Raw genomic sequence first — 224923 nt, 5'->3', positions numbered from 1 at the left:
CCGTCCCCGCCTCCTTCGGCCCCGCGCTGCCCCCCGGCCCGGCCGGCGAGGGCGTGCGGGACGGCGGCCCGCTGCTGCGCCCGTCCGCGATCGCCGGAGTGGTAGCGGCCCGCACGGCGGCGGCCCTGCACCTGCTCGGCCACGGCGAGGACGGCATCCTGGCCGGCCTCGACGCCGAGCACGGGCACGGCTACGCCCACAGCCACGGACCGGGCGAGGCGCACCACAGCCACAGCCACCGGCACGAGCAACCCCACGCACCAACTCCCCATGCGCACACCCCCCATGCGCGCACCCCCCACGCACACACCCCCCACTGAACCGGCAGAGAGGAAGGCCCGCCATGTCCGGCAGCGCCGCATACCTGTACGGCGACGACCCGGTGGAGATCAACGCCGGCCGAGCCAAGGCCACCGTCACGGTCAGCAATACGGGCGACCGCGCGATCCAGGTCGGTTCCCACTACCACTTCTTCGAGGCCAACCGCGCCCTCGACTTCGACCGCAACGCGGCCTTCGGCAAGCACCTCGACATCCCGGCCGGCACCGCCGTCCGCTTCGAGCCCGGCGACACCAAGGACGTCACGCTCACCGAGTTCGGCGGGCACCGCCGCCTGGTCGGCTTCAGCAACCTCGTGGACGGCGGCACCACCGCCCGCGACACCCGTGCCCGCGCCATCGACCGTGCCATCGCCCTCGGCTTCAAGGGCACCAACCTCGACCACAAGGACGACCTGTACGGCGGGGACTCCCACACGCACACCCACGAGGAGGGCGACCACTGATGGCCATCCTGTCCCGCAAGCAGTACACCGACCTGTTCGGCCCGACCGTCGGCGACCGGTTCCACCTCGCCGACACCAACCTCGTGGTCGAGGTCGAGCAGGACTTCAACCAAGGCCACTACGGCGACGAGGCCGTCTACGGCGGCGGCAAGGGCATCCGCGACGGCATGGCCCAGGACCCGGCCGCCACCTCCGCGCAGGGCGCGCTCGACCTGGTCATCACCAACGTCGTCGTCATGGACGCGGTGCTCGGCGTGGTCAAGGGCGACATCGGCGTCAAGGACGGATTCATCACCGCCGTCGGCAAGGCCGGAAACCCGCACACCCAGAGCGGGGTGCACCCCAAGCTGGTGATCGGCCCCGGCACCGAGGTGATCTCCGGCGAGCACCTGATCGCCACCGCCGGCGGCATCGACACCCACATCCACTTCATCGCCCCGCAGCAGGCCCAGGAGGCGCTGAGCAACGGCATCACCACCCTGATCGGCGGCGGCACCGGCCCGTCCGACGGCACCAACGGCACCACCTGCACGCCCGGCCCGTGGAACATCGGCCGGATGTACCAGGCGGTGGAGGACCTCCCGGTCAACGTCGGCCTGCTCGGCAAGGGCAACGGCTCGCTGCCGGGCGCGCTGCGCGAGCAGGTCGAGGCCGGGGTGTGCGGGCTCAAGGTGCACGAGGACTGGGGCAGCACCCCGGCGGCGATCGACAGCGCGCTGCGCGTCGCCGACGAGTACGACGTGCAGGTGGCCATCCACACCGACACCCTCAACGAGGGCGGCTTCTTCGAGGACACCCTGTCCGCGATCGACGGCCGCACCATCCACACCTTCCACACCGAGGGCGCGGGCGGCGGCCACGCCCCCGACATCATGCGGATCGCCGGCGAGCCCAACGTGCTGCCGTCCTCCACCAATCCGACCCTGCCCTACACCGTCAACTCGGTGGACGAGCTGCTGGACATGGTGATGGTCTGCCACCACCTCAGTCACGACATCCCCGAGGACGTGTCCTTCGCCGACTCCCGGGTGCGTGCCGAGACCATCGCCGCCGAGACCGTGCTGCACGACGAGGGCGTCATCTCGATCTTCTCCTCCGACTCGCAGGCCATGGGCCGGATCGGGGAGTCCTTCACCCGGGCCTTCCAGACCGCCCACCACTGCAAGGCCCAGCGCGGCAAGCTGGCCGGAGACAGCGGGCGCAACGACAACCACCGGGTGCTGCGCTACCTCGCCAAGCTCACCATCAACCCGGCGATCGCCTCCGGCACCGCCGAGCACATCGGCTCGCTGGAGCCCGGCAAGCTGGCCGACATCGTGCTGTGGCCGATCAACTCCTTCGGCGCCAAGCCCAAGTTGGTCATCAAGGGCGGCGTCATCAACTGGGCGCTGATGGGCGACCCCAACGCCTCGCTGCCCACCCCGCAGCCGGTCTACTACCGGCCGATGTACGGCGCGTTCGGACGGGCCAAGCAGGCCACCCGGATCACCTTCATGTCCCAGGCCGCCGTCGACCTCGGGGTGCCTGCCCGACTGGGCCTGGACAGCCGGGTGTTGCCGGTCCGGCACTGCCGCTCGGTCGGCAAGCAGCACATGGTGCGCAACGACGCCCTGCCGAAGATCGCGGTCGACCCGGAGACGTACAAGGTCACCCTGGACGGCGAGCCCGCCACCATCGAGCCGGCCCGCGAACTGCCGCTCAACCACCTGTTCTACCTCGCGTGAACACCGTGACCGCCCGAGACACCGTGAGCAGCCCGGGCACCGCGGACCCGGGGTTGGACGCCCTGCTGGTCAGCCTCCAGCTGACCGACTCCGCCTTCCCCAGCGGCTTCTACACCCTCTCGCACGGCCTGGAGGGCTACGCCCAGGCGAAGGCCGTCACCGCCGACACCATGCCCGCGCTGCTCGCCGACCTGCTGCGGCACAGCGTCGGGCCGGCCGACGCCACCGCCCTGGCGCTGGCCCACCGGGCCGCCTCGGCCGGGGACTGGGAGCTGCTGGCCGAGACCGACCAGCGACTGCACGCCACCAAGCTCAACCGCGAAATGCGGCTCGCCGCCACCCGCACCGGGCGCCAACTCCTGGACATCGCCCGGGAGTCGGTGGGTGGCGAGCCGCTGGAGCGGTACGCGGCCCTGGTGGCCGGCAAGCGGGCCCCCGGCTGCCAGGCGGTGGCCGCCGGGGTCGCCTACGCCTCGGCCGCCGTACCGGTCGAACAGGCCGTCGCCAGTGACCTGTTCGCCTTCTGCACCAGCTTCGTCGGCGCCGCCCTGCGGCTGCGGCTGACCGACCACCGCAAGGCGCAGGTGGTGCTGCGGGCCACCGCCCCGGTCATCCGGGAGGTGGTGGCGGCCGCGCTGGTAAGGGAGTTGGCGGACCTCGGCGGCTGCGTACCGGTCGCGGACGCGATGTCCGGACGGCACGAACGGGCCGAAGCCCGGCTGTTCGCGAGCTGAACTCACTCATTCTGCAAGGAGATCGCATGACCGAGAACGTGCTCCGGGTGGGCATCGGCGGCCCGGTCGGTTCCGGCAAGACGGCGCTGATCGAGGCGCTCGTGCCGGTGCTGATCGCGCGCGGCCACCGCCCGGCGGTCATCACCAACGACATCTACACCCAGGAGGACGCCCAGCACGTCCGCCGCACCCTGGCCGGGGTGTTGGACCCGGAGCGGGTGGTCGGCGTCGAGACCGGCGCCTGCCCGCACACCGCCGTCCGGGACGACCCGACCATGAACCTCGCCGCCGGGGCCGAGATGCTGGAGCGCTTCCCCGACGTCGACACCCTGCTGTACGAGTCCGGGGGTGACAACCTGACCCTGACCTTCAGTCCGGTGCTGGTCGACCTCTTCCTCTTCGTGCTGGACACCGCCGAGGGCGAGAAGATGCCCCGCAAGCGCGGCCCGGGCATCACGGAGTCGGAACTGCTGGTCATCAACAAGATCGACATCGCCCAGTACGTCCGCGCCGACCTCGGCATCATGGAGTCCGATGCCCGGCGGGTGCGTGAGGGCGGGCCGGTGGTGCTCACCAACTGCCTGACGGGGGAAGGCCTGGAAGAGATCGCGACCTTCCTGGAAACGTTCCGGAAGGTCCCGGCGTGACGGTGGCCGCGCAGGCCGTCGGGGCGGGGCGGCCGGTGCCCCGCCTCGACCCCCGGCACTACGAGCCCGCCCGCGTCCCGTACGAGGTCCGCCGGCACGCCGGGACGCCCGACACCCTCGCGGTCGGGCGCCCCGGCAAGGTCGGACTGCTGGAACTGGCCTTCGAGCGGATCGGCGGACGCACCGAACTCACCGGCCACTACCAGAAGTCGCCGCTGCAGATCATGCGCCCGCTGTACTTCGACCCGGCCCGCCCCGACCTCGCCGTCACCCTCCTGATGTCCACCGGCGGCGGCATCCTCCAGGCCGACCGGCTGCGCACCGACATCCGCTGCGGCGCCGACACGGCCGTCCACCTGACCACCCAGGCGGCCACCAAGGTCTACCGAATGGAGTACGACTACGCGACGCAGCTGGTCAACCTGGAGGCCGGGCCGGGCGCGTACGTGGAGTACCTGCCCGAGCCGGTGATCCCCTTCGTCGACTCGCGGCTCTACCAGCGCACGGTACTGACCGTCGACGCCGGGGCGACGGTGCTGGCCGGTGAGACCGTGCTGGCCGGCCGCCTCGCCCGGGGTGAGCGCAACGCCTACCAGGTGTTCGCCTCCGACCTCGAAGTGCGGCGCCCCGGAGGAGAGTTGGTGGCCCTGGACACCGTGCGGCTGGAGCCCGCCGGTGGCGGGGTGGCCGGCCCGGCGGTGCTCGGCGGACACGACGTCATGTCCAGCCTGTACGTGCTCAGCCCGCTCGCCCCGGCGGCGCGGATCGCCGACGTGCTGCACGAGGCGCTGGCGGAGCGGGGGCTGCTGTACGGGGTCAGCGTGCTGCCGCAGGACAGCGGCGCCTGGCTGCGGCTGCTGGACTCCGACACCCGGGCCTGCGCGGCGGCGCTGCGGGCGGCCTGGGACGCGGTGCGGCGGCTGCTGATCGGGGCGCCGGCGCCGGAGCTGCGGAAGACCTAGCGGTTCCCCGCGGTGGGAGGCCTCCCGGCCTCGGAGGCGGAAGGGCCAGTGGTCCTGGGGGCGGAAGGGCTAGTGGTCCTTCGCGCTGAGGCGGGCGATCTGCCGATGGCTGAGCTCGACGGTGCGGTCCATGTGCCGGAGCAGGAAGGTGAGTTCGGCCTCGCTGTCCTCGGCGAAGATCGCCGCCCAGTCGCCGCCGAGGTCGCGCCACACCTCCCCGAAGCGCTCCAGCGCGTCGGGGAGGACGGCGACCAGCACCCGGCGACGGTCCGCCTCGTCCCGCTGCCGGGCGACCAGGCCCGCCTTCTCCAGCCGGTCGACCAGCCGGGTGGCCGAGCCGCTGGTGAGCCCGGTCAGCTCGGCGATCCGGCCGGTGGTGACCGGGCCGTCCTCGAGGGTGAGCAGGTTGAGGCACTGGACGTCGGTCGGGTGCATGCCGAGGTGGTCGGCGACGGCCTGGTTGAACAGCACGTAGGAGGCCAGGTAGCGGCGTGAGACCGGCCAGAGCCGGGCCATCAGTTCGTCGCGGGAGGGCGTCATGGGGTCAGGGTAACCGGCGGGCCGATTAAAGATTGCGCCACGCAGAGATCTGTCCGTATGTTGTCTGCATGACGCAGATGAATGCCCTGCTTCCCGTCGCCGTCGCCGGTGCCACCGGCGCCCAGGGCGGCGCCACCGCCCGCGCCCTGCTCCGGGCCGGCCGCCCGGTCCGCGCCCTCGCCCGTGACGTCACCTCCTCGTGTGCCGTCGAACTCGCTCACCTCGGAGCCGAGCTGACCCGAGCCGACTTCGACGACCCGGCCTCGCTCGGCGCCGCCCTCGACGGCACCGGCGCCCTGTTCGCGATGTCCACCCCGTTCGGGACGGACCCCGACACCGAAGTCCGTCAGGGAACCGCCCTGCTCGACGCCGCCCGGGCCGTCGGCACCGTCCGGCACATCGTCTTCACCTCCGCCACCAATGCCGACCGGTCCACCGGCATCCCGCACTTCGACTCCAAGCAGCGCATCGAACGGCACCTCGCCGGCCTCGGCCTGCCCTGGACCGTCCTCGGCCCGGCCGCCTTCCTGGACAACTACGCCAACGGCTGGAGCCTCGAATCCCTGCGCCAGGGCGTCTTCCACCTTCCGATGCCCGCCGACCTCCCGCTCCCGGTGATCGCCGCCGAGACCATCGGCGCCTTCGCCGCCCACGTCCTCGCCCGCCCGGACGACTTCACCGGCCGGCGCATCGACATCGCCTCGCAGTGGTGCACCGGCGAGCAGATCGCCGCCGCCATCAGCGCGGCCAGTGGGCGCCCGGTCCGCTGCGAGGAGGTGCCGCTGTCCGTCGTCGAGACCTACTCCACGGACCTCGCCGCGATGTTCCGCTACTTCCAGCGGGTCGGCCTGGACATCGACGCCGAGGCCCTGTGCGCCGCCCATCCCTCCGTCGACTGGCTCACCCTGGACGACTGGGCGGCCCGGCAGGCCTGGAGCCTGTAGCGTCCACCGGGTGGCATCGAGAACCCCGCGCAGGATCCACGTCGACGGCCGCGACTACCGCTGGACGGTCCGCCCCCGCGACGGCGCCCACGTGGACGTACGCGTCTGGCTCGACTGTCCGGGCGGCCCCTACCGCCCCCTCTTCGCGAGGCGCCGGTTCGACGACCCGTGGCTGCACTACGGTGTGTTGCTGACCGCCCCGCCCGAACGGGTCGCCGAGATCTTCCGGCTGGAGCCCGTCAAGCCCGCCCTGGTCGCCGGGTTGATCCGGGCCGGCCACGCGGCCGGGTGGCGGCCGGAGCAGAAGGGCGCGGCGCTGGTCCTCCCGGAGGGGTGAGCGGAGGGGGAGCGGCGAGGGGGCGAGGGGGTTCGTGGCGAGGAGAGCGGGGGAGTGCGCGGAGCTCGGGCGCCGGAAAGTGCGCCGAGTGAGCCGGAGGTGTTCGCGCCAACCTGCCGGAAGCGCCAACAGCGCAGCTCAGGAGCACTGTTGGCACGGCCCCGGGTGGTTCGGAGCCGGGGTGCGGATGTCCGGTTCCCGGTGGACCGGTCCTCCGTGCGCCGAGGATCGGCCCACCGATGTCCGTCCCCGCTGCTACACCCGTGGGACGGGCCACGGCGCACCGGGCGCCCGGGCCCGACTCGGGAGGCACAGTGGGGAACCGGAGCGGAGACGACCGGATCTGGGTGCGCGGGCACTTCCGCCGCAGGCCGGCTCCCGGCGGTGGCGCCGTCAAGGGCGGTGGTTGGCTGATCGCCGGCGCGCTGGCCGCCTTCTGGCTCTGGGGTCACTTCGTCGGCTTCGCCGACACCCCGCCGCAACCCGCGCCGCCGCCCGCCCCGTTGAAGACCTCGGCCCCGGCGCCGACCTCGATCGGCGCCCCCTGATGGCCCGGCCGAGCTCCCGGCCGACCAGCCGGCTGATCCGGCGACCGCGCGGGGCGCGGGAGCAACTCGCGGCGAGCGTGGTGGCGTTGGCCGTCGCCGTGCTGGTCATCGGGGTGGTCCAGGCCCTGCTGCGCTCCTGGGTGTTCCTCACGGTGGTCGCGGTGCTCGCCCTGGCCTCGGCCGCCCGCGCGCCCGTCCTGGGCCGCGCCCGCACCCGGCGCCTCGCCGCCCTGCGGATACCGCTCGCCGTCGTGGACGCCATGGACGACCGGAACTTCGAGTACGCCCTGCGGGACCTGCTGGTCCGCGACGGCTGGACCGCCGAACGGGTCGGCGGCCAGGGCGACCAGGCGGCCGACGTGATCGGCCACCACCCCGACCTCGGCCGCATCGTCGTCCAGGCGAAGCACACCAGGGTCGCGGCGAAGGTCGGCGTGAAGGTGATGTACGAGGTGAAGGGCACCGCAGGCCCCGCCCACGGCGCGGACGTGGCGGTGGTGGTGACCAACGGCGGGCTCACCCGGGGCGCCATGGCCTGGGGCGACCGGCACGCCGTCCACTGGCTGGACCGGGCGCGGCTGGAGGTGTGGGCGGCGGCCGGGGTGCCGCTGGAGGAGGTGCTCGGACTCAGGAGGAGGCGGACCGGCAAGGCGGCCTGACGGCAGGTCAGGCCTGTCGGGCCCGGCCCCAGCGCTCCACGAACTTCCGCTGCCAGGGCGTCTCCACCGCGTGCCGGCTGTAGTGCTCCCGCACGTATCCGACCGCCTCCTCGGCCGGGACGCCGTCCAGCACCGCGATGCAGGCGAGCGCCGTGCCGGTGCGTCCCCGGCCGCCCGCGCAGGCGAGTTCCACCCGCTCGCCCGCGCAGCGCTCCCAGGCCTCGCGGAAGGCGTCGGCCGCGTCCGTGCGGTCCGCGGGCAGCCGGAAGTCGGGCCAGCGCACCCAGCGGCTCTGCCAGGGCAGCGGTTTCGGTTCGCGGCCCAGCAGGTAGATGCCGAAGTCGGGTCCGGGTCCGGGCGGCAGCGGGTTGCGGACGCCCCGGCCGCGCAGCAGCCGCCCGGAGGGCAGGCGCAGCACGCCGGGGGCGGCCGGATCCCAAGCGGTCGGCCGGGTGGGGTCGGTCATGTCGCCTCCGGGGCTCAGACGCCGGCGTGGCCGACGAGCTTCAGACTGTGCTCCCACAACTGCGCGCGGGCCCGCAGGTCGTAGGCCTGGCGGTTGGCGCGGGCCTCGCGCAGCCGGTCGTAGTAGCGGCCGGTGCTGCCGGCGAGGCCGGGGTCGGTGACCAGCCGGTGGGTGGCGGTGACGCCGTCCTCCAGGCTGTCGATGCTGTGGCCGATCTCCCGCAGGACCATCTTGGTGGGCATGTACGTCGACGGATGGAGGCTGTTGACGGTCACCTCGGTGGCGGGCACCCGGGCGGCGAGTTCGAAGCCGCAGGCGATCTGGGCGAGCTTGCTGCGGCAGTACGCGCTCACCCCGGTGTAGCCGTGTTCCAGCATCAGGTCGTCGAAGTCGACCTCTTCCTGCCCGGCGGAGGCGACGTTGACGATCCGGGCGGGGGCGCAGGCGCGGAGCAGCGGCAGCAGTTCGAGGCTGAGCAGGAAGCCGGCCAAGTGGTTGACGGCGAAGCGCAGTTCATGGCCGTCGGCGCTGGTGCGGCGGGTGCGGCCGTCGGGTTCGCCGGAGCCGACGCCCGCGTTGTTGACCAGGACGTCGAGCCTGTCGGTGGTGGCGCGGACCTCGGCGGCCAGGGCGCGGACCTGCGCCAGTTCGGCGAGGTCGGCGAGCAGGGTGGCGGGCCGGTCGACGCCGTTCGCCACGGCGATCTCCTCGGCGGTGCGGTCGAGCCGGCCCCGGTCGCGGCCGTGCAGCAGTACGGTGTCGCCCTCGGCGGCGAGGCGGTGGGCGAGGGCGCGGCCGAGGCCGTCGGTGGAGCCGGTGATGAGGACGGTCCGCGGCGGGGTGGGCGGGGTCATCGGGACTCCTGTCATCGGACGGGGCGGCGGAGCCGGATCAGGATGCCACGTGCAGCCGGGCCGCGCCGGGCATTCCGGCCCGGTGGGCCAGGGCGGCCGCCTCACCGCGCGAGCTGACGCCCAACTTGGCCAGGATGTTGGCGACATGGAACTTCACCGTGGACTCGCTGATGTGCAGCGCCTCGGCGATGTCCCGGTTTCGCCGGCCCTGGGCCAGCTGGTCGAGCACCTCCAGTTCGCGGGGCTGGAGCCCGTCCAACGGATCGGTGGCGGCGGCCGGCGAGGGCAGGCCGAGCGGCAGCTCGACCGTCACGGTGGTGCCCCAGTTGGGGACGGACTCGACCTCGTAGCGGCCACCGAGGGCGGCGATCCGATCGGCGGTGCGGTGGACGGCGAGGGCGTCGGCGGCGAGCAGCCCGAGGCCGTCGTCGCGCACCACGGTGCGCAGTGCGCCGTCCGCCGTGAACTGCCAACTCAGGTGCAGCCGGCCGGGCTTCTCCTGTTCCATCATCAGCATGACGGCGCACTGCACGGCGGCCCGGGCGGTGTGCGCGGTGTCCGCGGGGATGGACCGGGTGGCGTCGGACGGCGGCGCCAGGTCGAGCCGGACCCCGGTGTGCCGCAGCAGCGGGCGCAGTTCGCGGGCGAGTCGGGCGAAGGCGGCGTCGGCGGGCTCCTCGCTGAGCGCGCGGTCCAGGTCGGCGGTCCGGCGCAGGTCGAGCAGGGCGGTGACGGCCAGGTCGGTGGCGGCCCGGCGGGCGGCGGCATCGTCCAGGTCGGCCGAGCGCAGCGGGGCCAGGACGGCGGTCAGGGCGGCGCTGTGGGTGCCGGTGAACTCGGCGATGGTCCGGGCGCGGGTGATCGCGGCGGTGCGGGAGATCGCCGCCTGGCTGGGCGCGGCGTCGGTGGCGCGGTGCTCGGAGTGGGCGATGACTAGCTCGCACAGCTGCTGGAGGACGGCGAGCGCCCCGGCGGGCACCGGCGCGGCGTCGCTCAGGACCAGGACCAGCTGGACCGCCTTGTCGTCGGCCGGTGCGGCGATCACCACCACCGGCCGGGTACGGCCCGCCAGTTCGGCCTCGCCCTGCCAGGGCCGACCGGCCGAGGTGGTCCCGGCGGCCCGCTCGGCGAGCCGGGACAGCTCCAGCCCGGTGAGGCCGGCGACCAGCTCGTGCGGGCCGTGGGCATTGGCGGGGGAGTGGGCGCAGACGCCGCTGAGGTGGGCGATCGCGGTGTGCGGGACGAGCGTCCGGATCACCTCCGACAGCCGCGGCACCACCTCGGGCCGGGGTGCGCGCAGCACCTCGACGGCCCGGGCCAGCGCGGTTTCGGGGCGGCCCCAGTGCTGCTGCCAGCTCTCGTCCACGTCGACGTCCACGCTGCCGTCCACGTCCACGCTATCGTCCACGCTCACGTCCACGTCCGTGCCTCCCACCCTGTCCATGCCTCCCACCCTAGTTCCGGGCCCGCCACCACCCGCCCCTCCCTTCGGCCAGGTCGAACTGTCCGAACGGCCGGCCGGAGAGCCGGTGCGGGCGCCGCAGGATGGATCCCGTCGGAACGAACAACTCCCGGACGAACCGAGGAACTTCCATGACCAAGGCGATCGCCTTCCCCCAGTACGGCGGCGCGGACGTGCTGCGCCCGATCGACATCGAGCTGCCCGCCCCCGGCCCCGGCCAGGTGCGGGTCGCGGTCCGCGCGGTGGGCGTCAACCCGCTGGACCACAAGCTGCGCGGCGGCGAGCTGGACGGGTTCTTCCCGATCACCTTCCCCGCCGTGCCCGGCTACGAGCTCTCCGGAGTGGTGGAGGCGGTCGGCGCGGAGGTGACCGGCTTCGCGCCCGGCGACGAGGTGTTCGGCGCCCTGATGGGCGGCGGCTACGCCGAGCACGCGCTGCTGGCCGCGGCCGAGCTGGTGCACAAGCCGGCCACGCTGAGCTGGGAGGAGGCCGCGGCGATCCCGATCGCCGCCGAGACCTCCGAGCGGGTCCTCACCCTCCTCGGCGTGCGCCCCGGCGAGACGCTGCTGGTGCACGGCGCGGCCGGCGGGGTCGGCACCCTGCTGCTGCAGTTCGCCCGGGCGCGCGGCATCACCGTCGTCGGCACCGCGAGCGAGGCCAACCACGACTACCTGCGCGAACTCGGCGCGATCCCGGTGACGTACGGCGAGGGCCTGGCCGAGCGGGTCCGGGCCGTCGCACCGGACGGGGTGGACCGGGTGCTGGACGCCGCCGGCAAGGGCGGGGTGCTGCCGCTGTCCATCGAGCTGGCGGGCGGCGCGGACCGGGTGGTGACCATCGCCGACATCCCGGGCGCGCAGCAGCACGGCGTCCGCTTCTCCGGCGGCGCCGAGGACGGCGAGTACTACCACCAGCGCGCCTTCGCCGCCGCCCTCGCCCTGCACGAGGCGGGCACCCTGCGGCTGCCGGTGCACCGGGTGTTCCCGCTCGCGGAGGCGGCGCAGGCGCAGCGGGTCAGCGAGGAGGGCCATGCGCGGGGGAAGATCGTTCTCACGGTCTGAGCGGTGCCCCCGTCGGGTCCGGGCCTGTCGGGCCCCGTCCGGGCCCGTCACGTGGAAGCCCGGCCCCGCGCCGCCGCGCTCGGTGGAGTCCCGCCATGGTGACTCCGAGCGTGACTTCGAACGCGGCGGGGCGGTCGGCCGGCCGTTCCTGCGTGCTGACCGGCGCGGCCGGCGGCATCGACCGGCCCGGCGGCTCGATCCTCTGCCTGTCCTCCGTCTCCGTCTCCGCCGGAGCCGGTTGAGCGGGGCGCCGGGGGGTGAAAACCGGTGGCGCAGCGGCCGCGGGGCGTGTTGGAGTGAGCGGATGGATCATGATCACGTACTTGCCCTGTTCGACCAGCGGATCCGGCGCGACGCGCGGTCGGACGGTCCCGGCGTCCGCGTGGAGCTCGACGGCGCCGTGGTGCGCCAGGTCGGCGGGGAGCACGCCTGGAACGGCGTCGTCTGGTCCGGACTGGACGAGGCCGGGGCGGACGACGCGATCGCCGCACAGGTGGCCCACTTCACCGGGCTGGGCCTGGAGTTCGAGTGGAAGAGCTACGCCCACGACCGCCCCGCCGACCTCGGCCGGCGGCTGCTCGCGGCCGGGTTCACCGCCGAGCCGGACGAGGCGCTGATGATCGCCCGGATCGCCGACCTGCCCACCGAAGTGGCACTGCCCGAGGGCGTCCGGCTGGAGCCGGTGACCGACGAGGCCGGGGTGGACCTCATGGTCGCCGCCCACGAGCTGGCCTTCGGCGCCGAGATGCCCTCCTTGCGCGGGCGGATCCTCGACCACCTGCGGCACGACTCGGAGACGTTGCTCATGGTCGTCGCGATGGCCGGCGACCAGCCGGTCAGCGCCGCCCGGATGGAACTCACCCCGGGCACCGGGTTCGCGGGCCTGTGGGGCGGCGGCACCGTCCCGGGCTGGCGCGGCCGGGGCATCTACCGCGCCCTGGTCGCCCACCGGGCCCGCCAGGCCGCCGAACTGGGCTACGAGTACCTCCAGGTGGACGCGAGCGACCAGAGCCGCCCGATCCTGGAGCGGCTCGGCTTCGCCCAGCTGAGCACCACCACACCGTACGTGTACCGGCCGTAGGGCAGCTGGCAGCTGACGGCTGGCAACGAGCGCCGTCATCTGTCAACGGAGCCGCTCCACCATCACCATCGCCGCGTCGTCGTCCAGCCGGCGGCCGACATGGGCGAGCAGGTCGCGGCGCAGGTGGTTCAGCAGGACGCCGGGGCGCTCGGCCTGCCAGGCGGTGACCCGTTCGGTGAGCGGGTAGAAGCGGCACTGGGCGTCCCGGGCCTCGATCACTCCGTCGGTGTAGATCAGCAGCCGGTCGCCGGGGCGGAACGGGAAGGTCTGCACCTCGTAGGAGACCGGGGCGAGCTCGCCCAGGCCGAGCGGCGGCGCGGGGTGCTCGGTGGTGAGCGTGGTGAGGCCCTCGGGGCGCAGCAGTAGCGGGGGCGGGTGGCCGCAGTCGATCAGGTGGACGAGCGAGCCGTCGTCCGGGATGTCGAGCAGGACGGCGGTGATGAAGGACTCGGCGTCCTCGTCCGGGACGTCCTCGGTCGGGTGCTGGTGCCGGGACCGTTCGGCCCGACGGGCCTCGGCCAGCTGGGCGAGGCCCCAGCAGACGCTGCCGTCCAGGTACTCGGCCAGGCCGGGCAGGTCCGCGTGCAGGTGGGCGGCGGCCCGGAAGGCGCCGAGCAGCAGCGCCGCGTCGCCGAGCGAGGCCAGTCCCTTGCCGCGGACGTCGCCGACCAGCAGCCGGGTGCCGTCGGTGGTCCGGGCGGCCGCGTACAGGTCGCCGCCGACCTGTGCCTCGGCCTCGGCGGCCAGGTAGAAGGAGGCGAGGTGCAGTGGTCCGATCCGTTCCGGCAGCGGACGCAGCAGCACCCGCTGGGCGGCCTCGGAGACCGAGCGCACCCGTGCCAGTTCGCGCTCGTGCCGGTCGCGCAGTACCCGCAGGGCGACGATCAGCACCGAGACGACCACCTGGGCACTGAGCTGGGTCTCGATGTTGGCGCTGGTCAGGCCGTCCCGGAGGGCGCCGATGGTGGTGAGCGCGCCGATGGCGAGCAGGGCGACCCCGGCGGTGGCCCGGGGGCCCGCGACGGAGGCGGTGAGGGCGGGGGCGACGATCAGCAGCGGGCCGAGGTGGATCTCCGGCGGTGCGAGGATGTCGACGACGGTGATCACGGCGATCAGTGCGAGCGGCAGCGCCGTCATCATGCGGCGGTCGGGCCGCCAGGAGCGGCGGCGGGCGCGTGGACGGGGTTGGTCGGGGCGCTGCCGGAGGGGCACCTTTCCTCTGTACACCGTGGGGGCGGTGGGGCGCACCCCGGGGCGGCGACGCCCGGGGCGGCGGGCCCGGTCGCGGGCCCCGCACTTCCCGGTCGGCCCTCGCGGCCGGAGGTCAGCCTTCCTCGCCGTACCGGGCCAGGTAGTCGGCGAAGCGGGCGACGTCGGCGTCGGACCAGTCGGTGAAGCGGGCGGTGAAGGCGGTCCGGCGCTGCTCGTTGGCGTCCCGCAGCAGGGTGAGCCCGGCCTCGGTGGCGCGCAGGATCTGGCCGCGCTGGTCGTCCGGGTCGGCCTCGCGGCGCAGCAGGCCGAGCTTCTCCAGGGCGGTGACCTGGCGGCTGACGGTGGACTTGTCGAGCATGAAGTACGCGGCCACGTCGGCGGCTCGGCAGCCGCCGCGCTCGGTGATCAGGTCGAGGATGCTGTAGGTGACCAGGGAGAGGTCGGGGTGCAGCTGGGAGGCCTTGTGCCGGGCACGGCGGGCGAAGGCGGTCAGCTCGCGCTGGATGGTGTCGATGGACGACTCGCGGCCGGGCACGGCGTTCCTACCTCCTCGGGATTTGTTGCACTATACAACGGATTCGCCCGGGGTCGTGCGCGGCTTCGTCGCCGGTCCGTCGGCTGCTCCCTCCGGTCCGCCGGCTGGTCCGTCGGTCGGAACGGTCGGCGGAGCGCCCGCCGGCCGTCCCCGCGCGGCCTGCCAGGCACGGGCGGCCGTGATCCGGCGGGTCGCACTCGGGTGAGTGGCGAACAGTAGCTCAAGCACCCGCGGCGGGTCGACATCCGAGACGTTCACCACTGCCAGTCTGCGCTGCATCGCCACGAACTGCTCGACGTCCCCGGTCAGTTCGAGTGCGTGCCGATCCGCCCTGGCCTCGATCCGGCGGCTCACCGCGCACTGGACCGGCCCCGACAGGGCGCCGATCAGCGCCGCGAGCGCGGCCAGCAGCGGCAGCGCCCGAGGGTCGGCCGCGTCGACCGCCCCGGCGGCCGTCAACAGCGGGTGCCAGTCGGCCAGCAGGCCCAGTGCGGCGACCGCCACGGCCGCGCCCACCGCCCCGAGCGCCGTGCCGACCGGCACGTCCCGGTGCTTGACGTGCCCCAGCTCGTGCGCCACCACCAGCTCCACCTCGCGCGGCTGCGCAGCCGACAGCAGGGTGTCGTAGGCGACGATCCGGCGGGTCGCGCCGAAGCCGGACACGTACGCGTTCAGCGCGGTGGTGCGGCGGGAGGCGTCCGCCACCAGGACGTCCCGCACCCGCACCCCGTCCCGCTCGGCCAGCGCCAGCAGGGCGGTGCGCAGTTCGCCCGGCGGCATCGGGCCGAAGCGGTTGAACACCGGCTCGATCAGCAGCGGGTGGAGGAAGGACAGCGCGACCGTCAGCAGGGCTGCCCCGCCCGCCGCGGCCGGCCACCAGTACCGCGGTGACCAGGCCGTCAGCGCGAACAGCCCGAGCACCAGCGGCAGGACCAGCAGCAGGGTGAGCGCGAACGAGCGCACGGCGTCCACCGCCCAGCCCGCCCAGCCCTGGGTCACCAGCCCGTACCGGGCCCGGACGGTGCGCACCCCGGCGCCGAAGGGCAGTTGCAGCACCTGGCCCAGCACCACCAGCGCCGTCGCGCCGGCCAGCACCTCGGCCGTCCGGGAACCGCCGAACCAGCGGCCGGTGGCGGTCACCAGCGCGGCACCGGCCGGGGTCAGGCCGAGTACCAGGGTCAGCGCCAGTCCCGCCACCCGGCCGCCGAGCGCCCACGGCAGCTGGGTGCGGCGCAGCGCGCGGCCGCGGGCGCGCTCGGCGGGGGTGAAGTCGGGAGCGGCAGCGCCGACGGCGGCGGGGTCGGGTGTGTTCATCGCTGGGGACGGCTCCGGCGGGGGTGAGGGGGTCGGGTCCAGCATGTCCTACCGCACGCGGCGGGCGCCCACTCGTGGTGTCCGTTCGTGGTGTCCGTTCGTGGTGCTCGCCCGCGGTGCCGTCCGGCCCGTCCGGCCCATCGGGAGGGTTCCGGAGGGTTCCGGAGGTTTCGGAGGGCTCACCCCTCCGCCGGGCCGGTGGCCCCGTGGACCCCGGCGCGCAGCAGCTGGTGGCCGAGGTCCACCAGGGCGCGGCCGACCGCGAACTCGTCGCCGACGGCCGGGGCCGGGGGGTCGCGGGGGTTGCGGCGGGCCAGGGCGTCGCTGTGCAGCACGGTGCCGTCGGCGTCCAGCACGGCGTGCACCCGGGTGGTGTCCCGGTCCTCGACCACGTGCAGGCTGAGCTGCCAGTCCTTGGTGCGGGCGGTCGCCGGGGGCCACTCCTCCGCCGTGGCGTCCTCGGTCGGCGGCGGGGGCGAGGCCGTACCGTCCGCCCGGACGATCACCACCGGACAGACCCCGTGCGCCGCGCAGCGGGTGGACACCGAGCCGAGCAGCGTCCGGGTGAAGGTGCCCCGGCCGCGGCTGCCGAGCACGAGCAGGTCCGCGCCCTCGGCCGCCTCCAACAGCACCTCGGCGGCGTGTCCGGGCAGCAGGCTCTTGCGGACCTCCGCCGGACACTCGGGCCCGACGATCTCGTTGACCTCGGCGGTCAGCGTGCGGTGGGCGGCCCGTTCGAAGCCCTCGTCCACCATCGGCGCGAACCAGCCGTACAGGGACGGGTACTCCCAGGCGGCCACCGCGTGCACCGCGGCCTCGGTGAGGACCGCCTGCCCGACCGCCCAGCGCAGCGCCGCCTTCGACGGCTCCGATCCGTCGATGCCGACCACGATCCGGCGCTCCCGGCCGGGGGCCGGTCGGCTGTCGGCCATCACGCACCTCCTCCGGCGTCCAGGCCCAAGGCGTGCCACCCGCTCGCCCGGCCTGCGCCCTCACCTCCACGCTGCGCGCCGCCCGGCCGGGGCGCCAGGGACACGGTGGCCGGGTGGGGCCGGGGATTGGGACGGGCGGGCCCGGTGGGTCGGCGGGAGCGTTCTCCGGGGTGCCGCGCCTCCTGCGCCCTCCCGTGTCCTGCCTCGCGGGCGCTGTCTCCCTTGCGCCGTCTCCCGTGCCCTGTTGTGTCCGGAATGTTGTGGGTGCGGGCTCAAGCGGTGGCGATTCGGTGGCGTAGGCTGACCGTTCTTGTATCGACCTCGGGGGGAACCACTCATGCGCCGTGCCGCGGCCGCCGTCGCCGTGTTCGTCGGGCTGACCGCCGTCGCCGCCTGCGGGCCGGACGACCCGGCGCCCGCCAAGGCGTCGAGTGCCCCGCCGGCCGCGGCGCCCGCGCCCGCCGCCGGTGCGGCCTCCGGAACGGCCCCCGCCGCCGCCCCCACCAAGGGCGGCCCGCCCCGCCCGGACGGCAGCATCACCGTCGCCTTCGCCGGGGACGTCCACTTCGAGGGGCGCACCGAGCCCCGGCTGACCGTCCAGCCGCCCGAGCAGGCCCTCGGCCCGATCTCCCGCACCCTCGCCGACGCCGACCTCTCCGTGCTCAACCTGGAGACCGCGATCACCGGGCGCGGCGCACCGGAGCCGAAGACGTACACCTTCCGCACCACCCCCAAGGCGCTGTCCGTCCTCAAGGACTCCGGCGTCGACGTCGTCTCGATGGCCAACAACCACGCCGTCGACTTCGGCGCCGACGGCCTCGCCGACACCCTGGCCGCCAAGGACTCCTCGCCCCTCCCGGTGATCGGCGTCGGGCACAACGCCAAGGAGGCGTACGCCCCGTACCTGACCACCGTGCGCGGGGTGAAGGTCGCGGTGGTCGCCGCCAGCCAGGTCGAGGACATCACCAACCAGAAGTGGCGGGCCGGGGCCAACAAGCCCGGCATCGCCTCGGCCCTGGACGTCCCCGCGCTGGTCTCGGCCGTGCAGGCGGCAAAGCAGCAGGCCCCCGTGGTGCTCGTCTACCTGCACTGGGGCGAGGAGGGCAAGGCCTGCCCGACCGCCGCGCAGACCGCCGTCGCCAAGAAGCTCGCCGCCGTCGGCGCCTCCGCCGTGGTCGGCACCCACGCCCACACCATGGTCGGCTCGGGCATGCTCGGCAACACCTACGTGGGGTACGGCTTCGGCAACTTCCTCTGGTACGGCACCTCCAACTACGCCTTCTCCAACGAGACCGGCGTCACCACCCTCACCCTCGCCGCCGACGGCAAGGTCACCGGCGAGGCCTTCGCCCCGGCCACCATCGACGACAAGGGCATCCCCCAGCCGGTCACCGGCGCCGCCGCCGAGGCGGCCCTCAAGCGTCGCGACGGCCTGCGCGGCTGCGCCGGGCTCACCCCGCCCCCGGCGGCCCACTGACACCCTCGGGCGGCACCGCCGTCCGCATCATCAACGAATGGGCGGGCGCGAAGAGTTGACCACTCGTTGACTCCTCCTGCGCCGCCCCGCCGCAGCCGATGGGGTTTCTGCGGCGTCACGCCGGTGGAGCCGGCCGGCCGACCGGTCCTCAACCTCTTCCACCGCTTCGCCCCGCCGCCCGGGACCACGGCTGCGCCGCCGAAGCCGCCGCCACCGTCGTCGGCCGGGCCGCCGCCCGTGCCCCCGGGCTGCCCCTGATCGCCCGCATCCGCCCGGCGGCCCCCCGCCCGGCGAACCCCCCCGCCCGGCGAACCCCCCGCCCGGCGGGCCCCCCTTCCGGCGCGTCGCTCTCCGGGCCGGCCTCCAGTGCGCCGAACACCTCGACGGGCCCGGGTTCGACGGCTTCGACCGGATCCACACCGCCGGCCGGTAGGGGTCCGAGGCCGCCAGCTTCGTGTGTTCGGGCGGATTGACGGGGGCCCAGGTGTCGTGACGGGTCGAACGGACCAGCGACGCAGACGAACCATTATGTTAGGTTAGGCTTACCTAATAATGCTGGTCGGAGGGGAAGTCCCGTGGAACGGTCCGAATTCGCCGGTGTCGTCGCGATGGTCACCGGGGCCGGGCAGGGCATCGGCGCGGCCGTGGTCCGGGCACTGGCCGCGGAGGGGGCCGTCGTCGCGGCGGTGGACCGGAGCGCCGGCCCGCTCGCCGATGTCGCGGCCGAGTCCGCTGCGGTCCATCCCTATGTGGTGGATGTCGCTGACTCTCAAGAGGTGAACGGCGCAGTCGATTTGATCGAACATCAACTCGGTTCAGTGGCAGTGCTGGTGAACGTCGCGGGAATCATGCGGGCTGCGCCGGTCGTCGAACTGGCCGACGCCGAATGGGCGGAGACCTTCGCGGTCAACGCCACCGGAGTGTTCCACACCGGTCGGGCGGTCGGCCGCCGAATGGCCGAGCGTGGGCGGGGCGCCATCGTCACCGTCGGGTCCAACGCCGCCGGGGTGCCGCGGGCCGGGATGGCCGCCTACGCGGCGTCCAAGGCCGCGGCCACCATGTTCACCCGCTGCCTCGGGCTGGAGCTGGCCCGTTCCGGGGTGCGCTGCAACATCGTCTCGCCCGGGTCGACCGACACCGCGATGCAGCGCGCGCTCTGGGGCGAGGACGCCGAGGCGTCCGAACGGCGGCTGATCGAGGGGGACCTGGGGGCCTGGCGGGTGGGCATCCCGCTCGGCCGGATCGCCGCGCCCGCCGATGTCGCGGAGGCGGTGCTCTTCCTGGCCTCCGACCGGGCCCGTCACATCACCATGCACGACCTGTACGTCGACGGCGGCGCGACCCTGCGCGCCTGAGGTGCCTCCCGCAGACCGGTGGACCCCGAGAACCGGCAGACCGCACGCCGCAGACCGCAGACCGCACACCGCAGACCGTAGACCCGCCCCAGACTGGAGAGACCACCGTGACCACGGTGCACCACGCCCCGCCGGCCCCCACCGACGGCGGCTCCGACCAGGCCGCCATCGGCGCGGCCAGCGGCCTGCTCGGCCAGTACCGGGCCGCCGCCGACGAGGCGTTCTTCGCCTCGCCGACCCGTACCCTGCTCGCCGCCGGCCTGCACGCCCGGGTGCCGCAGGACGCCCGCCCGCTGCCCGTCCGGGTCGCCGAGACGCTGGCCGAGGCGCGTCGGGCCGGGGTCGAACGACCGCTGGTGGTCGGGGCGGTGGCCTTCGACCACGACGGCCGGGCCGAACTGGCCGTCCCCGCCCTGGTCCGGGCCGCCGGGGCGCTGCGCGACGACCCGCTGATCGCGCTGCCCGCCCCGCAGGCCGCGGACACCGGCTGGCGGATCCGCCCGGTGCCGGCGCCCGAGGCGTACGGCGCGGGCGTCGCCACGGCCGTGGAGCGGCTGCGCGGTGGGGAGTTGAGCAAGGTGGTGCTGGCCCGGACACTGGAGCTGAGCAGCGACCGGCCGCTCGACCTGCCGGCCGTCCTGCAGCGACTGGCCCGCCGCGACCCCGGCGGCTACACCTTCGCCGTACCGGCCGGCGGCGGCCGCACCCTGATCGGCGCCAGCCCCGAACTCCTGCTCTCCCGGCGGGGAACGGCCGTGCTGGCCAACCCGCTGGCCGGGTCGGTACCGCGCAGCGAGGACCTCGGCGAGGACGTGCGCCGGGCCGCCGCGCTGCTGGAGTCGCCCAAGGACCTGCACGAGCACGCCGTCGTGGTGGACGCCGTCCGCGCGGCGCTGGAGCCGTACTGCCGCGACCTGGAGGTGCCGGAGCGACCCACCCTGGTGCGGACCGCCGCGATGTGGCACCTGGCCACCACGATCAGCGGCGAGCTGGCCGATCCGGCCTGCTCCGCCCTGGAGTTGGCCTGCGCACTGCACCCGACCCCGGCCGTCTGCGGGACGCCGACGGATCTCGCGCGCCGGGTGATCGGCGAGGTCGAGCCCTTCGACCGGGGCCTCTACGCAGGCATGGTCGGCTGGGGCGACGAGACCGGCGACGGCGAGTGGGTGGTGACCATCCGCTGCGCGGAGGCGGACGGACGGACGCTGCGGGTGTACGCCGGCGCCGGGGTGGTCGAGCAGTCCCGGCCGGAGGCCGAACTCGCCGAGACCAGTGCCAAGTTCCGCACCTTCCTGGACGCCGCGGGGGTGGCCCGGTGACCGCCCTGGACGACGTGCTGGACGGATTCACCCCGTACCCGGCCGAGTTCGCCGAACGCTACCGGGCCGCCGGACACTGGCGCGGCGAGACCTTCGGGCGGATGCTGCGCGAGCGCGCCGCCGCGCACGGCGAGCGGACCGCCGTCGTCGACCCGGGCGGACACTCGGTCGCGGCGGGGGAACGGCGCTGGACGTACGCCGAACTCGACCGCCGGGCCGACCGGATGGCCGCCGGGCTGCTCGCCCGGGGCGTCCGGACCGGGGACCGGGTGGTGGTCCAACTGCCCAATACCGCCGAGTTCTTCGAGGTGGTCTTCGCCCTGTTCCGGATCGGCGCGCTGCCCGTCTTCGCGCTGCCCGCGCACCGGTACGCGGAGGTCTCGCACTTCTGCTCGTTCACGGGCGCTGTGGCGTACGTCGTCCCGGGCGTCGAGGGCGGCTTCGACCACCGCGAACTCGCCGGCCGCGTCCAGGCGGAGAATCCGGCGCTGCGACTGGTGCTGGTGGCCGGCGAGGACCCGGGTGAGCACGTCCGGCTGGCCGATGTGCCCTGCGACGGGCCCGGGCCGCAGCGCGAACCCGAGCCCGGGGACGTCGCCTTCCTGCAACTCTCCGGCGGCAGCACGGGCGTGCCCAAGCTGATCCCGCGCACCCACGACGACTACATCTACTCGCTGCGCGGCTCGGTCGAGCTGTGCGCGCTGGACGGTCGCAGCGTCTACCTGTGCGTGCTGCCCGCCGCGCACAACTTCCCGCTCAGCTCGCCCGGTTCGCTCGGCACCCTGTACGCGGGCGGCCGGGTGGTGCTCTGCCCGCAGCCGAACCCGGAGACGGCCTTCCCGCTGATCGAGCGCGAGGGCGTGACCGTCACCGGTCTGGTGCCGCCGCTCGCGCTGCTGTGGCTGGACGCCGCCGAGAGTGGCGCCCGCGGCCACGAGAGCCTGGAAGTCCTGCTCGTCGGTGGCGCCAAGTTCAGCACGGAGGCGGCCCGGCGGGTGCGGCCGGTGCTGGGCTGCACGCTCCAGCAGGTGTTCGGGATGGCCGAGGGCCTGGTCAACTACACCCGGCTGGACGACCCGGAGGAGCTGATCACCACCACCCAGGGCCGCCCGATCTCGCCCGACGACGAGGTCCGGGTCGTCGACGACCAGGACCGCGACCTGCCCGACGGCACCACCGGACACCTGCTCACCCGCGGCCCGTACACCATCCGCGGCTACTGGAACGCGCCCGGGCACAACGCCGACTCCTTCACCCCGGACGGCTTCTACCGCACCGGCGACCTGGTCCGCCGGCTGCCCAGCGGCCACCTGGTGGTCGAGGGCCGGGCCAAGGACCAGATCAACCGGGGCGGCGAGAAGGTCGCCGCCGAGGAGATCGAGAACCACCTGCTCGCCCACCCGGCCGTGCACGACGCGGCGGTGGTGTCGATGCCCGACCCGTACCTGGGCGAGCGGACCTGCGCGTACGTGGTGATCCGCGCCGAGCACCGTGCGCAGCCGCCGAAGGGCGTCGAGTTGAAGCGCTTCGTGCGCCAGCGCGGCCTGGCCGACTACAAGGTGCCGGACCGGGTGGAGTTCGTCGACGCCTTTCCCGCCACCGGGATCGGCAAGGTCAGCAAGAAGGACCTGCGGGCCGCCATCGCGGCCTCCCTCACCCGTTCCGCCTCCGGCTCCCGTTCCTGAAGCCCGCCAACCCACTTGAGGAGTTCGACCATCGTGGGCCTGCCCCGCATTCCCTCCTATCCGCTGCCGGCCGTCGAGGACCTGCCCGCCAACCGGGTCTCCTGGACGGTGGACCCGGCCCGCGCCGTCCTGCTGGTGCACGACCTGCAGAACCACTTCCTGGACGCGTTCCCCGGCGACGCCGCTCCGGCGCCCGAACTCCTCGACAACGTAGCCGCGTTGACCAAGGCGGCGGGTGCGAACGGGGTGCCGGTCGTCTACTCGGCCCAGCGCGGCGGGCAGAGCCCGGCCGAACGCGGGCTGCAGCAGGACTTCTGGGGGCCGGGGATCCCCGACGACCCGCGCGCCACGGCGATCGCCCCGGCCGTCGCCCCCGCGCCGGGGGACACCGTGCTCACCAAGTGGAAGTACAGCGCCTTCGTGCGCACCGAGTTGGAGCGGCTGCTGTGCGACCACGGCCGGGACCAGCTGGTGATCACCGGGGTGTACGCCCACATCGGCGTCCAGGCCACCGCCTGCGACGCCTGGATGCGGGACGTCCGCGCCTTCGTGGTGGCCGACGCGGTGGCCGACTTCGGACCGGAGGAGCACCGGGCGGCACTGGAGTGGATCGCCGGGCGGTGCGGGGTGGTCACCACCACCGGGGCCGTGCTGGGGGCGCTGGACGGGACGGTGGGGGAGTGAGAGCAGTGAGTGGAGCGAAGGGAATGAGTGGAGTGACGGGTGTGGGCTTCAGTGTGGAGCGGATCCGGGCCGAGGTCGCCGACCTGCTCGGCGGGGACCCGGCGGACATCCCGCTGGAGGAGGACCTGGCGGACTGGGGGCTGGACTCGATCCGACTGATGACCCTCGCCGAGCGCTGGCGCGCCGAGGGCGCCGAGGTGGCGTTCGTCCGGCTGGCGGAGCGGCCGTCCGTCGCGGCCTGGGCCGAACTGCTGGGTGCGGTCTGATGGCGGCGGTCGTACGGGACGCGGGCGCGGGGCGGTCGGGCGCCGCGTCGTCGCAGCTGCCGGGGGCGGTCCCGGTGCCGGTCTCGGCGGAGGGACTGGTCCTGCCGGGCCGGCTGGGGTCCGGACCGGCGGTCGAGCACCCGGCCACCACCGTGGTCGGCCCGGTCGAGGCGCAGGCGGCCCGGACTCCGGACGCCCCGGCGTTGGTGCTGGCGGACGGCGGGACGGTGACGTACCGGGAGCTGAACGCCTCGGCCAACCGGCTGGCGCGGGTACTGCTCCGGCGCGGCGCCCGGCCGGGGGCGACGGTCGGGCTGGCACCGGCCCGCCGCCCGGAGGAATCGCTGACGGCGCTGCTTGCGGTGGTCAAGTCGGGGGCGGCGTACCTGTCGCTGGACCCGGCGGACCCGCCCGGGCGGCGGGAGTGGCTGCTCGCCCAGAACGAGTTGGTGTGCGTGCTGGGGGAGGCCGTGCCGGGGGCGGTGGCCGGGCTGGACGCCTCGGGTGAGCTGGACACCGATCCGCCGCGGGCGCTCACCCCGCAGCACCTGCTCTGCGTCGGGTACGGCCCGGGCGGGCGCCCGGTCGCCGTCCGACTGACCCATGGTGAGGCGGACCGGCGGGTGCGGGAACTACAGGGCGCCCATCCGCTCGGGCCGGGGGACCGGGTGCTGCAACTGCGGCTGCCGCACTGGGGGTTCCTCTGGCCGCTGCGGACGGGGGCGGCCGTGGTGCTGACGGACGGGTGACGGTGGACGACGAACAGCGAACGGTGAACAACTTTCAGTGTGCCCGAGGCCGGGCGGGACGTCGTACTCGCAGACCGGCGCGACGGTGACCGGCCCGCCGCCGAGGCTCGCCGTGAAGGCGGTGGCCAGGCCGTGGGCCGGCGCGGTGACGGAGTAGCCGTGGGTGTGCAGCAGTTCGGCGCGCCAGGCCGCCGCCCGGTGTTCCTCGAAGGCGGCCTCGGGGTGGGCGTGGCCGCAACGGGCCGTTGATCAGGTCACATGAACTTAGGTTAGGCTAACCTAAGTAAGGCGTTCCGGATCCCCGAGGAGCTCTCCGCACCATGCCTGCCGTCGAAACGCACCCCGCCGATCACCAGCCCACCGGGGCGCGGCCCGCCGACGTCCCGCTGCTCGCTGCCCAGGCCGCCGTCTGGTACGGCCAGTCGCTCGACCCGGCCAGCCCGGTCTACAACACCGGCGACGCCGTCGAGATCACCGGACGGCTCGACGAGGACGCGTTCGAGGCGGCCCTGCGGCAGACGGTGGACGAGGCCGAGGTGCTCGGCGTGGTCGTGGTCGCCGGCCCGGACGGCACCCCGCACCAGCGGCCGAACCCCGACGCCCCCCACTGGCCGCTGCACCGCCTCGACCTGCGCGCCGCCCACGACCCGGACGCCGAGGCCGAGGCCTGGATGCGCGCCGACCTCGCCCGCCCGGCCGACCTCGCCACCGGCCCGCTGTTCACCCAGGCCCTCATCCGGCTCTCCGACGACCGCCGGCTCTGGTACCGCCGGATCCACCATCTCGCGGTCGACGCCTACGCGTTGACACTCCTCGGCGAGCGCGTCGCCGCCCACTACACCGCGCACACCAGCGGCACCGGACCCGGCCCCAGCCCCTTCGTGGGCCTCGCCGAAGCCGCCGCCGAGGAAGCCGCCTACCGCGCGGGCGGCGACTACACGGCCGACCGCGCCCACTGGACCGCCCACCTCGCCGGCGCCGAGGCCCCTGTCACCGTGCTCAGCGCGCGCGCCGCCCTGCCGGGCACGCCCGCCGCCCTGACCGGTACCGGTACTCCGGCCGACGGCCCGGGCGGCGCGTCGGCCCCGCTGCGCGTCACCGCCACCCTGCCCGCCGGCGCTCGGGAGCGCCTGGAGCGCGCGGCCACCGCCGTCCGAGCCACCTGGGCCGAACTCCTGCTTGCCGCCACCGCCGGCTACCTGCACCGCCTGACCGGCGCCGAGGACGTCGTGCTCGGCCTGCCGCTGGCCAACCGCCGCGGCCCGGCCGCCCTGCGCACGCCCGTCGCCACCGCCAACGTCCTCCCGCTGCGCCTCGCCGTCCGCCCCGCCGACTCCGCCGAGGAGCTGCTGCACCGGGTGGTCCGTGCCCTGCGCACCGCCCGCCGCCACCAGCGCTACCCCCTGGAGGACCTGCGCCGCGACCTAGGCCTGACCGGTGGGCGCCGCGCCCTGTTCGGACCGATGGTCAACATCAAGGCCTTCGAGGCCGACCTCGACCTGGCCGGCCTGCCCGGCGTGGTTCGCAACCTCGCCGCCGGACCCGTGGACGACCTCGCCGTCAACGTCTCACCCGGCCCCGACGGCGCCCTGAGGCTGGCGTTCGACGCCGACCCGGCCCGTCATGGCGCCGGCTCGCTCGCCACCCACCGGGACGGCTTGCTGCGCTACCTCGACGCCCTCGCCGAGCAGTTGCTCACCGACCCGCGGACGCCGATCGGCCGGATCGACCTGCTGGACGCCGACGCCCTTCGCCGGGCCACCGAGGGCCGCGCCGAGCCGCCGGTCGAGCGGACCGTGCCCGAGCTGTTCTCCGCCCAGGCCGCCCGCACCCCGGACGCCGTCGCGGTCCGTTGCGGTCCGGCCGCCCTCACCTTCGCCGAGCTGGAGCGCCGGTCCAACCGTCTCGCCCACCGTCTGACCGCCCTCGGCGTCCGGGCCGGCGCACCCGTCGCACTCGCCCTGCCGCGCAGCGCCGACACCTTGGTCGCGATGCTCGCCGTGCTCAAGGCCGGCGGCGCCTGCGTCAGCCTCGACCTGACCCACCCCCGGCAGCGGCTCGCCGCCGTGCTGGCCGACGCCCGCCCGGTCTGCGCTCTCGGCACCCCCGACGCGCTCACCGCCCTCGACCTGCCGCCCGGCCTGCCCACCGTCCGGCCGTCGGCGGACGCCGACGGCACGCCGGACGCCGGGCGCGAGCCGGACGCCGACGGCGCGCCGGACACCGCCCCGCCGCCGCCCCGACTCCACGACGCCGCCTACGTGTTGCACACCTCGGGCTCCACCGGTCGCCCCAAGGGCGTGATCGTCACCCACGCCGCGCTCGCCAACCTGCACGCCGGCCACGGCGAGGACCACATCGCCCCCGCCCTCCGCCGCACCGGCCGCGACCGGCTGCGCATCGCCCACAGCGCGTCCTTCGCCTTCGACGCCTCCTGGGACCCGGTGCTGTGGATGGTCCACGGCCACGAACTCCACCTGCTGGACGACGCCACCTACCGCGACCCGGCCGCGCTCGCCGCCCACCTCCACCGGGAGCGCATCGACTACCTCGACCTCACCCCCTCCTACCTCGAAGTCCTGATCACCGAAGGCGCGTTGGACGAGGACCGGCACCGCCCTTCGGTCCTCGCGGTCGGCGGCGAAGCCACCCCGCCCGCCCTCTGGCAGCGGCTGGCCGCCGTCCCCGGCCTGCACCCGATCGACCTCTACGGCCCCACCGAGACCACCGTCGACGCCTACGCCTGGACCCCGGGCCCGGACGGCGCCCCGGCCGGCCGGGTGGTGCGCGGCTCCCGCGCCTACGTCCTGGACGGCTCGCTGCGCCCCGCCCCCGACGGTGTCACCGGCGAACTGTACGTGGCCGGCGCCTGCCTGGCCCGCGGCTACCTCGGCCGTCCCGACCTCACCGCCGAACGCTTCCTCGCCGACCCCTTCGGCCCGTCCGGTGAGCGGATGTACCGCACCGGCGACCTCGCCCGCCGCCGCCCCGACGGCACCCTGGAGTTCCTCGGTCGGGCCGACGGCCAGGTGAAGATCCGCGGCTTCCGGATCGAGCCCGGCGAGATCGCCGCCGCGCTCACCCAGCTCCCGGGTGTGGCCCGGGCGGTGGTGATCGCCCGGCCCGGACCGCAGGGCAAGCGACTGCTCGGCTACGTCGTCCCCGCCACCGGTGACGCGCCCGACCCGGAGGAGCTGCGCGCCGCGCTCGCCGTCCGGCTGCCCGCCCACCTGGTCCCGGCGGCCGTCCTGCTGCTGGACGAACTGCCGCGCACCGCCCACGACAAGCTCGACCACCGCGCCCTCCCGGAGCCCGCCGCCCCAACCCCCGGCGCGGCCGCCGCCACCCCGCGGGAGGAACTGGTCTGCGGGCTGTTCGCCGACGTCCTCGGCCTGCCCGCCGCCCCCGGGCGGGAGGACTCCTTCTTCGACCTCGGCGGGCACTCCCTGCTGGCCGGCCGACTGGCCGCCCGGCTGCGTGAGACCTTCGCCGCGCCGGTCGCCTTCGCCGACGTGTTCCGCCACCCGACCCCGGCCGCCCTCGCCACCCTGCTCCAGGGCGGCGGTCCGGCGCCCGAGCAGCGCCCCGCGCTGGTGCCGGTACCCCGCACCGAGCGTCTCCCGCTCTCGCCCGCCCAGCGCGGCCTCTGGTTCCTGCACCGCCTCGAAGGCCCCACCCCCACCTACAACATCCCGCTCGCCCTCACCCTCACCGGCCCGCTCGACCGCGCCGCCCTCACCCTCGCCCTCGGCGACCTCACAGCCCGGCACGAAATCCTGCGCACGGTCTACGGCGAGGAGCCGAACGGGACCCCGTACCAGCGCATCCTGCCCGCAGCCCCGATCGAACTCCACCACAGCGGCAGCGGCAGCGGCAGCGGCAGCGACGGGGACGGCGACGGCGACGGCGACGTGGCCGAGGCCGTCCGGTACGCCTTCGACCTCGGCGCCGAACCACCGCTGCGGGCAACGCTGTTCACCCACGGCCCCGAGCGGCACACCCTGCTCCTGCTGCTCCACCACATCGCGAGCGACGGCGCCTCCACCACCCCGCTGCTGCGCGACCTCGCCGCCGCCTACACCGCCCGGCTCGCCGGTCACACACCCCGACAGGAGCCGCCGGCCGTCCAGTTCGCCGACCACGTGGCCAGGCAGCGGCAGCTGCTCGGCACCGCCGAGGCGCCCACCCCGCTCGCCGTTCGGCAGACCGAGCACTGGCGCGCCGCCCTCGCCGGGCAGCCCGACCAGCTGGACCTGCCCACCGACCGCCCCCGCCCGGCCGTGGCTGGCCACGACGGCGCCACCGTGCCCTTCGCCCTCGGAGCCGGGGCGCACGCCGCCCTCGCCGGGCTGGCCCGTGCCGCCGGCGGCACCGTCTTCATGGCCGTCCAAGCGGGCCTCGCCGCCCTGCTCACCCGGCACGGCTGCGGCACGGACATCCCCATCGGCACGTCGCTGGCCGGCCGCGAGGACGAGCAGACCGCCGCGCTCGTCGGCTACTTCGTCAACTCCGTGGTCCTGCGGACCGACACCTCCGGCGACCCGAGCTTCCGCGAGCTGCTCCAGCGGGTGCGCGGCACCGTCCTGGCCGCGCACGAGCACGCCGACCTGCCCTTCGACCGGCTGGTCGAGGAGCTCAACCCGGCCCGCTCGCTCGCCCGGCACCCGCTGTTCCAGGTGATGCTCGCCTGGCAGAGCCGCGCCGACCGGCCCACCGCCCTGGGTGGCGGCCTGACCGCCGAGATCGCCGCGATCCCCAGCGGCACCGCCAAGTTCGACCTCACCCTGAACGCCGGGGAGCTGCCCGGCGGCGGCATCGGCGGCTTCCTGGAGTACCGCACCGACCTCTTCGACGCCGCCACCGTGGCCGGGCTCGGGGACCGACTCACCCGACTGCTCACCGCCGCCGCCGACGCCCCGGACACTCCGATCGGCCGACTCCCGCTGATCAGCGCCGAGGAGCGCCACCGCGCCCTGGTGGAGTGGAACGGCACCCCGGCGGACACCGCGCCGACCGCCGTCCCCAGCGCCGCGCCGACCGCCGTCCCGACCGGCTCGTCGCCCGCCTCCCCGACCGCCACCCTGCCGGAGCTGTTCGAGGCGGCCGCCGCCGCCAACCCGACGGCCACCGCCGTCAGTTGCGCGGAGGAACGGCTCGACTACACCGAACTCGCCGCCCGCGCCGACCGGCTGGCCCGGCTGTTGGCCGCCCACGGCACCGGCCCCGGAACCATCGTCGCCCTCGCCCTGCCCCGTTCGGTCGAGCTGGTCGTCGCCCTGCTCGCGGTGGCCAAGTCCGGCGCCGCCTACCTCCCGCTGGACCCGGACTACCCGGCCGACCGCCTCGCCTACATGCTGGCCGACGCCACCCCCGCCGCCCTGCTCACCGACCGGGCCACCGCGCCCCGGCTGCCCGCCCACGCGGTACCCCGACTCCTGGTCGACGGCGCGGAGTCGGCGGACTTCCCGGCCACCCCGCTGGCCCAGCACGAGCGCACCCGTCCGCTGCGCCCCGACGACACCGCCTACGTCATCTACACCTCCGGCTCCACCGGCCGTCCCAAGGGCGTGCCCGTCACCCACCGCAACGTGGCCCGGCTGTTCAGCTCCACCGACCACTGGTTCGGCTTCGGCGCCCAGGACGTCTGGACCCTCTTCCACTCCTACGCCTTCGACTTCTCGGTCTGGGAGCTGTGGGGCGCCCTGCTGCACGGCGGCCGCCTGGTCGTCGTCCCGCACCTGGTCAGCCGCGACCCGGCCGCCTTCCTCGACCTGCTCGCCCGCGAACGCGTCACCGTGCTCAACCAGACGCCGTCCGCCTTCTACCAGCTCAGCGCCGCCGACCGGGACCGCCCCGGCACCGAACTCGCCCTGCGCTACGTGGTGTTCGGCGGCGAGGCGCTCGAACTCGGCCGCCTCGACGACTGGTACTCCCGGCACCCGCAGGACGCGCCCACCCTGGTCAACATGTACGGCATCACCGAGACCACCGTGCACGTCTCCCACATCGCCCTCGACCGGGCGAGCGCCGCCGCCACCAGCAGCAGCACCATCGGCGTCAACATCCCCGACCTGCGGGTCTACGTCCTCGACCAGCACCTCCAGCCCGTCCCGCCCGGCGTCACCGGCGAGATGTACGTGGCCGGGGCCGGACTGGCCCGCGGCTACCTCGGCCGCCCCGACCTCACCGCCACACGCTTCGTCGCCGACCCGTACGCCGGACTCTTCGACGAGCCCGGCACCCGGATGTACCGCTCCGGCGACCTCGCCCGCCGCCGCCCCGACGGCGTCCTGGAGTACTTCGGCCGCGCCGACCAGCAGGTCAAGCTGCGCGGCTTCCGGATCGAACTCGGCGAGATCGAGGCCGTGTTGGCTGCCCACCCGGCGGTCGCCGACGCCGCCGTGATGGTCCGCGAGGACGCCCCCGGCGACAAGCGACTGGTCGGCTACATCGTCGCCGCCGACGCCACGCCCGAGGACGTGCGCGCCCACGCCGCCGCCGGACTGCCCGCCCACATGGTGCCCGCCGCCGTGGTGCTGCTCGACCGGCTGCCGCTGACCGCCAACGGCAAGCTCGACCGCCGTGCCCTGCCCGCCCCCGACGCCCCGGCCGCCGGATCCAGCCGCCCGCCGCGCAGCCCGCGCGAGCAGCAGCTCTGCCAACTCTTCGCCGAAGTCCTGGGGTTGGCGGCGGTCGGGGTCGAAGACGACTTCTTCGCGCTCGGCGGGCACTCCCTGCTGGTGGTCCGGCTGGCCGGCCGGATCCGTGAGGTGCTCGGCCTGGACGTCGGCATCGGCACCCTGTTCCAGGCGCCCAGCGTGGCCGCCCTCGACGCGGCGCTGTCGGACGGCGCCCGCGACGCCGACGCGCTGGACGTCCTGCTGCCGCTACGGCCCACCGCCCCCGGACGGCGCGCCCCGCTGTTCGCCGTCCATCCGGCGGGCGGCCTGAGCTGGTGCTACACCGGCCTGATCCGTCACCTCCCGGCCGACGTGCCGATCTACGGCCTCCAGGCCCAGGGCGTCGGCGCCGCCACCGCCGGCGAACCGCTGCCCGCCACCCTGGAGGACCTGGCCGCGCACTACGCCGACCGCCTGCGCGAGGTCCAGCCCGAGGGGCCGTACCGGCTGCTCGGCTGGTCCACCGGCGGGATCATCGCCCACGCGGTGGCCGTCCGACTCCAGGAGCTCGGCGAGCGCGTCGAGTTGCTCGCCGTCCTGGACGCCTACCCGGCCGAGGGCTTCCGCGAGCTGCCCGTCCCCGACCAGGCCGAGGCCCTGGAGGCCCTGCTCACCATGGGGGGCTTCGGCCCGGCCGACCTCGACCGGCAGCCGCTGGAACTCGACGCCGTGATCGCGCTGTTGGGACGCGAGGGCAGCCCGCTGGCCGGGCTCGACCGGGCCACCGTCAGCGCGCTCAACGAGATCTACCTCAACACCAACCACCTGGTGCGCGGCTACGACCACCGCCGCTACGACGGCGACGTGCTGTTCTTCCGCGCCACCGTCGACACCGTCGACGACTCCCTGGTGCCCGGACTCTGGGCCCCCTACGTGTCCGGCCGGATCGACAACACCGACGTGGCCTGCTCCCACAAGGACATGACCCTGCCCGCCCCCATCGCGCACATCGCCCGCGTGATCGCCGACCACCTGGAGAGGTCCTCCGATGAGTGACGCCCCCGCCAACCCCTTCGACGCCGACGGCGAGTTCCTGGCCCTCGTCAACGATCAGGGCCAGCACTCCCTGTGGCCCGCCTTCGCCGCCGTCCCGGCTGGCTGGGGCGTCGCCCACGGCCCCTGCGAGCGACCCGACGCACTCGCCTGGATCACAGCGCACTGGACCGACCTGTGACCCCTCCGGCCGTCGAGTCCCCGGCGCGCCCCCTGCTCGCGGGGCGCGCCGCCGTGGTCGTCGTCCACACCGCCGCGATGTGCATGAACGGCCTCGACTCCACCATCGTCAACCCCGCGCTCTACCGCATTGCCGAGGACTTCGGCCGACCCGTCGCCGCGGCCAACGCCGTCGAGACGGCCTTCCTGGTCGGCCTCGCCCTCGGTCTGCCGGTGGCCGGCTGGCTCGGCGACCGGTACGGCGTGAAGCGGGTGTTCCTCGGCGCGCTCGCCGCCTTCACCCTCGCCTCCGCCCTGTGTGCCGCCGCCCCCGGCCTCGGCGCGCTGGCCACCGCCCGCGCCGGCCAGGGCGTGGCCGGCGGACTGCTCACCCCGGTCGGCATGACGCTGCTGTTCCGTGCCTTCGAGCCGCAGGAGCGTCCGCGGCTGGGCCGGATCCTGATCGTGCCGACCGCCCTGATGCCCGCCCTCGGGCCCCCGCTCGGCGGCTTCCTCACCGAACACCTCTCCTGGCACTGGCTGTTCCTGGTCAACCTGCCGATCGGGATCGCCGCCGTCACCATCGGCCTGCTCGCGCTGCGGAGCGAGCCGGAACGCCCGGCCGCCCGCTTCGACACCCGCGGCTTCCTGCTCGCCACCCCCGGCCTCGGCCTGCTCACCTACGCCCTCGGCTTCGGGCCCGCCCACGGCTGGTCCGCCCCGGCGGTCTGGCTCGGCGGACTCGCCGGGGCGGCGCTGCTCGGCCTCGCGGTGCGGAACCAACTCCGTTCCTCCGCACCGCTGGTGGACCTGCGCCTGCTCGCCGAGCGGTCCTACGGCGCGGCGGGCTGGCTCGCCCTGCTCACCTCGGCCGGACTGATGGGCGCCCTGTTCGTCGTCCCGCTGCTCCACCAAGCCGTTCGCGGCGCGACGGCGTTGGACGCCGGGCTGAGCGTCTTCCCGGAGGCGATCGGCCTGCTGGCCGCCTCCCAGGTGGTCGACCGCCTGCTGCCCCGGCTCGGCCCGCGCCGCCTCGCGCTGCCCGCCCTGCTGCTGGCCGCGACGGTCCTCGCCGCTCTCGGCTTCGCCGAGAATCCCTGGGCCGTCAGGGCGTTGATGTTCGCCGTCGGACTGGTGCTGGGCAACGCCGTGATCACCGTCCAGATCGCCGGCTTCGCCGACGTCCCGCCCCCTGCGCTGGGCCGGGCGATGGCCCTGTTCACCATCCTCCGCACCCTCGGCGGCGCCCTCGGTATCGCCGCCACCGCCGCCCTGATCGGCGCCCTCACCGACGGCCCCGCCCCCACCCCCTACCGCCTCGCCCTCGCCCTCGCGGCCACCCTGATCGCCGCCGGCACCCCCCTGGCCCTCCGGCTGCCGCGTAGCGCCTGAGCCGCGACACATCCGGCCAGGCGGGAGCCCACCTCCCGCCTGGCCCTACTGTCGTACGGTGGCCGGAGCACTGGAGGAGGTCACATGAACCCCGAGCGCTACCGTCTTCTCGAAGAGGCCCGACGGGCCCTGCCGGAGGGCAATCCGGAGAACGACTGGACGGGAAAGCTGCGTGACTACCCGAGGATGGGCTTTCCGCTCTATCTGATCATCGACCCACGGCAGAAGACGGTCACGCTGTTCTCCGACCCCAACCGCGACCGCTACCACACCCGGACCGAGCGGGAGTTCGGCGAGACCATCCGCATCCCCGCGCCGTTCGGCTTCGAGCTGGACCTCGCGAGGCTCGTCACCTACCGGGACTGACCGGCCTTCGCCCGTTGGCGGGAACTTGGCGGGGTGGTGCCGCGCGGCGGGCGGGGGGTACTGCATTGGGCTGACACGTTGCAGACTGACGCCAGGATCCAAGCCGACTCGGAGGTACCCCATGACCGTTTCGCTCCCCGAGCTCACCGGGGACTACGTCCTCGACCCCGCGCACTCCCGGATCGGCTTCGTCGCGCGTCACGCCATGGTGACCAAGGTCCGGGGCTCGTTCGGGCAGTTCGAGGGCAGCGCCCACCTGGACGGCGGCGACCCGTCGCGATCGACCGGCCAGGTGGTGATCAAGGTGGAGAGCATCGACTCCGGGGTGGAGCAGCGCGACCAGCACCTGCGGACCAATGACTTCCTGGACGCGCCGAACTTCCCCGAGATCACCTTCCGTTCCACCTCGGTCGAGGTGAAGTCCGACACCGAGTACCGGGTGACCGGTGACCTCACCATCAAGGACACCACCCGCTCGGTGAGCATCGACTTCGAATACACCGGCAACGCCGTCGACCCGTACGGCAACCTGCGCGTGGGCCTGGAGGGTTCGGCGACGATCAGCCGCAAGGAGTTCGGGGTGACCTGGAACGCGGCGCTGGAGGGCGGTGGCGTGCTGGTCGGCGACAAGGTCGTGCTGGAGTTCGACATCTCGGCGATCAAGCAGAAGTAGCCCGGCCCGAGGGGCCCCGGTCGCGGTTGCGGCGGCCGGGGCCCCTCGGCTGCTCGGGTGGCGGAGCGGGCTGTCGGTCAGCCCAGCAGGTGGGCGAGCCCGTCGGCCAGGCCGCCGCGCCAACAGGCGTAGTCGTGGCCGCCGTTGAACTCGCGGTAGTGGACGTCGTACGCCCGGGCGGTGAGGACGTCCCGCAGGTGCCGGTTCTGGGCGAGCAGCAGCCATTCCTGGAGGCCGACTTCGAGGTGGAAGCGGGCCTCGCGGCGGGGTTCGGCGGCGAACCGGCGGGTCAGCCATTCGCTGCCGGCGCCGGACTCGGTGCCGTCCGGCCACCAGAAGGAGCCGGACTGGGAGAGCGCGTTGCCGAACCGCTCCGGGCGGTGGAAGGCGGCGAAGGCGGCGGTGAGGCCGCCGGCGCTCTGGCCGGCGATGACGGTGCGGCGCGGGTCGGTGGCGGCGTCGAACTCCGTTTCGGCCCAGGGGAGGAGGCGGTCGGCGAGCAGGTCGACGAAGGCCGGGTTGCAGCCGAGGTCGGCAGGCCGGCCCGGTCCCATGGTGTGGACGAGCAGGGTGACCGTGGGCGGGATCGCGCCGTCCGCCGTCAGGTTGTCGAGGGTGTCGCCGACGGACAGCACCTCGCCCCACATCTCGCCGTCCAGCAGCACCGCGACCGGATGCGGCCCGGTGCCGTGACCCGCGGGGAGGTGGACGTCGACCCGCCGCCCGGCGACGGTGTGCGGGACGGTCCGCCCGCGCGGCACGCCCGGGCGCCGCCGGACGTACGGCTGGGCGGGCGCCTGCGGCAGGCTGAGCACCGAGGAGGGGTGGCGGCCGTCGCGGGCCGGGAGCCGGGGTTCGGTGTCGTGCCGGTCGGGGCGGGCGTGGTCGAGGACGTGCAGCCAGTCGGCCCGGGTGGTGCCGGGGGGCGGGCCGTGGAAGGGGTAGAACTGGTAGGAGGCGCGGTGGTCGGCGCGCAGCCGGTAGGTGAGTTCCCAGCGGCCGTTGCGGCGTTCCATCAGGTGGGGGGTGAGGTCGCCGGCGTGCCGGTCCTTGTCGGTGACGGTGTGCAGTAGGGCGAGCACGCCGTCGCAGTCGTCCCCGTCGGCTCCCTCATCTTCCTCGTGGACGAAGGTGACCAGCCGGTACGCGGGGTCGTCGGGGTCGGGTCCGATCAGTGGAAAGGCCTTCAACGTCCTTCACATCCTCATCAGTTGGTGCGGCGGGCGAGCAGGATCCAGAGCAGGAAGGGCCCGCCGAGCACGGTGCTGACGATGCCGACCGGGATCTCCACCCCGCCGATCAGCACCCGTCCCAGGGTGTCCGCGAGCACGACGAGCAGCGCGCCGGTCAGGGCCGAGCCGAGCACCGGGACGCGGGTGGGCCCGGCCAGTCGGGCGGCGATCACGGGGGCGGCGAGTGCCACGAAGCCGACCGGCCCGCAGACGCCGACGGCGAGCCCGGCGAGCGCGACGGCCAGCAGCAGGCAGAGCAGCCGGACCCGGCCGGGGTCGACGCCGAGCGAGGCGGCCACGCTGTCGTCGAAGCGCAGCACCGCCAGTCGGCGGGCCACCACCAGGGCGAGCGGCACCAGGACCGCGAGCCCGACCAGGACGTGCGCGGCGGTCGCGTAGTCACGTCCGTTGAGGCTGCCGGAGGTCCAGACGTACAGCGAGCCCGCCGAGTTGAGCGAGCGCCGGGCCAGTGCGACCTGGATGACCGCCGAGGCCAGGGCCGACATGGCGAGCCCGACCACCAGCACCCGGTGGCCGCGCGCGCCGAGCCCTCCGGCGACCAGGGTGACCACCAGGACGGCGGCCAGCGCGCCGAGCGGTCCGGCCCACCAGGAGCCGAAGGTGCCGGAGGCGGTGACGGAGATCAGCACGGCGGCGGTGGCGCCGTCGTTGACGCCGAGGAGTTCGGGGGTGGCCAGTCGGTTGCGGGCGAGGGTCTGGGTGAGGCAGCCGGCCAGTCCGAGGGCGGCGCCGGCGGCGAGTCCGGCGACGATCCGGCCGAGCCGGAACTTCTGCACCAGTAGCACGTCCAGCCGGTCGCCGTAGCCGAACACGGCCTGGAAGGTTCGGCCGAGGCCGAGCTCGCTCTGTCCGGCGTGGGCGGAGACGACCACGGCGGCGAGCAGCGCGGCGGCCAGGGCGATGCCGGCGAGCAGTGGCCGGCGCGGGACGAGTAGTGACCAGGAGCCGTGGCGCAGTGCCAAGTCCTGGCGCAACAGGCGCGGTTCGGAGCGCTGGACGGGTGGGGCGTCGGCGGCCGGGTCGATGAGCGCCAGTGCGGCGGAGCGGCGGGAGCGGACGATGGCGATCAGCGCGGGGGCGCCGACCAGGGCGACGATCACCGACACCGGCGCCTCGAAGGGCCGGGCCACGACCCGGGCGAGGACGTCCGCGCCGGTGAGCACGGCGGCGCCGAACAGCCCGGCGAGCAGGGTGAGTCGGCCGATCCGGGGCCCGGCGAGGGCGCGGGCCAGGAAGCCGGCGAGCAGGCCGAGGAAGGAGATCGGCCCGGCCAGGGCGACGGCGGAGGCAGTGAGCAGGGTGACGGCGACGGCGACGGCCGCGCGGGTGGCGCCGGGGCGGTGGCCGAGGCCGCGGGCGAGGTCGTCGCCGAGGGCGAGGGCGGTGAGCGGCCGGGTGGTGAGCAGGGCGAGCAGGAAGCCCGCGCCGAGGACGGGGGCGAGCTGGCGCAGCGTCGTCCAGCCCTCCACGCCGGCCAGCGAGCCGAGCACCCAGACCCGGTAACGGTCGTATGCCTCAGGCGAGTTGACTATGAGCACGCCGGTGATGCCGCCGAAGGTGGCGCCGACGGCGGAGCCGCCGAGGACCAGTCGCACGGGGGAGCCGCCGCCCCGGCTGCCCGCGATCAGCAGGACCAGGGTGCTGGCGAGGACGGCGCCGCCGAAGGCGAAGGCGAGGTAGCCGTAGGAGGTCTGCACGCCGAGTACGGCGATGCCGAGCACGACCCCGAGCGAGGCGCCCGCGTTGACGCCGAGCAGGCCGGTCTCGGCCAGTGGATTGCGGGTGACGGACTGGAGTTGGGCGCCGGCCACGCCGAGGGCGGCGCCGACCAGCAGGGCGGTGAGGGTGCGGGGCAGTCGCAGTTCGCCGACGACCAGGGCGAGCCGGCCGTCGGCGCGGGCGCCGTGGCGGTTGAGCAGGTAGTCCAGCACCCGTGCGGGTCCGACCTCGCCGGCGCCGACCGACAGCGAGAGCGCGGTGAGCGCGAGCAGCGCCGCGACCACCCCGGCGGCGACCGGCCAGGCGCTGCGGTGGCGGGCCGGTGGGGCTGGGGGAGGGGCGTCGGGCGCGGTGGCGGCGGGCGCTTCGTGGACGCCCGCTTGCGACGATGTCATAAGGTAAGGCTAACCTAACGAACCGGACGTCCCGTGGGGCACCGCCGCCGCACCCGGCTGCCCGGACGCCACCCAACTCCCGTACCACCCCCGCCCCGGAGGCATCCATGCCGTACGCCCAGAGCCCGCTCCGCCCGACCCGCCGCCACGCGGCCCGGGCGCTGGCCCTCACCGGGGCGGCCGCCCTCTTGCTGGCGGGCTGCGGCCCCTCCGGGTCCAAGACGAACTCCGGAGGCTCCTCGGACTCCGCGTCCGCCGCCCCGGGCAGCGCGGCGGACGCGGCCAACGGCGGCAAGCGTACCGTCAAGGACGCCACCGGCAGGGCCGTCGAGGTCCCGGCCGAGCCCCGGCGGGTCGTCACCCTCACCCAGGAGGACCTCGACGCGGTGCTCGCGCTCGGCGTCAAGCCGGTCGGCATCACCAACGGGCAGGGCCTCGACGAGCCGCCCGCGTACCTCAAGGACAAGGTCCAGGGCGTGCCGGTGGTCGGCAACCTGCTGCAGCCGGTGATGGACAAGGTGATCGCCGCCAAGCCCGACCTCATCCTGGCCGGTGACATGCAGGACGAGCAGGTGCTCAAGCAGCTGCGCGAGATCACCCCCGCCACCCTGGTCACCATGGCGCCCACCGACGACTGGAAGCTCGCCTTCCGGGGTATCGGGAACGCCGTCAACAAGCTCGACCGGGCCGACGAGGTCGTCGGCGACTACCAGGCCAAGGCCGTCAAGGCCGGCGCCGACCTCGGCAAGAACAAGGGCGCCGCCGTCTCCATCGTCCGCTGGAACCCCACCGGCCCGAGCTGGATGGAGAAGAAGCAGTTCGCCAGTGGCGTCGCCCTCGACATGGGCCTCGCCCGCCCGGCCGCCCAGGACAAGGACGGCAACGCCCACAGCCCGGCGCTCAGTCTGGAGAAGCTCTCCGAGATCGACGGCGACTGGCTGTTCCTGTCCACCCTCACCGACGACGGCAAGGCCGCGCTCAAGGACGTCCAGTCCAAGCCCGCCTACCAGCAGTTGAACGCGGTGAAGAACGGCCGCACCGTCACCGTGGACGGTTCGGTGTGGTCCACCCGGGGCGGCCCGCTGGCGGCCGACGTCGTCATCGGCGACTTCGGCAAGGCGCTCTCCGGATCCTGACCAACGGCTCGAACCGGTGGAGTGCGACATGGAATTGACGATCCAGGGGGTCACTGCCGGGTACCGGCCGGGGCGTCCGGTGCTCGGCGGCATCGACCTCACCGTGCCCGCCGGGCGGGTGGTGGCGGTGGTCGGCCCGAACGGCTGCGGCAAGTCCACCCTGCTGCGGACGGTGGCCCGGCTGCACCGGCCCGACGGCGGGCGGATCCTGGTCGGCGGTGAGGACATTTGGCGGCTGAGTCCGCGCCGGGCCGCCCACCGGGTCGCGCTGCTCCCGCAGAGCCCCCGGGCGCCCGAGGCGGTCACCGTGGCCGGCCTGGTCCGCTACGGGCGCCACCCGCACCAGGGCCTGTTCCGCCAGTGGTCGCCCGAGGACGAGCGGCTCACCGCCGAGGCCCTGCGCGCCACCGGCGTGGACGGCCTCGCCGACCGCCGCCTCGACCAGCTCTCCGGCGGCCAGCGCCAGCGCTGCTGGCTCGCCATGGTGCTCGCCCAGGACGCCCCGGTGGTGCTGCTGGACGAGCCGACCAGCGCGCTCGACCTCGGCCACGCGGTGGAGGTGCTGGAGCTGGTCCGGGAGGTCGCAGCGGGCGGGCGCACCGTGGTGATGGTCCTGCACGACCTGGCGGCCGCCGCCCGCTACGCCGACCTGCTGGTCGCCCTGCGGGACGGCGCGGTGGTGGTCTGCGGGCCGCCCCGGGAGGTGGTGGACGCACCGCTGGTGCGGGCGCTCTACGACATCGACAGCCACGTCCTGGCCGCGCCGGGCGACGGCGCCCCGGTCATCGTGCCCCGGGCGCCGCTGGGCTGACGAGCCCGCTGTCGGTGCGGCGGCGCACGCCGTGCGGGGGCTTTCGCGTCGCGATGGGCGGCCCTGATGCGCGTCGCCCCGGTCGGCCTGCCCGAGGCCCGGGTGGCCCGGCTGCGCCCGCTGGTGCGGCGGCTGGTCGAGGAGTTGAGCCGTGAGCTGGCGACCAGGCTGCGTCCGGCGCTGACCGGAATCAGCGTGCCGCGTCCGTCCCGGCGCCCGGGCGGCGGGCTGGACCTCCACCGCACGATCCGGGCGGACCTGGCCACCGCCCGCCCGGATCCGGACGGCGGTGGGACGGTCATCGTGCCGGAGCGTCCGGTGTTCCGGATCAGGGCGCGGCAGGCCAACGACTGGCGGCTGATCCTGCCCCGAGCGCGGCGACGGCGGCGACGGTGTCAGCGGCGGCGGACCGTACCCTGCTGCGTGCCGCCGGGCCGGCCACCGCCGCCGAGCCTGCTGGACGCGCTCCGGGCGGCCGCGGGGGACCAGCGGCGCGACGTGTTCGGCCGGATCGTCCCGGACGACCACGACGCCTCCGCCACCTCCTGGCTGGCGGCCGCCGAGTACACCGAGGCATTGGCGGCCGCGCTCTGGCCCCCGCCTGGGAAGGCGACGAGCCCGCAGCCGAGGAGGGGGGTGGGGCCGGCCGAGGTATAAGTCGAAGTATTTGCAAAGACCGATAATCCGCGCCAACTGGCATACTTGGGGGAGGGGAGACAGCACAGGACGTACAGGGCCCAGAGGTACGGCCGAAGACGAAGGGAAGGCGCGCCATGTCCATCCGCGACGACGCGGCCGAGGTCCGGGCCGGTGGCTGGCGGACGCTTGCCGCACTGCACGGGCTGATCGACGCCGCGCTGGAGAAGGCGCTCCAGGCGGAGCACAAGCTCTCGGTGGTCGAGTACACGGTGCTGGAGGCGCTGTCCCGGCAGGACGGCTGGCACATGCGGATGCAGCAGCTGGCCCGCGCGGCGGCGCTGAGCAGCAGTGCGACCACCCGCCTGGTGAGCCGCCTGGAGGACCGCGGCCTGCTCAGCCGCTACCTCTGCGCGGACGACCGGCGCGGCATCTACACCGAGCTGACGCCGGAGGGCCGTGCCCTGCTGGAGGCGGCCCGCCCGGTGCACGACGCCACCCTGGAGGCGACCCTGGCGCAGGCCGCGGAACTGCCCGAACTGGCGCCGCTGGTGGACGCGCTCGCCGAGCTCACCCCGGCGAAGCCGTAACCCACCAAGGCCGTCCACCCGGCAGTGCTCCACCGCGCAGCGCCTCACCGGGAGGCGCCGGGGCAGCGCCCCGCCGTGCCGCTCCCCGCCGCACCGGGCAGCGCCTCACCGCCGCCCGGCGGCCAGCGCGTCCCGGTGCACCCGGTCGAGCAGGGCGAGCAGCAGCTCCTTGCTGGACGCCCGCTCCCGGACGTCGCACAGCACCACCGGCACCTCCGGCCCGAGGTCGAGCGCCCGGCGGACGTCCTCCGGGGTGGCCTCGCGGCGGCCGTGGAAGCAGTTGACCCCGATGGCGAAGGGGATGCCGCGCTGCTCGAAGAAGTCCACGGCGGCGAAGCTGGATTCGAGCCGCCGGGTGTCGGCGAGGATGATCGCGCCGAGGGCGCCGAGGGCGAGGTCGTCCCACATGAACCAGAACCGGAACTGCCCCGGGGTGCCGAAGAGGTAGAGCACCAGGTCCTCACGGACGGTGATCCGCCCGAAGTCCATCGCCACGGTGGTGGTGGACTTGCCCTGGATGCCTTCGAGGCTGTCGACCCCGATGCTGGCGCGGGTCATCCGCTCCTCGGTCTGCAGTGGTTCGATCTCGCTGACCGAGCCGACCATGGTGGTCTTCCCGACGCCGAAGCCGCCGGCGACGAGGATCTTGACCGCGCCCGGCACCAGGCTCTGGGTCGTCAATTCGGGTCTCCTGGAAGGGAACTGGGATGGTGCGGGGAGGGCGGACGGTCCGGCCGGGGGAGCCGGTCAGAGTCTGCGGACGCCCTCGATCACGGCCTGGATGAGCGAGATGTCCGGGGCCTCGGCGAGCGCGACCGGGGCCCGGGTGAGGATCAGCCGGGCCTCCGCCAGGTCGTCCAGCAGCACCTTGACCACGCTCACCGGCAGGTCCATGGTGGCTGCGATCTCGGCCACGGCCAGCGGGCGTTCGCGGCACAGGTCGAGGATCGCGGCGGGCTCGGGGGTTAACCGGCTGGTGTCGGTGCGCGGGTCGGCGGTGACCACCAGGGTGATCAGCGCGAAGCCGTCACGGACCGGGCCGGTGCGCCCGTTGGTGATCGCGTAGGGACGGACCAGGTGGCCGGCGTCCTTGTCGTAGAACCAGCCCTCGTCGGCGTCGGCGGCGGTCACGCACCGCCACCCGCGCCGGTCTGGCCCGCGTCGCTGCGCGGCGCCGCGGTGAGGTACTGGCCGACCTGCTTGACCAGCATGTTGATCTCGTAGGCCATCAGCCCGGCGTCCACCTGCTCACTGGTGAGGACGGCGAGCCGGGCGCCCTGTCCGGCGGTGGTGACGAACAGGAACAGCTGGTCCATCTCGACCACGGTCTGCCGGACCCGTCCGCCGTTGAAGCGGTGCCCGGCGCCGCGGGCCAGGCTCTGCAGGCCGGAGGCGACGGCGGACAGGTGCTCGGCGTCGGCCCGGTCGAGCCCCTGGTCCATGCCGACCAGAAGGCCGTCCTCGGAGAGGACGATGGCGTGCCGGGTCTCGGGCACCCGCGCCACCAGCTGGTCCAGCAGCCAGTTGAGGTCGCGCTGGGCTTCGGTCTGCTGCGTCATCACTGCTGTTCCTTGGCTTCCTGAACGGCGGAGGCTTCCGCGGCTTCCCCGGGGGCGGAGGCTGCGGCCGGGTTGGGGGCAATGGCGGGCGCGTCCGGTCCGGTACCGGCCGCGCGGGCGCTCCGGGTGCCGCGCTGGATGGCGGCCATGGTGGCGCGGGAGCGCGCCGGCGAGGGGTCGTCGGCCTCGCCGAACCGCGGTCCGGTCGGGGCGGCGGGGGCCCCGTACGGCGCGGACGCGGAGGGCGGGGCCGACCGCGGGGACGGGGAGAGGGACGGCGCCGGGGCGGCGGGGGACATCAGCGCGCCGGGCGCGTTGGCCTCGCGGAGCTGCTCGGCGAGGCTGGCGTTGCGGACCCGCTGCGGCAGGACCCGCGGGGTGCGCAGTTCGCCGTCCGGGCCGTGCTCCACGTGGTCCTCCTGCGGGCGTTCGTGGCTGGGAGGGACGTCCGCCGGCAGGCCGGCGGTGAGGCCGGCAGCGGCATCACCGGCGGCGTCGGCGGCGTGCTCGACGGACGAGCCGGTCGAGGCACGGGAAGCATGAGAGGCGTGCGCGACGGGCGAGGCAACCGAGGCATGCGCGGCGGGCGAACCATCCGCGTCATCCGAGGCGAGCGCGCCGTCCGAGCCGTGCACGGCACCGAGCTGCGCGGCGAGCTCTGCCGACGGACCGGTCGGCAGGTCGTACGGACGCGGCAGCGCGGGCCGGGGGACCACCACGGCGCCGGGCAGCCCGGGGATCTGGGCGCCGACCGGCAGCCCGGCGTCGTCGGGGAGGGCTCCGTCGCCCTCGCCGTCCTTCCGCGCGAGCAGCTCACCGATGATCAGCCCGCCATCCGCCGCGTCGGGGGCGCCGGGGCCGACCGGGGGCACCCCGGGGGCGCCGGCATCGTCGGCCGGCGCGCCCCCGGTCAACCCGCTGAGCACCCCGGCGAGCGCGCCCGTCAGCTCCTCGTCGACGGCATCGAAGTCCCCGCCCGACGAGCGCGGTTCGGGCACCGGGGTGCGGGTGACCCGCGCACCGGACGGCAGTCCGGGCACCGCGGCGGGCTGTTCGGCCTGCTCCAGCAGCACCGCGGGCACCAGCACCACGGCCCGGGTGCCGCCGTACGGCGAGGGCCGCAGGGTGACCTGGATGTCGTGCCGGGCGGCCAGCCGCGCGACGACGAACAGGCCGAGCCGCAGGTCGTCGCCGAGCGCGGAGACGTCCAGCTCGGGCGGGTTGGCCAGGTACTCGTTGAGCCGCTCGTACTCGTCCTCGGTCATGCCGAGGCCGCGGTCCTCCACCTCGACCGCCAGGCCCTTGGGGACCTCCTGCGCGGAGACCTGCACCTGGGTGTACGGCGGGGAGAAGGTGGTGCCGTTCTCGATCAGCTCGGCGACCAGGTGGATCACGTCGGCGACGGCCTGTCCGCTGAGCGAGGCGCGCGGCACGCCCTGGACGACGACCCGGGCGTAGTTCTCGGTCTCGGAGACGGCGCTGCGCAGCACGTTGACCACGGGCACGGCGTTGCGCCAGCGCCGGGCGGGCAGCGCGCCGCCGAGGATGACCAGGTTCTCGGCGTTGCGCCGCATCCGGGTGGCCAGGTGGTCGACGGCGAACAGCTCGCGCAGCAGCTCGGGTTCCTCGTGCTCGCGCTCCAGCGCGTCGAGCATGCTGATCTGCCGGTGGATCAGGATCTGGGTGCGGCGGGCGATGTTGAGGAAGACCTTCTTCGTCCCCTCGCGCCCCTGGGCCTGGTGGACGATGGCGGCGACGGCGGCCTGCCGGACGGCGGCCAGGCCGTCGGAGGTCTGCTGGACTTCGTCGCCGGTCCGCCGGGAGGGCGTCCAGGTGGGCGGGGTGGGCACCGGCTCCCCGGCGCGCAGCCGCCCGACGACCCCGGGGATCTCCCGTTGGGCGAGGGCGAGGGTGTCGGTGCGCAGTGCGGCCAGCCGGGCGGAAAGGGCGCGGGCGGCCCGGATGCCGCGGACCAGGCTGACCAGCAGCACCAGGGCGACGACGGCGGTGCCGGCCGTCAGCGCGGTGCGGTGTCCGGCGTCGCGCAGCAGGTAGGCGGCGTAGCCCCAGGCGGCGGCCAGGCCCAGGCTGGGGACCAGCACGAGGGCGAGGAGCGAGCTGCGGAGGGAGCCGGACCGGCCGGCGCGGTGGCCCGTGCGGGGGGCCGATATGCCTGGCATCTGATTCCTTGTTGCAGGGCCGAGGTGCAGGCCGGGTCTCGGGGCCGAACGGCGGGTCGGCCCGGGCTGCCCGGACCGGGCTTCAGGGCGCCGAGGCCGGGGTTGCCGGACGGGGTGACGCGGTGTCACCGTCCGGGCGGGGTTCAGTGCGGCCGTCGACGGCAGGAAACCTATCAGTCCCAGGTGCCCTCATCGCAACATCAACTGACGATATGTGAACGGCTGATGGCAGGACCGGTCGGTTCCGGTCGGAGTGTTCGCCGACGGATCGCCGCAGCTCAGCGCGGCCGTCGTGAAGCGGGAGCGGCCCCCGGTAGGCCGGGTGGGCCTTCCGGGGGAGCCGCCAGGAACAGGTCAAAAGGAACGGGTCAAACGGTCATCATGCCGAAAGTTCGCCACCGACCGGGCGGCGGTTCCCGGCAGTCGGGCGTCAGCTCGCGGCGGAGATCGGCACCACCCGGGCGCCCCGGCCGCCCTGCCCGAGCTGGGCGCCGCGTCCGTAGCGCCGGTCCGTCGCCGGCGCCTGCGATTCGCGCTGGTTGAGCTCGGTCCAGGCCCAGCTGGTCAGTTCGGACAGCTCGGCCGACCACTGCTTGCCGTAGGTGCCCGCCGCCACCTGTCCGAGCCGCAGCTTCTGCACGTCCGAGGTGCCGGCCGGGGCGTAGATGTGGGTGGCGTCGCGGAGGTAGCGGATGATGTTGTGCTCCTCCTGGGTGCCGCGGGCGGCGAAGATCTCCATCGCCTGGCGCGCCGAGTCCATCGCGTATTCGGTGTTGATCAGCTTGGCGTTCATCAGCTCGGCGTCGCAGGCCTTGCCGTGGTCGAGCAGGTGCGAGGCGTGGTAGGCGGCCAACTTGGCCGTCATCAGCCGGGACTGCATCTCGCCGAGCTTCAGCGCGATGCTGTTCAGCTGGTTGATCTGCTTGCCGTAGAGCACCCGCTCCTCGGCGTAGCGCACGGTGTCCTCCACCACGGCGACGTGGATGCCGAGGGCGACGGCGCCCAGGTTGAGCCGGCCGTACAGGGTGGAGGAGGAGTAGGCGACGTCGAGGCCCTGGCCCTCCTCGGCGAGCCGGTTGCCGACGGGGATGCGGCAGTCCTCGAAGACCAGCTCGCCGAAGCTGAAGCCGTGCAGGCCGCCCTGGGTGCCGATGGTGCCGGCGCGGAAGCCGGGACGGTCGCTCTCGACCAGGAAGGCGGACAGCCCCTTGCTGCCCCGGTCGGTGCGGAGGACGACGCCGTGGACGTCGCCGATGTGGGAGTTGCCGACGAACACCTTGCGGCCGTTGAGGACGTACTCGTCGCCTTCGCGGCGGGCGGTGCCGCCCATGCCGAGCACATGGCCGCCGGACTCCGGCTCGGTGACCGCGATCGTCGGCAGGCACTCACCGGAGGCGAATTTCGGCAGCCACTCGCGCCGTTGGGAGGTCGAGCCGAAGTGGATGACCTTGGCGACGCCGAGCTGCGAGGCCTGGGCCATCGCGCCCATCGCACCGCTGACCCGGGCCAGCTCCTCCACGATGATGGTCTTGGCGAGGTGCCCCAGGCCCAGGCCTCCGAACTCGCGCGGGATCGTGACGCCGATCCAGCCGCGACGGGCGATCTCCCGCGAGAGTTCGAACTCGATCTCCCGGTCCGCCTCCATTCTGGCCACCTGAGGACGCACCTCCTTCTCCGCGAACTCACGCACCTCCGCCCGGAGGCTCTCGTGTCGTTCGTCGGTGAAGTAGTCCATCGTCATGCTTGGTCCTCTCATCCCAGTGGTGACGTGCCTCCGTTCGCGCCGTAGATGCCGCTCCGGCCGTCCCCCCAGGTCGGTGGGGGTGTGGGGTGTGGCGGTGCCGATCGCTTCGAGGCCATCGGTGCATGCGGACCTTGGGTCGGGGTCTCCCGTGGAAACCGGGGGACTACCGTCCGTGTCTTCGGCAGGGCTCATTGTCATATGTGCACATGGGGTCCACACATAGTTGATCTTGGATTGGCGGAATTCGGCCCACCCGACCGGTGGCGGGTTTTGTCACGGCCTCGGGTGGGGACTGACCTTCCTCTCCTCGGTGACCGGCCAGGGGGTCGCTCAACTGCTGCTTTGACTGTTCATCAGCAACGGCGGCGATCGGTCCCGGTAACACCGCGGCGCCCGGATGTCTGATTACATGTGCGCCATGACTGATGTGATGAGCACTCAAGGCCAGTTCCCGGGTGCTGCCGGGGAGTCCGAGCGGACTCGCAGGCTGCGCAGCCTGGGTCTCAACGAACCCTCCGCGGACGAGGCCTTCGACCGCTTCGCTCACTTGGCAGCCAGCATCACCCGGGCTCCCATCGCGATGGTCAACTTCATCAACGACGAGCGCCAGATGTTCCGGGGGCTCTACATTCCGCCAAACTCCGGCGACGTCGCCGCCGACGAAGGCGCTTCCTGGGCGGACCGGGGCATCGCCTTCGACCTTCCCACCCGTCAGATGCCGATGAGCCACGGCTTCTGCCCGCACGTGGTCGCCCAGCGCTCACCCCTCGCACTGGACGACATCCTCGCCTACCCCCGGTTCGCCGGGAACCCGGTCGTGGACGAACTCGGCGTCCGGGCCTACCTCGGCGCCCCGCTCGTCGACGACACCAACACCGTCATCGGCACCGTCTGCGTCCTCGACCGGGAACCCCGGCAGTGGGGGCGCGAGCGGCTGCGCGACATCCAGCACCTCGCCGAGGCGCTGCTCTCCGAGATCCGGCTGCGCGACAACCTGCTCGCCCAGCAGCAGGAGATGTTCGCCGCCTTCGACGGCTCCCCGTTCCCCATCATGCTGACCGACGGCCCCGGCCAGGAGATCCGCTACGCCAACGCCCAGCACGCCGACACCTTCGGCGCCCCGGTGGCGTACGGCTCGATCGGCACCGCCTACCCGCAGCTCGGCGCGGCCGGCCTCCAGCAGGCCGTCGCGGAGGCGTACCACACCGGTCGCGTCACCGTCCTCAACGACGTCCGGATCCAGTCCGGCCGCCCCGAGGCGCAGCGCGTCCAGCAGATCTTCAGCTTCACCTGCACCCCGCTGCGGGCCGCGCGCACAGGCCAGGTCAACGGCGTCCTCACCGTCGGCATGGACGTCACCGCCCAGTCCCGCACCGAGGAGGAACTCGGCACCCTGGCCGCGCTGCTGGTCGACCGGCTCCAGCAGAACGGCGCCGCCACCCCGACCGGCCGACCGGGCATCGCCGGCGGTTCCGGACTCGTCCTGCCGAGCTGAGCGGCCGACCGCCGCTCGTGCGCGGCCAGACGGCCCCCGGCCGTACCCGCCCACCGCGCCACCCGTACCGTCCACCACCGTGGCGGGGCGCCTCTCACCCCCGAGGAGAGGCTCCCCGCCACGCTGCCGTTCCGGGGCGGGGGCGGCCGGCCGTACGGGCCATGGCAGTTCGCGCGCGGCGCTGAGCGGCGGTAGGTCCGGAGTGCCCCGAGGCGGGCCGGTCGCGGCGCTGGGCGGCAGTTCGCCCTCGGGCCGAGCGGGTGAACCGTCCGCCGCCCGCACCCCGACCCGGGCCCGGCCACGCGCCGCCGGTGGTAGGCATGGGCCGCATGAACTGGATGGACTGGTTCGCCGCCCCCGACTACTGGCTGAGCCGCCTGCTCGTCCAGCGCCTGCTCGCCGGCCTCTACCTGATCGGATTCCTCGCCGCCGTCGCGCAGTTCCGCGCCCTCATCGGCACCCACGGCATGCTGCCGGTGCCCCGCTTCACCGCCCGCGTCCCGTTCCGCAAGGCGCCCGGCCTCTTCCACCTCCACTACAGCGACCGCTTCTTCGCCGCCGTCTCCCTCGCCGGCGCCGCGCTGGCCGCCGCCCTCGTCGCCGGACTCGGCGACGAAGTCCCGCTCTGGGCGTCGATCCTGGCCTGGGCGGTGCTCTGGGCCCTCTACCTCTCCATCGTCAACGTCGGGCAGACCTGGTACTCGTTCGGCTGGGAGTCACTGCTGCTCGAAGCCGGCTCCCTCGCCGCCTTCCTCGGCAACGCCGACACCGCACCGCCCACCCCCGTGCTCTGGCTGATGCGCTGGCTGGTCTTCCGGGTCGAGTTCGGCGCCGGACTGATCAAACTGCGCGGCGACAGTTGCTGGCGCGACCTGACCTGCCTGCGCTACCACCACGAGACCCAGCCCATGCCCGGACCGCTCAGCTGGTTCTTCCACCACCTGCCCGACCCGCTGCACCGGGTCGAGGCGGCGGCCAACCACGTCGTCCAACTCCTCGTCCCGATCGGCCTGCTGCTCCCGCAGCCGGTCGCGAGCTACGCGGCCTGCGCGGTGATCGCCACCCAGCTGTGGCTGATCGCCTCCGGCAACTTCGCCTGGCTCAACTGGCTCACCGTCGTCCTCACCCTCGCCGCCGTCGAACCGTCCCGCCTCGGACTGCCCGGCCACGCCCGGGACCTCCCCGCCGCACCCCTCTGGTACCAGGCACTGGTGGCCGCGGTCACCGCCGGCGTCCTGGTGCTCAGCTACTGGCCGGTGCGCAACCTGCTCTCCCGCGGCCAGGTGATGAACCGCTCCTTCAACCGGCTGCACCTGGTCAACACCTACGGCGCCTTCGGCAGCGTCAACCGCCTGCGCCAGGAGGTGGTGATCGAGGGCACCGACGAGGCCGTCCTCAGCCCGCACACCGTCTGGCACGAGTACGGGTTCAAGGGCAAACCCGGCGACGTGCGCCGCCTCCCGCGTCAGTACGCCCCCTACCACCTGCGGCTGGACTGGCTGATGTGGTTCGCCGGCATCTCGCCCGCCTACGCCCGCCCCTGGTTCCTGCCCTTCGTCACCCGCCTGCTGGCCGGCGACCGGGCGACCCTGCGACTGCTGCGCCACAACCCCTTCCCCGACGCCCCGCCGACCCACGTCCGGGCGACCCTCCACCTCTACCGGTTCACCGGATGGCGCGAACTGCGGGAAACCGGCGCCTGGTGGCACCGCACCGCGCTGCACGAGTACCTCGCGCCGGTCGACCTGCCCACCCTCGCCCGGGCCGGCCACCACCCGCCGCCCGGCCACCCCTCGCCGGACCGCCCGTCCCGCCCGGCCAGGGGCGTCCGCGCCGTCCCCCTGGACGGGCTGCGGCGACCGCGCCCACCCCGGACGGAGCACCCCGGCCACCCGCCCGGACCAGCACCGGACCACCCGGGCGGACCTCCCGAGTAGCGGCCAGGCGGGCGGTATGGCACACGACACCGGCCCGTCCCGGCGGTGGGTGCGTGCAAGGCTCGAACGGGCACCCGTATTCTGGGCCTCCACAACCGGCGGCCCGACCGCGCGCCCCCCGGTCCCGCCCCAGGGGCCCCGCGCACCCGGTCCGCCGCCCCCTCGTCGTCAGCCCCGCCGCCGTCGCCCAGAACCGGACCTCACATGACAGTGCTTCACTCGCGCAACGCCGACGCAGCCGACCCGGTGGACGTCGCCGACGCCGCAGACGTCAAGGACCCCCAGGACGCCGCTGCGGAGCCCGACCTCCGCGAGGACCTCGGCCGCTACGCCGAACTCGGGGCCTTCACGCTCAGTGCCGACACCCACGCCTGGTACGCGGCCGTCGACACCGTCGCCACCCCCGAGGACGCCCGCGCCGCCTCCACCGCGCTCGCCGAACTGCGCGGCCGCGACCTCCAGCAGACCTGGGACGCCGTCACCGCCCTGGCCGCCGACGTCAAGCTCGATGAGCCCGACACCGTTGCCAAGACCGCGCTGCTGGTCGAGATGCTCCAGCGGGTGCACCGCACCTCCGCCACCCTCACCAGCGCCGCCTACGACGCCGACCTCGTCGCCCTCGCCGCCGCCACCGCCGACAGCACCTGGCGCCGCGAGAACGGCGTCAAGCTCTCCTGGCTGCGCGGCCGCTCGCTGCGCAAGCAGGCCGCCGCCCTCGCCCACGACCGCAAGGTCCGCCGCGAGGAGCTGCACGAGGCGCTCACCTCCGCCGAGATCGAGCGCCGCGCCTGGTCCGCCATCGCCCCGGCCGGCACCCTCCCCAGCGCGCCCGCCGACGGAGCCCTGGTCGAGCGCACCGCCCAGGCCTTCGAACCCATCAACACCGGCCTGCGCGACCTCGCCCGCCTGCTGCCCGACCACGACCTGGACGGGCTCGCCTTCGCGGACCTCGTCGACCTGGTCGAGCGGCTCGCCGCCGACGAGGGCACCCTCTACCGCCTGCCCACCATCCGCGGCCTGCGCGCCACCCTGGAGGAGGCCGGCCTCGCCGACCTGCTCGCCGAACTCACCGCCGCCAAGGCCGACCGCCGCGCCGCCGAGGCCGCGTACGCGGCGCGTCAGGCCCTGGCGGGCGGGCAGCGGGACGGGTTGGGCGAGTCGGCGGTCGAGGAGCCGGTTGCCGAGGAGGCCGGTGTAGAGGAGACCGCCGCGCGTCAGGCCCTGGCGGCCGGACAGCGGGACGGGCTGGCCGAGGAGGCCGTCGAGATCGAGGCCGAGGCCGAGGCGGGCACCGAGGAGAACACCGAGGCCGTAGAGGCGGCGGGTACGGACGTGGACATCGCCGAGGCAGCGCTGACCGCGGTGGAGGAGACGGAGGACGCCCCGGCCGCCGTGGTCTCCCTCCCGGCGCCCTCCCCGGCCGCTGACGACCTGGTGGCCGCCGCCACCGCCGCGCTGGCCGAGGCAGCAGCCGCGGACGAGGTGGCGGCGGAGCCGGAGGCGGTGGAGGAGCCTGCCGCCGAGGTCGAGACTGAGGTCGAGGTCGAAGCCGAGGTTGTGGCCGAGGTCGAGGTCGAAGCCGAGGTTGTGGCCGAGGTCGAGTCGGACGCGGTCGCCGACGTGCCCGCTGTTGAGGCTGCCGAGCCGGAGACCGTCGAGGTCGACGAGCCGACGGTCGAGGCCGTCGTCGCCGAGGCGGCCGAGGCGGCTGCGGAGGCCGAGGTTGCCGAGGTTGCCGAGGTTGCCGAGGTTGCCGAGGAGACTTCGGCCGTGGTCGCCGAGGCGCCCGCCGTTGAGGTCGTGGAACCGGCCGTCGAGGTTGAGGCCGAGGCCGCCGAAGAGGCGCCCACGGTCGAGGCCGTTGAGGTCGAGGAGCCGGCGGTAGGGGAGGACCCGGCCGTGGTGGCCGAGGCGCCCGAGCCCGTCGCCGAGGCCGAGGCCGTTGAGGTCGTGGAGCCGAAGGCCGACGTGGAGGCCCCCGTCCACGCGGTCGTGGAGCCGGCCGTGGTGGCCGAGGAGCCCGAGCCCGTCGCCGAGGCGCCCGCCGTCGTCGAGGCCGAGCCCGAGGCCGCCGCCGAAGAGGCGTCCGCCCCCGAGGCGGAGCCCGTCGCGGAGGAGTCCGGTGGCCGTCCCGCGAAGCCGGACTTCACCCCCGGCCGCCCCGTGACCGCCTACTCGGCGGACGAACTGCTCGCCGTCGTCCGCTGGATCGACGCCGACGGCACCGAGCGGAGTGACGAGGAGCTGCTCCGCGCGGCCATGAAGGAGCTGGGCTTCGCCCGGCTCGGTCCCCGGATCAAGGAGGCGCTCGGCGCCGCCGTCACCGCCGCGCGCGGCTAGGGTCCGGGCAACACGCCGGACTGCACAGGGCCCGGGACGCGACTCGCGTCCCGGGCCCTGTGCAGTCCGGCCCCGCTGGGGGCGGAGCTCGTCAGCCGGCCTGGTTCCAGGGCTGGGAGGCCATCAGCGCCTTGACGTTGGAGACGTACTTCGGGTTCGGGATGTCCAGGCTGCCGACGACCGCGCCCGTGGTCGGGTCGGTGACGGTGTTGTAGTGGACGTTGCCCGCGCCGGCGTTGTACGCCGAGACGACGAGGTCCAGCAGCGGCGTCTTGCCGGTGGCAGGGTCGGGGGAGAGGTCGTACTTGCCGCCGAAGGAGGAGTCGCCGTAGTAGGCGATCAGCCAGTCGAGCAGCTGGGCGCCGAGCTGGACGTTGCCGGCGAGCGTCTTGGGGTCGGAGGTGGTGCCGTACTTGCCGTTCATCCAGGCGACGGTGTTCGGCATGACCTGCATGGTGCCGATCCCGCCGTCGCAGGCGAGGATGCCGGACTGCCAGCCGCTCTCCTGCCAGGCGATCGCCTTGACCAGGTTGACGGGCAGCGGCGGGAGCTTGTCGGTGCCGCCGGAGCTGAGGTTGAGCACCCGGGACTGGCCGGCCGCCGAGCTGAGCGCGGTGGCGACCGAGGCCTTGGGCTCGTCCGGCTGGGGCTTGCTGGGCTGGCAGCCGCTCTGCAGCGGGGGTACGTGGCCGGCCGGCGGCGCGGGCGGTGCCGGGAGGGCGACGGCGCCGGGCTTGGCGGACGGCACCGGGGCGGGGATGGCGGGCTTCTCGACCGGCGGCTGGGTGGCGGGCGCGCCGGCCGCGTTGGCGCCGGCGCCCTTGGCGTTGCTCGGCTGGGCGTTGGGCGTGGCCTTCGCCGACTTGCTCGGGCCGGCGCTCGGGCTGTGTGAGGCGTCGGGGCTCGCGGAGGCCGTGGCGCTAGGTGACGCGGTGGCGGACGGGCTGGCGCTCGCGGTGTCGCCGGGTGTGGCGGTGGCCGCCGTGAGCGTGGTGGGCGGCGCCGCGTCCGGGTGCTTGTCGGCGCTCTTGGTGCCGCAGCCCGCCAGGACGGCGGTCGAGACGGCGACGACGCACACCAGGACGGTGGTCCGCCGGGTGGTGCTCGACTTCATCTGTGGTCCCCCCACTTGTCACCGGTGATCCCGGAGAGTGGCGGTCATCCTATGGTGCGGTCGTTCCGCCCTGGACGAACGGGTGGTCGATCGTCTGCCGGAGGACGGTCGGAGCGGTCACGAGGGACGGTCCGTACCAGGTCAGGTGCCGTCCGCTGACCAGCGCGGCGGGGACGCCGGGGAACGCCTCCGGGCCGTCCTCGACGGTGAAGCGGTACGGCTCGTCGGGCAGCACCACCAGGTCCGGCCGGCACGTCCGCAGTTCGGGCAGCGGCACGGCCGGGTAGCGCTCGGGGTGCCCGGCGTGGACGAGCCGCAGGCCGAGCCGGTGCAGGAGGTCCCCGGCGAAGGTGTCGCGGCCGAGCACCATCCACGGGCGGCGCCAGATCGGCACGATCGCCCGCGGGCCGTCCGCCGCCGGCCGGACGTCGCGCCAGGCCGCCTCCGCCTCGTCCAGCCAGGCCGGCCGGGGCAGCCGGCAGGCGACGGTGAGCAGCCGGTCCAGCGAGCGGAAGGCGCCGTCCAGGGTGCGGATGTCGGTGACCCAGACCGGAACCCCGGCCGCCCGCAGCGCGTCCAGGTCGGGGCGGCGGTTCTCCTCGTCGTTGGCGATCACGAGGTCCGGGGCGAGCGCGAGGACACCCGGCAGGTCGGGGTTCTTGGTGCCGCCGATCCGGGCCGCGGTCAAGTCGGCCGGGTGGCTGCACCAGTCGGTGACGCCGACCAGCAGTCCGGGCGCGGTGGCGGCGACGGCCTCGGAAAGCGAGGGCACCAGCGAGACCACCCGGCGCGGCGCGAGCGGGCCGAGGCGCACGGGCAGGCCGAGGTCGTCACGTGCGTCGGCCGGGACGGTGGGGTCGGTGGAGTCGCTCGGGTCGGTGGGGTCGGTGGGGTCCGCCATCCGGCCACCCTACGCGCGGCGCCCGCGTGCGGGGCCGTCAGGAAGACCCGGAAGTCCCGGGAACCCGGCGCGGGCCGGGTCCGACTACCTGGTCCGGGTCCGCAGCACGGGCTCCAGCACGATCACCGACCAGGAGAGTCCTCATGCGCCCTCGCGTCGTCTGCGGTATCGCGGCCGCCGTCGCTCTGTTCGCCACGGCCTGCGGAAGCGGCGGAAGCGTCGGTGGCGGCACCGGCGCCGCCATCACCGCCCAGCCAGGCCCGGCCGGGAGCTACCCCGTCACGGTCGCCGACTGCGCGGGCAAGGAGACGACCATAGCCAAGGCCCCGGCCAGGATCGTCACCAGCAACGCGGCGAGCCTGGAGATGCTGCTCCAACTCGGTGCGGGCGACCGGGTCATCGGCACCGGCTTCCCGCCCGGCAAGGGCACCCTGCCGGCGGCGCTGGCCGAACAGGGCGCCAAGGTGCCGGTGCTCGGCGACAAGACCGTCCCCAAGGAGAAGCTGCTCGGCTCCGGCGCCGACCTCTACGTCGACACTTTCGGCGCGATGCCGATGATGGGCGGCGCGACCGGGCCCACCGAGGCGGAGTTCGCGGCGGCCGGCATCCAGCACGTCTATCTGCTCTCCACCGCCTGCGCCGGCACCCCGAAGGCCGCCAAGGCTCCGCGCACCGATCTCGCCGGGGTCGAGGAGGACATCCGCCGCCTCGGCGCCGTCACCGGCACCAGCGCCCGTGCCGAGGAACTCGTCACCGGGATGGAGAAGCGGATCGGCGAGGTCCGCACCGCGCTCGCCGGCGTCCCGGAGCACGAGCGGCCCGGCTACTTCGTCTTCGACTTCGACGCCGGGACGAAGCAGCCGACGGCCGTCTGCGGCCGGCAGGTGGCCAACGCCGTCATCACCCTGGCTGGGGCCCGCAACGTCTTCGCCGACTGCGACGCCGACTTCAAGCCCGGCTCCTGGGAGGACGTCGTCGCCAAGAGCCCGGACTGGATCCAGCTGGCCGTGCGGAACCGGGGCAGCGAGGAGGCCACCCGCAAGGCCTTCGACGACGCAGAGGCGTTCCTGCGGGGCTTCCCGGCGACCCAGGGCCTGAAGGCCGTCCAGGAGGGCCACTTCGTGCGGCTCGGCTCCGAGATGACCACCATCGCGGGCGTGCGCAACGCCGACGCGGTCCGGGAGATCGCCGCCACCATCCACCCCGATCTCGTCAAGAACGGCCAGTAGAAGGTGACTTCGGCAGCCCGAGTCGAGTCCCCGGACGCCCGGCCAGCGGCCCGCACCCTGCGGGCCGGGCCGCTGGCCGGGGCGCTCGCCGTCGTCCTGGTGCTCGCGCTGACCGCCGCCGTCTCCTTCGGCTCGGTCGACATCCCGCCCGGCGAGGTCTGGTCGGTGGTCGTCCACCACCTGACCGGCCGGGCCCCCGAACCCGGCACCCGCGACCTCATCGTCTGGCAACTGCGCGTCCCACGTGCCCTGTTGGCGGCCGTGGTGGGTGCCGGACTCGGCCTGGTCGGCACCGCCGTCCAGGCCCTGGTCCGCAACCCGCTCGCCGACCCCTACCTGCTCGGCATCTCCTCCGGCGCCTCGCTCGGGGCGGTCGCCACCATCGTCCTCGGCACCGCCTTCGGGTTCGAACTCTCCTTCGGCAGCGCGCTCGGCCTCACCGTCTCCCTGGCGGCCTTCGCCGGCGCGCTCGCCGCGTTCTCCCTGGTCTGGCTGATGGCCCGGCGCGGCGGCGGCTTCTCCCCGCTGCGCCTGGTGCTGGCCGGCATCGGCATCGCCCAGTTCCTCGGCGGCCTCACCAGCTACCTCGTCCTCCAGACCAGTGACGAGCAGCAGACCCGAGGCGTGCTGTTCTGGCTGATGGGCAGCCTCGGCGGCGCCGTCTGGGACCAACTCGCCATCCCCACCGCCGCTGTGGCGCTCGGACTGGCGCTGCTCCAGGCCCGCGCCCGGGGGCTCAACGCGATGCTGATGGGAGACGAGACGGCCGCCGGACTCGGCGTGGACGTGGCCCGGCTGCGCCGCGAGGTGTTCGTCGTCACCAGCGTGCTCACCGGGGTGCTGGTCGCGGTCTCCGGGGCGATCGGCTTCGTCGGGCTGATGGTGCCGCACGTCTGCCGGCTGCTGGTCGGCGGCGACCACCGGCGCCTGCTGGCGCTGTCCGCCCTCACCGGGGCGGTGCTGCTGACCGTCGTGGACACCGTGGCCCGCACCGCCCTGGACGGCCAGGAACTGCCGATCGGCGTGGTCACCGCCGTCCTCGGCGCCCCCACCCTGCTCTACCTGCTGGACCGACGACTGGAGCGCAGTTGAGGATCGCCGTCGAGGACCTGAGCGTCGCCCTGGCCGGCCGCACGGTGGTGGCCGGGGTCCATCTGGTCGCCGAGGAGGGGGAGATCGCCGGGCTGGTCGGGCCGAACGGCAGCGGCAAGTCCAGCCTGCTGCGCACCGTCTACCGGCACCTGCGGCCGAGCGCCGGGAGGGTCCTGCTGGCCGGGCGGGACCTCGCCGGACTGCGCCCCGCGCAGTCCGCCCGGCACATCGGGGCCCTGCCCCAGGAGCGCGGCGGGGGATTCGAGTTGAGCGTGCGAGAGGTGGTGGCAATGGGCCGCACCCCGTACAAGCGGGCCTTCGCGGCCGACGACCCGCAGGACCACCGGATCACCGCCGAGGCGCTGGGCCGGGTCGGCATGAGCGGGGACGCCGACCGGCGGTTCGCCCAACTGTCCGGCGGCGAACGGCAGCGGGTGCTACTCGCCCGCGCGCTCGCCCAGCAGCCGGACGTCCTGGTGCTGGACGAACCGACCAACCACCTGGACGTCCGGCACCAGGTCGAACTCCTCGCCCTGCTGCGGGAGCAGCGCCGCACTACGCTGGTCGCGCTGCACGACCTCAACGCCGCCGCCTCGGTCTGCGACCGCCTGCACGTGCTGCACCGCGGCGCCCTGGTGGCCTCCGGGACGCCGCGGGAGGTGCTGACCGCCGAACTGCTGGCGGAGGTCTTCGGCGTCCGCGCCGCGGTGGTCGAACACCCGCTCACCGGTGACCCGTTGATCGCCTTCGACCACCGCTCCCCGGCCGGCGCCGCTGCTCCGCAGCCCGGCGTTCAGCGGCAGCCCGGGGCACAGCGGCAGCCCGGGGCACAGCGGCAGCCCGGCGTTCAGCAGCGGCCCGTGGTTCAGTAGGCCTGGTAGTGGCTCGGCCGGCCCTCGCGCAGGACCGGCCGACCGAGCCGCGCCGCCTCCTCGTTGCGCCGCAACTCCCAGCCACCGTCCGCCCGGTGGAGCACCGTTGAGTGCCAGGGCGTCATCCAGGCGTCGGGTGCCGACAGCAGCCGGATGCCGAACTTCGGCGCGCCGGCCGGCTGCGGGTGGATCGACAGCCGCACCGACCGGGGGTGCTGCTCCGCGATCAACTCACCCCAGGCGCGGCTGCGCTGGATCACCCCGTAGGCGCGGCGACGGCAGTCCCGCTGCAGGGCGGAGCGGGTGCCGGGGAAGTCCACGGTGTCCTCGGTGAGGAACCGGGTGATGCCGCGGTAGAGCCGCAGGGTCTCCTGCTCGGTCACCACCTGCTCGCGCAACTCCTCGACGCTCGGCGCGTACCGCTCGTGCACCAGGGCGCGCTTCTCGTCGTACGGCAGGTCGCCGAGCACCGCCCGCAGGTCGAAGGTGCCCAGATGGCGGAGGCCCTCGCACCGGATCATCGCGGTCAACTCGTCCGAGTACTCGTCTATGTGCCCGTCGGGGACGTTGATCAGGTCGCCGAAGACGTGCCCGTCGGAGCAGATCAGGATCCGGGCGCCGGGCCGGTGGATCCGGCCGATCCGGCCGCAGAGGTCGTCGAGGAAGGTCAGGGACAACCGCTCGCCCTCGTCGGGTAGATGGCCGAGCACCTTGGCCGGGTTCGGCGACTTGCAAGGGAAGCCCGGCAGGGTGAACACGATCGGCTCACCGGCCTCGATGTAGTCCGCCAACTGCGCGAGCTGGAAGGGGAAGTGCTCGGGCCGGGCGGCGAACTCCGGGTCCGAGGCACGGCGGTGCGGAAGCAGCAGGCCCAGGATGCGGGCGGCGAGCTGAGCGGGCGACTGCTGCTCGGAGGCACTGGTGACGACGGGGGCGGTGCCGACGGGCGGCATGATGGATCTCCTCCACGGATGGTGACGGGTTGGTGGATGACGGGTGGGCCGGTGTGCGGCTGCGCCGGGGTTCAGCTGCGCCGGTCGTAGGCGACCGGCAGCCGGTTCACCCCGCGGGCCAGGACGGCGGGGATCCAGGCGAGTTCGTCCAGGCCGTCCCCGGGTGTACCGCCGGGGCGCAGTCCGGGCAGCCGGGCGAGCAGGGTGCCGACCGCGATCTGGAGTTCGGCCCGAGCCAGGGCGGCACCCGGGCAGTAGTGGATGCCGTGGCCGAAGGCGAGGTGGGCGTTCGGGGTGCGGTCGAGGTCCAGGCGGTCGGCCTCCGGGAACTGCGCGTCGTCGCGGTTGGCGGCGCAGAGCGAGACGATCACCGAGTCGCCGGCCGGCACGGTGGTGCCGGACAGCTCGCTGTCCTCGGCGAAGAATCGCCAGGTGGTGAGCTCGAACGCGGCGTCGTGGCGCAGCAGTTCCTCCACCGCCCGGGCCAGTCGGCCGGGCTCGTCGAGGCCCGCGCGCAGGGCGTCGAGCTGCTCGGGGTGGCGCAGCAGGGTGATCAGCATGGTGGTGATCTGGTTGGTGACCGGCTCCTGCCCGGCGACCAGCAGCTGGAACACGATCGAGTCGAGCTCCTCGCGGCTCAACTCGCCCGCGTCGTGGGCGGCGACGAGCCGGCCGAGCAGGTCCTCGCCCTCGTCCCAACCGGCGGAGCGGGAGTCGGCGCGCTTGCGGGCGACCACCTCGGCGATGTACGTCTGCAGCCCGCGCAGTCGCGCCTCGTACGCCGGCCGGCCCGGGTCCTGCGGGCCGACCGGTTGCACCACCTTGCCCCAGTCCCGGTCGAAGCGGGCGGCCAACTCGGCGGGTAGGCCGATGACTTCGGCCAGCACCCGGAAGGGGTAGTGGGCCGCGAAGCCCGCCACCAGATCGGCGCCGCCGACGGGCGGAAGCCCGTCCACCAGTTGGTCGGCGAGCTGCTGCAGCCGCGGCCGCAGCGCCTCCACCCGGCGCGGGGCGAAGGCGTCCAGCACCAGGCGGCGCATCACGGTGTGCTTGGGCGGATCCTGGTGCAGCAGGTGGACCTGGAGCTGGGAGTGCTGGGGCTCCGGCATGATCGACGCGAGCCGACGCCAGTTGTCGTTGCCCAGCGCGTGGTTCTTGCCGAGCCGGGCGTCGTTGAGGGTCGCGTGGGCGGCCTGGTAGCCGGTGACCAGCCAGGCGTGGATGCCGCTTGGGAACTCCACCCGGTGTACCGGCCCGGCCTCGCGCATCCGGCGGTAGAGCGGGTAGGGATCGGTCTTGTAGGCGGAGCCGTGCAGCGGGACGGGGCTGGGGAGCGGGTCGAGGCCGTAGCCGTACGGGCAGCGCGCGGCCTCGGGCGCGGCCGGGATGCGGGCGATGTCGGTCATGGGTGTGCTTCCTCCGGTGAGGCGGATGAGTCTGTGGGGTCTGTTCGGCCCGGCTCCCGGGGCACCCGGGGCTCAGGGCTTGGGGCTCAGAGTTCCGGGCTCGGGTTCGGGGTTCGGGTTCGGGGTTCGGGTTCGGGGTTCGGGTTCGGGGTTCAGGCCTGCGGACGGCGGCGGTGCAGCGCCAGCAGCGGCACGGCGGTGGCGGCGACCGCGGCGGCCAGGGCGATGCCCACATGGGTGCCGGTGGTGGCGCGGTCGCCCGCCAGGGCGGCGGCGGTGGCCAGGGCCGGGCCGAGGGCGAAGCCCAGGCTGCGGGAGAGCTGGACAGCAGAGCCGGCGGTGGCGAGCTTCCCGCGGGGGGAGGCGGTCATCACCAGCGCCTGGGTCGGGCCGCCGTTGAGGCCCATGCCGGCGCCGGCCAGGGCGAGCCGGGCGGCGATGTCCACGCTGGACCAGCCGGTGTCCACCGGGACGAGCAGCGCCAGGCCGCAGGTGGTGACGGCGGCGCCGGTGAGCGCCGTCGGTCGGGCGCCCCAGCGGTCCGCCAGCCGCCCGCCGACCCGTCCGGCCAGCACCATGCCGAGCGGGAAGGCCAGCATGGTCAGCGCGGTGGCGGTGGCGCTCTGGCCGTGCGGGCCGCGCAGGTGTTGGACCAGCAGGTACTGGCAGGCCGCGAAACCGGCGGCGAGCGCCAGCACCGAGGCGTTCACCCCGGTGGTGCCGGCGGCCCGCAGCACCTCGGCGACCGGCCGCCCGCCCGGGCGGCGCAGCCACAGCAGCACCAGCGGTGCGGCGGGCAGCGCGAGCAGCAGCCACTGCGGGGCGGTCGGCGTGAGGGTGAGGCCCAGTAGGACGTCGGCCATCGCCGCGCCGATCAGGGCGGCGTCGCCGAGCGAACCCCGGTCGGGCAGGCGCAGCCGACCGCTGCGCGGGGCGTACCGGCGCACGATCAGGACGGCGGCCAGGCAGACCGGCAGCTTGACCAGGAAGACCGCCCGCCAGCCGAAGTGGTCCAGCAGCAGGCCACCGAGCACCGGGCCGGTGACGGCGCCCAGCGGCCCCAGCGTCGCGGGCACGCTCATCGCCCGCCCGCGAAGCTCGGGCCGGACGGAGGTCGCGGCCAGCACCGGCATCAGCACGAACAGCACGGCCCCGAAGGCGCCTTGCAGCAGCCGCGCCGCGATCAGCCAGCTCGCCCACGGGGCGAGGGCGGCCAGCACGCTGCAGCTCGCGAAGCAGCTGACCGCGAGCAGCAGCGCGGGCCGGGTGCCGACCTGGTCAAGCCACCGGCCTGCGGGCAACAGCAGTGCTATCAGGGGGAGTTGGTAGCCGAGCGCGGCCCACTGGGCGACCCCGGCGGAGACGTGCAGGCCGGCGGCGAGATCGGTGAGCGCCAGGTTGACCACGTTCATGTCGAGCATCGCGACGAACGAGAGCAGTCCGGCGGCAACGACCAGGCTCCACCGGTCCACCGGCTCGGTCTGATGGGTGATCAGACAAGCGGTGGGCGAGGGGTCTTGTGCTCGCATGAAGGTCCTCCGTTCCCCCGTTGCCGTACCGGCACCGCCTCGGCGGCGGTGTCCGGTACAGCAGTCGGGGGCGGGAGGGCTCCGGTTCCGAACACTTGGGGGATTTTTCTGGACGGGCGGCCGACGGCGAACGGATGACAGAAGTTGAAATCTGTCATCTGTCATCTGAAATCTGTTCGCCGTCAGTTGTCCGCGTGCCCCGGCGTGCCTCGCCGGCCCACCGCCGCCGATCGCCGTCCACCGCCGTCCACCGCCGCCGATCGCCGTCCCCCCACTCGGCGGCGCAGGGCGCCGCTCAGCAGGCTGCTGCGAACTCCCCGGCCTCGGCCGCCCGCAGGCGCGCTATCAACTCCTCCCGCGCCCGGGCGACCCGCGAGCGGACGGTGCCGACCGGGCAGCCGGCGACCTGGGCCGCCTCGGCGTAGCTCAGGCCGACCACCTGGGTCAGCACAAAGGCCTCCCGTCGCTGCGCGGGCACCCGTTCGAGCAGGTCCCCGAGGGCGATCCCGTCCTCGAACCCGGCCGCCGGGGTACCGCCCTGCCGTTCCGCCGCCTCCTGCCAGTCCGGCAGTGCGGCGCAGCGCGGCCGGGCGGCGGCCATCCGGTACCGGTCGATCACGGTGCGCCGGGCGATCGACAGCAGCCAGGTGCGAGCCGAGGAGCGGCCGGCGAAGGCGGGCAGGCCGCGCAGCGCCCGCAGGAAGGTCTCCTGGGCGAGGTCGTCCGCGGACTGGACGTCGGTGAGGTGGGCGACGAAGCGCCAGACGTCCCGTTGGGTCGCCCGGACGAAGGCCTCGACGTCCGCCGCCCGGCCCGAGCGGGCGGTCAGCGCGAGCGCGGTGAGCTGGTCGTCATCCACGGCGGCCGCCGACCCGGCCGGCCCCGGCCTGATCGCCATGCAGGACGATGGTCGTATGAGATGCGCGCAGTTCCGTACCGCTCTGTCCGCCCGGCTCGACGGCGAACCGAGTGGCCTGCCCGGTGCCCGGCTGGACAAGCACCTGGCGCGCTGCACCGGCTGCCGGGACTGGCTGGACCGTGCCGAGCGCCTGCGCGCCCAGGTACGGGCCGCCGCCGTCGAGGGGCCCGCACCGGAGTGGGCGGCCGGGCTGTCGGCCCGGCTGGGTCTGGACGGTCCGCGTGTGGACGGTCCGGGTCTGGGCGGTCCGCGAGTGGGCGGTCCGCGTGTGGGCGGTCCGGGCAACGTGCCGGAGGCACCGGAGCGGTAGGACGCCGGCGCCGGCGAGAACCGGTGCGCGGTCGAAGTGAGGCATGGGAAGGTCCCGTGGGAAGGCGGGGGGCGGTTCCGCGCACGGCGGCACCGCAGGCGTCCATGGGCCGGCCGTGTGGCGCGCCGCACCTCCCGTGGGGACGGCGGCGGACGCGGGTCCGGGCCCGAGCCCTGTCGGCGCGGCGGTGCGGGGCGTTACGGCACTGGAGTGACGGCGCGGGGCACGACGGCGCGGCAGGGCGACCTGCCCGACGCCGAGGTCCCGGCAGGGGGCCGGAGTCCGGCCGCAGGGGGAGGAGCGCGTCGGGCGCGTCAGCAGGCGGGGGCGAACGCCGGCGGCCCGCGCCGGACCACGGCATGCGTGAGCAGTACCGACCGGGGCAGCCGAGCCGGCCGGTCGGCCGACCGGGGCGCGGCCGGCGGCCGGTGCCCGAAGGGCCGCGCGACCAGCGTCAGCAGCGGGAGCAGCAGCGCCCCCGCGACGACGCCCCCGAGCGCGGCGAGCAACTCGAAGACCCGGGCCAGCGCGGCATCGCCGCGCCAGAGCAGCAGTGCACAGGCGAGCGCCGCCAGCAGGTGGGCGAGGGCCATCCCCGGCGACATGCCGTGGGACATCCCGTGCGCCATTGCGCCGGTCATCCGATCGGTCATCCCATCGGACGTTCCGGGAGACATCCCGCCGGTCATCCCGTGGGCGGCCCCCGTCGGCATGACGTGCGACGTGCCGGTCATCCCGGGCAGCCCCACGTCCATGGCCGTTCCGTCGGCCGGCCCCGCCGCCCCGTGGTGCATCCCGGCCATCGGGTGCGGACGGCCGGCGGCCGGCGGCACGTCCGGGTCGATGCCGGCCATCCGCGCCAGCTCGACGGGGGAGAGCCCGCCGGCGGTCCGGTCCGGGTTGCAGAGCAGCAGCGCGGCCCAGTCCGTGCCGGCCAGTTGCCGGAGGCCACCGCCGCCGCGGCCGAGCGTCCTGGCGTGTTCGAACAGCAGGTGCAGCGCGCTCTGCGCCGCGACCATCCAGACGCTGATCACCCCGAGCCCGCGCCGCTTCCCGGCCAGCAGCCAGGTCAGTGCGAGGACGGCCCCGAAGGCACCGAGCAGTACCGGCGGGGAGGCTCCGGCCCCGGCCATGGCGACGTGCGCCGTGGCGGCCAGCGCCACGCACAGCGCGGCGAAGACCGCGGCGCGCAGCAGGCGGATCCGGTCGGTCATCACGATGGCACTCATCGTCGCACCCGCCACGGCCCGCCCGTACCGCACCCTCCGGTGATGGCCGGTTCCGGTCCGTGAGAACATGCCCGGCCCGTCAGGTCGGCGGATCAGCCGCTTGTAGCACGGTTTCACGCAGTGGCCGATCCGGCTTGACACACGCACCTCCTACTCACTAAAAGTGCACATTCGGCCACGGATCGTGCGTGCCGGAACGAATCGGGGCCGGTCCGAACGATTCGGAACGATTCCGAGCGGAGACGCTGGACGTCGCCCGAGCGGAGGCACCGGAACGGCCGGACACCGGAACGGCCGGACACCGGAACGGCCGGAGACCGTAAGCACCGGAAACAGGAGGCACGGCCATGGACACCCCGACGGAGCCCGGTACCCCGACCGAGCTCGGCACCCCGACGCCAGGCACCCCCGACCTCGCCGACCCGCGATTCTGGCAGCTGCCCGCCCCCGCCCGCGCCGCCGCCTTCGCCGAACTGCGCCGCCGTCCCGCCCCGGTCTACTTCGGCGACCGTGCCACCGGCCGGGGCTTCCACGCCCTGGTCCGGCACGCCGACGTGGTCGAGGCCAGCCGCACCCCCGCCGTGTTCCGCTCCGGCCCCGGCGTCACCATCCCCGAACCGGCCCGGTGGGTGCGGCTGCTGTTCGGCGACTCGATGGTCAACCTCGACGACCCCCGGCACGCCCAACTGCGCCGGATCGTCTCCCGGGCCTTCACTCCGCGCCTGCTCGGCCGGGTCGAGGAGGACGTCCGGCGCATCTCCGCCGCCCTGGTGGACGGGGTCGAGCGCGAGCGGCCGGAGGACTTCGTCGGCGCGGTCGCGGGCGAACTCCCGTTCCAGGTGATCTGCACCATGATGGGCGTCCCGGAGCGCCCCCGCCGCACCATCCTCGAACTGGTCAACCGCACCTCCGAGGACGTCGGCGTGGCCCGCCCGCTGCGCCGCCGGTTCCGGATGCCCGGGCGCGGGCTGGCGGCGCTCGCCCGGATGCAGGGCGTCGTCGCCGCGATCGGCCGCGAGCGCCGCCGCCGGCCCGCCGAGGACCTGATCTCCGCCCTGGTCACCGCCGACCTGGACGGCCGCCGGCTCACCGGCCGCGAGCTGGGCGCCTTCTTCTCCCTGCTGCTGGTCGCCGGGGTCGAGACCACCCGCAACGCGCTCGCCCACGGGCTGCACCTGCTGACCATGCACCCCGAGCAGCGCGCACTGCTGCTGGCCGACCTGGACGGACGGCTCGACGGCGCGGTGGACGAGATCGTCCGCCACTCCACGCCGATCGTCCAGTTCCGCCGGACCGTCGCCGTCGACCACGAGCTGGGCGGCCCGGGCGGCCCGCTGCTGCGGGCGGGGGAGAAGGTCGCGCTGTACTACGGCTCGGCGAACCGGGACGAGACCGTCTTCCCCGACCCGGAGGCCTTCGACATCAGTCGCACCCCCAACCCCCATCTCGGCTACGGCGGGGGCGGACCGCACTACTGCCTCGGCGCGCACCTGGCCCGGCAGGAGATGACGGCGCTGTTCCGCGAGCTGTTCACCCGGCTGCCCGGCGCGCGGTCGGTCGGCGAGCCGGTGCTCGCCCCGTCCAGCTTCGACCACCGGGTCCGCTCGCTGCGCTTCACCTTCTGATCCAGCCGGGCCCGCTGCACCCCTGCCGGTTTCCATTGCCGTTCCGTCGGAGCCAGTCGGAACCGGTCGGAAACAGCCGGGGCCAGCCGGGGCCAGCCAGGACCAGCCGGGACCAGCCGGGACCATCGGCACTAGACGGACAGCTCCCACACCGCGTGGTCGTGCGCGAACATCACCTGCCGCGGCCCGTGCTCCGTGACCTGGTCCAGCCAGGGCCGGTAACCGGGCAGCGGCGCCGCGACTCCCTCCCGTGCCGCCTGCCGCGCCAGCACCGCCTGCCCGTACTCGGAGGCGAAGTCGTACGCCTGCCCGGCCAGCAGCACCGTGCAGTCGCCCAGCCGCTCGACCAGCAGGGACTGGTGACCGGCGGTGTGCCCGGGGGTGGGCAGCACCCGAACGCCGGGCCAGACCTCCACCTCGCCGTCGAGCTCGCGGTGCACCGCGCCGGGGAAGTCGACCAGCCCGTCGATGGTGTGGCCGCCGCGCCGGGCGGCGGCCAGTTCGCCGGCCTGGACCAGGACCGGCGTCCCGGCGAACAGCGGGTTGCCGCCGCAGTGGTCGAAGTGCAGGTGGCAGTTGACCACCAGGTCGATGTCCGCGACCGCGACGCCGGCTGCGGCGAGCGCCTCCGGCAGCGGGCGGCGGACCGGCCGGTAGTGGGCCTCGGTCTCCGGTGAGCCGGCGCCGATCCCGGTGTCGAACAGCAGCAGCCCGTCCGGGCTCCGGACCAGGTACGCGAGCACCGGCTCCACCCGCGGTTCGGGGCCGCCCACCTCGGTGGCCGGCCGGACGATGTAGCCCAGGTCGAGACGGCGGATCGTGTGCATGCGGCCCCCTTGCGGCTCAGCCCCCGTGCGGTGGCCGAGTCGGCCGCCGTTCGCACCCTATCCGGCGGTCCCGCGCCCTGGCGGGCGTTCACCTGACTGACAGTCAGATCGACCCGCGGCTAAGGGAGGCCGGCCCGGCCGGGCCGTCGGCGGGGTGCGGGCCGCTGCCGGCGCGCGGCGGGGTGAGGCGACGCGCGGTGGCGTGCGGCAGTGCGCGGTGGCCTGCGTCACGGCGGGCGCGCCGGATGCGGAGCACAATGCCCGGCATGACCGATCGCCCGACACCGCCCGAGCACGGGCCCGCCGACCGCCCCACCGCCGATGTCTGGGCCGCCCTGGGCGGACCGGCCGACCTGCTGGACCGGGTGTCCTTCCACGGTCCGAGGGACGGCCTGCCCTCCGGCCTTCCGGTGGGCCGGCTCGCCCGGGCCGCCGTGGCCGCCTGCTCGTTGGCGGCGGCCGAACTCGCCGCGCACCGCGGCGGCGGGGCCGTCCCCGCGGTCCGGGTGAACGAGGGGGCGGTCGCCACCTCCTTCGTCAGCGAGCGGCACCTGGAGATCGACGGCCGCAAGCCGGTCGGTTTCGCCCCGCTCTCCGGTTTCTGGCGCACCGCCGACGGCTGGATCCGCACCCACGCCAACTACCCGCACCACCGCGACCGGTTGCTCGCCGTCCTGGACCTCGCCCCCGACGCCGGGCCCGAGCAACTCGCAGAGGCGCTCGGCAAGCTGCCGGGCGAGCAGGTGCAAGAGCGCGCGTACGAGGCGGGGGCGCTCGCGGTAGCGGTCGCGCCGGTGCGTGCGTCCGTACACCCCTTGGTGGAGCGCAGAGAGATCGGCACCGCGTCGGTCCGCCCGCTCGCCGCCGCCCCGGCGGACCGGCCCGCCGCCGGGATCCGGGTCCTCGACCTCAGCCGGGTGATCTCCGGACCGGTCGCCACCCGTACCCTCGCCCTGCTCGGAGCCGACGTGCTGCGGATCGACTCGCCCCGGCTGCCCGAGGCCGAGGACGCCCACACCGACACCGGCTTCGGCAAGCGCTCCACCCGCCTGGACCTCGCCGACCCGGCCGATCGCGCCACCTTCGAGCGACTGCTCGACACCGCCGACGTCGTCGTCAACGCCTATCGCCCCGGCTCGCTCGACGCCCTCGGGCTGGCCCCCGAAGCGCTGTTCGCCCGCCGGCCCGACCTGATCCTGGCCCAGATCTGCGCCTGGGGCTGGACCGGTCCGTGGGCCGGCCGCCGCGGCTTCGACAGCCTGGTCCAGGCCGGCGTCGGCATCGCCGCCCACGAGGCCGGCCCCGACGGCCGCCCCGGTGCGCTGCCCGCCCAGGCCCTCGACCACGGCACCGGCTACCTCCTCGCCGCCGCCGTGCTGCGCGCCCTCACCGAGCAGCGCACCCACCACCCCGGCGGCCGCCACCTGCGCTTCTCCTTCGCCGGCACGGCCTCCTGGCTGCTGCACGGCATCCCCGCCGAGCCGACGGACCCGCCGCACCGGGACGCCGACCGGTACGAGGCGGCGCGCTGGCTCACCGAGACCGACTCGGCGTACGGGCGGCTGCGGTACGCCCTGCCGCCGATCGGCTACGTCGGCGCACCCACCGACTGGGACACCCCGCCCGGGCGTTGGGGGACGGATTCGCCGGTCTGGCGCTGAGCCGCCGGGGCGGCGGGCCGATCACGGGGCCGGAGCGCCGGCTGTCGGTGGGGTCTGACAGCATCGCCGCATGACCGCCGCACACGCCACCGACTACACCTGGTTCGAACAGCGCTACCCCGTCCTGGGCGAGGCCTACTGCCTCACCCAGGTCCAGGGGACGGCCGCCGAAGAACTGCTGCACCGCTTCGACGCCCTGACCGGCCGGGCGGTGACCGGGCTGGAAGCGGTGGTCGCCGCCTGGGAGACCTTCGACGACGGGGAGGACGAGGAGGCCGAGGAGTTGTTCGACCTGGACGAGGACCGGCTGCTCGTCGCCGTCACCGAACTCGACGGCTGGGCGCTCGCGGTCGAGCCGTACGGCTACCTCGGCAGCCTGCCCCAGGTCATCGCCCGCCTCGCCGAGGGCACCCGGCTGGTCTCGCACTTCCGGAACGCCAACGCCGTGGACCACTTCAACTGGTGGGAGCAGGGCGCCTGCCGGCTGCAGTTCGAGCCGCTCTTCGCCGCCCAGCGGCACGGTACGGACGCCGACGCCCCCGGCGTCCCCGAGCTGCTGACGGCTTGTGGTTTCCGGCTGGACGGCGAGCGCGGCGACCTGCACACCGAGGCCGCGTTCGCGCTCGCCGAGCGGCTGACCGAGGTGCGGCTGGACCCGGCACGGCTGGAGGCCGCCACCTTCCGGCTCGGCTACGCGCCCCGCCCGTAGCGGGCGTGGCGCGTAGCGCGGGACCCGGTCGGTGGCGGCCTCCGGAGCGGGCGGCGGCGCGTCAGGCCCCGGACGGGATCTGCTTGGCCCGGCCGCGGACCTGGATGGCGGTCGCGATCTCGACCACGCCCAGGACCACCAGCCAGCACCCGGCCAGCACGGTCAGCGCGGTGATCGAGCCGACCGGCCAGACCATCAGCAGCACACCGGCCAGGGTGTTGGCCACGCCCGCGAAGGCCTGCCAGCCGCGGGCGGGCATCAGCGGGTCGGAGATCGCGGCGGCGAGCTGGGTGATACCGCGGAACAGCCAGCCGATCCCGATCCAGAGTGCGAGCAGCAGCAGCGACTGCACGGCGCTGCGGAAGCAGAGCAGTCCGAGCAGCACGCTGATCGCGCCGCTGATGAAGGCCAGCACCCGCAGCGCGGTGGTGGTGTGGGTGCCGAACGCGGCGACCAACTGCACGATGCCGATGACCAGCAGGTAGAGGCCGAACAGGACGCCCACCACCAGCAGGGTCTCCCGGGGCCAGACGAAGACGACGATCCCCAGGGCGAGCGAGGCGACGCCGGCGGCCAGCAGGACCTGCCAGGCGGCCTTGGCGAGCAGGCCGAGCGGGCCCTGCACCGGGGTGCCGTCGGGGGTGATGATCGGAGGGGCCACGGCGGCGTACTCCTCGGGGTCGGGGGCAGAGAACGGCCCCAGCCTCCGTGCGCCGTCGTCAGTCCGCATGCTGGGTGCGTATGTTCGAGCGATGCCGCTCGGCTGCCGGAATGACATCCTCCGGACACTATTCGTCGATATCATCCGTCGGTATGACTTCTGAAGGGTGGGGGACCCCTCCGGTCGAGCCGATCAGCCAGCACTACATCGTCTGTGGGGGCAACGCACTGGCCCACCGGCTGATCCTGGAGCTCGTCGAGCACTACGAAGTCCCGGTCGTCGTCCTGGTCACCGACCGCACCCGCGACCACGCACCGCGGATCGAGCAGATCGCCGGCGTCGCGGCCGTCGTCGAGTACCCGAACATCACCGAGGAGGCGCTGCGTGCGGTGTCCATCGGCACCGCCCGGGGCCTCGCCCTGGTCGAGGGCAGCGACCAGGAGAACATCCACGCCGCGCTCAGCGCCCAGGGCCACAACCCGGACATCCGGATCGTCTTCCGGATGTTCAACCAGCGCCTCGGCGAGAACATCGAACGGCTCCTCAGGAACGGGGCCGCGCTCTCCGGTTCGGCCACCGCCGCCCCGGCCTTCGCGGCCGCCGCGCTCGGACGGCCCAACTCGGTCGAGATCGGCGGCCGTTACCTGCACATCGCCTTCGACGACGCCATCACCTCGGACCGGATCTGCGTGGTCGCCGACCACATCGACCGGCAGGACCTCAGCAAGATCCGGCTGCTGCCCGAGCAGGAGGGCGACTCGGCCGAATTCGTCCGGCTCGCCCGTGAGTTCGGCGACGACGGGCCGGTCCGGCAGGGTGGGGCGCGGCGAGAGGCGACGCCGGAGCGGGGGCCGGTGTCGGGGACGGGGACGGGGTCGGTGTCGGTGCCGGCGCCCGGGACCGATCCCGGGCCGGAATCCGGACCCGAGCCCGGAGCCGGAAGCGAGGTCGGAACCGATGTCGGGCCCGATGTCGGGCCCGAGGTCGGGCCCGGAGCGGAGACGCCGCCCGGCGGGATCGCGGCGTTGCAGGCGATCCGGATGGAACCCCGGGAGCCGATCAACTGGGTGCGCCGACTGCGCTGGCGGCTGCTCGACACCATGCGCTTCTTCACCAGCGCCCGGATGCGGCTGGTGCTGCTCACCGCGCTCGCCGCGGTGCTGATGGCCTTCAGTGTGCTCTGGTACCTCAGCCGGGACTTCGGCTGGACCGTCTACATCTCCCTGCTCGACCTGGCCGGCGCCGCCCAGCCCGACCAGCAGGCCGACATCGCCGCAGGGACGGGGACGGGCGGCGTCTGGCAGCGGGTCGCCCAAGTGGTGATCACGATCTGCGGGATCACCTTCGCGCCGGTCGCCACCGCCATCGCGGTCGAGGTGCTCGGCTCCGGGCGGCGCGGACTGCCCCGCAACCCGAGCGCGGGCACCCGGGACCACGTGATCGTGGTCGGGCTCGGCAACGTCGGCACCCGGGTCGCGACCCTGCTGCACGAGATGGGCGTGCCGGTGGTCTGCATGGAGCGGGACCCGCAGGCCCGCGGCATCGCCGCCGCCCGGGCGCTCGGCATCCCGGTGGTGCTGGGCGACGGACCGTTCGAGGAGCAGCTGCGCCGGGCCCGGCTGAAGCACGGCCGGGCGGTGGTCGCGGTCAGCGGGGACGACGCCACCAACCTGGAGGCGGCGCTGGAGGCGCGCCACGGCAACCCCGACGTCCGGGTGGTGGTCCGGCTGTTCGACGACAACTTCGCCGGCCACTTCTACAGGACGCTGGACAACGCGGCCTCCCGCTCGGTCTCCTACCTGGCCGCGCCCGCCTTCGCCGCCGCGCTGATGGGCAGCGAGGTGCGCGGGACGCTCTCGGTGTTCCGGCACGTGCTGCTGATCGCGGAGCTGACGGTGGAGGACGGCAGCGGGCTGATCGGTCTGAACCGGCACGACCTGGAGGACCCGGGCGGCGTCCGGGTGATCGCCGTCCGCTTCGTCCGAAGCAACCAGCTGCACTGGGGCTTCGCGGACCGCACCCGGCGGCTGGCCCCGGGCGACCGCATCGTGGTGGCCGCCACCCGCATCGGGTTGGCGCGGCTGAACACGGTGCTGGTCGAGGAGGGGTGAGGGTCGGCAGCCGCCGCCTGCCGCCGGCCGGCGGACAGGTAACAACTGACAGGTAACAGCAAACAGCTGACAGCGCACAGATTTCAGATGATGAAATCTGTGCGCTGTCAGCTGTCTCTACGCCGGCTACAGCATCGGCCGCACTGCCGGCCGCAACGCCACCGTCAGCGGTTCTCGAACTTCGGCGCCCGCTTCTCGGCGAAGGCTGCCATGCCCTCCTTCTGGTCCGCCGTGGCGAACACCGCGTGGAACAGCCGGCGCTCGAAGCGGACGCCCTCGGCGAGCGTCGTCTCGAAAGCGCGGTTGACGCTCTCCTTGAGCATCACCGCCGCTGTGGTGGACATCCCGGCGACGGTCTCGGCGGTGGCCAGCGCCTCGGTGAGCAACTGGTCGGCCGGGACGATCCGGGCGACCAGCCCGGCCCGCTCGGCCTCCTCGGCGCCCATCATCCGGCCGGTCAGGCACAGGTCCATCGCCTTCGCCTTGCCGATGGCGCGGGTGAGGCGCTGGGAGCCGCCGATGCCGGGGAGCACCCCGAGCTTGATCTCCGGCTGCCCGAACTTCGCGGTGTCGGCCGCGATGAGGATGTCGCACATCATCGCCAGCTCGCAGCCGCCGCCCAGCGCGAACCCGGCCACCGCCGCGACCACGGGCTTGCGCAGCGCGCCGAGGCGGTCCCAAGGGCCCAGCCAGTCGTCCAGGTAGACGTCCGGGAACCGGTTGCCCTGCATCTCCTTGATGTCGGCGCCGGCCGCGAAGGCCTTCTCCGAGCCGGTGATCACCAGGCAGCCGATCTCCGGGTCCCGGTCGAACGCGGTGGCGGCGGCCACCACCTCGTTCATCAGCTGGGTGTTCAGCGCGTTGAGCGCCTTGGGCCGGTTGAGCGTGATCAGCCCGACCCGCCCCTTGCGCTCGACCAGGATCGTCTCGTAGCCCTCGGTCTCGGTCATCGCCGTACTCCCATTCCGCTGCTTGGCCGTTCCGCTGCTCGGCCATTCCACTGCGCGGCGCCGCGCGGGCGCGCCCTGACCACCCAACGATCTACGACGCGCCCGGTCCCGCGCCAGTCTTGGTATGCGAGACGCCGGTCACCAGACCGGGTGGCCGGTCCGCGGAGCGGCGAGGAGGTCGGGACCGGACGCCGTGCGTACGGGTGTCCGGCTGCGGGGCACGTCGAGCCGGAGCTGCTGGCCGTGAAGCCGGTCGAGCTGGGACACGGGTGGTTCCCCATTCACCGGTGCGCTCAGGCGGAGCGGTCGGCGTACTCCAGGACGTGCTCCGCGAGCAGCCGCCCGACCTCCGGATCCTGCCGCCGGAAGGCCTCGATCAACGGCAGGTGGTCGGCGGCGTTCTCGTGCAGCTCCGGCCGGACCCGGTGCAGCGACAGCACCGTCCACACCTCGACACCCAGGCCCTCCCAGGTCCGCAGCAGCGTTCCGTTCCCGGAGGCCGAGACGATCTCCCGGTGGAAGGCCACCCCGTGCCGGGCCTGCCCGAGGGTGTCACCGGCCGCGGCGGCCGCCGCCGTCAGCTCGGCGTGCCGTTCCAACGCCCGGGTGTCCCCGGCCAGTCGGACCACCGCCGTCTCGGCGGCCGGCCGCTCCAGAGCCGCCCGTACCTGGTGGACCTCGCGCAGCTCCGCCGGGCCGATCTCGCGCACCCGGACGCCCCGGTTCGGTTCGGCGTCCAGCAGTCCGAGGGTTTGCAGCGAGCGCAGCGCCTCGCGCACCGGCGCCTGGCTGACGTTCAACTCGGCCGCCAGACGGCGCTCGACGATCCGGTCCCCGGGCTGCCAGCGGCCGCCCAGCAGGCCCTCCAGCAGCAGTCCGCGCACCTGCTCGCCGAGCGGCACTCGGGACAGCGGGTCGGTGTCCCCGGCCGGCGCCGTCGCGGCCGGCGTCGGGTGGCTCATGGCGTTCTCCAGGCTCTCGGGTCAGGGTCGGGTCGGCGGGGTCACGGGAGTCGGGGTCACGGGAGTCGGCGGGGTCGGCGCGGTGGGGGTCGGGCGCGGTCAGGCCAAGCCCAGCTCGTCGTCCTCACGCGGGGCGAGGAAGCGCGCGACGTCGGCCGCCGTCACCCCGGTCAGGGTGCGCGGAGACCACTGCGGGGCGCGGTCCTTGTCGATCACCTGGGCGCGGATGCCCTCGGCCAGGTCGGGACCGTCCAGCGCGGCGCAGGAGATGCGGTACTCCTGGTCGAGCGCGGCCTCCAGCGAGGGCAGGGTACGGGCCCGGCGTAGCGCGGCCAGGGTGACCTTGACGGCGGTGGGGGAGTTTCCGAGGATCAGCTCGGCGGACTCCTTCGCCTCCGGCACCCCCGAGTCGAGCAGGCGCTCGACGATCTCCTCGACGGTGTCGGCCGCGTAGCAGGCGTCGATCCAGTCGCGCTGCCCGGCGAGCCCGGCGGCAGTCGAGGCTGCGGATCCGGTGGGCGGTGCGGGCTCGGCGTGGGCGGCGACGGTCGCGGCCGGGTCGGCACTCTCGGCGAGGGCGTCGAACAGCTCGGGCAGCCGCGCGGACGGGACGAAGTGGTCCGCGAAGCCGCACAGCAGCGCGTCGCCGGGGCCCATCGAGGCGGAGGTCAGACCGAGGTGGGTACCCAACTCGCCCGGGGCGCGGGCGAGCAGGAGGCTGCCGCCGACGTCCGGGACGAGTCCGATCCGGGTCTCCGGCATCGCGATCACGGAGCGCTCGGTGACGATCCGCACAGCGGCGTGGGCGGACAGGCCGATGCCGCCGCCCATGGTGATGCCGTCCAGCACGGCGATGAACGGCTTCGGGTAGCGGGCGATCAGGGCGTTCAGCCGGTACTCGTCGCGGAAGAAGGCGCGGGTACCGGCCCCGCCGGCGGTGACGTCGGCGTGCATCGCCCGGAGGTCCGCGCCCGCGCACAGGCCGCGCTCCCCGGCGCCGGTCAGGACGACGGCGCGCACCCGGCCGTCGGCGGCCCAGGCGTCCAGGGTCGTGCGGATCGCGGTGATCATGCCGTGGGTCAGCGAGTTGAGGGCCCGCGGGCGGTTCAGCGTGATCCGGCCGAGGCCGCCGTCACCGTCGCCGTCCAGGACCGCCAGGACCGCCTGGACCTCCGCCGCCGCGCTCGTCTCCGCGCCCATCGGAACCGCTCCCGTCCCCTCGGTGATCTCGCCTTCCGCCGTCCACGGTACCGGGGCGGGTGGGGCGTTGTGATCACGAGGCCTTCCCGGTCGCCGGGGCCGGGGCGGCCCGGCGGTCACGGCCAGGCGCGCAGGGCGAGTTCGGCGGTGCGGGCCAGCTCCTCGGCGGTGGCGCCGTCGCGGGCCTGCTGGGACATGCCCTGGATGACCGTGGCGAAGTACCCGGCCAGCGCCTCCGGGTCGGCCCCGGGCGGCAGTTCGCCGTCCTGCCGGGCGGTGCGCAGCCGCTCCTCGAAGACCCGCCGGTTGGCGTTGCGCAGCTCGCGCAGCTGCGCCTGGATCCCGGCGTCCTGCGGGCTGACGTTGGTGGCGGCGGTGATCACCAGGCAGCCCGCCGGGTGGGACGGGTCCGGGTAGGTCGCGGCGGCCTCGCGCAGGATGCGGGCGAAGGCCGCGCGGGCGCCGGCCTCCTCGGCCAGTGCGGCGCCGACGAACGCGCCGACGGGGGAGTGCCCGTAATGGCGGACGACCTCCTCGAAGAGCGTGCGCTTGTCGCCGAAGGCGGCGTAGAGGCTGCCGGGGCGGATGCCCATCGCGGTGGTGAGGTCGGTGACCGAGGTCGCCTCGTAGCCGCGTTCCCAGAACAGCCGGGTGGCCGCCGTCAGCGCCTCCTCCCGGTCGAAGGCCGGCGGGCGGCCGCGCCGGGCGCGGGGCGCCGGGCCGGTGGTGGTGCTGTCGGGTGTCACGGCCTCGGTCATGGGATGGATTTTAGAGCAGTCACTCAAGAAGTGTGTGCTAGCTTCTTTGTTGAGCGATCGCTCAAGAAATTCCGGGATGCAACTCGGCGCAACAGGAGGGGACTCGGTCATGGGGTCGAGCGCGGGCGGGTACGGGCTTCGCGGCAAGGCGGCGCTGGTCACCGGCGGCAGCAGGGGGATAGGCCGGGCGATCGCCCGCCGGCTCGGGCGGGACGGCGCCACCGTCGCGGTGGGCTACGCCCGGGACGAGGCGGCGGCGCGGGAGGTGGTCGAGGGGATCAGGGCCGACGGCGGGCGGGCCTTCGCGCTGCGCGCCGAACTGGGGCGGCACGGCGACGCGGCCGCGCTGTGGGCGGCCTTCGACGCGGAGGTCGGGGCGCACGCGCCCGGCGGCGGGGTCGACATCATCGTGAACAACGCCGGGATCGGGCGCAGTTCGGACCTCGCGACGCTGACCGAAGAGGGCTTCGACGAGGTGTTCGCGGTGAACGTCCGGGCGCCGTTCTTCGTGGTGCAGCACGGGCTGGAGCGGCTGCGGGACGGCGGGCGGATCATCAACGTGTCCAGCGGGGCGGCCCGGCTCGCGATGCCGGAGATCATCGCCTACGGCGCGACCAAGGGCGCGCTCGACACCTTCACGCTCAACCTCGCCAAGCAGCTCGGCCCGCGCGGCATCACCGTCAACTCGGTCGCGCCCGGTGTGGTGGACACCGACGTCAACGCGGGCTGGCTGCGCGGCAATCCGGCGGCCGAGGCGCATGCGGCCTCGCTCGCCGCGCTCGGCCGGGTCGGGCAGCCGGAGGACATCGCGGACATCGTCGCCTTCCTGGCCTCGGAGGACGCGCGCTGGGTCACCGGGCGGGTCGTCGACGCGACGGGCGGCGCGGGGCTGTAGACGGCGAACAGCTGACAGCTGACAGATTTCATCATCTGAAATCCGTCAGCTGTCAGCTGTCAGCTGTCAGCTGTCAGCTGTCACGTGACGTCTGTCGCCCGTCAGCCCCGCACCCGCCCCGCGACCTCGCCGAAGCCGACCAGCGCGCCGTTCGGCCCCGGGGCCGTCGCCGTGATGACGACCTCGTCGCCGTCCTCCAGGAAGGTCCGGGTCGTCCCGTCCGGCAGCTTGAGCGGCTCCTCGCCGTTCCAGGTCAGCTCGATCAGCGCGCCCCGGGTGTCCGGCTCCGGCCCGCTGACCGTCCCCGAGGCGAACAGGTCGCCGGTGCGCAGCGAGGCGCCGTTGACGGTCATGTGGGTCAGCTGCTGTTGCGCCGTCCAGTACATGGACGCGAACGGCGGGCGCGAGACCAGGTGCCCGTTCAGCCGGACCTCCATGGCCAGGTCCAACCCCCACGGCTCGCCGCCGCGGTCGTCCAGGTACGCCAGCGGCTCGACGTCGCGCTCCGGCGGGGCGACCCGGGCGTGCTGCAGGGCGTCCAGCGGCACGATCCACGGCGAGACCGAGGTCGCGAAGGACTTGCCCAGGAAGGGGCCGAGCGGCACGTACTCCCAGGCCTGGATGTCGCGCGCCGACCAGTCGTTGAGCAGGCAGACGCCGAACACGTGCTCGCGGAAGTCGTCCAGCACGACCGGCCGGCCCAGCTCGGACGGCGTGCCGACGACGAAGCCGACCTCGGCCTCGATGTCCAGCCGGCGGGTCGGCCCGAAGGCCGGCGCGGCGTCGGCGGGAGCCTTGCGCTGTCCGTGCGGACGCACCACCGGCGTGCCGGACACCACGACGGTGCCCGCTCGCCCGTGGTAACCGATCGGCAGGTGCTTCCAGTTGGGTGTGAGCGGCTCCGAGCCCGGGCGGAAGATCCGGCCCAGGTTGGTGGCGTGGTGCTCGGAGGCGTAGAAGTCGACGTAGTCCGCGACCTCGAACGGCAGGTGCAGTTCGACCTGGTCGGCCGGCAGCAACGCGGGCGACAGCGCCTCGCGGAAGGACTCGTCCGTCAGCCAGGCGGTGAGGTCGGCGCGGACCCGCGTCCAGGTCGAACGTCCGGCCGCCATCAGCGGGTTGAGCGAGTCGGCGTCCAGCAGAACCGACGGGGCTCCGGCGGCCCGGGCGGCGGCTCCGGCGTCCAGCACGAAGTCCCCGACGCGCACGCCGATCCGGCGCTGCCCGGGCCGGTCGGCCGCGGTGAAGACGCCGTACGGCAGGTTGTGCACGCCGAACGGCGAGTCCTGGGCGCTGGCCAGCCAGCTGCGGGGGGTGCTCAACGGTCCTCCTGGAGGAGTGGACTGGGCGACAGCAGGCCGAGCGCGGCCAGGTCGTCCAGGGGTTCGGCGACGCTGCAGGTGCCGAACGCGGTGAACGAGTTGCGGATCACCGTAACCTGGTGCCCGCTCAGGGCGTGGACGGCCTTGGCCAGCACCGCGCCGTCGCGCTCGGCCAGCACCTCGGCGGCCGCGGCGCGGTCCGTCTCCTGGGCGGCCAGCAGGACGTTGAGGAAGCCGTGGTGCTCGAACCCGGTCTCCGGGTCGGTGTGCCGGACGGCGTTGTGCAGGCCCGCCGTGCACTTGTACGGCAGGCCGCGCCGGGCGCAGCCGGTGAGGAAGGCGGCCAGCTCGTCCTCGTCCGGGAACGCCTCCGCGACGACGCCGCCGGTGCGGAACTTCGCCCGGTACGCGCTGTCGAGCAGGGCGTCCAGCACGGCGTCCAGGTCGTCCCCGCGCAGGAGTTCGCGCGGCAGCTCGACGGCGGCGGGCACGTCGACCGGCAGCAGCCGGTCCAGTTCGGCGACGGCCTCCTGCACGTCCCGGGTGGCGAGCTCGACGCCCGCGACCTCGAAGGGTGCGGCGGCGGTGAGCGCCGGCCCGAGCTCGGGACTGCCCCCCGGCAGTACCAGCCCGACCCTGAGCGGCCCGGTGCCCGCCACCGCCGCGGCCAGGTCGCCCAACCGGCCCGCCCCGCACAGGAACGGGCCGACCGCGTCGGCGTACCAGGCCGTGCGGTGGGCGCGGTGCGCGGGCACGGCCTCGGCGACCGGCAGGTTCCCCGGGGGGAACACCGCCGCGTCGTCGAAGAGCCCGCGGAACAGCTCCGGGATCGGCGACGGGGCCGCGGAGGGGAACACGGGGGAGCCGGCACTCATCGGCCGGGCCCCCGACCCGCCCAGGTCCAGGCGTAGTCGGCGTCCTCGGTGGCCCGTCCGCCCTCGCCGAGCTCCAGCGGGCGGAAGGTGTCCACCATGACCGCCAGCTCGTCGAAGAACTCCACGCCGATGCTGCGCTCGTACGCGCCCGGCTGCGGCCCGTGGGTGTGCCCGCCGGGGTGCAGCGAGATGGAGCCCTGGCCGATGCCGGAGCCCTTGCGGGCCGCGTAGTCGCCGCCGCAGTAGAACATGACCTCGTCGCTGTCCACGTTGGCGTGGTAGTACGGCACCGGGATCGACAGCGGGTGGTAATCCACCTTGCGGGGAACGAAGTTGCAGATCACGAAGTTGTTGCCCTCGAACACCTGGTGGGCCGGCGGCGGCTGGTGGACCCGCCCGGTGATCGGCTCGAAGTCCCGGATGTTGAAGGCGTACGGGTACAGGCAGCCGTCCCAGCCGACCACGTCGAACGGGTGGTGCGGCACGGTGTAGCGGGTGCCCGAAACCCCGTTCGGGCCACGGTGCTTGACCAGCACGTCGACGTCCCCGGGGGTGTCGACCACCAGCGGCCCGACCGGCCCGCGGAAGTCCCGCTCGCAGTACGGCGCGTGCTCCAGCAGCTGCCCGTACTTGGAGAGGTAGCGCTTGACCGGGGTGATGTGGCTGTTGGCCTCGATGCAGTACGCGCGCAGCGGCTCGTTCCCGGACGGCACCCAGCGGTGGGTGGTGGCGCGCGGGATGATCACGTAGTCGCCCTGGCCGACCTCGATCGAGCCGAAGACCGTCTCGACCGTGCCCGCGCCGGACTCCACGTACACGCACTCGTCGCCGAGCCCGTTGCGGTACAGCTCGCTCGGGGCCCCGGCGGCGACGTACGAGATGCGCACGTCGCCGTTGCCGAGGACGAGCCGCCGGCTGCCGACGACGTCCGCGGACTTCCACTCCTGGTCCGCGAACAGCTCGTGCAGCTTGAGGTGGCGGGGGAGCAGGGGATGGTTGGGCACCGTGGACTGGTCGGGCAGCTCCCAGGGCGCCGCGTCGACCACCGCCGAGGGGATGCCCCGGTGGTAGAGCAGCGACGAGTCGGAGGAGAACCCCTCCTCGCCCATCAACTCCTCGTAGTACAGCCCGCCTTCGGGTGTGCGGTGCTGGGTGTGCCGCTTGGGCGGGATGCTGCCCAGCTGCCGGTAGTACGCCATCTCCGTGCTCCTCCTCGACCGTCCGTCAGGGTCGGCGTCAATCAGGGTAGGCCGACGCTCACAGGTTGCCGCGACGGTCCTGCTCGCGCTCGATCGACTCGAACAGCGCCTTGAAGTTGCCCTTGCCGAAGCCCAGCGAACCGTGCCGCTCGATGAACTCGTAGAAGACGGTGGGCCGGTCGCCGATCGGCTTGGTGAAGATCTGCAGCAGGTAGCCGTCCTCGTCGCGGTCGACCAGGATGCCGCGCTTCTTCAGCTCCTCGATCGGCACCCGGACCTTGCCGATCCGCTCGCGCAGCTCCGGGTCGTCGTAGTAGGCGTCCGGGGTGTTGAGGAACTCGACGCCGCGCGAGCGCAGCACGTCCACGGTGGTGAGGATGTCGTTCGTGGCGAGCGCCATGTGCTGGCAGCCGGGGCCGGTGTAGAACTCCAGGTACTCGTCGATCTGGGACTTCTTCTTGGCGATGGCCGGCTCGTTGAGCGGGAACTTCACCCGGTGGTTGCCGCTGGCGACGACCTTGGACATCAGGGCGGAGTACTCGGTGGCGATGTCGTCGCCGACGAACTCGGCCATGTTCACGAAGCCCATGACCCGGTTGTAGAACTGGACCCACTCGTCCATCCGGCCCAGCTCGACGTTGCCGACGGCGTGGTCCAGGGCCTGGAAAAGGCGCTTGGGCGAGCCCTCCGGGTGGGTGACGCCGCTCTTGGCGACGACGTAGCCCGGCAGGTACGGGCCGCTGTAGCGGGAGCGGTCGATCAGGGTGTGGCGGGTCTCGCCGTAGGTGGCGATGGCCGCGCGGCGCACGGTGCCGTTCTCGTCCGAGACGTCGTTGGGCTCCTCCAGGACGGTGGCGCCGCTGGCCCGGGCGTGCTCGATGCACTTGTCGACGTCCGGGACCTCCAGGGCGAGGTCGACCACGCCGTCGCCGTGGCGGCGGTGGTGGTCCAGCAGCGCGCTGTCCGGCTGGACGCCGCCCTTGATCACGAAGCGGCAGGAGCCGGAGCGCAGCACGTAGGCCTTGCGGTCGCGGCGGCCGGTCTCCGGGCCGGAGTAGGCGACCAGCTCCATGCCGAACACGACCTGGTAGAACTGGGCCGTCTGGGTGGCGTTGCCGACCACGAAGACGACCGCGTCCTGCGCGGTGACCGGGAACGGGTCGGCGGCCTGGTCGTGCTCGACGAGTCCGACCAGGCGGCGCAGCTGGTCGGCGTCGAGGCCGGCCTCGCGCTCCTCGGGGGTCAGCTCAAGGGCGTGGGTCTGCGGGGTCATCGCTCGTTCCTCCACTCAGGGCCTCGGCGTTGAGGCTTCCGGGGGTTTCCGGGGGCTCGGGGCCTTCCGGTGCGGATCGCGTGGATCGCTGCCGCACGGCGACGGGTGGGCGGTGCGGTTGCGCAGAGCTTGCTCCTGTCCTGAGGGTTGGGCAACAGGTCGATTTTTCACTGCTCAATGTGTACAAGCTGATCAGGAAATCCCGCCTTCGGCTGCGCAATATGTGCTGCCCCCGGGCGGTGCCTGCGCGAAATCTGCGCAACCGGCGCTACCCGCCCTCGGCGGGCGGTGCGCCGACGGCCGGCAGGTGCCGCAGGAACCAGTCCCCGGCCAGCTCAGCGGCCTGGTCGAGGGTGCCCGGCTCCTCGAACAGGTGGCTCGCGTGCGGCACCACCGCCAGCTCGCTCGCGCCGCCCAGCAGGGCCCGGGCCCGCCGGTTGAGGTCGAGCACGGTGGTGTCCAGGGAGCCGACCACGAGCAGCGTCGGCGCGCCCACCCGGCCGAGGACGTCCGGCCCGGCGAGGTCCGGGCGCCCGCCCCGGGAGACCACGGCGCGCACCGCCGGGCCCAGTTCGGCGGCGGTGTACAGGGCGGCGGCCGCGCCGGTGCTGGCGCCGAACAGGCCGAGCGGCAGGCCGTGCGCCCCCTCGGTGCGGCCCAGCTCCCGGGCGACGGCGGTCAGCCGGGCGCCGAGCAGGGCGACGTCGAACACCTTGCGCCGGTCCGGCTCCTCGGCCTCGGTGAGCAGGTCGAACAGCAGGGTGCCCAGCCCGGCCCGGTTCAGGTGGCGGGCGACGTGCCGGTTGCGCGGACTGCGCCGGCCGCTGCCGCTGCCGTGCGCGAACACCACGACCCCGACCGCCCCGGCCGGGACGCTGAGCCGACCGGCCAGCCGGACCCCGGCGACGGGCAGCACCAGCTCGCGGTCGGTGCCCGCGGCGGACGCGCCCGGCTGGTCCGCCCGCTCGCCCCGGGCCTCGGCCAGCAGCCGCAGCACCTCCTCGTCGCCGGTCTGGGTGAAGTCGGCGTAGAACTCGCCGATCGCGAAGAACGGTGACGGCGTGTCGACGCAGACCAGCTCGTCGGCCGCCTCGGACAGCCGCTCCGTCCAGTCCCGGGGCGCCACCGGGACGGCCAGCACCACCCGGGCCGCGCCGCGCGCCCGGACTATCCGGCAGGCGGCCAGGGCGGTGGAGCCGGTGGCGATGCCATCGTCCACCACGACCACGGTCCGCCCGAGCAGGTCGGCGGCCGGACGGTCGCCCCGGTAGCGGCGGGCCCGGCGCTCCAGCTCGGTGCGCTCGCGCCGTTCCACCTGCGCCAGCTGCTCCCCGCCCACCCCGGCGAGCCGGATGACCTGCTCGTTCAGCACCCGGACGCCGTCCTCGCCGATCGCCCCCATGCCCAGCTCGGGCTGGTAGGGCACGCCGAGCTTGCGGATCACACAGATGTCCAGCGGTGCGCCGAGCGCCGCCGCCACCTCGGCGGCCACCGGCACCCCGCCCCGGGGCAGGGCGACCACCACGGTGCCGGGGCCGGCGAGGTGACCGAGGCGGGCGGCCAGCCGGCGGCCGGCGTCGGTGCGGTCGGTGAAGTGGGTTCCGGTGACGTGCATTTCACGGCCTCCGGGTTCCACCGTACGCCGCTCGCGGCGGGCCGGTGCCGGGCGTGTGGGGCTCGCGGCCCCGGGCTCTCGTGGGGGGTTTGGCCCGGGGTCGGTCCCGGGGCGCCCCCAAGGGGTGCCCAGGGCGCTTCCAGGGCCTGCCGGGGCGGCCCGGGACATGGTCGGGGTGCGGTCGGGACATGGTCGGGCACGGGGGCACATCTTCGAGAAGCTGCACGTGGCCACCCGGGCCGAGGCGGTCGCCCGGGCCCGCGACATGGGCCTCGGCGACGGCTGACGCCGTTCCCCGTTCCCCGTTTCCCGGTTCTCGTTCCCCTGTTCCCCGTGCTTGGGAGAGGCGGTCCGGGGGTGCCGGTCCGCCGACCGGCACCCCCGGAGTCTTGCGTGTCCTACTGGCCCTACGGCTGCATCTCGTACGCGCCGGAGAGCGCCTCGACCCGGGCCCACACCTTCGCGGCGCGCTCGGCGTCCGCCACCGGACGGCGCACGTTGGCCAGCGCCCAGGCGGCCTGCTCCTCGGTCGCGGAGGCCTTGCCGTGCAGCTCGGTCGCGTGCGCGGAGAAGTCCCGGACCAGCGCGTCGAAGACCTGGTCCAGCACGTCCGCGTCCAGCCCGGTCAGCTCGGCCTGCTCCAGCACCAGCTGGCCGTAGACGATCAGCGCGAACAGCTGGCCGATCTCCAGCAGGAAGTCCAGGTCGGCCTGCTGCTCCTTGCTCGGCGCGTGCTTGAGCAGCAGCTCGCAGAAGCCGTCGGCCTGCTCGCGGAAGCGGGCGACGTTCGGCAGCTGCGCGTGCCGGTCGTAGGCGGCGCGCCAGTCGTGGAAGCGGATCGCGCCGAGGCCGCGGGCCGGGCCCTGGTGGAACAGGAAGGCGTCGTCGGCGGCGTCCAGTCGGGTCGGCACCGGCGCGTAGTCGGTGGGCGCGAACAGGTAGTTGCCCATGAACTTGAGGATCAGCGCCAGGTTGACGTGGACGGTGCCCTCCAGCTTCGGCAGGCCGCGGATGTCCTTGGCGGCCTTGTCGAAGTAGGTGTCCGCCTCGAAGCCCTTGGCCGCGATGACGTCCCACATCAGGTCGATGACCTTCTCGCCCTCGGTGGTGACCTTCATCTTGGTCATCGGGTTGAACAGCAGGTAGCGGCGGTCCTCGGGGGAGGCGGTGCGGAAGTAGTCCACGGCGCGGGCGCTGAACAGCTTCATCGCCACCAGGCGGGCGTACGCGTCGGTCAACTCCCGGCGCACGTGCGGGAAGTCGGTGACCTTCCGGCCGTACAGCACCCGGTTGTGGGCGTGCGTGACGGCCTCGTACATCGCGTGCTCGCAGATGCCGACGGAGGCGGTGCAGAGGTTGAACTTGCCGACGTTGACGGTGTTCAGCGCGGCGTCGAAGGCGGCCTGCCCGGTGTGCAGCACGTCCTCGGCGCGCACAGGGTAGTCCTCCAGGCGGAACTCGCTGACGTACATCTGGGCGTTCACCACGTTCTTGACCAGGTGGTACGCCTCGTGGCGGCTGTCGGCGGCGAAGAAGACGTAGCCCTCCGGGCCCTCGACGTCCGAGCGGCGGCCGAAGACCGAGACCAGGCCGGCCACGTTGCCGTTGCCGATGTAGTACTTGGGGCCGGTCGCGGTGAAGCCGCCCTCGCCGTCCGGGGTGAGGATCATGTCGGTGGAGTAGATGTCGGCGCCGTGGGTGCGCTCGGACAGGCCGAAGGCCATCACGTGGCCCTCGGCGAGGAGCTTGGCGGCGCGGGCCCGGACGGCCTCGTTCTCGCTCTGCCAGACCGGGCCGAGGCCCAGGATGGTGACCTGCCAGGTGTACCAGTAGCCGAGGCCGTAGAAGCCGAGGATCTCGTTCAGCTCGGCGATCCGCGCGGTGTCCCAGCGCTTGTCGGGGTCGGCCGACGAGGGGGTCAGGAACTCCGCGAACAGGCCTTCCCGCGCGGCGAATTCGAGGAAGTCGCCGTACCAGGCGCGGTCGATGTAGGTGTCGATGAGCGCCTTCTTGCCGCGGGACTCGAACCAGTCGACGGTCGCGCGCAGCAGCCGACGGGTCGGCTCGTCGAACTGCGCGGGGTCGTAGGTGCGCGGGTTGAAGAGCATCAGGGGCTCCCTGGGGTCGAGGGTGTGAGGGCTCGGCGCGGTTAGGGGGGCGGGGCCGGGTCGGCGGGCGGGGGCGGCTTTCGGCGTACAGGGTTCAGCGGACGGTTGTCAGCTGACAGATTTCAGGTAACAGATTTCAGACTCTGTCAGCTGAAATCCGTCATCCGTCATCCGTTATCTGTCATCCGGCGGCTGTCACCCGTCACCGTCACCCGTCATCTGTCGTCCGTCTTCCGGTCCCGTTCGCCGTCCGCGAGCCGGCGCAGGGTGGCGAGCACGTCGTCCAGCCAGGCGAGGGTCATCCGCTCGAACTCGATGCCGCCGCGCAGCACCACGTGCTGGAGTTCCTGCCGGGTGTCCAGTGCGGTGAGGTCGGGGAAGTCCCGCTGCTCGCCGTGCAGGTAGCGGGCGAGCAGAGCGGCGTGGCTCTCGCGGTGCCGCTCGACCTCGGAGATCAGCGCGGCCGGGTCGTCGAAGGCGGCGGCCCGGATCTTGACCGCGAGCTCGTGCCGGACGGTCTCCGGCTCGACCGGTTCGCGCAGCCAGCCGGCCAGCGCGGCCCGTCCGGGTGCGGCCGCCGAGTAGACCTTCTTGTCCGGGCGGCCGTCCTGCGCGACCTCCTCGGCGGCGACCCAGCCGTCCGCCTCCATCCGCCGCAGGACCCGGTAGATCTGCTGGTGGGTGGCGGTCCAGAAGCGTCCGATGGAGCGGTCGAAGCGCCGGGCCAGTTCGTACCCGGAGCCGGGCTGCTCCAGCAGCGAGACGAGGATCGCGTGCTCCAGTGCCATGCCCGCATCCTGCTATGCAACGAGTTGCATAGCAATGGAGCGCCGGAGTGTTGAGACGCAGGTCACCGGCGTGACCGGATGGTTATCGGTCATTCCGGACTATCAGGTGCAAAACCTTGGAGAAGCGCCAGAATGGGTACGGGGCTTGTCCCTTCCATGGTCCGAACCACAGGAGGTGGTATCGGTGGCAACCCACATGCCGACGGGCATGGAGCACCACCCGGACATCGTCGAACTCCGGGAACACTACGAGCGGGTCACTTCGACCCCCCGCGCCCAGGGCATCGAAGCCCTGGCCGTACTGGCCGGTCTTTTCCTGGCGGCATCGCCTTGGATCGTCGGCTTCACCGCGTTCAGCACCCTGACCGTGACCTGCCTGATCGTGGGTCTGGCCTACACCGCGCTGATGGCCGGCTACGGCTCGGCCTACGAGCGGACCCACGCGAGGGCTTGGGCCGCCTCCGCGCTCGGTATCTGGACGATCATCTCTCCCTGGGCCGTCTCCGGGTCCGTCGCGCACGGCAAGAACATCGTCACCTGCGTCATCGCCGGTGCGGTGATGTTCCTGCTCGGCCTCGCGGCGATCTCGATGGCCACGATCACGTCGAACGGAGCAGCGATGCGACTCGGCCGGGCCGGCCGAGCCAAGGGCTGACCTTCCCCGCAGCCCGCGTCCGGGGCACGGAGGGCACGCGAGTGCCCGCCGCGCCCCGGCGCACGTCCGGCCCACGCGCGCTTTGCGTCGGTCACGCTCTGCGTCGGACCTGCCGTACGTCGGACACGCCCTCCGGGTGCGTCATCCGCAGCACGTCCAGCGCCTCGTCCAGCTGCTCCTCGGTGAGCGCGCCCCGCTCGACGTAGCCGCGCTCCAGCACCACCTGGCGGATGGTCTTCCGCTCGGCCAGCGCCTGCTTGGCGACCTTCGCCGCTTCCTCGTACCCGATGTGCCGGTTCAGCGGCGTCACCACCGAGGGCGAGGACTCCGCGTACTCACGGGCCCGTTCGACGTTCGCGGTGATGCCGTCCACCGTCCGGTCCGCCAGCAGTCGGGCGCTGTTGGCCAGCAGCCGCACTGACTCCAGCACGTTGCGGGCGATCACCGGGAGCATCACGTTGAGCTCGAAGTTGCCGCTCGCGCCGGCCAGTGTCACCGTCGCGTCATTGCCCACCACCTGGGCGGCGACCATCAGCACCACCTCGGGCAGCACCGGGTTCACCTTGCCCGGCATGATCGACGAACCGGGCTGGAGGTCCGGCAGGTTGATCTCGCCCAGGCCGGTGCGCGGGCCGGAGCCCATCCACCGCAGGTCGTTCGCGATCTTCGTGAACCCGACCGCCACCGTGCGCAGTTGGCCGCTCAGCTCGACCAGTGCGTCCCGTGCGCCCTGCGCCTCGAAGTGGTCCCGGGCCTCGGTCAGCGGCAGCCCGGTGGCGCGGGCCACCTCCTCGATGACGGCCGCCGGGAAGCCGGGCGGGGTGTTGATGCCGGTGCCCACCGCCGTTCCGCCGAGCGGAAGTTCGGCGACCCGGGGGAGGGTGGCCAGCAGCCGCTCGCGCCCGTGCCGCACCTGCGCCGCGTAGCCGCCGAACTCCTGGCCCAGGGTGACGGGCGTGGCGTCCATCAGGTGGGTCCGGCCCGACTTGACCACCTGGGCGAACTCCACGGACTTGCGCTCCAGCGCCTCCGCCAGGTGCTCCAGCGCCGGGATCAGGTCGTGGGTGACGGCGGCGGTGGCGGCGATGTGGATCGAGGACGGGAACACGTCGTTGGACGACTGGCTCGCGTTCACCTGGTCGTTCGGGTGGACCGGCCGCCCCAGCCGCTCGCCCGCCAGGGTGGCGATCACCTCGTTGGTGTTCATGTTGGACGAGGTGCCCGAGCCGGTCTGGAAGACGTCCACCGGGAACTCGGCGTCCCAGCGGCCCTCCGCCACCTCCTCGGCCGCGGCCGCGATCGCCCCGGCCGTCTCCTCGTCCAGCACCCCGAGGCGGGCGTTCACCCGCGCCGCGGCCGCCTTGATCCGGGCCAGCGCGGCGATGTGCGCACGCTCCAGCCGCTGGCCGGACACCGGGAAGTTCTCCACCGCCCGCTGCGTCTGCGCCTGCCACTTCGCGGCGGCCGGTACCCGCACCTCGCCCATCGAGTCGTGCTCGACCCGGTACTCCTGCGGCTTCTCCCGCTCGTCACCCATCGCGCGCTGCACCTCCTGTACGGGCCCGGTCGGCCCGGTCACCGGCGTTTCCGATCACGACAGCCGCGCGCGGGCCCCGGGTATTTCCACCCGGGGCCCGCGATCCGCCGGACGCCCCGGCCGTGGGGGGCAGGAGCTGCCGCGCAGGGCGGGCGCAGCGGGCGGGGGGCGGGGTTGCCGGGCGGAGCGGGCCTACCGGCCGGGCAACTCGGCGCGGCGCAGTTCGGCGCGGAGGAGTCCGCCCGGCTCGGCGCCGAGCTGGCCGACCACGGTGCCGTCCGGCGCCCACACCCCGGAGCAGCCCGAGGTGTCCGGGAACTCGCCGCTGGCCCCCGCGCTGGTGGACAGCACGCCCCAGACCCGGTGCGCCGTGGTCCGCTCCCGCAGGTGCTCGGCGAGCCGCTCGGCCTGCGCGGGTCCCGGGCCGTACAGGGTGGAGGCGACGTAGGCGTCGATGCCGAGCGCGGCGGTCTCCTCGGCGTGCGTCGGGTCGGCGGCGTCGGCGCAGACCGCCAGGCCGAGCCGCAGGCCGTCCAGCTCCAGCACGAAGGGCTTCTCGCCCGGGACGAAGCGGTCCAGTTCGGGTCCGTGCAGGCGCATCTTCCGGTAGACGGCGGCGGCGCCCTCGCCGGTGACCGCCAGGGTGGCGATGGACTCGCAGCCGTCGGCCTCCACGACCGGTGCGCCGACCAGCGCGAGGGCGCCGGTCGCGGCGCAGGCCTCGACCAGCGGGGCGAGTCGCGGGTCCGCCGTGTCGACGGCGGGGGCGGTCAGGTCGTAGCCGGTCAGCGACAGCTCGGGGAACACCACCAGGCGGGTCCCGGCCTCCCGGACAGCCTCGGCATGCCGTCCGACGTTGACGTCCAGGGTGTCCGGGCGGCCGGGGGCGGCGCAGACCGGCTGGGCCACGGCGACGGTGACGGCGGCGGGGGCCGGGGTGGCCGTGCCGGTCGGGTCGGTGGCGGTCGGCGGCACGGACGAGGGCATGGTGGGGCCTCCGGGCGGGGATGGGGGGCGGTGGTCAAGATCAACCTATGCGCCCGCTGATCAGCCGGGCAACGCGGTATCGCTCCTCGGCTCGGTCCTCGGCTCGGTCCCCGGCTCGGAACTGGCGGCGTCACGGCGAGCCGTCGTCCACCGAGTCGTTCCGCGCCGCGCCGAGGACGAGGGTGGACGGCCTTCGTCCGTTCGCGCCATGATCACTCGAACGAGTGAGATCCCAGCCGGATCGCTTCAAACGGGCGTACGGCACTTCGTACGCTCCTGACCGGGTCGGACGGACACCGACCGCCCCGGAGCGCCGAGACCCGGCCCGGGGCACCGACGCAGGGGGCGGACCGGATGACCACGGAACACGACGGCAATCACACCGAGAACACGCACCGCGCGGCGGACGGGCGGGGGAGTGGGCGGGGGAACGGGCGGGTGACCGCCCCGGAGTCCGGCCGCGGCCTGACCAGGCGGCAACTGCTCGGCGCCTCCGCGGCGCTCGGCGGCGCGGCCTGGCTGCTGCGCGGCACCATCGGCCCGGACAGCGCCGAAGCCGCCGCGCCCGTACCGCCCGGCCTGCCCGCCGGCACCGAGCTCTACCAGCGGGTCTTCCAGAACTGGTCCGGCGAGATCCGCACCGACCAGCTGTGGACCTGCGCGCCGCACACCCCCGAGGAGGTCCCGGCCCTCGCCGACTGGGCGCACGCCAACGGCTGGCGGCTGCGCGCCACCGGCTACCGGCACACCTGGGCGCCGCTCACCGTCGCCAACGGGACCCCGGACACCGCCCGCGTCCTGCTGCTGGACACCAACCGGTACCTCACCGCCATCACCGCCGACTCGCCCAGCACCGTCCGGGTACAGACCGGCGCGAGCATGGAGGCGCTGCTCGCCCACCTGGCCGACCGGGGCCTCGGCCTGACGGCCTGCCCGGCGCCGGGTGACCTCACCGTCGGCGGCGTGCTCGCCATCGGTGGCCACGGTACGGCTGCCCCGGCGGGCGGCGAACTGCGCCCGGACGGGCACGGCTACGGCTCGGTCAGCAACCAGGTGGTCCGGCTCACCGCCGTCGTCCTGGACCAGACCACCGGCCGCTACGCGCTGCGCACCTTCGACCGTGCCGAGGCCGACAGCGCCGCCTTCCTGGTGCACCTGGGCCGCGCCTTCCTGACCGAGGTGGTGCTGCGCGCCGGCGCCGACCGCCCGCTGCGCTGCGTCAGTCGACTGGACATCCCGGCGAGCGACCTGTTCGCCCGCCCGGGGACCGCCACCGGCGGTGGCGGACTGCTCGGCGGGCTGCTGGGTGGCGGGGGCCCGCGCACCCTGGCCGAGTTCGTCGAGCGCGACGGCCGGGTCGAGGCGATCTGGTTCGCCTACACCGACTACCCGTGGCTCAAGACCTGGACCGTCACCCCGACCAGGCCGCTCGCCTCCAGGGCCGTCGACCAGCCCTACAACTACCCCTTCTCGGACAGCATTCCGGAGCCGGTCGCCCGGCTGGCCGGCCAAATCGTCTCCGGCGCCTGGGGATCGGCCCCGCTGTTCGGCCAACTCCAGTACCTGGTCGCCAAGGTGGCGCTCACCGGCGACCTCACCGACGTCCTGCTCTCCGGCGGGCTGCTTCGCGACCTGCTCAGCGGCGACCTGATCACCCACCTGCTCGCCGGTGGACTGCGCTCCGACCTCTGGGGCCCCTCGCGAGCGCTGCTGCAGTACGTCCGGCCCACCACCCTGCGGGTCACCGCGAACGGCTACGCGATCCTGACCAAGCGGGCCGACCTGCAGTGGGTGGTCAGCGAGTTCGCCGCCTACTACCGGCAGTTGCTCGGGGAGTACCAGGCCCGGGGCGAGTTCCCGGTGAACGGTGCGGTGGAGGTCCGGGTCACCGGCCTGGACGACCCGTCCTACTCCGGCGTCCCCGGAGCCCGGCCCCCGCTGCTGTCCGCGCTGCGCCCGCGGGCGGACCGGCCGGAGTGGGACACCGCGGTGTGGCTCGACGTCCTGGCGTTCCCCGGCACGCCCGGACTGGAGCGCTTCGCCCGGGACCTGGAGCAGTGGCTGCTGCGCACCTTCGACGGGACCAGGGCCGGCCTGCGGGTCGAGTGGTCCAAGGGCTGGGCCTACACCACGGAAGCGGCCTGGTCCGACCAGGACCTGCTCGGCCGGGTCATCCCCGACAGCCTGCGGGCCGGCGGCGGGCCGGGCTGGGACGAGGCGGTCGCCACGCTGGACCGGTACGACCCGCACCGGGTGTTCGGGAACCCGTTCCTGGACGGGCTGTTGAAGTAGCGGCTGACGGGTGACGGCTGACAGATAACAGCTGACGGCTGACAGATTTTGAAATCTGTCAGCCGTCAGTCGTCGACCGTTCCCGGCGTTCGGCCGCGCCGGAGGCGGCCTTCAGATGTGCTCCATCACGATCACCGCGAGGGTGTCCGGGGCCAGGGCGCGGAACACGTGCGGGGCGTCGCCGGGGTAGCTGATGTAGTCGCCCGGGCCCAGCTCGACCGGTGACTCGCTCGGGCCGACCAGGGCCCGACCCGCGCCGATCATCACGTGCTCGACGGTGCCGGGCATGTGCGGGTCGGAGGCCCGGGTCTCGCCGGGCTGGGCCTCGATCCGGTAGATGTCGCGCCGGGCGTTCGGCGGGCAGGAGGAGAGCACGGTGGCCGCGTAGTCGGCCCGTTCGGAGTGGGTCACCGGGCCCTCTCCGGCCCGCAGCACCTTGACGGTCGGGCGTGGCGGGTCGACCAGTCGACTGAACGGCACGTTCAGCGCCACTCCGAGCGCCCAGAGCGTCTCCACGCTGGGATTGCCCGCGCCCGACTCCAGTTGGGAGAGCGTCGACTTGGCGATGCCGGCGCGGCGGGCCAGCTCGGTCATCGACAGTCCGCCGCGTTCGCGTTCGCGCCGGATGGCCGCGGCGATCTGGCCGATCAGCTCCGTGCCGGAGCCGTTGGCGCCCTCGGCCCGGGGGGTCCGGTCACTCATCCTCGCCACTCACGCTTTCTCCAGACTCCTTCGGTCGGCTTCCCGCAGTCGGCGCCGCTCGGGGCCGGCTGGCGCCGGTCGGTGCCGTTCATGCTGCCACGGCTGTCGCCGAGGATGTCGTCGGCGAGCGTCGTTCGCTGTGCCGGTCGTTCCGTTCGCCTTGACGAACCTGGTGTCTCGGGTTCACTCTGATGGACATGCGTTCGCTTCTCCGAACACTCGAACATGCCACCCTGCGCGACATCGCCCTGGTCTGCCTCGCCGACGCGCTGGTCGGCGCCTCCTTCGGCGCGATCAGCGTGTCCGGCGGCCTGCCGCTCTGGGTGCCGGTGGCCCTCTCCGTCCTCGTCTTCGCGGGCGGCTCGCAGTTCGCGGCCGTCGGCGTGGTGCTGTCCGGCGGCGGGGCGCTGGCCGCCGTCGCCACCGGGCTGGTGCTCAACGCCCGACTGCTGCCGTTCGGCTTCGCCGTCGCCGACGTCCTCCAGGGTCCTTGGTGGCAAAGGCTGTTCGGGGCGCAGATGCTCACCGACGAGAGCGCGGCCTTCGCGCTCCAGGAGAGCGAACCGCGGCGGCGCCGGGCGGTGTTCTGGACCTGCGGGGTCTCGTTGTTCGTGGTGTGGAACGTCGCGGTGCTGCTCGGCGGCCTCGCCGGCGGGCTGATCGGGGACACCGACGTGTTCGGCCTGGACGCCGCCTTCCCGGCGGTGCTGCTCGCCCTGGTGCTGCCCTCGCTCGCGGACCGCGGGACCCGTACCGCGGCGGTGGCGGGCGCGGCGGTGGCCGTCGCGGCCACACCGTTCGTACCGGCCGGGCTGCCCGTGCTGCTCGCCCTGGTCGGGCTGCTGTTCGCCGGGCGGCCGATGGCGGCGTCGGAGCCGGGGTCGGGGCCTAAGTCGGGGCCGGGGTCGGCGTTCGAGTCGCCGGAGCCGCCGCAGTCTCCGGAGCCAGTGGTCGCTGCGGCGGCCGTGAAGGAGGACGTCCGATGATGCCCCTGTACGCCGTGCTGCTGCTGGCCGCCGGGACCTACGCCTACCGCGTGGCCGGTCCACTGCTCGGGCACCGGCTCGCGCTCTCGGAGCGGCTGCGCCACCTGCTGCTGGTCGCGGCGGCGGTGCTGCTGGTCGCGCTGGTGGTGACCGGCGCGCTGACCCAGGGGCACGGCTTCGCCGGGTGGGCGCGCCCGGCGGGCGTGCTGGTCGCCGGGGTCCTCGCGTGGCGCAGGGCGCCGTTCCCACTGGTGGTCCTGGCCGCCGCCGGGACGGCGGCGGTGCTGCGGCTGTGCGGGGTGGGGTGATGGGGACAGGCGGGGCGCCGGGCTGACGGCTGACAACGAACAAGTTTCAGCGAACAGCTGACAGATTTCGAAATCTGTCAGCTGTTCGCTGTTGCCCGTCAGCCGTCAGCCGTCAGCCGCTCGGCGTCAGTCGTCCGTCGCCGACCGCTCCGCCTGGATCTCCGGCCGCTTGCTGTCCCACAGCAGCTCCCACACCTTGAACACGCAGTGGTAGTCGCGCATGCTCCCCTGGAGGATCAGCAGATAGGTGTCCCCGTCCCGGAGCAGCGTCTTCCGTCGGCTGCTCATCGGATGATCCGGGGTGTAGGTCGGGACGATCCGCCGCAGCTCCGCGACGGCCTCCTCGCGGGTGCCCTCGACCTCGCCGAGCACCTTGCTGCCCCAGGTCCGGTCCCTGCCGATGCCCACCGTCTCCTCGACGACCAGCGCCCAACGCGTCATGCTCCGCCTCCCCTTCCGTGTCCGCTCGGGCCGGTCGCGTTCTCCGGCGCCGTGTTGGACATGTCGTGTTCCTCACGCGCTCCCGTCGGTCCGAGGCCGGGCGGGTTACGGAATACTCGCCGGTGTCCCGCCGAGACTACAAGGAGCTTCAATGACGAAGCCGACCCGGATCGACCCGTCCGACCTGCTCGCGGTCGGCGACCTCCTCTCCGACGAGGAGCGGCTGATCCGTGACACCGTCCGCCGGTTCACCGAGGAGCGGATCCGCCCGCACATCGGCGAATGGTTCGAGCGCGGTGTCTTCCCGGCCCGTGAACTCGCCCCCGAGCTCGGTGCCCTCGGTGTGCTCGGCATGCACCTCGACGGTTACGGCTGCGCGGGCGCCGGCGCCGTGGCGTACGGGGTCGCCTGCATGGAGTTGGAGGCGGCCGACTCGGGGCTGCGCAGCTTCGTCTCGGTCCAGGGCTCGCTCGCGATGCGCTCGATCCACGCCTTCGGCTCCGAGGAGCAGAAGCAGCGCTGGTTGCCCGGCATGGCGGCCGGCGAGCTGATCGGCTGCTTCGGCCTCACCGAGCCCGACTTCGGCTCGGACCCGGCGAACATGCGCACCCGGGCGGTGCGCAAGGGCGGCGACTGGGTGCTGTCCGGCAGCAAGATGTGGATCACCAACGGCAGCATCTCGGACGTCGCCGTGGTCTGGGCGCAGACCGAGGAGGGGGTGCGCGGCTTCCTGGTCGAGCGCGGCACCCGCGGCCTGACCGCGACCGACGTGCACGGCAAGCTCTCCCTGCGCGCCTCCGTCACCAGCGAGTTGGCCTTCGACGAGGTGGTGCTGCCGGCCGATGCGGTGCTGCCCGGCGTCACCGGTCTGCGCGGGCCGCTGTCCTCCCTCGGCGAGGCCCGCTACGGCATCCTCTGGGGCACCGTCGGTGCCGCCCGCGACTGCTACACCGCCGCCCTGGACTACGCGAAGAGCCGGATCCAGTTCGACCGTCCGATCGCCGGCTTCCAGCTGACCCAGCAGAAGCTGGTCGAGATGATGCTGGAGGTCGAGAAGGCGTACCTGGTGGCCCTGCGGATCGGCCGGCTGAAGGAGCAGGGCGCGGCCCGCCCGGCGCACATCAGCTTCGGCAAGCTCAACAACGTCCGCAGTGCGCTGGAGATCGCGCGCAGCGCCCGGACCGTCCTCGGGGCCAACGGCATCACCACCGAGTACCCGGTGCTGCGGCACGCCAACAACCTGGAGTCGGTGCTCACTTACGAGGGCACCAGCGAGATCCACACCCTGGTCCTCGGCGAGGCCATCACCGGTGAGTCGGCCTACCGCTGACGATCCGTCCGCTGCCACCCGGAGCTGCGAAAACCGGTGGCCGGGCCCGTCGTGGCCCGGCTACCGTCCCCGGCATGACCAGCCAGCCCGTTCAGCAGTCCCCGACCACCACCCTCCGGCGCCCCACCGGCCCGGAGGAACTGGCCCTGGTCGAGGCCGCCGATCGGCGTGCCTGGCCGCCCCGGATGCCCGAGCAGCCGATCTTCTACCCGGTGCTGAACGAGGACTACGCGATCCGGATCGCCCGCGACTGGAACGTGCCGGCCTCCGGCGTCGGGTACGTCACCCGCTTCGAGGTGGAGACGGACTTCCTCGCCCGCTATCCGGTGCAGCGGGCCGGCGGCCGGACGATCCTCGAACTCTGGGTACCGGCTGAGGAGTTGACCGAGTTCAACCAGCACATCGTCGGCCGCATCGAGGTCGTCCACGAGTTCCGGCCGCAGCCATGACATCCACAGCCGTGGTGCCCGACCCTGCAATGCCCGATGCCGTCCTGCTCACCTCCGCCCAGCCCACCGGCACCACCACCCTGCTCACCGCGGCCGCCGCCCGCCGGGGCCTGGCCACCGCTGTGCTGTCCGGACCGGAGCAGGTCGGACGGTTCGCCGGGCGGCCAGTCCACTGGTACGGCGGGCCGCTCGCCGCCGCGCGGATCGCCGGACCGTTGGGGCTGGCGCTGCTGGAACCCGAGGACGACTGGCTCGTCCGGCTCCCCGAGGAGTTCACCCGCCGTCGGATCGAACTGACCACCCTGGCCGAGGCCCGGACGCTGCGCCACCCGGTCTTCGTCAAGCCGCCGGCCGACAAGTCGATCCCGCCCGCGGTCTACCCGGACGGCTCCCGGCTGCCCCGCACCGGCGAGCGGATCGGCCCGGACACCCCCGTGCTGGTCAGTGAGCCGGTGACCTTCGCCGCCGAATACCGGCTGTTCCTGCGCGATGGCGAGGTGCTCACCGGCAGCCGGTACGCCCGCTTCGGTTGGCTCGACCCGGCACCGCTCACCGCCGCGGCCACCGCCTTCGCCCGCCGGCTGCTGGACGCCGTCGGGGACACCCTGCCCAGCGCCGTAGCCCTGGACGTCGGCCCGATCGCCGACCCGTACGACCCGGCCGAGCACTGGGCCGTGGTCGAGGCCAACCTGCCCTGGTTCGCGAACTGCTACGCCGCCGACCCGGACCGCGTCCTGGACGTCGTGCTGCGCGCGGCGGGCCCGGCCGCCGTACTCGCCGAACCGGACCGCCGCTTCGTCCGGGCGACCGGCTGACGGACGGGGCCGGGCGCCGCAGAAACTCCCGACGCCGCAGAGGGTCCCGACACCGGAGGCCTCTCGACGCTCCCGGCGACCTCCCGACACCTTCCGGACACCCGCCGTTGGGCGGCTCGACGCCGCGCGGTACGGCGGGCCGTGAAGCATGGCGCGGTCGGCGGCGTCCTCGGCGGGCGCGGCCGGGTGTGCACGACCGAAAGGAAGCTCCACCATGTCCGCAGCCCAGTGGCCCCGCCCCCGCGTCCTCGTGATCGGGATCGACGGAGTCCGCCATGACTACCTGGCGCAGGTGCCGATGCCGCGCCTCCAGGAGGTCGCCGAGGCCGGGTTCCTGGTGCCGGTGACGGTCGCGGACTCCACGCCCACCATGTCCGGCCCCTGCTGGGCCACCATCGTGACCGGCGTCGAGCCCGCCAAGCACGGCGTCTGGGGCAACCACCTGGGCGGCAACCGGCTGGACGTCTTCCCCGACTTCGCCACCCGCCTCAACCGCGGCGACCGCCGCCGCACCTTCGTCGCGGCCGGTTGGGACCCGCTGGTGATCAACGAGTCCGGCGGCCCGCTGTTCCGAGCCCCCGGCCGGCTGTCCTACGTGGCCCCGGCCGAGGATACCCCCGAGGCCTGGGAGGCCGTCGACGAGGAGGTCACCCGGGAGGCCGTCCACGTCCTCGGCACCGCCGATCCCGAGGCGTCCTTCGTCTACCTCGGCGCGGTGGACGAGACCGCCCACTTCCTCGGCTGCGGCGAGGAGTACCGCGCCTCGATGCGCACCGCCGACGAGCGCCTCGGCCGCCTGCTGGACGCCGTCCGCGGCCGGGAGGGCTACGCCGAGGAGCAGTGGACCGTCATCGTGGTCACCGACCACGGGCACGTCGACGCCGGCGGCCACGGCGGCCGTACGGTCGAGGAGCGCACCGCCTGGGTCGCCTGCGCAGGGCACGGCATCCCGGCCGGCCCGCCGACCGGCGAGATCCGCCACCCCGACGTCGCCGCCCAGGTGTACGCCTCGCTGCTGCGCCCGATCGACCCGCACTGGACCCTCGACGGCCGCCCCTTCCCCGTCGCCCGGCCGGTCCCCGCCGCGGTCTGACGCGTCACCCGACTCCGCGTCATGCCCCGGGTGCAGCAGGCCGGGCTGCGGTGGAACCCCGCTTGAGTCAGGCTCGATCGGGGCGCGGGAGGTACGAGAACCCGGCGTGGCAGCCAGAGCGCCGCAAGGCACGTACGTCCGGGACCGGGCCCACGGACGTACGCCTCAAGGTGGAGACGGTACCCCGTGGGTTGGATGCAAGATCGCGACCTGGTGGTGACGCTCGGGCAGGACGGCCCGGGCCACCATGGATACACCCGGCCGGCGGAATGCTCGGCCCGGACGGGTCACGGACGGACCGGCCACGGTCCCGGACGCACCGGACCCAGCGGACGCACCGGAAGCATCAGCGACGTACACGGAGAGGGCAGTCAGGCATGAAGGGCATCGTGAGCAAGGTCGCGCTGGGAGTCGCGGGCACCGGCATGGCCGTCGCCGTGGTAGCCGTGGCAATCGGCCCGCGGGTGTCCGAGTGGTACGACGGGCGCCACCAGGAGCAGGTCTCGTACGACAGCGGCTCGCAGGCCAAGGCCGACCGCCGCTCGATGCCCGCCTGGCTGCCCGACAACGCCTCCTCGGTCAAGTACGTGATGTCCACCACGGGTGACGACCGGCTGCTGCGGGCCACCCTCCCCGAGGGCCGACTGCCCGTCGGCTGCCACACCGGGGTGCCGGGCAAGGGCCCGCACCCGGTGCCGGTCTCGCTCAAGGCGGGCTGGTTCCCGGAGGGCGTCGCGGACAAGGCCACCGGCACCTGCGGGCACTACAATGTGACGCTCACCGGCAACCAGCTCTACGCGTGGCAGGACGGCGCGGCGCTGCAGGCGGCCCTCCGCGCCGAGCACGTCGCCAAGCACTGAGGGTGCTGACCGGGCGCTGATCCCGGATCAGCCGTCCTGACCAGGGAACGAACGGCCCGCCGGGCACCGGAAGGTGCGGGCGGGCCGTCGTCGTGCGCGTGCTGCGGATCGGCCGGTGGGCGGATCCGTCCCGGTGCACCCCTGCCGTCGTCACGCCCGCCGGGCTGCGATAGGACGGATCGCGAACGAACCCGAGTCACCGCGTCCGTTAGGAGAGCCATGCCCGGCCCGACCGTCGGTCCGACCGACGACACGTCGACCGCTCCCGCCCCAGCAACCGGCACGGCACCGGCCGTCGGCCCGAAGACCGGTGCCGGCCGGGCCACCATCGCCGTCCTCGGCGGTCTCACCGCGCTCGGCCCGCTGACCACCGACCTCTACCTGCCCGGCCTGCCCGCGATCGCCGACGACCTGGCGGCCGAACCGGCGGCCGTCCAGCTCACCCTGACCTTCTCGATGTTCGGGGTCGCGGCCGGGCAGCTGCTCTTCGGACCGCTCAGCGACCGCTTCGGGCGCCGCCCGCCGCTGCTCGCCGGACTGGTCGTCTACACCCTGTCCAGCGTGGTGTGCGTGTTCGCGCCGAACCTCCCGGTGCTGATCGCGGCCCGCTTCGTCCAGGGCGTCGCCGGATCGGCGGGACTGGTCATCGGACGCGCCGTCGCCCGGGACCGCTTCCAGGGAGTCGCGATGCTGCGCTTCCTCGCCTCGATCGCGCTGATATCCGGGCTGGCACCGATCCTCGCGCCGGTGATCGGGGCGCAGCTGATGCGCTTCACCTCCTGGCGCGGCACCTTCGGGGCGCTCACCGCGCTCGGGCTGCTGCTCACCCTGGCCGCCTTCGGCGCGCTGCGAGAGACCCTGCCGCCGCAGGCCCGGGTGGGCGGCGGGGTCGGCGTGGCGCTGCGCACCATCGGCCGACTGCTGCGCCATCTGCCCTTCCTGGGGCTGGCGTTGACGAGTTCGCTGGCGTTCGGCGCGCTGTTCGGCTACATCAGCGGCTCGTCCACGGTGCTGCAGCACGTGTACCAGGTCTCGCCGCAGACCTACAGCCTGCTGTTCGGCCTGAACTCGCTGTCCATCGTGGTGATGACCCAGCTGAACGGGCGGCTGCTGGCGCCGCGCTTCGCGGCGCGGTCGCTGATGCTGGCCGGGCTCGCGACGGCGGTCGCGGCCGGGGTGGCGCTGGTGCTGCTGACGACGGTGTGGGACTTCGGGCTGGCCGGGTTCTGCCCGCCGCTGTTCGTGCTGATGGGCAGCCTCGGGGTGGTGCTGCCGAACACGGCGGCCCAGGCGCTGAGCCTGGTCGAGTCGCAGACGGCGGGGACGGCCTCGGCACTGCTGGGGACGGGCAACTTCCTGTGCGGTGCGGTGGTCGCACCGTTGAGCAGCATCGGCGGACGGCCGTCGGCGACGCTGCTGGCGCTGGTGGTGCTGGGTTGCGGGGTGCTGGCGTTGGCGGCGTACGTGGCGCTGTGCCGGCCGGGGCGGCTTCGGGAGGCAGCGGCGGACAACTGACGACGAACGGCGGACAACTGACGACGAACGGATGACAGCTGACAGATGATGAAATCTGTCAGCTGTCATCCGTTGTCTGTTACCTGTTCTCCGTTACTCGTTCTCCGTCACCGCCGTCAGGCGATCGAGAAGTCGTCCCCGTACACGCTGCCCTGCCCGTACCAGCCGTGCAGGTACACCGTGACGCTGCCGGTGGCGTCGGTGGTGAAGGGGACGGACAGCTTGGTCCAGCCCGAGGCGTTGACCCAGGTGCTGGCGGTGGCACCGCCGCTGACGCCCAGGTAGGCGTAGTTGCCCTGCACCCAACCGCTCAGCGTGTAGACGGTGTTGGGCTTCAGCTTGACTGTCTGGCCGCACTCGCCGGTCTGGCTCGCGGAGGCCGCGGCCTGCAGCGCGTGAGAGCCGGCGTGGACCGGGGTTGAAACGACGCCCCCGCCGCTCTGGCAGGTCCACGGGGCCAGATTGCCGGTCTCCAGGTCACCGTTGACCAGGCCGGTCGACGGGGTCGTCCCGGTGACGGTCAGCGAGTAGGTCGCGGTGTGGGTGCCGGAGGGGCCGGTGGCGGTCACGGTCAGCGGGTAGGTGCCCGCCGCGGCGGCCGAGGTGGTGGCGATGTTCAGGTTGGCGCCGTTACCGGCGGTGACGGTGCCGGGGGTGACGGTGGCGGTGACACCGGCCGGGGCGCCGCTGACCGAGAGGTTGACGTTCTGTGCCGAGCCCGCCGTGACGGTCGTGGCGATGGCCGCCGAGGCGGACGCGCCGGCTTTCACGGTGGCCGAGTTCGGGTTCACCGCGACCGAGAAGTCGTTGGTCGTGGTGGAGCCGCTGGTGAACGGCGCGAACACATGGGTGAAGTCCCAGGTGTTCTGGGCGATGCCCGAGCAGGAGTCGTCCCCGGCCTTGCCCACGCAGCCGCCGTTGTCGCGCTGGAGCGCCCAGAAGGCGAGCGTGTTGATGCCCTTGGACGTCGCCCAGTTGTACACGGTGGTGGCGTTGGCCACGGTGAAGGTCTCGGCCGCGCCGTAGTCGTCGATGCCGACCATCTCGGTGATCCCGATCGAACCCCACAGCTGAGCCGGGGACTTGGCCGGGTAGAGCTGGGCCAATTGGTCGTACAGGCCCTGAGCCGAGGTCTGGGTGTCGGCCGCCATGTCGTGGGTGGAGCCGTCGTAGTAGTCGAAGGTCATCATGTTGACGACGTCGATCCGGGCCTTGTTGCTGACCGCGTTCCGCAGTACCGCGAGGCCGTTGTCGGCGAGCCCGCTGGTGGTGGTCGGCAGGGTGTAGGAGAACTGGACGCTGCGCCCGTTGGCGCCGGCCCAGTCCTGCACGACCTTGATCGCCTTGTTGCGGCGGTCGATGCCGGCCGCGTTGGTCAGCGAGTTGTCCTCGATGTCGAGGTCGATCCGGCTGATGTCGTAGGTGGTGATCAGGTTCTCGTAGGCGGCCGCGATCTGGTTGACATCGGTGCAGCTGTCGGCCAGTTCGGTTCCGGTGTTGTCGGCGGTGTAGCCGCCGAAGGAGGGGATCACGTCCCCGCCGTTGGCGCGGATGGTGGCGATGTCGGCGCCGAAGGTCGACGAGGAGACCGGCTTGGAGGTGTCGCCGTTCCAGTACGGGGTGCAGGAGCCCTTGGTGGCGGCCTGGAGGAAGGCCATCGTCAGGTACTTGGCGCCGGACTGCGCGGCCAGGGCGGCGGGGCTCTGGCCGGTCCAGGACTCGAAGTAGGGCGCGAAGACCCGGCTGGGGAGCGGGGTGGCGGCCTGGGCGGAGCCCGTCCCGGCGGCGACCAGACCGGCCGAGGCGGCCAGGGTGGCGCAGGCCGTCAGTGCGGCCTGGAGGGTTCTGCGAAGACGCATGGATTCTCCAACAGACTTGGTGGGGCAGGACGTTGGGGAGTAACGCAACGGCTCGGGGCGTCGGCGGCCGTGTGGGGTCGGTCGCGTGGGCGCCTGGTCCGGGGCCTTCGGTGCGGGGGCGCGGGGGTTCGTGCGGACACAGGGGCATGCGGAACCCGCCGACTCGCGTGGAGGCGGGCGGTGCGAAGGTGCGCTCGCCGTACGGAGCGGGGGTGGAGCGGAGCAGGGCAGGGCAGGGCAGGGCAGGGCGGTGCCTCAGCCGCCGGTGGTCACACCCCCACAGTGCATCCCGGTCGGATCGACATGCTTATGTTTGGACTAGACCACTGCTCTGTCAAGAGAGCTAACAGTTCGTCAGCGGACGGCCTTGTTCGCCGAAGGGCGGTGGCCGCCGAGCCGCCGGTGGCTGCCGAGACGCCGGTGGCTTCCGAGACGCCGATGGCCGCGCACCCGGTGGGCGGGGCGCGGCCACGGCTGCCCGGAGCTCAGGACACCGGGCGGTTGGGGGAGGGGTGGAGCGGTGTCAGTGCGCCGGCGGGCAGAGGGTGGCGCGCAGCGCGTCGTCGATCTTCGCGGCGGTGTCCGGCCCGAAGCCCTGCGGGTGCTCGGGCGAGGTGAAGTTCTGGCCGGCCAGTTCGGCCAACTTCGCCTTGTCCTTGGGGTACTGGTACAACGCCTGGCACTGCTTGCGGGCCTGCTCCACCACCTGGTCGGGTTTGCCCCCGACGATCGCCGGGTCGATCGCGGTCAGCGCCGCGACCACCTTGCCGGTCAGGTCGGCGTCCGGCTTCCCGGGCAGTCCGGCGTCGGCCGGCGGTGCGGGCTTGGCCGGGGCCGAGCCGTCGGCGCCGGGAGCCGAAGCGGAGGCGGGGGCGTCGGGCGCGGACGGTGCGGCCGTCGTGGGCGCCGAGGTGGACGAGCCGGCCGAGGGGGCGCCGGATGCGGCGGCGACGGTGGGGGAGCCGGCCGCGGCGGTGCCCTTGCCCGAGGCCGAGCCCGAATCCGAGCTCGAGCAGGCAGCGAGGCTCACCGCGGCGAGTGCCGTGAGGGAGGCGGCGAGGAGACGAGTGCGCATGGCGCCACACTGTCATGTTCGCGGCGCGGAAGGGAAGGTCCCGTCCGGCCGGCGGAGGGCCTCGGCACGGCGGACGGCGGCCCGGAGGGAGTGCCTCCACGCCGCCATCCGCCCACTCCGACCGCCGTCCGTCGTTCAGTCCGTCGCCGGTCGCCGGTCGCCGGTCGCCGGTCGCCGGTTGTCGGTCGCCGTTCAGTCCGGCCGTCGGTCGTCAGCCGAGCCCGTTGGCCTTCAGCCAGTCCTTGGCCACCGCCGACGGGTCCTCCTTGTCGACCGAGACCCGCTTCATCAGCCCCGTCAGCCCGGTCGTGTCGAGCTTGGCCGACACCGCGTTGAGCGCTGCCGTCGCCGTGGCGTCCACGCCCGCCTTGTTGATCAGCGGGGTGACGTTCTGCGCGCCGAAGACGTTCTTCGGGTCGCTCAGCGGCACGAGCTTGTACTGGACGATCTTCGGGTCGGTGGTGAACACGTTGCCGACCTGGACGCCGCCGTCCTTGAGCGCGTTCGCGGTGGTGTCGGCGGTGGGCTTCCACTCCTTGAAGGTCAGCCCGTAGGCGTCCTTGAACTGCTGCTCGCGGCGGGACTTGAACTCCGGCGGGCCGCCGATGGTGAACTCGCCGGCCTTGGCCGTCAGGTCGGCGATGCTCTTGAGGTTGTACTTGTCGGCCGTCTCCTGGGAGACGCTGAGCGAGTCCTTGTCCTCGGCGGGGGAGGAGTCCAGGATCCCGAGCGAGGCGGGCAGCGCCTTGGTCAGCGCCGCGTTCACGTCCTGGGTGGTGACGGCGGTGTTCTTGGCGTCCAGGTAGGCGAGCAGCGCGCCGTTGTACTCGGGCAGGACGGTCAGGTTGCCGCTCTGCAGCTGGCCGTAGAGCACCTCGCGGCTGCCGATGTTGAACTTCTCCTCGACCTTGACGCCCTTGGCCTTGAGTGCCTGCGAGTAGATCGAGCCGAGCAGCACGTTCTCCGGGAAGTTCGCCGAGCCGACGACCACCGTCCCGCCGCCGGAGCCGCCTCCCGTGGCGGCGGAACCGGCCCCGGAGGCCGAGGCGCTCGGGCCGCCGCCGAGCGGGTTGCTGCTGCTGGCGGAGGAGCCGCAGGCGGTGGCGCCCAGGGCGAGCGCGGCGAGCGTTCCGAGGACGACGGCGCGCCTGCTTCTCTGCATTGTCGACATGGTGACAGTTGTCCTTCCGGAGCGGATGGGAGAGGAAAGCGAAGGGGAGTGCCTCAGCGGGCCTTGCGCTGGGCGCGCACCCCGGGCGGGAGTGCGAACCGCGCGAGCAGGGCGAAGAACAGCTGGGCGCCGACCGCGAGCAGCACCACCAGGAGCGCGCCGCCCACGGTCACCGCGTACTGCCGGGTGGCCAGCCCGTCGATGACGTAGCGGCCGAGGCCGCCCAGTCCGACGTAGGCCGCCACCGTGGCGGTCGCGATCACCTGGACGGTCGCGGTGCGGAAGCCAGCCAGCAGGGTGGGCGCGGCGGAGGGCAGGCAGACCTGGAACAGCACCTGCGGGTGGGTCAGCCCGATCCCGCGTGCGGCGTCCCGGACGTCCGGGTCGGTGCCGCGCACCCCCTCGACGGACGCCACCAGCAGCGGCGGCGCGGCCAGGGCGACCAGCGGGAACAGCACGGCGGTGTCGCCGACCCCGGCCAGCAGCACCGCCAGCGTCACCAGGCCGAGGGTGGGCAGTGCGCGGGCGGCCCCGGCGAGCGCGGTGACCACGGTGACGCCACGCCCGGTGTAGCCGATCAGCAGCCCGAGCGGGACGGCGATCAGCGCCGCGTAGAGCAGTGCCTCGCCGGAGAGCAGCAGGTGCTCGGAGACCCGGTGCACGATCGAGTCCGGGCCGCTGCGGCGGTCCGGGTCGGAGAAGAAGTCGTTCAGCCAGTTCAGCCAGTTCACGAGCCCGCCCCCTGCTCCCGGACGGCCCAGGGTGCGAGCAGCCGGCGGGCGGCCACCAGCAGTAGGTCGACGGCCAGCGCCAGTACGGCGATCAGCACGATGCCGGCCACGATCGGGGTCGGGAAGGTGCGCTGGAATCCGTCGATGAACAGGTAGCCCAGCCCGCCGCGCCCGATCAGCGCGCCGACGCTGGCCAGCGAGATGCTGGACACCGCGGCGACCCGAAGCCCGGCGATCAGGTACGGCACGGCGGCGGGCAGTTCGACGGCGGTCAGCCGGTGCCACGGCCCGTACCCCATCGCGGTGGCGGCCTGCCGGACGGAGTCCGGGACGGCGCGCAGCCCGTCCACGGTGGTCGGCAGCAGGACGGCGAGGGCGTAGAAGGTGAGCGGGATCATCACCGTCGCCTGGGTCGCGAGCCCGGTGTACGGGATCAGCACCACGAAGACGGCCAGCGAGGGCAGCGCGTAGACGATGTTGAAGACGGCGGAAAGCGGCTGGTACAGCCGGGGGAAGCGGGCGCAGGCCAGGCCGAGCGGGACGGCCAGCAGGAGGCCGATGAGCACCGGGACCAGGGCGATCACGGCGTGGTCGGCGAGCAGGTTGCCGAGGTAGCCGACATGGTCGCCGATCCAGTACCAGCGGACGAGCGGTTCATCGTCCACCGTCGGCTCCGTCCGCCGGTCCGGTCCGGTCCGGCTCATGGATGCCGACGCGCTTCTCCAGGCCGACGGGCTTCTCCACGCTGATGGCCTTCTCCGCGCCCGCAGACCCGTCGCCCGCAGACCCGTCGCCGATCGAGCCGTCGCCGATCGAGCCGCCGACGGGTGTGAGCGCGCCGAGGACGGCCTCGCGGTCGGCGGTGCCGATCGCCCGGCCGTCGGCGTCCAGCGCGACCGCGACCCCGGCGGGGGAGAGCACGGCGGCGTCCAAGGCGGCGCGCAGGGTGTCGGTGTCCGGGCGGAAGCCGGCGGCCGGCAGCAGTTCGGTTCCGTCGGTGCCGTGGTCGATCCAGCCGATCGGGCGGCGCTCGTCGTCCAGGGCCAACTTCCAGCCGCCGTAGCCGGATCCGTCGGCGAGCGGGTGCAGCCGGACGGTCTTCGCGGGCCGAAGGCCGAGGCCGCGCAGGCCCCGGTCGCGGCCGAGGAAGGCGGCCACGCCGTCGTCGGCGGGGGAGGTCAGCAGGGTGTGGGGGTCGGCCAGTTGGGCGATCCGGCCGTGCTCCCGCAGCACCACGACCTGGTCGCCGAGGCGGACGGCCTCCTCGATGTCGTGGGTGACGAACAGCACCGTCTTGTGCAGCTCGGACTGCAGCCGCAGCAGTTCGTCCTGGAGTCCGGCCCGCACCACCGGGTCGACGGCGCTGAACGGTTCGTCCATCAGCAGCACCGGTGGGTCGGCGGCCAGCGCCCGGGCCACGCCGACCCGCTGCTGCTGGCCGCCGGACAGTTGGAACGGGTAGCGCTTGGCGGTCTCGGGGGCGAGGCCGACGAGTTCCAGCAGTTCGGCGGCCCGGGCGCGGGCCTTCTTGCGGTCCCAGCCGAGCAGGTAGGGCACGGTGGCGATGTTGTCGATCACCTTGCGGTGCGGGAAGAGCCCCGCCTGCTGGATCACGTAGCCGATGCCGCGGCGCAGCTTGGCGGGTTCCAGCTTCGCCACGTCGGCGCCGTCCAGCAGTACACGGCCCGAGGTGGGCTCGACCATCCGGTTGACCATGCGCAGCAGAGTGGTCTTGCCACAGCCAGAGGGTCCGACCAGGACGGTTATCCGACCGGTCGGGACCTCGAGGTCCAGTCCCTCGACCGCGATGGTGCCGTCGGGGTGGCGCTTGCCGGCGCCCTCGAATCTGATCACGGAGTGTTTCCTCGTCAGGGCGCCCGGTGGAGGCGGCGCCTGTGTCGGTCGGTCTTTCGGTGGTTCGGTTGACGGCGGTCTCACCGCCCGGGCGTTCTTCCGCCCGCGTGGCTGCCCAGCTTCGGACCGGCGGAAACTCTGATCAGACTATGACCTGCATCATCTCCTGTCCCTGATTTACAGCCCGGCACGCGGCGTGACCCCGGCTCGGCGGCCGGGGCCACGCGGTGTGACCGTCTGTTCGACGGCCGGGGCCACGGGAGGTGACCTCGGCTCAGCCGCCCTGGCGGGTCGGCAGTCCGGCGGCCGCCCAGCCGACGAACCCGCCGTCCAGATCGGTCGCCCGGTGCAGCCCCAGCTCGCGCAGCGAGGCCGCGGCCAGACTGGAGGCGTAGCCCTCCGAGCAGACCACGATCACCTCGACGTCGTAGCCCGAGGCCTCGGGGATGCGGTGACTGCCCGTCGGATCGAGCCGCCACTCCAGGACGTTGCGCTCGATGATCAGCGAGCCGGGGATCCCGCCCTCGGCCGCCCGCTGCGCCGCCGGGCGGATGTCCACCAGCAGCGCGCCCTCCAGCTGGGCCTGGTACGCCTCCCGGGCGCGCGGACGGTGGACGCCCTCGCGGGCCCGCTCCACCAGGTCGTCGATCGTGGTCACCATTGCTCCGGTCCTTCCTCCGAGGTGCGGACGAGCCCGCCGGCCCGCAGGTCGTAGTGCGCCATCGAGCTGAGCGGGGGCGAGTAGGCGTGCAGTGTGACAGCCGGGCCCGCGGCGGTGTTGCGCACGTCGTGCACGTACTCCGGGCCGAAGGCGCGGGCGGTGCCGGCCGGGACCCGGCGGATCAGGAGGCCCTGGTCCGGGCCGCCGAGGGACAGCTCCTCCAGCTCGCCGAGCGCGACGGTGAACGCGCCGCGCGAACCGCCGTGGTCGTGGAAGCCGGTGGACTGGCCGGGCAGCCAGCTGATCAGCCAGACCTCGTGGTCGTCGTCGGCCACCAGGCGCTGGTACCAGCGCTCCTCGGTGGAGAGCCGGACCAGGTGGATCCACTGTTCGGGCCGCTCGGCCAGCTCGCGGACGACGCTCCGCAGGGTCTTCGGGGTGAACGGGGCGCGGGCCCGCCCGGCGGTGGGTGGCTTCCCGGCGGTGGGTGGCTCCCCGGCGGTGGGTGGCTTCCCGGCGGTGGGGGTCGGGGTCTCGGCTACCAGGTCCAGGCTCATGGGGGCGTCCTCGGGTGCGGCGGGAACGTCGGCAGGGGCGCTCGGGTCCGGTGGCGGGGCTGCGGCGTGGCGGTGACGGTGGCGGGCGCGGGCCGACGGAGCGACCCGGCTCGACCGGCACGGCATGCGCGGGTGCCGCCGGGCGGGCGGGATTCAGGACTGCGGATGCGGGTGCGCGGTACGGGCCCTGGCGGTGGTCACAGGGCGGAACCGGCGGTGCGGAGCAAGGTCAACAGGCACAGATGGAACTCGCCTGGCGCCGCAGATCGACGTGCAGGCGGCAAACCAGAGTGGTGCCGGAGTCCATGCCAGGGATCCTTTCCGAGCGGGTCGGAGGAAGTCAAGCCGGGGCGGCCGCTTGTTGCGCCCTGTTAACCAGCGGCCCGACCGCCTGCCCGACCGCCTGCCCGACCACTGGCTCGACCGCCTGCCCGACCACTGTTTCGGTCCCCGGTTCGGCTCCCGACCCCCCTCCCGGCTCAGCCCTCGGCGGGGACCCGCGGTCCCGGCGGTGCCGGTGGCGCCGCTGTGGCGGAGCCGTCCGCGACGGTCGAGAGGGCGCGCTCGATCACCGGACCGGCCTGCTCGCCCAGGTACCGGCCGAGCGTCTGGTAGGCGTCGAACTGCTGGTGGTCGAACCACTGGTCGCTGGTGCCGTCGTTCGGGAAGGCCTGGTTGGCCGCCGCGTAGGACTGCAGTTCGTACGGCATGTCGGCGGTCAGCACGGCCTGGAGGACGATCAGCGTGCCGTGCCGCTCGGAGTCGGGCTCGCCGTCGAGGGCCGGGTAGTGGATGTCCCCGGTGATCACGCCGCAGGCCGAGAGCCGGTCGGAGAGCTGGGCCGCCAGCCCGTGCAGGGGCGGAGCGGATCCGTCCCGCCCGGCGGTGGCACTGCCCGGGATCAGCAGCTCCGGTTGGTGCAGGGTGATGACGACGCCGAGTTCCTCGCGGGCCAGGGTGATCGCGGAGGCGAGGTTGGCGGCGTAGCCGGAGTCACCGCTGGCGTCGATGCTCACCGCCGTCCGCACCCGGTGCCGCAGCAGCTCGACCAGTCCGAGGTTCTCGTAGTGCCCGCCGTCGGTGGTGAGCAGGAAGCGGTCGTCGGCGGGGAACCGGCCGGTCAGCTCCCGCAGTTGGTACGGGAGCCGGCGGACGGCGGGCTGCCCGGGGCGGCGCCAGTCGGGTGTGCCGGACCAGGCCGGGCCGAGCTGTGCCGGGTTGGGCAGCCACGTCCCGAGTCGGGCGTTGGTCACGGCGAACAGCGCCTGGTAGACCCGGGACTGGCGGCCCATCGCGGAGGAGAAGGCGGCGCCGGAGACGGCCATCGCGGACTGCACGGTGAGGTCCCGGGCGATGTGCCGGCGGGTGCGCCGCTCCAGCAGGTCGGTGCGCGCGTACCCGACGTCCGGGCCGCCCACGTAGTCGTACGAGAGCGAGAAGGACACCGCCCGACGGCCCGGCGGTGTACGGGAGTTGCCGGACAGGTTGGCCGCCGCCGAGAAGATCACCTGGGGGAAGGCGGGGTGCCGGGCGGCGTAGTGGCTCAGCCAGGTCTGCTCCCGGTGGAAGTCGTACCGGCGGGCCAGCGAGCGGCCGCCCTCGGTTACCCGGCGGACCGCGAACGCCGAGGCCAGGCGCAGCCGGTAGAACGGGTGGAGGCTCATCCAGGTCTGGTCGAGGTTGAGCCCGACCGCGCCGAGCACCAGCGGCAGCAGCACCTGGACGGCCGTCGGCCAGGCGTAGCCGGTGGCGACCGCCCAGCCGAGGGCCAGCAAAGCGCCCGCCGTCAGGGTGCCGAGGGCCGCCCAGACCACCACGTACTGGGGGAGGTTGGCGGTCAGCCCGCCGCCGATCCGGCCCGCGCCGCGCAGCGCCCCGGCGGCCGCGCGCACGCTCCGGCCGATCGTCCGGCGGTCGCGCCAGAGTATGCCGAGCAGCAGGGCGAGGTAGCTGAGCGCCACGGTGAGGCTGAGGCCGGCGCCGGTCAGCTGCGGGCCGGCCGCCAGCGCCTGCTGGAGCCGGACCGCGCCCCAGGCCAGCCCCGGCACGGCCAGCACGCCGAGGGCGAGCAGCCCGGCCAGTGCGAGCGCGGCGTAGTTGAGCCGGCGCAGCGCGCGTGGCAGCAGCGCGTGCCAGCCGAGCGGCGGGAAGGCCAGCAGCCACAGCAGCCAGCACCCGGCCGCCGCCGCGAGCAGTGCGCCGAGGGCTGACAGCGCGGGGGTGCGGAACGCCAACGCGCCCGGCACGGCGCCCGGGTGGCGCAGGCCGGCGGCGGCCAGGGCGTCCAGGTCGGTGAGCGGGACGGCGTGGTAGAAGCGGCTGAGGCCGAGCCCGAGCACCAGGACGGCGGCCAGCAGCAGGGTGAGTGCGGACAGCACGCCGCGCAGCAGCGTGCCGAGGGCGATCAGCCACTCGCCGGTGCCGTCGGCGATGTACTTGCTGTGCCGGCGGAGGTGGTCCTCCTCCGGAGAGCCGGGCGCCATCACCGTGTCGGCCGTCAGGCCCGAGGCGGCGTGCACCGGGCTGCCGGGCGCGGAGTCGCTGAGGGCGAGCTGCAGCGCGCCCACGGTGTAGCCGCCGCCGGAGACGGACACCAGGTAGCGGGCCCGTTTCAGCCACGGACGCAGGGCCTGGAGCGCGCCGAGGGTGACGCAGGCCGAGCGGATGCCACCGCCGGAGGCGCAGAAGCCCAGTTCGGCGGGCTCGCGGCCGGGCGGCACCCGGCCGGCGTCCCGCCAGTGGGCGTGGGTGCCGGGGGCGTCGGCCGCCGGTGCTTCCCGGGGCGGGCGGTGGTGCGGCAGCCTGCCGTGCCGGGTGAGCACGGGCCACGGCGGTATCAGCGCGGGGCGGTCGGGGTCGGCGTCGTCGCCGGGTTCCGTCGCCCCGGGGCGCAGCCCGCGGACGGCTCGGGCGGCCGTCACCGCCAGCAGGCCGGCCGCCGTCACCCCGGCGGGCAGGAGCAGCAGCCAGGTGACGGTGGCCAGCGCCGCGGCCACCGTGAACGGGGTGTCGGAGCCGCCGTGGTCGAGCCCGAGGCGCAGCAGGACGTTGGCGCCGAGGTCGCAGCCCGCGGCGAGCAGCCCGGCGACCCCGACCGCCAGTGCCGGGCCGATCCGGCGTCGGTGCCCGAGCACGTAGCCGCCGAGCAGCGCCGCGGCCACCAGCGTCAGCCCGTAGCCGCCGATCAGCCAGAGCTCGGCGCGCAGGGCCGCGAGGTACGCCGAGGTGTGCTCGCCGACCACGGCCTCGGCGGCCGCCCGGGAGCCGGCCAGTTGCAGGGCGGTCAGCCGGGTGTGCGGCGCCTGGCCGCGGGCCGGCAGAAGGCCGAGGGCGAGCGGCAGCAGCGCGCCGAGGGCGAGCAGCAGGCCCGCCCAGGCGGGCAGGGCCGGCGGCCGGCCCGCCGCGCCGCCGCCGGCGCTCGCCCCCGGTGCCGCTGCCACCGGCGTGTCCGGCGCGTCCGACGTGTCCGCCGTACGCTCCTCGTGCCCACCCACCGCTGCCACCCCTACCACCCCCCGTTCGGCTCCCGGCCGACCGTCGATCCCCGTGCCGCACTCATGAAGTCGCCCCGCAACGCCGTCAGATGACGATCCGTCGAAGCGTCCACGCGCGTTTTACCCTGCCATGGCCGATTCCGCACCCCCGGTGACCGCTTTCACTCGAATGAGTAAGGAGGTCACCAACGGGGTAGATGAGCGTTTCATCCCACCCAGGACCGTTCGCGTGTCCGCGTAACGAGATCGCCCCAGACGCGTTACCGCCGACGTATTGTCAGGCCACCGAGGCCCGGCCTACCGTCTACAGATCGCTTTCTACGCACGTAGACCCTTCCCGTAGACCCCTGTGGTTCCCCGAGCGGACCCGCAGGCGAGACCCGCCCCGTCAACCCTCAGACCGCGGGCCCGACCGCACGGCCGGGACGCGGAGTTGCGGAGGTACCCATGTCGCAGATCGTCCGTGCCGCGCTCGTCCAGACCCGCTGGACCGGCGACCAGGAGAGCATGATCGCGCTCCACGAGCGGTACGCCCGGGAGGCCGCCGCCCAGGGCGCGAAGATCATCGGCTTCCAGGAGGTCTTCAACGCCCCGTACTTCTGTCAGGTCCAGGAGGCCGAGCACTACCGCTGGGCCGAGGCAGTGCCGGACGGCCCGACCGTGCGCCGGATGCAGGACCTCGCCCGCGAACTCGGCCTGGTGATCGTCGTGCCGGTCTACGAGGAGGAGCAGACCGGTGTGTACTACAACACCGCCGCGGTGATCGACGCGGACGGCAGCTACCTCGGCAAGTACCGCAAGCACCACATCCCGCAGGTCAAGGGCTTCTGGGAGAAGTACTACTTCAAGCCCGGCAACCTCGGCTGGCCGGTCTTCGACACCGCCGTCGGCAGGGTCGGCGTCTACATCTGCTACGACCGGCACTTCCCCGAGGGCTGGCGCGCCCTGGGCCTGGCCGGGGCGCAGATCGTCTACAACCCCTCCGCCACCAGCCGCGGCCTGTCCGGCTACCTGTGGCAGCTCGAACAGCCCGCCGCCGCCGTCGCCAACGAGTACTTCGTCGCCGCCATCAACCGGGTCGGCACCGAGGAGTACGGCGACAACGACTTCTACGGCACCTCCTACTTCGTCGACCCGCGCGGCCAGTTCGTCGGCGAGGTCGCCTCCGACAAGGAGGAGGAGCTCGTCGTCCGCGACCTCGACCTCGGTCTGATCGAAGAGGTCCGCCAGCAGTGGGCGTTCTACCGCGACCGCCGGCCCGACGCCTACGGACCGCTCGCCGAGGCCTGAGGAGCAGCCCGATGAGCACCCGTGACCCGCGGCAGCGCACCGTCGTCCGCGGCGGCCTCGTCATCACCGCCGCCGACGAACTCCACGCCGACGTCCTGATCGAGGGCGAGCGCGTCGCCGCCCTCGCCGCCACCGGCAGCGCCGCCGCCGAGGCCTGGACCGCCGACACCGTCATCGACGCCACCGGCCACTACGTCATCCCGGGCGGCGTCGACGCCCACACCCACATGGAGTTGCCGTTCGGCGGCACCGCGGCCTCCGACACCTTCGAGACCGGCACCCGCGCCGCCGCCTGGGGCGGCACCACCACCATCGTCGACTTCGCCGTCCAGCCCGTCGGCGGCGCCCTGCGCGAGGGCCTGGACACCTGGCACGCCAAGGCCGAGGGCAACTGCGCGATCGACTACGCCTTCCACACCATCGTCTCCGACGTCAACGACGCCGTCCTCAAGGAGATGGACGCGCTGGTCGACTCCGGCGAGTCCACCTCCTTCAAGCTCTTCATGGCCTACCCCGGCGTCTTCTACAGCGACGACGGCCGCATCCTGCGCGCCATGCAGCGCGGCGCGGCCAACGGCGGGCTGACCATGATGCACGCCGAGAACGGCATCGCCATCGACGTCCTGGTCGAACAGGCACTCGCCGCCGGACGCACCGCCCCGCGCTACCACGGCGAGGTCCGGCGCGAACTGCTGGAGGCCGAGGCCACCCACCGGGCGATCAAGCTCGCCCAGGTGGCCGGCAGTCCGCTCTACGTGGTGCACGTCTCCGCCGCCTCGGCGCTCGACGAACTCGCCCGGGCCCGCGACGCCGGCCTCCCCGTGTTCGGCGAGACCTGCCCGCAGTACCTCTTCCTCTCCACCGACAACCTCGCCGAGGAGGGCGCGGACGGCTTCGAGGGGGCCAAGTACGTGTGCAGCACGCCGCTGCGGCCGCGCGAGCACCAGGAAGCGCTCTGGCGCGGGCTGCGCACCAACGACCTCCAAGTGGTCTCCACCGACCACTGCCCGTTCTGCTACGTCGGGCAGAAGGACCTGGGCCGCGGCGACTTCTCCAAGATCCCCAACGGTCTTCCGGGCGTGGAGAACCGGATGGACCTGCTCCACCAGGCCGTGGTGGACGGGCGGATCAGCCGGCGCCGCTGGATCGAGATCGCCTGCACCACCCCGGCCCGGATGTTCGGGCTGCACCCGCGCAAGGGCACCATCGCGCCCGGCGCGGACGCCGACCTCGTGGTCTACGACCCCACCGCCGTGCAGACCGTCTCCGCCGCGACCCACCACATGAACGTGGACTACTCGGCCTACGAGGGCCGGCAACTCACCGGCCGGGCCCGGACGGTGCTCTCGCGCGGCACGGTGGTGCTGGACGACGGCCGCTGGCTCGGCCGGGCCGGACACGGCACCTTCCTGCGCCGCGACACGTGCCAGTACCTGACCTGACCTGACCTGACCTGACCTGATCCTCCCTCCCGTCCGGGGCCGCGCCGCACGCCGGCCCCGGACCGCCCTCCCGATCCCTCTCCCGGAGCCACCATGGACATCGGCCTCGTCCTGCAGACCGACCCGCCCGCCCGCCTGCTCATCGACCGGATGGTCCGCGCCGAACGGGCCGGGTTCAGCCACGGCTGGACCTTCGACTCCTGCGTGCTGTGGCAGGAGCCCTTCGTCATCTACAGCCGCATCCTCGCCGAGACCGAGCGGCTCACCGTCGGCCCGATGGTCACCAACCCCTCCACCCGCACCTGGGAGGTCACCGCCTCCCTGTTCGCCACGCTCAACGACATGTACGGCAACCGCACCGTCTGCGGCATCGGCCGCGGCGACTCCGCCATGCGGGTCGCCGGCCGCCGGCCCGCCACGCTCGACCGGCTCTCCCAAGCCATGCACGCCATCAAGGAGTTGGCCGAGGGACGCAGCGTCGAGGTGGACGGCACCGAGATGCACCTGCCGTGGGTCGGCCCCGGCGCCGCGCTGCCGATCTGGATGGGCGCGTACGGACCCAGGGCACTTGCCCTGACCGGACGTCAAGCGGACGGATTCATCCTGCAGTTGGCCGATCCATACCTCACCGAGTACATGGTCAAGGCAGTCCGGGCCGCGGCCGTCGAGGCGGGCCGGGATCCGGCCGACGTCACCATCTGCGTGGCCGCGCCCGCGTACGTCACCGCCGACGACTCGCCCGCCGCGCTGGCCCACGCCCGGGAGCAGTGCCGCTGGTTCGGCGGGATGGTCGGCAATCACGTCGCCGACCTGGTCAGCCACTACGGTGAGCACTCCGACCTGGTGCCGGACGCCCTCACCGACTACATCAAGGACCGCCACGGCTACGACTACAGCCACCACGGCCGGGCCGGGAACCCCGACACGGCCTTCGTCCCGGACGGGATCGTCGACCGGTTCTGCCTGATCGGGCCGGCCGAGACCCAGCGCGCCCGGCTCGCGGAACTCCGCGCCCTCGGCGTCGACCAGTTCGCCGTCTACGCGATGCACGATGCGGTCGAGTCCACGATCGACGCCTACGGGGCGGACGTCATCCCGCACCTCTGAACCCGTGCCCCCTGGACTCGTGGGCTCCTGATCCCTTGAGCCCCTGATCCCTTGAGACCTCATCCCTTGAACCCCTGATCCCGCATGCGGCAGAAGGGAGTTGCCCATGGCCGACACCGCGACCGGCGGCGGCGGACAGCGGCAGCACTCCGACGGCCGGGTCGAACCCGACCCGGTCGAGGGGGTGTTGCCACCCAACGGCTTCACCAGTGACGACCTCCGGCCGGTCCCGGTGCGACGGCGCACCTGGACCACCTACAACTTCCTCGCGCTCTGGGTCGGGATGGCCCACAACATTCCGTCCTGGACGCTGGCTTCGGGCCTGATCGCGATCGGGATGGACTGGAAACAGGCGGTGCTGACCATCGCGCTCGCCAACCTGATCGTGCTCGCGCCGATGCTCCTCACCGGGCACGCCGGGACGAAGTACGGCATCCCGTTCCCGGTGTTCGCCCGGGCCTCGTTCGGACTGCGCGGCGCCAACCTGCCCGCGTTGATCCGGGCGGCGGTGGCCTGTGCGTGGTTCGGCATCCAGACCTGGATCGGCGGCGAGGGGATTTTCCTGCTCGCCGGCCGGCTTCTCGGCGAATCCTGGCGCACGGCAACGGAGTTCGGCGGATACCCGTGGACGCAGTGGGCCTCCTTCCTGCTGTTCTGGCTGGTCGAGATGGTCATCATCGCCCGGGGGATGGAGGCGCTGCGGCGCTTCGAGAACTGGGCGGCGCCGTTCGTCATCGTCGGCGCGCTCGCCCTGCTGGTGTGGATCGGCGTCAAGGCGGGCGGGCTGGGGCCGCTGCTGGACCAGCCGTCGAAACTGGGCTGGGGCAGCGGGTTCTGGCAGGTCTTCTTCCCGTCGTTGATGGGGATGATCGGGTTCTGGTCCACGCTGGCGCTCAACATCCCCGACTTCACCCGCTTCGGCGGCAGCCAGCGGGCCCAGATCCGCGGCCAGGCGCTCGGGCTGCCGACCACGATGACGCTGTTCGCGCTGCTGTCGGTGCTGGTCACCTCGGGCTCCGCAGCGGTCTACGGCGAGCCGGTGTGGGACCCGATCAAGCTCGCCGCGAAGATGGAGAGCCCGGTCGCCCTGCTGTTCGCGCTGCTGACCGTCCTGGTCGCCACCTTGTCGGTGAACATCGCCGCCAACGTCGTCTCCCCGGCCTACGACCTGGCCAACCTGCTGCCCCGGTTCGTCAACTTCCGTACGGGGGCGCTGATCACGGGTGTGGTCGGGATCGCGCTCCTCCCGTGGCGGCTCACCGCCGACCCCCACGTCTACATCTACGTCTGGCTGGGCGTGGTCGGCGGACTGCTCGGGACGGTCGCCGGGGTGCTGATCGCCGACTACTGGGTGCTCCGCCGCACCCGGCTGCGGCTCACCGAGCTGTACCGGCCGTTCGGGGCGTACTGGTACGCGGCCGGCTGGAACTGGCGGGCGGTGGCCGCCCTGCTGGTCGGCGGCCTGCTGGCGGTGGGGGGTTCGTACTCCACCGTCGACGGGCACGGCGTCAAGCAGGGGCCGTTCCCGGTGGACGGCGTGATCCCCTTCCTCAAGCCGCTCGCCGACTACGGCTGGGCGGTCGGGCTGGTGTCGGCGGGGGCGGTGTACCTGGCGCTGAGCGTTCCGGGGCGGCGGCGGGCGGGCGACAGCTGACGGCAGACAGATGGCGGACGACGGATAGCGGCCGACGGATGACGGATGACAGCTGACAGATTTCGACATCTGTCAGCTGTCATCCGTCAGCTGTTTCCCGTCATCCCCTTCGCCGCCGCCTCCACCGCCTCCACCGCGGCCAGGACCTTGGCGGCTCCGTCCTCGGTGGCGAGGGCGGCGGCGACGGAACGGGCGCGGGTGCGGTAGTGGGGGTCGTCCAGGAGGTGGCGGATGGCGGTGGCGAGGCGGCTGGGGGTCAGGGCGCGCAGTGGGACCGGGCCGGGGGACACACCGAGGGCGGTGAGCCGGGCGGACCAGAACGGGGCGTCCAGCTGGCCGGGCACCGGGACGGCCGGGGTGCCGGAGCGCAGCGTGGCCGCCGTGGTGCCGGCACCCGCGTGGTGGACGACGACCGAGGTGCGGGGGAACAGCCAGTCGTGCGGGGTGTCGCCGATGGTCAGCACGGAGTCGGAGTCCTCGGCGGCCAATCCGCTCCAGCCCGACTGCAGCAGCACGCGGACCCGGGCGGCCCGGGCGGCGGCCAGGACGGTCGCGGTGAGCCGCTCGGGCTCGGGCACGACCAGGCTGCCGAAACCGATGAAGACCGGTGGCGGTCCGGCGGCCAGGAAGTCCAGCAGCCGTTGCGGGGGTCGCCAGTCGGGCAGCGCGGAGGGCCACCAGTACCCGGCGACGTCCAGCCGGGGGTGCCAGTCCATCGGCCGGGGGACTACCCGCGGTGAGAAGCCGTGCAGGACGGGGTGGTCGCGCCGGGCGCGGGCGACGCCCAGAGGCGGCAGCCCGAGCCGTCGGCGCAGCCCGCGCACGGCCGGGACGAACAACTGGTCGGTGGCGGCCTGCACGGCCTGCCCGGCGAGCAGGTTGCCGGACCGCCCGAGCGAGCGGGCGCCGGTCACGGCGGGCGCGAACTCGCGGGTGGGGGAGAGGGGTTGGAGGTACAGCCCGATGCTGGGAATGCCGGCCGCCTCGGCCGCGACCTGGCCGAGTGCGCTGGTGGTGCTGGTGGTGAGCAGGAGGTCGGTGCCGAGTGTCGTGGCCTCGGCGATGCCGTCGCCGAGGGCGGGCATGAACCGCCTTCCCAGGCGCAGGAGTCGCAGGACGCCCAGGGGTCCGCTGCCGGCTCGCAGCAGCCGTCGGCCCTCGGCGGAGGCGAGTACGGTGCGCGGGTCGACCGGCAGCGGGCGGAACTCCAGCCCGGCGGCCCGTACCGACTCGGCGAAGGTGGTGTGGGTGGCGACGGCCACCTGATGTCCGGCCGCCCGCAGGCGGACGCCGAGCCCGGTGAAGGGGGCGACGTCGCCCCGGGAGCCGACGGTGGCGATCAGGATGCGCATGGCCGCAGTATTTCGGCGGGTGCGTCCGGTCGGAAGGACGCCACGCGCGGACCGGTCGGCTCCGGGTGGCCGGATCGCGTCGCCCGGGCGGGCCGCCCGGAACCGGGCCTGGGGGCGGTGGCGTCCTCGGTTGCGGAGCGCGCGGGACGGGGCCGTCGCGCCGTGGACGGGAGGGATGGGTCGGATGAGCATCATCGCGTGGATCGTGCTGGGCCTGGTGGCCGGAGCCCTGGCCAAGCTGCTGCTGCCCGGGAGGGATCCGGGTGGCCTGATCGTGACGACCTTGATCGGGATCGCCGGTTCCTTCGTCGGCGGCTGGATCGCGTCGCACTTCATGCACCGGTCGATCACGGCCCGGTTCTTCGACGGGCCGACCTGGGTGTCCGCGATCGGCGGCGCGCTGGTGCTGCTGATCGCCTACCGGCTGATCTTCGGCAACTCGCGCCGCTGAGAGGGGCGTTCGCCACGCATCGGCGGGTCGTCCCCCGGGGAGGGAGCCGGCCCGCCGATGCGTGGCCGCGGTGGCCCGGTCGCTAGCGCGAGGCCCCGGACGGGGCCGGGGCCTGGGCGACCCAGTCCGGCAGGGCCTCGCAGGCGGTGAGCCAGTCGGCCGGTACCTCGGCGAGCCCGGTGCGGGCGGCCACCACGCCGGTGGCGATGGCGCAGGTGGTGTCCATGTCGCCCCAGCCCGCCAGGGTGTGCCAGATCGCCTCCGGCAGTGAGTCCAGGTGCCCGGCGGCGGACCAGAGGGCGAACGGGACGGTGTCCGGGGCGGAGATCATCAGCCCCGAGCCCAGCACGTTGGCGGCGTGCCGGATGCTGGTGTGCTCCGGCAGCCGGGCGGCGATCCGCAGGCCGGAGCGGACGTCGCTCTCCGGCAGCCGGCCGGCCACCTCGGTGAGCAACTCGGCCCGGCCGGGCGCCGGCCGGCCCCGGCTGCGGACGGCGAGGGCTGCGGCCAGGGCCACTGCCACCGCTCCGGCGACCGCCTCGGGGTGGAAGTGGGTGGTGAGCGCCTGGAGTTCGGCCTGCCGGACCACCTCGTCGAGGTCCTCGGCGAACCAGGCGCCCAGCGGGGCGACCCGCATCGCGGCGCCGTTGCCGTACGAGCCCTGGCCCTCGAACTGGCCCGAGGTGATGGCGCGCCAGTCTCCGCCGGCGCCGATCCCGCGCAGCACCCGGTGCATCGACGGGCCGTACTTGCGTTGGTAGTCGCGGGCGTACTCGGCCGCGAACTCCCCGGCCAGCGCGGCCTGTCGGACCTCGCCGTGGGTGGTGAGGTGGCGCACCAGGACGAGGGTCATCGCGGTGTCGTCGGTCCAGTGCCAGGGCGCCGGGCGGACCAGCCGGGCGGCCAGTGCGGCGGGCGCCTCGTCGACCGGCACCGAGAACCACCGGTCGCCGAAGGCGTCGCCGAGCGCGAGCCCCCGCAGACCGTCCAGGACCGGACCGGCCGCACCCATGTCATCCTCCGAGTGAGATCAACTGTGTGCGACAGTCTGCCCGACCGGCCGGGGCGCCGGCGACCGGATATCGTCCCGGTCGCCGGCGCCCCGTGCGGCGTCGCCCGCGGTCGTCAGTGCTTGGCATTCAGACCGTTGAGGATCAGCTTCCAGACGGCCGCGAAGCGCTCGTCCGCGCCCGGCTCGGACCAGCTGGCCGCGAACATCGGGTCGTGGAAGGGGGCCGTGGCATCGAAGACGGCGCGGGCGGTGGTGAGGATGTGGGCGAGCCTGAACTCCTTGCGGTCCGTTCCGTCGTGGACGATCTGGGCGATCTGGTTGACCAGGGTCTCGATGTGCGCGTCGACGATGGCGCTGTTCTCCTCGGCCAGCACGAGGTAGGTGGCGAACAGCTCCGGGTCGTCCAGTGCCTTCTTGCGCTTGGCCGCGAACAGCGTGATCAGCCAGTGTTCGAGGCGCTCGGCGGCGCCGCCGCCGTCGATCGAGATGGTCTGCAGCTCGTGGTGCGCCTGGTCCAGCCAGCGCTGGGTGACCGCCTCGCGCAGCGCCGCCTTGCTGGGGAAGTGGCGGTAGACGCTGCTGTGGCTGACGCCGAGTTCCCGGGCGACGTCCACGACGGTGGCCTTGGCCGGGCCGAACCGCCGGAGTACTTCCTCCGCCGCGATCAGGATCTGCTCGGCGGTGAGTGCGGTGTCCGTGGTCACGGGGGCCGTCCTTAGGGTGGTGCGGGTCGGGTGGTGCGGGTCGGGTGGTGCGGAGGGTTTCCGCTGGTCAGCGGGGGGCTCGGTCAGCGCTCGCTGTCCAGGCGTGCCATCTGCGCGGCAGCGTACCGGTCGCCGGCGGCGGCACCGGCAGGGACGGCCGCCTCGACGGCGGTGAGGTCGGCCGGGGTCAGCGTGACGTCCAGCGAACCGAGGGCCTCGGCCAGCCGGTCCCGGCGGCGGGCGCCGACCAGCGGGACGACGTCCTCGCCGCGCGAGGCCACCCATGCGATGGCGACCTGGGCGACGCTTGCGCCCTTCGCGTCGGCGACCGCGCGCAGCGCCTCGACCAGCGCGAGGTTGTGGGCCAGGTTCTCACCCTGGAAGCGCGGGCTGTCGCCGCGGAAGTCGGTGCCGGCGAGCGGGCGTTCCGGGGTCCAGTGGCCGCTCAGCAGGCCGCGGGAGAGCACGCCGTACGCGGTGATGCCGATGCCGAGCTCCCGGGCGGCGGGCAGCACGGAGGCCTCGATCGAGCGGGTGAGCAGTGAGTACTCGATCTGCAGGTCGCTGATCGGGTGGACGGCGGCGGCGCGGCGCAGGGTGTCGGCGCCGACCTCGGAGAGGCCTATGTGGCGGACGTAGCCGGCCTTGACCAGGTCCGCGATGGCGCCGACGGTTTCCTCGATCGGGACTCTCGGGTCGAGACGGGCCGGGCGGTAGACGTCGACGTGGTCGGTGCGCAGGCGGCGCAGGGTGTAGGCGAGGGCCGTCTTGGTGGCGGCCGGGCTGGTGTCGTAGCCGACCCACTGGCCGTCGGGCCCGCGCTGGGCGCCGTACTTCACGCTGATCTGCACGCTGGCGCGGTCGCGGCCGCGCAGGGCCTCGTGGATCAGCAGTTCGTTGTGGCCCATGCCGTAGAAGTCGCCGGTGTCGAGGAGGGTGATCCCGGCGTCCAGGGCGGCGTGGACGGTGGCGATGCTCTCGGCCTCGTCGGCGGGGCCGTAGAGGTCGGACATGCCCATGCAGCCGAGGCCGAGGGCGGAGGTGACGGGCCCGGAGGCGCCGAGGGTGCGCTGTGCGGGGCGGGTGGTGGAGGGCATGGGTGCTCCGGGGGCGAGTGCGGTGCCGGATGGCGGGGGCAGTGTGACCCGGGTCTCACTATGGCACGACAGCGAACAGATTTCAAAATCTGTTCGCTGTCTTTTGTCATTTGTTCGCACCACCGCTGGCGGGGTGGCGGAGTGGCGGCGAGCGCTGGCGCGGGACAGGGGTGGTTCGCTGGGCGTACGGCTGGGTGTACAGCTAGGCGTACGGCCCCGGCGAGCGCAGCAGATAGGCGCGGGCGGGCGGCAGATTGCGCCACACCGTGCGCTCGCCCAGCCCGTACGTCGCTTCGAACCGCCGCAGCAGCCGTACCACCGCCCGGTGGCGGGCGCCCCGGTGCGGGCCCGAGAGGAGGGTTCGTGCCGTCGTGGTGCCGAGGTAGCCGAAGTACGTCAGCTCGCCGCCGGGGGCCAGCAGCCGTAGGTAGAGGTCGAGAAGGTCCCGTACCAGGGCCGGCTCGAAGTTGGTGAACGGCACTCCGGAGACGATCACGTCGTACCGCTCGCCGCCGCTCCCCTCCCCGGAGCCCTCGGGTCCGGTCCCGGGTGCCCCGGCCGCCTCCGGTAGCTCCTCCACCCGGCAGGCCGACAGTCGCAGGCCCACCCCCGGCCGGCGCGCGGCCAGCACCGGATCCTCCCGCAGTCGGTCGGCGAACCGCGGATTCGCCTCGACCGCGTGCAGCCGGTCGCCCGGGCGCAACACCCGGGCCAGCCGACGGGTCACCACGCCCGTCCCCGCGCCGACCTCCAGCACCGAGATCGGCCGGTTGGGACGGCTGGTGGCCGGCATTGCCAGGGCGTTCACCAGATCCGGCCCGCTCGGCGCCAGCGCGCCGGTGTCATGGAAGGTGCGCAGTGCCTCGGAGAGGAACAGCAGGCGGTCCCCGCCGTACCGTGAACCGTGCGAACTGCGCTGCGGTGGAGGGGAGTCGGGGTGAGGGTGGAGCTGTCCGGTCGTCATGCCGTCGACGCTAGGGAGGCCGCGACCGGCCCGGATCGGCCGGTGAGCGGCGCCGCCCCCCGACGAAAGTCGAGGGTGCGGCCGCCCGGGAGGAGGGGGTGCCGCGCCGCCGCCCGCCCGTAGCATCGAGCGAGCGGACGCGACGGCGGACGGACGCGAACGGAAGCGCACCGAAGCGCACGGGCGCGGCCCGACGCGCGGGACGTGGACCCGCGGGTGGGGCGAGAACTTACGTGAGGAGCGCGGACGGACGCGTGGGGGCGCGGGCCGACGCGAGGGGACCGGAGCCGGACGGCCCGGGCGGGAGGGGTTCGATGCGCACAGGTCCGCTCGGCTGGTACGGCCCGGACCACCGGCCCTGGGTGGACACCCTGTTGCTGCTCGGCATCCTCGGCCTCGCCGGCGAGGAGGGGTTGTTCCAGTGGCTGCACACGGACGGCCCGCTGCGCCTGCCCCGTACGGCGGTGGCCGCGCTGGCCGCGCTCTCCCTGCTGGCCGTCCGCCGCTACCCGCTCGCCTCGGCCGTCCTGCCGGTGCTCACCGGTGGGCTGTTCAACCGCGCGTTCCCCGCCCTGTTCAGCGTCTACCACCTCGCCTCGCTCGGCCGGGTCGGCCCGGCTGCGGTCGGCGGTACGGTGATCGCCGTGGTCAGCGCGACCAGGGCGGACTCGCTGGTCGGTTGGGCCGGCGCCACCGGCTCCCAACTCTTCGTGCAGGCCGCCGTGTTGTGCTTCGGTCTGTGGCTGCACGGCCGCCGGGTGCTGATCCGCACCCTGCACACCCAGGTCGAAACCCTTCGGCGGGAACGGGAGTTGCGCGCCGAGCAAGCCCGTTCGGCCGAGCGCGCCCGGATCGCCCGGGAGATGCACGACGTGCTCGCCCACCGGCTGAGCCTGCTGGTGCTGCACGCCGGAGTGCTGCGCGACCAGGCCCGCGCCGGTACCGTCGCCGCCGACCCGGACCGGCTCACCCACCGCCTCGAACTGCTGCGCACCGCCGCCGCCCGCTCGCTCGACGACCTGCGGGACGTGCTGGGCGCGCTGCGCGCCGATCCGCTGGAGCCGACCGCCGTAGCGAACGCGGTCGAACCGCCCGCACCGGTCGTCCCCGCCCGCGTCCCGGCGCCGGCCCTGCGCGACCTCACCGAGCTGGTCGCCGAGGCGAACCAGGCCGGTCAGCACGTCGAACTCGCCCTCGCCGGCGATCCGGAGGCCGTGCCCACCACCCACCGGCTCGCCGTCCACCGGGTCGTCCAGGAGGCGCTGACCAACGCCCGCAAGCACGCCCACACCGCGCCCGTCACCGTCCGGGTCGGCTACGGCGCGTCGGCGACCACCGTCGAGATCCGCAACGGCCCGGGCGAGGCCGCACCGAACGGGCCGGGCACCGGCGGCGGGTACGGGCTGGTGGGGCTCGGCGAACGGGTCGGCGCACTGGGCGGCCACCTGGACGCGGGCCCGGACGGCGCCGGGGGCTTCCGGCTCTCCGCCCGGCTGCCCGCGCCGGACCGGCCGCCGGGGGCGGCGCCGCCCCCGCTATCCCCGCTATCCCCGCCGCCCCCGCTGCCGCAGCACCGGCAGCACCCGCAGCGCCCGCGGCCCCCACAGCATCCCCAGACCCCGCAGCCCCCGGAGCCGGAGGACGTCACTTGATCCGCACCATGGTGGTCGACGACGACGCGCTGGTGCGCCTCGGCCTGGTCGATCTGCTCACCCAGGACCCGGCACTGACCGTGGTCGCCGAAGCCGCCGACGGGCTGCAGGCCGTCGAGCTGGCCCGTGGCCACCGGATCGACGTCGCGCTGATGGACATCCGGATGCCCCGGCTGGACGGGATCGCCGCCACCCGGCGGCTGCGCCAACTACCCGACGCCCCAAAGGTGATCGCGCTCACCACGTTCGACCTGGACGAGTACGTGTACCAGGCGCTCGCCGCCGGGGCGGACGGCTTCCTGCTGAAGGACACCCCGCCCGCCGAGATCGCCCGGGCCGTCCACGTGGTCGCCGCCGGGCAGGGGATGCTGCACCCGGCGGCCGCGCGACGGCTGATCGACCGGTACCACCGGGTCGGTGCGCCCCGGTCCGTGGCCGCGCGCGGCCGGATCGCGGGGCTCACCCCGCGCGAGACCGAGGTGCTGCGCGAAGTCGCCGACGGGCTCTCCAACGCCGAGATCGCGGGCGTGCTGGGCATGCGGGAGAGCACCGTCAAGGCGCACGTCAGTCGGATCCTGACCGCGCTCGGGGTGGCCAACCGGGTCCAGGCGGCGCTGCTCGCACGGGATGCGGGGCTGGTCGGGGAGGGTGCCTGACGGCGGGCGCTCGCGAGGGCAGGGCGGGGCGCAGCGTCGGACGGCGTTCACGCGGATGTTCCCGGGGTGTCGGTTCGGGTGTCGCCGCAGGCTTCCCTGAGCCGTCTCGTGCCTCCGGTTGGTACCGCCTGCTGAGCCGATGTCACCCATCCGGCGTGGAAATGCCGTGCCTTGGCCGTTTGCGCTGCCGAACCCGGGCGGCGGGTCCATGGTGGAGATGGGTGCGATCCGGCGACCGCGCCCGCGCGTCGATCCGGGCCCGGCCCGCCGAACGCCCGCCGCTTCCTTCCACGGGCGCCCGAAACCGGGGCCCGTACCGGCACGCTGGGAACAGGGCCACCTCGCAGGGAACCGAACGGTTCTTCTAGGCTCACATCTCGGCCTCCCTGCGGCGGTGCGGCCACTGCGCCCGCCAACAGGAGGCCGCCGTCCACGGGGCTCCGGGCGGACCGGGGCCACCGGATCGAGCGAGGAGGACGCAATGCCAAGCACGCCGCCCAACCGTTCCACCGCACTTGGGCCAGAGGGACCGGTCCGACGGGCCGTGCAACATCCCGGCCGGCCGGTGCGGTCCGGCCGGGCCTGGTACCCGGGCGGGAGCGGTCGGCCGGTACGGCCGCTGAATACCGGCTGCGGCCGCGGAGGCGAGCGTTGAGTCCCCAGATCGTCGGGTCGCCGGCCGCACCGGGTGCCGCCGCAGAACCCGACCACGTATCGGTGACCGTTCCCGCCGCCACCGACGGCGAAGCCCTGGCCGGCACGGCCGACCCTGCCGCTGCCGCTGCCGCTGCCGCTGCCGCCGTGGTCTCCGTGGCCGTTCCGGCCAACTCGGGTGCCACGGCGGTCGGCTCGACCGCCACCGGTTCGGCCGCCGCCAGTGCCACCGCGGCGCTGCCCGGACTGCCGCAGGCGCTCAGCAGCCGGGCCCGCACCCTGGCCGGCGCCGTCCGGCGGCGCTGCGCGGACCTCGCCCGGATCGAGTCGCCCAGCGGTGACGCGCCCCGACTCGACGCACTGGCCGAGGAGTTGGCGGCCGGCTTCCGGGCCACCGGGGCCACCGCCCGCCGCGAACCCGGTCCGGCCGGGGACCACCTGGTGCTGGAGTGGGAGGGGCGGGACGAGACCCTGCCCCACCTGCTGATCGTCGGCCACCACGACACCGTCTGGCCGGTGGGCACCCTGGCGGACTGGCCGGTGGCCGAGCAGGACGGGCGGCTCACCGGGCCCGGCGTGGTCGACATGAAGGGCGGACTGGCCGTCCTGGAGGGTGCGTTGGCGCTGCTCGCGGACCTGGGGCAGCGGCCGCACCGCACTGTGCGACTGGTCGTGGTGTCCGACGAGGAGGTCGGCAGCCCGGACGGGCGGCGACTGGTCGAGCGCCAACTGCGCGGTGCGGCGGCCGTCCTGGGGCTGGAACCGCCGCACCCGGACGGTCGGTTGAAGACCGCGCGGCGCGGCAGCACCCGGGTGCGGCTCACCGTCACCGGGCGGGAGGCCCACGCGGGCAACGACGCCCACGACGGGGTGTCGGCAGTGGACGAACTCGTCGACCAGCTGGTGCTCGTCCGGGGTCTGGCGGGTCAGCCCGGCACCGAGCTCAACGCCGGTCGGATCAGCGGCGGTTCGCGGGCCAACGTGATCGCCGGTCGGGCCGAGGCGGAGCTGGGGCTGCGGTTCTCCACGGTCGAGGCGCAGCGCCGTACGCTCGACAATCTGACCCGGCTGACCGCGCTGCGGCCGGGCGCGCGGGTGCGGACCGAGGTGCTGTCCAGTCGGCCGGCCTGGCCCGAGCGGAGCGGCAACCCGCTGCTGAGGCACGTGCGTTCGCTCGCCGCGGTGCTCGGGCAGCAGTTGGACGGCGGGCCGGCGGGCGGGGCCGGGGACACCAACCTGCCGGGCTCCCGCGGACTGCCGACGCTGGACGGCTTCGGCGCGGTGGGCGCCGGTGCCCACGCCCGGCACGAGTACATCCGGCTGGACCAGCTCGCTCCGCGGATCGCCCTGCTCGCCGCGCTGCTCGCGGTGCCGCTGCCACGGCTTCGGGACCGCGGGGAGGGGTGAGCGGGGGCGGCTGGCAGGCAACAGGCGACAGACAACAGGCGACTGGCAACAGGTGGCCGCTGACCGCTGACCGCTGACCGCTGACCGCCCACAGCCGACGGCTCACAGGTAACAGATCACAGCTGACGGATAACAGCTGACAGAATTCAGATTCTGTCAGCTGTTATCCGTTTCCGGCTCCCTCGCCCGTCCCTTGCCATCCCTCCACCTCGCCGCGCAGAATGGTACCGACCGAACGGTCAGTCGGTCGGTCGATCGTGTGACGTGAGAGGGGACCGTGGTGAGAGCAGAGGTGGCCGAGGCCGTCCCCGCGCAGACGCCGGAGGACCGGTTCGACGCGGTGATCGCCGCCGAGCAGCGGATCGAGCCCAGGGACTGGATGCCCGACGCTTACCGGGCCACCCTGATCCGCCAGATCGCCCAGCACGCCCACTCCGAGATCATCGGCATGCAGCCCGAGGGCAACTGGCTCACCCGGGCCCCCTCGCTGCGCCGCAAGGCCATCCTGCTCGCCAAGGCCCAGGACGAGGCGGGGCACGGCCTCTACCTCTACGCCGCCGCCGAGACCCTCGGCGTCGACCGCGCCGAGCTGACCGAGAAGCTGATCAGCGGCCGCCAGAAGTACTCCTCGATCTTCAACTACCCCACCCTGACCTTCGCCGACGTCGGCGTGATCGGCTGGCTGGTGGACGGGGCCGCGATCTGCAACCAGGTCCCGCTCTGCCGCTGCAGCTACGGTCCGTACGCCCGGGCGATGGTGCGGATCTGCAAGGAGGAGTCCTTCCACCAGCGTCAGGGCTACGAGCTCCTGATGACCCTGATGCGCGGCACCGACGGCCAGCGCCGGATGGTCCAGGACGCGGTGGACCGCTGGTGGTGGCCGTCGCTGATGATGTTCGGCCCGCCGGACGCCGACTCGCCGAACACCGCCCGCTCGATGGCCTGGCGGATCAAGCGCCACACCAACGACGAGCTCCGGCAGCGCTTCGTCGACATGACCGTGCCGCAGGCCGAGCACCTGGGCGTCACCCTCCCCGACCCCGAGCTGCGCTGGAACGAGGGGCGCGGCGGCTGGGACTTCGGTGAGCCGGACTGGTCCGAGCTGACCAGGGTCATCCACGGCCAGGGCCCGTGCAACGCCCAGCGGATCGACCGCCGCCGGGCCGCCCACGAAGAGGGCGCCTGGGTCCGCGAGGCGGCCGTCGCCTACGCGGCCAAGCGCGCGGCCGAAGCCGCCGCAGCACCCGCGGTCGTAGTCGACACCGCAGCCGCAGCCGCAGCCGGAGCCGCTGAGCGGCAGACCCCCGAACAGGAGAACGGAAAGTGACCGAGTCCAAGGCCGGCTGGCCGCTGTACGAGGTGTTCGTGCGCCCGCGGCGCGGCCTGAACCACGTCCACGTGGGCTCGCTGCACGCCTCCGACGACCGGATGGCCCTGCTCGCCGCCCGCGACCTGTACACCCGCCGCAACGAGGGCGTCAGCCTCTGGGTGGTCCGCTCGGACGCGATCACCGCCTCCACCCCGGACGAGCGGGACCCGTTCTTCGAGCCCAGCGGTGACAAGGTCTACCGCCACCCGACCTTCTACGACATCCCCGAGGATGTCCCGCACATCTGACGGGGGAGCCACCGTGCACGACCACACCGCGTCCGCCACCGAGGACGACCACGTCTACCTCAGCCTCGCCGGGGCCACTCCCGGCCCCGAGGGCGAGGGCCGCTGGGCCTACGGGACCGGCTTCGCCGACCCGCTGCTCGGCGTGGACACGGCCCTGCCCGCCGGCCTGGCCGGCCCGGACCTCGCCGCCTACTGCCAGATGCTCGGCGACGACGCCCTGGTGCTCGCCCAGCGGCTGATCGAGTGGTGCACCCGGGCGCCCGAGCTGGAGGAGGAGGTGGCGCTCGCCAACCTCGGCCTCGACCTGCTCGGCCAGGCCCGGCTGCTGCTCACCCGGGCCGGTCAGGCGGACGGCTCCGGCCGCACCGAGGACGACCTGGCGTACTGGCGGGAGGAGCACGAGTTCCGCAACGTCCGCCTGGTGGAGACCCCGAACGGCGACTTCGCGTACTCGGTCGCCCGGTTGCTGCTGTTCGCCACCGCCCGCGGCGCGCTGTACGAGGCGCTGAGCGCGCACCCGGACCCGGTGCTGGCCGCGGTCGCGGCCCGGGGCGTCAAGGAGCTGGCGTACCACCGCGAGTACGCCACCGCCTGGACGCTGCGGCTCGGCGACGGCACGCCGTACTCGGCGGAGCGGATGCAGGCGGGGCTGGACGCGGTCTGGCCGCTGCTGGAGGAGCTGTTCACCGCGCACCCGGTGGAGCTGAGGGCCGGCGTCGACCCGGCGCGGCTGCGCGAACCGGTGCTGCGCGAGCTCGCCGCCGTCCTCGCCGAGGCGCGGCTGACCGTGCCGGACGTCCCGCCGCTGGCCACCGTGCTGGGCCGGGCCGGCCGCGACGGGGTGCACACCGAGGAGCTCGGCCCGCTGCTCGCCGAGATGCAGGCGGTGGCCCGCGCGCACCCGGGGGCGACGTGGTGACGGCCACCGCGGCCACCGCAGCCACCGCAGCCACCGCGGCCACCGTCCGCGGACCGGCCTGGGAGGTCGCCGCGGCCGTCCCGGACCCGGAGCTGCCGATGCTCACCCTGGCCGACCTGGGCGTGCTGGCCGGGGTCGAGGTGGACGACGGCATCGGCACGGTGACGGCCTGGCTGACGCCGACCTACTCGGGCTGCCCGGCCGTCGCCGAGATGGCCGCCGACGTCGACCGTCGGCTGCGCGCCGCCGGGTACCCGGACGTCCGGGTGCGGCTGCGGCTGGACCCGCCCTGGTCCACCGACCTGATCACCGCCGAGGGCCGCCGCAAGCTCGCCGCGGCGGGCATCGCCCCGCCGCGCCCCACCTCGGCCCTGGCGCCCGCCGCCGGGCCGGTCCCGCTCCTGCTGGGCCCCACCCGCACCGGTGCCGCGCCTCCCGTGCCCTGCCCGCAGTGCGGCGGCACCGAGACGGAGGAGCTGTCCCGCTTCGGCTCCACCGCCTGCAAGGCGCTCTGGCGCTGCCGCGCCTGCCGCGAGCCGTTCGAACGCGTCAAGGAGATCTGAATGCCCGCCGCGACCCCAGTGTCGGACCCCGTCCGCCCGGCCCGCCGTCCGACCTTCCACCGGCTGCGGATCGACCGGGTGGAACGGCTCTGCGAGGACGCCGTGGCGGTGACCTTCGCGGTGCCGGACGACCTGGCGGCCGAGTACGCGTTCCGGCCGGGGCAGACCCTGACCCTGCGCAAGCTGGTGGACGGCGCCGACGAACGCCGCTCGTACTCGATCTGCGCCCCGGTCGGCGGGCCGCTGAGGATCGCCGTCCGCGAGGTGCCCGGCGGACTGTTCTCGCGCTGGCTGGTGCGCGAGGCCCGGCCCGGCGAGGAGGTCGAGGTGCTGACGCCGTCCGGCCTGTTCAGCCCCGAACTCGGCGAGCCCGCCGACCACGTGCTGCTCGCGGCCGGCTCCGGCATCACCCCGATGCTGTCGATCGCCGCCTCCGTGCTGGCCGCCGACCGCCGCTCCACCGTCACCCTGCTCTACGGCAACCGGCGCTCCGACACCGTGATGTTCGCGGATGAGCTGGCCGACCTGAAGGACCGCTACCTCGGCCGCTTCCAGCTGGTCCACGTGCTCTCCCGGGAGACCAGGGACGCCGAACTGCTCAGCGGTCGGCTGGACCCGGATCGGGTCCGGGCGCTGCTGACGGCCCTGGTGGACGTCGGCGGGATCGGGCACTGGTGGCTGTGTGGCCCGTTCGGCATGGTCGCCGGTGCGAAGGAACTGCTCGCCGAGCTGGCGGTGCCCGGCGAGCGGGTGCACCAGGAGCTGTTCCACGCCGAGGACGAGCCGCTCGCCGAGCGCGACGAGGACTGGGACGGCGCGGACGGCTCGGAGGGCTCGGGTACGACCGGCGAGCGCAGCGAGGTCACCGTCGTCCTCGACGGGCGCGGCAGCACCCTCGCCCTCCCGCGTGACCGCTCGATCCTGGACGGTGCCCAGCGCTCCCGCCCCGACCTGCCGTTCGCCTGCAAGGGCGGGGTCTGCGGCACCTGCCGGGCGCTGGTCACCGAGGGCGAGGTGGAGATGCGTCGCAACTTCGCGCTGGAGGAGAAGGAGCTGGCGGCGGGGTACGTCCTCACCTGCCAGGCTCGGCCGGTCACCGACCGGGTCACCGTCGACTACGACCGCTGATCCCCGCCGGTTCAGCCGGTTCAGCCGGCTGATCCGGCGGTTCGGACGGCAGCGGGGACTTGGCCGGGGACGGTGGCGGGGACGTGGGCGGCGAGGTGGGTGGGCTCGGTCTCGCCGGCCGGGTCCCCGAGGAGTCCGACCAGGTCGTTGACGGCGGCGCGGCCGGCTCGGTTCGCGCCGATGGTGCTGGCCGACGGGCCGTAGCCGACCAGGTGGACCCGCGGGTCGGCGGTGGCGCGGGTGCCGGTGAGGGCGATCCCGCCGCCGGGGGAGCGCAGGCCGAGCGGGGCGAGGTGGCCCACCTCGGGGCGGAAGCCGGTCGCCCAGACGATCGCGTCGACCGTCAGCTCCTCGTCGCCCCACGCGACGCCGTGCTCGGTGAGCCGGTCGAACATCGGTCGGCGCTTCAGTGCGCCCAGTTCCTCGGCCCGGCGGTAGGCGACCGAGGGGCCGAGGCCGGTCACGCTCACCACGCTGCGCACCGGCAGCCCCAGGCGGACCCGCTCCTCCACCTTGGCGACCACCGCGCGACCGTACTCGGGGGTGAACGGGCCCTCGTGGTAGACGGGCTCGGAACGGGTGACCCAGACCGTCTCGCCGACCGCGGCGACCTCCGAGAGCACCTGGACCGCCGAGGCACCGCCGCCCACCACCAGGACACGCCGGCCCGCGAACTCCTCGGGGCCGCGGTACTCGGCGTAGTGCAGCTGGCGGCCCGCGAAGTGGCCCGGGTAGTGGGGGAGGAAGGGGCGGGTCCAGGTGCCGGTGGCGTTGATCAGCGCCCGGGTGGACCAGGTGCCGCTGTCGGTCTCGACCAGCAGCCGGGAGTCGGGGCGCTCGGACTCGGCGTGCACCGCGCGGACCGCTACCGGGCGTACGACCGGGAGCGCGTGCCGGGTCTCGTACGCCGTGAAGTACCCCGGCACCACGTCGCGCGCGCGGGCCTGGGGGTCGGGTGCCGGGAGCTCGGCGTCCGGGAGGTCGTGGAAGCCGTGCACGGTGGCCATCCGTAGGGACGGCGAGCGGTGCGCCCAGGCACCGCCGGGGGTGGCGTTGGCGTCGAGGACGACGAAGCCGCCGTCGACTCCCTCCCGGTAGCGGGCGAAGCCGCGGCGGCCGAGGTGGTAGGCGGCGGACAGTCCGGCCTGTCCGGCGCCCACCACCAGGACGTCCACGAGTCGCGGACCGGCCGCGTTGGTTGCACCGTAAACAGTCACGCCGGTGAAACATCGGACGGTCGGTGACTGTTCCCGCGCCGGGCGCGGGCCGGGTGGCTCAGCCGATCGGGGAGATCACCGCGGCGGTGCCGTACGCGCAGACCTCGGTGCCGACGTCCGCCGCCTCCGTGACGTCGAAGCGCATCATCAGGACGGCGTTGCCGCCGCGCGCCTTGGTCTGCTCGATCAGGCGCTGCATCGCCTCGTTGCGGCTCTCCACCAGCGTCTTCGTCAGACCGCGCAGCTCGCCGCCGATCAGCGACTTCAGCCCGGCGCCGATCTGGCTGCCGATGTGGCGGCTGCGCACGGTCAGTCCGAAGACCTCGCCGATCACGTGATCGACCCGGAAACCGGGGATGTCATTGGTGGTCACGACCATGACGTCGGCGTTCGGGCCCTGCCCGCCGCCGTACTCGTTGATGTCAGCCATGGGGGTCATCCTGCCGGTGTCGTGCGTCCGAGTGACAGAGGCGCGGCGGGGCGGTGGCCGAGACGGGTCTCCGGAAGCTGGTTCAGACCGGTGATCGGGCGGCCGAAAGGCCGTACCGTAGCCCCATGGGCGAGCGAAGCGATCATCCGCAGGGGCCGGGCGCGGCGGAGTACTCCGACGCGCCGGAGATCGAGGCGACGGTGGTGCTGGGCCTGCGGATCACCGACTGGCCGGCGCTGCGCGCGGCCGCGATCAAGGCCGTCGAGGAACTGGACTTCGAGGGCATCGACCCGGCGGGCCAGCGCCGTGAACTGCTGCGCGAGGTGGCCGAGGACGCCAACGCGGCCCTCGGCGCACTGCTGCACCCCGACCGGCTGGTGGCCGCGATCCCCGGGGTCGAGGCGATCGGCGGCACGCTGGAGATCAGCGTCACCGAGGACTTCACCCCGGACTTCGCCGAACTCTTCCCGCTGGACGGCGGCGAGGAGGAGGACGGTGGCGCGGGCGCGGACTGGACCCTCACCCCGCGCACCGCCTGCCTGCTGCACGCACAGCTGCTCGGCCTGGCCGACGCCGCCTACGACGACCTCGACGAACACGGGGACGACCCGGTCGTCGACGGCGAGGACGTCGACTGGACGGTCTTCGCCCGGCTGCCCCAGCGCACCTGGCGGCTGCACCGCGGCTGGCGGCGCACCATGGCCCGGACTTTCGACGACCTCGCCGACGACCTCGCGCTCGGCGAATGGCCGCTGCCGCGTTGCCTGGCCGAGGAACTCGCGTTGCGGATGGCCCTGGTGGACGCCCGGACCCTGCTGGGCTCCCAGCCCGAATCGGTGGCCGACATGATGGGCGACCTGCCGGCCGACCTCTACGACTACGACTGGGACGGCTGCCACGACGAACTGTTCGGCGTGTACGGGCCGGACGACGGGGACCCGGAGCTCGGCGCCGAGCAGCGCACCGAACTGCTGCTGACCGCGACGCACCCCGAGGGATGGTTCCTGATGTACGAGGACGCGGAGGAGCGGGACCCGCAGCGCGGCTACCGGCGCTGAGCGGGCGTCGGGCGGGCGTCGGTCGAGCGCTGGGCGGGCGTCGGTCGGGGGCGGGCGGCTAGGCTGCCGACATGTCCGATGTGTCTGGTGTGCGGGGTGCGCCCACGGGGGATCCGGGCCCGGGGGAGTCGGGGTCGGACGGTCCGGGGTCGGACGGTCCGGGGTCGGCGGGGGACGAGTCGGCGCTGGGGCGGATCGCGCTCGGGCTGGACGGCGTACGGGCGGCGCAGCTCGGGCGGACCGCCGAGGCACGGACCAGCTTCGAGGCCCTGTGGGAGGAGCTGGGAGAGCGGGACGTCTTCCACCGCTGCGTCCTGGCGCACTATCTGGCCGATCTGCAGGACGACCCCCGGGCCGAGCTGGAGTGGGACCGGCGGGCCCTCGCGGCGGCCGACTCGCTGACCGTCGAGCGGGCCGCGACCTACGAGTCCGCCCTCCAGGTCCGGGTCTTCTACCCCTCGCTGCACCTCAACCTGGCCTCCGACCACCTCAAGCTCGGGGAGCCCGACCTGGCACGCGAGCAGCTCGAACGGGCGGTGCGGAGCCTGGACGAGCTGCCTGAGGACGCGTACAGCACGGGGATCCGGGCGGCGGTGGAGGAACTGCGGCAGCGGCTGCGCTGAGCGGGTGGCCGGGTCGGTGCGGTGCGGGTGGGCCGTAGGGGGTCTGCCGGGGGTGGGCCGGGGCGGTGGGGGTGGGGCTGGCATCCTGGACGGGTGACTTCTCCGTTCGATGCCCCGGCCCCCGCGCCCGCCCCCGACGACGTTCGAGCCCCCGACGACGTTCCCGGTCCGGAGCACGTTCCCGGCCCCGAGGACCGCGACGCGCGACAGCAGTACGTGCTGCCGATGGTCGTCCGGCTGGAGAAGGCCACGCCACCGGGGCGGACGGACGCGCTGGAGACCTCGGCGCGGGCGGTGCTGACGCTGCTCGCCGACCCCCGGGTGACCGATGTGGACGGCGAGTGGGCGGAACGGGTCGCGGCCTGGGAGGACGCCCGGATCCGCAAGGTGGTCCGACGGGCTCGGGGCGGGGAGTGGCGCCGGGCCGAGGAGCTGCCGGGCATCACGGTGCGGGGCCAGGAGGCGGAGGTGCGGGTGTTCCCGCCGATCCCGCTGGACGGCTGGCCGAAGGAACTCGCCAAGTTGCAGGTCTCCGGGACGGACCTGGCGGAGACCGCCGAGGTCGGCGCGCCCGAGCCGGGGCTGCCGGTGCTGTGGCTCAACCCGGAGCTGGAGATGAGCGCCGGCAAGACCATGGCCCAGACCGGGCACGCGGCGCAGCTCGCCTGGTGGCGGTTGGACGGGGCGCAGCGCAAGGAGTGGGCGGAGTCGGGGTTCGCGCTCGCGGTTCGCACGGCGGCGCCGGAGGTGTGGGAGGAACTGGTCCGCAGCGGGCTGCCGGTGGTGCAGGACGCGGGGTTCACGGAGATCGCCCCCGGGCCGACCGTCGCAGTCGAAGGCGGCACGCGCTACTGCCCCACCCCGCGCCTCCGGCGCCCGTGAACGCACCGCTCTGACCCGTTGCGGGCCCCAGGTCCGCCCGCGGTCGGCGACCGGGGAGTGTACGCCTCGTCGGCGAGGAACAGCAGGACGGCGGTGTCGTCGGCCCGACCGCCCTCCTCTCCGGCGCGCCGGGTCAGGTGATCGGTTCGGGCGCTGGTACGGGGCCTGGCAGCGGGCCGGGGCGGGGGCCCGGTTCCGGTGCGGGCGCAGGCGGCGGCTGCGGATCGGGCTCGGGCTGCGGCGGGGCGGGCGGTACCGGGTCGGGGCCACCCGGCGCGGGGACCGGGCCGGGCAGGGGGCCGGGCTCCGGCCCACCGGGGCCGGGCGCCGGTGTCGGGTCGGGCGGTACCGGATCGTTCGGAGGTGTGCCCATTCCGCGTGCTCCTTCCGCGGGACCGTGTCCGCCGTGACGGCAGCGCGACGGGTTCGGCCGGGCGTCCGCAGAAGCGTCGAAGCCCGGGGGCGCCTGGCCGCCGCCCACGTCTTCACGGTAGAGCGGGCGCTAAGCAGCGGCAGGTCAGCACGGGGCGATGCCCCGCCGAGCCCACAACCGCCCGCGGCATGCCGGCTGGCGCCGGGGCGCCGACCACGCGAGCATCTGGCCATGACGGAACCCGAGCCTTCACCGGTGAGCCATGACGCCCACTACATCGGCGCGACCGCCCGCCTCTACGGCTGGCAGGTCCTGCACGAGCAGGACGAGACGATGCGGTTCTCACTGCTCGACTGGACGCTGCGGGCGGAATTCTCCCCGGACGGCCGGTTCACGTCCGCCAGGGCCGATGGCCCCGGCAGCACGGACACCGAGCTGGACTTACGGACCGTGCTCGACGTGCTCGAAGAGTACGGCAGCCCCTCGCCGCCCGAGGAGACGTGAAGCCCCTGGCCCGCGGCCGATGCCGATTCCGCCCGGCGGCAGCACGACGAGGTGAGGGGACGGTGACCGGCAGGCAGGCGCCCGCCGTAGATGTGCGTGATCCTGGACTGGAGCGGCCCAAGTCGCCAAGTCGTGCCGGTGGCTGGGGCGAGGGCCGGCCGGCCGAGAAGGGCTGCGAGCCGTCGTGCCCGATCACGCGCCGCCACACCGGCGCCGGGACGTGACCAGCGGCCCGAGCGGAGGTCATACGGCTGATGAGCGGCAGCGAGCACGAGTCGGCAGGAGCGCGGGACACGGTCGGGGGCCGCGTCTACACCGTCACCGGCGGTGACTGGGACGAGGTCGCCGATGTCGAGCAGCGGCGAGAACGGGCGGACGACGAGCGGATCATCGTCAACATGGGGCCGCAGCACCCGTCCACTCACGGCGTTCTGCGCCTGGTCCTGGAGATCGACGGCGAGACGGTGAAAGAGGCCCGCTGCGGCATCGGCTACCTGCACACCGGCATCGAGAAGAACATGGAGTTCCGCAACTGGGTCCAGGGCACCACCTTCGTGACCCGGATGGACTACCTGGCTCCGCTGTTCAACGAGACCGCCTACTGCCTGGCGGTGGAGAAGCTGCTCGGCATCACCGAGCAGGTCCCGGAGCGGGCGAGCGTGATCCGGGTGCTGATGATGGAGCTCAACCGGATCGCCTCGCACCTGGTGGCGTTGGCCGCCGGCGGGATGGAGATCGGCTCCACCACGCTGATGGTCTACGGGTTCCGTGACCGCGAGGTCATCCTCGACGTCTTCGAGCTGGTGACGGGCCTGCGCATGAACCACGGCTACGTCCGACCGGGCGGCCTGGTGCAGGACCTGCCTCCAGGCGCGGTGGACCAGATCCGCGCGGCGGTCAAGCTGCTGCGCTCGCGGATGCCGGAGTACGACAAGCTCGCCACCGCCAATCCGGCCTTCAAGGCCCGGCTGGTCGACGTCGGCTTCCTGGACCTGGCCGGCTGCCTGGCGCTCGGAGCGACCGGCCCGATCCTGCGGGCCACCGGCCTGCCGCACGACCTGCGAAAGACCGACCCGTACTGCGGCTACGAGAACTACGAGTTCGAGGTCGCGACCGCCGACACCGCGGACTCCTACGGCCGGTTCCTGATCCGGCTGGAGGAGATGCGCCAGTCGCTGCGGATCGTCGAGCAGTGCCTGCACCGGCTGGCCCCCGGCCCGGTCATGGTGGGCGACAAGAAGATCGCCTGGCCGGCCCAACTGGCCGTCGGACCGGACGGGTTGGGCAACTCGCTCGACCACATCCGAAAGATCATGGGTGAGTCCATGGAGGCGCTGATCCACCACTTCAAGCTGGTGACGGAGGGCTTCCGCGTCCCGGTGGGGCAGGCCTACGTGGCGGTCGAGTCAGCCAGGGGCGAGCTGGGCGTGCACGTCGTCTCCGACGGCGGCACACGGCCGTACCGGGTGCACTTCCGCGACCCCTCGTTCACCAACCTGCAGACGATGGCCGCGATGTGCGAGGGCGGGCAGGTCGCGGACGTCATCGTCGCGGTGGCGAGCATCGACCCGGTGATGGGAGGCGTGGACCGGTGAGAGCCGTCGCACCGCGGACGCGCCGTGGCCGCCGAAACGGCCCACGAGTGCCGTGACGGCCGCTCACTTCAGGCGTTGAACACGGCATTGCGGCGTAGCTGTTCCGCGCACCACCAGAAGTGCCGGTCACGGTCGTCGAGGCCGAAGAGGTCGTAGGTCGTGAGGGCGTATGCGGCCTGATAGGCGGTGAGGGTCTCTGAGGTGTACCCGAGTTCCTGGGCGAAGAGTCCGGTGAGTTCCGCGGTGTGCTCCTCGGCGTGCGGCCCGTACATGTCGTAGACGGCAGCGGTGACGGCGGCCTCGAAGGCCGGGTCGCCCGCGGTCGTGTAGAAGCCGAAGTCGAGCACTGCGACGGGCCGACCGGCCGCGTCGAGGTGGATGTTGGGCGGGACGAGGTCGCCGTGGATCGCGGTCGCAGGCGCGTCGGGGAGGAACCGCAGTGCCTTTCGCGTGCGCTCGACACCCGCCTCGAAGTCCGGCACACAGGCGGCCAAGGCGGCACCGTGCCGGGCTGTGGCCCGGGCGACCAGGGCCGCGAGCGCGTCGCGGAAGCTGTCGTGGTCCCGCCACAGTGGACGGTCGTCACCCTGAACGGTCAACCGGCGCATGGCGCCGGTGCCCGGGACGGAGGCCAGGCCACGCAGAACGGCGAGTAGCGCGTCGCTGTGCCGGGTGGGTACCTCGCGCTCGTGGGCGGCCCGCGCGGAGTCGACTCGCATCGAGTCTCCGGGCAGCTCGCGCTCGTACGTCACCAGGACACCCTCGTGGTCCTCGGCGTCGAGGACCTCCGGGGTGGAGAACGGCAGCGGGTGCCGCGCGATGTCCGCGTACACCTGGCGGGTGAGAGCGAAATCGGCCGGCGGCCGACCGCTCCACACCTTGGCGACCCGGCCGTCGCCCAGCCCGTAGACGACGCCCTCGACACCAGCGCCGATACGGCGGACACCCAGGTGCCCGCGGTCGGCGAAGTACGCGAGCCATCGGTCGGAGAGCGGGACTTCCGCGTTCGGGTAGTTCTCCATCCACGCATTGGACCAGCAGCCACACCGACCTCGCGAGGCGTTTTCGTGCGGCGCCTCGCCGGGGCGGCGGGGAATCAGGCCGCGACGAGTTCCTGTTCGCGGTCCGGCGTCGTGACCTTGGGCTTCCTGTTCGGCAGCGAGAGCCGGAAGACCTTGCGCCACGCGGAGAACACCTGCTTGGGCAGCGGCCCGGTGACGTACTCCAGCTCGTACTTCTCGAACAGCGCGCGCACCTTCACCGCGACTTCGGCGTACCGGTTGCTCGGCAGGTCCGGGAACAGGTGGTGCTCGATCTGGTGCGACAGGTTGCCGGTCATGAAGTGCATGGCCCGGCTGCCGCTGATGTTCGCCGAGCCCATCATCTGGCGCAGGTACCACTGGCCGCGCGTCTCGCCCTTGATCGACTGGCGCTCGAAGACCCGTACGCCCTCGGGGAAGTGCCCGCACATGATCACCGAGTGGGACCAGACGTTGCGGACCAGGTTCGCGGTGAACGTGGCGGCGAGCGTGGTGAGGAACGACGGGCCCGACAGCAGCGGGTGGATCACGTAGTCCTTGAGCACCTGCTTGCGGATCTTGCGGCCCACGGCCCTGGCCCGCGCGCGGAACTCCGGGTCCTTGCGGCGGCGCTTCCGCAGGTTCTTGCCGAGCTCCAGGTCGTACGCCGCGATGCCGTACTCGAAGAAGCAGGCGTTGACGAAGTTCCACAGCGGCTGGCCGAGGTGGAACGGGTACCACTTCTGGTCCTCGTCGACGCGCATGATGCCGTAGCCGAGGTCGTTGTCCTTGCCGATCACGTTGGTGTACGTGTGGTGCAGCTCGTTGTGGGAGTGCTTCCACTGCTCGGACGGAGAGACGTGGTCCCACTCCCAGGTGGTGGAGTGGATCTTCGGGTCCCGCATCCAGTCCCACTGGCCGTGCAGGACGTTGTGGCCGATCTCCATGTTGTCCATGATCTTCGCCACGGACAGACCGGCGGTGCCGAGCAGCCACGCGGGCGGGAAGATCGAGAACAGCAGCACGCCCCTGCTGGCCAGTTCGAGCTTGCGCTGCGCCGAGATGACCTTGCGGATGTAGGCGGCGTCCTTCTCGCCGCGGCCGGCGATCACCTCGTCGCGGATCGCGTCCAGCTCACGGCCGAGCTCCTCGATCTGCTCCGCGGTCAGGTGGGCGGTGGGGTCGATAGCGGTCAAGTGCTTCTACCGTTCGATGTCGCAGGGGCCCGCCGCGGCGGACACGCAGGTCTGGATGAGGACGCCCGGCTCGGCCTCGGTGATCTCGCCGGTGCGCAGGTCGCGGACGGCGCCCGCCTTGAGCGGCGTGACGCAGCCGAAGCAGATGCCCATGCGGCACCCGGAGGGCATGAGCACGCCGGCCTCCTCGCCGATGTCCAGCAACGGTGTGGCACCGTCCGCGTCGACGGTCTTGCCGGTGGCGCTGAACGTGACCTCGCCGCCGCCGTTGTCGCCGTCGCCGGTCACGACGATGCGGGGGCGGAAGCGTTCGGTGTGCAGGCGCTCTCGCACGCCGTGCGCGGTCCAGTGCTCCTCCGCGGTGTCGAGCAGGCCCGCGGGCCCGCAGGCCCAGGTCTCGCGCTCCGCCCAGTCGGGCACGAGTTCGCCGAGACGGGAGATGTCGAGCCTGCCGTCCGTGTCGGTGTGCACCTCGGTGAGGCGCAGTTTCTTGGCCGCGACCAGGTCGTGCAGTTCGTCGCGGAAGATCACGTCTCGCGGCCGGGGTGCGCAGTGGACCATGACGGCGTCGTCGAACTCGACGTCGCGCAGCATGCCCATCACGGGCGTGATGCCGCTGCCGGCCGTCAGGTAGAGCACCTTGGCGGGCTTGGCCCGCGGCACCACGAAGTCACCGGCCGGCTGCTCGAGCTGGACCAGTGTGCCCGGTGTCGCCCTGTGGACCAGGTGGTTGCTGACCTTGCCGTCCGGGACCGCCTTCACGGTGATCGTGACGCGGCCGTCCTGGCGGTCCGTCGGTGAGGTGAGGGAGTAGGAGCGCCACAGCCTCCTCCCGTCGACGTCGACCCCGATCCGCACGTACTGACCGGCCGTGTGGCCGCGCCAGCCCCGTCCCGGCCTGATCACGATGGTCGCGGCGTCACCCGTCTCGGGGTGCACGGCCTCGATGCGCCCACGCAGGTCGGCGCCCGCACGCAGCGGGCTGACCAGGTCGAGGTAGTCCGACGGCAGAAGCGGCGTCGTGACCATCTCCAGCAGTTTCCACGCCCTGCTGCGGAGGGCTGAACTCGTCATGACTCCAGCTTGCTGCGCCTCAGGGCGTAAAGTCCTGACCGTAGGACGTAAATCTGGTCGGCTGAATTGTTCGCAGGGAACAAAAACGTGAGCCATGCAAACCGGAGGGCCGGCGAGCTGGTCCTGGACGAGACGACGGTCACCGCGCTTCGGGCCGCGCTGACGGCCACCGCCGACGAGGTCGTCCAGGCGATCATCGACGAGGTCCCTCCCTACGCGAACGCCCTTTCGGGCCGCATGGGCGGCACCATCCGCCGAGCCGTCCGCACCGCCCTGGGGCACTACCTGGACCGCGCGAGCGGGAACGCCACCGGCGGCGACGCCGGTGACGCGGCCTACGAGCTGGGCCGCGGCGAGGTGCGCGACGGCCGTTCGATGGACGCCCTGCTCAGCGCCTACCGCGTCGGCGCCCGGGTGGCCTGGCGATGCCTGGCCGCCGGTGCCGTACCCGCCGGCCTGCCCGCCGCCGAGGTCGCGAAGTTCGCCGAACTGACCTTCGCCTACATCGACGAGCTCTCCGCCGCGAGCGCCGCCGGCCACGCCGACGAACTGGCCGCCCGGGGCTGGGCCCGCGAGCGCCACCTGGAACAGCTGGCCCGTGACCTCCTCGCCGGCGCGAGCCCGGACGTGCTGCGGGCCTCGGTTCAACGGGCCGGGTGGCAGCCTCCGGTTTCGCTGACCGCGGTCCTGCTGCCCGCCGCCCAGGCCCGGCCCGCGTACCGCGCGCTCGACCCGAGCACCCTCGTCCTCGACGATCTACCGGACGCCACCGGTGCGCTGCTCGTCCCCGATGCCGACCGGTCACACCTCCTGCGGCAGCTGACCGACCGCACCGCCGTGGTCGGCCCGGCACGGCCATGGACCCGTGCGTCCGCCTCGTACGCACGAGCGGTACGCGCGCGCTCCCTCTCCCCTGACATCCGCGACACCGAGGAGCACCTGCCCGAGCTGGTGCTGAGCGCCGACGTGGACGCGTTCGCGGACCTGCGTGCCCGAGCCCTCGCGCCGTTGCGGGCCTTGCCGGTCACGACCGCTCGGCGGCTGGAGGAGACGTTGCGGGCGTGGCTGCTGTACCAGGGCAGGCGGGACGAGGTGGCGGCGGCGTTGTTCGTCCATCCTCAAACAGTGCGGTACCGGATGTCGCAGCTGCGGGAGCTCTTTCCGGATCTCGCATCGCCGCACCGGGTCCTTGAGCTGACCCTGGCGGTGGGTGTTCGGGGCGGCTGATGCGTACTGGCAGGTGCCAGGTAACAGATGACGGCGAACAGGTGGCGGATGACGGATGACAGACGACGGATGACAGATGACAGCGAACAGATTTCGAAATCTGTTCGCTGTCATCTGTTTGTCGCCACCTGTCACCCGTGACCAGTCGGCCGCCCCGCTCGGCGACCCCCTTCGCCGGCTACCCGCCCGAGGCCTGGTGCCGGCGCATCGCCCGTAGCCCGCCGTAGACGGCCGCGGCCGTCCAGAGCGCCATGATCAGCAGCCCGGTCCAGTGCCCGTAGTGGATGCCCGGCTCGGTCTGGGTGCGCATCGCGTACAGGCCGCCCCGGTCGGGCAGGAACTGGCCGACTTCGCGGACACCGGGGATCGCGGCCAGCCAGGTGGTGCCGAGGAACACCATCGGGGTGAGCAGTCCGAGGGCCGCGGTGAAGTTGCCCAGCATGGCGGTCAGTCCGAGGCAGAGCAGCACCATCAGCGGGTGGTACAGCACCCCCGCCAGGAAGCTGCGGACCAGGCCGGGGGTGGAGAGGTCGATGCCGACGGTGGCGCCGACGACCAGGAAGGAGCATGCGGTCGAGACCAGGCCCAGCAGCAGGCCCAGCCCGGCGCCGAGGGCGAGCTTGGCGCCGTACAGCCGCCCGCGCCCGGGGACGGCGGTGAGCGAGGTGTCGATCATCCGGGTGTTGAACTCCTGCCCGATCAGCAGGATCCCGAGGCAGGCCAGGGCGACATGGCCGAACAGCAGGCCGTAGTAGATCCCCCCGGCCGGGTCCTCGCCGGGGGTGTGGTCCTTCGCGCCGTAGGCGGCGTTCACGGCGGCGGTGATGCCGACGGTCAGCACCAGCGCGACCAGCGGGGCCGCCCACTGGGAGGGCAGGGTGGTGAACTTGATCCGTTCGGCGCGCAGGGCGTTGCCGAAGCCGGGCATCCTCATCTCTCCTTTCTCCTTCATCTCTCTTCATCTCTCCTGCGTGCGAGGTCACTTGGCGCGCTTCAGGGCCCGCAGGCCGCCGTACGCGGCCAGAGCCGTCCAGAGCGCCAAGATCAGCAGTCCGGTCCAGTGCCCGTACACGGTGTGCGGGTCGTCGGCGTAGTGCAGCGCGTACTGGCCGGCCCGGTCGGGTAGGAACTGGACCGCGTCCCGGGCGCCGGGTACGCCGGCGAGCAGGGGGGAGAGCAGGAAGACGGTCGGGCCCAGCAGGCCCATGGCGGCGGTGAGATTGCCGAGCAGGGTGGTCACCCCGAGGCAGAACACCACCAGCAGCGCCGGGTAGAGCACCCCGGCGGTGGCCGCGCGGGCGAAGGCGGGGCCGTGCCAGTCGGCGGGGACGGTGGCCGCGTAGCCGGCGAAGGCGCCCGCAGTGCCGAGCGCGCCGGCACCGAGGCCGACCAGTGCGCCCAACGCCAGTTTGGCGCCGTACAGTCGCCCGCGCCGGGGGACGGCGGTGAGCGAGACGTCGAGCATCCGGGTGTTGAACTCCTGCCCGATCAGCAGGACTCCGAACGCGACCAGGACGGCCTGGCCGAAGTTGAGCCCGTAGAAGACGCCGACGCCGGGGTCGTCGGTGATGTTGCGGTCCTTGCCGCCGAGGGCCGCGCCGACCGCCGTGGTGACACCCGCGGTGAGCAGGACGGCGATCAGCGGCGGGAGCCAGAGCGAGCGGAGGGTGGTGAGCTTGATCCGTTCGGCGCGGAGGGCGCAGGACAGGGCGCTCATGCGGCGGCCTCGGCGCGGTACTCGACGGTGTCGGCGGTCATCCGCATGAACGCCTCCTCCAGCGAGTCCTGTTGGACCGCGATCTCGTACAGCACCACGCCTTCGGCGGCGGCGAGCGCCGCGATCCGCTCGGGCTCGGCGCCGGTCACCTCCCAGGCGCCGCCGTCGACTTGGGTGGCGTCGAGGCCGTGGTCGGGGCCGGCGAACAGGGCGGCCAGTTTGGTCGGGTCCACGGCGCGGACCCGGATCCGGGTGCGGCCGTGCCGGTCGATGAAGTCGGAGGTGGCGGCGTCCGCGAGTAGCCGGCCGCGGCCGATCACCACCAAGTGGTCGGCGGTGAGGGCCATTTCGCTCATCAGATGGGAGGAGACCAGCACCGCCCGGCCCTCGGCGGCCAGTTCGCGCAGCAGGGTGCGGATCCAGCGGATGCCCTCGGGGTCGAGGCCGTTCACCGGCTCGTCCAGCAGCAGTGCCACCGGATCGCCGAGCAACGCGGCCGCCACCCCGAGACGCTGGCGCATGCCCAGCGAGAAGCGTCGGATCCGCTGCCCGGCGGCGTCCGCCAGGCCGACCTGTGCGAGCACCTCGCCGACCCGGCGCTCCGACAGGCCGTTGCTCGCGGCGAGCCAGCGCAGGTGGCCGCGCGCCGTCCGGCCGCCGTGCAGGGCCTGGGCGTCCAGCAGGGCGCCGACCTGCCGCAGCGGGTCGGCCAGTTCGGCGTACGGGCGGCCGTCGATCAGGGCGTGCCCGGCGGTGGGGCGGTCCAGGCCGAGAAGCAGACGCATGGTGGTGCTCTTGCCCGCGCCGTTCGGGCCGAGGAAGCCGGTCACCACGCCGGGGCGGACCTCGAAGGACAGGTCGTCGACGACCCGCCGGCCCTCGTACTCCTTCGTCAGGCCCTGGATCTCGATCACGGCCGCGCTCCCTTCGGGTCGTTCGGTGGTGCGTTGCTGCCGGTGCTTCCGGCCGGTGGTCACGTTCGACTGGTCACATTCGACCGGAGCCGGCCCCACCTGCGGATCCCGCACCGGAGTGGAGCCGTCTCCCTCCCGGGAGGGAGCGCGTCCGGACCCGGGGCGGGAGCCGCGCCGGCGCCGGACTGACAAGATGACGCGGTGACCGAGATCGCCGTGCCCAGGATCCTCGCGCCGCTGCTGGCCGGCGCCACCTACGCGCGCCTGCTGCACCTCCTGGTCGGATGGATCTTCATGGGCGTCGTCCTGCTGATCTATCCGGGGACGTACGGGCTGACGCTCGCCCGGATCGTGGCGGAGTGCGTCGCCGTGGACTCCGTCCTGCTGATGCTCGTCGCCCTCATCCCGGCGGCCCGGCGGGCGGAGGGGATCCAGGCCCGGCTGTTGCTGGTGCCCGACCGCGAGCAGGACATCGCCGCCGAACCCTCGCGCGGCTGGGCCGACCGGTGGCGCACCGCGCTCTGGCTGATCGGCCGGGTCGCGCTCGGCTCGGTCGTCGGGATGACGACCGTACTCGGCGTCAACGCCGGCGGCCATTTGCTGGCGGGGCCCCGGGGGCAGAGCTACCTCCTGCTCCTGCCGGTGGCGCTGTTCGGGTACGGCTGGCTGGTGGTGGCTGCGGGACGCCTCCAACTCGCCATGGCGACAAGGCTGCTGGGCCCGTCCCCGGCGGAGCGGCTGGCGGAGGCCGAGCTGCGGGCCGAACGGCTACTGGAGCGCAACCGGTTGGCCCGCGAGCTGCACGATTCCATCGGCCACGCCCTGACGGTGACGGTCCTCCAGGCCGGGGCCGCGCGCGAGGTCGGGGACCCTGCGTTCGCCGCCAAGGCGCTGGAAGTCATCGAGGAGACCGGGCGCCGGGCCATGGACGACCTCGAACGCACCCTGGTCCTGCTGCGCGAGACGCCGCCCGGCGAGAACGGCACGGCCACCGAGCGGCCCGGGATCGAGCAACTGCCCGCGCTGTTCGACACCGCCCGGGCGGCCGGCAGCCCGGTCGAGACGTGGATCGACGTGCCGGCCGGCGCACTGCCAGGGGTGCTCGCTCGCGAGTCCTACCGGATCGTCCAGGAGGGCGTCACCAACGCGCTGAAGTACGCGCCCGGCGAGCCGATCGGGGTCCGGATCGCCGTCCGGGCAGGGCAGTTGGAGCTGCGCTGTGCCAACCGGGCGCCGCACGGCACGGGCGGCTCCGGGGGCGCGCCGCGCCAGGGGGGTGGTGGGCGCAAGGGTGGCAAGGGCCTGCGCGGCATCCGCGAGCGCGCCGCACTGCTGGGTGGCGAGGCCATGGCCGGGGCGGCGGCCGACGGGAGCGGGGAGTGGGTGCTCGACGTCCGGCTGCCCCTACGCTTGGGCTCGTGACGGATGATCTTGCCGGAGTCGGTCCGGCGGGAGGCGGCACGGGGACCGTGGGGAGGCTGGTGCGGGGATGACGGACGTTCTGCTCGCCGACGACGAGGAGCTGGTCCGGTTCGGACTGCGGGCCGTCTTGGAGGCGCAGGGGGACCTACGGGTGGTCGGCGAGGCCGCCGACGGCGCCGAGGCGGTGTCGATGGCCCGGACACTGCGCCCGGACGTCGTGCTGATGGACGTCCGGATGCCGGTGATGGACGGCCTGGCGGCCACCCGCGAACTGCTGCGCCCCGGCGCGCCGGGGGAGCGGCCGCCGCGGATCCTGGTCGTCACCACCTTCGAGAACGACGACTACGTCTACCAGGCACTGCGCGCGGGCGCGGACGGCTTCCTGCTCAAGCGCTCCCGCCCGGCCGAGATCGCCCACGCGGTGCGGCTGGCGGCGGCCGGCGAGTCGCTGCTGTTCCCGGCCGCGATCCGCAGGCTGGCCGCCGGGCACGGCAATCCCGCCGCCCGCGCCACGATGGAGCGGGCGGCCCTGACCGGGCGCGAGGCCGAGGTGCTGCGGCTGATGGCGCGTGGGCTCAGCAACGGGGAGATCGCCGAGCGGCTGGTCCTCGGGGTGCAGACGGTGAAGACCCACGTCAGCAGCGTGCTGGCGAAGCTCGGCGCGCGGGACCGCACCCAGGCGGTGATCGCCGCGTACGAGTCGGGGTTCGTCGAGCCGGCGGAGTAGCGGCGGAGTAGCGGTTAAGTAGCGGCGGTGGAGTAGCGCGGTGGAGTAGCGGTGGCGCCGTCGTCGTCCGGTAGAGGGTGCTGGTGCTGGTACCGGTGCCGGGGCGCAGGCGCTTGTGGGTGGGTTGCGGTCAAGCCGGATAGGCGTGGGTCTGGGTGGCCTTGACCGAGGCCCAGACCACCGCCCCCGGCGCCAGTCGCAGTTCGGCGACGGCGGCCGGGGTGAGGTCGGCGGCCATCGGCAGGGTGCCGGAGAGTTCGGCGCGCACCTGGTCGCCGTGCAGGTCCAGGCCGGTGACCTCGGCCTCCCACAGGTTGCGGGCGCTGGCCTGCGGGCGCTCCCGGTAGAGGGTGACGGCGGAGGGCGGGAAGGCGACGAACGCCGGGCCGGACAGGTCCTCGGTGGTGGTCAGGACGGTGCCGTCCGGGAGGGTGACCCGGGTGCCCTCGGCCAGCCCCTGGTACAGGTTCAGGCCTACCAGTCGGGCGATGTAGTCGGTGCGCGGCCGACGGGCGACCTCCGCCGGGCTGCCGGACTGCACCTCCTGGCCGTCTTCGATCACGACCAGCCGGTCGGCCAGCACCATGGCGTCCAGCGGGTCGTGCGTCACCAGCACCGCCACGGCCTCGAACTCGGCCAGATGGCGCCGCAGTTGGGACCGTACGTCGAGCCGGGTGCGGGCGTCCAGGGCGGCCAGCGGCTCGTCCAGCAGCAGCAGCCGGGGGCGGACGGCCAGCGCCCGGGCCAGGGCCACCCGCTGGGCCTGGCCGCCGGAGAGCCGGCCGGGGCGCACCGAGGCGTGCTCGGCCAGCCCCATCCGCTCCAGCCAGGCCGCGGCCTCGGCCCTGGCCTCGCGCCTGGGCCGCCCCTGGCAGCGCGGGCCGAAGGCGACGTTGTCGAGCGCGCTGAGGTGCGGGAACAGCAGGTAGTCCTGGAACACCACGCCGACCGGCCGCTGTTCGGCCGGGGTGTGCAGGCGCTCGGTCGGGTCCTCCAGGACGTGGCCGTCCAGGTGCAGGTGCCCGCCGGTGAGCGGGAGCAGTCCGGCGAGGGCGCGCAGCGCGGTGGACTTGCCGGCGCCGTTCGGGCCGAGCAGGGCGATCACCTCGCCGGGGGCGGCGGTGAGCGCGAGGTCGAGGGCGAAGGCGGCGCGGTCGACCCGGAGGCGGGCGTCGAGGGCGGGGTTCGCGGCGGCGGTCGCCGTCGGGGGGCTTGGCGGGGGGCTCGTCGGGGGGTTCATGGGTTCGGCCTCCTGTCGGCGTCCTGGGGCGCGGGGCCGGCGTCCGGGGTCACGGGGGCGGCGTCCTGGGTCGCGGGGTCGACGGCGGCCCCGGCCCGGATGTTGCGGCCCGGGGCGGGTGGGGCGACGTCGACCCTGGCGTCGATGGTCCGGCCCGGGGTCACGGGGGCGACATCCAGCGGTCGCGCAGGCCGACGAGGACGGCGACGGAGACCACCAGCAGCACCAGCGACAGCGCGATCGCGGCCTCCGGATCGGACTCCATGGCCAGGTAGACGGCAAGCGGCATGGTCTGGGTACGGCCCGGGAAGTTGCCGGCGAAGGTGATCGTCGCGCCGAACTCGCCGAGCGCCCGCGCCCAGGCGAGCACCGCCCCGGCGGCGATCCCCGGGGCGATCATCGGCAGGGTGACCCGGCGGAAGGCCGTCAGCCGGGAGGCGCCCAGGGTCGCGGCCGCCTCCTCGTAGCGCGGGTCGGCCGCCCGCAGCGCGCCCTCGACGCTGATCACCAGGAAGGGCATCGCCACGAAGGCCTCGGCGATCACCACCCCGGTGGTGGTGAACGGCAGGGTGATGCCGAAGGCCGAGTCCAGCCAGGAGCCGACGATCCCGCGCCGACCGAGCACCAGCAGCAGCGCCACCCCGCCCACCACCGGCGGCAGCACCAGCGGCAGGGTGACCAGCGCCCGCACCACCCGCCGACCGGGCAGCTCGGTACGGGCGAGCAGCCAGGCCAGCGGCACGCCGAGGACCAGCGAGACCGCGGTGGCGGCCGTCGCGCAGATCAGCGACAGCCGCAGGGCGTCCCAGACGGCGGCGCTGGTCAGCTGCTCGGACAGGCCGCTCCACGGCGCCCGGATCAGCAGTCCGACCAGCGGGAGGACCAGGAACGCCAGACCGAGCAGCGCCGGGAGCAGCAGCGTGACCGGGACGCGCTGCGCCCCCGGGCGGCGGCGCGCGCCCCGGCGGCGCGGCAGGGCCTGCGCGGGTTCTGCCGGTGGCGGTGCCGGTGCCGGCGCGTGGTGGTCCGGGGCCGGCCCGGTGCCGCGGTTCCGGTCGCCCGGCCGGCCGCTGTCGGTGGTGCGGTCCCTCACGGCGCCTGGAAGCCCGCCGCGGTCAGCACCTGCTTGGCCTCGGCCGACTGGACGTAGGCGACGAAGGCGGCCGCGCCGTCCTTGTTCGGCGCCTTGGCGAGCGTGGCGATCGGGTAGTCGTTCACGGCCTTGGCGGCTTCGGGGAAGTCCACGCCGTCGATCTTCCCAGCATCGGACTGCACATCGGTCTTGTACACCAGCGAGGCATCGACCTCGCCGAGTTCGACCTTGGTGAGCGCGCCCTTGACGTCCTGCTCCAGGGTGACCGGGGTGAGGTCGACGCCGGCGGCCTTCAGCGCGGTGAGGGCGGCGGCGCCGCACGGCACCTCCTTTGCGCACAGCGCGACCTTCACGCCGGATCCGGTGAGGTCCTTCAGGCCCGTGACGTGCTTGGGGTTGCCCTTGGGCACGGCGATGGTGAGGGCGTTCCTGACGAAGGTCTTCGGCTGGCCGCTCCCGCCGCCCGCGTCGGTGACCGTCTTCATGGTGGCCGGGCTGGCGGCGGCGAACACGTCCGCCGGGGCACCGGAGTTGATGCTGGCGGCGAGGGCGGAGCTGCCGCCGAAGTTGAACTTCACCTTGGCGCCGGGGTTGGCGGCCTCGAACTTCTTGCCGAGATCGGTGAAGGTCTCCTTGAGCGAGGCGGCGGCGAACACGGTGATGTCCCCCTTGGCCTTGGGGACGCTGCCGCCATCGGTGCCGGCGGCGCCCGTGGTGCTAGCGGTCGAGGAGGCGGAGCCGGCGGACTTGCCGCCGTCGCTGCCGCAGGCGGTGACCCCGAGGCTGAGGGCGAGGGCCGCAGCGGCGGCGACGGCGAGTCTGCGGGGGGCGGTGGTGCGGGTGCTCATCGGTGGCTTCCCCTCCGGGGTTCGCGCCGGCAGGGGCGCGGAGGTGTGACCGCAGGTGCGGCCATTACGGCGATCATAGTGCCGCAGATGCGAGCGATAAATCCTCTGTCGCATCGCACAGCTGGGGTGGGGCGGGGGGCTCGGGGCTGCTGTGTGAAGGCTCAAACGTGCACGGACGGTTCGGGGGCGGTGCCGGGGAGTGCTGGGGAGCGGCGGTCGGGGCGGCCGGTTCGAGGGCGGCCGGTTCGAAGGCGGCGGTCGGGGGCGGCCGGTTCGGGCGGGAAAACCCGTCGCGTCCGGGCCGGTGGAGCGGACAAAGTGGGGCGCAGCCCGTAGGCGCGGCCGACCGTCGGCCGCCCGGGCCCGACGGTCGATCCATGCGGATCAACGGGAGGAGTCCGTCCATGTCCACGCTGCGCGTCACCGCCGAGAGGCTGGTCATCCTGGAGCACCCGAACGCCGACGCCCTGGAGCTGGCCCAGGTCGGCCTCTACCGGGCGGTGGTCGCGAAGGGCGCGTACCGAACCGGCGACCACGCCGTCTACATCCCCGAACAGGCCGTCCTGCCGGATGAGTTGGTTCAGGAGCTGGGGCTGACCGGCAAGCTGGCCGGCGGTGCGGCGAACCGGGTGAAGGCGGTACGGCTGCGCGGCGAGCTGTCCCAGGGCATCGTCTGCCGGCCCGCCGCGCTGGCCGGCACCGACCTGGCCGGGGCCGCCGAGCGGGGCGAGGACTTCGCCGAGCTGCTCGGCATCGTCAAGTGGCAGCCGCCGGTGCCGACGTCGATGAGCGGCGACGTGGTCAGCGCGCCGGACCTGCTGCCCTGGGTGGACATCGAGAACCTCAAGCGCCACCCTGACATCTTCGCACCCGGCGAGCCCGTGGTGCTGACCGAGAAGCTGCACGGCAGTTGCTGCCTGGTCACCTACACCGCCGACACTGGCGAGGTGCATGTCTCCTCCAAGGGGATCGGCGCCCAGGGGCTGGCGCTGGCCGAGGATGAGCGCAATCTCTACTGGCGGGCGGTGCGCGCGTACGACATCCCGGCGGTGGCGGCCCGGCTGGCCGAACGGCTGGGCGTCGAACGGGTCGGCATCTTCGGCGAGGTGTTCGGCGAGGGCGTGCAGGACCTGACGTACGGGTCCTCCGCGCGCAGCGAGCGCCCCGGGTACGCCGCCTTCGACGTGTCGGCGGTGGTCGACGGGCAGCTGAAATGGCTGTCGGCCGCCGAACTGCTGGACGGTGAGCTGCCGTTGGTGCCCGAACTCTGGCGCGGCCCGTTCGACACCGCGACGGTGCTGGCCCATGCGCAGGGCGAGGAGAGCCACTCCGGGCGCCGACTCCACCTGCGCGAGGGCGTGGTGGTGCGGCCGGTGGTCGAGCGCTGGAGCCCGGTGCTCGGCGGGCGGGCGATCGCCAAGGTGGTCAGCGACGCGTACCTGACCCGCAAGGGCGGCACCGAGTACGAGTGAGCCGCCCGCCGACGGGCTTCCCGCCGGCGCGCTTCCGGTCGGCGGGCTTCTCGCTGGCGCGCTTCCCGCCGGCTTCCTCGACTGAATACCCGTCAGTAAGGTCGAAGGGTCACCAAGCGCAGTCAGCGCCGAGGAAGCCCAGAAGGAGTGCCGATGGCCACCGCCGCCGCCATACCCGGACCGGCCGGGAACCCCCTGGTCGGTTCGCTCTTCGACCTCACCCGCCGCCCGCTGCGGACCTACCTCGCAGCCCGGCGCGACCACGGGGACGTGGTCCGGATCGTCGCCGGGCCGCCTGGGCTGCGCGTCGAGTTCTACGGGGTGTTCTCGCCCGAGGGCGTGCACCAGGTGCTCGGCAGCGAGGCGGCGAACTTCCGCAAGGAGAACAACTTCTACGACGAGCTGCGGACCAGCGTCGGCAACGGCCTGCTGACCAGTCAGGACGAGGTCTACCAGCGCCAGCGCCGGCTGGTCCAGCCGCTGTTCACCCGGCGCCGGGTGGACGGCTACGCGGACGCGCTCGCCGAGGAGGCGCAGGTGCTCGCCGAGCGCTGGCGGGCCGTGCCGGGCGGGGTGGTGGACGTGGCGGAGGAGATGTCGCGGTTCGCGCTGCGCGCCGTGGCCCGGATCCTCTTCGGCGCGGACGTCGAGGAGGCGGTGGAGGTGGTGAACCACAACTTCCCGGTGCTGGGCGAGTTCGTCAAGGAGCGCGGCTTCGCGCCGGTCCGCCTCCCGCGGACCTGGCCGATGCCGGGCAACCGGCGCGGCCTGGAGGCGCAGCGGGCCCTGTACGAGGTGTGCGACCGGATCATCGCCGAGCGGGCCGCGCGCGGCGGCGACGACGGGGCCGACGATCTATTGACCCTGCTCGGGAAGGCGCGCGGCGAGGACGGCGAGCGGCTGGATCCGGCCGAACTCCGGGACCAGGTCCTGGTGTTCCTGCTCGCCGGGCACGAGACCACGGCCACCTCGCTGGCCTTCGCGCTGCACCTGCTGGCCAAGCATCCGGAGCAGCGCAGGCTCGCCCAGGAGGAGGCGCGGACCGTCCTGGCCGGGCGGGCGCCGACGGCGGCGGACCTGGAGCGGCTGCCGTACCTCGCCCGGGTGATCAAGGAGGCGATGCGGCTCTTCCCGGCGGCGGCGCTGATCGGGCGGCGGGCGGTCGAGGCGACGGTCATCGACGGGTACACCATCCCGGCGGGAGCGCAGGTCATCATCGCGCCGCTGGTCACCCAGCGGCACCCGGATCACTGGGTGGAGCCGGAGCGCTTCGACCCGGACCGGTTCCGGCCGGAGGAGGAGAAGGCGCGGCACCGGTACGCCTGGTTCCCGTTCGGCGGCGGACCGCGGGCCTGCATCGGGCAGCACTTCTCGATGCTGGAGTCGGTGCTGGCGCTGGGAGTGCTGCTGCGGGACTTCGAGGTGGAGGTGGTGGACCGGCGGGTGGCGCTCGCGCAGGGGATCACGCTCCGGGCGGCGAGTGCGATGCGGGTGCGGGTGACGCCCGTCGGGTGACGGGGGTGGGTTCGGGTTCGGGTTCGGGTTTCAACATTCAACATTCAACGTTCAGCGGACAGATAACAGATGTCGAAATCTGTTATCTGTCCGCTGTTCGCTGTCGTCTGCTGTTTGTTGTCGTCCGCCGACCGTCGGGCGCATGCGCCGCCTACCGGGCATCTGGGCACAGGACCCTTTCATTCGAACACACCACCCTCGGTGCGCGGGCAGCTTTTCAGATCTTCGCTTGACTGATTCCGGCCGCTCGATAGCGTCCCACGCACCCCAAGCCGAAAGCGCACATCCGACTGGCATATGCCCGTCGGATGCAGTCCGCCCGGCCTGGGGTGCCCGGAGGCACTGCTTACCGCCCCGGGCCCGACCGGTCGACCGGAGGTCCCATGGGCGCCCTCAACCACTTCAGCTTCGGCTGGCTGACACCCGTCGTCTCGTACGCGATGGCCTGTGCCGGCGCCGCCCTCGGGCTCCGCTGCACCCTGCGCGGCCTGGCCGCCACCGGCGCCACCCGCCGGAACTGGCTGCTCACCGCCGCCGCCGCGATCGGCTCCGGCATTTGGACCATGCACTTCGTCGCCATGTTCGGCTTCGCCGTCGACGGCACCGAGCTGCGCTACAACGTGCCGCTGACGGTCCTCAGCCTGCTGGTCGCGGTGCTGGTCACCGGCCTCGGCCTGACCGTGGTCTGCTACGGCCGGCACCGCGGCCTCGCACTGCTGGGCGGCGGTTGCACCACCGGCGTCGGCGTCGCCGCGATGCACTACCTCGGCATGGCCGCCGTCCGCATGCACGGCGGACTGCACTACGACGCGGGGACGGTCGCGCTGTCCGTGCTGGTCGCGGTCGGCGCCGCCACCGCCGCGCTCTGGGCCGCCGTCACCATCCGCAACGTGTACGCGGCGGCGGCGGCCTCACTGGGCATGGGCCTCGCGGTCAGCTGCATGCACTACACCGGTATGGCCTCCGTCCACGTCCAACTGGAGCCCGCCCGGACCGCCCTGGGCGGGGTCAGCCCGATGGACTTCGTCTTCCCGCTCGCCGTGGGCCTCGGCTCGTTCCTCTTCCTCGCCTCGGCCTTCGTCGCGCTCTCCCCGGCGGCCCAGGAGCGGGCCGGCTGGTCGGCGCCGGAGGAACTGGTGATCGAGGAGTTCGCCGAGCCGGCCGTCCACCCGGAGGCCGAGCACGCGGACCCCGGATTCCCGGAGCGGTACGGCCACGACCGCGCGGCCTGATCCCCCGTCCGCCCGAGCCCCGTCCCACCTGCGTCCCGCCAGAGCCGGCCCCGTCCCAGCCCTGTCCCGCCCGAGTGCTGTCCCCGCCCGAAAGGCCCCACATCACCCATGCGAGAAGACCGCGGTACCGCCCCCGGCGCCCGCCGGGGTGCCCACGCCGGCCCGCCCGCCCGTTCGCCGCTGCCCGGCCCCTGGCTGCGCGGGCTGCGCCCCCGGACCGTCCGCGCCCGGATCATCGCGCTGCTGATGGTCCCGGTGGTCTCCGTGATCGCCCTCTGGGGCTTCGCCACCGTGACCACGGCCCAGGGCGTCTGGGATCTGCTGCGCCTGCGCGACACCCAGCGCAGTCTGCTCACCCCCGTCGCCGACACCGTCGCCGGCCTGCAGGCCGAACGTGCCGCCGCCGGACAGCTGTTGGCCGGCCCGGGGCTCGTCCCGGGGACCGTCCCCGCCGCCGGGCGGGAGAGCGCCCTGCGCGAGGCCGCCGCGACCACCGACCGGGCGTTCGCCCTGCTGTTCCCCGATCCCCGCCACCCCGGCCAGGGCTACAACCGTGCCGACGCCCAGGGGTTGGGCGCTGACGCGGCCGCCCGGCTGGACGCCCTGGCCGCCTCGCTCGCCGCACTGCCGGAGCTGCGCGGCCGGGTGCTGACCCGGGGCGTGGGCTGGCCCGAGGTGTACGCCGCCTACGGCGCGGCCGTGGACCAGGCGCTGGCGGTGTCCGGCGCCGCCGCCCCGCCGCAGGGTGGCCGGGCCGGAGTCGACGTCCGGGTACCGCCGGAGCTGGACCGATCCCGTGAACTCCTCGCCCGGGAGGACGCGTTGCTGCGCGCCGCCCAGCTCTCCGGTGGGCTCGGCGACGACCAGCTGCGCGAGTTCGCCGGTACGGCCTTCGCCCGGCGCGCGTTCGAGCAGGGCGCGGCCGCCGACCTGCGCCCCGCCGACCGGGACGCGCTGCTCGCCGTCACCGACGGGGCGGACCACCGGGAGCTGGGCGTCTACGAGGACAAGGTCCGTACCGCCGTCGACGGTCGGGCCGCCGTCGCGGCGGTGCCGCCCGACCGCTGGGCGATGGTAGCCGGGAACGTCGCCGACGGGCTGCGCGGCGTCGAGGACCGAGCCGGGCGGTTCGGCGCCGAGGCCCAGAACCCTTACGCCCAGGGCCTGTTCGCCCCGGCCGGGATCGCGGTGCTGCTCGGTCTGCTCGGGGTGGTCGCCTCGCTGGTGATCTCCGTGCGGATCGGGCGTGGCCTGGTCGCCGAGCTGACCGGCCTGCGCAACTCGGCACTTGACCTGGCCGGTCGCAAACTCCCCGCCACGATCAGGAAGTTGCGTGCGGGCGAGGAGGTGGACATCGAGGCCGAGGCGCCCAGGCCCAGCGGCCGCGACGACGAGATCGGCCAAGTCCACCGGGCGCTGGGCACCGTACAGCGGGCGGCCGTCACGGCGGCGGTGGAACGGGCCGAGGTGCTGTCCGGGGTGTCCGGGGTGTTCGTCAACCTCGCCCGCCGCAGCCAGGTCCTGGTGCACCGCCAACTCACCCTGCTGGACACGATGGAGCGCCGCACCGAGGACCCGTCCGAGCTGGCCGACCTGTTCCGGCTGGACCACCTCACCACCCGGATGCGCCGCCACGCCGAGGGCCTGATCATCCTCTCCGGTGCCGCCCCCGGTCGGGCCTGGCGCCGGCCCGTCCCGCTGGTGGACGTGGTGCGGGCGGCCGTCTCTGAGGTCGAGGAGTATGCCCGGGTCGAGGTGCACCCGCTGCCGCGCGCCGCCGTCGTCGGCCACGCCGTCGCCGACCTCACTCACCTGGTGGCCGAACTGGTCGAGAACGCCACCGGGTTCTCCCCGCCGCACACCAGGGTGCACATCCGCGGTGAACAGGTCGGCAACGGCTACGCGTTGGAGATCGAGGACCGCGGCCTCGGCATGGGCCCGGCCGCCCTGGCCGCCGCCAACCGGCGGATCGCCGCCGCCGAACAGAGCGACCTGTTCGACAGCGACCGGCTCGGCCTGTTCGTGGTCAGCCGGCTGGCACGGCGGCACGGCGTCCGGGTCTCGCTGGTGACCTCCGCGTACGGCGGCACCACCGCCGTGGTGCTGCTGCCCACCGGACTGCTGGCCGACGGGCGGGAGGGGCTCGGGCAGGACGCCGTAACGGAGTTGGACGCCGTACCGGAGTTGGACATCGTGCCGGTTCCGGATGGTACGGGCGGGACCCCGGAGCCGGATGCCGACTGGTGGTCGCAGCCGTGGCCGGTTTCGGCACCGGCGACGGCACCGACGGCACCGACGGCACCGGCGACGGCACCGGCGACGGCACCGACGGCACCGGCGCCGATGGCGACGGCACCGGCACCGATGGCGACGGCGACGGCGAAACCGGTCCCGACCGCGGCACCGACCGCGCCCGCGACCCCGGCCACCGGATTCCCGGGCGGCGGGGCGGCGGAGATCGAGCTTCCGGCGGCGGGTGGGCCGCTGCCGGAGGGCGGGGCGCTGCTGCCCTTCGGTGTCCGGGGCGGAGACCCCGGGCCGGTGCGGCGCACCCCCGTTCGGGCCGCCGCTGCCCGGACGGCCGGACCGGCTGCGGACGGAGGCCCGGGTGCCGCCTCCCGTCCGCAGCCCGGTCCGCCGCAGTCCCACCGCGTGGCGACCGCGGTGCCACCGGGCGAGCGGCAAGTCGGCGACGTTCCTGTGGAGTTGCCGCGCCGGGTGCGTCAGGCGAGCCTGGTGCCGCAGCTGCGGGAGACGCCGAGCGCCGCCGCCCCGCGCAGCCGACGCGCTACGGACCGCGGGTTCGGGGAGGGCGCTGGGGGAGGGGCCGGGCCGGCGACCCGCAGCCCAGAGGCGGCGCAGGCGGCGATGTCGGCCTTCCAGAACGGCTGGGCGCGCGGCCTGCGGTCCGGCCGGTGGCCCGAGGAGCCGTCGGCAGCCGGACCGGGCCTCCGGCAGGATCTCCGACCGGAAGAGCGATCCCAGGAGCGACCCCAAGAGCGACCCGACATCCGACCCGAAGGAGACCGGCCGTGATCGGCACCACCCACCGCGCGGGGGAACTGAACTGGCTCCTCGACGAGTTGGTCCAGCGCGCCCCCGAGGTCCGGTTCACCGTGATGCTCTCCGCCGATGGCCTGGCGATGGGCAGCTCGGCCGGTCTGGCTCGCGAGGACGGCGAGCACCTGGCCGCCGTCGCCTCCGGCTTCCACAGCCTCGCCAAGGGCGCCGGACGGCACTTCAGTGCGGGTGAAGTCCGGCAGACCATGGTCGAGTTGGAGGGCGGCTACCTGCTGGTGGCGGCGGCCGGGGAGGGCACCTGCCTGGCCGTGTTCGCCACCGCCAGGGCCGATCTCGGGCTGGTCGCCTACGAGATGGCGAGACTGGTCCGCCGGGTCGGCGAGCACCTGAGCGCCCCGCCCCGCGCGGTGCACGGAGGATGAACACGGTGACCCACCCGGACCGCCCGGATCAGGCGGAGCACGCGTTCCACCCGTACCACCAACGACATCCGGAGCATCCCCGCTCCGATCCCGGCCGACCGCCGCGCAACCCGCTCGCCGCCGCCCACCGGGCCCGCTGGTACGACGACGAGGCCGGGCCGCTGGTCCGCCCGTACGCCATGACCGGAGGCCGGACGGGGGTCGGCGAGCAGCAGTTCGACCTGATCGCCGTGGTCGTGTCCGACCTGCCCGACCCGCTGCTCGCCCCGGACCTGCCCGAGCCGCCGGTCGGCCCCGAGCAGGCGCGCATCCTCGGACTGTGCCGGGGCAACCCGCTGTCCGTGGCCGAGCTGGCCGCCGACCTCGACCTGCCGGTGGGCGTCGTGCGGGTGCTGCTCGGCGACCTGCTGGCGGCCGGGCTCATCCGGGTCAGCCGCCCCGTCCCGCCTGCCCTGCTCCCCGACGAGCGCATCCTCCAGGAGGTCATCCATGGGCTCCGCGCACTCTGACCACCCGTCCCAACGGCATCGGTCCGACCGGCACCCGTCCGACCGGCGTCCGTCCGGGCGTTGGCCGTCCGATCCGGTGGGTCCCGTGGATCCGGGGGATCCCGGGGACTCCGTGCTCGCCCTCAAGATCCTGGTCGCGGGCGGTTTCGGGGTCGGCAAGACGACGCTGGTCGGCGCGGTCAGCGAGATCCGCCCGCTGCGCACCGAAGAGCGGCTGACCGAGGCCGGGCGCACGGTGGACGACCTGGACGGGGTGGAGCGCAAGACCACCACGACGGTGGCGATGGACTTCGGCAGGATCACCATCCGCGAGGGGCTGGCCGTCTACCTGTTCGGGACCCCGGGGCAGGACCGGTTCTGGTTCCTCTGGGACGAGCTGGCGCAGGGGGCGCTCGGTGCGGTGGTGCTCGCCGACACCCGCCGCCTGACCGACTGCTTCCCGGCCGTCGACTTCTTCGAGCACCGGGGCATCCCGTTCGTCGTCGCGGTGAACCGCTTCGCCGGGACGCGCGAGTACGGCCCGGAGGAAGTCGCCCGTGCGCTGGACCTGGACTCCGGTACGCCGGTGGTGCTGTGCGACGCCCGGCGGCGCGCCTCGGGCAAGGACGTGCTGATCAACCTGGTCGAACACGCGGGCCGGGTGCACTCCGCCCGGCTGCTGGCGGAGGTCTCGCCGGTGACGGCGGGCGGCGGGCGCTGACGGCTGACGGCTGACGGCTGACGGACGTGCGAGAACAGATGACAGCGAACAGAAAACAGATGACAGCTGACAGATGACAGATTTCGAAATCCGTCAGCTGTCAGCCGTCACCCGTTCCGCGCAGCCGCTACCTGCTCAGCTGTGCCACTGGAACACGACCTTGGTCCAGGTCGACCCGGGGCAGTTGCCCCAGACGTCCCACGCCTGCGGTCGGGCGCCGATCCACAGGCCGACGGACGACGTGCCGTTGGCACAGTAGGTGATGGTGCGCAGCTGGCCGGAGTAGACGTTGCAGTACCCCTCCCAGCGCCAGCCGTAGTTGGCCGTGATGACGCAGTGGTAGCCGGTGGCGGTCACCTCCGGCGTCGTCGCGGCCGCGCCGGAGGTGATGGTCTGGTCGGCGGCCGGCGCCGCGGCGGCCGGCAGGGTGGCGGTCCCGAGCATGCCCAGGGCGGCCGCTCCGGCCATCCCGAACATGGCGATCTTCTTGGCGATGCAGCCTCGCATGGTGGTTCTCCTCGCTCAGCGGTTCCCGTCGGGTGGGGTGCCCCGGCCGGCGTGGTCCTGGGGAAGTGAACTCCCCCACGTCGTCCGGTCGATGACGAATTGCACACGAATGACTGCGCTGCGTGAGAGGACGGCTTATGATGTGACCTGTGTCACAGGATGTCCGGCGGGGCTGGGGACAGTTCCAACTGGGCGGTCGGGATGCCGATTTCCGGGGAGAACGGCATGGCGGAATGCAGCGGACGGTACACGGGCGGTCAGCGCAAGGACTTCGGTCCGGAGTCGCCGGAGCGCCAACCCGCCGACTTCAACCAGGTGTTCACCGAGCTGCTGCCCAGGCTCCAGCAGGCGGCCGCGATGCTGGCCGGCAGCCCGCTCGCCGCCGGTGACGTCGTCCACGACGCGTACCTGCGGATCGCCCGCAGTCCGGAGCGCTTCCTCAGCCATCCGCAGCCGTACGCCTACGTGTTCACCACGATGACGAACATCCTGCGCGACCAGTGGCGCCGGGAGCGGCGCCGGGTGGCCCTGCCCGAGGTGCCGGAGTCGGGCGAGGCGGCAGGCTGCGGCCGGTCGGCGCTCGACCCGCCGGCCGACGGCATGGCCGAGTCGCAGGCGCGCTGGGAGGTGGTCCGGCTGCTCGGCTTCCTGACCGTCAAGCAGGCCCGGGTGGTGGTGCTGGTGGACCTCGACGGCTACTCCGTCGACGAGGCCGCCGAACTGCTCGGCCTGCACCGCAGCACCCTGGCCGTCACCCGTCGCCGCGCTCACCGTCGGCTGCGCGCCGTCCTGGAGCGGGAGCGCCGGCACGAGCCCTGACGGTCCGCTCCCGGCCGGGCTCCGCCGCACCGGGCCGCCCCCGCCGCACCGGACGGCTCCCGGCCGTATCGGACCGGGCCCCGCCGCGCAGGGCCCGTCCCCGACGCACCGAGCCGACGGCAAGTCGGCTGATGCGTCACCCCGGCCCGTACTCTGCGAATCGTGATCACGTACGAGGACCACAGTCTCCACGCCCTGGCCGAGGACGGCCGCTGGCCCGAGCTGCTCGCCGCCTACCGGCAGGGCCGGGCGGTCGCCGTCGCGCAGGCCGGGGAGGAGGCCGCGGTGGTTCTGACCGCGCCGCTCGGCCACCTGATCGCCTACGCGGCGCCGCCCGAACTGGCCGTCCGGCTGTTCGACGCGGACGGCGGCGAGGGGACGGTCGCCGGGGTCGGCGACCACGACGCCGGTCCGCTCTGGGAGGTGTTGGCGACCCGCCACTCCTGGCTGCGGCTGGCTCCGCTGCTCGGTCCGGCCCGGGTGCGTCGACTGGTCGCGCACACCCGGGTGCTGCTCGGGGAGGACCTCTCGTACGGGGCCGAGCCCAACCCGGAGGGCGTGCCGCTGCGCCTGGAGCCCTGGGAGAAGGCGGGCTGGGACGAGGCCTCCCGGGTGCGCGAGTACCTGCCCGGCGGTGGAGCACGTAGCGCGGTGCTGACCCTGCCGGCCAGCCGCGAGGGCCTGGGCGAGGTCGAGCTGCCGCAGCCGGTGGCCCGGCCGGGCGGGCAGCGGGTCACCCGGGGGCTGGGCGAACTGGCCGCGTTGGTGCCCTGGGCGGAGGTGGTGTGCGTGCGCGGTCCGGCTCCGCTGGCGGCCGCCGTGCTGGCCCGGCGGCGGCGGGTGGTCGGCGGGTTCCTGCCGTTCGCGCTCGCCTACCCGGCCCTGGTGCAGGCCGCGGTGGTGGGCCGGACGCACGGCTGCGCGCACGGGCGGCTGCGGCTCTGGCGGGCGCTGGGCGCGATGGCCGGCGCGGACGGGCCGGGCCGCGCCGAGGTGGGCGCGCTGGTGGCCCGGATGCGCTGCTTCACCTGGCAGGAGCCGGCTGCCGGACTGCGCCATCTGCACCTCGCGCTGGAGGATCCGGCCAGCGGGGTGGCCTGGGCGGTCAGCGGCTCGCAGGACTTCTGAGCGGTCCCCCTGAGCGCTCCTGCGGGCTGCTCCCGAGGGCTCCCTCCGAACGCTCCCCGCTGGTGGCGGGAAAGCGGGAACCCCCGGCCCGGCGCCGTTTCCGGGGGATGGTGTGAGGCGCCGGACCGGGGGAGTGCGGGGTGCTCGCTCAGGCGACGGCGGTCCCGGCTCCGGCTCCGGCCCCGACGGGGACGGTCTCCGGTGCGGGGCCCGAGGGGTCGGCGGCACCGGTGCCGCCGTGGCTGTCGACCAGCGTCAGCTCGTCGAACGGCAGCTCGCCGCCCAGCACCCGCTGGGCGCGCTCGGCGTCCAGTTCGCCGGTCCAGTGCCCGATCAGCACGGTCGCGACGGCGTTGCCGGCGAAGTTGGTGAGTGCCCGGGCCTCCGACATGAAGCGGTCGATGCCGACGATCAGACCGACCCCGTCCACCAGGGCCGGCTTGTGCGACTGCAGTCCGCCGGCGAGGGTGGCGAGTCCGGCGCCGGTGACCCCGGCGGCGCCCTTGCTCGCGATCACCATGAACACCAGCAGCGAGAGCTGCTCGCCGATCGACATCGGCTTGTCCATCGCCTCGGAGATGAAGATCGAGGACATGGTGAGGTAGATCGCGGTGCCGTCGAGGTTGAAGCTGTAGCCGGTCGGCACGGTGATGCCGACGACCGGGCGGCTGACGCCCAGGTGCTCCATCTTGGCGATCAGGCGGGGCAGCGCGCTCTCGGAGGAGGAGGTGGAGAGGATCAGCAGGAACTCGCGCCCGAGGTACTTGAGCAGCGCGAACACATTGACCCCGGCGACCAGGCGGAGCAGTGCGCCGAGCACCACGACGACGAACAGCACGCAGGTCACGTAGAAGCCGATCATGATCACGGCGAGGCTCTTCAGCGCGTCGACGCCGGTCGCTCCGACCACCGCGGCCATCGCCCCGAAGGCGCCGACCGGCGCGACCCACATGATCATCGACATGATCCGGAAGACCAGCCGCTGGAGGTGCTCGATCCCGCGCAGCACCGGGGCGCCGGCCGTCCCCATCGCCTGAAGGGCGAAGCCGGCCAGCAGCGCGATCAGCAGGGTCTGCAGCACCTTGCCCTGGGTGAGGGCCGAGAACAGGGTGTCGGGGATCATCCCGAGCAGGAAGTCGGTGGTCGACTGGGCGCCGCCGGCGGTCGCCTGGGCGTGGCCGGACTTGGCGAGGGCGGCGGTCAGGTGGAGGCCGCCGCCGGGCTCCAGCAGGTTGCCGACGGCCATGCCGATGGCCAGGGCGATGGTCGACATGACGAGGAAGTAGCCGATGGCGAGGCCGCCGACCTTGCCGACCTTCGCGGCCTTGGTGACCGAGCCGATGCCCAGCACGATGGTGCAGAAGATCACTGGGCTGATCATCATCTTGATCAGGTTGACGAACCCGGTGCCGATCGGCTTCAGCTCCACGGCGAAGCCGGGGGCGACCAGTCCGACCACCACGCCCGCGATCACCGCGGCGATCACCGCGAGGTAGAGGTAGTGGGTCCGGTCCTTGCGTCTGGGTCCCCCCGCCGTGGCGGACTCGGTGATCGACATCTGCGGCTCCTTCGCCCTGCAGTCCTGGCGGCCCCGGGTGGTGGGCCGCTTTGACTATGGGGTTCTGGCGTGACGGAGGTCACGTTTGCGTTCATAGAGTTCACGGTGGGCGGGAACCGTCGGGCCGCTGGGGGTGTCCGGGGCCGTGGTGCACACTGGCATGCATGTCCGTGAGCACCGCCCCCGCCCGCTCGCGTCGCCGGGGGATCCCCCTGCCGCGCCGGCTGGTCCGCAGCCTGGCCGGGCAGCTGTTCGTCGTCCAGGTGGTCATCGTCGCCGCCGTGGTCGCCGGCGGCGCGGTGCTCGCGTACCTTTTCACCGCCGAGCGCACCGAGGACGCGGCCCGCCGCGAGGTCACCTCGATCGCTCACGCCGTCGCCGACTCCCCCGCGGTGCGGTCCGCCGTCGCCGGGCCCGACCCGACCGCGGTGCTCCAGCCGTACGTCGAGCAGGTGCGCCAGGACTCCAGGGTCTCCTTCATCACCGTCATGGACACCGACGGGGTGCGCTGGACCCACCCGCTGCCCGAGCAGATCGGCAAGCGCTACCTCGGGCACATCGACTGGGCGCTGGCCGGCGAGACCCGCAGCGAGACGTACACCGGCACGCTCGGCCCGTCCGTGCGGGTGGTCACCCCGGTGCTGGATGACCGGCACCGGGTGGTCGCGCTGGTCAGTGTCGGGCTGACGCTGGAGTCGATCTCCGCCCAGTTGAGCGGCCCGCTGCTCGCCCTGGTCGGGGTCGCGGTCGCAGCTCTCGCGCTCGGCGGGGTGGGCACCTACCTCGCCAACTCCCGGCTGCGGCGGCACACCCACGGCATGCGGCCGGACGAACTCAGCCACCTCTACGAGTACCACCAGGCGACCCTGCGCTCGGTGCGGGAGGGGCTGATCCTGCTCGACCGTGCGCACCGGGTGGTGCTCTGCAACGACGCGGCCCGCGAACTGCTGGGGCTGGAGGGCGAGTTGGATGGTCGTCCGGTGGCGGAACTGGAACTGCCGGAGGCGCTGGTGGCCGCCGTGCTCGGCGAGGAGCCGGTGCGGGACGAGGTGCACCTGACGGCCGAGCGGGTCGTGGTGCTCAACACCTCCACCATCGGCACCGGCCTCGGCCGGGTGGTGACCCTCCGTGACCACACCGAACTTCAGTCGCTGAGCGGCGAGCTGGACTCCGTCCGCAGCTTCACCGAGGCGCTCGGGGCGCAGGCGCACGAGGCCGCCAACCGGCTGCACGCGGTGGTCTCGCTGATCGAACTCGGGCGCCACGAACAGGCGGTGGAGTTCGCCACCGCAGAGCTCGCGCTCGCCCAGCAGCTCACCGACCGGGTGGTAGCGGCCGTCAGCGAGCCGGTGCTGGCCGCGCTGTTGCTCGGCAAGGCGGCCCAGGCGGCCGAGCGGGGCGTGGAGTTGACCCTCACCGAGGACAGCCGGATCGACGACGGGGTACTCCCGCCCGGGCTCTCCACCCGGGACCTGATCACCGTCCTCGGCAACCTGATCGACAACGCGGTGGACGCCGCGATCGCGGGGTCCGCCCAGAGCCCGGACGCGCCGGAGGTCACCGTCACCGCCCGGATCGACCCGGGCGGCGCGGCGGCCGGCCCGGGCGCCCGGGCCGCCTGCCTGCTGCTGCGGGTCGCCGACACCGGCGCGGGCATCGACCCGGCCGCCGTCGAGGACGTGTTCCGGCGCGGCTGGAGCACCAAGCAGGACGGCCACGGGCACGGCCTCGGGCTGGCGCTGGTCGCCCAGGCAGCCCGGCGCAACGGCGGCACCGTCGAGGTCGGGCGCGAGCGCGGCGCGGTGCTCACCGTACGGCTGCCGCTGACCGGGGGCCTGGTCCGCTCCGACGAGTGCGAAGAGGTCCCGGCGTGAGCGGCGTGAGCGACGGCGCCGACTGGGCGGGCGGGGTGGGCGGGGTGGGCGGCGGGATCTCCGTGCTGGTGGTGGAGGACGACCCGGTGGCCGCCGCCGCGCACACCCTCTACGTGGAGCGCGAGCCCGGCTTCCGCGCCGTCGGCACCGTGCACAGCTGCGCCGACGCGCTGCGCTTCCTGGAACGGGCGCGGTCCGCCGGAACGCCCGTCGACCTCACCCTGCTCGACCTCTACCTGCCGGACGGCCACGGCCTCCAGCTGTGCCGCACGCTGCGCGCCGCCGGGCACGGCACCGACGTCATCGCGGTCACCTCGGCCCGTGACCTCGCGATGGTGCGGCAGGCGGTCTCGGCGGGGGTGGTGCAGTACCTGCTGAAACCGTTCAGCGCGGCGGCCCTGCACGACCGGCTGGAGCGCTACGCCCGCTACCGCGACAGCCTCGGGCGCACCGGCGAGGCCACCGGGCAGGAAGAGGTCGACCAGGCGCTCGCCCTGCTCCGCACGCCCGAGCGCAACTCGCTGCCCAAGGGACTGAGCGCGCCCACCCTGGACGCCGTGGCCACGGTGTTGCGGGAGACCGCGACCGGGCTGTCGGCGGCCGCTGCCGGTGCCGCCGCCGGGGTGTCCCGGATCACCGCGCGGCGCTACCTGGAACACCTGGTGGACACCGGGCGGGCGGTGCGCGAGCCGCAGTACGGCAGTGTCGGGCGGCCGGAGCTCTGCTACCGCTGGAAGGGGCGATGAGGATCCCCGGCCACCCCCGTGGGGTGCGGGTGGATCCGGTCGACTCCGGCTGGGATCGGGCGGAGTCGACGGGATCCGGTCGGTAGCAGTCGGTATCGGTCGGTTGTGGTCGGTGGCGTGACGTCCCGGTGCGGCGCTCGTTGAAATCGGCCGGGGGCGGCGTACGCGAAACCGGGGGAGGTTCACTCACTCGGGTGGTTCTCGGTGCCCCCGGCCTAGGCCGCCAGGTCACCGACGATAAAGTTAGGCTTACCTAACTTCTTCTGGGGGTTCGCCTTGTCGCTCGCCGCCGTACCCGCTCAGGCCGCTTCGGATGCCGCCGGGGCCCCGCCCCCCGGTGAGGCCATCCTGCGCCGCCAGCGCGTCCGCGAGTCCGCCGCCCGGACGTACGCCCGCTCCTTCCCGATCGTCCCGGTGCGGGCCCACGGCATGACCGTCGAGGGCGCCGACGGCCGCCGCTACCTGGACTGCCTCTCCGGCGCCGGAACGCTCGCCCTCGGACACAACCACCCCGTCGTGCTGCAGGCGATCCGCCGCACCCTCGACAGCGGCGCCCCGCTGCACCTGCTCGACCTCGCCACCGCGGAGAAGGACGACTTCACCAGCGCGCTGTTCGACAGCCTGCCCGCCGAGTTCGCCGCCCGCGCCCGGGTGCACTTCTGCGGACCGGCCGGGACGGACGCCGTCGAGGCCGCCCTCAAGCTGATGCAGACCGCCACCGGGCGCCCCGGCGCACTCGCCTTCACCGGGGCCTACCACGGCATGACGGCCGGCGCGCTCGCGCTCTCCGGCAACGTCGCCGTCAAGGAACCGCTGCCCAGCGGCGGCGAGGTGGTCCGGCTGCCCTACCCGTACGGCTACCGCTGCCCGTTCGGGGTCGGCGGCGAGGCGGGCGCCGAACTCGGCGTGACCTATGTGGAACGGCTGCTGGACGACCCGTCGGGCGGGGTCGTGCCGCCCGCCGCGATGATCCTGGAGGCGGTCCAGGGCGAGGGCGGGGTCGTCCCCGCGCCCGACGGCTGGCTGCGCGAGATGCGCCGGATCACCGCCGAACGCGGCATCCCGCTGATCGTCGACGAGGTGCAGACCGGCGTCGGACGCACCGGCGCGATGTGGGCCGTCGAGCACAGCGGCATCGTGCCGGACGCCATGGTGCTCTCCAAGGCCATCGGCGGCAGCCTGCCGCTCGCCGTGGTCGTCTACCGCGAGGACTACGACGGCTGGCGGCCCGGCGCCCACACCGGCACCTTCCGCGGCAACACCCTCGCCATGGCCGCCGGCGCCGCGACACTGCGGTACGTCGCCGCGCACGGGCTGGCCGAGCGGGCCGCCGTGGCCGGTGCCCGGATGGCCGACCGGCTGCGAGAACTCGCCGCCGAACTGCCGGCGATCGGCGACGTGCGCGGGCGCGGGCTGATGATCGGTGTCGAACTGGTCGACCCGACCGTCGACCCCGACGCCTGCGGCGCCCGGCCCGCCGATCCGGCGCTCGCCGTACGGGTCCGGGAGGCGTGCCTGGAGCGCGGGCTGATCGTCGAACTCGGCGGGCGGCACGACGCGGTGCTGCGGTTGCTGCCCCCGCTCACCATCACCGACGAGCAGATCGCGGCCGTCCTGGAGCGGCTGGCGGAGGCGATCGCGGTGGCCTCGGCCCGGACCTCGGCGGAGGCCCCGGCGGTTGCTCCGGCCGCAGCTTCTGCCGTCGCTCCGGCCGCCCGGGGTGGGGCATGACCGACGACTCCGGGGCGGTGCCCGAACTATCCGACGAGGGAGGCGACTTGGCCGCCCTCGCCGGCGGAGCGCACGGCCCGGGGGCACTCGGCCCGCTGCTGGCCACCGTCCTCGACGCCCTGGACACCGGCACAGCGCTGCGCTCCGGACCGGTGCCCGCCGGCAGCCCGGCGGAGATCGCCGCCCTGGTCGCGGACGGGCTCTCCAGCGCCGGCGGGCGCGGCGCGCTCGCCCGGCTCACTGAACTGCTCGCCCACGGCGCCGCCGACCCCGCCGATCCGGCTTGCGCCGCCCACCTGCACTGCCCGCCGCTCGCCGTCGCCGCCGCCGCCGACCTCGCGGTCAGCGTGCTCAACCCCTCCCAGGACTCCTGGGACCAGGCCCCCGCCGCCACGGCGCTGGAGACCGCACTGCTCGCCGAACTCGCCGCCCTGGTCGGCTACGACCCGGCGCGCGCGGCCGGGGTGCTCACCTCCGGCGGCACCGAGTCCAACCTGATGGGGCTGATGCTGGCGCGGGACCAGAAGCTCGACGGCATCGTGGAGTTGGACGGCATCCCGGTCGGTGCCCGGCCGTGCATCCTCGCCTCCGAAGCGGCCCACTTCTCCGTCCAGCGTGCGGCTGCCCTGCTCGGGCTCGGCGAACGGTCCGTCCTCGCCGTCCCCGTCGACCGCCGACTGCGGATGCCCCCGCAGGAGTTGGAACGCTCCCTGGCCGAGGCCAGCTGGGCCGGCCGCACCCCGATCGCCGTCGTCGCCACCGCCGGCACCACCGACACCGGCGCCATCGACCCGCTGGACGCCGCCGCCGACCTGGCCGGCCGCTACGGCGCCTGGCTGCACGTCGACGCCGCGTACGGCGGCGGCGCGCTGCTCTCCGACCGGCTCGCCCCGCTGCTCGACGGCATCGCCCGCGCCGACTCCGTCTCCCTCGACTGGCACAAGCTCGGCTGGCAGCCCGCGGCCGCCGGGGTGTTCCTGGTCCGGCGGGCGGAGACGTACGTCTCGCTGGCGCGGCGCGCCGAGTACCTCAACCCGGTCGACGACGAGCAGGCCGGCTACCCCAGCCTGCTCGGCCGCTCGCTGCGCACCACCCGGCGGGCCGACGCGTTCAAACTCGCCGTCACCCTGCGCACCCTCGGCCGCGAGGGGCTCGGCCGGCTCGTCGACGCCTGCCACGACCTGGCGCTGGCGGCGGCGGCCGCCGTCCGGGCCGAACCCTCGCTCGAACTGCACGCCGAACCGGTCCTCACCGTGCTGCTGTTCCGCTACCGCCCGCCCGGGCTGACGGACGAGGCCGCCGTGGACGAGCTGAACGGGCAGCTGCGCCGGCTCCTGCTGCGCACCGGGCGCGCAGTGGTCGGGCGCACCGAACTGCCCGGGGACGGGCCGGGGCGGGTGCGGCTCAAGCTCACCCTGCTCAACCCGCACACCACGGCGGGGGAGGTGGGCGCGCTGCTGCGGGAGGTGGTCGGCGCGGGGCGCAAGGTCGCGGGGGAGCGGGCGGGGTAGCGGCGTCGCGGGGCGGGCGCCGGTGCGTGTCCGGCGTCGGGGGCGTGGAGCGGGGGCGGGAGTCGGGCGGGCGGCCGTCAGGTGTTCAGCAGGATGCCGCGGGTCAGCTCCCAGGAGTCCGGGTCGGCGGCGATCAGGAGGCCGTCCTCGCAGCCCGGGGCCTCCGGGCGGTACGGGCTGCCGTCCATGCGGGCCGCGACGCCGCCGGCCTCGGTGAGCAGCAGCGAACCCGGGGCGTGGTCCCAGGGGAGGGTGCGCCAGTAGAAGATGAAGTCGACCCGGCCCTCGACGACCTCCGGATACTCGATCCCGGCGGCGCTCCGGCCGGGGTCGATCTCGCCGAAGACCGAGCAGTTGGCCTCCATCCGGCGGCGGTCGGCCGGGTCGAGGAAGCGGCTCTTCAGGATGCCGGTCAGCTTCCCGGCCTCGGTGGGGGCCGGCAGGCGGGTGAGGCGTTCGCCGTCGCGCCAGGCACCGGCGCCCAGTTCGGCGCGGTAGGCGGTCGCGGCGGCGGGCTGCCAGATCCAGGAGGCGACGGTCAGGCCGCCGCGGACCAGCGAGCACATCACGGCGTAGTCGGGACGGCCCGCGACGAAGTTGGAGGTACCGTCCACCGGGTCGACCAGCCAGACGGCGGGCTCGTCGTGGATGGCCTGGGCGAGCGACGGGTCGGCGGCCACGGCCTCCTCGCCGACCACCGGGACGGGCAGCAGCTCGTGCAGACGACGGGCGATGATCGCCTCGGCCTCGCGGTCGGCGATCGTCACGATCTCACCGGGTGCCTTCTCCATCACCTCGCCGGCGCTGAGCGCCCGGAAACGCGGCTCCACCGCCTCGGCCGACGCCTCGGCGAGTATCTCCGCCACCTTGTCCATCAGCACGTTCGCGCTCCCTTCGCCGGTTACCACTTTCGCACGAGTGCGCGGAGCCGGTGTCGGCGGACGGGTGGCGGGGATTGGCCGGCGAAGAACGGGGGAGGCGGCGAACAGATGACAGATGACAGATGACAGATGTTGAAAGCTGTCAGCTGTCGGCTGGTGCCCGCCATCCGTCCGCCGACCCCCGGTGAACCGGTCGCCGTCAGCCGCCCAGGTAGTGGAAGCCCGGGCGGGGGTGCATCAGGAACTCGTGGTGCGAGATGTTCCACCCGTACGCGCCCGCCATCGCGAACAGCACCCGGTCCCCGGCCCGCAGGCCGGCCGCGCCGTCCGCCGCCCGGGCCAGCACGTCCTTCGGGGTGCACAGCTGTCCGGCCAGGGTGGCCCGGCCGGTGCCGACCGCGGGGCGGGGCCAGGGGTGCGGCCAGGCGTCCACCGGGAGCACCGTGAAGGGCTGGGAGTGCCCGCGGGTGGCGGGGGTGCGCAGGTGGTGGGTGCCGCCGCGGACCACCGCGAATTCCTCGCCGTGGCTGCGCTTCACGTCCAGCACCTCGGTCGCGTACCAGCCGCAGTAGGCGGTCAGCGCCCGCCCGGGCTCGATCCGCAGGATCAGCCCGGGGTGGGCGTCCAGCAGCTTGGCCAGGCCCTCGCCGAAGGCCGTCCAGTCGAAGCGCCGCTCCGGACCCTCGTAGTCCACCGCCATCCCGCCGCCGATGTTGACCTCGGTGAGCGGGAGGCCGTGCCGTGCGGCCAGGTCGGCCGACCAGTTGACGATCTGCTCGGCGACCGACAGCTGTTCCGCCGCCGCCAGCCCGCTGGCCAGGTGGGCGTGCACTCCGCGCAGGCGCAGCCGGTGTCCGAGCGGTCCACCGTCGGTGAGCAGCCGGACGCACTCCTCGGCCCGGTCCGGGTCGAGGCCGAACGGGGTGGGCCGTCCGCCCATCGCCAGCGGCACCGCGTCCAGGGCGTCGGTGGTCACCGGCAGGTTGACCCGCAGCAGGACGTCCACACTCGCCCCGGGCCGCTCCGCGAGTACGGCGGCCAGCCGGTGCAGTTCCTGCTCGCTCTCGACGTGCCAGCGGTGCACCCCCGCGTCCACGGCGGCGGCGATCTCGGCCGGGGTCTTGCCCGGCCCGCCGAAGGCCAGCGGAGCGTCCGGTACGGCGGCCCGTACGTGCGCCAACTCTCCGCCGCTGGAAACCTCGTAGCCGTCTACGACGGCACGCAGCGCGGTCAGTAGCGGCGCCTCCGGGTTGGCCTTGGCGGCGTAGTACAGCTCGACCCGGTCGGGCAGCGCGGCCCGGACGGCGGCGGCGTGCTCGCGCAGCGCGGCCAGGTCGTAGACGTAGGCGGGCAGTTCGTCGGGCGCGAGGTCGGCGACCCGCCGCTGGACGGTGTCGCGGTGCGCGGTGCTGCTCATCGAGGGGTGCTCCCGGTGGGAAGGTCGGTGGTCGTCCGGCTGGTCGTCCGGCTGGTCGTCCGGGTGGTCATCCGGGCGGCCTCGGCGAGCACTGAGCCGGCCAGTGGGGAGGGCAGCCGGACGTACCCGGCCTCGCGGTCGGCCTTGCGCTCCCAACGGGTCAACAGGTTGGCCTTGGCGGGCAGCGGGACGCCGGCCAGCAGCGCCCGCAGCCGGGGCGGGCGCCCGTGCGCGGCGGCGTACTCCTCCAGGGTGTCCCGGACGGTCTGCCAGAGCGCGCCCTCCAGCTCGGGGTGGCGGTCGGCGAGGGCGGCGAGCAACTCGGCGACGTGGTTGACCAGCAGGCAGTAGACCACCCGGTCCCAGCCGCGTTCGGCGTCGTAGGTCATCGGACCGGCCACCTCGGGCGGCAGGGCGGCCAGCAGCTCGGCGTTCTGCTCGGGGAGCAGCTTGGTGCCCTCCAGGTCGCGGAAGAGCACCTGCGCGGGACGTCCGTCCGGGGCGACGCCGATCAGCACGTTCTGCAGGTGCGGCTCCAGCACCACGCCGTGGTCGAAGTAGGCGGCCAGTACCGGCGGGAGGAGCAGCCGCAGGTAGTCGCGCCACCAGCCGAGGGCCCGGGCGTTGTCCGAACTCCCACCCAGCAGGCGGGAGATGTGCGCCGAGCTGGTCGGGTGCTCGTCGGCGACGGCGGCCGCGAGCAGCGGGGTGATGCCGGGGCGCAGCACGCCGCCGAGGCCCTCGCGCAGGATCAGGCCGAAGCCCTCGTAGAGTGCCTGGTCGGGCCGGCCGTCGGGGCCAGGCAGGGCGAGGGTGCGGAAGGCGGGCTCGCGGAGCATCGCCGCGTCCGGGAAGCGCCGGGCGAGGTCGGTGAGCACCGGGTCCAGCAGCCGGGTGAGTTCGACGGCTCCGGTGAGCTCGTAGGCGGCGTTCTTGCGCAGGCAGTTGGTGATGCGGACGTTGAGGCTGAACTTGAGGAAGGCGTCCGCGCCGTACAGGGTGCGCACCGAGGCGGTGGCGGCGAAGTTCTCGCCGCGCGGGCCGAGGTCGAGGACGTCGCCGCGGGCCAGGGCGGCGCGCAACAGTGGGTGTTCGCCGATGAGTTGGTACTGCCAGGGGTGGACGGGCAGCAGTCGGTAGCCGTCCGGCACCTCGCCGAGGCCCTCCAGTACCGCGCTCGCCCCGGCGTCCAGGGACTGTTCGGCGAGCAGTTCGGCGCGGACGGCGAAGTGGCGCAGCGGGAAGGCCGCGCGGGACTCGGGGGCGTAGTGACGCCAGTCGCCGCGGGCGGCGGAACGGGACTTGGGGGCAGGGTGGAAGCGGTGGCCGAACAGCAGGGCCTGCTCGGACTCCAGGTAGCGGTCCGTTCCGGCGGCCGGACGGTCGGCCAGGCCCGCGTCGACGCCCCGGTGGCTGGACGCCACCTGGTCGAGGAACTCCTCGTTCACCGTGCCGGTGCGCAGCTCCAGTTCGTCCTGGGTGTACCCGGCGAGTTCGCGCCAGCCCAACTCGCGCCAGCCGTCCGGCGTTTCCTCGTGCACCGGTCCGGTGAACCGGTGGGCGCCGAGCAGCGAGGTGCGGCGCAGGGCGACCCGCAGCAGGGTGCCGCGGCGCGGCAGGCGCAGCAGCAGCCGGCCGTCGTCGACGGCGGTCTGGTGCTCGGGTGCGGACACCTCGCGCAGTAGGCAGTTGAGCAGGGTGTGGGCCACCGCGTCGTCGGCGCCCGGCAGTTCGGCGTCGAGCAGCGCGGATCCAGGCAGTCCGTCGTCGAGCAGTTCGGATCCGGGCAGTCCGGTGGGTGCGGTGGTCGACGGGCTGGCGGGGAGCGTGGTGGGCCGGGCGGTCATCGGGGACTCCTACGGGTCAGGAGGGCGAGCAGGGCGGCGGCCAGCGCGGCGACGGTGCCGGTGACGACCGGGGCGGCCGGTCCGCTGCTGCCGTTGGCGAGCGCGGCGGCCAGTCCGGCGGCGACGGCACCGCACTTGGATACGGTTTCGCGGGTGCCGAACATCCGGCCCGGCGCGCGGCCGCGGGCGGCTTCGGCGGCGAGGACGGCGAGGCAGACCAGGCCGAAGGTCATGCCGAGGCCGAGCACCGCCCGGGTGAGGGCGAAGGTGAGCAGGGAGTGGGCCGGGGCGTGGCCGGCCAGTCCGACGGCGACCAGGGCGAAGCCCAGGGCGAGCCCGCTGCGGGGGCGCGCCTCGACGGCGGCGTGCACCCGAGCGGCGCCGATCAGGTAGACCAGGTGCGGCAGCGCGAACAGCAGGCCCGCGACCGTGCCGTTGACGCCCGGCAGCCGCTGCTGGACCAGGGTGATCAGGTACGGGAAGGAGATGATGGTGGCGAAGACGAAGGCGAACTCGAAGGTGTAGAGCAGCCTGAGCGAGCCCGGCGGGTCGGCCGGTGCGGTGTCGCGGCCCGCCCGGGCGGCGGCCGGACGGGAGGGCTCCGGCAGGGAGTTGAGCAGGACCGCGGCCGTCAGCGGCAGCACCGCCATCACCAGGTACTGCCGGTGCGGGTCGATCCACGGCGACAGCGCGCCCACCAGGATCGGCGCGGCGACCAGCGCGGCCCGGGCGCTGCCCTGCATCAGGGTCAGCGCCTTGGACAGCTGGGAGCCGTCCAGGGCCGCGGCGAGGTAGCCGTTGGTGGCGGAGAAGGTGCCGCCGAGGAGGCCCTGGAGCACCAGCGCGATGGTGAACGCGGGCAGGCTGTCGGCCGCACCGGCGAGCAGGAAGGAGACCGCGAGGCCGAGTTGGGCGCGCAGGAGCAGCCGCTTCTGGCCGAATCGGTCGGCCAGCCGGCCCCACAGCGGTGCGCCGAGGGCGGTGAAGACGGTCGGCACGATGTAGAGCAGCCCCGCCCAGTGCCCGCTGTGGTCGCCGAGACCGGGCAGGATCTCGGTGAGGTAGGGCGGCAGGCCGAGGGCCGCGAAGGAGGCGACGAAGTAGCAGGCCGCCACCGCGTGCACCTGGCGCCGCTCCAGTCCGACGGCGTCGGCCGGGCGCGGCAGCGGCTCGGCGGTCACCATGAACAGTCCTTCGGCAGCAGGTAGTTGGGCCCGTCGGTGTAGTGCTTGTTGATGTCGGCGGCGCCGCTACGCTCCTTGCTGAGCAGGGTGCCGGCGCTCACCATGGCCTTGACCGGCAGCCGTTCGGCGTCCAGCAGGGCGGTGCGCAGTGGCTGCCCGGCCGGGCCGAGGCGGTCGAGCGCCTCGGTGAGGACGGCGCGCAGCAGCTCCAGGCTCCGCTCCAGCGGCATCCGGCCGTGCTCGGCCAGGCCGAAGGCGAGCGAGGCCGTGCACAGGTGGCCGGTGATCGTGGTGAACAGGTCGGTGAGAGCCCCGTCCTGCTCGCCGAGGATCCGCGGGTCGCGGAACTCGGCGGCCATTTCGGCCAGTTCGGCGATCGGCGAGGCGGCCGTCCGGGCGGTGTTGACCCGGGGGCCGTCGTTGTCCTTGTAGAGCAGCCGCAGGCCGGAGTCGTCCAGGACCAGTGAGGTGTTCTGTTGGTGGGACTCCAGGGCGATGCCGTGGCCGAACAGGGTGGTCTGCCAGTCGACCAGCAGTCGCAGCAGGGACTCGTACAGCGCGGGGACGGAACCGTGGTGGAAGCGGTCGGCCAGGTGGTCGATCACCAGCCGCCCGTCCGGCGCCCCGGCCAGCAGGGCGGCCAACGGGACGGTGACCGCCCCGTCCAGGCCGTCCGGGTAGCGGCGCAGCAGGACGGCGAGCAACTCGTCGTCGGCGTGGGCGTAATGCTGCTCGTCGGCGTGCAGCACCCGGCCGGTGAAGCGTGGCTCCCCGGCGGCCACCGCCTCCACCAGCCGCTGTCCGACCGCGCCGTTGACCAGGGTGACCGGCTTGATGGTGCGCCGGTTGCGCAGGCCCAGGGTGGCGGTGGCGAGCGGCAGCTTGAGGTGGCAGGAAGGATCCTCGACGACGGCGACGGTGCGCATGGACAGCGTCGGCAGCACCTCGAGGTACGGCTCGGGGGCGAGCACCGCGCCGGGCGCGATCCGCGCGAAGTCCTCGCCGGCGGTGAGCGGGTGGACCGGGATTGTCTCGAACTCGCCCGGCACGCCGAGCTGTTCGGCGCTCGGCCACCAGGAGGGCAGCGGTCCGTCGCCGCGCACGGTCAGCCGCCCGGCCGGTACGGCGAGCCAGCGCAGTTCGAAGCTGGGGTGGAACTCAGGTGCGTACGAGCGCAGTTGGGGTTCGGTGAGATCGGATCGGCCGCGCGCGGTGGGGTAGACCGGATGGTCCAGGAAGGCGGCGAGTGCCTCGAAGCCCAGCGCGCCGCTCGGGCCGGTCCAGCCGGACACGTCCACGCCGTACCGTCCGGCGAGCCGGTCGAGCACCTCGGGCCGGACCCGGTCGTGCAGTTCCATGGTGACGAGGGTCTGCCGGCACTCCTCGGCGAAGGCCAGGTGGCCGGGGCGGTCCTGCGGGTCGGCGCGCTCCGCCAGCCGGGCGAGGACGGCGGTCAGGTCGGTGAGACGGGTGCCTTCCACCTCCAGGACCGGCAGCCGGGCGGCGTGGTCGCCCTGGAAGCCGTCGGGGACGACCGGGAGGGCGAGCGTGCCGTCGGTCAGCCAGGGGCCGTCGGGCCGCTGCTCCAGGACGCCGCCGGTGCGGAGGCCGAGCACGTCCTCGCGCAGCAGCGCGGACAGCACGCGCAGCGTGAGCTGTTCGGCGGGGGCGGGGGCAGGGGCAGGGGAGGGAGCCGCGGTCGGGGCCGGGGGTGCGGCGGTCAGCGCCGGGCCGGTCGGGGTCATGGGGTGATCTCCCAGCGGTTGGCGGTGATGAACTCCGCCACGGCGGCGTCCACCGCGCCCTGGTCCGGGCCGACCGCCCAGACGATGCCCAGGTAGTCGCGGTTGGTGCGGTAGAGCCCGTGCCGGGCGCCGAGTTCGCGCACCGGCAGGTAGGAGAGGGTGACGCCGTCGGCCCGTCGCTCGAAGTGCGGTTCGGGTGCGGCCGTGAGGGTGCCGGCCCGCTCCGCGCAGACCCGCTCGTGGCGGGCCCGACGGTCGGCGCGGGCGCCGAGGTCGGCGGGCAGCCGCTCGCCGAGGTGAGCGCGCAGCACCAGCTCGAAGTAGGGGATCTCGAGGATCTCGGCGAGCATCAGGTCGCACTGGTCGCCGATGGCGCGGTAGTTGACCTCGATGATGCGGGCGCGCCCGTCTGGCTGGAGGACGAACTCGGTGTGGCAGGCGCCGAGCCCGACGCCGAGGGCGTCGAGTTGGGCGAGGACCTGGTCGACCACCGGCCGGGGGTGCGCGGGGGTGAAGGTCAGCACCTCCTCGATGAAGTCCGGCGGCGGGGAGAGCCGGGTGCGGAAGCCGCCGAGGACGTGCCGGGCCCGGCCGTCGCCGAGGGTCTCCAGGGTGCACAGCTCGCCGGCCAGGAACTCCTCGACCACCAGGGTGGCGCCGGGGCGGCGCTGCTGGATCTCCTCGACGCGCTGGGCGAGTTCGGCGGCGTCGGCGACCAGCGTGACGTCCTCGCTGGCGACGCCCTCGCGGGGCTTGACGATGCACGGGAACGGCGGGTTGAGGCCGGCCGGGTCCTGCCCGGGGGCCAGCTCGGCGGAGCTGACCTGATCCAGCCCGGACTCGGCCAGGTGGCGACGCAGTTCGCCCTTGTTCTTGGCCCGCAGGGCGGCCTTCCAGTCCTTGCCGGCCAGGCCGAAGTACTCGGCTACCAGGGCGGTCTGGGTCTGCAGGTGATCGCTGTTGCTGAACACCGCGTCGGGGGTGTGGTGCTGCGATATCAGCCCGATCACCTCGCGGAAGTCCTGGACGTCGCACTCCACCACCTCGCACGCCAACCCTGCTCTGGCGTAGGCGCGTTGGTGGTCCTCGACGTGGTCGGTGAGGACCGTGACGTCGAGTCCGAGCCGGGCGGCGGCGGGCAGGAAGCCGCGGGTGACCGAGTCGGTGGTGTTGAGGGCGAGCAGGTAGAGCCGCATGGCGGTGTCCTCGGGGGGCGTGGTGACGGACGGGGGACGGCGAACAGGTGACAGGGTCTGAAATCTGTTATCTGTTATCTGACATCTGTCAGCTGAACTCTGAAATCTGTTCGCCATCAGCTGTTCGTGGAGGGCGAAGCGACGGCTACTTCGGCGCGTCCACACCCGCCGCCTTGGCGATGTCGACGAGCATCGCGTCCGCGGCCTGCACGCCGATGCCGGACATCCAGGTCTCGTCCGGCACGGTGAACACCTTGTCGTTCTTGACGGCGTTCAGGCCCTTCCAGACCGGGGTCTGCTGGACCTCGCTCTCCTTGGTCTTGGTCGGGTCGTCGGCCGTGGTGACGAACACCAGGTCGGCGTCGGCCTGGTTGATCTGCTCGGCGCTGACCTCGATGATGTTCTTGTCCACGTCCTGCGAGGCCGGGCGGGTCAGGCCGACGTCCTTGAGCACCACACCGCTGTACGAGGCCTTGGCGTACAGCCGGGTCGGGCCGGCCACGAAGCGGACCACCGAGGCGGTCGGCATCGTCCCGTTGTACTTCGCCCTGATCGCCTCGCCCAGCTTGTGCGCCCGCTCCTCGTAGTCGGCCAGCGCCTTCTTCGCCTCGTCCTCCTTGCCGAGCGCCTGGGCGTACAGCGCCAGGTTCTCCTTCCACGGGAAGCCGGTGGTCTCGGCCAGCACCGTCGGCGCGATCGCGTTCAGCTGGTCGTACACCTTGGCGTGCCGGACCTTGGAGGAGAGGATCAGGTCGGGCTTCAGGGAGGCGATCAGCTCCAGGTTCGGCTCGTTCATCGGGCCGACGTCCTTGGTGTCCTTGATCTTGTCCTTGAGGTAGTTCGGGAACCCGCCCTCGGTCTTCATGTGCGGGGACACCGCACCGACCGGGGTGATGCCGAGCAGCGTGACGTCGTCCAGCTCGCCGCTGTCCAGCACCACGACGCGCTTGGGCTGCGCCTTGATCTGGGCGGTCCCGGCGGCGTGCTTGACGCTGCGCGGGAACCCGGCGGCGGTGCCGGCCGAGGCGCCGGCGGAGGCGGAGTCGCCGCCCGACCTGGCGCCGTCACCGGTGCTGCCGCAGGCGGCTAGGAGCGTGGCGGACAGCGTGACGGCGAGGACGGCGACGGGGAGTCGGCGGTTCATCGGAGTTCCTTGGATCGGGTCGAACAGGGGGACGGGAAACGGGGGTTCGGGTCAGAGAGCGGTGGCGGCGACGGCCGCGGACGCGGCGGGCGCGGTGGCGGCGCGGACCCGGGCACGCGGCACGACCAGCGGGGTGCCGGTCTCCGGGTCGGGCACCACCCGGCAGGGCACGCCGAACACGGCCTCCACCAGCTCGGCCGTCAGCACCTCGGCGGGCGGACCGGCCGCGGCGAGCCGCCCGTCCTTGAGCACCACCAGGTGGTCGGCGTACCGCGCGGCCTGCCCGAGGTCGTGCAGCACCATGACGACGGTGCGCCCGGCCTCGGCGTGCAGGTCGGCGACCAGGTCCAGCACGTCGAGCTGGTGCCGCAGGTCGAGGAAGGTGGTCGGCTCGTCGAGCAGCAGCAGGTCGGTCTCCTGGGCGAGGGCGAGGGCGATCCAGACCCGCTGGCGCTGACCGCCGGAGAGCCGGTCGACCTGCCGGTCGCGCAGTTCGGCGGTGCCGGTGCGCGCCAGCGCCTCCTCGACCGCCGCCTGGTCGGCCTTTGACCACGGGCTGAGCATCCGCTGGTGCGGGTAGCGGCCGAGCCGTACCAGCGCCTCGACGGTGACCGCCTCGGGGGTGACCGGCTGCTGCGGCAGCAGGCCCATCCGCTTGGCGAGGGTGCGGGCGGGCATCCGGTGGATGTCGGCGCCGTCCAGGGTGACGGTGCCGGCGGCCGGGTCGAGCAGTCGTACGAGGCCGCGCAGCAGGGTCGACTTGCCGCAGGCGTTCGGTCCGACGATCGCGGTGACGGCGCCGCCGGGCAGTTCGAGGTCGAGCCCGTCCACGATGGTGCGGTCGCCGTAGCGCAGCGCGAGGTCGTGGGCGGCGAGCCGGCTGGACTCCGTGGGGCTGGTCATGAGCTGCTCCTCTGGGGAAGCCGGCCCTGGCGGATCATCAGCACCAGGAGCCAGGGCGCGCCGAGGGTGGCGGTGACGGCACCGACCGGCAGGCCGTGGACGGGGATCACGTGCAGGACGAGGAGGTCGGCGGAGAGCAGCAGCACGGCGCCGGTGAGCGCGGTGAGGCCGAGGGTGCCGGGGGTGGGCGGTCCGGCGAGCAGCCGGACCAGGTGGGGGACGGCGAGCGCGACGAAGGCGACCGGCCCGGTGAGGGCGGCGGCCAGCGAGGCGAGGGTGACGGTGAGCAGCAGCAACCAGAGCCTGTCCCGGGCGGCGTCGAGGCCGAGGCCGCCGGCCGATTCGTCGCCGAGGTCGAGGACGGCGACCCGCCGCTGGCAGAGCACCAGGGCCCCGGCGGTCAGCGCGATGGCGGTGCCGCCGATCCACACCTCGGTCCAGTTGCGCCCGTACAGCGAGCCGGTGGTCCATTGCATCGCGGAGGAGGCCAACTCGGCCGGGAACCGTACGATCATCAGGTTCACGGCGGCGGCGAGGCCCTGCTGGACCGCCAGACCGACCAGCACCAGCCGGGTCACGGCCATCCGGGAGCGCCAGGCGAAGCCGCCCAGCAGCAGCGCGGCGAGCAGTCCGCCGCCGACCGCGGCCAGCGGGATGAACTGCTGGGAGGCGCCGGTGGCGAGCATCAGCACCGCGCCGAAGGAGGCACCGCCGGTGATGCCGATGGTGTCGGGGGCGGCCAGCGGGTTGCGGAACAGCCGCTGCAGCATCGAGCCGGCCATCGCCAGTCCGGCGCCCGCGATCAGTGCCGACACCACCCGCGGCGCCCGGAACTGCTGCACCACCAGGACGTCGCCGGGCTCGCCCTGACCGAACAGGGCGCGCAGTGCGTCCCAGGCGGAGATGTTCACCTGGCCGGTGCCGAGCGCGATGCCGGTGAGCAGTACCAGCAGGGCGACGGCCAGCAGCGACCAGGCAGCGGTACGGGCCCGGCGGCGCGCGATCGCGCTCAGCGGGGCGGCGAGCGGGCTCATGCGCCCACCGCGCTCCGCCCGTCCGACGCTTCGCTCGGTGGGGGCTTCGCTCACGGTGCCGTTCTGGACGGTTCGCCCGTTCCGCGCGCTCACTTGGCCACCTTCCGGGCCAGCACCGCGAGCAGCGGTGCGCCGAGGAAGGCGGTCACGATGCCGACCTCGATCTCGGAGGGCTGCACCACGAGCCGGCCGAGCACGTCGGCGGCGAGCAGCAGCAGCGGGCCGGTGACCAGACAGCCGGGCAGCAGCCAGCGGTGGTCGTTGCCGAGCAGCGCGCGGACCAGGTGCGGCGCGGCCAGTCCGATGAACGCCACCGGGCCGGAGACGGCGACCGCGCTGCCCGCGAGCAGGACCACGGCGAGTCCGCCGACCACCCGGACCCGGGCCACCGGCACGCCCAGCGCCTGGGCGGTCTCGTCGCCCAGGGCCAGCGCGTTGAGCGCGGGGGAGACCGCGAAGGCGGCCGCCAGGCCGAGCACCAGGAAGGGCAGCACGGGAGTGAGGGTGTCCAGGTGCCGCCCGGCGATCGAGCCGGCCAGCCAGAACCGGGCCTCGTCCAGGGTGCGGTGACTGGCCAGCATCAGCGCGGAGGTCCAGGAGGTGAGCACCACGGTGAGCACCGTGCCGCCGAGCGCCAGCCGGACCGGGTCGAGGTCCCCGCCGCGGCGGGACATGGTGTACGCGGCGACGGCGGCGACGGCCGCCCCGGCGAAGGCGAACCAGACGTACTGGGACGGCCGGGACAGGCCCAGCGCGTAGATCGCGGCGACCACGGCGAGGCTCGCGCCGGCGTTGATGCCGAGGGTGACCGGGGAGGCCAGCGGATTGCGGGTGACGCCCTGGGCGACCGCCCCGGCGACGCCGAGCGCGGCCCCGACGGCCAGTCCGATGACCGTGCGAGGGACTCGAAGGCCCGTCACCACATCGGCGTCCCCGCCGTGGGCGGCGCCGGTGAGGGCGTCGACGACGGTGGACAGTGGGATGGCTCGGGAGCCCAGCGCGAGGCTCAGGGCGGCGCACACTACGAGCGCGCACGCTCCGGCGATCAGCAGCAGGGGCCGCCGGATCGCCGGGGAACGGGGCGTCGCCGGGGCCGTGGTGGCCGGCGGGTCGGTTCTCAACACGAGTCGATATCTTAGGTTAGGTTTGCCTAAGTTCGTCAAGGTCGAGTCGATGGGCGAGCGGGGGTGGCCGGTGGGGCGGCCGGGCGGTTGGTGCACCCCCTGAGGCATTGTAAGGTGAGGCTCACCTTAATCGATCACTCGGAGTCGATGTCGAACTCGGGAGCGAGCGCCGATGGTCCCCGGAACACCCCTGCCCGTCGCCCCGGCTCCGGTGCTGCCCGGCGCGTCGCCTTCAGTCGCGGACGTCGCGTCGGCTGCCGCCCCGCCCGTCGCCCCGGCTGTCACGCGGCCTGACGCTCCGGCTGCCGCGCTGGTCCGCGACTACGAGCGGCTGCGCGAACTCTGCCCCGTCCTGCGGCTGCACCTGCTCGACCCCGCCGAGCCCGACCCGTCGGCCGCCGACGGCTGGTACTCCGGCGCCCGACTGGCCACCGACGAACGGGCGTTGGCCGCCGTCCTGGCCGGCCAGGAGGCTCGCATCGCCGCCGAACACGGCTGCGCGCCCCGCCCGCACGTCACCGCCTCCCGGCTGCTCCACCACTACGCCTGGACCGCCTGCCTGCTGATCGCCGGCCCCTGGCAGCTGACCCGGCGGGTCCCCGCCGTCGATCCCGCCGACCTCTGGCTGCACGCCCCCACCGGCGAGCTCGCACTGCGCCCGCGCGGCCACGCCACCCACCCCGGCGACGACGAACTGCGCGCCGAACTGCGAGCGGCCGTGGTCGCCCACCTCGATCCGGTGCTCGCCGCCTTCGCCGGCCCGACCCGGCGCCGCGACCGCGCGCTCTGGGGCATGGTGACCGACGACCTCGCCTCCGCCGTCTGGTACCTCGGCCGGATGCTCGACGCCGCCGGGGATGCGGCGGGGGCAGGGGACGTGCCGGACTCCGGGGCCGGTGGAACCGCGGGCGAGGACGCCGCCGTGGCCGCCGCCGCAGCCCTGCTGCCCGGCGGCACCCAACCGCTGGCCGGAGCCGCCGACTTCCGCCGGCTGCGCACCCCGGACGGCCGCGAGCACCACACCCGCACCCGGCTCGGCTGCTGCCTCTACTACGCCGTCAAGCCGGCGGCCGTCGCCTGTCTGACCTGCCCGCGCACCGGTGACGAGGAGCGGCTGCGCCGGTTCTGACGGCGGGAGTTCGAAGACACGCCCTACCGCTGGGCGCCCCCGTCGCCCTCGGGCTGTCGCCGCAGCACCGCCACGCCCCGGTCCAGGTCCACCCCGAAGTGCGGCGGCGCCCCGGCCTCGGTGTCGTCCCGGCGCGAGGTCTGCTCCCGCCGCTGCTCGACCTGGATCCGCTTGCCCGGGCTGAACATCGCGTGCAACTCGTCCACCAGACCGCCACCGCCACCGCCGACCCCGACCGCGGGCCTGCTCCGGCGGTGCGGCGAGGACTCGTCCCGGACCTGCAAGCCGGCCAGCACCACCAGCCCGACCAGTACCGCCACCACGCACACCACGCCCACGACCAATCCCATGTCCGGCCCAACGCACGACCGTCGCACGGGCGTTCCCGGTTCCGGGCATCCACGGGTTACGCTGCCCACGGATCCTAAGGAGAACTCTCACCCATGACCGTGCGCGGAACCCTCGTGGACATCCCGACGGCGGACGGCACCGCCGAGGCCTACCTCACCCACCCCGACGACGGCCGGCCCTACCCGGGCGTCCTGCTCTACCAGGACGCCTTCGGGCTCCGGCCCCACCTGAAGACCATGGCCGACCGGATCGCCGAGGCCGGCTACACCGTCCTCGTCCCCAACGTGTACTACCGCAGCGGCCGGGCGCCGCTGGTCGAACTCCCCGAGCTGATCGACATCGAGCAGTGCGATGAGATCTTCGCCCAGATCGGCCCGCTGCTCCTGCCCGCCACCGCCCCGGACGTGGTGGTCCGTGACGCGGACGCCTACCTGACCTGGTTCGCGGGCTCCCCGCTGGTCACGGACGGCCCGATCGGCGTCACCGGCTACTGCCTCGGCGCCTACCTCGCCCTGCGCACCGCCATCGGCCACCCGGGCCGGGTCGCCGCCGCGGCCGGCTTCCATGGCGGCCGCCTCGTCACCGACCGCCCGGACAGCCCGCACCTGGAGGTCGGACGGGTCACCGCCGAGCTGTACTTCGGCCACGCCGACCAGGACGAGTCGATGACGCCCGAGCAGATCGCCCGGCTCGACGAGGCCCTCACCGCCGCCGGCGTCCGCCACCGGTCGGAGGTGTACGAGGGCGCCGGGCACGGCTACACCCAGGCCGACACCACCCGCTACGACGCGGTCGGCGACGCCCGGCACTGGTCGGCGCTGTTCGACCTGCTGAAGCGCAACCTGCCGGCCTGATCGCGGGACCGGCGCCCGATCGGGCCGACCCCGACCGCGCCCCGGTCCTGACCCTCGCGGCGCAGGTCGGCCGCACCGGGCCCTGCGGGGGCGCTCGCCCGGGCCGAGGCGGCCGTCCTCGCCCACCCCCATCAGCGACGGGCCGTGCTCGCGGAGGACCGGCTGTCCAACCGCGCCACCGCCCGGCTGCGCCGGCTGCGGGCCGCCGGGCCGCTGCCCGAGGTGCAGGTCACCGTGCTGAGCGCGACCGAGGGGCTGCCCCGCTCGCTGCGTGCCCGCTTCACCGCCGCACAGGCGCGGATCACGGCCGGTGCCGCCCGGGGTGTGCACAGGGTGGTGCCCGGTGTCGGGCACGCCGTCCACGGGGACCGGCCGGCGGTGGTCGCCGCGGCCGTCCGGGAGGTGTTCGAGCAGGTCCGAAACGCCCGGGACGCCGGACTTTGAGGCCTGGTGGCCCCTGCTGAGCCGAGGGCACCCTCTGGCACACTGAGTGCCGACGACCCGGGGGAGGGTCATGACACCTGGGGGCAGGGGAGATGAGTAGCGCGGGCACCGTGCTCGGCGGGCGGTACACGCTGGTCGAGAAGATCGGCGGCGGGGGGATGGGCTCGGTCTGGCGGGCCGAGGACCAGGTGCTGGCCCGGTCGGTGGCCGTCAAGATCCTCCGGGCGGACCTGTTCGAGGACGGCACCGCCGTGCAACGGTTCCGCCGCGAGGCCCAGTTGGTCGCGGCGATCGACCACCCCGGCATCGTGGGCGTGCACGACTACGGCGAGAGCGGCGAGAGCGGCGAGGGCGGCGAGGGCCGCGAGGGCCGCGAGGGCGGCGAGGGCCGCGACGAGCACTGCGCCTACATCGTGATGGACCTGATCGAGGGCCGGCCGCTGGACCGGGTGCTCAAGGAGGACGGTCCGCTGAGCGCCGAGCGCGCCCTGCGCCTGCTCGCCGAAGCCCTGGACGCGCTGCACGCCGCCCACCGGCGGGGCATCGTGCACCGCGACCTCAAGCCCTCCAACCTGATGGTGCGCGAGGACGGCGGGGTGGTCGTCACCGACTTCGGCATCGCCCGGGCCGTCGCCAGCACCAAGCTCACCGTGCCCTACGCGATCATCGGCACCGCGGCCTACATGTCCCCCGAGCAGGCCTCCGGGGAGGACACCGGCCCGGCCTCCGACCTCTACTCGATCGGCGTGGTCTGCTACGAACTGCTGGTCGGCCGGGTGCCGTACCAGGGGGAGGGCCCGCTGCAGGTCGCGCTCAAGCACGTCAACCAGCCGGTGCCGGAGCTGCCGGAGACCTTCCCGGCGGCGGTGCGGGCGCTGGTCGCGACCGCGCTGGCCAAGAGCCCCGAGGACCGTTTCGAGAGCGCCGCCGGGATGGCGGCGGCGGCCCGGGTGGCGATCGGCCTGCCGGGTGCGGCGCGGAAGGCGGCGGACACCGCGACGATCGACCTGCGGGAGGGGGCGGCGGCCCCGGCGGGCGTACCGGCGGTGGTCCCGGGCGGGGCCGCCGCTCCGGCCGGACCGGAGCAGGTGGTGAAGGTGGACCCGCGGGCGGAGACCGAGCCGGGCCGGCGCCGTTCGCGCCGCACCCTGCTGCTGCCGGTCGTCGTCCCGATCGTCATCTCGGTGGGCACGGCGACCGCGCTTTTCGTCGACCGCGGCCCCGGCAGTGCCGACGCGGCCGCGCCGCCGGCCGCCCTACCCACCGTGGTGGTGACCGTCCCGGCCGCCCCGGGCACCACCGGCGAGGCCGCCACCGCCTCCGCGCCCGCCACCCCGCAGCCGACCGACACCCCGTCGGGCACCCCCGCTGCAGGCCAGCCGACGGCTGGCGCCCAGGTGCCCGTCCCGGTGCCGACCCAAGGTGGGAACGGCGGTGCGAACGGCGGCGGACCGGGGCACGGCGGCGGTACCAACCCCGGCGGGGGCACGAGCCCGGGCGGTGCTGCGAACCCCGGTGGCGCGGCGCCCGGCAGCTCCGCCGGCGGCCAGGCCAACCAGCCCGCCGGCGGGGGCGGCACGGCCGACCAGCCGCCTGCCAAGCCCGGCAACTCGACCTCGCAGGGCGGCGGTTCGGGTAGCGCGTCGACGGGTGGCAACCCTCGGCCGCCGTCCTGCGGCGGCGGCAACTGGAGCTCCATCGTCAGTGTCCGGGACGGTCGTCCGATCGGGATGCGTGACGACAACCTGAACGGGGACAACCCGCTCGTCCTCGGCGGCGCCTCGCAGTACGGCTGGGTGCGGTCCACCGATCCCGGCAACTGGATCCTGTTCAACGCCTGCAACAGCGGCGGCCCCCAGCTGGTCCAGACCATGGACGGCAAGGTGGTGTTGAGCAACGGCTTCAGCTTCCTCACCCGGTGGACGGTCCGGGCCGGCAGCACTGCGGGGTCGTACACCCTGGCCGACTACCAGAACCAGTCCTGCATGACGGACAACGGGCCGGGCAACGTCGTCACCATGGTCGCCTGCACGCCCGGGAACACGGCCCAGGAATGGCGGCTGCAGTGACACACCGCCATGGCGGTGCGGTGCTCTGCCCGGCGTGCCGGCCGAATCTCTAGCAGACCGTCGTTCGGCGGGCAAGGGTGGCCGGTGGCGAGACCTCGCCATCCGGCTGTCAAGGGTATGTATGAAAAGTTCTACAGAGATGTAAAAGTCGACCGGCCCGTGATCAACAATGATCAACGGCGCTCGCCGGATTGGCGGTCGACGGGAGATCGGCCGTCGATGCAGGCGGTTCGGCGCTGGTTCGAATCGGAACCCCCTGCAAGACGCCGTGGATTGCCCCGATTTGACCGACCTTTGAATTCCTTTACCAACTGGCGGGACCTGGCCAATAACTGAGGCAGACCTGTCAATTCACCTGCTGGATTGTCATGCTTCTGGTCATCCCCCAGCGGTAGCCCCCACCCCCACCCCTCGGTGGCGAGCCGCTCGACCGTACGGGGTTTCAGCACGTCAGCGCCCGTTCCGCCCCACAGGTGCCGACCCCGGCCCCCGGGACGTGGTGCGACCGCGCCCACACGCGGTTTCCCGGAAGGACTCGCCCGTGAAGCGAAAGCTCGCTGCTGTAGCCGTACTCTCGGCCACGGCCATGTTGACCGGTGTCGTCCAGGTGAGCACCACCGCCGCCGTCGCCCAGGCCGCCCCCGCGGCCCCCTCGCTGCAGGCGCAGGCCGCCCAGCAGCACGAGGCCGTGCTCGCGGTGGCCAGCGGCCAGTCCGCGCCGCTCGCCAAGACGCTCGGCCTGGGCTCCCAGGAGAAGCTGGTCGCCAAGGACGCCATCGTCGACAAGGACGGCACCCGGCACCTGCGCTTCGAGCGCACCTACGCCGGCCTCCCGGTGATCGGCGGCGACCTGGTCGTCCACCAGAAGGCCGACGGTGCGGTGAAGTCGGTCGACAAGGCGGTCGCCGCCCAGATCGCGCTGCCGAGCCTGAGCCCGAAGATCCCGGCCGACAAGGCCGCCGACCAGGCCTCCGGCACGGTCAAGGCCACCATCGGGCAGACCATCGACGCCGACGCGTCCCCGCTGGCCGACGTCCACCAGGTCGGCAAGGCCCAGCTGGTCGTGTGGGCCACCGACGGCACCCCGCGGCTCGCCTACCGCACCACCGTCGAGGGCGTGCGCGCCGACGGCACCCCGAGCGCCCAGATCCTGGTCACCGACGCGGCCGACGGCAAGGTCCTCTCCACCCACGAGAAGATCGAGACCGCCGCCGGCACCGGCACCGGCATCTTCGTCGGCAAGGTCGGGCTGAACACCAACCAGAACGGCTCGCAGTACGAGCTCAAGGACACCAGCCGCGGCGGCCAGTCCACCGTCGACATGAGCAACAGCGAGTCGGGCAGCGGGTCGCTCTTCGCGAACACCAGCAACAGCTTCGGCGACGGCACCAACAGCAACCGCGAATCCGCCGCCGTCGACGCCCAGTTCGGCGCTGCCACCACCTGGGACTTCTACAAGAACACCTTCGGCCGCAACGGCATCCGCAACGACGGCGTCGGCGCCCTCAGCCGGGTGCACTACGGCTCCAACTACGTCAACGCGTTCTGGAGCGACGACTGCTTCTGCATGTCGTACGGCGACGGCAGCGGCGACGCCGCCCCGCTCACCGAGATCGACGTGGCCGGCCACGAGATGAGCCACGGCGTCACCGCGGCCACCGCCAACCTGAACTACTCGGGCGAGTCCGGCGGTCTCAACGAGGCCACCTCCGACATCATGGGCTCCATGGTGGAGTGGTACGCCAACCTGCCCTCCAACCCGCCGAACTACTGGATCGGCGAGCTGATCAACCTGCGCGGCGACGGCAGCCCGCTCCGCTACATGGACCAGCCCAGCAAGGACGGCTCCTCGGCCGACTCCTGGGACGCCAACGTCGGCAACCTGGACGTGCACTACTCGTCCGGTGTGGCGAACCACTTCTTCTACCTGCTGTCCGAGGGCAGCGGCGCGAAGACGATCAACGGGTTCAACTACAACAGCCCGACGGCCGACGGCTCCTCGCTCGCCGGCATCGGCCGCGACAAGGCCGCGCAGATCTGGTACAAGGCGCTGACGGCGTACTTCACCTCGACGACCGACTACGCGGGCGCTCGTGCGGCCACCCTCAGCGCGGCATCGGACCTGTACGGCGCGAACAGCGCCGAGTACAACGCGGTCGCGGCTACCTGGACCGCGGTCAACGTCAACTGACTCGGGTCTGAACCGGGTTCGGGCCTGAGTTGGGCGGGCCCGGCCCGGGGCACGCCCGAGCGGGGTCCGGCCGGACTGTGGGTGCCGAACGGCCGGACCTGACGGCGGGGGCGACGGTGTGCGGACCACCGTCGCCCCCGCCGTCGTCCGTGCTCGACTGCCCTGCGGGGCCGTGGTTTCGGGTGGCTGACGGTGGGGTGGCCGACGGCTGGCTGGCTGGCTGGCTGGCTGGCTGGCTGGCTGGCTAGCGGGCGGGCAGGCGGGGGCGGGTGGAGGCGGTGGTCAGGCGAGATCCTGGGCGACCTCCCAGACGTGTCCCGCCGGGTCGGCGAAGGCCGCCGTCCGCCGACCCCACGGCCGGTCCACCGGCCCGTTCAGCAACGCGACCCCGCGCTCGGCCAGTTGGGCACAGACCGCATCCACGTCCGGCACCCGGACCGTGAGCAGCGCCCGGACCCCCGTGGCGGGCGCTGCCACCGGGGCCGGCTCGACCAGTTCGGGCGCCTGGTCCGCCGCGAGCAGATTTACCAGCAGGTTGCGCAGCCGGACGACGGCCGAGGCGTCGTCCTCGTAGATCACCGGGAGACCGAAGACCTCCTGGTAGAAGGCCTTCGTGGCGGGGACGTCCGCCACGAAGAGCGTGATGACTTCCAGTTCGTCCAGATCGGTGTGATCGGTGTGATCGGTGTGATCGGTGTGCACGGGTGCCTCCGGTTGTCGCGGGTTCACGGCGAGGGTGGCACGGGGGACTGACGGTTCGCGAATGACGCCACGTCAGTTCGCCGCTGCGGTGCCGATGTACGGTCCTGGGCGGCGAGGACGGCGTCGGCGTGGACATCGGCCCAGGCGCCGAGCGCGCGGATCGGACCGAGCAGCGCGACGCCCGCCCCGGTCAGGGTGTAGTCGACGCGGGGCGGGGCCTCGGCGTAACGGCGGCGCTCCACCAGGCCGTTGTACTCCAGCCGTCGCAGCGTTTCGTTGAGCACCTTCGGGCTGATTCCGCCGATCCGGTCCAGCAGCGCGCGGGGGCGCATCGGGCCCTGTTCGCCGAGGACGTACACCACCACGCTGTCCCAGCGGTTGGCGATCACCTCGAAGGCCAGCCGGGTGCGGCAGTCCGCGGCGAACACCCTGCCGCCCAGGTCGCTGCCCGGGGCGCCGTCGGGGGCGTCGTCGGGGGCGCTGTCCGGCCGGTCTTCGCTCGCGTCCTCGGTCCGCATGCCGTCATCCTGCCCGATCCGTTGCACACCCGGCGGTGTGCATCGACCCCTCTAGCGTCCGGAGTACGGCACAGGACGTGATGTGAGGAGTGGACGGACCATGCGGATCGGCATTCTCGGGACGGGAGCCATGGCGGCCGCGCTCGGCGGGGCCTGGGTGCGGGCCGGGCATGAGGTCCTGGTGGGCGGGCGGGACGCGGACGCGGCCCGGAAGCTCGCCGGGGCGATCGGCGCCTCGGGTGGCGGTGGCCTGGCGGAGGCGGCGCGGTTCGGGCAGGCGGTGCTGGTCGCGCTGTCGGCCGGGGTGGCGGAGCAAGTGGTCGGCTCGCTGGCCGGTGAGCTGGCCGGGCGGGTCCTGCTGGACTGCACCGTGCCGATGGCTCCGGGGGCGGGCGGGCCGAGCCTGACCACGGAGGGCGGCACGGACTCCATCGCCCGGAGGCTCGCTTCGGCAGCTCCGGCGGCGCGGGTGGCCAAGGTGTTCGGGATCTGCCACGAGAGCATCTGGTCGCTGCCGCGGCCGAGCTTCGAGGGCGCGCCGCTCGGCGTCCCGTACTGCGCGGACGATCCGGCGGCCGGTGCGCTGACGGCCGAATTGGTGGGCTCGATGGGTTGCACGCCGGTGCCCTGTGGCGGGCTCGACCGGGCCGGGCTGCTGGAGGCAGCGGCGGTGTTCGCGATCGGGGTGTGGTGGTCCGGCGGCGAGGCCCGGGAGGTATTCCCGTCGCCCGCGCTGGCCCCGGGGGCGGTGGACGACGTCGCGTAGCGGGGGAGGGGCGGGAGCCGGGGGACGGCCGGCGGGAAACAGGGAACGGATGGCAGCGAACGGATGACGGATGACAGATGACAGGGAACAGATGACAGACGTTGAAATCTGTCATCTGTTCTTAGTCCGGTGATCGTCCCGCCGTCAGGCCAGGTCCCTGCGGATCTGGTCCAGGACCAGCCCGGCGCCGGTGTAGCCGATGCCGAGCATCCACAGGTTGTCGTCCACCTCGAACACCCGGCCGTTGCGGACGGCGTCCAGGTTCTTCCACAGCGCGCCCTCGGTGATCCTGGTGTGGTCGGACTTCGCCGGGTCCCCGTACAGCGAGTAGAAGATGACGTCGGCCGCGGCCTGGTCCACCTGCTCGGGGCTGATCTCCAGCGAGAAACCGGGCTTGCCCTGGTTGGCCGGGCGGCCGAGCCCGAGGTCCTTGAACAGCGAGCCGACGAAGGTGTCGTCGAGGTAGAGCCGGGTAGGGGCGCCGGCCAGGAAGCGGGCCATCTCGACCCGGGTGGCCGCCGCCTTGGCCGGCCCGCCGAGCGCGGTGACCACGTCCCGCAGTTTCGTCCGGTACGCCGCGTCCGCCGCCTCGACCTCGGTCTGCCGGCCCAACGCCTCGGCGTGCAGCCGGGCGTTCTCCTGCCAGGTCGGCCCGGTGGTCCTGGACAGCACGGTGGGCGCGATCCTGGACAACTGGTCGTACCGCTTGTCGTCGCGGACCTGGTTGCTCAGGATGAGGTCCGGCCGCAGTGCGGCGATCGCCTCCAGGTTGGGCTGGCCGATCGCGCCGACCGGCTTCGTCCCGGCCAGCCGCTCGGCGGGCAGGTACCCCGGGAAGGGCGCGCCCGCGCTGACCGTGGTGGCGCCGACCGGGCTCAGGCCGAGGGTGACCACCGAGTCCAGGGCGTCGGTGTCCAGCACCACCACCCGTCTCGCCCGGGCCGGTACGGCGCTCTCGCCGCGCGCGTGCCGGACCGTCCGGGTGTCGCCGGAGCCGGACGAACCGCCGCCCGGTGCGGGGGAGCCTGACCCGCAGGCGGTGAGCGCCAGGCCCGGGGCGAGCCCGGCGGCGAGGCCGAGCGCGGCGCGGCGGCTGAGGGTTCGGGGCATCAGCGGCTCCTCCAACGGGCGGGCCTCCAACGGGTGGGCCTCCGCCGGGCGGATCCCCCCACCGGTCGCCTCCCCCAAGTGGCGTACGGGGCCCCGGAATCCCTGCCCGCTCGGTGGCCCCGCTACGCCTCGGTGCCGTACTCCCGTCGCTGGCGCAGCAGTTCGTGGTACTCGGCGCGCACCCGGCGATCCATCGCGAGGGTGAACTGGGCATCGGCGACGGTACGGGCGAGCGGTCGCACCCGCAGGATGCGCTCGGTGAGCCGGGCCGCCTCGCCGGGTGCCAGCGGGGTGTCGCCGGAGAGCACGCTGAGCAGGTGCTCGCTGACCACCTCGATGAAGATCTCGGCGATGGCGTCGACGTGCTCCCGGGTACGCCGGCTGGCGTCGAGGACGGCGGAGAGCGGCACGCCCTCGGCGACCAGCTCGGTGGTGGCGTCCATCAGCCGGCGGCTGACGTGGGTGATCCCGTCGTCCTCCACCGTGATGTAGCCCTGGGCGATGGACTCGGCGGTGTTCTCCTCGGTGAGCTGGTCCCCGAAGGCGGTCTTCAGCTCGTCCCACTCCAGCCGGACCGGGGTCTCGTCCGACCAGGGGGCGACGATGGCGGCCTCGAGGCCGATCAGCTCGGCGACGTCCCGCCCGCGCTCGCCGGCGCCGATCAGTTCGGCGATCCCGCCCAGGGTGTGGCCGCGTTCGAGCAGTTCGCCGATCATCCGCAGCCGGGCCAGGTGCTCCTCGCCGTACCAGGCGATCCGGCCCTCCTTGCGGGGCGGTTGGAGCAGTTTGCGCTCGCGGTAGAAGCGCAGGGTGCGGGTGGTGATCCCGGCCGCTTCGGCCAGTTCCTCCACCCGGTACTCGCGTTTTCTGTCGCCCGCAGCAGCTCTGACCTTGTCCACGGCGATCAGCATAGGTCCGTCGGGTCGGCCCGGGAGCGTGCGGGAGCTTCGGGAACTTCCGGTGAATCCGGGCTGTCGCGCTTCTTCCATCCGGTGTCAGCAAGGGCTACCCTGCCAACCATGCCAGTGATTACTGGCGCGATTGGCAGGGTTCCGGGGAGCGACCCCCGGAGGTTCCGGGGTGTCCTCCCCGGAAGAGCGTGACGACCGCCGCCCCACCTCAGGAGGAGGCCGCATGGCATCCAGCAGCAAGCGCCCACGCCCCGGCGAGTCCGGTGCATCCGGTGCGTCCGGTGCGTCCGGCGCCACGGGTGCGTCCGGCGCCACGGGCGCGTCCGGAGGCACCCACGCGACCGACCCCGATGCTGCGGCGGAGGCCGTACCGCACGTACGGGTGGCCGTGGTCGGCTCCGGCTTCGGCGGCCTCGGTGCCGCCGTCCGGCTGCGCCGCGCCGGGATCACCGACTTCGTCGTGCTGGAGCGCGCCGACTCCGTCGGCGGCACCTGGCGCGACAACAGCTACCCCGGCTGCGCCTGCGACGTGCCCTCGCACCTCTACTCCTTCTCGTTCGCGCCCAACCCCGACTGGCCGCGCAGCTTCTCCGGCCAGCCGGACATCCGCGCCTACCTGGAGAAGGTCGCCACCGTCTTCGGCCTCCGCCCCCACCTGCGCTTCAACACCGAGGTTCTGGAGGCGCGTTGGGAGAGCGAGCGGACCCGCTGGCGGATCACCACCTCGGCCGGCCAGTGGACCGCGGACGCCGTCGTCTCCGCCGCCGGACCGCTCGCCGACCCGCAGATCCCCGACCTGCCCGGCCTGAGCACCTTCCCCGGCAAGGTGTTCCACTCCTCCCGCTGGGACCACGACTTCGACCTGGCAGGCAAGCGCGTCGCGATGGTCGGCACCGGGGCCTCCGCCGCCCAGATCATCCCGTCGATCCAGCCGAAGGTCGGCAAGCTGACCGTCTTCCAGCGCACTCCGGCCTGGGTCCTGCCGCGCCGCGACCGCGAGATCAGCCAGCTGGAGAAGTGGCTGCACGACCGCCTCCCGGTCACCGCCAAGATCCGCCGGGGAACCCTGTTCGCCCTCCGCGAGATCCAGGTGGACGCCTTCGTGCGCCGCCCCGGACTGCTGCGCGTCGTCCAGCAGATCGCCGAACGCCACATCGCCCGGGGCGTCGCCGACCCGGCGCTGCGCGCCAGGCTCACCCCGGACTACCGGATCGGCTGCAAGCGCATCCTGCTCAGCAACACCTACTACCCGGCGCTCGCCGCCGCCAACACCGAGGTGGTCTCCTCCGGCCTGCGCGAACTGCGCGGCTCCACCCTGGTGGCCGCCGACGGCAGCGAGCACGAGGTGGACGCCATCGTCTTCGGCACCGGCTTCCACGTCACCGACATGCCCATCGGCGCCCGGGTGTTCGGGGCGAACGGGACGAGCCTGGCCGAGGAGTGGAAGGACGGCATGGAGGCGCTGCGCGGCTCGACCGTGCGCGGCTTCCCCAACCTGTTCTTCGTGATCGGCCCCAACACCGGCCTCGGCAACAGCTCGATGATCCTCATGATCGAGTCCCAACTGAACTACATGATCGACGCGTTGACGACGCTCGACACGGTCGGCGCGACCGCGATGCAGCCCACCGCCCGCGCCCAGCGACAGTGGAACCTGGAGCTCCAGCACCGGATGGACCGCACCGTCTGGACCACCGGCGGCTGCCGCAGCTGGTACCTGGACCCGAGCGGCAAGAACACCGTGCTCTGGCCCGGCTCCACCACCTCCTTCCGCCGGGCCACCCGCAAGGTCGACCTCGGTGAGTACGAGCTGATCATGCGCACCGCCCCGAGCGCCGCCCGTCCCACCGCCGGAACCGCTTCCGGAACCGCTGTCCAGGAGGCCACCGCATGACCGCCGTCCGCCTGCCCGCCGAGTACGTACCGCCCACGCCCGTCGAGGAGTTGAGCGTCCGATCGGCGGACGGCATCCGGCTGCACGTCGAGGTGCACGGCCAGCCAGGCGCGCCCACCGTGGTGCTCTCCCATGGCTGGACCTGTTCGACCGCCTTCTGGGCCCCGGTGATCCGCGAACTCGCCGACCGCTACCGGGTGGTGGCCTACGACCAGCGCGGCCACGGCCACAGCGAGATCCCGCCCAGCCGGGCCCGCTACTCCACCCGGGCGCTCGCCGAGGACCTGGCCGCCGTGCTGGCGCGGACCGTCCCGGAGGGGGAGCGGGCAGTGCTGGCCGGGCACAGCATGGGCGGGATGACCATCATGGCGGCCGGCGGCCGGCCCGAGGTCGCCGAGCGCAGCGCCGCCAACCTGCTGATCTCCACCGGTCCGGCCGAGCTGCTCGCCGAGCTCACCGTCCTGCCGAAGGGCGTCCGCGCCCCGGGCCTGCGGCGCTTCCTGCACCGGCAGCTGCTTCGCTCCCGGATGCCGCTCGGACCGGTCTCCGGCGCCAGCCGGGCCGCGCTCAAGTACGCGATCATGGGGCCGGGTTCGACCGCCGGACAGGTCGAGGCGACGGCCCGGATCGTGCACGCCTGCCCGACCGGGGTCCGCTTCCACTGGGCCGGAGTGCTGGAACGGCTGGACGTGCGCGCCGGTCTCGGGCGGATCGCCGCTCCCACCGCCGTGGTGGTGGGCACCGCGGACCGCCTGACTCCGCCGGTGCACGCCCACCGGATGGTCGCCGAACTCGCCGACCCGCAGGGCCTGTTGCTGCTGCCCGGGGTCGGGCACATGGCGCCCCTGGAGCGGCCGGTGGAGATCGCCGCCGAGATTGACCGGATGGCCTCCGCCTACCTGAGCCCCGGCCGCGCCGCCGACGTGGCCGCTTCCGGTGTCGTTCCCGCTGCTGTTCCCGCGCCCGCTTCCGCCTCCGCTTCTGCTGTCGAGAGGACCACCGTCGCATGAACGCCATCCCGCCGTTGTCCGCGCAGGTCGTGGTGGTCACCGGGGCCGCCCGTGGAGTCGGGGCCTCGCTGGCCCGCAAACTGGCCCGGCGCGGGGCTAAAGTCGCGCTGCTCGGCCTGGAACCGGAGGAGCTGAAGGCCGTCGCGGCCCAGTGCGGCGCGGCCGCCACCGCGTGGGAGGTGGACGTCACCGATCTGGAGGCGCTCAGCGACGCTGCCGACCGGATCAAGGACCATTACGGGCGGATCGACACCGTGGTCGCCAACGCCGGGATCGCGATCGGCGGACCGCTGGCCGACAGCGACCACCGGGCCTTCAGCCGGGTGATCGAGGTCAACCTGCTGGGCAGCGTCGCCACCGCCCGGGCCTTCCTGCCGGCGCTCACCGAGAGCCGGGGCTACCTGCTGCAGATCGCCTCGCTCGCCGCGCTGACGCCCGCACCGTTGATGAGCGCCTACTGCGCCAGCAAGTCCGGGGTGGAGGCCTTCGCCCACTCGATCCGCGCCGAGGTCGCCTATCAGGGAGTCAAGGTCGGTGTGGGATACCTGAGTTGGACCGACACCGACATGGTGCGCGGCGCCGACGAGGACGCCGTACTGAAGCAGATGCGCAGCCGGCTGCCGTGGCCGGCCAACAAGACCTATCCGCTGGAGCCGGCGGTGGAGCGGATCGTCGCCGGGATCGCCCGGCGCTCCGCCCATGTGTACGCCCAGGCCTGGCTGCGCGGGATGCAGCCGGTGCGCTGGCTGCTGCCCGGCCTGATCGCGGTGGTCGGCTCCCGTGACGTCGCCAGGCTCGCTCCGCAGCTCGCCGCCACCGCCGCCTCCCGGCTGCGCGCCGTCGGGGCCGGTGGCGCCGCGGACGCGGCGGCGCGAGGGGGCCGGGCGGGGGCGGGGGACTGATGGGCGGCGGATGACAACTGACAGCTGACGGAGAACGGATAACAGATGACAGGTGACAGATTTCGAAATCTGTCACCTGTCATCTGTTATCCGCCAGTCGTCCGCCGTCCCCCCGTTCCCCCGTCCGACGTCACCCCGCCTCCGCCCCCGCCGCGATCCCCGCCAGCACCCGCAGGGCCCACCCCAGCACCGGCAGTGGCGGCGAGGCCAACCCCACCCGCACCGCCGACGGCGTGCTCCGCGGATCCACCGCGAAGGCCGTCGCGGGTGTCACCGAGATCCCCGCCCGCCTCGCCGCCGCGACGAAGGTCTCCGCCCGCCAGGCCCCGGGCAGCTCCCACCACAGGTAGAACGAGCAAGGGTCCGCCCGCAGCCGCTGCCCCGCGAGCGCCTCCCGGGCCAGCGCCTGCCGCGCCGCCGCGTCCGCCCGCTTCGCCGCCGCCACCGCGGCCGCCGTCCCGTCCCCGATCCAGCGCACCGCCGCCTCCAGTGCGAACCCGCTCGGCGCCCATCCGCCGGTCCGCAGCGCACCGGCGACCTGGTCGAGCAGCCCGTCCGGGACGACCGCGAACCCGGTGGTCAGCCCGGGGGCGAGCCGCTTGGACAGGCTGTCGACCAGCACCGTTCGCTCGGGTGCGAGCGCGGCGAGCGGGGCCAGCTCGGGGCGGAGGAAGGACCAGATGCCGTCCTCGACCACCGGTAGGTCCAGCCGGCGCAGCTCCCCGGCCAGCGCGACCGCCCGCTCCGGCGGCAGGCTCACGCCGAGCGGGTTCTGCAGCCGGGGCTGGAGGTACACCGCGCGCAGCGGCGCCGTGCGGTGGGCCGCCGCTACGGCTTCGGGCAGCAGCCCGTGTTCGTCGACGGCGAGCGGCACCAGCCGGATGCCGAGCCGTTCGGCCACGGCCCTGACCACCGGGTAGGTGAGTGCCTCGACCCCCAGTCGCTGCCCGGGCGGTACCAGCGCGGCGAGCGCCCCCGCGACGGCCTGCCGCCCGTTGCCCGCGAACAGCAGCTGCCGGGGGTCGGCGTCCCAGCCGCCCGCCCCTGTCGACAGCAGCTGCGCGAAGGCCCGCCGGGCCGGCTCCGTCCCGGTCGCGCCGACCGGCCGCAGCGCCTCGCCGAGTGCGTCGGCCCGTAGCAGTGGTGCCATCGCACCGGCCAGCAGTTCGGCCTGTCCGGGCACGGTGGGGTAGTTGAGCTCCAGATCGATCGGCGCGTCAGTGGGCTCGGCGAGGGCGATCCGGCCGCCGTCCGCCTCGGTGGCCCGCCCGGCCCGGACGAAGGTGCCGCGCCCGACCTCGCCGATGGTCAGCCGGCGCCGGACCAGTTCGCGGTAGACCCGCCCCGCCGTCGAGGCGGCGATGCCCCGTCCGCGGGCGAAGGCCCGCAGGGTGGGCAGCTGTTGGCCGGGCCGCAGCCGTCCGTCGGTGATGTCGGCGGCGAGCTCGTCCGCGATCCGCCGGTAGTCGTCCATCGTTCTCCAACCCTTTGCCTCTCGGAAGGCATTGCACCGAGTGCAAAGTCATCATTGCATCGAGCCGACTCCGCACCCTAGCCTCCTCGCATGGACGACTTGGACACGTTGACATCAGCCGTGGACGGCCACGCGGTGCTCGGCATCGCCGCCGTGGCCCTGGGAATGGTGCTGTCGCCGGGGCCGAACATGATCTACCTGGTGTCGCGCTCGATATCCCAGGGCCGCCGCGCCGGCCTGGTGTCGCTGACCGGCGTCGCCACCGGGTTCCTGGTCTACCTGGTCGCGGTGACGGCCGGGGTGGCGGCGGTGTTCTCGGTCGTCCCGGCGCTGTACACCGCGATCAAGCTGGCCGGCGCGGGCTATCTGCTCTGGCTGGCCTGGAAGGCGGTCAAGCCGGGAGGTACGGCGGTCTTCGCCCCGCAGCAGCTGCCGCCGGACTCACCGCGCCGCCTGTTCGCGATGGGCTTCCTGACCTGCCTGCTCAACCCCAAGATCGCCATCATCTACATCTCGCTGCTGCCCCAGTTCGTGGCGCCCGAGCGCGGCCATGTCGCGCTGCAGAGCCTGGTGCTGGGCCTGACCCAGATCGTCATCGCGGTCAGCGTGAACGGCCTGATCGCGATGAGTGCGGGCAGCATCGCGGGCTTCCTGAACCGCCGCCCGGTCTGGCTGCGCGTGCAGCGCTATGTGATGGGCACCGTCCTGGCGGGCCTCGCCCTGAACATCGCCGCCGACCGCGCCAAGGCCGTCGCCGTCTAGAGCCTGCCCGGCAGGTCGTGCGCCCGGCGAGGTCCGCCGGGCACCCCCGCCAGCCCTGGCCCCGCCAACCCCGGTTCCGCCAGCCCTGGTCCCGCCAGCCCTGGTTCCGCCAACCCCGGTTCCGTCAGCCCCGGCCTTGCTAACGCCGGCTCGCGGCCCGCAGTACCTCGTATCCCGCCTGGATGAAACGCCCGTTGAGCGAGGGCCCGGTGTTGGCCAGGGCGGCGACGGCGGTCGGCCCCTCCGGCGAGAACCCCACGAAAGCGGTGAACCCCCGGGTGCCGCCGGAGTGGAAGTAGAGCTCCCGGCCGCCTGAATTCCGGTGCTGCCAGACCAGGCCGAGCCGGTCCGTCGAGTGCGGAAGCCGCAGCCGTAGTCGCTGGACGTCCCGCAGGGCGGCTCCCAACCGCCCCTTCCCACCGTCGAGATGGGCGTGCAGGTAGCGCAGCAGGTCGGCCCCGCTGGAGCGGACCGCGCCCGCCCCGGGCAGTCCGGGGATGAGCCAGGGCGGCAGTGCCCGTCCGCGTCGGTACCCGACGGCGCGTTCCGGCGCGTCCGGTGCGCAGGTCGTGGCGTGGAGCCCCAGTGGCCGGCAGATCCGCTCGGCGAGCAGTTCCGGGTACGGCGCCCCGCCGGTCTCGGCGAGCAGCCGGCCAAGCAGTCCGACCCCGTAGTTGGAGTAACGGTACCGGCTGCCTGGCGGGCAGCGTACGGCGGTTCGGGCCACCGACCTGCGCAACTGGTCGTCGCCGAAGGCGGCGTACGGGTTGCCGGTCCAGTTCGGGACGGCCGCGGCGAGCAGTCCGGGCGGCAGTCGCGGCAGGCCGGAGGTGTGGGTGGCCAGGTGCAGCAGCCGAATCGGTTCGCCGGAACTCGCCCGTACCGGGCGCCAGTCGGGCGGAAGGCGGCTCTCCACCGTTTCGTCCAGGGCGAGTTCACCGCGCGCGGCCAGCTCGGCGAGCAGCAGCGCGGTGAACGTCTTGCTGACCGAGCCGAGTTCGAAGACGCTGTCCGGTGTGCACGGGGCGGACCGCTCGCGGTCGAGGTGCCCGTCGCAGTGGACCTCCTCCCGCCCCGCGTGCGCCACCGCCACCGTGACGGCGGTGGCGTACGGTTCGGCGGCCCGCAGCGTCGCCGCGACCGCCGTGTCCAGCCCGCTCAAGTGGCCACCGGTGTGCCGCCGAGCGCACGCGAGAGCGCGACGGTGGCGGCCACCACCCCGACCACGGCGGTGTGTCCGTGATCGCGGAAGGCGTCCTCCGGGTCGTCGTACTCGGGCGCCGACCCCTCGCACGGGATCAGTCCGTCGGGCTGCTGGACCGCGGCCAGGGCCTCCCAGCCGACCCGGCCGGTGACGGGCTCCCCGATGCACGAGTCGACGATCAGCAGTTCGCCGGCGAGGTCCCACTGCTCGATCTCCAGCCAGATGTCGAGCCAGACCGGCAGCCAGTCGCGCAGGTAGTCGCGCATCGGTTCGGGCAGGCACTCGGGCCGGGCGCCCCAGTCGGTGACGTGGAAGACGGTGTGGGTGACGTGGTAGGCGATCAGCCAGGCGATGGTCCACGGCTCGGGGAGGGCGCCGAGCCAGGTGGCCCCGGCGAGTGCGTTCCAGTCCGGCCGGGGTTCGAGGCCCGCGATCCGCCGGGCGTTGGCCAGGGCGAGCCGGCGGTTGCCGGGGATCTCGACGGCGTGCACGGAGCGGAGGCGGCCGAGCGAGTTGAGGAGGTCCTCCAGCGCGGCGTGGCGGTAGCCGGCCCGGGCGAAGTGGCCGTACGTCTCCAGCGGGTCGATGACCGTGACGTGCCGCAGTTGCCGCTCGTACAGCAGGTCGCCGCCCCGGAGTTGGGCCCAGGCGGCGTCGAGGAGCGCGCGGGCGAGCTCGGTGTCGTGCGGGCCGGTGATGCCGTCGCGCAGCACCAGCGAGGAGGCCAGGGCGACTTCGCAGAGCGGTTTGTAGACGTCGTTCGGTTCGGCGAGGTCGATGACCGTGTTGTCCTCCAGCCGACCGTAGCCGCTCTGGTAGCCGGCGTGCAGCCAGGCCAGTGACCGGGAGCCGAGCTGTTGGGCGGTGCCGAGCACCTGGGTGTCGGTCATCTCGGAGCCCCGTTCAACAAGGCCCGGGCAATGGCGAGTTCGAGCCCGGATCGGTCCGTTCCGTCGTTGACCTGATCGATCCGGTCCAGGACGGGTTCGATCTCCAGGCGCAGCGGTCGCCCGTCGGCGTGCGCCCAGGCGAGCCAGCGGGCGAGCCGGACGGAGGTGGTGGCATCGCGCCGCAGCACGGCCCGGACGGTGCCGCGGGCGAGGTCCAGTGTGCCCGCACGTACGGTGTCGTGCAGCGGGCCGTCCAGCCCGGGCATGGCGAGGACGGACACTTGCGCCATCCGGGCCGACCAGAGCCGCCAGCCGAGGCGTTCCCGGTCGGGCGGCGGCGTGGGCGGCCGGGCGGAGGCCGGGGCGCCGTCCCCGAACGGCGTGCGGGAGAGCAGCCGGTCGGCCGCCCAGTCCTGCCACCCGATCACGACTGCCGCTCCCTCGGAGGCGGGTGCCGGCGCCGGGAGCGCGCGTCGCGCCTCGGCCAGTAGCGCGGCGGTGGCGGTGTCGGGCTCGGCGCCGGAGATCAGCTGCGGGGCGAACAGGTCGGCGCCCAGCACCCGTACGGCGGCCAGCAGCGGCCGGGGTACGGCGGTGTCGGGGTCCGTGAGCGCGGCCGCGCCCCCGCCGCCCCGGAGGGCGTCGAGGGTGCGGCCTGCCACTCGCTCGACCGCCGCGGCGTACTCGTCACGGAGAGGAGTCTCGGCGAACGGCATGGTGAGGTGCTTCTCCTTCAGGGGACTGGAGAGGACGGAGAGGCCGGGCGCGGGGCCCGGGGGCCCGGGACCCGACTACCGGGTCGGCTTCTCCTTGGGGCCCTTCGGCGACAGCAGCAGCAGGCCGGCCAGCAGTGCGGCACCGGCGGCCTCGGGCAGGTACGTGGGCGCGTCGGACACGACGGCCTCGTCCTCCACCATCAGGCTCGCGAGTGTCTCGGCCTCGGCGAGCGTCGCGCTGGGTGACGTCGAGGCGGTTTCGGTGTGGAACTGAGTAAGCATCAGATGTGCCTCCTCGTCTGGCATTCACCGCCCGGTCGGGCGATGCCCCCGTTCGACACTACGAGCACGATCCGGTGCCTGCATCCGCAACCCGCTGAGCTGGGACGTTGCCCTGGGTGTGGGCGCGGATGCGGTGAGTCGGTACGGTCTGGGGCATGACCACAGCCTTGATCACCGGCGCGACCGCCGGCATCGGAGCCGCGTTCGCCCGCCGGCTCGCCCGCAGCGGCTACCAGCTCGTCCTGGTGGCCCGCGACACCGGGCGTCTGGAGCGCGCGAGCGCTGACCTGCACGCCGAGTACGGCATCGAGGCGGAGGTGCTGACCGCCGACCTCGCCACCGAGGAGGGCATCGCGGCGGTCGAGGCCCGGCTGTCCGACGCCGAGTGCCCGGTGGACCTCCTCGTCAACAACGCCGGCTTCGGCAACAAGGGCGCCTTCGGGACCGTCCCGCTCCAGGACGAGCTGGACATGCTGAAGGTGCACATCGAGGCGATCCTGCGGCTGACCACCGCCGCCCTCCCGGGGATGCGCGAGCGCGGCCGGGGCGCGGTCGTGAACGTCGCCTCGGTGGCGGCCTTCCTGCCGCGCGGTACGTACGGCGCGAGCAAGGCGTGGGTGGTGAGCTTCACCCAGGGCGTGCTGCGGGACCTCGGCGGAACGGGCGTGCGGATGATGGCGCTGTGCCCGGGCTTCACCCGGACCGAGTTCCACCAGCGGGCGGGCATGGGCACCGGCAACATCCCCTCCTGGTCCTGGCTGTCGGCCGAGCGGGTGGTGAACGAGGCGATGCGTGACCTCGCCCGAGGCCGCTCGGTGTCCGTGCCGGGCAAGCGCTACAAGCTGGCGGTGGCGATCGCCCGGGTGCTGCCGTCCGGCAGGCTCGGCGGCCTGTCCTCGAAGGCGGCGCGCACCTACCGGACCGACTGAGGCGCGGGGCGGTCGGGCGACGCGGCCGAGGCGGAGGCGGGCCCGACCGCCCCCGGGCGGCCCGCCTGGGGCCGGTCGGGCCGTCGGTGGCGGGTCGGGGCGGGGAATAGAGATAACCTCACTATTAGCTTGTCTAACTATGAGCTAACCCCGCTATGCTGATGAAGCCCGCCCGACCGTCCTACCCAGGGAGGCCCGTACTTGAGGCCCGCCATCGACTGGACCCCGCCCGACCGCGCCGAGGGCGACCCCCGCCCGCCGGCCCAGTGGCGCCGCATCCTCGCGCTGTTCCGCCCCTACCGGGGCCGCCTGACCACCGTCGGCCTGCTGGTCGCCGCCTCCGCCGTGGTGTCGGTGGTCTCCCCGTTCCTGCTCAAGGCCGTGCTGGACACCGCCATCCCGCAGGGCCGGACCGGGCTGCTCAGCCTGCTCGCGCTCGGGATGATCCTCACCGCCGTGGTGAACAGCATCTTCAACGTGCTGCAGACGCTGATCTCCACCACCGTCGGCCAGCGCGTCATGCACGACCTGCGCACGTCCGTCTACGGCCACCTGCAGCGGCAGTCGCTGGCCTTCTTCACCCGCACCCGCACCGGCGAGGTGCAGTCCCGGATCGCCAATGACATCGGCGGCATGCAGTCCACGGTGACCTCCACCGCGACCAGCCTGGTCTCCAACCTCACCGCCGTGATCGCATCGATCGTCGCCATGGTCGCCCTCGACTGGCGGCTGACCGTCGTCTCGCTGCTCCTGCTGCCGCTGTTCGTCTGGATCAGCCGCCGGGTCGGCCAGGAGCGAAAGAAGATCACCACCGAGCGGCAGAAGCAGCTGGCCGCGATGAGTTCGGCGGTCCAGGAGTCGCTGTCGGTCAGCGGCATCCTGCTCGGCCGCACCATGGGCCGCTCCGACTCGCTGGCCCGGGAGTTCACCGGGCAGTCCGACCAGCTCGCCGACCTCGAGGTGCGGGCCAGCATGGCCGGGCGCTGGCGGATGAACACCATCATGATCGTGATGGCCGCGATGCCCGCGCTGATCTACTGGGCGGCCGGACTGACCTCCGCCGCCGGCGCGCCGATCGTCTCGGTCGGCACCCTGGTCGCCTTCGTCACCCTCCAGCAGGGCCTGTTCCGCCCGACCGTCAGCCTGCTCTCCACCGGCGTGGACGTGCAGACCTCGCTCGCGCTCTTCCAGCGCATCTTCGAGTACCTCGACCTGCCGGTGGAGATCGCCGAACCGGAGCACCCGGTCGGCCTGGCCGACATCCGGGGAGAGGTCCGCTTCGAGGGCGTCGACTTCCGCTACGACCCGGACCAGGAGCGCCCGACCCTGGAGGGCGTCGAACTCAAGGTCCCGGCCGGGACGTCACTGGCCGTCGTCGGCGAGACCGGCTCGGGCAAGACCACCCTCAGCTACCTGGTGCCGCGCCTGTACGACGTCACCGGCGGCCGGGTCACCCTGGACGGCGTGGACGTGCGCGAGCTGTCCTTCGACACCCTGGCCCGCGCGGTCGGCGTGGTCTCCCAGGAGACCTACCTCTTCCACGCCTCGGTCGCCGAGAACCTGCGCTTCGCCAAACCCGGTGCCAGCGACGACGAACTGGTCGAGGCCGCCCGGGCCGCGCAGATCCACGACACCATCGCCGCCCTCCCGGACGGCTACCAGACCCTGGTCGGCGAACGCGGCTACCGCTTCTCCGGCGGCGAGAAGCAGCGCCTGGCACTCGCCCGCACCATCCTGCGCAACCCGCCGGTTCTCATCCTGGACGAGGCAACCAGCGCGCTCGACAACCGCACCGAACACGCCGTCCAGCAGGCCGTCGACACCCTGGCCGCCGGCCGCACCACCATCACCATCGCGCACCGGCTCTCCACCGTCCGCTCCGCCGACCAGATCGCGGTGCTGGACCACGGCCGGGTGGTCGAACTCGGCACCCACGAGGAGCTGGTGGAACTGGACGGCCGGTACGCGGCGCTGCTGCGCCGGGAGGTACCGGAGGCTGCGGAGGCGGCCGGAACGGAGACCGTGCCGGCTGCCGCGCTCGGACCCGCGTAGCACCAGGCGCGAGTGCGTGTGCGCAGGCGGCGCAGGCGGGACGGACGTGGTGCAGGCGGGACGGACGTGGTGCAGCCGGGACGGACCGCGGCTCAGGCCGCCTTCGGGACCTCGTTGTAGCTCTCCACGACCTCCTGGCCGGAGAGCCGCTGGATCGCCGCCATCACCTCGTCGGTCACCTGCCGACGGGCCTTCAGTGAACGGGCCTGCCCGTGCAGCTCGTCGAAGTGCAGCGGCTCGCCGAAGCGGACGGTCACCTTCTTGATCCGCGGCACCCGCTTGCCCACCGGCAGGATCTGCTCCGGGCCCTCCAGCGCCACCGGCACCACCGGGACGCCCGCGGTCAGCGCGAGCCAGGCGACGCCCGTCTTGCCCCGGTACAGCCGGCCGTCCAGCGACCGGGTGCCCTCCGGGTAGATCCCGAAGGCCTTGCCGGCCTCCAGGATCTCCAGCGCCGACTCCAGCGAGGCCTGAGCGGAGCGGTAGGTGCCGCGCTCGACCGGCACGGCGCCGATCGATTCGAAGAAGCCCTTGGAGAGCCGGCCCTTGAGCCCGGTGCCGGTGAAGTACTCGGCCTTGGCGAGGAAGTGGACCCGGCGCGGGGAGGTGAGCGGGATCACCACGCTGTCGATGAAGGACAGGTGGTTGCTGGCCAGGATCACCCCGCCCTTGCGCGGCACGTTCTCGACGCCCTCGATGGCCGGACGCCAGATCCCCCGTGAAACGGGTTTCAGCAGCAGCCTGGTGGCGAGGTCGAGCACGGGTTCCCTCCCTGGACGAACGACCGCCCCGGAGGAGTCCGGGTCAGCAATCAGACCCGCAGACTACGACACCGACCCCGCCGCCCGTCCACTCCCGGCGACCGTGGTGAACGCCACGGCCGGGTAGGGTACGGCCGTCCGAACCGAGCAAGACCCCGCAGTACCCAGGAGGGAACGATGGAGAGCGTCGAGGCCATCAAGGAGATGTTCGACCGTTTCGACCAGAACGGCGACGGCAAGATCACCCCGGCCGAGTACGCGCTGGCCGCCAACGAGATGGGCGACCACAGCGTCACCATCTCGATGGCAGAGGCGCTGATCCACGCGATGGACACCCGCCACCAGGGCTACCTGGACTTCGAGGAGTTCCTGGCCGCCCGCCAGCGCTGAATCGCGCGGACGGGGCCGGTCGCCGTACCGGCGGCACCCGCCCCGTCCGAAGGCCGCTACCGCCTACGCTCCGTCCGCCGGAGCCGCCGTGCCCGTACCTGCCGTGCCCGTACCTGCCGTGCCCGCCGGAGCCGACGGCGCCACCGGGAACACCCGGCGCACCACCCGCTCCGCCGCCCCGCCGTCGTCCCAGACGCAGAACTTCGCCCGGAACCGCTCACGCGCCGCCGGCTCCGGATCGCCCGCGCGCAGCGCCCGCGCCAGCCCGTCCACGTCGACCGTGACCGCGCCCGGCGGCTCCGCGAACAGGTCGAAGTACACGCCGCGTTCGCGCTGGTACTCCGCCCAGTCCGGAGCGAATATCACCACCGGCCGGTCCAGCACCGCGTAGTCGAACATCATCGACGAGTAGTCCGTCACCAGCGCGTCCGCCGCCAGGTAGAGGTCCTCGACCACCGGGTGCGCCGACACGTCCACGATCTCCGCCGCGTCGTCACCGGCCGTCAGGTCGCCCGGGCCGTCGGTGTGGAAGTAGTGGGTGCGCACCAGCAGCGTGAACCGCGGGCCCAGCCGCCGGGCCAGCTCCGCCACGTCCAGCAGCGGCACGTAGCCGCCCTTCCCGCCGCGGTGGGTCGGCGCGTACAGCACCGCGGTGGTGCCGGGCCGCAGCCCCAACCGCTCGCGCATCGCCCGCACTTCCGCGGGGGTGGCGTTGGCCAGCCGGTCGTTGCGCGGGTAGCCGGTGTCCAGCATCTCGTACCGGCCGGGGAAGGCCCGGGCGAAGTGCTCGCTGGTGTGCGGGTTGGAGGAGACCAGGAAGTCCCAGCGGTCGATGGCCTCCTGGAGCCGGTCGAAGTCCATCCCCTCGGCCGCCTCGGGCCGGCCCCGCAGGTCCATGCCCATCGCCTTGAGCGGGGTGCCGTGCTGGGTCTGGACGTGTACCGTGCCCTGGCGCTTGGCCATCGTGCGCGGGAAGTTGACGTTGTTGACGAAGTACTTGGCGGTGGCCATCGCCTTCAGGTACGCGGGGGTGTTGACCACCACGTACGGGACGCCGGGCGGCATCGCGTCGGCCTGCCGGCGGGTCTCCACCACCCACACGCCCCGGATCTGCGGGGCGAGTTCCTTCGCCTTCTCGTAGATCGCCGCCGGGCTGCACGCGTAACCCCGGTGCCAGTATGCGGCGTAGACCGCCAGGTGCTCGTCCAGCGGGAGGCGGCGGAAGGCGTTGTACGCGGTGAACCGGGCGCCGCTGCGCACCCCCTTCTTCACCGCCGGGGCCACCGCCCGTGCCCCGCGCTTGAGTTCGCGCGGCAGCCGGCCGGTGCGGCGCAGCTCGGCGTACGCGATCCGGGCGCCGCGGGCGGCCAGCCGGTACTGCACCCCGCGTACCCCGCCGGGGAAGCGGTAGCCCGCGGGGCGGTGGCGCTCGAAGTGCAGGGCGAGCCGGTGGAAGTAGTCCTGGCGCCGGTCCAGCGGGACGAGACCGGGGGTGTCGTAGACGTTCAGCGCCTGACGGACGGTCCGGTCGAAGACCAGGGTGCGCAGCGACTCCGGCACGGGGCGGCCGGGTAGGTCCGGGTGATCCGGACCGTCCGGCCGGTTCGCGCGGTTCAGGAACGCGAAGATCGCGTCGTACTGGGCGAACACGTCGGCGTGCTTCGGGGAGGCGGTGGCGGTGATCGCGCCGTCGCGGCCGCGCCGGTAGAAGTAGCAGGGGCGGTCCAGGTAGCGCAGTCGCTCGGCGGCCAGCAGCGCCGGGTAGGTGACCGAGATGTCCTCGTAGTAGCCGCGGCCGAAGGCGACGTCCAGGCCCTCCAGGAAGGCACGGCGGAACACCTTGTTCCACACCGACATCACGGTCTGGAACAGCGCCGGGTGCTCGGCCGCCGTGCAGCCCTCGACCAGCGGGGAGCCGACCAGCACGTGCCGCCAGGGGTTGGGCTCGCTCCCGCCGTCGGGGTAGACGTGGGTGAAGTCGGTGAGCAGCACGTCGGCCGGCACCTCGCGGCGGCTCTCCTGCGCCAGCTCGTCCAGGATCACGCCGACCGTCCGCTCGGGCAGCCAGTCGTCGCTGTCCACGAACCAGACGTACTCGCCGCGCAGCTGCGGCAGGGCGGCGGCCCGGGCTCCGCCGAGGCCCTGGTTCTCGGTGAGGTGCATCACACGCAGCCGGGGGTCACGGGCGGCGTAGGCGTCCAGGATCGCGCCGGAGCCGTCGGGGGAGAGGTCGTCGACCGCGATGACCTCGAAGCGGGTCTCGGCGGCGGGGGTCTCGCCGAGGATCGAGTCGAGGCAGCGCGGCAGGTACCGCTCCACGCCGTGGACCGGGAGCACGATGCTGAGGAGGAGGGACACGCTGGCCGAGTCTACCGATCCACACGGTGCGACCTGCGAGGACGTCCGGTCGGCGACGGTGGGCCGGAACGGCGGGGGCGGCGGGGCGGGAACGGAGGGTGCGGCGAGCGGTGGGAACCGGCCCGGGACCGCCGGTGCCGGGCCCCGTGCGGGGTGGCACCGGCAGTCTGGTGGCGGCCGGGCCGACCCTCTACGGCCGGCCGCCGGTCCGGGCACCGCGCGGGCCTGGCCACCGCAGCGTCGAGGTGACCGGGCAGTGGCCCGCAGGGAGCCGGAGTTCTTCTCGAGCCATTCATGACTCGAACACACGACTGGGTGCGGTGCGGGCACCTGCGTGTTGTCTCAGATATTGCTTGGATGAATCGGCGGAGTCAATCCCTCGAATGCGTTCACTTCATGAAGTATCGCGGTGACGCGCTGCTCCCGGTGGTCCCCGCGCTCGTCCGCGATCCCCCGCGACCCCCGTGATCCCGCGATGGCCCCTTCGGTGATCCCTTCGGCGATCCCATTGGTGATCCCTTCGGTGACCCGTTCGGTGATCGCTTTGTCGACGTGACGGCTGTCCCCTATATGGGGAACCCTGGCGGGAGGCCCGGAGCGCCCCGGAGCGATTCGTCGACACGGCCACCGCACCAGCCGTCCGCCTCCGTGCGCCCGGCGCATGCCGTCGGTGCGGGCGCCGGCCCCGTGCCTCCAGGCCCTGGTGACGGACGGCCGGTCGTGCACCATCATTGATGCTTAGTCGTGATCGCCCCGGGCGGCCCCTGGTGCACCGTCAGTTGACGTCGCACGGTACGGTGGCACAACACCAAGGACGGTTGCGCGAAGGCCGTCTCTCACGGATAGTCTTCGCCTCACGGCCCTGGCGCCTCGTAGGGGTGGGAAACTGATGGAACACATGCAAGTGCGGACTCGGCCCCGTGTGCCGGCGATCCAGTGCGGCGTCGGCGCGACCGGCCGCCGGATCGAGCGACACCTGGCCGTGCTCGGCGCGCCTGCGCTCCCGGCGGTGGACACCGCCGAGGCGCTCGGGCTGATAAGGGAACTGACGCCGCGCGGCGCCGACGCCCCGGCGGCGGCCCGTCGTCGCCACACCCGGGTGTCGCTGCTGGCACCGCTGCGTCGGCTGCGCCGGAGCCTCTTCGGCGGACGCGGCTGAGATCCCGGAGCCGCGCTCCGGGCCTCGGCCCGGGGCCGGCTCCCGAACGACCCGACGGACCACCGGTCCGTCGGGTCGTCGGCGCGTCCGGGGGCCGGACCCGTCACTTTGGGCTGAACCCCTCACCCCGGGTCTGAACCCCTCACCCTATGCGAGGCCACCGCCCCGGCGCGGGGAGTCGGCGAGGCAGTACGCCCGACCCGCTGACCTGGGTCAGGATGGCGCCATGGCGGACACCAACCACTCCACGTCGACCGGGCCCTTCCACACCACCACCCTGGAGATCGTCACCGGCAACCGCGAGGTCGCACTCGACATCACCGACCGCTGCGCCGCGTTCCTCGACGAACGGGCCGCCGGACGCGACGGACTGCTCAACGTCTTCGTCCCGCACGCCACCGCCGGGATCGCCGTCCTGGAGACCGGCTCGGGCAGCGACGACGACTTCCTCGCCACCCTGCGCGACCTGCTCCCCGCCGACGACCGCTGGCGCCACCGGCACGGCAGCCCCGGCCACGGACGGGACCACGTGGTGCCCGGCCTGGTCGCCCCGCACGCCACCCTGCCGGTGCTCGGCGGCCAACTGGCGCTCGGCGTCTGGCAGTCCGTGGTGCTGATCGACACCAACGGGGACAACCCGCGCCGCACCGTCCGGCTGTCCTTCCTCGGCTAGCGCTCCTGCGCGACGTGCCCGGCCACGGCCGCGAGGTAGCGCTCGATCGCCAGGTACTGGCAGAGCAGCGCCACCGGTCGGCCCAGCCGGGCGTACCAGGCGGACAGCCGGGAGAACGCGGCCACCTCGAACCACACCTCGCCCCCGGCATCCATCGACACCAGGAACGACTCCTCGCCGCACTCCGGATGCCCGGGCAGCGTCCCGTACGCGAACCCGATCCGGTCCGGCTCCACCACCGTCCACACCACCCGGCAGGGGATCACCAGGCGCGGCCACCGGCTGCCCGGCAGGCGCAGCCGCAGCAGCACGGTGGCCCCCTCCCGGGCCGGCCCGCCCGGGTGCACCGCGAACCCGGTGCCCAGCTGACTGCCCCACCCGAGCACGTACCGCCCGGCCCGCTCCAGCACCTCCGGCCCCCGCCCGAGGTGCACCCGCCGCCGCAGGTGCCCGTACCCCTCCGGCAACCGCCCACCCCGGGTCGCCCCCACCTCGCCGTACGTGGGCCCAGCCGCCCGGGCGGCCCTCAGCCGCCGTTCCAGATCGCCAACCATGCCGCCCACGCTAGAGCTCGTCCTCCGACCGCCCGCCCGCGGGGTGACGCTCCCCGAGCCGCCCGCCGGGAGGTTGCCCCGAGGCGCAAGCATGCCTCGCCTCATGGCCCCCGGGCCCCGACCCTGGGGGCGCCTTGCGGCGGGGCGCAGGCGGGGAGTAGGAAGGCGGTATGGGTGAGATCGGAACGGATGAGGGCCTGGTGAGCGAGGACGCGGCGGTCTGTGAGCTCGCGCCGGACGGTTCGGCGGAGGCGGCGCTGCGGGAGGACCCGGGGGCGGAGGGGCCGCGCGCCGACTGCGTGCTGTGCGGTGAGCCGACGGTGCTGCCCGCGGATCAGCCGGGCAGCACGCTCTGCCCGACCTGTGCCTGGCAGCAGGCCCAGCGGGCCGCCTGTTCGGGCTGAGCGGGGGAGAGGGGCCGGGCCGGACAGGGACCTAGGCGTCCTCCCGTCCGGCCAGGGCCAGGGTGGAGCCGTGGCGGCCCTTGCGGACCAGGAGCTGGGCGGGGATCCGGCTGCGCAGGTCGGCGACGTGGCTGACGATGCCGACCGCGCGGTCGCGTTCGCGCAGGCCGTCGAGGACGTCCATCACCTCCTCCAGGGACTGCTCGTCCAGGGTGCCGAAGCCCTCGTCGATGAAGAGGGTGTCCAGCGGCATGCCGCCGGCCTCGTCGGTGACCACGTCGGCCAGGCCGAGGGCGAGGGCGAGCGAGGCGAAGAAGCTCTCGCCGCCGGAGAGGGTCGCGGTGTCCCGCTCGGTGCCCGTCCAGGCGTCGACCACCCGCAGGGCCAGGCCGGAGCGCTTGTTGCCGGTGCCCCGGTCGTCGCTGTGGACCAGGGTGTAGCGGCCACCGGACATCCGGACCAGCCGGTCGCTGGCCGCCGCCGCGACCTGTTCCAGCCGGGCCGCCAGGACGTACGATTCCAGGCGCATCCGCAGCCGGTTCTCGGTGGAGGTGCCGGCGGCCAGCGCGGCGAGCCGGTTGATCCGCCCGTAGCGGTCCAGCGCCGGGGCCAGTTCGGCGGCCAGGTCGCCCAGGCTCCGTCCGATGTCGGCCAGGGCCGCGCAGCGGTCCTGGGCCGCCGACCGGGCCGCGTGCGCCCGGCCGAGCCGGTCGGTGGCGGCGCGGAGCGCGGCCGCGGCGCCGGCCAGGTCGACCGGTGGACGGGCCGCGGCCTCGGCCAGCTCGGGCAGCGCCAGCTCGTGCCGGACGGCGGCCGACTCGGCGCGGTGCCGTTCCAGCCGGGCCTCCAGCCGGTCCCGCTCCTCGCGCGGCAGCAGGACGGCGAGAGCCGCGGCGGCGTCCGGGAACCCCGCCGCCGCGGCGGCCTTGCCGAGTTCCTCCTCGGCCCCGCCCAGCCGGGCCCGCGCCTCCGCCACCGTCCGGGCGGACTTGGCCGCCGCGGCGACCGCCTCGGCGAGCCGGGCCAGCGAGGCGGCCCGGTCGGCGACCGAGGCGGCGTCGCCTCGGGCGGCCGTGACCCGGGCGGTCAGCTCCCGCTGCTCGTCGTCCAGCGTCCGCAGTCGGTCGGTGAGGACGGCGGCGCGCTCCCTCGCCTCGTGCAACTCGTCCAGCCGGCGGGTGCGGTCCTGTGACAGCCGGGCGATCTCCTGCCCGACCCGCCCGAGCGTCTCCGCCTCGTGCAGCGCGGTGCGGTGCTCCTGCTCCAGTTCGGCGAGGGAGCGCGCGAGCACGTCCGCGGCCTCCGGGCCGGCCGCGCCGGTGGCCGTCGCCTCGCGCACCCGCAGGGCGGTCAGCGCCTGGTCGGCCTCGCCCCAGGCCCGTTCGGCGACGGCTTGGGCCCGGCCGGCCCGCTCCTCGTCCTCGGCGCTCACCCGGCCGCCGTCGGCGGCCTCGGCGGGCGCCGGGTGGTCGGGCGAGCCGCACACCCGGCAGGCCTCGCCCGAGCGCAGTTGCTCGGCCAGCTCGGCGGCCATGCCCGCCAGGCGGCGGTCCCGCAGGTCCAGGCTGTACTCGCGGGCATCCAGCGCGGCGGTGCGCAGCTCGGCGACCCTCGGCTCGGCGGCCGCGATCTCGGCCCGCAGGCCGTCCCGTTCCCGGGCCGCGCCCAGGCGGGTGGCCAACTCGGTCCGCTGCCCGTCCAGTTGCTCGACCCGGGTGCTCGCCGCCTGGGCCCGGGCCTGCTGCTCCTCCAGCCGGCCCAACTCGCCCTCGAACTCGGCCAGCCAGCGTTCGGCCTCCTCGGCCAGCTCCTCGGCATCGACCCGGCCCCTGGTCAAGGAGTGCTGTTCGCGGGCGAGTTCGGCGCAGCGCCGCTCCTCCGCCCGGGCCGACTCCAGCCGGACCACCTCGGCGCGCAGCCGCTGCTCCGTCGCGGTCAACTCCGCTTCGGTCGGCTCCGCTTCGGCCCGCTCCGCTTCGGTCGGCTGGGCGGTGTCGGACCAGGTCGGCGCGGTCATCCCGTCGCCCGCCCGGGCGAGCGCCGCGCGGTGCCGCCGCTCCGCCTCCCGAGCCCGCCCGAGCGCCTCGGCCGCACTCTCCCGCAGGCGCAGCGCCGACTCCACGCCGACCGCCTCCTGGGCGGCCGCGAGCCGCTGCCGGTCCCGCGCCGCGGCCGGCTCGAAGCCGGCCAGTCGCTCGGCCTCGGCCAGCGCCTCGCGGTGCCGGCGCTGCCGCCCGGCAAGCTCCTCGGCGCCCTCCCGGCCCCGCTGGGCCGCCTGCTGAGCCGCCTCGGCGCCCGCGAGCGCGGCCTCGGCGACGGTCAGCTGCTCGGCGGCCCCGCTGCGCAGGATCGCCGCCCAGCCGAGCAGCCCGGCGGCCGGCTCGGCGTCGTCGTCCTCAGCCGGCACCCACTCCCCGGCGGGCTCGGCCTCGGGACCGGCGGCCTGCTCGGCCTTGCTGGCGAGGTCCCGCAGTCGGCGCCGGCCGGCCTGGACGGCCGTCTCCTGGGCGCGGCGCTGCTCGGCGAGCCAGGCCTCGACGAGCCCGTAGCGCTCGGTGTCGAACAGTCGACGCAGCAGCTTGCCGCGCTCCTCGGAGTCGCCCTTGAGGAAGCGGGCGAAGTCGCCCTGGGGCAGCAGCACCACCTGGCAGAACTGCTCGCGGCTCATGCCGATCAGCCGGTGGATCTCCTCCCCGGCCTCCTGGTGCGACTTGCTGACCGGCCGCCAGCCGGGGGTGCCGTCGCCCGCGTCGGCGGCCCACTCGCGCAGCAGGGTCTGCGGCCGTTCGACGGTGGTGCCGGTGCCGACCTTCTTCGGGCGGCGCTGTTCGGGCAGCCGGGTGATCTGCAGCCGCCGCCCGCCCAGCGTCAGCTCCAGCTCGACCTGGGTGAGCCGCTTGGGGTCGGCGTGGTCGCTGCGCAGCCGGTTGGCCCGGCGGGCGTTCGGCGTCTCGCCGTAGAGGGCGAAGCAGACCGCGTCCAGCACGCTGCTCTTGCCCGCGCCGGTCGCGCCGCGCAGCAGGAACAGCCCGGAGGCGGCGAGCGCGTCGAAGTCCACCGTCTCGCTGCCCGCGAACGGGCCGAAGGCGGTGACGGTGAGCCGGTGCAGCCTCATCGGGGCAGGTCCGCCTTCCGGTCGGCGCCCTCGCGGACGCGCTCGAAGCCCTCGCGCAGCCAGCCCAGTTCGTCCGGCTCCGGCTCGGCCCCCGGGCGGACGTGCCGCAGGAAGCCCTCGGCGATCTCCAGGTCCTCCCGGCCGCTGACCCGGGCCGCGTACGACCGGGACGGCTCGTCCCCGACGTCCTCGGGGTCGAACAGCAACTGGAGGGTGTGCGGGAAGCGGCGGCGCAGCTTCTCCATCGGCTCGCTGGGGCGGGCCGCGTCGGTGAGCGTGGCCTGCACCCAGGACTGCTCGTGCTCCGCGTACTCCTCCTCGGTGAGCAGCGCCTCCAGGGTGCCGCGGAGGGTGGCGAGCGGGCGCGGTCGGGGGCAGTCGACCCGCTCGGCCGTCACCGAGCCGTCGGCCGCGAGGTCGACCAGCCACATGGTCTTGCGCTGGCGGGCCTCGGAGAAGGAGTAGGCGAGCGGGGAGCCGCTGTAGCGCAGGTGCGGGGCGAGGGTCTGGCAGCCGTGCAGGTGGCCGAGCGCGGCGTAGTGCACCCCGTCGAACACCGAGGCGGGGACGGAGGCGACCCCGCCGACCGCGATGTCCCGCTCGCTGTCGGACGCCGTGCCGCCGGTGACGAAGGCGTGCGCCAGCACCACCGCCCTGGTGCCCGCGGGGCGCGTCGCGAGGTCGGCCCGGACCTGCTCCATCGCCGAGCCGAGCACCGCCGCGTGCCCGCCCTTGGCCAACCCGAACCGCTCGCGCACCAGCGTCGGCTCCAGGTACGGCAGCCCGTACACCGCCACCGGCCCGTGCTCGTCCGCCAGCAGCACCGGCTCGGCGCACTCGCCCGGGTCCGTCCGCAGGTGGATCCCGGCCCGGCCGATCAGGCCGGCGCCGACCCCGAGACGGCGGGCCGAGTCGTGGTTGCCGCTGATGAAGACCGTCGGCACCCCGAGGTCGGCCAGCCGGTGCAGCACGTCGTCGAACAGCGCGACCGCGTCCAGACTGGGCAGCGCCCGGTCGTAGACGTCCCCGGCGACCAGCACGGCGTCCACGCCCCCGGACCGGACCACGTCCACCAGGTGGTCCAGGAAGGCGCGCTGGGCGTCGTGCAGGCTCTCCCGGTGGAACGAACGCCCGAGATGCCAGTCGGAGGTGTGCAGCAGTCTCACTGCAGCGCTCCTACCTGCGCGTTTGCCACTTCCATGTCCTCCGAGTCGGCACACCGGGTCGGCACCGGCCACGCGGCCGGTGCCTGGTCAGTACCGAGTATCACAGGACCCACCGACAGCGCCCCGTCCCGCACGGCCCGCTGACCCACCGCGACGGCGTCGACGGAGCGAAGCCGGCGTCCAAGGTGAGGTAGGCGTCGAAGATGACGTCGGCCGCCTGGTCGTGGGTCGACGCGAGCGGCAAAAGGGGGCGACCTGGGCGAGCTGGTTCGACACGCGCCGTGAGGCCGTTCTGCCGGTTCTGCTGCTTCTGTTGGTCTCCGCCCCGCCGGCGCCCTGTGGCCGGCGGGGCGCTCCCATGGCTCAAGGGGCACTTTTTGGCCCGCTGAGGCGGGGACGGCGGGCGGGTGAGCGGCCGGTAGGGGCCAAGTTTGGTCCGCTGGTGGGCCCCGGCTGCCGGTGTTCGATTACTTGGGGTGGTTTGTCAGTGGCTCTGTGTAGGTTCCGTGGCGTCGGCGGCTCCGGGAGTCGGAGCGGTCGGTGCTGGTTCGCGCCGGCCGAGCGGGCCGGTGCGTCGAGTGGACGGAGGAACCCCATGGCTGTGCGGGAGACGGTGTACGAGGTGCTGGGCGTCGTGGCGGTGCGGAGCCGGCCGTCGGCGGGGCCGCGGGCGCTGCTGTTCGGCGGGCGCAGGTCCCGACCGGGTGCCGGGTACGGCCCCGGGGTCGGTGGGCGGGAGGACGGCGGACCGGGCGGGGCGTCGCCGCCCGGCGGCGGTCGGCCGCCTGGCGCGCGGGCCGGTGGATCCGGTGGACCGGGCGGGGGCGGTGCGCGGGGTCGGCGTGGCGGCCGGGCCCGGGGCGCGCCGCCGCAGCCGGTGGCCGTGGCGCTGGCTGCGGAGGCGACCGACTTCGCCGCGCTGGCCGGGTACGGGTTGTTCGGTGCGCTCGGGCACCGGGAGTACCTGCTGCGGGCGGAGGAGCAGCTGAGCGGCCTGCGCCGGCAGGGGCTGGAGGTGCACCTGCGGGTGCTGGAGGCGGCCGACTTCGAGGACTACTGCGCCGTGCTCGGGCTCGATCCGCGGGCCCCGGCCGCCCGGGTCGCGTACGCGGGGGATCCGGAGCTGGCCGGGGAGCCCTTCGTCTACGCGGGGGAGCCGCTGGCGGAGCTCCTCCCGTTGCTCGTGGACGACCACCGGGCGCGGGTGCGGATGTCCGTCGCCTGCGCGGCGCTGCTGGACGCGGTCGGCGACGACCTGGCGGGTCAGCGGCGGATGGCGGCGGTGATGCGGTACGTGACCTCGGTCTACCTGGCGCTGGCCGAGGGCGCGGGGGAGGGCTGCCACCTGCTGACGCTGCGCTGCCACGGGCCGGAGGACGGCGAGCAGCTCACCTCGGCGGTGGACCTCTGCGTGGAGGAGGGGCGGCTGCAGTCCGCCGGGCGGGATGCGGAGGCGTTCTGCGTCACGCTCGCGGCCGGGGTGGCGTCCGGCGGTGAGGGGGCGCTGCTGCTGCACGGCGATCCGTCCGTGCCTCCGCCTGGTGGGCTCCGGAGCGGGCCGCCGGGTGGGCCTCCTGGTCGGTTTCCGGAGGCTGCGAGGCCCGGGCCCGCGGTGCGGGGCTGGGCGCTGACGGGTGGGCGGCTGCGGCCGATGACCGCCCATGAGGTGTTCGACGAGCTGGCCGACGACGCGGCGCGCGGGCTGCCGTTCCCGCCCGGTGTGGTGCCGCAGCCGGGGTTCCGGTTGCCGGACTTCCCGGAGGCCGGGGCCGGAGGTGGGCCGCTGGGGTGAGCAGGGCGTTCGCGGCCTCGGCATCCACCATGCGGCGCTGGGGACTGTTCATCGACCGCCTGTTCGGGGAAGATCGGAGAAGATCAACAGCAGGAGCGCGCGGTACCCCACGCCGCCGCTCCGGTCGCTCTGCTCCGAACCGTGCTCCGCAGGTCCGGCGAGCCCGACACCGAGAGGGGGGCGCGCGGCATGAGCCGGATCGAGTTCACGGCGGAGATCGCCGAGTTGCTCGGGAAGGTGCGCCGACGTCCCACGGCGGGCTGGCCGTGGCGGCCGGGCGAGCAGGTGCCGGACGGGTTGCCGGTGAAGCAGTCCTGGGGGTGGCTGTTCGCCCCGGACGGGCGGGTGCTGACCCTGGTCAACCCCAAGGACGGGATCTGCTCGCTGCCCGGGGGCTCGCTGGAGCCGGAGGACGGCGGTGACCCGGCAGCCGCGCTGGCCCGGGAGGCGGGCGAGGAGGCTCAGGCCGTGATCGGCCGGCCGTACTACCTCGGCTACCTCTACGACCGGGTCGGCTCGGCGAACGGCGGGCACGAGTGCGCACGTGTCCGGATGGCGGCGGCGCTGCGGGCGGTCGGCCCCAGCGAGGCCGACCCGGCCTCGGGCCGGCACTACCGGCGGTTGCTGGTCGCGCCGGGGCTCGCCGTCGAGCTACTGGGCTGGGGCGAGCCCGGGCTGCGCCAGGCCCGGGCGGCCGTCGCCATGGCCGCCCACTGGCTCGGCGTGCCGGTCGCGGCGAACGAGACGATCGAGGAGCTGCCGGTCGAGGGCTGCACGGTCTTCCCCGGCCCCGCGTACCCGGGCGGCGGACGCGCCCCCGGGTGCTGAGTCCTACCCTGCCGGTCCCGGGTGCCGGGTCGCGCCCCCGGGCGCTGAGCCGTGCCCTCCCCGGCGCCGAGCCGCGCTCCCGGGTGCCGGGCTGCGCTCCCCGAGGCGGCCCGTCGCGCCTTCGAGTCGGCGCTGGCCCGCACCGCAGAACTGACGCGGCGACGGCCGCACGCTGACCAGCAGCTGACCAGCAGCTGACGGAGAGCTGACTTCTCGAAAGTTTATTGTCTACACGCGATGACCGATGCGCGTCGACATACACCCACACCCACCTGGGCGAACTCACGCTCCGTCGGGGCGTGTTCACTCTTCCGCTATCAGACGGTCCGTCAATGTCTTTGGCATGAGCGCTTCCCCGCGAGGCTACTGCCTGGTATCCCTTCTGTGACCCGCGTCATATCCAGGAGGTGCAATGCTCCGCCCTGCCCGTGTTCTGTCCATTGCCGCGATGGCGGCTGGTCTCACCATGACGACGCTCTTCACGGCGTCAGCCGCCAATGCGGCCGGCGTCAACTACGTCGCCCTCGGGGACTCGTACTCGGCCGGCGTCGGTGCCGGCAGCTACCTGAGCGACAGTGGTAGCTGCAAGCGCAGCACCAACGCCTACGCGTACCTGTGGAAGAACGCGCACAAGCCGTCCTCGTTCGCCTTCGTGGCGTGCTCGGGGGCGAGAACCGGCGATGTGCTCAACAGTCAGATCTCCGCGCTGAACAGCGGCACCACGCTGGTCAGCCTGTCGATCGGCGGCAACGACGCGGGCTTCGCCGACACCATGAAGACCTGCGTGCTGGGCTCCGACAGCGACTGCCTCGGCGCCGTCAACACGGCGAAGAGCTATGCGACGAGCACCCTGCCCGGCCAGCTGGACCGGGTGTACTCCGCGATCCACTCCAAGGCGCCGAACGCCCACGTCGTGGTGATGGGCTACCCGCACCTGTACAAGGTCGGCGGCGACTGCCTCTTCGGGATCAGCGACACCAAGCGCGCTGCCATCAACGGCGCCGCCGACGCGCTGGACGGCGTGATCGCCAAGCGGGTCGCCAACGCCGGCTTCACCTTCGGCGATGTGCGCGGCGTCTTCGCCGAGCACGAGATCTGCGGTTCGCAGGCCACCTGGCTGCACAGCACCACCCTGCCGATCGACGAGAGCTACCACCCGAACTCGGCCGGCCAGGCCAGCGGCTACCTCCCGGTCTTCAGCCGCTCCTGAGCGAGTCGGTTGCGGCGTTCGTCCGGTCACCCGGGCGGCGCCGTGCTGCCGTGCGTCGGCGCGCGCCCGCGCACGTCCTCGTGGGCGCGCGTTGCTCGGCGTGAACAAGCTTTTCCCCCAAGGGGGTTCAAGTCCATTGTTATTGACGGTTATTGACGGTCCGTCAATGACCTTGGCATGAACGCTTCCATGTTCGATTACCGCTTGGTATCCCTTTCTGTGACCCGTGTCACGCCTGGAGGTGCAATGTTCCGCCCTGCTCGTGCCCTCTCCGTCGCCGCGATAGCCGCCGTCCTCAGCATGACGACGCTCGTCACGGCCTCGTCCGCCAATGCCGCCGCCGTCAACTACGTCGCCCTCGGGGACTCGTACTCCGCCGGTGTCGGTGCCGGCAACTACCTGAGCGACAGTGGCAGTTGCAAGCGCAGCGCCAACGCGTACGCCTCCCTCTGGTCGAACGCCAACTCCCCGTCCTCCTTCACCTTCGTCGCCTGTTCCGGCGCCAGAACCGGTGACATCCTCAACAGTCAGATCTCCGCGCTGAACAGTGGCACCACGCTGGTCAGTCTCTCGGTCGGGGGCAATGACGCGGGCTTCTCCAGCACCATGAAGACCTGCGTGCTCAGCTCCGACAGTGACTGCCTCAACGCCGTCAACACCGCCGAGGACTACGCGACCAACACCCTGCCCGGCCAGCTGGACCAGGTGTACAACGCCATCCGCGCCAAGGCCCCGAACGCCCACGTCGTGGTCATGGGCTACCCGCACCTCTACCAGATCGGCGGCAGCTGCATCTTCGGCATCGGTGACACCAAGCGCGCCGCCATCAACGAGGCCGCGGACACCCTGGACGGCGTGATCGCCAAGGAGGTCGCCAACGCCGGCTTCACCTTCGGTGACGTGCGCGACATCTTCTCCGGGCACGAGATCTGCGGCTCGCTGGACACCTGGCTGCACAGCACCACGCTGCCGATCGACGAGAGCTACCACCCGAACGACTCGGGTCAGGCCAACGGCTACCTCCCGGTCTTCAGTCAGTCCTGAGGTATCAGCCGCAGCCGTCCGATCGAACTCCTGACGTAATGGCTGCTGCCGCCGCCCCTCCCGTGGCTGGGGAGGGGCGGCGGCACCGTCGCGTCAGCGGCCGGTCGGGGCCGGGTGCACCGGTGGGAAGGGGACGGCGGCGAGGGCCGGTAGCAGCTCGGCCTCCTCGTGGTCCAGGTGCGCCTCCAACTCGGCGGACATCCGGTCCAGTTCGGTGCGCAGCCGCTCCGGGTCGGTGATCTCGATCCCGGCCAGCAGCGCCACCAGTTCCTCCTTGATCCGCCCGATCTCCCGGTGCTGCTCGCCGAGCCGCTCCAGCACCCCGGCGAGTTCGGGGTGGCTGAGGGCCAGGGCCGGGAAGATCGCGGAGTCCTCCCCGGTGTGGTGGTGGGTGAGCCCCTCGCAGAACGCCAGGCAGTGCTGGCGCAGTTGGAGCCCCAGCCCGGCCGGTTTGCCGGGGGTGTGGGAGTGGGCCTCCGCCCGGACGTGCCGCAGCTGGGCCCGCAGCCAGCTGTGCGCCTCCAGCAACTTGTCGGCCAGGCTGCGCACTTCGCTCGGCCGGTCCGGCGGCGCCTCGGGTCGCTCCAGGGCGACCACCGGCAACTTCCGCTCGGTGTGCGCCTGGTAGTCGCCGTACCCGGGCGCCTCGCGGACGACGGCTGCGAACAGCCGCTCCCGGCGGGGGCCTTCGGCGGGCACGGCGATGGCGTCGAAGCTCTCGGTGCCCAGCTCGACCCGGACCACCGGGTGGGCCAGCAGATTGCGGTACCACTGGGGGTGTTCCGGCGCCCCGGCCGCCGAGGCGACGACCAGCACCAGCCCCTCGGATCGGACGAACCCGAGCGGTACGGTGTGCGGCCGCCGGGAGCGGGCCCCGGTGGTGGTCAGCAACAGCAGATTGCCGCCCTCGAACGGGCCGCCGACCCGGCCGCCGTTGGCGCGGAACTCTTCGATGACATTCTGATGGAAGGGCATGGACATGCGTGTGTGGTGAAGTCTCCTGGGATACGGGGGATTCGCGGCCACACACGGTGCCGGCACGGGAACGCGCGGACACCGCGGTGACCGCCTACGTCAGATCAGGGCAGCGGAGAAGGTACTCATCGCGCATCGTCCCTTTACACGTCAGGTGCTGGCTCGGTCGCCGGCCGGCCCACTGCTCTGTGGCCGACGCCGCGCTGCACGCCCCCATTAGAGCCGCGCCGCGGACAGCCTGTCAACGAGCATGATCGCGATCGGGGACCGAGCGGGTCGCCGCCCGGACCCCGGGCCGGAGCGAGGCGGGCCCAGTGGTCGCCGAGCGGAGGGCGGACAGTGGATGGCACCTGGCACCTGGCACCTGGCACCTGGCACCGGAGAGGTAACGGATGACAGCTGACAGATTTCAGCCAGTGAAATCTGTCAGCTGTCATCCATCCGCTCCCGGGAAGCGACGCCTGGGGGAGCGGGTGCCAGGCCACGAGCGTCAGCGTAGGTAGTCGACCAGGCCCGTCGGCTTGAGGCCGGCGGCCTCGGCGGCGGACAGGGCGCGGGGCAGGTCGGTGGCGAGGGTGTCGGTCCAGTGCATCAGGACCACGTCACCCGGCTGCAGCGGGCCCGGGTGCCAGATGTTGGAGGCACCCCAGCTGAAGTCCGCGTCGGCGGTCAGCACGGTGCGGATGCCGCAGTTGGCGGCGGCCTGCAGGGTGTCGGCGTTCCAGGAGAAGAACGGCGGGCGGAACACCACGGGCGCGGTGCCGAACAGCCGGGTCATCGCGTCGCGCGCGTCGCAGATCTCGACCTGCTGCTGGTCCAGCGGGAGCTTGCTGAGGTCGGAGTGCGAGACGCTGTGGTCCTGGATCGAGGACCCGGGCACGGCGGTGACCCGCTGGAAGAAGCCCGGGTCGGTGCCGGCCGGCATCGGCAGCGGGAAGGCGGTGATCGGCAGGTGGTGGTCGGCGATGAAGCGTTCCGCCTCGGGAGTGCGCTGCCAGCCGTCGTCCACGGTGAAGAAGACCACCTTGTCGGTGGTCGGGATCGAGCCGGCCGCCACCGCCGGGGCGGGCGCCGGGCCGTCGACCCGTACGTCGTCCACGGAGAACGGGCCCTGCTGGTACCAGCCGTGCACGTACAGACGGACGCTGTGGGCGTCCGGCCCGGTGGTGAACCGGGTGGTCAGCTGCTGCCAGCCGCCGGAGGTGGTCTCGGTCCAGGCGGGGGCGACGTCCCGGCCGGTGCCGGTGGCGCCCAGGTAGACGAACTTGCCGCGCACCCAGGCCGAGGCGGTGTAGGCGGTACCGGGCTGGACGGCGACGGTCTGGGCGCACTCGCCGGTGGAGTCGTCGTTCGCCGGGGTGACCGTGAGTGCCGAGGCGCCGGAGTGTGCGGCGGTGTTGGTGACGGCGGCTTCGGCCGGGCCGCCGGTGCAGTTCCAGCCGGGGATGCTGCCCCAGTCGGCGAGGTTGGGGGAGGGCAGCTCGAAGCCGGGGTTGGTGGCCAGGTTGACGGTCCCGGCCGCGGTGGCGGTGGCAGTGGCAGCAGCCGTAGCGGCCGGGACGGCGGATGCCGTGAGCAGGGCGACGGATACGGCCAGCGCGGACAGGCGCGTGAGCATCGACACGTGAGGACTCCAGCAGGTGGGGGCACGCCCGTGGGGAGGGCGTGAACGGGAATCTGGACCGTGGAACCAGGGCGCTCCCGGAGGGGCGGGAGCGGGTGGTGCTGGTGCGCCGCACTCGGACCGAAGAGCAACAATGGACTGGACCAATCAGCCCGTCAAGGGAACGACCGGTGAACCGCGTGGCGAACCATCCGTCCGCAAGCGGGACAAGACGGAACGTCAGAAAACGTTCCGCAAAGCCGGGTTCACGTGCGTCCCGAGGGTGGAGGCCGAGACGGGTCAGGAGAGGTACAGCTCCTCGATGTCCGTCGAGTAGTGCTCCGTGATCGCCGTCCGCCGTAGCTTCAGCGAGGGGGTCAGCAGCCCCTGCTCCAGACTGAACTCCCGGGGCAGCAGCCGGAACGCGCGGATCGATTCGGCTCGCGAGACCGCCGTGTTGGCCGCCGCCACCGCGCGCTGGATCTCGATGTGCAACTGCTCGTCGGCGAGCACCGCCCAGGCGTCCAGCTGCTCCCGGCCGCTGGTCTTCAGCCAGTGCGCGAGCGCGTCCGGGTCGAGCGTGATCAGGGCCGCCACGTACGGGCGGTCGTCGCCGACCACCAGGCACTGGGAGACCAGCGGGTGCGCCTCGACCCGCTCCTCCAGGACCGCCGGGGCCAGGTTCTTGCCGCTGCTGGTGACGATCAGGTCCTTCTTGCGGCCGGTGATGGTGAGGTAGCCGTCCTCGTCGAGCCGGCCGAGGTCGCCCGTGCCGAACCAGCCGTCGATCAGTGATTCCGCCGTGCACCGCGGGTGGTTGAGGTAGCCGCCGAAGACCGATCCGCCGCGCACCCACACCTCGCCGTCGTCCGCGATCGCCACCGAGGCGCCCGGCACCGGCTGTCCGACGGTGCCGAGCTTCTGCCGTCCGGCCGGGTTGGCGGTGATCGCGGCGGTGGTCTCGGTGAGGCCGTAGCCCTCGTAGAGCTGAAGTCCGGCGCCGGTGAAGAAGAGGCCCAACTCCCGCCGCAGCGCCGATCCTCCGCACATCACGGCGCGCACCCGCCCGCCGAGCACGGCACGCAGCCGCGGGTAGACCGTCCGTTCGTAGGCGAGGTGGCGCAGCCGCAGGGCCGCGCCGGGGCCGGGGCCGCGGCCGAAGGCCTTCTGCTCCCGGGCGGTCGCCCAGTCGACGGCCACCTGCCGGGCCTGCTCGAAGAGTTCGCTGCGCCCGGCGTCCTCGGCGGCACGCCGGGCCCGCTGGAAGATCTTCTCGAAGACGTACGGGACAGCGTGCAGGAAGCTCGGCCGGAAGCTCTCCAGGGCGGGCAGTAACGCGTCGGTGGACACCTCGGGGATGTGGCCGATCCGGAAGCCGCCGCGGACCGCCGCGATCTGCACCGCCCGCCCGTAGACGTGTGCCAGCGGCAGGAACAGCAGGGTGGCGGGCTGGCCGCCGCCGGTGTCGCGGAGTACGTCGCCCCAGCCGGCGAGCAGGGAGTCGGCCTCGGCGGCCAGGTTGGCGTGGGTGATCAGGCAGCCCTTGGGGCGTCCGGTGGTGCCGGAGGTGTAGACCACGGTGGCGATGTTGGCGGCCGCGACGCCGAGCCGCTGGCGGTGCACCAGGGCGTCGGGGACGTCCAGGCCGTCCTCGGTGATCGCGGCGACGCAGTCGCGGTCGAGCTGCCAGATCCCGGTCAGGTCTGGCAGGGCGTCGCAGACCGCGCCGACGGTCATCGCGGCGTCCTCGTCCTCGACCAGGCAGGCCACCGCCTGGGTCTCGGCGAGGATCCAGCGCACCTGCTCGGTCGCGGCGGTGGGGTAGACCGGGACGGTGATCGCGCCGATCGACCAGAGTGCGTAGTCGAACAGCGTCCACTCGTAGCGGGTGCGGGACATCAGGGCGACCCGGTCGCCGTAGCGCACGCCCCGGGTCAGCAGGCCCTTGGCGAGGGCGAGCACCTCGTCCCGGAACTCCCGTGCGGTGACGTCCTGCCAGCTCCCGTCACCGGTGCGCCGGGACAGCTGGACCAGGTCGGGGGTGCGGTCGGCGGTGTCGTACAGGGAGTCGGCGAGTCCTCCGGTGGCCTCGGGCCCGGCCGGGGCAGGGGTGGTGAACTCGCGCACGGTCCTCCCCAGTTCGCTTCGCGCGGCGCTGTCTGCCGACCCGGCGCACGGGCACCGGGGTGGCGGCGCCCGGTCGCGCGGGGTGGAGCGAAACTATCGGATCGCCCTGTCACTGCCCAGGGTTGTGACGGTGACGCGACGAGATCGGCACCGGTCCGTAGGGATGGTGTCGCAGCTGGGGAGGAACCGAGGAGACGGCCGGGCCGGGTGGAGCGGACCGGGACCGGCTCCTGACGTGTCCGGGGCAAGGTGGGGAAGTGGAGGGTTCGACCCTCGAACGTGTGGTCAGGGCGTAGTAGAGTCTCGCAGACCTGTGGCCGGGCGGCTTCCGACGCCCCCTCCCCAGGGCTCCCCGAAGTCCCGCCGAACCCGCCGTCCCCAGCACCCCGAAAGCCCGCCCGAACCGCTCCCCGTCCGCGCCTGGCACTTCCGACCGAGGACTCCATGCGTCTGCGCAGCAGCTCGATCCGCGCGAAGATCATCGCGCTGCTCCTGGTGCCCATCGTCGCACTCATCGCCCTGTGGGTGTACGCGACGCTCGCCGCCACCGGGGACGCCTGGAACCAGCTGGAGATCAGCCGTACGTACAAGGAGTACGGGGCGGCCGTGGACCAGTACACGGGCGACCTGCAGAACGAGCGCCGCGCCGCCGTCCAGCACCTGGCCGATCCGAATTCGCCGGTCGCCCGGGACGCCTTCGAA

Annotated in this window: 202 protein-coding genes and 1 pseudogene (2 of these 203 only partly in view); 106 read left to right on the top strand and 97 right to left on the bottom strand. The window is 73.8% G+C overall.

Annotated features, from left to right (window positions below):
- The 6 genes in view from ACZ7BZ_RS07120 to ACZ7BZ_RS07095 are tightly spaced (at most 23 nt apart) and all read left to right on the top strand, a layout consistent with a single transcriptional unit that may run on beyond the window.
- Window positions 1-320, top strand: the end of a protein-coding gene (locus ACZ7BZ_RS07120) for a sirohydrochlorin chelatase (protein WP_470357485.1). 547 nt of this gene lie to the left of the window's left edge; the window shows 320 of its 867 coding nt (coding positions 548-867); its start codon lies beyond the left edge, outside the window; it ends in the stop codon at window positions 318-320.
- Window positions 321-343: 23 nt separating this feature from the next.
- Window positions 344-784 carry an urease subunit beta gene (locus ACZ7BZ_RS07115; RefSeq protein WP_470357484.1) on the top strand — a complete coding sequence of 147 codons (441 nt, stop codon included), beginning with the start codon at window positions 344-346 and terminating at the stop codon, window positions 782-784.
- Window positions 784-2508 (top strand): urease subunit alpha, encoded by a 1725-nt coding sequence (ureC, locus tag ACZ7BZ_RS07110; protein WP_470357483.1) that lies wholly within the window; start codon window positions 784-786, stop codon window positions 2506-2508. Before ACZ7BZ_RS07115 ends, ureC begins: the two co-directional genes overlap by 1 nt.
- A gap of 5 nt (window positions 2509-2513) precedes the next feature.
- Window positions 2514-3242, top strand: coding sequence for an urease accessory protein UreF (locus ACZ7BZ_RS07105; protein WP_470357482.1), 729 nt, complete (start codon window positions 2514-2516; stop codon window positions 3240-3242).
- Between the two features lie 8 nt (window positions 3243-3250).
- Window positions 3251-3889 (top strand): urease accessory protein UreG, encoded by a 639-nt coding sequence (ureG, locus tag ACZ7BZ_RS07100; protein WP_470357551.1) that lies wholly within the window; start codon window positions 3251-3253, stop codon window positions 3887-3889.
- A complete protein-coding gene (locus tag ACZ7BZ_RS07095) occupies window positions 3886-4851 on the top strand; it encodes an urease accessory protein UreD (protein ID WP_380451582.1) in 966 nt (321 codons plus the stop codon). Before ureG ends, ACZ7BZ_RS07095 begins: the two co-directional genes overlap by 4 nt.
- Window positions 4852-4920: 69 nt before the next feature.
- Here the strand turns inward: ACZ7BZ_RS07095 and ACZ7BZ_RS07090 are convergent, their stop codons facing one another.
- Window positions 4921-5391, bottom strand: a complete 471-nt coding sequence (locus ACZ7BZ_RS07090) for a MarR family winged helix-turn-helix transcriptional regulator (protein ID WP_470357481.1) — start codon at window positions 5389-5391, stop codon at window positions 4921-4923.
- Between the two features lie 68 nt (window positions 5392-5459).
- On the opposite strand from ACZ7BZ_RS07090, the gene ACZ7BZ_RS07085 reads away from it, so the two are divergent.
- The 4 genes from ACZ7BZ_RS07085 (at window position 5460) to ACZ7BZ_RS07070 (ending at window position 7879) form a co-directional block, all read left to right on the top strand.
- Entirely contained in the window at window positions 5460-6335 is an 876-nt protein-coding gene (locus tag ACZ7BZ_RS07085; RefSeq protein ID WP_470357480.1) for an NmrA family NAD(P)-binding protein, read from the top strand.
- A 10-nt stretch (window positions 6336-6345) separates the two neighbouring features.
- Window positions 6346-6672: a hypothetical protein gene (locus ACZ7BZ_RS07080; RefSeq protein ID WP_470357479.1), complete on the top strand. Its 327-nt coding sequence runs from the start codon at window positions 6346-6348 to the stop codon at window positions 6670-6672.
- A gap of 314 nt (window positions 6673-6986) precedes the next feature.
- Window positions 6987-7220, top strand: coding sequence for a hypothetical protein (locus ACZ7BZ_RS07075; protein WP_380451590.1), 234 nt, complete (start codon window positions 6987-6989; stop codon window positions 7218-7220).
- A complete protein-coding gene (locus ACZ7BZ_RS07070) occupies window positions 7220-7879 on the top strand; it encodes a restriction endonuclease (protein ID WP_470357478.1) in 660 nt (219 codons plus the stop codon). Before ACZ7BZ_RS07075 ends, ACZ7BZ_RS07070 begins: the two co-directional genes overlap by 1 nt.
- A gap of 7 nt (window positions 7880-7886) precedes the next feature.
- Here ACZ7BZ_RS07070 and ACZ7BZ_RS07065 read toward each other — a convergent pair whose 3' ends face one another.
- Genes ACZ7BZ_RS07065 through ACZ7BZ_RS07055 form a run of 3 tightly spaced genes read right to left on the bottom strand, consistent with a single transcriptional unit; the run spans window position 7887 to window position 10643 of the window.
- A complete protein-coding gene (locus ACZ7BZ_RS07065; protein WP_470357477.1) occupies window positions 7887-8345 on the bottom strand; it encodes a protein-tyrosine phosphatase family protein in 459 nt (152 codons plus the stop codon).
- Between the two features lie 14 nt (window positions 8346-8359).
- Entirely contained in the window at window positions 8360-9199 is an 840-nt protein-coding gene (locus tag ACZ7BZ_RS07060; RefSeq protein WP_470357476.1) for an SDR family NAD(P)-dependent oxidoreductase, read from the bottom strand.
- 37 nt (window positions 9200-9236) lie between these two features.
- Complete coding sequence (locus tag ACZ7BZ_RS07055) at window positions 9237-10643, bottom strand: helix-turn-helix transcriptional regulator (RefSeq protein WP_470357475.1); 1407 nt, start codon at window positions 10641-10643, stop codon at window positions 9237-9239.
- 149 nt (window positions 10644-10792) lie between these two features.
- Here ACZ7BZ_RS07055 and ACZ7BZ_RS07050 point away from each other — a divergent pair, with 149 nt between their 5' ends.
- The 3 genes from ACZ7BZ_RS07050 to ACZ7BZ_RS07040 all read left to right on the top strand — a co-directional run bounded on the left by ACZ7BZ_RS07050 (window position 10793) and on the right by ACZ7BZ_RS07040 (window position 12803).
- The gene (locus ACZ7BZ_RS07050) at window positions 10793-11722 is read left to right on the top strand and encodes an NADP-dependent oxidoreductase (protein WP_470357474.1); all 930 of its coding nucleotides are present in this window, start codon (window positions 10793-10795) and stop codon (window positions 11720-11722) included.
- A gap of 95 nt (window positions 11723-11817) precedes the next feature.
- A complete protein-coding gene (locus ACZ7BZ_RS07045) occupies window positions 11818-11964 on the top strand; it encodes a hypothetical protein (RefSeq protein ID WP_470357473.1) in 147 nt (48 codons plus the stop codon).
- A 62-nt stretch (window positions 11965-12026) separates the two neighbouring features.
- Window positions 12027-12803: a GNAT family N-acetyltransferase gene (locus tag ACZ7BZ_RS07040; protein WP_470357472.1), complete on the top strand. Its 777-nt coding sequence runs from the start codon at window positions 12027-12029 to the stop codon at window positions 12801-12803.
- Between the two features lie 42 nt (window positions 12804-12845).
- Here the strand turns inward: ACZ7BZ_RS07040 and ACZ7BZ_RS07035 are convergent, their stop codons facing one another.
- The 4 genes from ACZ7BZ_RS07035 to ACZ7BZ_RS07020 form a co-directional block, all read right to left on the bottom strand.
- Complete coding sequence (locus ACZ7BZ_RS07035) at window positions 12846-13943, bottom strand: PP2C family protein-serine/threonine phosphatase (protein ID WP_470357550.1); 1098 nt, start codon at window positions 13941-13943, stop codon at window positions 12846-12848.
- 184 nt (window positions 13944-14127) lie between these two features.
- The gene (locus ACZ7BZ_RS07030) at window positions 14128-14550 is read right to left on the bottom strand and encodes a MarR family winged helix-turn-helix transcriptional regulator (RefSeq protein ID WP_470357471.1); all 423 of its coding nucleotides are present in this window, start codon (window positions 14548-14550) and stop codon (window positions 14128-14130) included.
- Between the two features lie 30 nt (window positions 14551-14580).
- A complete protein-coding gene (locus tag ACZ7BZ_RS07025) occupies window positions 14581-15864 on the bottom strand; it encodes a M48 family metalloprotease (RefSeq protein ID WP_470357470.1) in 1284 nt (427 codons plus the stop codon).
- 179 nt (window positions 15865-16043) lie between these two features.
- On the bottom strand, window positions 16044-16796 hold the full coding sequence (locus tag ACZ7BZ_RS07020; RefSeq protein WP_470357469.1) for a universal stress protein: 753 nt from the start codon (window positions 16794-16796) through the stop codon (window positions 16044-16046).
- A gap of 337 nt (window positions 16797-17133) precedes the next feature.
- Between ACZ7BZ_RS07020 and ACZ7BZ_RS07015 the strand changes: the two genes are divergently transcribed.
- The 7 genes from ACZ7BZ_RS07015 to ACZ7BZ_RS06985 all read left to right on the top strand — a co-directional run bounded on the left by ACZ7BZ_RS07015 (window position 17134) and on the right by ACZ7BZ_RS06985 (window position 24331).
- Window positions 17134-18273, top strand: coding sequence for a CapA family protein (locus ACZ7BZ_RS07015; RefSeq protein WP_470357468.1), 1140 nt, complete (start codon window positions 17134-17136; stop codon window positions 18271-18273).
- A gap of 575 nt (window positions 18274-18848) precedes the next feature.
- On the top strand, window positions 18849-19628 hold the full coding sequence (locus tag ACZ7BZ_RS07010; RefSeq protein WP_470357467.1) for a 2,3-dihydro-2,3-dihydroxybenzoate dehydrogenase: 780 nt from the start codon (window positions 18849-18851) through the stop codon (window positions 19626-19628).
- Window positions 19629-19735: 107 nt separating this feature from the next.
- Window positions 19736-20947 carry an isochorismate synthase DhbC gene (gene dhbC / locus ACZ7BZ_RS07005; protein WP_470357466.1) on the top strand — a complete coding sequence of 404 codons (1212 nt, stop codon included), beginning with the start codon at window positions 19736-19738 and terminating at the stop codon, window positions 20945-20947.
- Window positions 20944-22632 (top strand): (2,3-dihydroxybenzoyl)adenylate synthase, encoded by a 1689-nt coding sequence (locus ACZ7BZ_RS07000; RefSeq protein WP_470357465.1) that lies wholly within the window; start codon window positions 20944-20946, stop codon window positions 22630-22632. The genes dhbC and ACZ7BZ_RS07000 overlap by 4 nt, the downstream gene beginning before the upstream one ends.
- 33 nt (window positions 22633-22665) lie before the next feature.
- A complete protein-coding gene (locus ACZ7BZ_RS06995; RefSeq protein WP_470357464.1) occupies window positions 22666-23316 on the top strand; it encodes an isochorismatase family protein in 651 nt (216 codons plus the stop codon).
- 23 nt (window positions 23317-23339) lie between these two features.
- A complete protein-coding gene (locus ACZ7BZ_RS06990; RefSeq protein WP_470357463.1) occupies window positions 23340-23582 on the top strand; it encodes a phosphopantetheine-binding protein in 243 nt (80 codons plus the stop codon).
- Window positions 23582-24331 (top strand): AMP-binding protein, encoded by a 750-nt coding sequence (locus ACZ7BZ_RS06985; RefSeq protein ID WP_470357462.1) that lies wholly within the window; start codon window positions 23582-23584, stop codon window positions 24329-24331. Before ACZ7BZ_RS06990 ends, ACZ7BZ_RS06985 begins: the two co-directional genes overlap by 1 nt.
- 39 nt (window positions 24332-24370) lie before the next feature.
- Here the strand turns inward: ACZ7BZ_RS06985 and ACZ7BZ_RS06980 are convergent.
- Window positions 24371-24562: pseudogene (locus tag ACZ7BZ_RS06980) on the bottom strand (amidohydrolase); the annotation flags it as partial.
- A gap of 89 nt (window positions 24563-24651) precedes the next feature.
- On the opposite strand from ACZ7BZ_RS06980, the gene ACZ7BZ_RS06975 reads away from it, so the two are divergent.
- The 5 genes from ACZ7BZ_RS06975 to ACZ7BZ_RS06955 all read left to right on the top strand — a co-directional run bounded on the left by ACZ7BZ_RS06975 (window position 24652) and on the right by ACZ7BZ_RS06955 (window position 34594).
- A complete protein-coding gene (locus ACZ7BZ_RS06975) occupies window positions 24652-32007 on the top strand; it encodes an amino acid adenylation domain-containing protein (protein ID WP_470357461.1) in 7356 nt (2451 codons plus the stop codon).
- Window positions 32000-32185 carry an MbtH family protein gene (locus ACZ7BZ_RS06970; RefSeq protein WP_470357460.1) on the top strand — a complete coding sequence of 62 codons (186 nt, stop codon included), beginning with the start codon at window positions 32000-32002 and terminating at the stop codon, window positions 32183-32185. The genes ACZ7BZ_RS06975 and ACZ7BZ_RS06970 overlap by 8 nt, the downstream gene beginning before the upstream one ends.
- Entirely contained in the window at window positions 32182-33555 is a 1374-nt protein-coding gene (locus ACZ7BZ_RS06965) for a DHA2 family efflux MFS transporter permease subunit (RefSeq protein WP_470357459.1), read from the top strand. The genes ACZ7BZ_RS06970 and ACZ7BZ_RS06965 overlap by 4 nt, the downstream gene beginning before the upstream one ends.
- Before the next feature lie 84 nt (window positions 33556-33639).
- Complete coding sequence (locus ACZ7BZ_RS06960; RefSeq protein WP_470357458.1) at window positions 33640-33921, top strand: Uma2 family endonuclease; 282 nt, start codon at window positions 33640-33642, stop codon at window positions 33919-33921.
- 121 nt (window positions 33922-34042) lie between these two features.
- Window positions 34043-34594, top strand: coding sequence for a YceI family protein (locus ACZ7BZ_RS06955; RefSeq protein WP_470357457.1), 552 nt, complete (start codon window positions 34043-34045; stop codon window positions 34592-34594).
- A 77-nt stretch (window positions 34595-34671) separates the two neighbouring features.
- Here ACZ7BZ_RS06955 and fes read toward each other — a convergent pair whose 3' ends face one another.
- Window positions 34672-35784: an enterochelin esterase gene (gene fes, locus ACZ7BZ_RS06950; RefSeq protein WP_470357456.1), complete on the bottom strand. Its 1113-nt coding sequence runs from the start codon at window positions 35782-35784 to the stop codon at window positions 34672-34674.
- A 17-nt stretch (window positions 35785-35801) separates the two neighbouring features.
- On the bottom strand, window positions 35802-37961 hold the full coding sequence (gene fhuB, locus ACZ7BZ_RS06945; RefSeq protein WP_470357455.1) for a Fe(3+)-hydroxamate ABC transporter permease FhuB: 2160 nt from the start codon (window positions 37959-37961) through the stop codon (window positions 35802-35804).
- A gap of 107 nt (window positions 37962-38068) precedes the next feature.
- On the opposite strand from fhuB, the gene ACZ7BZ_RS06940 reads away from it, so the two are divergent.
- From ACZ7BZ_RS06940 to ACZ7BZ_RS06925, 4 genes are all read left to right on the top strand, one after another.
- Window positions 38069-39097, top strand: coding sequence for an ABC transporter substrate-binding protein (locus tag ACZ7BZ_RS06940; protein ID WP_470357454.1), 1029 nt, complete (start codon window positions 38069-38071; stop codon window positions 39095-39097).
- A gap of 28 nt (window positions 39098-39125) precedes the next feature.
- Window positions 39126-39908, top strand: a complete 783-nt coding sequence (locus ACZ7BZ_RS06935; RefSeq protein WP_470357453.1) for an ABC transporter ATP-binding protein — start codon at window positions 39126-39128, stop codon at window positions 39906-39908.
- A 66-nt stretch (window positions 39909-39974) separates the two neighbouring features.
- Window positions 39975-40565: a VWA domain-containing protein gene (locus ACZ7BZ_RS06930; RefSeq protein WP_470357452.1), complete on the top strand. Its 591-nt coding sequence runs from the start codon at window positions 39975-39977 to the stop codon at window positions 40563-40565.
- Between the two features lie 116 nt (window positions 40566-40681).
- Window positions 40682-41134, top strand: coding sequence for a MarR family winged helix-turn-helix transcriptional regulator (locus ACZ7BZ_RS06925; protein ID WP_470357451.1), 453 nt, complete (start codon window positions 40682-40684; stop codon window positions 41132-41134).
- Between the two features lie 105 nt (window positions 41135-41239).
- Here the strand turns inward: ACZ7BZ_RS06925 and ACZ7BZ_RS06920 are convergent, their stop codons facing one another.
- From ACZ7BZ_RS06920 to ACZ7BZ_RS06900, 5 genes are all read right to left on the bottom strand, one after another.
- Complete coding sequence (locus ACZ7BZ_RS06920; RefSeq protein ID WP_380463163.1) at window positions 41240-41815, bottom strand: GTP-binding protein; 576 nt, start codon at window positions 41813-41815, stop codon at window positions 41240-41242.
- Between the two features lie 66 nt (window positions 41816-41881).
- On the bottom strand, window positions 41882-42265 hold the full coding sequence (locus ACZ7BZ_RS06915; RefSeq protein WP_188307852.1) for a DUF742 domain-containing protein: 384 nt from the start codon (window positions 42263-42265) through the stop codon (window positions 41882-41884).
- On the bottom strand, window positions 42262-42693 hold the full coding sequence (locus ACZ7BZ_RS06910; RefSeq protein ID WP_470357450.1) for a roadblock/LC7 domain-containing protein: 432 nt from the start codon (window positions 42691-42693) through the stop codon (window positions 42262-42264). The genes ACZ7BZ_RS06915 and ACZ7BZ_RS06910 overlap by 4 nt, the downstream gene beginning before the upstream one ends.
- Complete coding sequence (locus ACZ7BZ_RS06905) at window positions 42693-44873, bottom strand: sensor histidine kinase (RefSeq protein WP_470357449.1); 2181 nt, start codon at window positions 44871-44873, stop codon at window positions 42693-42695. Before ACZ7BZ_RS06905 ends, ACZ7BZ_RS06910 begins: the two co-directional genes overlap by 1 nt.
- Before the next feature lie 430 nt (window positions 44874-45303).
- Window positions 45304-46614 (bottom strand): acyl-CoA dehydrogenase family protein, encoded by a 1311-nt coding sequence (locus tag ACZ7BZ_RS06900; RefSeq protein WP_470357448.1) that lies wholly within the window; start codon window positions 46612-46614, stop codon window positions 45304-45306.
- Window positions 46615-47035: 421 nt separating this feature from the next.
- Here ACZ7BZ_RS06900 and ACZ7BZ_RS06895 point away from each other — a divergent pair, with 421 nt between their 5' ends.
- The 3 genes from ACZ7BZ_RS06895 to ACZ7BZ_RS06885 all read left to right on the top strand — a co-directional run bounded on the left by ACZ7BZ_RS06895 (window position 47036) and on the right by ACZ7BZ_RS06885 (window position 52389).
- Window positions 47036-48112, top strand: coding sequence for a GAF domain-containing protein (locus ACZ7BZ_RS06895; RefSeq protein WP_470357447.1), 1077 nt, complete (start codon window positions 47036-47038; stop codon window positions 48110-48112).
- 338 nt (window positions 48113-48450) lie between these two features.
- Window positions 48451-50049 carry a lipase maturation factor family protein gene (locus ACZ7BZ_RS06890; protein WP_470357549.1) on the top strand — a complete coding sequence of 533 codons (1599 nt, stop codon included), beginning with the start codon at window positions 48451-48453 and terminating at the stop codon, window positions 50047-50049.
- A 204-nt stretch (window positions 50050-50253) separates the two neighbouring features.
- Window positions 50254-52389, top strand: coding sequence for a hypothetical protein (locus tag ACZ7BZ_RS06885; protein WP_470357446.1), 2136 nt, complete (start codon window positions 50254-50256; stop codon window positions 52387-52389).
- 91 nt (window positions 52390-52480) lie between these two features.
- Here the strand turns inward: ACZ7BZ_RS06885 and ACZ7BZ_RS06880 are convergent, their stop codons facing one another.
- A complete protein-coding gene (locus ACZ7BZ_RS06880; RefSeq protein ID WP_470357445.1) occupies window positions 52481-53503 on the bottom strand; it encodes a transglycosylase SLT domain-containing protein in 1023 nt (340 codons plus the stop codon).
- Window positions 53504-53552: 49 nt separating this feature from the next.
- The gene (locus ACZ7BZ_RS06875) at window positions 53553-54404 is read right to left on the bottom strand and encodes a helical backbone metal receptor (protein WP_470357444.1); all 852 of its coding nucleotides are present in this window, start codon (window positions 54402-54404) and stop codon (window positions 53553-53555) included.
- 143 nt (window positions 54405-54547) lie between these two features.
- Here ACZ7BZ_RS06875 and ACZ7BZ_RS06870 point away from each other — a divergent pair, with 143 nt between their 5' ends.
- Genes ACZ7BZ_RS06870 through ACZ7BZ_RS06860 form a run of 3 tightly spaced genes read left to right on the top strand, consistent with a single transcriptional unit; the run spans window position 54548 to window position 57597 of the window.
- On the top strand, window positions 54548-55633 hold the full coding sequence (locus tag ACZ7BZ_RS06870; RefSeq protein WP_470357443.1) for an ABC transporter substrate-binding protein: 1086 nt from the start codon (window positions 54548-54550) through the stop codon (window positions 55631-55633).
- Between the two features lie 3 nt (window positions 55634-55636).
- Complete coding sequence (locus tag ACZ7BZ_RS06865; RefSeq protein ID WP_470357442.1) at window positions 55637-56725, top strand: FecCD family ABC transporter permease; 1089 nt, start codon at window positions 55637-55639, stop codon at window positions 56723-56725.
- Window positions 56722-57597: an ABC transporter ATP-binding protein gene (locus ACZ7BZ_RS06860; protein ID WP_470357441.1), complete on the top strand. Its 876-nt coding sequence runs from the start codon at window positions 56722-56724 to the stop codon at window positions 57595-57597. Before ACZ7BZ_RS06865 ends, ACZ7BZ_RS06860 begins: the two co-directional genes overlap by 4 nt.
- Here ACZ7BZ_RS06860 and ACZ7BZ_RS06855 read toward each other — a convergent pair.
- The 4 genes from ACZ7BZ_RS06855 to ACZ7BZ_RS06840 form a co-directional block, all read right to left on the bottom strand.
- Entirely contained in the window at window positions 57591-58550 is a 960-nt protein-coding gene (locus ACZ7BZ_RS06855) for an L-tyrosine/L-tryptophan isonitrile synthase family protein (protein WP_470357440.1), read from the bottom strand. The two genes, ACZ7BZ_RS06860 and ACZ7BZ_RS06855, sit on opposite strands and share 7 nt — an antisense overlap.
- Before the next feature lie 71 nt (window positions 58551-58621).
- The gene (locus tag ACZ7BZ_RS06850; protein ID WP_470357439.1) at window positions 58622-59956 is read right to left on the bottom strand and encodes a cytochrome P450 family protein; all 1335 of its coding nucleotides are present in this window, start codon (window positions 59954-59956) and stop codon (window positions 58622-58624) included.
- Window positions 59957-60108: 152 nt separating this feature from the next.
- Window positions 60109-61485, bottom strand: coding sequence for an MFS transporter (locus ACZ7BZ_RS06845; protein WP_470357438.1), 1377 nt, complete (start codon window positions 61483-61485; stop codon window positions 60109-60111).
- Between the two features lie 295 nt (window positions 61486-61780).
- The gene (locus tag ACZ7BZ_RS06840) at window positions 61781-62383 is read right to left on the bottom strand and encodes a sigma-70 family RNA polymerase sigma factor (RefSeq protein ID WP_470357437.1); all 603 of its coding nucleotides are present in this window, start codon (window positions 62381-62383) and stop codon (window positions 61781-61783) included.
- A 16-nt stretch (window positions 62384-62399) separates the two neighbouring features.
- On the opposite strand from ACZ7BZ_RS06840, the gene ACZ7BZ_RS06835 reads away from it, so the two are divergent.
- Complete coding sequence (locus ACZ7BZ_RS06835; RefSeq protein ID WP_470357436.1) at window positions 62400-62714, top strand: zf-HC2 domain-containing protein; 315 nt, start codon at window positions 62400-62402, stop codon at window positions 62712-62714.
- 314 nt (window positions 62715-63028) lie between these two features.
- Here ACZ7BZ_RS06835 and ACZ7BZ_RS06830 read toward each other — a convergent pair whose 3' ends face one another.
- A complete protein-coding gene (locus tag ACZ7BZ_RS06830; RefSeq protein ID WP_470357435.1) occupies window positions 63029-63943 on the bottom strand; it encodes a hypothetical protein in 915 nt (304 codons plus the stop codon).
- Window positions 63944-64290: 347 nt separating this feature from the next.
- Between ACZ7BZ_RS06830 and ACZ7BZ_RS06825 the strand changes: the two genes are divergently transcribed.
- Window positions 64291-65568 carry a cytochrome P450 gene (locus ACZ7BZ_RS06825; RefSeq protein ID WP_470357434.1) on the top strand — a complete coding sequence of 426 codons (1278 nt, stop codon included), beginning with the start codon at window positions 64291-64293 and terminating at the stop codon, window positions 65566-65568.
- Between the two features lie 131 nt (window positions 65569-65699).
- Here the strand turns inward: ACZ7BZ_RS06825 and ACZ7BZ_RS06820 are convergent, their stop codons facing one another.
- On the bottom strand, window positions 65700-66395 hold the full coding sequence (locus ACZ7BZ_RS06820; protein WP_470357433.1) for an MBL fold metallo-hydrolase: 696 nt from the start codon (window positions 66393-66395) through the stop codon (window positions 65700-65702).
- Between the two features lie 266 nt (window positions 66396-66661).
- Here ACZ7BZ_RS06820 and ACZ7BZ_RS06815 point away from each other — a divergent pair, with 266 nt between their 5' ends.
- Together ACZ7BZ_RS06815 and ACZ7BZ_RS06810 are read left to right on the top strand one after the other, a co-directional pair.
- A complete protein-coding gene (locus tag ACZ7BZ_RS06815) occupies window positions 66662-68056 on the top strand; it encodes a CoA transferase (protein ID WP_470357432.1) in 1395 nt (464 codons plus the stop codon).
- A 70-nt stretch (window positions 68057-68126) separates the two neighbouring features.
- Window positions 68127-68765, top strand: coding sequence for a DUF6461 domain-containing protein (locus ACZ7BZ_RS06810; protein WP_470357431.1), 639 nt, complete (start codon window positions 68127-68129; stop codon window positions 68763-68765).
- A gap of 61 nt (window positions 68766-68826) precedes the next feature.
- Here the strand turns inward: ACZ7BZ_RS06810 and ACZ7BZ_RS06805 are convergent, their stop codons facing one another.
- Window positions 68827-69426 (bottom strand): HdeD family acid-resistance protein, encoded by a 600-nt coding sequence (locus ACZ7BZ_RS06805; protein ID WP_470357430.1) that lies wholly within the window; start codon window positions 69424-69426, stop codon window positions 68827-68829.
- Between the two features lie 152 nt (window positions 69427-69578).
- Here ACZ7BZ_RS06805 and ACZ7BZ_RS06800 point away from each other — a divergent pair, with 152 nt between their 5' ends.
- Complete coding sequence (locus ACZ7BZ_RS06800) at window positions 69579-71537, top strand: NAD-binding protein (RefSeq protein WP_470357429.1); 1959 nt, start codon at window positions 69579-69581, stop codon at window positions 71535-71537.
- Window positions 71538-71701: 164 nt separating this feature from the next.
- Here the strand turns inward: ACZ7BZ_RS06800 and ACZ7BZ_RS06795 are convergent, their stop codons facing one another.
- From ACZ7BZ_RS06795 to ACZ7BZ_RS06780, 4 genes are all read right to left on the bottom strand, one after another.
- Window positions 71702-72487, bottom strand: coding sequence for an enoyl-CoA hydratase (locus tag ACZ7BZ_RS06795; RefSeq protein WP_380451128.1), 786 nt, complete (start codon window positions 72485-72487; stop codon window positions 71702-71704).
- Window positions 72488-72780: 293 nt separating this feature from the next.
- Window positions 72781-73449 (bottom strand): GntR family transcriptional regulator, encoded by a 669-nt coding sequence (locus ACZ7BZ_RS06790; protein ID WP_470357428.1) that lies wholly within the window; start codon window positions 73447-73449, stop codon window positions 72781-72783.
- Between the two features lie 99 nt (window positions 73450-73548).
- Window positions 73549-74649, bottom strand: coding sequence for an enoyl-CoA hydratase/isomerase family protein (locus ACZ7BZ_RS06785; protein WP_470357427.1), 1101 nt, complete (start codon window positions 74647-74649; stop codon window positions 73549-73551).
- 116 nt (window positions 74650-74765) lie between these two features.
- Window positions 74766-75407: a TetR/AcrR family transcriptional regulator gene (locus ACZ7BZ_RS06780; protein ID WP_470357426.1), complete on the bottom strand. Its 642-nt coding sequence runs from the start codon at window positions 75405-75407 to the stop codon at window positions 74766-74768.
- 109 nt (window positions 75408-75516) lie between these two features.
- Here ACZ7BZ_RS06780 and ACZ7BZ_RS06775 point away from each other — a divergent pair, with 109 nt between their 5' ends.
- Window positions 75517-76302 (top strand): SDR family oxidoreductase, encoded by a 786-nt coding sequence (locus ACZ7BZ_RS06775; RefSeq protein WP_470357425.1) that lies wholly within the window; start codon window positions 75517-75519, stop codon window positions 76300-76302.
- A gap of 101 nt (window positions 76303-76403) precedes the next feature.
- Here ACZ7BZ_RS06775 and fahA read toward each other — a convergent pair whose 3' ends face one another.
- The 7 genes from fahA to ACZ7BZ_RS06740 all read right to left on the bottom strand — a co-directional run bounded on the left by fahA (window position 76404) and on the right by ACZ7BZ_RS06740 (window position 85482).
- On the bottom strand, window positions 76404-77624 hold the full coding sequence (fahA, locus tag ACZ7BZ_RS06770) for a fumarylacetoacetase (protein WP_470357424.1): 1221 nt from the start codon (window positions 77622-77624) through the stop codon (window positions 76404-76406).
- Window positions 77621-78481 (bottom strand): hypothetical protein, encoded by an 861-nt coding sequence (locus ACZ7BZ_RS06765; RefSeq protein WP_470357423.1) that lies wholly within the window; start codon window positions 78479-78481, stop codon window positions 77621-77623. The genes fahA and ACZ7BZ_RS06765 overlap by 4 nt, the downstream gene beginning before the upstream one ends.
- A 14-nt stretch (window positions 78482-78495) precedes the next feature.
- A complete protein-coding gene (locus ACZ7BZ_RS06760; protein WP_470357422.1) occupies window positions 78496-79698 on the bottom strand; it encodes a cupin domain-containing protein in 1203 nt (400 codons plus the stop codon).
- 58 nt (window positions 79699-79756) lie between these two features.
- Window positions 79757-80971 carry a 4-hydroxyphenylpyruvate dioxygenase gene (gene hppD, locus ACZ7BZ_RS06755; protein ID WP_380451112.1) on the bottom strand — a complete coding sequence of 405 codons (1215 nt, stop codon included), beginning with the start codon at window positions 80969-80971 and terminating at the stop codon, window positions 79757-79759.
- A 268-nt stretch (window positions 80972-81239) separates the two neighbouring features.
- Window positions 81240-82586, bottom strand: a complete 1347-nt coding sequence (locus ACZ7BZ_RS06750) for a phosphoribosyltransferase family protein (protein WP_470357421.1) — start codon at window positions 82584-82586, stop codon at window positions 81240-81242.
- 407 nt (window positions 82587-82993) lie between these two features.
- Complete coding sequence (locus ACZ7BZ_RS06745) at window positions 82994-84694, bottom strand: acyl-CoA dehydrogenase family protein (protein ID WP_470357420.1); 1701 nt, start codon at window positions 84692-84694, stop codon at window positions 82994-82996.
- A 215-nt stretch (window positions 84695-84909) separates the two neighbouring features.
- Complete coding sequence (locus ACZ7BZ_RS06740; protein ID WP_470357419.1) at window positions 84910-85482, bottom strand: PadR family transcriptional regulator; 573 nt, start codon at window positions 85480-85482, stop codon at window positions 84910-84912.
- 184 nt (window positions 85483-85666) lie between these two features.
- On the opposite strand from ACZ7BZ_RS06740, the gene ACZ7BZ_RS06735 reads away from it, so the two are divergent.
- Window positions 85667-86137, top strand: a complete 471-nt coding sequence (locus ACZ7BZ_RS06735; protein WP_470357418.1) for an SPW repeat protein — start codon at window positions 85667-85669, stop codon at window positions 86135-86137.
- A gap of 91 nt (window positions 86138-86228) precedes the next feature.
- Here ACZ7BZ_RS06735 and ACZ7BZ_RS06730 read toward each other — a convergent pair whose 3' ends face one another.
- On the bottom strand, window positions 86229-87674 hold the full coding sequence (locus tag ACZ7BZ_RS06730; protein ID WP_470357417.1) for a class II fumarate hydratase: 1446 nt from the start codon (window positions 87672-87674) through the stop codon (window positions 86229-86231).
- Between the two features lie 192 nt (window positions 87675-87866).
- On the bottom strand, window positions 87867-88661 hold the full coding sequence (locus ACZ7BZ_RS06725) for a carbon-nitrogen hydrolase family protein (RefSeq protein ID WP_470357416.1): 795 nt from the start codon (window positions 88659-88661) through the stop codon (window positions 87867-87869).
- 438 nt (window positions 88662-89099) lie between these two features.
- On the opposite strand from ACZ7BZ_RS06725, the gene ACZ7BZ_RS06720 reads away from it, so the two are divergent.
- Entirely contained in the window at window positions 89100-90953 is a 1854-nt protein-coding gene (locus tag ACZ7BZ_RS06720; protein ID WP_470357415.1) for a cholesterol oxidase substrate-binding domain-containing protein, read from the top strand.
- Window positions 90954-91064: 111 nt separating this feature from the next.
- Here ACZ7BZ_RS06720 and ACZ7BZ_RS06715 read toward each other — a convergent pair whose 3' ends face one another.
- Window positions 91065-91655: a helix-turn-helix domain-containing protein gene (locus ACZ7BZ_RS06715; RefSeq protein ID WP_380451096.1), complete on the bottom strand. Its 591-nt coding sequence runs from the start codon at window positions 91653-91655 to the stop codon at window positions 91065-91067.
- A gap of 197 nt (window positions 91656-91852) precedes the next feature.
- Between ACZ7BZ_RS06715 and ACZ7BZ_RS06710 the strand changes: the two genes are divergently transcribed.
- Both ACZ7BZ_RS06710 and ACZ7BZ_RS06705 read left to right on the top strand, forming a co-directional pair.
- Window positions 91853-92641 (top strand): AzlC family ABC transporter permease, encoded by a 789-nt coding sequence (locus ACZ7BZ_RS06710; RefSeq protein WP_470357414.1) that lies wholly within the window; start codon window positions 91853-91855, stop codon window positions 92639-92641.
- Window positions 92641-92949 (top strand): AzlD domain-containing protein, encoded by a 309-nt coding sequence (locus tag ACZ7BZ_RS06705; RefSeq protein WP_470357548.1) that lies wholly within the window; start codon window positions 92641-92643, stop codon window positions 92947-92949. Before ACZ7BZ_RS06710 ends, ACZ7BZ_RS06705 begins: the two co-directional genes overlap by 1 nt.
- A 126-nt stretch (window positions 92950-93075) precedes the next feature.
- Here ACZ7BZ_RS06705 and ACZ7BZ_RS06700 read toward each other — a convergent pair whose 3' ends face one another.
- Entirely contained in the window at window positions 93076-93390 is a 315-nt protein-coding gene (locus ACZ7BZ_RS06700) for a basic helix-loop-helix domain-containing protein (RefSeq protein WP_465742271.1), read from the bottom strand.
- 151 nt (window positions 93391-93541) lie between these two features.
- Here ACZ7BZ_RS06700 and ACZ7BZ_RS06695 point away from each other — a divergent pair, with 151 nt between their 5' ends.
- The 6 genes from ACZ7BZ_RS06695 to ACZ7BZ_RS06670 all read left to right on the top strand — a co-directional run bounded on the left by ACZ7BZ_RS06695 (window position 93542) and on the right by ACZ7BZ_RS06670 (window position 99452).
- Window positions 93542-94720, top strand: coding sequence for an acyl-CoA dehydrogenase family protein (locus ACZ7BZ_RS06695; RefSeq protein ID WP_380451090.1), 1179 nt, complete (start codon window positions 93542-93544; stop codon window positions 94718-94720).
- Window positions 94721-94794: 74 nt separating this feature from the next.
- A complete protein-coding gene (locus ACZ7BZ_RS06690; RefSeq protein ID WP_470357413.1) occupies window positions 94795-95169 on the top strand; it encodes a hypothetical protein in 375 nt (124 codons plus the stop codon).
- A 29-nt stretch (window positions 95170-95198) separates the two neighbouring features.
- Window positions 95199-95984 carry an ATP-grasp domain-containing protein gene (locus tag ACZ7BZ_RS06685; protein WP_470357412.1) on the top strand — a complete coding sequence of 262 codons (786 nt, stop codon included), beginning with the start codon at window positions 95199-95201 and terminating at the stop codon, window positions 95982-95984.
- Between the two features lie 214 nt (window positions 95985-96198).
- Window positions 96199-97077, top strand: coding sequence for an alkaline phosphatase family protein (locus tag ACZ7BZ_RS06680; protein ID WP_470357411.1), 879 nt, complete (start codon window positions 96199-96201; stop codon window positions 97075-97077).
- A 377-nt stretch (window positions 97078-97454) separates the two neighbouring features.
- Window positions 97455-97937, top strand: coding sequence for a hypothetical protein (locus tag ACZ7BZ_RS06675; protein ID WP_380451084.1), 483 nt, complete (start codon window positions 97455-97457; stop codon window positions 97935-97937).
- Window positions 97938-98156: 219 nt separating this feature from the next.
- Window positions 98157-99452, top strand: a complete 1296-nt coding sequence (locus ACZ7BZ_RS06670; RefSeq protein ID WP_470357410.1) for a multidrug effflux MFS transporter — start codon at window positions 98157-98159, stop codon at window positions 99450-99452.
- 116 nt (window positions 99453-99568) lie between these two features.
- On the opposite strand, the gene ACZ7BZ_RS06665 is transcribed toward ACZ7BZ_RS06670, so the two are convergent.
- From ACZ7BZ_RS06665 to ACZ7BZ_RS06620, 10 genes are all read right to left on the bottom strand, one after another.
- Window positions 99569-101311 (bottom strand): glycosyl hydrolase family 18 protein, encoded by a 1743-nt coding sequence (locus tag ACZ7BZ_RS06665; RefSeq protein ID WP_470357409.1) that lies wholly within the window; start codon window positions 101309-101311, stop codon window positions 99569-99571.
- Window positions 101312-101834: 523 nt separating this feature from the next.
- Window positions 101835-102386, bottom strand: a complete 552-nt coding sequence (locus ACZ7BZ_RS06660; RefSeq protein ID WP_470357408.1) for a hypothetical protein — start codon at window positions 102384-102386, stop codon at window positions 101835-101837.
- 211 nt (window positions 102387-102597) lie between these two features.
- Complete coding sequence (locus ACZ7BZ_RS06655; RefSeq protein WP_470357407.1) at window positions 102598-103548, bottom strand: ABC transporter substrate-binding protein; 951 nt, start codon at window positions 103546-103548, stop codon at window positions 102598-102600.
- A 62-nt stretch (window positions 103549-103610) separates the two neighbouring features.
- Complete coding sequence (locus ACZ7BZ_RS06650; RefSeq protein WP_470357406.1) at window positions 103611-104288, bottom strand: ABC transporter permease; 678 nt, start codon at window positions 104286-104288, stop codon at window positions 103611-103613.
- Entirely contained in the window at window positions 104285-104953 is a 669-nt protein-coding gene (locus ACZ7BZ_RS06645; RefSeq protein WP_380451074.1) for an ABC transporter permease, read from the bottom strand. Before ACZ7BZ_RS06645 ends, ACZ7BZ_RS06650 begins: the two co-directional genes overlap by 4 nt.
- A complete protein-coding gene (locus tag ACZ7BZ_RS06640; protein ID WP_470357405.1) occupies window positions 104943-106142 on the bottom strand; it encodes an ABC transporter ATP-binding protein in 1200 nt (399 codons plus the stop codon). Before ACZ7BZ_RS06640 ends, ACZ7BZ_RS06645 begins: the two co-directional genes overlap by 11 nt.
- Window positions 106143-106416: 274 nt before the next feature.
- Window positions 106417-106803 carry a rhodanese-like domain-containing protein gene (locus ACZ7BZ_RS06635; RefSeq protein ID WP_470357404.1) on the bottom strand — a complete coding sequence of 129 codons (387 nt, stop codon included), beginning with the start codon at window positions 106801-106803 and terminating at the stop codon, window positions 106417-106419.
- Complete coding sequence (locus ACZ7BZ_RS06630) at window positions 106797-107360, bottom strand: cysteine dioxygenase (RefSeq protein WP_470357403.1); 564 nt, start codon at window positions 107358-107360, stop codon at window positions 106797-106799. Before ACZ7BZ_RS06630 ends, ACZ7BZ_RS06635 begins: the two co-directional genes overlap by 7 nt.
- Window positions 107361-107589: 229 nt before the next feature.
- Window positions 107590-107667 (bottom strand): putative leader peptide, encoded by a 78-nt coding sequence (locus tag ACZ7BZ_RS06625; protein WP_101948289.1) that lies wholly within the window; start codon window positions 107665-107667, stop codon window positions 107590-107592.
- A gap of 172 nt (window positions 107668-107839) precedes the next feature.
- Window positions 107840-110800, bottom strand: coding sequence for a hypothetical protein (locus tag ACZ7BZ_RS06620; RefSeq protein WP_470357402.1), 2961 nt, complete (start codon window positions 110798-110800; stop codon window positions 107840-107842).
- Between the two features lie 501 nt (window positions 110801-111301).
- On the opposite strand from ACZ7BZ_RS06620, the gene ACZ7BZ_RS06615 reads away from it, so the two are divergent.
- The 4 genes from ACZ7BZ_RS06615 to ACZ7BZ_RS06600 all read left to right on the top strand — a co-directional run bounded on the left by ACZ7BZ_RS06615 (window position 111302) and on the right by ACZ7BZ_RS06600 (window position 116347).
- The gene (locus ACZ7BZ_RS06615; RefSeq protein ID WP_380451065.1) at window positions 111302-112144 is read left to right on the top strand and encodes a nitrilase-related carbon-nitrogen hydrolase; all 843 of its coding nucleotides are present in this window, start codon (window positions 111302-111304) and stop codon (window positions 112142-112144) included.
- An 11-nt stretch (window positions 112145-112155) separates the two neighbouring features.
- Window positions 112156-113586, top strand: a complete 1431-nt coding sequence (gene hydA, locus ACZ7BZ_RS06610) for a dihydropyrimidinase (protein WP_470357401.1) — start codon at window positions 112156-112158, stop codon at window positions 113584-113586.
- Window positions 113587-113679: 93 nt separating this feature from the next.
- Window positions 113680-114693 carry a TIGR03842 family LLM class F420-dependent oxidoreductase gene (locus ACZ7BZ_RS06605; protein WP_470357400.1) on the top strand — a complete coding sequence of 338 codons (1014 nt, stop codon included), beginning with the start codon at window positions 113680-113682 and terminating at the stop codon, window positions 114691-114693.
- A 106-nt stretch (window positions 114694-114799) separates the two neighbouring features.
- On the top strand, window positions 114800-116347 hold the full coding sequence (locus tag ACZ7BZ_RS06600) for an NCS1 family nucleobase:cation symporter-1 (protein WP_470357399.1): 1548 nt from the start codon (window positions 114800-114802) through the stop codon (window positions 116345-116347).
- An 86-nt stretch (window positions 116348-116433) separates the two neighbouring features.
- On the opposite strand, the gene ACZ7BZ_RS06595 is transcribed toward ACZ7BZ_RS06600, so the two are convergent.
- On the bottom strand, window positions 116434-117699 hold the full coding sequence (locus tag ACZ7BZ_RS06595) for a glycosyltransferase (RefSeq protein ID WP_470357398.1): 1266 nt from the start codon (window positions 117697-117699) through the stop codon (window positions 116434-116436).
- A gap of 184 nt (window positions 117700-117883) precedes the next feature.
- Between ACZ7BZ_RS06595 and ACZ7BZ_RS06590 the strand changes: the two genes are divergently transcribed.
- Window positions 117884-118150, top strand: coding sequence for a GlsB/YeaQ/YmgE family stress response membrane protein (locus tag ACZ7BZ_RS06590; RefSeq protein ID WP_380451056.1), 267 nt, complete (start codon window positions 117884-117886; stop codon window positions 118148-118150).
- Window positions 118151-118232: 82 nt separating this feature from the next.
- Here ACZ7BZ_RS06590 and ACZ7BZ_RS06585 read toward each other — a convergent pair whose 3' ends face one another.
- From ACZ7BZ_RS06585 to ACZ7BZ_RS06570, 4 genes are all read right to left on the bottom strand, one after another.
- Window positions 118233-119162, bottom strand: a complete 930-nt coding sequence (locus ACZ7BZ_RS06585) for an ADP-ribosylglycohydrolase family protein (RefSeq protein ID WP_470357397.1) — start codon at window positions 119160-119162, stop codon at window positions 118233-118235.
- A 113-nt stretch (window positions 119163-119275) separates the two neighbouring features.
- Window positions 119276-119866, bottom strand: a complete 591-nt coding sequence (locus tag ACZ7BZ_RS06580; protein ID WP_470357396.1) for a TetR/AcrR family transcriptional regulator — start codon at window positions 119864-119866, stop codon at window positions 119276-119278.
- 83 nt (window positions 119867-119949) lie between these two features.
- The gene (locus ACZ7BZ_RS06575) at window positions 119950-120963 is read right to left on the bottom strand and encodes an aldo/keto reductase (RefSeq protein WP_470357395.1); all 1014 of its coding nucleotides are present in this window, start codon (window positions 120961-120963) and stop codon (window positions 119950-119952) included.
- 202 nt (window positions 120964-121165) lie between these two features.
- On the bottom strand, window positions 121166-121927 hold the full coding sequence (locus tag ACZ7BZ_RS06570; RefSeq protein ID WP_470357394.1) for a class I SAM-dependent methyltransferase: 762 nt from the start codon (window positions 121925-121927) through the stop codon (window positions 121166-121168).
- Between the two features lie 314 nt (window positions 121928-122241).
- On the opposite strand from ACZ7BZ_RS06570, the gene ACZ7BZ_RS06565 reads away from it, so the two are divergent.
- The 8 genes from ACZ7BZ_RS06565 (at window position 122242) to paaE (ending at window position 130523) form a co-directional block, all read left to right on the top strand.
- A complete protein-coding gene (locus ACZ7BZ_RS06565; RefSeq protein ID WP_470357393.1) occupies window positions 122242-123579 on the top strand; it encodes a sensor histidine kinase in 1338 nt (445 codons plus the stop codon).
- Window positions 123576-124235 (top strand): response regulator, encoded by a 660-nt coding sequence (locus ACZ7BZ_RS06560; RefSeq protein WP_470357392.1) that lies wholly within the window; start codon window positions 123576-123578, stop codon window positions 124233-124235. The genes ACZ7BZ_RS06565 and ACZ7BZ_RS06560 overlap by 4 nt, the downstream gene beginning before the upstream one ends.
- Before the next feature lie 717 nt (window positions 124236-124952).
- The gene (locus tag ACZ7BZ_RS06555; protein ID WP_470357391.1) at window positions 124953-126296 is read left to right on the top strand and encodes a M20/M25/M40 family metallo-hydrolase; all 1344 of its coding nucleotides are present in this window, start codon (window positions 124953-124955) and stop codon (window positions 126294-126296) included.
- A 277-nt stretch (window positions 126297-126573) separates the two neighbouring features.
- Window positions 126574-127623 (top strand): 1,2-phenylacetyl-CoA epoxidase subunit PaaA, encoded by a 1050-nt coding sequence (gene paaA / locus ACZ7BZ_RS06550; RefSeq protein WP_470357390.1) that lies wholly within the window; start codon window positions 126574-126576, stop codon window positions 127621-127623.
- Window positions 127620-127913: a 1,2-phenylacetyl-CoA epoxidase subunit PaaB gene (gene paaB / locus ACZ7BZ_RS06545; RefSeq protein WP_030234269.1), complete on the top strand. Its 294-nt coding sequence runs from the start codon at window positions 127620-127622 to the stop codon at window positions 127911-127913. The genes paaA and paaB overlap by 4 nt, the downstream gene beginning before the upstream one ends.
- Window positions 127897-128832 carry a 1,2-phenylacetyl-CoA epoxidase subunit PaaC gene (gene paaC, locus ACZ7BZ_RS06540; protein WP_470357389.1) on the top strand — a complete coding sequence of 312 codons (936 nt, stop codon included), beginning with the start codon at window positions 127897-127899 and terminating at the stop codon, window positions 128830-128832. The genes paaB and paaC overlap by 17 nt, the downstream gene beginning before the upstream one ends.
- The gene (paaD, locus tag ACZ7BZ_RS06535) at window positions 128829-129395 is read left to right on the top strand and encodes a 1,2-phenylacetyl-CoA epoxidase subunit PaaD (protein WP_470357388.1); all 567 of its coding nucleotides are present in this window, start codon (window positions 128829-128831) and stop codon (window positions 129393-129395) included. The genes paaC and paaD overlap by 4 nt, the downstream gene beginning before the upstream one ends.
- The gene (paaE, locus tag ACZ7BZ_RS06530) at window positions 129396-130523 is read left to right on the top strand and encodes a 1,2-phenylacetyl-CoA epoxidase subunit PaaE (RefSeq protein ID WP_470357387.1); all 1128 of its coding nucleotides are present in this window, start codon (window positions 129396-129398) and stop codon (window positions 130521-130523) included.
- A 20-nt stretch (window positions 130524-130543) separates the two neighbouring features.
- Here the strand turns inward: paaE and ACZ7BZ_RS06525 are convergent, their stop codons facing one another.
- Both ACZ7BZ_RS06525 and ACZ7BZ_RS06520 read right to left on the bottom strand, forming a co-directional pair.
- A complete protein-coding gene (locus tag ACZ7BZ_RS06525) occupies window positions 130544-131740 on the bottom strand; it encodes an NAD(P)-binding domain-containing protein (protein ID WP_470357386.1) in 1197 nt (398 codons plus the stop codon).
- A gap of 58 nt (window positions 131741-131798) precedes the next feature.
- Complete coding sequence (locus tag ACZ7BZ_RS06520) at window positions 131799-132170, bottom strand: YbjQ family protein (RefSeq protein WP_375890615.1); 372 nt, start codon at window positions 132168-132170, stop codon at window positions 131799-131801.
- 125 nt (window positions 132171-132295) lie between these two features.
- Here ACZ7BZ_RS06520 and ACZ7BZ_RS06515 point away from each other — a divergent pair, with 125 nt between their 5' ends.
- The 5 genes from ACZ7BZ_RS06515 (at window position 132296) to ACZ7BZ_RS06495 (ending at window position 137205) form a co-directional block, all read left to right on the top strand.
- Window positions 132296-133228 carry a hypothetical protein gene (locus tag ACZ7BZ_RS06515; protein ID WP_470357385.1) on the top strand — a complete coding sequence of 311 codons (933 nt, stop codon included), beginning with the start codon at window positions 132296-132298 and terminating at the stop codon, window positions 133226-133228.
- 71 nt (window positions 133229-133299) lie between these two features.
- Window positions 133300-133851 (top strand): hypothetical protein, encoded by a 552-nt coding sequence (locus ACZ7BZ_RS06510; RefSeq protein WP_470357384.1) that lies wholly within the window; start codon window positions 133300-133302, stop codon window positions 133849-133851.
- A gap of 93 nt (window positions 133852-133944) precedes the next feature.
- Window positions 133945-134733, top strand: a complete 789-nt coding sequence (locus ACZ7BZ_RS06505) for a peptidyl-tRNA hydrolase (RefSeq protein ID WP_470357383.1) — start codon at window positions 133945-133947, stop codon at window positions 134731-134733.
- 604 nt (window positions 134734-135337) lie between these two features.
- Window positions 135338-135610, top strand: a complete 273-nt coding sequence (locus tag ACZ7BZ_RS06500; RefSeq protein WP_470357382.1) for a hypothetical protein — start codon at window positions 135338-135340, stop codon at window positions 135608-135610.
- 254 nt (window positions 135611-135864) lie between these two features.
- Entirely contained in the window at window positions 135865-137205 is a 1341-nt protein-coding gene (locus ACZ7BZ_RS06495) for an NADH-quinone oxidoreductase subunit D (RefSeq protein WP_470357381.1), read from the top strand.
- Between the two features lie 68 nt (window positions 137206-137273).
- Here the strand turns inward: ACZ7BZ_RS06495 and ACZ7BZ_RS06490 are convergent, their stop codons facing one another.
- From ACZ7BZ_RS06490 to ACZ7BZ_RS06480, 3 genes are all read right to left on the bottom strand, one after another.
- Entirely contained in the window at window positions 137274-138227 is a 954-nt protein-coding gene (locus ACZ7BZ_RS06490) for an aminoglycoside phosphotransferase family protein (protein WP_470357380.1), read from the bottom strand.
- 74 nt (window positions 138228-138301) lie between these two features.
- The gene (locus ACZ7BZ_RS06485; RefSeq protein ID WP_470357379.1) at window positions 138302-139420 is read right to left on the bottom strand and encodes a fatty acid desaturase family protein; all 1119 of its coding nucleotides are present in this window, start codon (window positions 139418-139420) and stop codon (window positions 138302-138304) included.
- A 6-nt stretch (window positions 139421-139426) separates the two neighbouring features.
- Window positions 139427-140494, bottom strand: a complete 1068-nt coding sequence (locus ACZ7BZ_RS06480; protein WP_470357378.1) for a ferredoxin reductase — start codon at window positions 140492-140494, stop codon at window positions 139427-139429.
- 87 nt (window positions 140495-140581) lie between these two features.
- Between ACZ7BZ_RS06480 and ACZ7BZ_RS06475 the strand changes: the two genes are divergently transcribed.
- Window positions 140582-141721, top strand: coding sequence for a PucR family transcriptional regulator (locus ACZ7BZ_RS06475; protein WP_470357377.1), 1140 nt, complete (start codon window positions 140582-140584; stop codon window positions 141719-141721).
- Window positions 141722-141899: 178 nt separating this feature from the next.
- Here ACZ7BZ_RS06475 and ACZ7BZ_RS06470 read toward each other — a convergent pair whose 3' ends face one another.
- From ACZ7BZ_RS06470 to ACZ7BZ_RS06460, 3 genes are read right to left on the bottom strand one after another with little or no spacing between them, the layout of a single operon-like run.
- On the bottom strand, window positions 141900-142655 hold the full coding sequence (locus ACZ7BZ_RS06470; RefSeq protein WP_470357376.1) for a hypothetical protein: 756 nt from the start codon (window positions 142653-142655) through the stop codon (window positions 141900-141902).
- 45 nt (window positions 142656-142700) lie between these two features.
- On the bottom strand, window positions 142701-143438 hold the full coding sequence (locus tag ACZ7BZ_RS06465) for a hypothetical protein (RefSeq protein WP_470357375.1): 738 nt from the start codon (window positions 143436-143438) through the stop codon (window positions 142701-142703).
- The gene (locus ACZ7BZ_RS06460; protein ID WP_470357374.1) at window positions 143435-144352 is read right to left on the bottom strand and encodes an ATP-binding cassette domain-containing protein; all 918 of its coding nucleotides are present in this window, start codon (window positions 144350-144352) and stop codon (window positions 143435-143437) included. The genes ACZ7BZ_RS06465 and ACZ7BZ_RS06460 overlap by 4 nt, the downstream gene beginning before the upstream one ends.
- Before the next feature lie 201 nt (window positions 144353-144553).
- Here ACZ7BZ_RS06460 and ACZ7BZ_RS06455 point away from each other — a divergent pair, with 201 nt between their 5' ends.
- Both ACZ7BZ_RS06455 and ACZ7BZ_RS06450 read left to right on the top strand, forming a co-directional pair.
- The gene (locus ACZ7BZ_RS06455) at window positions 144554-145774 is read left to right on the top strand and encodes a sensor histidine kinase (RefSeq protein ID WP_470357373.1); all 1221 of its coding nucleotides are present in this window, start codon (window positions 144554-144556) and stop codon (window positions 145772-145774) included.
- A 67-nt stretch (window positions 145775-145841) separates the two neighbouring features.
- Window positions 145842-146501, top strand: coding sequence for a response regulator transcription factor (locus tag ACZ7BZ_RS06450; RefSeq protein WP_380451009.1), 660 nt, complete (start codon window positions 145842-145844; stop codon window positions 146499-146501).
- 130 nt (window positions 146502-146631) lie between these two features.
- Here ACZ7BZ_RS06450 and ACZ7BZ_RS06445 read toward each other — a convergent pair whose 3' ends face one another.
- From ACZ7BZ_RS06445 to modA, 4 genes are all read right to left on the bottom strand, one after another.
- Window positions 146632-147741, bottom strand: coding sequence for an ABC transporter ATP-binding protein (locus ACZ7BZ_RS06445; RefSeq protein ID WP_470357372.1), 1110 nt, complete (start codon window positions 147739-147741; stop codon window positions 146632-146634).
- Window positions 147738-147905, bottom strand: coding sequence for a hypothetical protein (locus tag ACZ7BZ_RS06440; protein WP_470357371.1), 168 nt, complete (start codon window positions 147903-147905; stop codon window positions 147738-147740). Before ACZ7BZ_RS06440 ends, ACZ7BZ_RS06445 begins: the two co-directional genes overlap by 4 nt.
- Window positions 147902-148717 (bottom strand): ABC transporter permease, encoded by an 816-nt coding sequence (locus tag ACZ7BZ_RS06435; protein WP_470357547.1) that lies wholly within the window; start codon window positions 148715-148717, stop codon window positions 147902-147904. The genes ACZ7BZ_RS06440 and ACZ7BZ_RS06435 overlap by 4 nt, the downstream gene beginning before the upstream one ends.
- A gap of 113 nt (window positions 148718-148830) precedes the next feature.
- Complete coding sequence (modA, locus tag ACZ7BZ_RS06430; RefSeq protein ID WP_470357370.1) at window positions 148831-149682, bottom strand: molybdate ABC transporter substrate-binding protein; 852 nt, start codon at window positions 149680-149682, stop codon at window positions 148831-148833.
- Between the two features lie 404 nt (window positions 149683-150086).
- Between modA and ACZ7BZ_RS06425 the strand changes: the two genes are divergently transcribed.
- The 7 genes from ACZ7BZ_RS06425 to ACZ7BZ_RS06395 all read left to right on the top strand — a co-directional run bounded on the left by ACZ7BZ_RS06425 (window position 150087) and on the right by ACZ7BZ_RS06395 (window position 158553).
- Window positions 150087-151154: an RNA ligase (ATP) gene (locus tag ACZ7BZ_RS06425; protein WP_470357369.1), complete on the top strand. Its 1068-nt coding sequence runs from the start codon at window positions 150087-150089 to the stop codon at window positions 151152-151154.
- A 153-nt stretch (window positions 151155-151307) separates the two neighbouring features.
- Complete coding sequence (locus ACZ7BZ_RS06420; protein ID WP_470357368.1) at window positions 151308-152669, top strand: cytochrome P450; 1362 nt, start codon at window positions 151308-151310, stop codon at window positions 152667-152669.
- Between the two features lie 383 nt (window positions 152670-153052).
- Entirely contained in the window at window positions 153053-153901 is an 849-nt protein-coding gene (locus tag ACZ7BZ_RS06415; RefSeq protein ID WP_470357367.1) for an MHYT domain-containing protein, read from the top strand.
- A 108-nt stretch (window positions 153902-154009) separates the two neighbouring features.
- A complete protein-coding gene (locus ACZ7BZ_RS06410; RefSeq protein WP_470357366.1) occupies window positions 154010-156937 on the top strand; it encodes a sensor histidine kinase in 2928 nt (975 codons plus the stop codon).
- Window positions 156934-157344, top strand: a complete 411-nt coding sequence (locus tag ACZ7BZ_RS06405) for a roadblock/LC7 domain-containing protein (RefSeq protein WP_470357365.1) — start codon at window positions 156934-156936, stop codon at window positions 157342-157344. Before ACZ7BZ_RS06410 ends, ACZ7BZ_RS06405 begins: the two co-directional genes overlap by 4 nt.
- Before the next feature lie 161 nt (window positions 157345-157505).
- Entirely contained in the window at window positions 157506-157853 is a 348-nt protein-coding gene (locus tag ACZ7BZ_RS06400) for a DUF742 domain-containing protein (protein ID WP_465742639.1), read from the top strand.
- A gap of 85 nt (window positions 157854-157938) precedes the next feature.
- Window positions 157939-158553: a GTP-binding protein gene (locus tag ACZ7BZ_RS06395; RefSeq protein WP_470357364.1), complete on the top strand. Its 615-nt coding sequence runs from the start codon at window positions 157939-157941 to the stop codon at window positions 158551-158553.
- A 135-nt stretch (window positions 158554-158688) separates the two neighbouring features.
- On the opposite strand, the gene ACZ7BZ_RS06390 is transcribed toward ACZ7BZ_RS06395, so the two are convergent.
- Entirely contained in the window at window positions 158689-159060 is a 372-nt protein-coding gene (locus tag ACZ7BZ_RS06390; protein ID WP_470357363.1) for a hypothetical protein, read from the bottom strand.
- Between the two features lie 225 nt (window positions 159061-159285).
- On the opposite strand from ACZ7BZ_RS06390, the gene ACZ7BZ_RS06385 reads away from it, so the two are divergent.
- Together ACZ7BZ_RS06385 and ACZ7BZ_RS06380 are read left to right on the top strand one after the other, a co-directional pair.
- A complete protein-coding gene (locus ACZ7BZ_RS06385; protein WP_470357362.1) occupies window positions 159286-159879 on the top strand; it encodes an RNA polymerase sigma factor in 594 nt (197 codons plus the stop codon).
- A 162-nt stretch (window positions 159880-160041) separates the two neighbouring features.
- On the top strand, window positions 160042-161007 hold the full coding sequence (locus tag ACZ7BZ_RS06380; protein ID WP_470357361.1) for a hypothetical protein: 966 nt from the start codon (window positions 160042-160044) through the stop codon (window positions 161005-161007).
- Between the two features lie 148 nt (window positions 161008-161155).
- On the opposite strand, the gene ACZ7BZ_RS06375 is transcribed toward ACZ7BZ_RS06380, so the two are convergent.
- Window positions 161156-162565 carry a cation:dicarboxylate symporter family transporter gene (locus ACZ7BZ_RS06375; RefSeq protein WP_470357360.1) on the bottom strand — a complete coding sequence of 470 codons (1410 nt, stop codon included), beginning with the start codon at window positions 162563-162565 and terminating at the stop codon, window positions 161156-161158.
- Between the two features lie 164 nt (window positions 162566-162729).
- Between ACZ7BZ_RS06375 and ACZ7BZ_RS06370 the strand changes: the two genes are divergently transcribed.
- From ACZ7BZ_RS06370 to ACZ7BZ_RS06355, 4 genes are all read left to right on the top strand, one after another.
- Window positions 162730-164439: an ATP-binding protein gene (locus ACZ7BZ_RS06370; RefSeq protein ID WP_470357359.1), complete on the top strand. Its 1710-nt coding sequence runs from the start codon at window positions 162730-162732 to the stop codon at window positions 164437-164439.
- On the top strand, window positions 164436-165185 hold the full coding sequence (locus ACZ7BZ_RS06365; RefSeq protein ID WP_470357358.1) for a response regulator: 750 nt from the start codon (window positions 164436-164438) through the stop codon (window positions 165183-165185). Before ACZ7BZ_RS06370 ends, ACZ7BZ_RS06365 begins: the two co-directional genes overlap by 4 nt.
- Window positions 165186-165461: 276 nt before the next feature.
- Entirely contained in the window at window positions 165462-166916 is a 1455-nt protein-coding gene (locus tag ACZ7BZ_RS06360) for a diaminobutyrate--2-oxoglutarate transaminase (RefSeq protein WP_470357357.1), read from the top strand.
- Complete coding sequence (locus ACZ7BZ_RS06355) at window positions 166913-168427, top strand: pyridoxal phosphate-dependent decarboxylase family protein (RefSeq protein WP_470357356.1); 1515 nt, start codon at window positions 166913-166915, stop codon at window positions 168425-168427. Before ACZ7BZ_RS06360 ends, ACZ7BZ_RS06355 begins: the two co-directional genes overlap by 4 nt.
- A 77-nt stretch (window positions 168428-168504) precedes the next feature.
- Here the strand turns inward: ACZ7BZ_RS06355 and ACZ7BZ_RS06350 are convergent, their stop codons facing one another.
- The 10 genes from ACZ7BZ_RS06350 to ACZ7BZ_RS06305 form a co-directional block, all read right to left on the bottom strand.
- Window positions 168505-169302 (bottom strand): inositol monophosphatase family protein, encoded by a 798-nt coding sequence (locus ACZ7BZ_RS06350; protein WP_470357546.1) that lies wholly within the window; start codon window positions 169300-169302, stop codon window positions 168505-168507.
- A 205-nt stretch (window positions 169303-169507) separates the two neighbouring features.
- The gene (locus ACZ7BZ_RS06345) at window positions 169508-170725 is read right to left on the bottom strand and encodes a type III PLP-dependent enzyme (protein ID WP_470357355.1); all 1218 of its coding nucleotides are present in this window, start codon (window positions 170723-170725) and stop codon (window positions 169508-169510) included.
- Window positions 170722-172572, bottom strand: a complete 1851-nt coding sequence (locus tag ACZ7BZ_RS06340; RefSeq protein WP_470357354.1) for an IucA/IucC family protein — start codon at window positions 172570-172572, stop codon at window positions 170722-170724. Before ACZ7BZ_RS06340 ends, ACZ7BZ_RS06345 begins: the two co-directional genes overlap by 4 nt.
- Window positions 172569-173756 (bottom strand): MFS transporter, encoded by a 1188-nt coding sequence (locus tag ACZ7BZ_RS06335; protein ID WP_470357353.1) that lies wholly within the window; start codon window positions 173754-173756, stop codon window positions 172569-172571. Before ACZ7BZ_RS06335 ends, ACZ7BZ_RS06340 begins: the two co-directional genes overlap by 4 nt.
- A complete protein-coding gene (locus ACZ7BZ_RS06330) occupies window positions 173750-175501 on the bottom strand; it encodes an IucA/IucC family protein (protein WP_470357352.1) in 1752 nt (583 codons plus the stop codon). Before ACZ7BZ_RS06330 ends, ACZ7BZ_RS06335 begins: the two co-directional genes overlap by 7 nt.
- Window positions 175498-176697 (bottom strand): ATP-grasp domain-containing protein, encoded by a 1200-nt coding sequence (locus ACZ7BZ_RS06325; RefSeq protein ID WP_470357351.1) that lies wholly within the window; start codon window positions 176695-176697, stop codon window positions 175498-175500. Before ACZ7BZ_RS06325 ends, ACZ7BZ_RS06330 begins: the two co-directional genes overlap by 4 nt.
- A 145-nt stretch (window positions 176698-176842) precedes the next feature.
- Complete coding sequence (locus ACZ7BZ_RS06320) at window positions 176843-177841, bottom strand: ABC transporter substrate-binding protein (RefSeq protein ID WP_470357350.1); 999 nt, start codon at window positions 177839-177841, stop codon at window positions 176843-176845.
- A 51-nt stretch (window positions 177842-177892) separates the two neighbouring features.
- On the bottom strand, window positions 177893-178744 hold the full coding sequence (locus tag ACZ7BZ_RS06315) for an ABC transporter ATP-binding protein (protein WP_470357349.1): 852 nt from the start codon (window positions 178742-178744) through the stop codon (window positions 177893-177895).
- Window positions 178741-179778, bottom strand: a complete 1038-nt coding sequence (locus ACZ7BZ_RS06310) for a FecCD family ABC transporter permease (protein ID WP_470357348.1) — start codon at window positions 179776-179778, stop codon at window positions 178741-178743. Before ACZ7BZ_RS06310 ends, ACZ7BZ_RS06315 begins: the two co-directional genes overlap by 4 nt.
- A gap of 89 nt (window positions 179779-179867) precedes the next feature.
- The gene (locus ACZ7BZ_RS06305) at window positions 179868-180902 is read right to left on the bottom strand and encodes a FecCD family ABC transporter permease (protein WP_470357347.1); all 1035 of its coding nucleotides are present in this window, start codon (window positions 180900-180902) and stop codon (window positions 179868-179870) included.
- Window positions 180903-181074: 172 nt separating this feature from the next.
- Between ACZ7BZ_RS06305 and ACZ7BZ_RS06300 the strand changes: the two genes are divergently transcribed.
- The gene (locus tag ACZ7BZ_RS06300) at window positions 181075-182031 is read left to right on the top strand and encodes a (2Fe-2S)-binding protein (RefSeq protein WP_470357346.1); all 957 of its coding nucleotides are present in this window, start codon (window positions 181075-181077) and stop codon (window positions 182029-182031) included.
- A 23-nt stretch (window positions 182032-182054) separates the two neighbouring features.
- Here the strand turns inward: ACZ7BZ_RS06300 and ACZ7BZ_RS06295 are convergent, their stop codons facing one another.
- On the bottom strand, window positions 182055-182381 hold the full coding sequence (locus ACZ7BZ_RS06295) for a DUF6191 domain-containing protein (RefSeq protein ID WP_470357345.1): 327 nt from the start codon (window positions 182379-182381) through the stop codon (window positions 182055-182057).
- A gap of 93 nt (window positions 182382-182474) precedes the next feature.
- Here ACZ7BZ_RS06295 and ACZ7BZ_RS06290 point away from each other — a divergent pair, with 93 nt between their 5' ends.
- From ACZ7BZ_RS06290 to ACZ7BZ_RS06275, 4 genes are all read left to right on the top strand, one after another.
- On the top strand, window positions 182475-183236 hold the full coding sequence (locus ACZ7BZ_RS06290; protein WP_470357344.1) for a dienelactone hydrolase family protein: 762 nt from the start codon (window positions 182475-182477) through the stop codon (window positions 183234-183236).
- 144 nt (window positions 183237-183380) lie between these two features.
- Entirely contained in the window at window positions 183381-183680 is a 300-nt protein-coding gene (locus ACZ7BZ_RS06285; protein WP_470357343.1) for a hypothetical protein, read from the top strand.
- Window positions 183681-183772: 92 nt separating this feature from the next.
- Window positions 183773-185749, top strand: coding sequence for a protein kinase domain-containing protein (locus ACZ7BZ_RS06280; protein WP_470357342.1), 1977 nt, complete (start codon window positions 183773-183775; stop codon window positions 185747-185749).
- Between the two features lie 541 nt (window positions 185750-186290).
- Window positions 186291-187940 (top strand): M4 family metallopeptidase, encoded by a 1650-nt coding sequence (locus ACZ7BZ_RS06275; protein WP_470357341.1) that lies wholly within the window; start codon window positions 186291-186293, stop codon window positions 187938-187940.
- Between the two features lie 282 nt (window positions 187941-188222).
- On the opposite strand, the gene ACZ7BZ_RS06270 is transcribed toward ACZ7BZ_RS06275, so the two are convergent.
- Entirely contained in the window at window positions 188223-188642 is a 420-nt protein-coding gene (locus tag ACZ7BZ_RS06270; protein ID WP_470357340.1) for a VOC family protein, read from the bottom strand.
- Between the two features lie 23 nt (window positions 188643-188665).
- Complete coding sequence (locus ACZ7BZ_RS06265) at window positions 188666-189160, bottom strand: winged helix-turn-helix transcriptional regulator (protein ID WP_470357339.1); 495 nt, start codon at window positions 189158-189160, stop codon at window positions 188666-188668.
- Between the two features lie 100 nt (window positions 189161-189260).
- On the opposite strand from ACZ7BZ_RS06265, the gene ACZ7BZ_RS06260 reads away from it, so the two are divergent.
- Entirely contained in the window at window positions 189261-189926 is a 666-nt protein-coding gene (locus tag ACZ7BZ_RS06260; RefSeq protein ID WP_470357338.1) for an NADPH-dependent F420 reductase, read from the top strand.
- A 144-nt stretch (window positions 189927-190070) separates the two neighbouring features.
- Here ACZ7BZ_RS06260 and ACZ7BZ_RS06255 read toward each other — a convergent pair whose 3' ends face one another.
- Both ACZ7BZ_RS06255 and ACZ7BZ_RS06250 read right to left on the bottom strand, forming a co-directional pair.
- On the bottom strand, window positions 190071-191036 hold the full coding sequence (locus ACZ7BZ_RS06255) for an ABC transporter substrate-binding protein (protein WP_470357337.1): 966 nt from the start codon (window positions 191034-191036) through the stop codon (window positions 190071-190073).
- A 122-nt stretch (window positions 191037-191158) separates the two neighbouring features.
- Complete coding sequence (locus tag ACZ7BZ_RS06250) at window positions 191159-191947, bottom strand: MerR family transcriptional regulator (RefSeq protein ID WP_470357336.1); 789 nt, start codon at window positions 191945-191947, stop codon at window positions 191159-191161.
- Between the two features lie 223 nt (window positions 191948-192170).
- Between ACZ7BZ_RS06250 and ACZ7BZ_RS06245 the strand changes: the two genes are divergently transcribed.
- Genes ACZ7BZ_RS06245 through ACZ7BZ_RS06235 form a run of 3 tightly spaced genes read left to right on the top strand, consistent with a single transcriptional unit; the run spans window position 192171 to window position 195753 of the window.
- Window positions 192171-193841, top strand: a complete 1671-nt coding sequence (locus tag ACZ7BZ_RS06245; protein ID WP_470357335.1) for a flavin-containing monooxygenase — start codon at window positions 192171-192173, stop codon at window positions 193839-193841.
- Window positions 193838-194851 carry an alpha/beta fold hydrolase gene (locus ACZ7BZ_RS06240; protein ID WP_470357334.1) on the top strand — a complete coding sequence of 338 codons (1014 nt, stop codon included), beginning with the start codon at window positions 193838-193840 and terminating at the stop codon, window positions 194849-194851. The genes ACZ7BZ_RS06245 and ACZ7BZ_RS06240 overlap by 4 nt, the downstream gene beginning before the upstream one ends.
- A complete protein-coding gene (locus ACZ7BZ_RS06235; protein ID WP_470357333.1) occupies window positions 194848-195753 on the top strand; it encodes an SDR family oxidoreductase in 906 nt (301 codons plus the stop codon). The genes ACZ7BZ_RS06240 and ACZ7BZ_RS06235 overlap by 4 nt, the downstream gene beginning before the upstream one ends.
- A gap of 130 nt (window positions 195754-195883) precedes the next feature.
- On the opposite strand, the gene ACZ7BZ_RS06230 is transcribed toward ACZ7BZ_RS06235, so the two are convergent.
- The gene (locus tag ACZ7BZ_RS06230; protein ID WP_470357332.1) at window positions 195884-197227 is read right to left on the bottom strand and encodes an aminotransferase-like domain-containing protein; all 1344 of its coding nucleotides are present in this window, start codon (window positions 197225-197227) and stop codon (window positions 195884-195886) included.
- Between the two features lie 90 nt (window positions 197228-197317).
- On the opposite strand from ACZ7BZ_RS06230, the gene ACZ7BZ_RS06225 reads away from it, so the two are divergent.
- Window positions 197318-197989, top strand: a complete 672-nt coding sequence (locus ACZ7BZ_RS06225) for a LysE family translocator (RefSeq protein WP_470357331.1) — start codon at window positions 197318-197320, stop codon at window positions 197987-197989.
- A 139-nt stretch (window positions 197990-198128) separates the two neighbouring features.
- Here ACZ7BZ_RS06225 and ACZ7BZ_RS06220 read toward each other — a convergent pair whose 3' ends face one another.
- From ACZ7BZ_RS06220 to ACZ7BZ_RS06205, 4 genes are all read right to left on the bottom strand, one after another.
- Entirely contained in the window at window positions 198129-199151 is a 1023-nt protein-coding gene (locus ACZ7BZ_RS06220) for a serine hydrolase domain-containing protein (protein ID WP_470357330.1), read from the bottom strand.
- The gene (locus ACZ7BZ_RS06215; RefSeq protein ID WP_470357329.1) at window positions 199148-200083 is read right to left on the bottom strand and encodes a DUF6895 family protein; all 936 of its coding nucleotides are present in this window, start codon (window positions 200081-200083) and stop codon (window positions 199148-199150) included. The genes ACZ7BZ_RS06220 and ACZ7BZ_RS06215 overlap by 4 nt, the downstream gene beginning before the upstream one ends.
- Window positions 200080-200799: a hypothetical protein gene (locus ACZ7BZ_RS06210; protein ID WP_470357328.1), complete on the bottom strand. Its 720-nt coding sequence runs from the start codon at window positions 200797-200799 to the stop codon at window positions 200080-200082. Before ACZ7BZ_RS06210 ends, ACZ7BZ_RS06215 begins: the two co-directional genes overlap by 4 nt.
- A gap of 75 nt (window positions 200800-200874) precedes the next feature.
- Window positions 200875-201081: a hypothetical protein gene (locus ACZ7BZ_RS06205; RefSeq protein WP_380450921.1), complete on the bottom strand. Its 207-nt coding sequence runs from the start codon at window positions 201079-201081 to the stop codon at window positions 200875-200877.
- Between the two features lie 155 nt (window positions 201082-201236).
- Between ACZ7BZ_RS06205 and ACZ7BZ_RS06200 the strand changes: the two genes are divergently transcribed.
- Together ACZ7BZ_RS06200 and ACZ7BZ_RS06195 are read left to right on the top strand one after the other, a co-directional pair.
- Complete coding sequence (locus ACZ7BZ_RS06200; RefSeq protein WP_470357327.1) at window positions 201237-202010, top strand: SDR family NAD(P)-dependent oxidoreductase; 774 nt, start codon at window positions 201237-201239, stop codon at window positions 202008-202010.
- Window positions 202011-202211: 201 nt separating this feature from the next.
- Entirely contained in the window at window positions 202212-204062 is a 1851-nt protein-coding gene (locus ACZ7BZ_RS06195) for an ABC transporter ATP-binding protein (RefSeq protein WP_470357326.1), read from the top strand.
- A gap of 92 nt (window positions 204063-204154) precedes the next feature.
- Here ACZ7BZ_RS06195 and ACZ7BZ_RS06190 read toward each other — a convergent pair whose 3' ends face one another.
- Window positions 204155-204823: a lysophospholipid acyltransferase family protein gene (locus ACZ7BZ_RS06190; protein ID WP_380450915.1), complete on the bottom strand. Its 669-nt coding sequence runs from the start codon at window positions 204821-204823 to the stop codon at window positions 204155-204157.
- A 177-nt stretch (window positions 204824-205000) separates the two neighbouring features.
- Here ACZ7BZ_RS06190 and ACZ7BZ_RS06185 point away from each other — a divergent pair, with 177 nt between their 5' ends.
- A complete protein-coding gene (locus ACZ7BZ_RS06185; protein ID WP_188304199.1) occupies window positions 205001-205213 on the top strand; it encodes an EF-hand domain-containing protein in 213 nt (70 codons plus the stop codon).
- Window positions 205214-205276: 63 nt separating this feature from the next.
- Here the strand turns inward: ACZ7BZ_RS06185 and ACZ7BZ_RS06180 are convergent, their stop codons facing one another.
- The gene (locus tag ACZ7BZ_RS06180; protein WP_470357325.1) at window positions 205277-207571 is read right to left on the bottom strand and encodes a bifunctional glycosyltransferase/CDP-glycerol:glycerophosphate glycerophosphotransferase; all 2295 of its coding nucleotides are present in this window, start codon (window positions 207569-207571) and stop codon (window positions 205277-205279) included.
- Window positions 207572-208460: 889 nt separating this feature from the next.
- Here ACZ7BZ_RS06180 and ACZ7BZ_RS06175 point away from each other — a divergent pair.
- Window positions 208461-208730 (top strand): hypothetical protein, encoded by a 270-nt coding sequence (locus ACZ7BZ_RS06175; protein ID WP_350504212.1) that lies wholly within the window; start codon window positions 208461-208463, stop codon window positions 208728-208730.
- Window positions 208731-208956: 226 nt separating this feature from the next.
- Window positions 208957-209403 (top strand): YjbQ family protein, encoded by a 447-nt coding sequence (locus ACZ7BZ_RS06170; RefSeq protein WP_380450909.1) that lies wholly within the window; start codon window positions 208957-208959, stop codon window positions 209401-209403.
- Here the strand turns inward: ACZ7BZ_RS06170 and ACZ7BZ_RS06165 are convergent.
- Complete coding sequence (locus ACZ7BZ_RS06165) at window positions 209400-209957, bottom strand: DUF1990 family protein (protein ID WP_470357324.1); 558 nt, start codon at window positions 209955-209957, stop codon at window positions 209400-209402. The two genes, ACZ7BZ_RS06170 and ACZ7BZ_RS06165, sit on opposite strands and share 4 nt — an antisense overlap.
- 170 nt (window positions 209958-210127) lie before the next feature.
- Between ACZ7BZ_RS06165 and ACZ7BZ_RS06160 the strand changes: the two genes are divergently transcribed.
- Window positions 210128-210361, top strand: a complete 234-nt coding sequence (locus ACZ7BZ_RS06160) for a hypothetical protein (RefSeq protein WP_470357323.1) — start codon at window positions 210128-210130, stop codon at window positions 210359-210361.
- Between the two features lie 31 nt (window positions 210362-210392).
- On the opposite strand, the gene ACZ7BZ_RS06155 is transcribed toward ACZ7BZ_RS06160, so the two are convergent.
- A complete protein-coding gene (locus ACZ7BZ_RS06155; RefSeq protein WP_470357322.1) occupies window positions 210393-213476 on the bottom strand; it encodes an AAA family ATPase in 3084 nt (1027 codons plus the stop codon).
- Complete coding sequence (locus ACZ7BZ_RS06150) at window positions 213473-214642, bottom strand: exonuclease SbcCD subunit D (RefSeq protein ID WP_470357321.1); 1170 nt, start codon at window positions 214640-214642, stop codon at window positions 213473-213475. Before ACZ7BZ_RS06150 ends, ACZ7BZ_RS06155 begins: the two co-directional genes overlap by 4 nt.
- 883 nt (window positions 214643-215525) lie before the next feature.
- On the opposite strand from ACZ7BZ_RS06150, the gene ACZ7BZ_RS06145 reads away from it, so the two are divergent.
- From ACZ7BZ_RS06145 to ACZ7BZ_RS06130, 4 genes are all read left to right on the top strand, one after another.
- The gene (locus tag ACZ7BZ_RS06145) at window positions 215526-216434 is read left to right on the top strand and encodes a hypothetical protein (RefSeq protein WP_470357320.1); all 909 of its coding nucleotides are present in this window, start codon (window positions 215526-215528) and stop codon (window positions 216432-216434) included.
- A 189-nt stretch (window positions 216435-216623) separates the two neighbouring features.
- Complete coding sequence (locus ACZ7BZ_RS06140; RefSeq protein ID WP_470357319.1) at window positions 216624-217262, top strand: NUDIX hydrolase; 639 nt, start codon at window positions 216624-216626, stop codon at window positions 217260-217262.
- A 448-nt stretch (window positions 217263-217710) separates the two neighbouring features.
- Window positions 217711-218472, top strand: a complete 762-nt coding sequence (locus ACZ7BZ_RS06135) for an SGNH/GDSL hydrolase family protein (RefSeq protein WP_470357318.1) — start codon at window positions 217711-217713, stop codon at window positions 218470-218472.
- Window positions 218473-218718: 246 nt separating this feature from the next.
- Complete coding sequence (locus ACZ7BZ_RS06130; RefSeq protein ID WP_470357317.1) at window positions 218719-219516, top strand: SGNH/GDSL hydrolase family protein; 798 nt, start codon at window positions 218719-218721, stop codon at window positions 219514-219516.
- 93 nt (window positions 219517-219609) lie between these two features.
- Here ACZ7BZ_RS06130 and ACZ7BZ_RS06125 read toward each other — a convergent pair whose 3' ends face one another.
- From ACZ7BZ_RS06125 to ACZ7BZ_RS06115, 3 genes are all read right to left on the bottom strand, one after another.
- Window positions 219610-220497 (bottom strand): nitroreductase/quinone reductase family protein, encoded by an 888-nt coding sequence (locus tag ACZ7BZ_RS06125; protein WP_470357316.1) that lies wholly within the window; start codon window positions 220495-220497, stop codon window positions 219610-219612.
- Between the two features lie 484 nt (window positions 220498-220981).
- Window positions 220982-222109 (bottom strand): polysaccharide deacetylase family protein, encoded by a 1128-nt coding sequence (locus tag ACZ7BZ_RS06120; RefSeq protein WP_470357545.1) that lies wholly within the window; start codon window positions 222107-222109, stop codon window positions 220982-220984.
- 285 nt (window positions 222110-222394) lie between these two features.
- A complete protein-coding gene (locus ACZ7BZ_RS06115; protein ID WP_470357315.1) occupies window positions 222395-224221 on the bottom strand; it encodes an AMP-dependent synthetase/ligase in 1827 nt (608 codons plus the stop codon).
- 444 nt (window positions 224222-224665) lie between these two features.
- Here ACZ7BZ_RS06115 and ACZ7BZ_RS06110 point away from each other — a divergent pair, with 444 nt between their 5' ends.
- A protein-coding gene (locus ACZ7BZ_RS06110; RefSeq protein ID WP_470357314.1) for a sensor histidine kinase crosses the window boundary here: on the top strand, window positions 224666-224923 show its 5' end (the start). It continues 2868 nt past the right edge of the window; 258 of the gene's 3126 nt are visible here — the first part of the coding sequence; its start codon is at window positions 224666-224668; its stop codon lies off the right edge, out of view.

This window comes from Kitasatospora sp. NPDC036934 (assembly GCF_055608425.1).
The sequence above is the reverse complement of the archived record's forward strand: the minus strand, read 5'-3'. Positions and strand labels throughout refer to the sequence as shown.

Excerpts from the sequence above, each read along its gene's own strand:
- ACZ7BZ_RS07115 (WP_470357484.1), top strand. The coding sequence starts at position 344 with ATGTCCGGCAGCGCCGCATACCTGTACGGCGACGACCCGGTGGAGATC.
- ureC (WP_470357483.1), top strand. The coding sequence starts at position 784 with ATGGCCATCCTGTCCCGCAAGCAGTACACCGACCTGTTCGGCCCGACC.
- ACZ7BZ_RS07090 (WP_470357481.1), bottom strand. The coding sequence starts at position 5,391 with ATGACGCCCTCCCGCGACGAACTGATGGCCCGGCTCTGGCCGGTCTCA.
- ACZ7BZ_RS07085 (WP_470357480.1), top strand. The coding sequence starts at position 5,460 with ATGACGCAGATGAATGCCCTGCTTCCCGTCGCCGTCGCCGGTGCCACC.
- ACZ7BZ_RS07070 (WP_470357478.1), top strand. The coding sequence starts at position 7,220 with ATGGCCCGGCCGAGCTCCCGGCCGACCAGCCGGCTGATCCGGCGACCG.
- ACZ7BZ_RS07065 (WP_470357477.1), bottom strand. The coding sequence starts at position 8,345 with ATGACCGACCCCACCCGGCCGACCGCTTGGGATCCGGCCGCCCCCGGC.
- ACZ7BZ_RS07060 (WP_470357476.1), bottom strand. The coding sequence starts at position 9,199 with ATGACCCCGCCCACCCCGCCGCGGACCGTCCTCATCACCGGCTCCACC.
- ACZ7BZ_RS07055 (WP_470357475.1), bottom strand. The coding sequence starts at position 10,643 with ATGGACAGGGTGGGAGGCACGGACGTGGACGTGAGCGTGGACGATAGC.
- ACZ7BZ_RS07050 (WP_470357474.1), top strand. The coding sequence starts at position 10,793 with ATGACCAAGGCGATCGCCTTCCCCCAGTACGGCGGCGCGGACGTGCTG.
- ACZ7BZ_RS07045 (WP_470357473.1), top strand. The coding sequence starts at position 11,818 with ATGGTGACTCCGAGCGTGACTTCGAACGCGGCGGGGCGGTCGGCCGGC.
- ACZ7BZ_RS07040 (WP_470357472.1), top strand. The coding sequence starts at position 12,027 with ATGGATCATGATCACGTACTTGCCCTGTTCGACCAGCGGATCCGGCGC.
- ACZ7BZ_RS07035 (WP_470357550.1), bottom strand. The coding sequence starts at position 13,943 with ATGATGACGGCGCTGCCGCTCGCACTGATCGCCGTGATCACCGTCGTC.
- ACZ7BZ_RS07025 (WP_470357470.1), bottom strand. The coding sequence starts at position 15,864 with ATGAACACACCCGACCCCGCCGCCGTCGGCGCTGCCGCTCCCGACTTC.
- ACZ7BZ_RS07020 (WP_470357469.1), bottom strand. The coding sequence starts at position 16,796 with ATGGCCGACAGCCGACCGGCCCCCGGCCGGGAGCGCCGGATCGTGGTC.
- ACZ7BZ_RS07015 (WP_470357468.1), top strand. The coding sequence starts at position 17,134 with ATGCGCCGTGCCGCGGCCGCCGTCGCCGTGTTCGTCGGGCTGACCGCC.
- ACZ7BZ_RS06990 (WP_470357463.1), top strand. The coding sequence starts at position 23,340 with ATGAGTGGAGTGACGGGTGTGGGCTTCAGTGTGGAGCGGATCCGGGCC.
- ACZ7BZ_RS06985 (WP_470357462.1), top strand. The coding sequence starts at position 23,582 with ATGGCGGCGGTCGTACGGGACGCGGGCGCGGGGCGGTCGGGCGCCGCG.
- ACZ7BZ_RS06975 (WP_470357461.1), top strand. The coding sequence starts at position 24,652 with ATGCCTGCCGTCGAAACGCACCCCGCCGATCACCAGCCCACCGGGGCG.
- ACZ7BZ_RS06970 (WP_470357460.1), top strand. The coding sequence starts at position 32,000 with ATGAGTGACGCCCCCGCCAACCCCTTCGACGCCGACGGCGAGTTCCTG.
- ACZ7BZ_RS06960 (WP_470357458.1), top strand. The coding sequence starts at position 33,640 with ATGAACCCCGAGCGCTACCGTCTTCTCGAAGAGGCCCGACGGGCCCTG.
- ACZ7BZ_RS06955 (WP_470357457.1), top strand. The coding sequence starts at position 34,043 with ATGACCGTTTCGCTCCCCGAGCTCACCGGGGACTACGTCCTCGACCCC.
- fhuB (WP_470357455.1), bottom strand. The coding sequence starts at position 37,961 with ATGACATCGTCGCAAGCGGGCGTCCACGAAGCGCCCGCCGCCACCGCG.
- ACZ7BZ_RS06940 (WP_470357454.1), top strand. The coding sequence starts at position 38,069 with ATGCCGTACGCCCAGAGCCCGCTCCGCCCGACCCGCCGCCACGCGGCC.
- ACZ7BZ_RS06935 (WP_470357453.1), top strand. The coding sequence starts at position 39,126 with ATGGAATTGACGATCCAGGGGGTCACTGCCGGGTACCGGCCGGGGCGT.
- ACZ7BZ_RS06930 (WP_470357452.1), top strand. The coding sequence starts at position 39,975 with ATGCGCGTCGCCCCGGTCGGCCTGCCCGAGGCCCGGGTGGCCCGGCTG.
- ACZ7BZ_RS06925 (WP_470357451.1), top strand. The coding sequence starts at position 40,682 with ATGTCCATCCGCGACGACGCGGCCGAGGTCCGGGCCGGTGGCTGGCGG.
- ACZ7BZ_RS06910 (WP_470357450.1), bottom strand. The coding sequence starts at position 42,693 with ATGACGCAGCAGACCGAAGCCCAGCGCGACCTCAACTGGCTGCTGGAC.
- ACZ7BZ_RS06905 (WP_470357449.1), bottom strand. The coding sequence starts at position 44,873 with ATGCCAGGCATATCGGCCCCCCGCACGGGCCACCGCGCCGGCCGGTCC.
- ACZ7BZ_RS06900 (WP_470357448.1), bottom strand. The coding sequence starts at position 46,614 with ATGACGATGGACTACTTCACCGACGAACGACACGAGAGCCTCCGGGCG.
- ACZ7BZ_RS06895 (WP_470357447.1), top strand. The coding sequence starts at position 47,036 with ATGACTGATGTGATGAGCACTCAAGGCCAGTTCCCGGGTGCTGCCGGG.
- ACZ7BZ_RS06890 (WP_470357549.1), top strand. The coding sequence starts at position 48,451 with ATGGACTGGTTCGCCGCCCCCGACTACTGGCTGAGCCGCCTGCTCGTC.
- ACZ7BZ_RS06885 (WP_470357446.1), top strand. The coding sequence starts at position 50,254 with ATGACAGTGCTTCACTCGCGCAACGCCGACGCAGCCGACCCGGTGGAC.
- ACZ7BZ_RS06880 (WP_470357445.1), bottom strand. The coding sequence starts at position 53,503 with ATGAAGTCGAGCACCACCCGGCGGACCACCGTCCTGGTGTGCGTCGTC.
- ACZ7BZ_RS06875 (WP_470357444.1), bottom strand. The coding sequence starts at position 54,404 with ATGGCGGACCCCACCGACCCCACCGACCCGAGCGACTCCACCGACCCC.
- ACZ7BZ_RS06870 (WP_470357443.1), top strand. The coding sequence starts at position 54,548 with ATGCGCCCTCGCGTCGTCTGCGGTATCGCGGCCGCCGTCGCTCTGTTC.
- ACZ7BZ_RS06855 (WP_470357440.1), bottom strand. The coding sequence starts at position 58,550 with ATGCCGCCCGTCGGCACCGCCCCCGTCGTCACCAGTGCCTCCGAGCAG.
- ACZ7BZ_RS06850 (WP_470357439.1), bottom strand. The coding sequence starts at position 59,956 with ATGACCGACATCGCCCGCATCCCGGCCGCGCCCGAGGCCGCGCGCTGC.
- ACZ7BZ_RS06845 (WP_470357438.1), bottom strand. The coding sequence starts at position 61,485 with ATGCGAGCACAAGACCCCTCGCCCACCGCTTGTCTGATCACCCATCAG.
- ACZ7BZ_RS06840 (WP_470357437.1), bottom strand. The coding sequence starts at position 62,383 with ATGGCGATCAGGCCGGGGCCGGCCGGGTCGGCGGCCGCCGTGGATGAC.
- ACZ7BZ_RS06835 (WP_470357436.1), top strand. The coding sequence starts at position 62,400 with ATGAGATGCGCGCAGTTCCGTACCGCTCTGTCCGCCCGGCTCGACGGC.
- ACZ7BZ_RS06830 (WP_470357435.1), bottom strand. The coding sequence starts at position 63,943 with ATGAGTGCCATCGTGATGACCGACCGGATCCGCCTGCTGCGCGCCGCG.
- ACZ7BZ_RS06825 (WP_470357434.1), top strand. The coding sequence starts at position 64,291 with ATGGACACCCCGACGGAGCCCGGTACCCCGACCGAGCTCGGCACCCCG.
- ACZ7BZ_RS06820 (WP_470357433.1), bottom strand. The coding sequence starts at position 66,395 with ATGCACACGATCCGCCGTCTCGACCTGGGCTACATCGTCCGGCCGGCC.
- ACZ7BZ_RS06815 (WP_470357432.1), top strand. The coding sequence starts at position 66,662 with ATGACCGATCGCCCGACACCGCCCGAGCACGGGCCCGCCGACCGCCCC.
- ACZ7BZ_RS06810 (WP_470357431.1), top strand. The coding sequence starts at position 68,127 with ATGACCGCCGCACACGCCACCGACTACACCTGGTTCGAACAGCGCTAC.
- ACZ7BZ_RS06800 (WP_470357429.1), top strand. The coding sequence starts at position 69,579 with ATGACTTCTGAAGGGTGGGGGACCCCTCCGGTCGAGCCGATCAGCCAG.
- ACZ7BZ_RS06795 (WP_380451128.1), bottom strand. The coding sequence starts at position 72,487 with ATGACCGAGACCGAGGGCTACGAGACGATCCTGGTCGAGCGCAAGGGG.
- ACZ7BZ_RS06790 (WP_470357428.1), bottom strand. The coding sequence starts at position 73,449 with ATGAGCCACCCGACGCCGGCCGCGACGGCGCCGGCCGGGGACACCGAC.
- ACZ7BZ_RS06785 (WP_470357427.1), bottom strand. The coding sequence starts at position 74,649 with ATGGGCGCGGAGACGAGCGCGGCGGCGGAGGTCCAGGCGGTCCTGGCG.
- ACZ7BZ_RS06780 (WP_470357426.1), bottom strand. The coding sequence starts at position 75,407 with ATGACCGAGGCCGTGACACCCGACAGCACCACCACCGGCCCGGCGCCC.
- ACZ7BZ_RS06775 (WP_470357425.1), top strand. The coding sequence starts at position 75,517 with ATGGGGTCGAGCGCGGGCGGGTACGGGCTTCGCGGCAAGGCGGCGCTG.
- ACZ7BZ_RS06760 (WP_470357422.1), bottom strand. The coding sequence starts at position 79,698 with ATGGCGTACTACCGGCAGCTGGGCAGCATCCCGCCCAAGCGGCACACC.
- hppD (WP_380451112.1), bottom strand. The coding sequence starts at position 80,971 with ATGACCCCGCAGACCCACGCCCTTGAGCTGACCCCCGAGGAGCGCGAG.
- ACZ7BZ_RS06750 (WP_470357421.1), bottom strand. The coding sequence starts at position 82,586 with ATGCACGTCACCGGAACCCACTTCACCGACCGCACCGACGCCGGCCGC.
- ACZ7BZ_RS06745 (WP_470357420.1), bottom strand. The coding sequence starts at position 84,694 with ATGCTCTTCAACCCGCGCACCTACGACCCCGCGCAGTTCGACGAGCCG.
- ACZ7BZ_RS06740 (WP_470357419.1), bottom strand. The coding sequence starts at position 85,482 with ATGGCACTGGAGCACGCGATCCTCGTCTCGCTGCTGGAGCAGCCCGGC.
- ACZ7BZ_RS06730 (WP_470357417.1), bottom strand. The coding sequence starts at position 87,674 with ATGGGTGACGAGCGGGAGAAGCCGCAGGAGTACCGGGTCGAGCACGAC.
- ACZ7BZ_RS06725 (WP_470357416.1), bottom strand. The coding sequence starts at position 88,661 with ATGCCCTCGTCCGTGCCGCCGACCGCCACCGACCCGACCGGCACGGCC.
- ACZ7BZ_RS06715 (WP_380451096.1), bottom strand. The coding sequence starts at position 91,655 with ATGAGTGACCGGACCCCCCGGGCCGAGGGCGCCAACGGCTCCGGCACG.
- ACZ7BZ_RS06710 (WP_470357414.1), top strand. The coding sequence starts at position 91,853 with ATGCGTTCGCTTCTCCGAACACTCGAACATGCCACCCTGCGCGACATC.
- ACZ7BZ_RS06705 (WP_470357548.1), top strand. The coding sequence starts at position 92,641 with ATGCCCCTGTACGCCGTGCTGCTGCTGGCCGCCGGGACCTACGCCTAC.
- ACZ7BZ_RS06700 (WP_465742271.1), bottom strand. The coding sequence starts at position 93,390 with ATGACGCGTTGGGCGCTGGTCGTCGAGGAGACGGTGGGCATCGGCAGG.
- ACZ7BZ_RS06695 (WP_380451090.1), top strand. The coding sequence starts at position 93,542 with ATGACGAAGCCGACCCGGATCGACCCGTCCGACCTGCTCGCGGTCGGC.
- ACZ7BZ_RS06690 (WP_470357413.1), top strand. The coding sequence starts at position 94,795 with ATGACCAGCCAGCCCGTTCAGCAGTCCCCGACCACCACCCTCCGGCGC.
- ACZ7BZ_RS06685 (WP_470357412.1), top strand. The coding sequence starts at position 95,199 with ATGCCCGATGCCGTCCTGCTCACCTCCGCCCAGCCCACCGGCACCACC.
- ACZ7BZ_RS06680 (WP_470357411.1), top strand. The coding sequence starts at position 96,199 with ATGTCCGCAGCCCAGTGGCCCCGCCCCCGCGTCCTCGTGATCGGGATC.
- ACZ7BZ_RS06675 (WP_380451084.1), top strand. The coding sequence starts at position 97,455 with ATGAAGGGCATCGTGAGCAAGGTCGCGCTGGGAGTCGCGGGCACCGGC.
- ACZ7BZ_RS06670 (WP_470357410.1), top strand. The coding sequence starts at position 98,157 with ATGCCCGGCCCGACCGTCGGTCCGACCGACGACACGTCGACCGCTCCC.
- ACZ7BZ_RS06665 (WP_470357409.1), bottom strand. The coding sequence starts at position 101,311 with ATGCGTCTTCGCAGAACCCTCCAGGCCGCACTGACGGCCTGCGCCACC.
- ACZ7BZ_RS06660 (WP_470357408.1), bottom strand. The coding sequence starts at position 102,386 with ATGCGCACTCGTCTCCTCGCCGCCTCCCTCACGGCACTCGCCGCGGTG.
- ACZ7BZ_RS06655 (WP_470357407.1), bottom strand. The coding sequence starts at position 103,548 with ATGCAGAGAAGCAGGCGCGCCGTCGTCCTCGGAACGCTCGCCGCGCTC.
- ACZ7BZ_RS06635 (WP_470357404.1), bottom strand. The coding sequence starts at position 106,803 with ATGGTGACCACGATCGACGACCTGGTGGAGCGGGCCCGCGAGGGCGTC.
- ACZ7BZ_RS06630 (WP_470357403.1), bottom strand. The coding sequence starts at position 107,360 with ATGAGCCTGGACCTGGTAGCCGAGACCCCGACCCCCACCGCCGGGAAG.
- ACZ7BZ_RS06625 (WP_101948289.1), bottom strand. The coding sequence starts at position 107,667 with ATGGACTCCGGCACCACTCTGGTTTGCCGCCTGCACGTCGATCTGCGG.
- ACZ7BZ_RS06615 (WP_380451065.1), top strand. The coding sequence starts at position 111,302 with ATGTCGCAGATCGTCCGTGCCGCGCTCGTCCAGACCCGCTGGACCGGC.
- hydA (WP_470357401.1), top strand. The coding sequence starts at position 112,156 with ATGAGCACCCGTGACCCGCGGCAGCGCACCGTCGTCCGCGGCGGCCTC.
- ACZ7BZ_RS06605 (WP_470357400.1), top strand. The coding sequence starts at position 113,680 with ATGGACATCGGCCTCGTCCTGCAGACCGACCCGCCCGCCCGCCTGCTC.
- ACZ7BZ_RS06600 (WP_470357399.1), top strand. The coding sequence starts at position 114,800 with ATGGCCGACACCGCGACCGGCGGCGGCGGACAGCGGCAGCACTCCGAC.
- ACZ7BZ_RS06595 (WP_470357398.1), bottom strand. The coding sequence starts at position 117,699 with ATGCGCATCCTGATCGCCACCGTCGGCTCCCGGGGCGACGTCGCCCCC.
- ACZ7BZ_RS06590 (WP_380451056.1), top strand. The coding sequence starts at position 117,884 with ATGAGCATCATCGCGTGGATCGTGCTGGGCCTGGTGGCCGGAGCCCTG.
- ACZ7BZ_RS06585 (WP_470357397.1), bottom strand. The coding sequence starts at position 119,162 with ATGGGTGCGGCCGGTCCGGTCCTGGACGGTCTGCGGGGGCTCGCGCTC.
- ACZ7BZ_RS06575 (WP_470357395.1), bottom strand. The coding sequence starts at position 120,963 with ATGCCCTCCACCACCCGCCCCGCACAGCGCACCCTCGGCGCCTCCGGG.
- ACZ7BZ_RS06570 (WP_470357394.1), bottom strand. The coding sequence starts at position 121,927 with ATGACGACCGGACAGCTCCACCCTCACCCCGACTCCCCTCCACCGCAG.
- ACZ7BZ_RS06565 (WP_470357393.1), top strand. The coding sequence starts at position 122,242 with ATGCGCACAGGTCCGCTCGGCTGGTACGGCCCGGACCACCGGCCCTGG.
- paaC (WP_470357389.1), top strand. The coding sequence starts at position 127,897 with ATGTCCCGCACATCTGACGGGGGAGCCACCGTGCACGACCACACCGCG.
- paaE (WP_470357387.1), top strand. The coding sequence starts at position 129,396 with ATGCCCGCCGCGACCCCAGTGTCGGACCCCGTCCGCCCGGCCCGCCGT.
- ACZ7BZ_RS06520 (WP_375890615.1), bottom strand. The coding sequence starts at position 132,170 with ATGGCTGACATCAACGAGTACGGCGGCGGGCAGGGCCCGAACGCCGAC.
- ACZ7BZ_RS06515 (WP_470357385.1), top strand. The coding sequence starts at position 132,296 with ATGGGCGAGCGAAGCGATCATCCGCAGGGGCCGGGCGCGGCGGAGTAC.
- ACZ7BZ_RS06510 (WP_470357384.1), top strand. The coding sequence starts at position 133,300 with ATGTCCGATGTGTCTGGTGTGCGGGGTGCGCCCACGGGGGATCCGGGC.
- ACZ7BZ_RS06500 (WP_470357382.1), top strand. The coding sequence starts at position 135,338 with ATGACGGAACCCGAGCCTTCACCGGTGAGCCATGACGCCCACTACATC.
- ACZ7BZ_RS06495 (WP_470357381.1), top strand. The coding sequence starts at position 135,865 with ATGAGCGGCAGCGAGCACGAGTCGGCAGGAGCGCGGGACACGGTCGGG.
- ACZ7BZ_RS06490 (WP_470357380.1), bottom strand. The coding sequence starts at position 138,227 with ATGGAGAACTACCCGAACGCGGAAGTCCCGCTCTCCGACCGATGGCTC.
- ACZ7BZ_RS06480 (WP_470357378.1), bottom strand. The coding sequence starts at position 140,494 with ATGACGAGTTCAGCCCTCCGCAGCAGGGCGTGGAAACTGCTGGAGATG.
- ACZ7BZ_RS06470 (WP_470357376.1), bottom strand. The coding sequence starts at position 142,655 with ATGAGGATGCCCGGCTTCGGCAACGCCCTGCGCGCCGAACGGATCAAG.
- ACZ7BZ_RS06465 (WP_470357375.1), bottom strand. The coding sequence starts at position 143,438 with ATGAGCGCCCTGTCCTGCGCCCTCCGCGCCGAACGGATCAAGCTCACC.
- ACZ7BZ_RS06450 (WP_380451009.1), top strand. The coding sequence starts at position 145,842 with ATGACGGACGTTCTGCTCGCCGACGACGAGGAGCTGGTCCGGTTCGGA.
- ACZ7BZ_RS06445 (WP_470357372.1), bottom strand. The coding sequence starts at position 147,741 with ATGAACCCCCCGACGAGCCCCCCGCCAAGCCCCCCGACGGCGACCGCC.
- modA (WP_470357370.1), bottom strand. The coding sequence starts at position 149,682 with ATGAGCACCCGCACCACCGCCCCCCGCAGACTCGCCGTCGCCGCCGCT.
- ACZ7BZ_RS06425 (WP_470357369.1), top strand. The coding sequence starts at position 150,087 with ATGTCCACGCTGCGCGTCACCGCCGAGAGGCTGGTCATCCTGGAGCAC.
- ACZ7BZ_RS06420 (WP_470357368.1), top strand. The coding sequence starts at position 151,308 with ATGGCCACCGCCGCCGCCATACCCGGACCGGCCGGGAACCCCCTGGTC.
- ACZ7BZ_RS06415 (WP_470357367.1), top strand. The coding sequence starts at position 153,053 with ATGGGCGCCCTCAACCACTTCAGCTTCGGCTGGCTGACACCCGTCGTC.
- ACZ7BZ_RS06410 (WP_470357366.1), top strand. The coding sequence starts at position 154,010 with ATGCGAGAAGACCGCGGTACCGCCCCCGGCGCCCGCCGGGGTGCCCAC.
- ACZ7BZ_RS06390 (WP_470357363.1), bottom strand. The coding sequence starts at position 159,060 with ATGCGAGGCTGCATCGCCAAGAAGATCGCCATGTTCGGGATGGCCGGA.
- ACZ7BZ_RS06385 (WP_470357362.1), top strand. The coding sequence starts at position 159,286 with ATGGCGGAATGCAGCGGACGGTACACGGGCGGTCAGCGCAAGGACTTC.
- ACZ7BZ_RS06375 (WP_470357360.1), bottom strand. The coding sequence starts at position 162,565 with ATGTCGATCACCGAGTCCGCCACGGCGGGGGGACCCAGACGCAAGGAC.
- ACZ7BZ_RS06370 (WP_470357359.1), top strand. The coding sequence starts at position 162,730 with ATGTCCGTGAGCACCGCCCCCGCCCGCTCGCGTCGCCGGGGGATCCCC.
- ACZ7BZ_RS06355 (WP_470357356.1), top strand. The coding sequence starts at position 166,913 with ATGACCGACGACTCCGGGGCGGTGCCCGAACTATCCGACGAGGGAGGC.
- ACZ7BZ_RS06350 (WP_470357546.1), bottom strand. The coding sequence starts at position 169,302 with ATGGACAAGGTGGCGGAGATACTCGCCGAGGCGTCGGCCGAGGCGGTG.
- ACZ7BZ_RS06345 (WP_470357355.1), bottom strand. The coding sequence starts at position 170,725 with ATGAGCAGCACCGCGCACCGCGACACCGTCCAGCGGCGGGTCGCCGAC.
- ACZ7BZ_RS06340 (WP_470357354.1), bottom strand. The coding sequence starts at position 172,572 with ATGACCGCCCGGCCCACCACGCTCCCCGCCAGCCCGTCGACCACCGCA.
- ACZ7BZ_RS06335 (WP_470357353.1), bottom strand. The coding sequence starts at position 173,756 with ATGGTGACCGCCGAGCCGCTGCCGCGCCCGGCCGACGCCGTCGGACTG.
- ACZ7BZ_RS06330 (WP_470357352.1), bottom strand. The coding sequence starts at position 175,501 with ATGACCCCGACCGGCCCGGCGCTGACCGCCGCACCCCCGGCCCCGACC.
- ACZ7BZ_RS06325 (WP_470357351.1), bottom strand. The coding sequence starts at position 176,697 with ATGCGGCTCTACCTGCTCGCCCTCAACACCACCGACTCGGTCACCCGC.
- ACZ7BZ_RS06320 (WP_470357350.1), bottom strand. The coding sequence starts at position 177,841 with ATGAACCGCCGACTCCCCGTCGCCGTCCTCGCCGTCACGCTGTCCGCC.
- ACZ7BZ_RS06315 (WP_470357349.1), bottom strand. The coding sequence starts at position 178,744 with ATGACCAGCCCCACGGAGTCCAGCCGGCTCGCCGCCCACGACCTCGCG.
- ACZ7BZ_RS06310 (WP_470357348.1), bottom strand. The coding sequence starts at position 179,778 with ATGAGCCCGCTCGCCGCCCCGCTGAGCGCGATCGCGCGCCGCCGGGCC.
- ACZ7BZ_RS06300 (WP_470357346.1), top strand. The coding sequence starts at position 181,075 with ATGGTCCCCGGAACACCCCTGCCCGTCGCCCCGGCTCCGGTGCTGCCC.
- ACZ7BZ_RS06295 (WP_470357345.1), bottom strand. The coding sequence starts at position 182,381 with ATGGGATTGGTCGTGGGCGTGGTGTGCGTGGTGGCGGTACTGGTCGGG.
- ACZ7BZ_RS06290 (WP_470357344.1), top strand. The coding sequence starts at position 182,475 with ATGACCGTGCGCGGAACCCTCGTGGACATCCCGACGGCGGACGGCACC.
- ACZ7BZ_RS06280 (WP_470357342.1), top strand. The coding sequence starts at position 183,773 with ATGAGTAGCGCGGGCACCGTGCTCGGCGGGCGGTACACGCTGGTCGAG.
- ACZ7BZ_RS06265 (WP_470357339.1), bottom strand. The coding sequence starts at position 189,160 with ATGCGGACCGAGGACGCGAGCGAAGACCGGCCGGACAGCGCCCCCGAC.
- ACZ7BZ_RS06260 (WP_470357338.1), top strand. The coding sequence starts at position 189,261 with ATGCGGATCGGCATTCTCGGGACGGGAGCCATGGCGGCCGCGCTCGGC.
- ACZ7BZ_RS06255 (WP_470357337.1), bottom strand. The coding sequence starts at position 191,036 with ATGCCCCGAACCCTCAGCCGCCGCGCCGCGCTCGGCCTCGCCGCCGGG.
- ACZ7BZ_RS06250 (WP_470357336.1), bottom strand. The coding sequence starts at position 191,947 with ATGCTGATCGCCGTGGACAAGGTCAGAGCTGCTGCGGGCGACAGAAAA.
- ACZ7BZ_RS06245 (WP_470357335.1), top strand. The coding sequence starts at position 192,171 with ATGGCATCCAGCAGCAAGCGCCCACGCCCCGGCGAGTCCGGTGCATCC.
- ACZ7BZ_RS06240 (WP_470357334.1), top strand. The coding sequence starts at position 193,838 with ATGACCGCCGTCCGCCTGCCCGCCGAGTACGTACCGCCCACGCCCGTC.
- ACZ7BZ_RS06235 (WP_470357333.1), top strand. The coding sequence starts at position 194,848 with ATGAACGCCATCCCGCCGTTGTCCGCGCAGGTCGTGGTGGTCACCGGG.
- ACZ7BZ_RS06230 (WP_470357332.1), bottom strand. The coding sequence starts at position 197,227 with ATGGACGACTACCGGCGGATCGCGGACGAGCTCGCCGCCGACATCACC.
- ACZ7BZ_RS06225 (WP_470357331.1), top strand. The coding sequence starts at position 197,318 with ATGGACGACTTGGACACGTTGACATCAGCCGTGGACGGCCACGCGGTG.
- ACZ7BZ_RS06215 (WP_470357329.1), bottom strand. The coding sequence starts at position 200,083 with ATGACCGACACCCAGGTGCTCGGCACCGCCCAACAGCTCGGCTCCCGG.
- ACZ7BZ_RS06210 (WP_470357328.1), bottom strand. The coding sequence starts at position 200,799 with ATGCCGTTCGCCGAGACTCCTCTCCGTGACGAGTACGCCGCGGCGGTC.
- ACZ7BZ_RS06205 (WP_380450921.1), bottom strand. The coding sequence starts at position 201,081 with ATGCTTACTCAGTTCCACACCGAAACCGCCTCGACGTCACCCAGCGCG.
- ACZ7BZ_RS06200 (WP_470357327.1), top strand. The coding sequence starts at position 201,237 with ATGACCACAGCCTTGATCACCGGCGCGACCGCCGGCATCGGAGCCGCG.
- ACZ7BZ_RS06185 (WP_188304199.1), top strand. The coding sequence starts at position 205,001 with ATGGAGAGCGTCGAGGCCATCAAGGAGATGTTCGACCGTTTCGACCAG.
- ACZ7BZ_RS06175 (WP_350504212.1), top strand. The coding sequence starts at position 208,461 with ATGGAACACATGCAAGTGCGGACTCGGCCCCGTGTGCCGGCGATCCAG.
- ACZ7BZ_RS06170 (WP_380450909.1), top strand. The coding sequence starts at position 208,957 with ATGGCGGACACCAACCACTCCACGTCGACCGGGCCCTTCCACACCACC.
- ACZ7BZ_RS06165 (WP_470357324.1), bottom strand. The coding sequence starts at position 209,957 with ATGGTTGGCGATCTGGAACGGCGGCTGAGGGCCGCCCGGGCGGCTGGG.
- ACZ7BZ_RS06160 (WP_470357323.1), top strand. The coding sequence starts at position 210,128 with ATGGGTGAGATCGGAACGGATGAGGGCCTGGTGAGCGAGGACGCGGCG.
- ACZ7BZ_RS06155 (WP_470357322.1), bottom strand. The coding sequence starts at position 213,476 with ATGAGGCTGCACCGGCTCACCGTCACCGCCTTCGGCCCGTTCGCGGGC.
- ACZ7BZ_RS06140 (WP_470357319.1), top strand. The coding sequence starts at position 216,624 with ATGAGCCGGATCGAGTTCACGGCGGAGATCGCCGAGTTGCTCGGGAAG.
- ACZ7BZ_RS06135 (WP_470357318.1), top strand. The coding sequence starts at position 217,711 with ATGGCGGCTGGTCTCACCATGACGACGCTCTTCACGGCGTCAGCCGCC.
- ACZ7BZ_RS06130 (WP_470357317.1), top strand. The coding sequence starts at position 218,719 with ATGTTCCGCCCTGCTCGTGCCCTCTCCGTCGCCGCGATAGCCGCCGTC.
- ACZ7BZ_RS06125 (WP_470357316.1), bottom strand. The coding sequence starts at position 220,497 with ATGTCCATGCCCTTCCATCAGAATGTCATCGAAGAGTTCCGCGCCAAC.
- ACZ7BZ_RS06120 (WP_470357545.1), bottom strand. The coding sequence starts at position 222,109 with ATGCTCACGCGCCTGTCCGCGCTGGCCGTATCCGTCGCCCTGCTCACG.